Here is a 229,020-nt window from a genome sequence, read left to right as displayed (position 1 = left end):
TGGCCACCGCGCTGCCCGAGGCTGAACTGCCGCCGCTCGCGGCGCCTTGGACCATCGAACCCGCGCTGACGCTGGCGCGCCGCGCGGAACAGGCCCTGTCGGATGTGAAGGACGATGACGAAGCCTGGAGCCGCGTGCAGTCCCAGGTGTCGCAAGACTTCACCGAACTCGGCCGTGCGCTGTCCGCGCTCAGCCACCAGGCCCAGGCCGAAACCAACGACCATGGCTTCGTGGTCCGCATCGTCTACCGCAACCGCCCCGAACGGCCCGACCAGCTCAGTCTGCAGCTGGCTGCCGAAATTGCGCAACGCCGGGAACTGCTGACGGCCGGCGAGCGCGAGGTGCTGGAAAACCATCTGCAAGCCGAAATTGCCGCCGCGGTGCAGAAGCTGTTGCGCGAGGCAGAGCGTCAGGTGGACGCCATCAACACGGAACTGCACAAGCGCCCCACTTCCACCGGCGTGCGCTTTCGCCTCCAGTGGCAAACCCTGCCCGAGGGTGCCGACGGCGCACCCGTGGGCCTGGAAGCCGCGCGCCGCCGCCTGCTCAACACAGGTGCGGATCTGTGGACCGCGGAGGACCGCCGCGTCGTCGGCGAGATGCTGCAGCAGCGCATCGCGGCCGAGCGCAGCCGCGCCGATGCCGAGCAAGGAGGCAGCCTCCAGGAGCAACTGGCCCGTGCGCTGGACTACCGGCGCTGGCACCGCTTCCGCGTGCAGCGCTGGCAGGACGGGCAATGGCGCGCGTTGTCCGGCCCGGCCTCCAGCGGCGAGCGCGCGCTGGGCCTCACGGTGCCCTTGTTCGCCGCCGTCTCCAGCTTCTACAGCCAGGCCGGCAGCGTGCACGCGCCGCGGCTGGTGCTGCTGGACGAGGCCTTCGCCGGCATCGACGACGCCGCGCGTGCCCACTGCTGGGCGCTGGTGCGCGAATTCGACCTGGACTTCGTCATCACCAGCGAACGCGAATGGGCCTGCTCGGCCGAACTGCCCGGCGTGGCCATTGCGCAGTTGCAACGCCGCGAAGGCGTGGACGCCGTGCATGTCTCGCGTTGGGTCTGGGACGGACGCGCCCGGCGGCGCGAGGATGACCCGGACCGACGCTTCCCGCCGGCACCGCCAGTGCCGCCAGCCGATGGCGACGCCTGATCCACGCCTGCAGCGCCTGCTCGGCGGCCTCGCGCTGGCGGCGCTCCGGCAGCGTCTGCGGCGCCATTTCGAGCGCGGCGGCACTGCCGAGGGAGCGCTTCTGCTCGGTCAACTGCAGCCGGCCGAGCGCGAGGCGCTGGCGCTGCTGAGCGGCCGCCCGGCCAAGGCGGCACGTTCGCTGCGATTGGACCTGGCCGAACTGCAGGCCAGACTGCAGGCTGCCGGCATCGCCGGTTCGCTGCGCGAAGCACTGGAACACCTGGACGGACCGATCACCGACCTCGTTGCCGAGCGTGACGCGCAGCAGTCCACCTGGCTGGCCATGCTGTCGCGGACCGGCCGCGATCCGCGCCTGCAAGCCTGGCTGCAAGCCGGCACCGCAGCCGGATTGCTCAAGCGCCTTTCGCGACAGGATGCCGACGCCGCCGACATCCTGCTGAGCCAGGCCGGCAAGGTCCTGGGCCGCATGCCGGCCACCGGCCTGCCACGCTCGCAACTGGCCGCGCAGGTTCTCGGCGATGCCCACGCGCTCGACGCCGGGCGACCCGTCGCGGCGTTGGTGCTGGCGGCGTGGCGCCATGGCGAAGCCATCCGCGACATGCCCGCGGTCGACGCTGGCGATGGAGACTTCGACGACACCCGGGACGAGCCACTCGGCCCCGCCGCCGACGAACGCGCTCGCGACATCTGGGCGCGCGCGGGCGTACTCGTCAATGAGCTGGCCCGGCCGGTGCTGGTGCTGAACCTGCCCGTGCCGGTCGACCTGGACACCGTACCCTGGTTGCGCGGCGAGCCCGCCTACCTTTCGCTGCGCTGGCTGCTGCGCGCTGCCCCTCGATGGGACGTGGCCGACCGCACGGTCTTCGTGTGCGAGAACCCGAACCTGCTGGCCATCGCCGCCGAGCAGCTCGGCACACGCTGCGCACCGTTGATCTGCACCGACGGCATGCCGGCCGCAGCCCAGCGAACGCTGTTGCAGCAGTTGGTGCGGTCCGGCGCGCGACTGCGCTACCACGGCGACTTCGATTGGGCCGGCCTGCGCATTGCCAACCATGTGCTGCGCCATGCCGGTGCCGCACCGTGGCGCATGGGCATGGCCGACTACGAGACCGCCGCTCGGGCAGCAGCCCCTGCTCGCCACACCCTGACTGGCTCCGAAACAGAAGCGGTCTGGGATGTGCAACTGGCCCCGGCCATGCGCCGGCACGGCCTGGCCATTGCCGAGGAAGCAGTGGCCGAGTCCCTCTTCAACGACCTGTCCTTGAGCTGACACCAGAGTCCTGCATGACAACCACCGACGACGAAGCCTTCAACCAGTTCGTCGTCCGGTGGAAAAAGAAGTTGCGCGGGATCGCCTACAAGACAGCGGGCGAGCAGCAATACGAAGATGTGGTGCAGGAGGCCTGGTTGATGGCTCGCACACTGCGTGCCGACGACGGCAGCGCGCTGGACCTGCGGAACGAGATGCACCAGCAGCGGCTGTTGGCCTACCTGTACCAGCACATCGTTCGCTACACCGAAGTCACGGTGCGCCATGCCGTGCGCCTCGAACACGCGCCAGGCGGCAGCGACGACGGCGAGGCCGGCCATCCACTGGCGCGCACACTGGCCAGCGATGCGGGTCGCAACGTGCTGGATGCACTGCTGGAACGTGAAGCGGATCAGTCGCTGGAAATCGCTCTGCAGTCGCATGGATCGCTGGCGGCGGCCTACATCCGGCTGCTGCGCCACTTCGACAACCGAATGGATGCCGCCGCCAATCATCTCCGCATTTCGGTGTCCTACGCCTATCGTCGCTGCGCCCAGGCGCGGTGTCTGGCGGTGCATCTGCAGCACATCGCGGTCCCCGGCACAGACATGCTGCCCGGGCCCTGGCGTCGCTACCGGCTCATCCGGCAACCGGTCCAGCTGACCTTCGACTTCGACGAAGAACTACCGCTGGACTGAAGGCAAGACCAGCGCGCGGCGGCATGCCAGAAACGCTGTCGTACCCCTCACTCCCACTCGATCGTCGCCGGCGGCTTCGAACTCACGTCATAGGTCACCCGGTTGATCCCGCGCACCTCGTTGATGATCCGCCCCGACACCTTCTTGAGCAGTGCATAGGGCAACTCCGCCCAATCGGCCGTCATGAAGTCGCTGGTCTGCACCGCACGCAGCGCAACCACGTAGTCGTACGTCCGGCCATCGCCCATCACGCCCACGCTCTTCACCGGCAGGAAGACGGTGAAGGCCTGGCTGGTGAGGTCGTACCAGGTCTTGCCCGATGCGTCCTTGAAGTTGCGCAGCTCCTCGATGAAGATCGCGTCGGCGCGGCGCAGCAGGTCGGCGTACTCCTTCTTCACTTCGCCCAGGATGCGAACGCCCAGCCCCGGGCCCGGGAACGGATGCCGATAGACCATCTCGGGTGGCAGCCCCAGCGCCACGCCCAGTTCGCGCACTTCATCCTTGAACAGGTCGCGCAACGGTTCCAGCAGCTTGAGCCCCAGCTGTTCCGGCAGACCGCCCACGTTGTGGTGGCTCTTGATCGTCACGGCCTTCTTGCTCTTGGCCCCGCCCGACTCGATCACGTCCGGGTAGATCGTCCCCTGCGCCAGCCACTTCGCGCCCTTGGCGCCCGCACTGGTCAGCTTGGCCGCCTCCTGCTTGAACACGGTGATGAACTCGCCGCCGATGATCTTGCGCTTGGCCTCCGGGTCGCTCACGCCCGCGAGCTTGCCGAGGAACAGGTCGCTCGCATCGACGCGGATCACCTTCGCATGCAGCTTGCCGACGAACATGTCCATCACCATGTCGCCCTCGTTGAGCCGCAACAGGCCGTGGTCGACGAACACGCAAGTCAGCTGGTCGCCGATGGCGCGATGGATCAGCGCCGCAGCCACCGATGAATCGACGCCGCCTGACAGGCCGAGGATGACCTCCTCCTCGCCCACCTGCTCGCGGATCTTCTCGACCGCCTCGGCGATGTGGTCGCGCATCACCCAATCGGGCTTCGCGCCGCAGATGCCGAGCACGAAACGGTCGAGGATCGCCTGCCCCTGCTGCGTATGCGTGACCTCGGGGTGGAACTGCACCGCGTAGAAATGGCGCGTCTCGTCGGCCATGCCGGCGATCGGGCAACTCTCGGTCGAGGCCATCAGCTTGAACCCCGGCGGCAGCTCGGTGACCTTGTCGCCGTGGCTCATCCAGACGTTGAGCATGCCGTGGCCTTCCGGCGTGGTGAAGTCGGCGATGTCCTTCAGCAGTTCGGTGTGGCCGCGCGCGCGCACCGCCGCGGAGCCGAACTCGCGCTTGTGGCCGCCCTCGACCTTGCCGCCCAATTGGTGCGCCATGGTCTGCATGCCATAGCAGATGCCGAGCACCGGCACGCCCAGTTCGAACACCGCCTGCGGCGCCTTGTCGGTCGTGTCTTCGTAGACGCTGGCATGGCTGCCCGACAGGATCACGCCCTTGAGCGAGCCGTCCTTCGCGTACTCGCGAACCCATTCGTCGGTGACGTCACAGGGATGGACTTCGCTCAGCACATGCGCCTCGCGCACGCGCCTGGCAATCAGTTGGGTGACTTGCGAACCGAAGTCGAGGATGAGGATTTTCTGGTGTTGCATGTTGTGTTCAGTCCAGTGCAATGCGCTCGATGCCGCAGGCTTGGGCGGCGCGCAGGAGTGCCTTGTCGGTCGATGCGATCTGGCTGTTGAGCCTCACGCACAGTTCCAGATACGCGGCGTCATAAAAAGTCAGTTGATGAGCGCCGGCCAACCGCACGATCGCGCTCCGTCGGCGTGCATCGGGCGGCGGGTCGAACTCGATCTGGCACGCGCCCAGCAGCTTCAGACCCTGTTCGATCTGCTCCTGGTCCAGCCGGCCCCGGCGCAAGGACATCAACAACAGATTGCCCGTTTCCCAGTGCCAGAGCGATGGTGCATGGAAACGCCCCGGCTGCACGCGAACCTGCTTGTAGAGCTGGTCCGCCGCTTCGGTCCGCTCATCCGGAATGAGCCAGGCGGCCGCGGCGGAGGCGTCGACGATGACGGGTTTCAATAGCGACGCCCCTCGTCCCGCAAATTCTTCCAGTCACCGCGCTGATAGCCCGGGTCAGGCTTGACCGAGGCGCGAAAGGCATTCAGTTCTTCCAGCGCCTGCTGGCCGAGCGCCTCCAGCGCATCTGGCGACTGCTCTTCCGCCGGCTCCCGGATGATGCGGGCAATGCGCCGGCCATGACGCGTCAGCACCACCTCTTCGCCCTGCTCCACGGCGTGGATCAGCGCAGAAAGCTGGTTTTTTGCCTGATGAATGGCGATCGATTGCATGATCTGGCCTTATTTGAAAATTGGGCCATATTCTAATGCGCCTCCCTTGAAGCGGATCGAACCTCCAAGGGAAAAACACCGCCGCACCGGCCTTGCCGGGCCGCTGGTGCTGCGCCCGCCGAAGGGGGGTGGCGAATGCGTCGTAAGCGAATGCGCCTATTCAGCCCGGTAGTTCGGCGCTTCCTTCGTGATCTGCACGTCGTGCACGTGGCTCTCGCGAATGCCGGCCGACGTGATCTCGACGAACTCGGCCTTGTTCTGCATGTCCGCGATCGTGGCGCAACCGCAATAGCCCATGCTCGCGCGCACGCCGCCGGCCATCTGGTAGACGATCGAGACGATCGAGCCCTTGTACGGCACACGACCCTCGATGCCTTCGGGCACCAGCTTGTCGGTGTTCGGGTTGCCGGTGGTCGACTCCTGGAAGTAGCGGTCGGCGCTGCCCTGCTGCATCGCGCCGATGCTGCCCATGCCGCGGTAGCTCTTGTAGCTGCGGCCCTGGTATAGAACGATCTCGCCGGGCGCCTCCTCGGTTCCCGCGAACATGCTGCCCATCATTACCGTGCTCGCGCCGGCCGCAATGGCCTTGGCAATGTCGCCCGAATAGCGCACGCCGCCATCGGAGATCAGCGGCACGCCGGTGCCTTGCAGAGCCGTCGCCACGCTGTCGACCGCCATGATCTGCGGCACGCCCACGCCGGCCACGATGCGCGTCGTGCAGATCGAGCCCGGCCCGATGCCAACCTTCACCGCATCAGCGCCCGCGTCCGCCAGCGCCCGCGCCGCATCGCCGGTCGCGATGTTTCCGCCGATCACGTCGACCTGCGGATAGTTCTTCTTGACCCAGCGCACCCGCTCGATCACGCCGGCGCTGTGCCCGTGCGCCGTATCGACGACGATCACGTCCACGCCGGCCTTCACCAGCGCCTCGACACGTTCCTCGGTGCCCTCGCCGACGCCCACTGCCGCGCCCACACGCAGGCGGCCGGATGGATCACGCGCCGCATTCGGGAAGCTGGTCTGCTTGGTGATGTCCTTGACGGTGATCAGGCCCTTGAGCACCCATTCGCCGTTGATGACCAGCAGGCGCTCCAGCTTGTGCTTGTTGAGCAGCGCCTTGGCCTCGGCCAGCGTGGTGCCGTCGGGCACGGTAATGAGCCTGTCGCGCTGCGTCATGATCTCGCTGACCGGCACGTCATAGCGGCTCTCGAAGCGCAGGTCGCGCCCGGTCACGATGCCGACCACCTTGCCCGCGTCCACCACCGGAAAACCCGAGATGCCGAGCTGGTCCGACAGCGCCATCACCTGGCGCACCGTGTGCGTCGGCGTGATCACGACCGGGTCGCGCAGCACGCCGGATTCATAGCGCTTCACCCTTGAAACCTCGGCGGCCTGCTGTTGGGCCGTCAGGTTCTTGTGGACGATGCCGATGCCGCCCTCCTGCGCAATCGCGATCGCGAGGCGCGCCTCGGTCACGGTGTCCATCGCCGCGGACACCAGCGGAATGTTCAACGTGATGTTGCGGGAGAGTCGGGTGGCGAGAGAGGTGTCCTTGGGCAGGACCTGGGAGAACGCTGGCACCAACAACACGTCGTCGAAGGTGAGCGCTTTGCCGAGAAGGCGCATGGGGTGAGGCTCCAAAAGATGGATTGTAACGATGGGTGCGTAGTTACCCGGACGCGCACACCGGTGTCCCTGCGTTGCATACCTACAATGTTTAAAAGCGGTCGTCATTCGTTAATTTCCGACAACACTTCCGTAACAATCGCTCACACAACCCCTAAACTGCCACCGATGAAACTCGCGCACGTCCTGGTTCTTGGTTTCGCCTGTGTGCTGCCGCTGGCCGCGAGCGCGCAGTGGCAATGGGTCGACAACGCAGGCAAGACGGTTTTCAGCGACCAGCCCCCGTCGCTCGACGTGCCGGAAAAGAACATCCTGCGCCGCCCCGCCAACGCCCGCAGCGCACCCCGGGTGAACACCGACGCCGTGCCGGCCACCGGCGCGGATGCCGCGACTGCTGCGCCCCAGCCTGCGGCCGCCAGCGCCCCGAAGCCCACCGGCGTCGACAAGGAACTCGAGGAAAAGGCGCGCAAGGCCGCAGAGGCCGAGAAGGCCAGGAAGGCCGCGGAGGAAGCGAAAGTTGCCAAGGCCAAGGCCGACAACTGCGCGCAGGCGCGCCAAAGCAAGTCCACCTTCGACAGCGGCATCCGCGTCGCCCGCGTCAACGCCAGCGGCGAACGCGAGATCCTCGACGACGCCCAGCGCGCCGCCGAAGTAAAGCGGGCGCAGGCGGCCATCGACCAGAACTGCAGGTAACGTCAACAGACGACTGAAATGCCTGGACGCCGCGGCGGCGTCCTTGCGGGATGAGACGCGAGGGCAGCGCGCCCCATCATGTCAGTACCCGGGCTTGCCACCCTCGCGCCGTCTGGCGAACAGCCCGGTCGCGCGTGCCCCTTGCCGCCGAAAGCGTTCGCGACGCGCCACCTTAGGGTCTACCGTGAGCGGGCGGCACAACTCGACACGGTCGCCCTCAACCAAGGCCTGCTGCCATTCGACAGCCCGCCCCCAAACGCCGACCGACATCGCGGCCCAATCGAGCGCTGGAAAGCGCGATGGCAGTTCGCTGGCAAGCACCGCATCGCGGGCCGTTGCATGTGCGGGCAGCGTAAACCCCTGCTCGAACACCTCGCGCGGCGCCGGTGAACAAACCAGGGTGACGTGCAACCAGTGCTCCAGGGGGTCGGTCATCCTGGCGGCTTGTCGTAGACCTGTTCGGCGCGCTTGACGAAGGCCTCGACCAGGCTGGACGCGATCTTGTCGAACACCGGCCCGACCAACTTCTCGAGCGCGAAGTTGCTGAAGCTGTAGCTCAGGTTCAGGTCGATGCGGCAGGCGCGTTCGCCCTCCCCGCCCACGGGCTGGAACTTCCAGACGCCATCGAGATTGGAGAACGGCCCGCTGATCAGCTTGAGTTGGACCTCGCGGCCCGGCACCTGCGTGTTGCGGGTGGTGAAGCTCTGGTGGATGCCGCCGAAGGCGAGGCCGACCTCGGCGGTCATGCCGTCCTCGTGCTGCTGGACCACCTTCGAGCGATCGCACCACGGCAGGAACTCAGGATACCGGGCCACGTCCGTCACCAATGCGTACATCTCCTCGGCGCTGTACCAGATCAGGACGGACTTGTGGACTGTTTTCATAGAATGGGCACGAGCGTGCGCGACGGATTGTATTGAAGCCATGCAGACCCCAAATCAAGCACCATGGCCACCAAGAAAAAAGCAGACCCCTCCTCCCGCATCGCCGACAACAAGAAGGCGGCGTACAACTATTTCTTCGAAGAACGCTTCGAGGCCGGCATGGTGCTCGAAGGCTGGGAGGTGAAGTCGCTGCGCGAAGGCAAGGTGCAGCTCACCGATGGCTACGTGATGATCCGCGACGGCGAGATGTTCATCGTCGGCTGCCAGATCAACCCGCTGCGCAGCGCCTCCACCCACACCACGCCCGATTCCATCCGCACCAAGAAGCTGCTGCTGCACAAGGAGCAGATCCGGCGTCTCACCGGCAAGGTCGAGCAGAAGGGCTACACGCTGGTGCCGCTCAACCTGCACTGGAAGGCCGGCAAGGTGAAGTGCGAGATCGCATTGGCCAAGGGCAAGGCCGAACACGACAAGCGCGACACCATCAAGGACCGCGAAGGCAAGCGCGAAGTCGAGCGCGCCATGAAGAGCCGCAACAGGTAGTTCGCCACCTATCTTCAGTGGGTCCGGCATAAACTGCCGTGTCGCAACGAATGCCTTTGTTGTGTCGATTCACTTAACACTGAAGGGGAAACCTCATCATGATCACCAAACTGTTCAGCGCCTCCGTCGTCGCGGTGGCCTTGCTTTCCGGCTGCGGCAGCATGTCAATGACACCCGACGCGCCGACCCGCACCTCCGACGGCGTGCTGATCGGCCCCAATGGCATGACGCTCTACACCTTCAACAAGGATGCTGCCGACAGCGGCAAGTCGACTTGCAACGGCGCATGCGCCACCAACTGGCCTCCGCTGATGGCGCCCGATTCGCCCAAGCAGCCCATGGGCCCCTACACCATCGTCATGCGTGACGACGGCAAGAAGCAATGGGCCTACAAGGGCTGGCCGCTCTACTACTGGGCCAAGGACGCCAAGCCGGGCGACAAGACTGGCGCCGGCATGATGAACGGCGCCTGGGCCGTGGCCAAGCCCTGATTGATGGATGGATGCGCGCCATCCAGCACAGATGGCGCGCGGCGGCGCCGCTTCTTCAGTTGCGCTGCCGCCATCCCAGCCATTCGTTGACCACCAGCGCGCCGATCACGAGCGCACCGCCGGTCAACACGCTCGGCGCGGGCGTTTCGCCGGCGCCGACCCAGGCCAGCCCAATCCCGAACAGCACTTCCAGCAGCGACAGCAATGCCACCTCGGGCGCCTTCAGCACCTTGGCGCAGAGCACCGAGAGCACGCAGGGAATCGCGAGCTGGAACAAGCCCAGGTACGCCAGCAGTTCCAGGTCATGCGCATTGGCCTGAAACGGCCAGGCCAAGGGTAGCGTCACCAACGCCGACAGCGCCGCACCGATCAACACGGCCGGAACCAGGTCGACATCGTGACCGGTGGCATGGGCATGCTGCACCACGGTCCAATTGCAGGCGAGCGCCAACGGCACGCACAACGCAACGAAAGTGCCGGTCATCGGGCCCTGGCCGAACTGCTGGCCGTACATCCACGCAATGCCGACGCCCGCCACCGCGATGGCGCCCCAGGTGCGCGCCGGCAGCTTGTGACCGATGAAGATGCGCGCCCCCAGCGCGGTGAACAAGGGGCCGACCGACATCGTCACCAGCACGTTGGCGGTCGTGGTGATGGTCAAGGCCACCATGAAGGCGGTGAACATCACGCACCAGCAAAGGCCCGACACCCAAAGCGCCCCGCCGCCCTGCCTGATCCTGGTGAAGACAGCCCGACCTTGCCAAGCCGGCAGGATCACCAGCAGCGCCAGCGCCGTGAACAGGCTGCGCCAGAACGTGACCTCGAAGCTGCGCGCCGCCTCGAGATGCCGCGTCACCACGCCAGCCGTCGCCCACATCAGCGTCACGACCACCATCAACCAGGCTGCCTGCGTGTGCGGCAGCTTCAAGGCTTGCCCCCGGCGGGCGGCGGGCCGTCGTTCGATCCGAGCAGGCACAGGCCCGTGCACCGGATACCGCCCAGCGCATCGACGATCCGCTGCAGCGCCTCGCGCTGTGGGCCCGTGGCAAGCTGCGCTGGCGGCGGCAACATGCGGAGGGCAAAGGCGCGCGACACCAGCGGCAGCCCCCGCGCATGCACGCGTGCGAGTTCCGACATGGTGTCGAGCAGCGCGCAGTAAGAAGGTCCGAAGCGCGGATCGGCAAAGCAGGAAGCCACGCCGGCATAGAGCTGCAGCAGCGAGTTCTGGGCGCGCTTCAATCCGCCGAGCCGCAACTGCGAGGTTTGTGCCGCGCCGAGCTTCTGCAGCATGGCTTCGGCCAGCAACACCTGCCGGGCGATGCAGCGCGCCACGAAGGGCTGCAGCACCGCGAGTTCGTCCTGGTAGTCGACCACGTTCTGCACCACGACCTTGGCATCGGCGACACCTTGCTGCACGGCATTGAAGCTCGTGTAGGCCGTGATCGCTGCCCGGGTGCGATCGCACACCTGCGACAAGGCAGCCAGGTCCTCGGGCGTGTAACGCACGTCATCGACGAAGCGCGCCGAGTCACCGAGCAGCCGCAGCACGACGCCGCCCTGCGCGTCGGCCAGACGCGGCATCTCCTCGGGATGCAGCGAACGCAATCCGTCAAAGGCCTGGCCGGCCTGGGCATGCGCGGTCAGGGGCAGGTCGGACCCTGCGCGAGCGAGTGGCGCCAGCGCTGCCAGCGCGAACAGAAACCAGACGATCGCGAACCGTTGCCACCCGTTGAAGGTGGCAACCGGGGCGCCCCTTCCCGACACCCTCGACTCAGGCGGCCGTTTCGCGGGAAGCGCGCTTGCGTTCATGTTCCTTCAGGAAGCGCTTGCGCAGGCGCACGCTCTTGGGCGTGATTTCGACCAGCTCGTCGTCCTCGATGAATTCCACGCCGTATTCGAGCGTGAGTTCGATCGGTGGCGTGATCTTGATCGCGTCTTCCTTGCCGCTCACGCGGAAGTTGGTCAGCTGCTTGGTGCGCGTGGCGTTCACCACCAGGTCGTTGTCGCGGCTGTGGATGCCGACGATCATGCCTTCGTACACCGGATCGTTGGCGCGCACGAACATGCGGCCGCGATCGTCCAGCTTGCCCAGGGCGTAGGTGAAGATTTCACCGTCGTCCATCGAGATCAGCACGCCGTTCTTGCGGCTGCCGATGTCGCCCTTGTGCGCCTCGTAGCTGTCGAAGATGTTGCTGATGAGGCCCGAGCCACGGGTCAGGTTCAGGAATTCGTTGGTGAAGCCGATCAGGCCACGCGCCGGAATGCGGTACTCCAGGCGCACGCGACCGCGGCCGTCCGGTTCCATGTTGACCAGTTCGCCCTTGCGTTCGCCAAGCGCCTGCATCACGCCGCCCTGGTGCTGGTCCTCGATGTCGGCCGTCACCAGTTCGATGGGCTCGTGCTTTTCGCCGTCGACGGTGCGAAACACCACGCGCGGCTTCGACACGGCCATTTCATAGCCTTCGCGACGCATGTTTTCCAGCAGGATGGTCAGGTGCAGTTCGCCGCGACCCATGACCTCGAAGATGCCTTCTTCGTCGGTCTCGTTCACGCGTAGCGCCACGTTGTGCTGCAGTTCCTTCTGCAGGCGGTCCCAGATCTGGCGGCTGGTGACGAACTTGCCTTCGCGGCCGGCCAGCGGGCTGGTGTTGACGCAGAAGTTCATGGTCAGCGTCGGCTCGTCGACCTTGAGCATCGGCAGCGGCGCCGGGTTGGTCGGGTCGGTCACGGTCACGCCGATTCCGATGTCGGTGATGCCGTTGATCAGCACGATCTCGCCCGGACCGGCTTCGGTGGCCTGCACGCGGTCCAGGCCCTGGAAGGTCAGCACCTGGTTGACGCGACCCTTGATCGCCTTACCGTCCGGGCCTTCCATGACGACCACGTCCATCATGGGCTTGATCGTGCCCTGGCTGATGCGGCCCACGCCGATGCGGCCGACGAAGGTCGAGAAGTCGAGTGCCGAGATCTGCAGTTGCAGCGGCGCGTCCGGGTCACCCTTCTGGGCCGGCACGTGCTGCAGGATGGTGTTGAACAGGGCCGACATGTCGGGGCCCCACTGCTCGCCCTGCGGGCCTTCCTCGAGCGACGACCAGCCGTTGATGCCGGAGGCATAGACCACGGGAAAGTCGAGCTGTTCGTCGGTCGCGCCGAGCTTGTCAAACAGGTCGAAGGCGGCATTGACCACCTTGTCGGGGTTCGCGCCGGGCTTGTCGACCTTGTTGACCACCAGGATGGGCTTCAGGCCGAGCGCCAGCGCCTTCTTGGTCACGAAGCGCGTCTGCGGCATCGGGCCTTCCTGCGCATCGATCAGCAGCACCACGCCGTCGACCATCGACAGCGCGCGCTCCACTTCACCGCCGAAGTCCGCGTGGCCGGGAGTGTCGACGATGTTGATGTGCGTACCTTCCCAGGTCACGGCGCAGTTCTTGGCCAGGATGGTGATGCCGCGCTCTTTTTCGATCGCGTTGTTGTCCATCACGGTGTCGACCACTTTCTCGTGCTCGGCAAAGGTGCCGGACTGGCGCAGCAGCTGGTCGACCATCGTGGTCTTGCCGTGGTCGACGTGGGCAATGATGGCAATGTTGCGGATCTGTTTGGTACTCATGGTGTCATCTCGCAAGTAGTTGCGTTCAAAAGGATTTGCTGGATTTCGATGGGGTTCAGCAAGCGCCCCGGGATCAGTTCGTTGGCGGTGATGTGGGCGGTGCCGAGGAAGGCCTGCGGTTCGGAGCCGAACACAGCCACTTCGCCCGCATCCGCCCACTCGCCGCGCCGGCGCAGGCCCGACAGGAAGCGCGCCGCATCTTCCGGGCCGAGCGTGACACGGCCGTGGCCGGCCACCAGGGCTTCGGCCGGCAGCAACTGCGCAAGCCGATCGTCTTCGCTCATGGCTTCGAGCGCCTCGAGCGTGATGCATTGCGATTCGTCGAAGTCGCCCGTGGCCGTGCGACGCAGCGAGCTGAGGTGCGCGCCACAGCCGAGGGCTTCGCCGATGTCTTCGCCGAGCTTCCGGATGTAGGTGCCCTTGCTCACGCGGGCGGTGATGCGGATGTTGCGGATGTCCGCAGGCGCGTCCATGGCGGCCACTTTCAGCGAGTGGATCACCACGTCACGCGCGGCGCGCTCGACCTCGATGCCTTCGCGGGCATATTCGTAGAGCGCCTTGCCGTCTTTCTTGAGCGCACTGTGCATCGGCGGCACCTGCCGCAAGGGGCCGGTGAACTGCGCTTCGACGCGCGCCAGATCTTCGGGCATGACCCTGACGGTACGCTCGGCGATCACTTCACCTTCCGCATCGCCGGTGGATGTCTTCACGCCCAACCGTGCCGTGGCGACATAGGTCTTGTCCGCGTCCAGATGCAGTTGGCTGAACTTGGTCGCCGCGCCAAAGCACAGCGGCAGCACGCCGGTCGCGAGCGGATCGAGCGTGCCCGTGTGCCCCGCCTTCTCGGCGCGCAGCAGCCACTTGGCCTTCTGCAAGGCCTGGTTACTGGAAAGTCCCAACGGCTTGTCGAGCAACAACACTCCATGCACAGGGCGCCGCTGCACCCTTGTGCGTGGCGCGGCAATGTCGCCCCCACGGCTTTCGACTGCGTGTAAATGCCTGCCCCCCAAGGGGGCCTTCGCTCCCTGGGGCGGCCCGGCGGTGCTCAAGCTATTCCTCTTTGGAGCGCGAGGCGACGGCTTGCGCAATGAGCTTGTTCATGTCGGCAGCACGCTCGGTGGTGCGGTCGAACAGGAAGTGCAGCGTGGGCACGGTGTGGATGTGCAGGCGCTTGAACAGGCCGGCACGCAGGAAGCCGGCCGCCTGGTTCAATGCCTCGGTGGTCTCGACCGGATCGCCGGTGAGCACGCTGAAGAACACCTTCGCGTGCGCGTAATCCGGCGTCACCTCGACCGCCTGGAGCGTAACCATGCCCACACGCGGGTCCTTCAACTCGCGCGCGATCAACTCCGTCAGATCGCGCTGGATCTGATCGGCCACCTTGAAGGCGCGGTTGGGGGCGGCTGCTTTGCGTTTTGGCATTCAGTTCAGTTCTGACTTATTCGCGGGACTCGAGCTTCTTCTGCGCCGCACATTTCTGGTAAACGGGGCCGAGGGCTTGCATTTCCTGCATCAGGGTTTGCTCGAATTCCTGCTTCGAATAGTCCCACGGATTGGCCTCGTAGAGAAATCTGCACATGGGCTTCGATACCTTGTGACCGGCTGACAGGCATTTGACATTCAAAAGCTTATCCAGCTCCTCTAGGTTGTCGCGCTCAAACTGTTCGCGACCTCGCTCCATGACAGCGTACTTGCGATTTTGCAATGCACACATCGCGGTGAGGGCAAAGCCCTCGCCGGTCCTGTACTCGACGCCGGGCCACTCCGACCGATCCGTTGCTGTGGCGCTTCCTGCGGCAACCACAGTCAGCGCGACCAACGCCACACTCCGCGCCATGGTCCGGCTCAGCAAGCCTCGCGCCACGCCGGACGAAAGATCACGAATGATCATTTTCATCCCTTGCATGGACGCGAACAAGCACGACGCCTCACTTCAACTCCGGAAGATCCGCTCGACGCTTACAACGTCCGCGCAATCTCCTTGACTTCGAAGAACTCGAGCTGATCGCCCTCTTTGATGTCGTTGTAGTTCTTCAGCTTGATACCGCACTCGAAACCTTCGCGGACTTCGCGAACGTCGTCCTTCATGCGCTTGAGCGAGTCGATTTCGCCGGTGTAGACCACGACGTTGTCGCGCAGCAGGCGGAAATGCGAGCTGCGGGTGACATGGCCAGCCGTGATGTACGAACCCGCCACCGTGCCGATCTTCGACGCGACGAACACCGTCCGGATCTCGGCCGCGCCGATGATCTCTTCGCGGCGCTCGGGCGCCAGCATGCCGGACATCGCCACCTTCACCTCATCCACGGCGTCGTAAATGATGCTGTAGTAGTTCAGCTGCACGCCGTTGCCTTCGGCCAGCTTGCGCGCGCCGGCATCGGCCCGCACGTTGAAGCCGATGACCACGGCCTTCGAAGCGATCGCGAGGTTGATGTCGCTTTCGCTGATGCCGCCGACGCCTGCATAGACGATCTGCACCTTGACTTCTTCGGTCGCCAGCTTGAGCAGCGATTGCGCAAGGGCTTCCTGCGAGCCTTGCACGTCGGCCTTGATGATGATGCGCAGCGTCTGCACTTCGCCCGCCGACAGGTCCGTGAACATGTTCGACAGGTTCGCGGCTTGCTGCTTGGCCAGCTTGGTGTTGCGGAACTTGCCGGCACGGTAAGTGGCGATTTCGCGCGCACGGCGCTCGTCGGCCATCACCATGAACTCGTCGCCCGCTTGCGGCACTTCGGTCAGGCCCTGGATTTCCACCGGGATCGACGGACCCGCCGTCTTGATGGACTTGCCGTCTTCGTCGAGCATGGCGCGCACGCGGCCATAGGTCGAACCTGCCAGCACCACGTCGCCGGTCTTGAGCGTGCCGGACTGCACCAGCACGGTCGCGACCGGGCCGCGGCCCTTGTCGAGTTGAGCTTCGATGACCAGACCCTTGGCGGCGGCGTCGACCGGCGCCTTGAGCTCGAGCACTTCGGCTTGCAGCAGCACCTGTTCGAGCAGGTTGTCGATGCCCTGGCCCGTCTTGGCGGACACCGGCACGAACGGCACGTCGCCGCCGTATTCTTCGGGCACGACCTCTTCAGCCACCAGTTCCTGCTTGACGCGGTCCAGGTTGGCATCGGGCTTGTCGACCTTGTTGATCGCGACCACGATCGGCACACCCGCCGCCTTCGCGTGCTTGATGGCTTCCTTGGTCTGCGGCATGACGCCGTCGTCGGCTGCCACCACGAGGATGACGATGTCGGTTGCTTGCGCGCCACGGGCACGCATGGCGGTGAACGCCTCGTGGCCCGGGGTGTCCAGGAAGGACACCATGCCGCGTTCGGTCTCGACGTGATAGGCGCCAATGTGCTGCGTGATGCCGCCGGCTTCGCCCGCGGCAACCTTGGCGCGGCGGATGTAGTCCAGCAGCGAGGTCTTGCCGTGGTCGACGTGACCCATGACGGTCACGACCGGTGCGCGCGGCAGCAGTTCCGCCGTCTGTGCCGACACGTCGTCGTCAGTGAAGGCTTCCGGATCGTCCAGCGCCGCAACCACGGCGTTGTGACCCAGCTCTTCCACCACGATCATGGCGGTGTCCTGGTCGAGCGACTGGTTGATGGTCGCCATCATGCCGAGCTTCATCAATTGCTTGATGACCTCTTGCGCCTTGACGGCCATCTTGTGGGCCAGCTCGGCCACGGTGATGGTTTCCGGCACATGCACTTCGAGCACGCGCGCCTCGACCGGCGCGGCTTGTTGATGCTCTTCCGGGCCTCCACGGTCATTGCCGCGACGGCCGCGCGGGCCACCGCGCCAGTTGCCGCGTCCAACGCCGCCACTGGCGTCGCCACGGGTCTTGATTTCCTTCTTCTTGGCCGGATCGCCCGCCCAGCTCGACGAGAGCTTGGCCGACTTGACGTCCTTGCTGCCCGGCGCTGCCGCTGCAGCACCCGGCGCGGCAGCAGGCGCACCCGGACGAGCCGCCGGCGTGGCAGGCTTGTGGAGCGTGCCCTTGACGGCCGGCTTCGGCTGTTCCTTCTCGGGCGCCTTGTGCGGCACCAGCACGCGGGCCGGCGCATTCATCATGGCGCGGATGGCTTCGGCCTCGGCCAGCGCCTTGCGGCGGCGTTCGTCGAGGTCCTTGGCGCGGGCGGCCTCCTCGTCGGCACGGGCCTTCGAATCCGCCGCGGCCTTGGCTTTGGCGTCTTCCTTGACTTGCGCTGCGGCAGCATCGGCAACCGCCTTGTCGGCAGCGGCCTTCGCGGCCACGGCCTTGGCGGCCTCTTCGGCGGCGACAGCCTTGGGCGTGGTCTTGACAGGCGGGACGGGCGGTGCCGCTTCCTTCAGCTTCGCTGCGTCGGCAGCAGCGGCGGCTGCGGCTTCCGCCTTGGCAGCCTGCTCGGCCTTTTCAGCCTTCTCCGCGCGCTCGGCCTGCTCGCGTTCGCGGGCCTCGGCCTCTTCGCGGACACGACGCTTCTCGACGAGTTCTTCCTCTTGGCGGCGGATCAGCTCGGCCTGGCGACGCGCTTCCTCTTCGCGGCGGGCCAGTTCGGCGCCGTCGATCTGAGGGGCCGCGGGTGCCTGCGCAACCGGCGCGGCCACTTGGGGCGCCTCGGGCGCGGGCGCATGGGCCTCGTCGCGCTGGATGAAGGTGCGTTTCTTGCGCACTTCCACCTGGATGGTGCGCGCCCGGCCGGTGGCGTCGGCCTGCTTGATCTCGCTGGTCGACTTCTTCGTCAGCGTGATCTTCTTGCGCTCGGGCTCGACCGTGCCGTGGCTGGCCTTGAGATGGCCGAGCAGGCGCTGCTTGTCCTGCTCGGTGAGCGCGTCGGACGCGGCCGCTTTGGGCACGCCTGCGCTCTTGAGCTGGTCAAGAAGAGTTTCGGGGGTCTTTTTGAGTTCGTTCGCGAACTCGGCGACTGTGGTGCTGGACATATGTGCTTTGAGCCTCCATGACCGTCAAGCCTGGCCGGCGAACCAATGTTCGCGGGCTTTCAGGATGAGGGCTTTGGCGTCATCGGCGCTTTGGCCGGTGATCTCGGTGAGTTCGTCGACCGCGAGGTCGGCCAGGTCGTCACGGGTGTGGACACCCGCCTCGGCCAACTTGGGAATGAGTTCGTGGTCGAGTCCTTCGAGGTCGCGCAGGTTCTGCGAAACGGTCTCGACGTTCTCTTCCTTGGCGATCTCCATCGTCAACAACGCATCCTTGGCGCGCGAACGCAGTTCGTTGATGGTGTCTTCGTCGAAGCTCTCGATTTCGAGCAGCTCGGAGATCGGCACATACGCCACTTCCTCGAGGCTGGTGAAGCCTTCGGAAATAAGGATGTCCGCGATTTCCTCGTCGACGTCGAGTTTTTCCATGAACAGCTTGCGGCTGGCGTCGGTCTCGACGGCCTGCTTCTGGGCCGATTCGTTGGCGTCCATGATGTTGATCTTCCAACCCGTGAGGTCGGAAGCCAGGCGCACGTTCTGTCCGCCGCGGCCGATGGCAATGGCGAGGTTTTCCTCGTCGACCACCACGTCCATGGCGTGCTTTTCTTCGTCGACCACGATCGACGACACGTTGGCCGGAGCTAGCGCGCCGATCACGAATTGCGCCGGGTCTTCGCTCCACAGCACGATGTCGACGCGCTCGCCGGCGAGTTCGTTCGTGACCGCATTGACGCGGGTTCCACGCACACCGACGCAGGTGCCGATCGGGTCGACACGCTTGTCATGCGAGAGCACGGCGATCTTGGCGCGCGAACCCGGGTCGCGGGCGCAGCTCTTGATTTCCAACAGGCCCTGCTCGATCTCGGGCACTTCCTGGCGGAACAGCTCGATCATGAACTCGGGCGCCGAACGCGACAGGATGATCGGCGCGCCGCGCAGCGTCAGGTCGACTTCCATGATCATGGCGCGCACGCGGTCGCCATTGCGCAGGTTTTCCTTGGCGATCATCTCGCTGCGGCGCAGGCGTCCTTCGACGCGGCCGGCTTCCACGATGATGTCGCCCTTGTCCAGGCGCTTGACGGTGCCGACGAAGATCTTGTCGCCGCGCGACATGAAATCATTGAGCAGCATCTCGCGCTCCGCGTCGCGGATCTTCTGCAGGATCACCTGCTTGGCGGCCATGGCGCCGATGCGGCCGATCGGCACCGATTCCACCGATTCCTCGATGTACTCGTCGACCTCGATGTCGGGCATCTCTTCCTTGGCTTCGAACAGGAGGATTTCCTGGTCGGGCAGCTGCAGGCCGGCCTCGTCGGGAACGACGTGCCAGCGGCGGAAGGTTTCGTAGACGCCGCTGTCGCGGTCGATGGCCACACGGATGTCCACGTCACCCTGGTGAAGTTTCTTGGTGGCTTGCGCCAAGGCGGATTCCACCGCGCCGAACACCACGTCACGTTCGACGTTCTTCTCGCGCGAGATCGCATCCACCAACATCAACATTTCGCGATTCATGCCACTACGCTCCTCGATCAGTCCGGCGACCCGCCGGTTTTGGTCTTGCGACCCTTGAAATCAACGATTGGCGCAAGCCGCGCATCACGCAACTCATCCAATGCAAAGCCCAGCGCCTGCAACGGTGCGGGCGCGCGCTTCTTGCTCACCTTTTGTCCTGGCTTGGGTGCGGGGTCGTCGCTCCAGACGATCTGCCAGCCACCCGACTCGGCCCGCTCCAGCGTGCCCCGAAACTTCTTGCGGCTGGCCGACACATGGCCACCCGCCGCGGCGCCCATGGGCGCCTTGAGCGTCAGGTCGATCACCTCGCCGACGAAACGCTCAAAATCCTTCTCGTGCCGCAGCGGCCTGTCGATACCGGGCGAGGAAACCTCGAGCCGCTTGTATTCGACCTGGTCGACTTCCAGCGCAAACTGGAGCTGCCGCGTGACCTTCTCGCAGTCCTCGACCGTCACGAACGGTTCGGGCGCGCCGGCCACAGCCTCTGAATTGGGGCCAGTCCAGGGCAAATCAATCGTGACGCGCAGCAATCCCCCGGCGGATCTTTCGATCTCGACCAGGTCGTAGCCGAGTCCGGCAACGGTTTGTTCCACTGTCTGCTGCAATGCCACGTGTTCGAATTCGCCTTTGAGTTTGTGCCTGTGCCTGACACTGCCCCGGGCGCCGCCCTGACCGTGCGGCAGTGTCGAAATCGATCGACCAAAAAAAACGGGCGGTTGGTACCCGCCCGTTTGGTCGTGAGCCTCGAATTATATGCCAGTTATGTTTCAGTTGCGACGAAATAGCTCATGGATCGCGCCTGCCCAGCGACGATTCGGACGAACTGCGGCTTGAACGGCAGCTTTGAAACATTGTGTTTCCATTGATGCGCGCGCCGCACGGGGGACAGCAAGGCGGCAAGCGCTTCCGGAGCGTTTATCCCCTCTTGCGCCACACCATGACGAACAACACGCTCCCGCCCATGAGCGCCGCCGCCGCCGCCAGCAGCGGCACCGCGAAGCTGCCCGTGGCGTGCGCCAACGGCGCGGCGAACAAGGGGCCGACGATCTGGCCGACGCCGTAAGAGGCGGTGGCATACCCGATCAGGCCGGCGGCCGCGTTGCCGCGCAGGCGCCGCGCCTCGCGCACTGCGAACAGCGTGATGGCGGTGAACGGCAGGCCCAGCAGGACGCTGCCCAGCGTGAAGCCCACGACCGTCGGCCAGACCACCGAGAGCAACACTCCGAGCGCCTGCAGCGCGCATCCGGCGGCCAGCAGCAGGCGGTTGTCCCAATGCGAGGGCATGCGCGCACCGATGATCGCGCCGGGCACGATGGCCAGGCCGAACAGGGGCCAGAACAGGTCGGGCCAGGGCGAGCCCGGCAGCGCCTGCCGGGCGATCACCGGCAGGAAAGTCGCGGTGATGATGTAGCCGAAACCGGCGATGCCATAGAGCGCCACCAGCCAGCGCGCATCGCTGCGCGCCGCGGCCAGTGCGTGGGCGGCCGGCGGCGATGCGGCCGGCGCGGCAGCCGCGCCGCCAGCGGCGCCATCGTCGAAGACGCGCCAGATCAGCGCGACCAGCAACAGCGCGACCAGGCCGAAGCCTATCCATGCGGCCGTCGAACCCCAACGTCCCACCACACCGCCCAGCAGCCCTGTTGCGGCAATGCCGATGCCAGGCCCCGCATAGATCACGCCGCCCAGCGCCGGCGCGCCCGTCTCCGCGAGCCGCCGCAGCCCCCAGCCCGAGGCGAACACGAAAACCCAGGCGCTGACGACGCCCGCGGCGCCGCGCAGCACGCCCCAGGCCGCGAAGTCGTTCAACAAGCCCATGCCGAGCAGCAGCGCCGCTGTCGCGATCAATCCACCCCGCACCATCGCGATGGGCCGCAGGTGAATCGCCGCACACGACAGCGCGCCGACGAAGTAGCCGAGGTAGTTCAGCGAAGCGAGCAGGCCGCCGCCCTCGAGGTCCAGCTTTCCCTCCGCCAGCATCACCGGCAGCATCGGCGTGAAGGCGAATCGTCCGATGCCCAGCGCCACCGCCAAGGTCACCATGCAGGCCAGTGCGGCGCGCCAGGCTCCGCGCCTGTTTGCAGCGTCGTCGGTTACGGGCTGGCTCACCAACTGACCTTCGCGCTGCGCGCTTCGGTGCGAGCGCCTTCGAGCGGCCGGGCGGCGCTCATGACTGAATCAACGCCGAAGCGACCAGTTGCCGGGTGTAGGGGTGGCGCGGCGCGTCCAGCACCTGGTCGACGTGGCCGGCTTCGAGGATCGCGCCGTCCTTCATCACGATGACCTCATGCGCCATCGCGCGGATCACTTCGACGTCGTGCGTGATCAGCAGGTAGCTCAGGCCGCGCTCGCGCTGCAGGCGCTGGAGCAGGCTCAGCACCTGCTTCTGGATGGTGACGTCGAGCGCGCTGGTCGGTTCGTCGAGCACCAGCAGTCGCGGGTTCACGATCAGCGCACGTGCGATGGCGATGCGCTGGCGTTGCCCACCGGAGAACTCGTGCGGATAGCGGTCGAGCAGGGACGGGAACTGCGCCTCGGTCAGGCCCACGTCGTTCAAAGCGGCCAAGCTGCGCACGCGGCGCGCGGCGGTGTCAAGCGCAGGCTCATGCACCTTCAGGCCTTCACCGACGATCTGCTCGACGGTCATGCGGGGCGAGAGCGAGGAGAACGGGTCCTGGAACACCACCTGCATGACGCGTCGCAAGGCCCGATCGGCGGCGCCATTGCCGGTCCATGCCTTGCCGGCGATGCCGAGCGTGCCTTCGTGGCGCAACAGACCGAGCGCCGCGAGTGCCAGTGTCGACTTGCCGGAACCCGATTCACCGACGACGCCCAGCGTCTGGCCCTGCGCAATGGCCAGGTCCGCGCCCTGCACGGCGACGAACGCGCCCTTGCTGAACCAACCGCGCAGGCCCGGCATTGGCACCGGGTAGGTCACGCGCAGTCCCTTGGCCTGCAACACTGCGTCGCCGCCCTGCCCCTGCGCCGGCACCACGTCGCGCTCGGGGCGGCTGTCGATGAGCTTTCGCGTGTAGGGATGCTGCGGCGCGTCGAACACGGTGCGCACCGGTCCGTGCTCGACGATGTGGCCGTTCTCCATCACTGCCACGCGGTCAGCGAAATGGCGCACCAGGTTGAGGTCGTGCGTGATCAGCAGCACCGCCATGCCGTGTTTGGCCTGCAGGCCGGCCAGCAACGCGAGGATCTGGGCGCGCACGGTCACGTCGAGGGCGGTGGTCGGCTCGTCGGCCAGCAACAGGCGCGGCTTGCAGGCCAGCGCCATCGCGATCATGGCGCGCTGACGTTGCCCGCCGGAGAGCTGGTGGGGGAAGGACAACGCACGCCGCCCCGGCTCGGGAATGCCGGTTTCCGCGAGCAGCTTGACCGCCGCCGCATGCGCCTCGCGCTTTGACAGCCCCTCGTGCAGTTCGAGCACCTCGGCGACTTGGTCGCCCACCGGATACAGCGCGTTGAGCGCGGTCATCGGCTCCTGGAAGATCATCGCGATCTCCTTGCCGCGGATGCCGCGCAGTTGCTGCTCCGGCAAGGACAGCAGGTCGCGCGCGTCGCCGCCTTGGCCATGAAAGGTCGCAACGCCGCCCAGCTCGGCGTTCTGCACCAGCCGCAGCAGCGACAGCGCCGTCACCGTCTTGCCCGAGCCGGATTCGCCTACGAGCGCCAGTTTCTCTCCCGCGGCCACCTGGAAGTCGATGCCATGCACCACTTCCTTGCCGCCGAAGGCCACGCGCAGGTTCCGGACGTCGAGCAAGGGGGTCATGGGGATACGGATCCAGGTACGGGATCGGACAGCCGAACGCAGAAGAAATACAAACGTTGCGCAGAAGCCGCAAAAGAACAGCCAGAAGAAACTTTCAGGAATTTCCTTTGCGACTTCTGCGAAACCTTTGCGACTTCTGCGTTCGGCAGTCCGATTTCCGGCTGCCCGATTTCCGGCCGTTTCATCGTTCTGCCTTCCGGGGATCCAGAGCGTCGCGCAAGGCGTCGCCCATGAAGGTCAGCAGCATCAGCGTCAGCACCAGCACGCCGAAGGTCGACAGCGAGATCCACCAGGCGTCGATGTTGGCCTTGCCCTGGCTCAACAACTCGCCGAGCGAGGGCGTACCGGGCGGCACGCCGAGGCCGAGGAAGTCGAGCGAGGTCAGCGCCAGGATGGCGGCGCTCATGCGGAATGGCAGGAAGGTCACGACCGGCACCATGCTGTTCGGCAGGATGTGGCGCCACATGATCTGCAGGTTGCCGACACCCAACGCACGGGCGGCGCGGACGTAGTCCATCTGCCGGTTGCGCAGGAATTCGGCGCGCACGTAGTCCGACAGGCCCATCCAGCCGAACAGGCTCAGCAACACCAGCAGCAGCGCGACGCTGGGCGCGAAGATGGCGCTGAAGATGATGAGCAGGTACAGCTCCGGCATAGAACCCCAGATCTCGATGAAGCGCTGGAAAGCCAGGTCGGTCTTGCCGCCGAAGAAGCCCTGGATCGCGCCGGTGGCGACGCCGAGCACCACGCCGATGACGGTCAGCGCCAGGCCGAACAACACGCTGACACGAAAGCCGTAGATCAACTGCGCGAGCAAGTCGCGGCCCCGATCGTCGCTGCCCAGCAGGTTCGCGCGTGACGGCGGCGCCGGATTGGGCGCCTTGGCGTAGTAGTTGAGCGTCTTCGGTCCGTAGGTATTGGGGGCATAGATCGCCCAGTTGTCACCTTGCGTGATGCGTTGGCGCACGAAGGGGTCGAGATAGTCCGCCGGGGTGTCGAAGTCACCGCCAAAGGTCTTCTCCGCGTAGTCGCGAAACACCGGGAAGTAGGTCTTGCCTTCGTAGCGCACGACCAGGGGCTTGTCTGTGGAAAGCACTTCGGCGAACAGGCTGAGCACCACCAGCGCGGTGAAGAGCGCAAGGCTCCAGAAGCCGAGCCGGTTGCGCTTGAAGCGCAGCCAGGCGCGCTCGCCGGGGCTCAACGAAACGGTCACGGGGCTAGTCAAACTTCACCCTCGGATCGACCCACACATAGCAGAGGTCGCTGATCAGCTTGGTCACCAGCCCGATCAGCGTGAAGAGATACAGCGTGCCCATCACGACCGGATAGTCGCGCCGGATGACGCTCTCATAGCTCAGCAGGCCCAGGCCGTCGAGCGAGAACAGCGTCTCGATCAACAGCGACCCGGTGAAGAAAGCAGTGATGAAGGCCGCGGGAAAACCAGTGACGATGGGGATCAGCGCATTGCGGAACACGTGCTTCCACAGCACCTGCCGTTCACCAAGGCCCTTGGCGCGCGCGGTCAGCACGTACTGCTTGCGGATCTCCTCCAGGAAGGCGTTCTTCGTCAGCATGGCAGTGATCGCGAAGCTGCCCAGAACCATGGCCGTGACGGGCAGCGCGATGTGCCAGAGGTAGTCGACGATCCTCGCTCCCCAACTCAAGCTGTCCCAGTTGGGCGAAGTCAGCCCGCGCAAGGGGAACCACTGCAGTTGCCCTCCGAATACCACGAGTAGCGCCACACCCAGCACAAAGCCCGGGATCGCGTAGCCCACCAGCACGATGAGCGTGGTCCAGAAGTCGAAGCGCGAACCGGCGCGCACGGCCTTGGCCACGCCCAGCGGCACCGCGATCAGGTAGCTGATGAAGAAAGTCCACAAGCCCAGGCTGATCGACACCGGCAGCTTCTCGCGAATCAGCTGGCCCACGGCCTTGTGCTGGAAGAAGCTGTTGCCCAGGTCGAAGCGCGCGAACTGGCCGATCATCTGCCAGAAGCGCTCGGGGGCGGGCTTGTCGAAGCCGTACAGCGCCTTGATCTCGGCGATCTGCTTGGGGTCCAGGGCGCGTGTGGTCGGTCCGCCGGCGATGCGGCTTTCCTTGTCGGTGAGTTGCGACATCAGTTGCTCCGCCGGCCCGCCGGGCACGAACTGCACGATCGCGAAATTCAGCAACAGCACGCCCAGCAAGGTCGGGATGATCAGCAGCAGGCGACGAAGGATGTAGGCGGCCATGTGCGTTGCTCAGGGGTTGGCGTCCCACCACATGGTGAGCAGCCAGAAACCGGCCAGCATGCGTTGCGGCAAGGCCTGCTCGGGCCGGCGCAAGTGGCCCTTGTGCGCGATGAAGTACTGCTTACCGTAATACATGGGAATGACGTAGTGCTGGTGCAGCAAGTAGCGGTCCAGCAGCTGGCTCGCGGTCGACAGCGCCTTGCGGTCGGGTGCGTTGACGATCAGCTCGATGATCTCGTCGAGCACCGGGTCGCTGATGCCGCTCAGGTTCTGGCTGCCCTTCTCGGCCGCCGATGCGGAGCCGAAGTCGTCGTAGAGCTCGTTGCCGGGGCTGGACGAGCCGCCCAGGATGTTGATGGCCAGGTCGAAGTCGAAGTCGTCCTGCTTCTTCTTGATGAGCGTCGCGTCGCGCAGGCGGATCTGCAGCGCGATGCCCAGCTTGGCCAGGTTGCGCGACCAGGCGGTCAGCACCGGCTCGGAACTGCGGTCGGCGATGTCGATGTCCATCACGAAGGCCTGGCCGGCCTGGTCGCGCAAGGCGCCGTCGCGGTAGGTCCAGCCGGCCTCGCGCAGCAGTGCCTGCGCCCGCACGAGATTCCTGCGCAGGCCTTCGGCGCTGTCGCCGGTCGCGGCCGGTCGCGGCAAGGGGCCTTTCACCTGTGCCAGGTAGCGCTGCTTGTTCTTCAGTTGCTCGATCAGCGCCTGCTCATCCGCGCTCACCGCGGGCTGGGCCATCAGGTCGTCGCTGTTCTGGAAGTAGCTCTGCGTGCGCGCGCGCCGCCCGTAGAAGAGGTGCTGGTTCAACCAGTCGAAGTCGAAGGACAGCGCCAGCGCCTCGCGCATCCGCACGTCCTGGAAGCGGGGCTGGCGCAGGTTCAGCACGATGCCCTGCATGCCGGTGGCGCGGCGATGCGAGATTTCGTCCTTGATGATCTCGCCCGAATCGAAGCGCTTGCCCTTGTAGCGGCGAACCCAGGCCAGGATCGAGGTTTCTTCCAGCGCGTCGAGCGCGCCCGTCTTGAGCGACTCCTCCTCGCCGAGCCGGTCCTTGAAGTACTGGTAGCTCACCTCGCCGAAGTTGAACATGCCCTTGCGCACCGGAAGGTCTGCGGCCCAGTAGTCGGGCCGGCGCTTGTAGCTGATGGACTTGCCGAAGTCGACCTTGTCGATCACGTAGGGGCCGGTGGCGATGGGTGGCTCGCTCACCACCTCGTCGAAGGGCTTGCCCTTGCCCCAGTTGGGCGAGAACACCGGCAGTTGGCCGATGATCATGTGCAGCTCCGAGTTCTTGCGCTTGAAGTCGAAGCGGATCACGCGATCGCTGACGACGACCGCCTCCTTCACGTCGGCCCAGTAGGAGCGGAAGGTAGGGCTGGCCCGCTTGCTCATCAGCGTGTCGAAGGAGTACTTCACGTCCTTCGCCAGCACCGGTGTCCCATCGGAAAAGCGCGCCTTGGCATTGAGCCGGAAGGTGACGCTCAGGTGGTCGGCTGCGAGTTCGGCGTCCTCGGCCAGCATGCCATAGTTGGAGAATGGCTCGTCCTCGCTGTGCGTCATCAGCGATTCGAACAGCAGGCTGTATTCCGCGAACACGAAGCCGTTGGCGCTATAGCCCATGCCCACCGGAGGCCGGCCCTTGAGGATGAAGGGATTGAGCTTGTCGAAGGTGCCGCTGGCCGACAGCGTGAGAGAGCCGCCCTTGGGCGCTTCGGGGTTGACGTAGTCCCAGTGCTTGAAGGACCGGCCGTACTTGGGCTCATAACCCATGCCCATGCCGTGCACGGCCCAAGCCGGCCCGCCGAAGCAGGCCGCGCAGAGCATCACCATCGAAAGCAGCCAACCTCGCATGCGAGAATTCTGCCCAAGATTTGAAAGAGGCAACGACCATGGGCTTTCTCGCTGGCAAAAAACTTCTGATCACAGGCGTCCTGAGCAATCGCTCCATCGCCTACGGCATTGCCAGGGCATGCCACGCGCAAGGTGCGGAACTGGCCTTCAGCTATGTAGGCGAGCGCTTCAAGGACCGCATCACCGAGTTCGCCGCCGACTTCGACTCCAGGCTGATCTTTGATTGCGACGTGGGCGACGACGCGCAGATCGACAAGCTGTTCGCGGACCTGTCCCAGACGTGGCCCAAGTTCGACGGCTTCGTGCACAGCATCGGCTTTGCGCCGCGCGAAGCCATCGCGGGCGACTTCCTCGAAGGCCTGTCGCGCGAAGGCTTCAGGATCGCGCACGACATCAGCGCGTACAGCTTCCCGGCAATGGCCAAGGCGGCCCTGCCCTACCTCAACGACAAGTCGGCCTTGCTGACCCTCACCTACCTGGGCTCCGTGCGCGCCCTGCCCAACTACAACACCATGGGACTCGCCAAGGCCAGCCTGGAAGCATCGGTGCGCTACCTGGCCGAATCGCTGGGCCCCAAGGGCATGCGCGTCAACGGCATCAGCGCCGGTCCTATCAAGACCCTGGCGGCCAGCGGCATCAAGGATTTCGGCAAGATGCTCAACGGCGTCGCCAGGACGGCGCCCGTGCGTCGCAACGTGACGATCGACGAAGTGGGCAACGTGGCTGCCTTTCTGTTGAGCGACCTCGCCAGCGGCGTGAGCGCCGAGATCACCTACGTCGACGGCGGCTTCAGCCAGGTCGTAGGGGGCCTGACGGAACCTGCCGCCTGAGTTTTTCGGTTTTCACAAGTGCCGCACCGCTCGGGGAAGGGCGCAAGCGGCCAGCGTATCCAAAGGGAAGTATGTTGAAACGGCGAAATTTTCTCGCCCTGGGCGTTCTGTCATTCAGCCTGGGCAACCCAACGTTCGCGGCGCCAAGGCCCGTGATGCTGGCCGAGGTGTACCGGCCCGGGATGCCGCTCGATGACTATTGGGTCAGCGAGAAATTCGACGGGGTGCGCGGCTATTGGGACGGCAAGCAGTTCTGGACCCGCAATGGCGAACCGATCGTGGCGCCCGCGTGGTTCACCGCACCGATGCCGGGCACCCCGATGGATGGCGAACTCTGGGCGGGCCGGGGCAAGTTCAACCTGGCCACGTCCACGGTGCGCAGCCAGACGCCCAACGGCGCGGCATGGCGCGAGATGCGCTTCATGGTGTTCGACCTGCCCATGCAACCGGGCGACTTCAATGCCCGCCTGGCCGCGTTGAGAAAGCTGCTGCCCGTCACGGCGGCGCCTTGGGTGGTGCTGGTGGCCCAGCAACGCGCGACCACGCCGGCCGAACTGCAGGCCCTGCTGGAGAAGACCCTCAAGCTAGGCGGCGAAGGGCTGATGCTGCACAAGGGGACTTCGCTCTATCGCGGTGAGCGCACCAGCGACCTGCTGAAGTTCAAGCCCTTCGACGATGCGGAGGCGCGGGTGGTGGGCGTCGTGCCTGGCAAGGGCAAGCACGCCGGCCGGCTCGGCGCCTTGGTGGTCGAGACGCCGGAAGGCCAACGCTTCAAGCTGGGCGGCGGTTTCACCGATGCCGACCGCGAAGACCCGCCGCCGGTCGGCGCCTGGGTCACGTACCGCTACAACGGCAAGAACCCGAGCGGCCTGCCGCGGTTCGCGCGCTTCCTGCGAGTGCGCCCCGACCTGGTTGGTTGAGGCAAGGCGCTCCAACGCAGTCAAGCGTTCGACCGCGAAAGCGGATCAGGGCTTGAGGCCCTGCTTCAGCTTTTGCTCGATGTCGTCGAGGACCGGCAGCAGATCGGCGACCGAATCGATCACGTAGTGCGCCCCGGCCGCCTTGAGCCGGGCCGTGGCGCCCTGGCGCAGCGTGTCCTGGCGCTGTTCATCGAGCGCCTGCCATTCCGCGAGCGACAGCCCCATCTCGTTGCCGCTGACCGCCAGGCCCACGGCCCAGGTGCCGGCGTTCACGCCCTCCTCGATGCCGTAGCCGGTGTCGTCGACCTTGACCACGCTGGCCGGTGGCCACACGCCGATGTCGGCGAAGGTGCGGTACATGCCCAGCGGCGACGGACGGCCGGCGGCCAGGTCGCCGGCGCACACCAGGTTGTCCGGCACGTAGCCGCCGGCCGCGGCGATGGGCGTGACGGCGGCCATGATCTCGCGGTTGTAGCCGGTGGTGGAGCCGACCTTCAGGCCGCGTGCGCGGATCGCGTTCACCGTGTCCACCGCGCCGGGAATGAAGTCCGCATATTCGGCGGCGGCCACGGCGCTCATCGGCGTGAAGACTTCGTAGAGATGGTCCACGTCGGCGTCGGTGAAGGCCTTGCCGTGCGCCTTTTCCCATTGCGCGGCGATGCGCGGCAGCGTGCCCAGCGCCTTGATGTGGTCCCACTTGGCCATGCCCATCGGGCCGCGCGCCTCGGCGATCGTGAGGTCGATGTCGAACTTCTCGAACAGCCGCACGAAGGCGCCCATCGGCGCGCATGAGCCGAAGTCGATGATGGTGCCGGCCCAGTCGAAGACGACGGCGCTGAGGGTGGTGGGGTGAGTTGGCATGTCTTGCTTTCTGGAGGGAATCGGTTACCAGCCCGCGAACACATCTTCGGCGATGCCGAAGGCGGTACTTGCGCCGGTGCCGCTGGTGACGAGGACCAGGCGGGTAGCGTCGTCGGGTTTGTCGATGAGGCAGTCGGTGGTGGCAGACGAGGGATAGGTCCCGACCCAGCGTTCGGTCACCTTCGCCCGCTGCAGGCGCAGCGTCTTGTGCAGGTGTTCGAGGATCAGGTCGTCGACGCGCAGGTCGGCAAAGGGTTCGGGCGCCGCGCCGTAGTGGTGCGAATCGCCGACCACGAGCGAGCCGTCCGCGCTCTGGACGACGATGAGGTGGATGCCGTTGTCCAGCGACTCGCCCTCCTCCCGGCGGATCTGCTCCAGCAGGATTGCCGCGGACGGCAGCTTGCTGTAGCCGTGGTAGCGCACCAGGCTCAGATCGCTCATCACGGAGCCGGGCAGCCTGAAGCCCGGCTCGGGTTGCACGCGCAGCATGTGCAACTGGCAGAGGCGCAACTGGTGGGGCGTGAGGCGCTCGGCGAACAAGCCATTGAGATCGGTGTTGGTGCAGACAGCGACACGCGTGCCGTGCAGCACGCCGCGCGAGGTGCGCACCCGCGGCGTCGCGACTTCGAGGACGGCTTCGCTGAAGCGGAAGACCACGCCGTGCGTCTTGGCCAGCCAGCGCGCCAGCAGGCCGATGGCGGTGCGCGATTCGACGCGCATCTCATGCGGGCTGTAGAGCACGCCCTGCGCACCGTCGAGCCGCAGCGCTGGCGCACGACGCGCGGCCTCGCCCACGTCGAGCAGTTCGCAGCCTTCGCCCATCTCGGTGGCCATGAATTCCTCAAGCACCTTGAGCGCCTGCGGCCGGAAAGCGCTGAGGTACAGCCCGTGATGCAAGGTGGCGATGCCCGCCAGCGGCGCGACTTCGCCCCACACGGCGCGCGCGCGTCGCGCCCGCCGCCAGGTGTCGCCCGCGCCCTGCCCCGTCACCGTGATGAAGCCGAAGTTGCGGATCGATGCGCCCACGCAGGCCGCGTCGCGCTCGACCACGCACACGCGCAGCCCTCGCTTCGCGGCCGTGTAGGCATGCGCCAGGCCGACGATGCCGGCGCCAACCACGATGAGATCGAACGATGTGTCGATGGATGCCATGTTCAGGGGCTCGTCATCGCGCGGGCACACGCCATGCCTGCGTGCGGCGGTCGATCCATTTGCCGAGCGCCATGTACAGCAGCGTGACCACCGCCGAGGTCGCGGCGATCAGCACCGCCATGGCCGCGGCAGGCCCGGTGTCGCCGGCCTCGTCGAGGTTCAGGATCGCGACCGCAGCCAGCTTGGTGTCGGGCGAATACAGGAACACCACCGCCGAGATCGTCGTCATCGCATTGATGAAGAAATAGCGCGATACATCCAGCAGCGTCGGCAGGCAGATCGGAAGGGTGACGCGCCAGAGGGTCTTGTAGAACGGCACCTTGAGCGAGGCCGACACGGCCTCGAACTCGGCATCGATGGCCTTCAGCGCGGTCACTACGGTCAGGTGCCCGGTGGTGTAGAAGTGGACGATCGTGCACAGCACCATCAGCGCCATCGTGCGGTAAAGGAAGTTCAGCGGGTTGGCGGGCGCATTGAAGAAGAAGATGTAGCCCAGGCCCAGCACCAGCCCCGGCACGGCCATCGGCAGCATCGCCATGAGGCGGATGACCGGCCGCACCCAATCCAGGCCACGCGTCTTCTCCAGCAAGTAGGCGCCGACGAACACCACCGCGGTGCCGATCACGGCCGTGCATGCGGACAGCTTGAGGCTGTTGAGCATCGCATCGCCGAGTTCCGCATCGACCAGCCCCGAGACGTAGTGGACGAAGCTCGGCTTGAGGTTGTAGGGCCACAAGGTCGCGAACGAGGCGAACACGGCCATGAAGAACATCGCCAGCATCGAGGCGACGATCAGCATGCAATAGACGGTCATCGCCGCATCGAAGCGCGGCGCGCGCCGCGGCACCAGCGGCACGGCCCGCGCCGTCAGCATCGCGGTCTGCTTGCGCTGCACCAGGTAGTCGATGCCGAAGGTGAGCGCAGCCGGCGTCAACAGCAGCAGCGCGACCACCGCTCCGCGCTGGAAGTCCTGTTGCCCGATCACCAGCTTGAACACGTCGGTCGCCAGCACGTTGAAGTTGCCGCCGACCACCTTCGGAATACCGAAGTCGGTGATGACCAGCGTGAAGCACACCAGTGCCGCGGAAATCAGCCCGTACTTGGCGCCGGGCAGCGTGATGGTGAAGAACTTCCGCAAGGTGCGCGTGCCCAGCGCATCGGCCGCCTCGTACAGCCGCGCGTCGGCCAGCGACAAGGCCGTCACCAGGATCATCAGCACATGCGGAAAGGTGGCGAAGCATTCGGCCAGCACGATGCCCGATGCGCCGTAGATGCCGCTGAAGCCAAGCCCCAGCCAGAGCTCCTTCGCGATGCCCTGGTTGCCGAACCAGTAGATCAGCGAGATGGCCGACAGCAGCGACGGCGCCAGCAGCGGGAGCAGCGTGATCGCGCGAAACAGCGGCTTGGCCGGCATGCAGCTTCGCGTCAGCGCATAGGCGAAGGCGAAGGCCAGCGGCACCACGATCAGCGTGACCAGAACCGATACCTGCACGCTGTGCCCGAGGCTCTGCAGCAGTGCCGGCGATGCGAGGTACGCGGCAAACGCGTCGAGGCCCGACGCTTGCCCACCCTCGGGCGCATCGAGCGCCTTCGACAGGATCAGCAGCAAGGGCGCGAGCAGCCCGATGCACAGCAGCGCGACCGTGCCCAGCAGCGCCAGGTTGGCGAGGCGGTCGGCCCATTGCGCCTGCTGCTTCGGCGGCGCAGCCTTCCAGACGGCAGCGACCATGCTCAGCTGCCCAAGGCCACGGGGAACACGCGCAGCCGATCGGCGCGCAAGGCGAAGTTCAGTTGCGCCCCCTCGCGCACGCCGAACTCGTCCATCTGATTCAGCGAGAACTGCAATTGCAAAGGCTGGCCCGGAATGGCATCGACCGCCACTTCCGCCAGGCAGTTGCCGCCGAGGAACTCGACATGCCGTACCGTGCCGACGCACCGCATCGGATCGTCTTCGCGCACCCCATCGATCACGCGGTCTTCCGGGCGCAGGTAGAGCGCGACCTCGCGCCCCGGCCGGAAGTCGGCGCCATTGCCGGGCTGGCATTGCAGCCGCATCTCGCCGCAGCGGAACCAGCGGTCGCCCTCTGCCACGGCTGCGAGCCGGTTCACCTTGCCCACGAAGTCGGCGACGAAGGGCGAGGCCGGCTCGCGGTACACCTCCATCGGCGTGCCGACCTGCTCGATCACGCCCTGGTTCATCACCACGATGCGATCGGCCACCGACAGCGCCTCTTCCTGGTCATGCGTCACCATCACCGTCGTCACGCCGAGCTTGCGCTGAAGTTCGCGGATCTCGTTGCGCAGGTGCACGCGCACGATGGCGTCCAGCGCCGACAGCGGCTCGTCGAGCAGCAGCAGTCCCGGCGAGGTGGCCAGCGCGCGCGCCAGCGCGATGCGTTGCTGCTGCCCGCCCGACATCTGCGCCGGGTACTTGGCGCCGCTGCCCGGCAGTCCGACGAGTTGCAGCAGCTCGTCGACGCGCGGCGCGATCTGCGCCCGCGACTGCCTGCGGTTGACCAGGCCATAGGCGACGTTCTGCGCCACCGTGAGGTTCGGGAACAGCGCATAGGACTGAAACATGATCCCGTAGTCGCGGCCCGCGGGCGGCAGCACCGAGATGTCGCGCCCGCCCTGCCGGATGCGTCCGGCCGACTGCATCTCCAGCCCCGCGATGATCCGCAGCAGCGTCGTCTTGCCGCAGCCCGACGGCCCGAGGAAGCAGACGAACTCGCCGCGCCGGATCGACAGGTGGATGTCGTCCAGCGCCACGAAGGCGCCGAAGCTCTTCTTGATGCCCCGCAGTTCGAGGTAGGTGGCGTCGTCGCCCTCGCCCTCGCCTCCGCCTGCGCTTGCTTGCGATCTCACTTCTTCGGTTCGCTCTTGCCGTCGTAGCGTCGGGTCCACTCGGCCAGCGTGCGGTCGCGGCCGGCGGCAGCCTGGTCGAAGTTGAGCTTGATCAGCCGTGCCTCGTAGTCGTCCGGGATGTTCGGCAGCTTGGGCGCCACGCCCGGCTGCGCCGTGATCGCGAAGTTCTTGCCGTAGAGCAGCATCGCGTCCTTCGACGAGGCCCAGTCGGCCAGCTTCTTCGCGGCTTCCAGCTTCTTCGTGCCCTTGTAGATGGCATAGCCTTCCAGGTCCCAGCCCAGGCCTTCCTTGGGGAACACCAGTTCGATCGGCGCGCCCTTGGCCTTGTTGGTGTAGCCGCGGTATTCGAAGGAGATGCCTGCAACGTATTCGCCGGCCGCCGCCATGTTGCAGGGCTTGGAACCGGAGTGCGTGTACTGGCCGATGTTCTCGTGCAGCGCGTCCATGTACTTCCAGCCGCCACCCTTGCCCGCGTCGTCGCCCCACATCTGCAGCCATGCCACCACGTCGAAGTAGCCGGTGCCCGAGGAGGCCGGATTCGGCATCACGACCTGGCCCTTGAACTCGGGCTTGGTCAGGTCCTTCCACGTGGTCGGGATCGGGATGTTCTTCTTCTTGGCCTCGACCGTGTTCACGCACACCACGGCGCCGAACACGTCCATGCCCCACCAGGCCGGCGGCGACTTCTTGTCGCGGTACTGCGGCATGATCGCGTCGAGGTTCAGCGGCGCATAGGGCTGCAACATGCCGTTGCGATCGAACAGCGCGAGGCTCGATGCGGCCACGCCCCAGATCGCATCGGCCTGCGGATTGGCCTTCTCGGCCAGCAGCTTGGCCGTGATCACGCCGGTCGAGTCGCGCACCCACTTGATGTCGATGTCGGGGTTGACCTTGTTGAAGGCCTCCTGGTAGGCCTTCAGCTGGTCGGTCTCCAGCGCGGTGTAGACCACGAGCTGGGTCTTCTGCGCCCACGCGCCTGCCATGCATGCCACGCCGAGCAAGCCGGCCACCATCGATCTTGCGAATTTCATCTGCCCACTCCTGGTTCGAAAAGACAGCAACTTTGCCGACACGAAACGACACGCTCGTGACACATGCACCTAGCAAAATCGGGGCCTGCCGCAGGACTTTGTCTATTGTTGTTCGTAGATCGTAGACAATCTGCGATGGGCAACCTACGATCCCACCATGGCCACGAAGATCTCCAGCAATCCCGCCATCGCACAGCTTCAGTGCACCTCGCTCGCCACCTTGGTGCAGGCCGAGATCGAACGCATGATCCTGGACGGCGACCTGCCCTCCGGCGCCAAGCTCACCGAGTCCACCTTGGCCGAGCAGATCGGCGTCTCGCGCGGGCCGGTACGCGAGGCTTTCCGCATGCTCGAGGAAGCCGGCCTCGTGACCACCATCAAGAACCGCGGCGTGTTCGTGCGCCACGTGCCGATCGAGGAGGCGCTCGAGATCTTCGAGGTGCGCGCCGTGATGGACCTCTACGTGGGCCGCAAGCTCGCGCAGGGCCTGGCTACCGCCCAGGTCAAGAAACTGCGGCAACTGGCCGATGCGATGGACCAGGCCGTGAAAGCCGACAACGCGCATGACTTCCACCACTACAACCTGAAGTTCCACGACCGCCTGCTGGAACTGGCCGGCAATGCCAAGCTCACGGCGACCTACCGCAAGCTCGTCAACGAGCTTTCGCTTTTCCGCCGGCAGAACCTCACCAGCGAATCGATGGCGGTCTATGCGCGCGAGCACCGGCAGATCGTGAAGGCCATCGCCGGTGGCGACCCCGAAGCCGCGGGCCAGGCGATGTACCAGCACGTGATGAACAGCCGCGAGCGCACCCAGCGCAACTACGCGCAGAAGCAGGCCGCGGAGGCCAAGGCGCCCCTTTCCGGGTCCACCGCTGCCGTGGAAGCCTGAGAAGACGTCGACGATGGCCCTGTCCCTGACCGACATCGAGGCACTGTTCGCCCGCCACGGCGCGGCCACCTACAGCGGCGAGCCGGTGACCCAGCTGCAGCACGCACTGCAGACCGCGTGGCTCGCCGAGCAGGCCGGCGCGGATGATGAACTCGTCACCGCAGCCCTGCTGCACGACCTCGGCCACCTGCTCAACGACCAAGGCGAATCGCCCACGCTGCGCGGCATCGACGACGTGCACCAGTACTTCGCCCTGCCCTTCCTGCGCGGCGTGTTCGGCGAGCGCGTGCTGGGCGCGATCCAGTGGCACGTCGATGCCAAGCGCTACCTGTGCGCGACGCGGCCCGACTATTGGCAGGCGCTTTCCGCCGACTCGAAGCGCAGCCTTGAGCTGCAGGGCGGCACCTTCTCCGCCGCGCAGGCCCGCGAGTTCATCGGCCGTGCGCATGCAGCCGATGCCGTGCAGGTGCGCCTGTGGGACGACCTGGCCAAGTCGCCCGATCTCCAGACCCCGCCGCTCGGGCACTACCTGGCGCGCGCCAGAAGCTGCGTGCTGGCCGCCGCGTGACACTGACCGGCCCGATCGTTCTCGCCGTACTCTTCGGCGCGCTGCTGCACGCGGGCTGGAACGCCTTCATCAAGGCCGGCCGAGACAAGGCGCTGGACACGGCCCTCGTCCACAGCCTCGGCATCTTCGTGGCGATCCCGCTCCTGATGAGCAGCGGCCTGCCGGACCGCGCGGCATGGCCGTACATGGCCGCATCGCTCGCCATCCACCTCGGCTACTACATCGCGCTCGCCGGCGCCTACAAGCATGGCGACCTGGGCCTGACCTACCCGCTGATGCGCGGCTGCGCCCCGCTGCTGGTGGCGCTCGGCAGCATGGCCTTCATCGGCGAACGCATTTCCGCCACGGCCTGGATCGGCGTCGCCGTCCTCTGCATCGGCGTCTTCACGCTGGGCCTGTCCCGCTCGGCGGCGGCTCCCGATGGCACCTCGCATCGCGGCAAGGCGATCGGCTTTGCGCTCGCCAACGCCGCGATCATCGCTGTCTACACCATCGTCGACGGCATCGGCGTGCGCGTCTCCGGCAGCGCGGTGGCCTATGTCGCGGGCCTGTTCGTGTTCGACGGCATTCCGTACTTGCTGCTGGTACTCTGGCGCCGCCCAGGCCAACGTCTTGCGGCGTTGCGCTACATGAAGCGCCGCTGGCCGATCGCATTCCTCGGCACCGCGGCCTCGCTCGGCAGCTACGGCGTCGCCCTGTGGGCGATGACCCGCGCGCCGGTCGCCGTCGTCGCCGCGCTGCGCGAGACCTCGGTGCTGTTCGCCGCGCTGATCGGCACCCTCTTCCTGCGCGAGGCCTTTGGCTGGCAGCGGGCCATCGGCACTCTCGTCATTGCGGCCGGGGTGATGACCTTGCGCCTGGGTTGAAGACGCCCCGAAGGTTCAGCCGGCCCGCACGCAGTCGGCGTAATAGCGCTTCTTGCCCGTCTCGTCGACCTTCGCCACCAGCCCGTGGATGTCCGTCTCGAAGCCTGGGCACTCGGTGTTGAATTCGCGCGCGAACTTCAGGTAGTCGACGATCTTCTTGTTGAACACCTCACCCGGGATCAGCAGCGGAATACCGGGCGGGTATGGCGTGATGAGGCTGGTGGTGATACGGCCTTCGAGCTTGTCGATCTCCACGCGCTCGGTCTTGCGGTGCGCGATGTGCGCGTAGGCGTCGCTGGGCTTCATCGCCGGCGTCAGGTCGCTCAGGTACATCTCGGTGGTGAGCCGCGCCACGTCGTAGCGCGCATAGAGCTTGTGGATGTGATTGCAGAGATCGCGCAGGCCGAGGCGCTCATAGCCCGGATGCTGCTGGCAGAACTCCGGGAGGATCCGCCACATCGGCTGGTTGCGCGCGTAGTCGTCCTTGAACTGCTGCAGCGCCGTCAACAGCGTGTTCCAGCGGCCCTTGGTGATGCCGATGGTGAACATGATGAAGAAGCTGTAGAGCCCGGTCTTCTCGACGATCACACCGTGCTCCGCGAGGAACTTGGTGACCACGCTGGCCGGGATGCCGGTCTCGGCGAACTTGCCCTGCAGGTCCAGGCCCGGGGTGACGATGGTCGACTTGATCGGGTCGAGCATGTTGAAGCCGTCGGCCAGCTTGCCGAAGCCGTGCCAGTTGCGCGCCGAGCTTTTGGTCTTCTTCTCGCTGCTGCCCTCGCCCTTCATGACCCAGTCCTCGGCGCGGCCGATGCCCTCGTCGACGAGCTTCTCGGGGCCCCAGACCTTGAACCACCACTCGTCCTTGCCGAACTCATCTTCGACCTTGCGCATGGCGCGGCGGAAATCGAGCGCCTCCAGGATGGATTCCTCCACCAGCGCGGTACCGCCGGGCGGCTCCATCATGGCGGCGGCCACGTCGCAACTCGCGATGATCGCGTACTGCGGGCTGGTGGACGAGTGCATCAAGTAGGCCTCGTTGAACAGGTCGCGGTCCAGCGCGCGGTTCTGCGAGTCCTGCACCAGCACATGGCTGGCCTGGCTGATGCCGGCCAGCAGCTTGTGGGTGGACTGGGTGGCGAACACCAGCGAGTCCTTCGGGCGCACCCGGCGCTTGCCCATCGCGTGGTAGGCGCCGTAGAACGGATGGAAGGCCGCGTGCGGCAACCAGGCCTCGTCGAAGTGCAGCGTGTCGACGTACCCGTCGAGCATGCCCTTGATGGTCTCGGTGTTGTAGATCACGCCGTCGTAGGTCGACTGCGTGAGCGTCATCACGCGCGGCTTGACCTTGTCGGGATCGACGTGCGCGAGCAGCGGGTTCGCCTTGATCTTGGCCTTGATCGCGCTCTGCTCGAACTCGCTCTTGGGGATCGGGCCGATGATGCCGAAGTGGTTGCGCGTCGGCTTCATAAAGACCGGAATCGCGCCGGTCATGATGATCGCGTGCAGGATCGACTTGTGGCAATTGCGGTCGACCACCACCACGTCGTCGGGCGCCACCGTGTGGTGCCACACCATCTTGTTGCTGGTGCTGGTGCCGTTGGTCACGAAGAAGCAGTGGTCGGCGTTGAAGATGCGCGCCGCGTTGCGTTCGCTGGCAGCCACCGGGCCGGTGTGGTCGAGCAACTGGCCGAGTTCTTCCACCGCATTGCACACGTCGGCACGCAGCATGTTCTCGCCGAAGAACTGGTGGAACATCTGGCCGACCGGGCTCTTCAGGAAGGCCACGCCACCCGAATGGCCCGGGCAATGCCATGAATACGAGCCGTCTTCCGCGTAATCGATCAACGCCTTGAAGAACGGCGGCTGCACGCCTTCGAGGTAGCTCTTGGCCTCGCGGATGATGTGGCGCGCCACGAACTCCGGTGTGTCCTCGAACATGTGGATGAAGCCATGCAGCTCGCGCAGGATGTCGTTGGGCAGGTGGCGTGAGGTACGGGTTTCGCCATAGATGTAGATCGGCACCTCGGCATTCTTGCGGCGCACCTGTTCGATGAAGGTGCGCAGGTTGAGTACGGCGGGGTCAAGGTCCGGGCCGGGCGTGAACTCCTCGTCGTCGATCGACAGGATGAAGGCGCTGGCACGGCTTTGCTGCTGGGCGAACTGGCTCAGGTCGCCATAGCTTGTCACGCCCAGAACCTCGAATCCTTCAGTCTCGATGGCTTGCGCGAGCGCGCGGATGCCGAGGCCCGAGGTGTTCTCGGCGCGGAAGTCCTCGTCGATGATGACGATGGGAAAACGGAATTTCATGGGCGTGCCCGGATGGGGAAAAGAGGCGCGAAGTGTAAGGAATTCCAATGTCCACCATCTGACCGTATGTCAGAGAATGCAGCCGGATTCACATGCAGGAGCAAATTCATGGAGCTTTCCACCATCTGGTGGTTGATCGCGGGGGCCGCCATCGTGCTGGAACTGATGTCCGGCACGGTCTACCTGCTGCTGCTGAGCGGGGGCTTTGCGGCGGCCGCCGTCTCGGCGCATCTGGGGGCGGGTTTCACCACGCAGCTGGTCGTGGCTGCCGTGGTCGGCGTGGGCGCGGTGCTGGGCTGGTACGTCATCCGCAAGCGCCGGCCGCCCGACTTGCCCTCGCAGTCCAACCCCAATGTCAACCTCGACGTCGGCGGCAGCGTGCAGGTCGACGCCTGGAACAGCGACGGCACCGCCAGCGTGCGCTATCGCGGCGCCCAATGGACGGCCATCCATCGCCCCGGCGTCATGCCGGCGACCGGCATGCACCGCGTGACGGAGGTGGTCGGCAGCCGCCTGGTCGTCGACAAGATCTGAAATCGAAAAGCCAAAGGAACCGCACCATGGAAGTCGCAGCCGTCATCCTCGTCATCGCCATCATCTTCATCAGCCAGTCGGTCAAGTTCGTGCCTCAGCAGAACGCCTGGGTGCGCGAGCGGCTGGGCAAATACAACGGGACGATGGCGCCAGGGCCGAACTTCCTGATCCCCTTCATCGACAAGGTGGCCTACAAGCACAGCCTGAAGGAGATTCCGCTCGACGTGCCCAGCCAGATCTGCATCACGCGCGACAACACGCAACTGCAGGTGGACGGCATCCTCTACTTCCAGGTGACCGACCCGATGCGTGCGAGCTACGGATCGTCGAACTACATCGTGGCCGTGACGCAGCTTGCGCAAACCTCGTTGCGCAGCGTGATCGGCAAGCTGGAGCTCGACAAGACTTTCGAGGAGCGTGACATCATCAACGCGCAGGTGGTTGCCGCGATCGACGAGGCGGCGCTGAACTGGGGGGTGAAGGTGCTGCGCTACGAGATCAAGGACCTGACGCCGCCGAAGGAGATCTTGCAAGCCATGCAGCGCCAGATCACGGCCGAGCGCGAGAAGCGCGCGCTGATCGCCGCATCGGAAGGCCGCCGCCAGGAGCAGATCAACATCGCCACCGGCGAGCGCGAGGCTTTCATCGCGCGCTCCGAGGGCGAGAAGCAGGCGCAGATCAACAACGCGCAGGGTGAGGCAGCGGCCATCACCGCGGTGGCCGAGGCGACCGCCGGCGCCATCTCGCGCGTGGCGGCCGCCATCCGCGAGCCGGGCGGCGAGCAGGCGGTGCAGCTCAAAGTGGCAGAGCGCGCCGTGGATGCCTACAGCAAGGTCGCTGCGGACTCCAAGACCACGCTGATCGTGCCCAGCAACATGACCGAGACGGCCGCATTGATCGCATCGGCGATGCGAATGGTGCAAGCCGGAAAAACGACCCCTTCTGCGGGTTAGAATCGAAGGCTCGGAGCGGTGGATGAGCGGTTTAAGTCGCACGCCTGGAAAGCGTGTGAGGGTTAATAGCCCTCCGCGGGTTCGAATCCCGCCTGCTCCGCCAAGATGAACAAAGCCCTTGATTTCAAGGGCTTTTTTCTTTTCTGGGCCTCACGGGTTGGAAGTTGTCCGCATGCCAATTGGCCCTGCCTCGACCCATCGAGTTGTGCGGTGGCGGCACGGTTTCGTCGCTGCCAACCCGCACCAAGCCCGCTTCAGTTGACCGCCACACCCTTGTCCCGGATCACCTTCCCCCACTTGTCGAAGTCAGTGCGAATGCGCAAGGACATCTGCGCCGGATCGCCATAGGCAGCCGCCGCCCCCGCCTTCACCAGGCGTTCCTGCACGTCCTTGTCCGCCAGGATCTTCTTCACCTCGCCGCTCACACGGTCCACTACCGGCTTGGGCGTGCCGGCCGGCGCCAGCAGACCACCCCACGAGACGGCGTCGAACCCCTTGAATCCTTGCTCCGCAATCGTCTTCACATCCGGCAGTTGCACGATGCGCTGCGGCGAACCGACGGCGATGGCGCGCAGCTTGCCGGACTGGATGTGCGGCAACGCAGCCACCAGGTCGGCATACATCACCGGCACCTGGCCGCCCAGCAGGTCGGTCACGGCGGGCGTGCCGCCCTTGTAGGCGATGTGCTGCATGTCGAAGCCGCCCAGGTCCTTGAGCATCTCCATCGTGAGGTGGCCGAAGCTGCCCGGGCCGGAGCTGGTGTAGTTGAGCTGGCCTTTCTCGGCCTTCGCCTTGGCGATCAGGTCGGCCAAGGTCTTCACGTCGGGCAGCACGGCGGGATTGACCACCACGACGATCGGCAGGTCGTACACGCTGGCAACGGGTGCGAAGTCCTTGGCCATGTCGTAGCCTGCCGACTTGTACAGGTGGGGCGCCAGCAGCGTGGGCGTGGCGAGCATCATCAGCGTGTAGCCGTCGGGCGCGCTCTTGGCCACGAACTGTGCGGCGATGGTGCCTGACGCGCCGGCGCGGTTCTCCACCACCACTGGCTGCTTGAGCCGCTCGGCGAGCTTCTGGCCGACCACGCGCGAGGCGGTGTCGGTCGGGCCGCCGGGCGGGAAAGGAACGATCAGCTTGATCGGGCGGGCTGGCCAATCCTGCGCGGAGGCAGGCGCAGCCGCAACGACGGCCAGCGAGGCCAGGGCGATCGCCAGGGTGCGGCGGGTGAAGGTATCGAATCTCATCAGGAAGTCTCGTTTCAGGAAATCAGAAGTGAAGCTACAGGACGCCGCCCTGCCGGAGCGCGGCAATGGCTTGCGCGTCCATGCCCAGCAGTTGGCCGAGCACGCGATCCGTGTCCTGCGCGAGCAGCGGCGGGGCGGCGCGCACGGGCATGCGCTGGCCGTCGATGCGGTAAGGCGGCGCCATCACTTGCACCGTGCCGGTCTCGGGGTTGGGAAGCTCGGCCAGCAGGCCCGCCTCGGTGCTGCGCGGGGACTGCAGGGCCTCCAGCAGGCCCAGCACTTCGCCGCAGGGAATGCCGGCCGCCGTCATGCGCGTCAGCAGCAGCTCGCGCGGGCGGCGGGCCAGTTCGGCGCGCAGCGCGGGCAGCAGCTCGTGACGGTTGCTGGAACGGGCCAGGTTCGTGGCGAAGCGCTCGTCGGTCGCCAGGTCCGGCCGCTCCAGCACCTCGCTGCAGAAGCGCTGGTACTGCGCGTTGTTGCCCACGGTGATGACCACCGGGCCGTCTGCCGCGTCGAAAACGCCGTAAGGCACGATGGAAGGATGCGCGTTGCCGTACTTGGGCGGGTCGTTGCCCATCAGCAGCGCCTCCATGCCGTAGTAGGCGGTGATCATCAGGCCGCAGTCGTACAGCGCCATCTCGACATGCCTGCCCTGCCCCGTGCGCTCGCGATCGAACAGGGCCGCCAGGATTGCCTGCGCCGAGTACATGCCGGTGAACATGTCCACCGCCGCCACGCCGAACTTGAGGGGACCCTGCCCTTCCTCGCCGTTGAGCGCCATCAGGCCGGCCTCGCCCTGCACCACGAGGTCGTAGCCGGGGCGCGCGGCCTCGGGGCCGTCGGTGCGGTAGCCGGTGATGGAGCAGTAGACGACGGCCGGGTTGATGGCCTTCACCGACTCGTAGTCCAGCCCCATCTTCGCGATGCCGCCGAACTTGAAGTTCTGGATGACCACGTCGCTCTTCGCGGCCAGTTCGCGCACCAGGCGCTGGCCCTCGGGCTTCTGCAGGTCCACGCCCACCGACTGCTTGTTGCGGTTGGCGCTGTTGAAGTAGGCGGTGTTACGCGAGCCCACACGCAGGCCCCAGTCGCGCGTGTCGTCGCCACGGCCAGGGTGCTCGATCTTGATGACCTCCGCACCCAGGTCGCCCAGCGCCTGGGCGCACATGGGGCCGGCCAGCACGCGCGACAGGTCCAGCACCCGCACGCCTGCGAGCGGCAGGCGGGCTTCCGCGGTCGCGCCTGCGAGCGGCAGGCGGGCTTCCGCGGTCGCGCCCGCGAGCGGCAGGCGGGCTTCGCCGGCCACGCTCATCGCTTGCTCCGCAGCGGCACGAAATCGGGCGTCTGCTTGGCCAGGAAGGCATCGATGCCCGCTGCTGATTCCGCGCTGCCCTGAGCCTCGACCATGAACCCGGCCTCGCGGTCGAGTTGCGCGTCCAGCGTGCTCGACACCGCCTCGCGGCACAGCGTCTTGATGCGCGCCATCGCCTGCTCGGGGCCGCCCGCCAGGCGCGTGGCCAGCGCGATGGCCTCGGCGTCGGCGCCGCCGGGTTCGGTGAGCCGGTTGACCACGCCCAGGGCGTGCAGACGCTCGGCACCGATGCGGTCGCCGGTCAGGCACATCTCGGTCAGCAACTGGCGCGGCAGCACCTGCGCCAGGAAGGCGGTGGCGCCGCCATCGGGCGTCAGGCCCACCTTCACATAGGCCACCGAGAAGCTCGCATCGCGCGCGGCCACGAGCAGGTCGCAGCCCAACGCCATCGACAACCCGGCGCCGGCCGCGCCACCCTCCACCGCCGCGACGACGGGCTTGGGAAAGTCGCGCAGCAGGCGCACCAGGCCGTGCAGGCCTTCGAGCTTTTCGAGACGTTGCTCGATCGTGAGCAGGCGGCGGGTGGCGAGCGTGTTCAGGTCGCCGCCGGAGCAGAAGTAGCCGTCGGCGCCGGTCAGCACCACGGCGCCCACGGTGGCATCGGTGCTGGCAGATGCAAGCGCCTCGGCCAGCGCGGCGTAAAGGCCGGGGCTGATCGCGTTGCGCTTGCCGGGCGTGTGGATGGCCAGCACCAGCACCGGGCCTTCGCGGCGCACGAGGATGGGGGGAACGGTGGTGGTCCCGGTCATTGCAGGGTCTCCTGGCCCAGCGCGATGTAGCGCGCCAGATGATGGTCTTCGTCGCCGAGCTGGTGGTCGATCATCACCAGTCGCTTGGCGTAGTGCGACAGCGGCAGCTCCCAGGTCATGCCGATGCCGCCGTGAAGCTGGATGCATTCCTCCGCGACGCGGGTGCCGATGCGGCCGATGCTGTACTTGGCGGCAGACAGCGCCTTCTCGCGGCCGATGCGCTCGCCACCGTCGATCGCGGCGGCGGCGTTGATGACGGCCGAGCGCGCCTGCTCGATCTCCAGCAGCAGGTCGGCCATGCGGTGCTGCAGTGCCTGGAAGCTGCCGATGGGCACGCCGAACTGCTTGCGGATGCGCAGGTATTCCAGCGTGTCGCGCTTGGCGACTTCCATCGCACCCAGCGATTCCGCGGCCAGCGCCAGCAGGCCCCAGCCGACCGCGTGCTCGAGCACCGGCGCGCCTGCCCCCTCGGTGCCCAGCAGCGCATCGGCACCCACGCGCGCGCCTTGCAGCGTCAACTCGGCGGCGCGCCCGCCGTCGATCTTCGTGTAGTCACGCCAGGCCAGGCCCGGCGCATCTGACGGCACCAGGAACAGCGAGATGCCGTCCGCATCGTCGTCGGCGCCACGCGTGCGCGCCGACACCAGCAACAAGCCGGCCTGCGCGCCCTGTTGCACCACCGCCTTCGCGCCGTCCAGCACCCAGCCATCGCCGGAGCGCTCGGCCTTCGTGGCGACCAACGTGGCCTCGTAATGCGAGCCCGGTTCCTCGTGCGCCAGCGCGGCCAAGGTGCTGCCGTCGATCAGCGAAGCGATGCGCTCCTTCTGCCCTGCGCTGCCGGCCTGCGCGATGGCGCGGCCGACAACTAGCGCGCCGAGGAATGGCTCCACCACCAGACCCTTGCCAAGGCTCTCGAAGACAACGGCCACGTCGAAGCCGGCCCCGCCGAAGCCGCCCACCTCCTCGGGAAACAGCGCGCCCAGGGCCCCAATTTCTGCCAGCTGCGACCAGTGTTCGCGGCTGTAGCCCTCGTCGCTTTTCGCAATGCGGTCTCGCGTGCCGAATGCGTATTGCTCCGCAATGAAGCGGTCCAGCGAATCCGCCAGCATGCGGCGGTCGTCGGTGTGTTCGAAGTTCATGGTGTCGCTTCCCTCACAGGCCCAGGATCATCTTGGAGATGATGTTCTTCTGGATTTCGTTGGAGCCGCCGAAGATCGACAGCTTGCGGTTGTTGAAGTACAGCGAGGCCGCCGGCGCCGCCTCGGCCGGGCCGACCGGCGCTTCGTCATGGCCTTCGTGCAACGCGGCCTCGATGAAGGGCTGCGCATACGGCCCCATCGCCCGGCGCGCCAGAGAGGAGATTTCCTGCCGGATCTCGGTGCCGCGGATCTTGAGCATGGAGCTTTCCGCGCCCGGCACGCCGCCACCGGCGACGGCGGCGATCACGCGCAGGTTGGTCGTCTTCATGTTCTCCAGGTCGATCTCGACCTTGGCAAGGCGGGCCGCGAACTGCGGGTCCTGCGCCAGCGGGCGGCCGTTGCGCCGGACCTTGCCGGCGATGCGCTTGAGCTTTTCCAGCGCCGCGACGGAGAAGCCCACGCCCGCGATGTTGGTGCGTTCGTAGGTCAGCAGGAACTTGGCATAGGTCCAGCCCTTGTCCTGCTCGCCGACCAGGTTCTCGGCGGGCACCCGCACGTCGTTGAAGAACACTTCGTTGACCTCGTGCTCGCCCTCCAGCGTGATGATGGGCCGCACCTCGACGCCGGGCGAATTCATGTCGACCAGCAGGAAGCTGATGCCCGACTGCGCCTTGGCTTCCCTGTTGGTGCGCACCAGGCAGAAGATCATGTTGGCGTAGTGGCCCAGCGTGGTCCAGGTCTTCTGGCCGTTGACGATGTAGTGGTCGCCGTCCCGAACCGCCGTGGTCTTGACGGACGCCAGGTCCGAGCCAGAGCCCGGCTCGGAGTAGCCCTGGCACCACCAGTCCTCGCCATTCAGGATGCGGGGCAGCCAATGCTGCTTCTGCGCCTCGCTGCCGTACTTGATGAGCACCGGCCCCAGCATGTTCAGGCCGAAGGGCACGATGCGCGGCGCGCCGGCCAGCGCGCACTCGTTCTCGAAGATGAACTTCTGCACCGGGCTCCAGCCCGGCCCGCCGTACTGCTCGGGCCAGTGGTTGGCCAGCCAGCCGCGCGCATGCAGGATGGCATGCCACTGCAGCATGTCGTCACGCGTCAGGCGCAGCCCGTTCTTCACCTTGTGCGAAAGCCGCTCGGGCAACTTGTCGCGCAGGAAGTGCAGCACCTCGCCGCGGAACGCTTCTTCTTCGGGAGTGAACTTCAGGTCCATGCCGTGGCCTTTTGCTTCAGAAGATCTCGAACAGGCCCGCCGCGCCCATGCCGCCGGCGATGCACATCGTCACCACGCCCCACTTGGCCTTGCGGCGGCGCCCTTCAAGCAGGATGTGGCCGGCCAGCCGCGCACCGGTCATGCCGAAGGGGTGGCCGATGGAGATGGCGCCCCCGTCCACGTTCAGGCGCCCGGCCGGAATGCCCAGCGTCTGCTGGCAGTAGATGGACTGCGAGGCGAAGGCTTCGTTGAGTTCCCACAGGTCGATGTCCTGCACCGTGAGGCCGAAGCGCTGCAGCAGCTTGGGCACCGCGAACACCGGGCCGATGCCCATCTCATCGGGCTCGCAGCCGGCCACCGCCATGCCGCGGAAGGCGCCGAGTGGCTGCAGGCCGAGGCGCTCGGCTTCCTTCGCTTCCATCATCACGCAGGCGCTGGCGCCATCGGACAGTTGCGAGGCGTTGCCCGCGGTGATGAACTTGTCGGCGCCCTTCACCGGCGCCAGCTTGGCCAGCGACTCGTAGGTGGTGCCGGCGCGGTTGCAGGTGTCGTGGTCGATCGTCACCTGCTTCTTGGCGACTTCGCCGGTCTCCTTGTTCGCCACCGCCATGGTGGTGGTGACGGGGACGATCTCCTCGCTGTAGCGGCCGGCTTCCTGCGCCTCGGCGGTCTTGCGCTGGCTGTCCACGGAGAAGCGGTCCTGCGCCTCGCGGCTGATGCCGTAGCGCTGCGCCACCACGTCGGCGGTGTCGATCATCTCCATGTACAGCTGCGGCTTGTGCTCGACGATCCACGGGTCCAGCCCGGAGTTGCCGTCGTCGCGGGTGCGGATGCCGGAGATGCTTTCCACCCCGCCCGCGATCATGGCCGGCGCCCCGTCCACCACGATGCGCCCGGCGGCGATGGCGATGGCCTGCAGGCCCGAGGCGCAGAAGCGGTTGACGGTGGTGCCGGCGATGCTCAGGGGCAGTTCAGAGCGGATGATGGCCTGCCGCGCGACGTTGCGGCCAGTGATCCCTTCCGGATAGCCGCAGCCGAGGATGGCGTCCTCGATCAGCGCCGGATCGATGCCCGAACGCTCGACAGCGGCACGCACCGCGAAGCTGGCCAGCGTCGGGCCGGCCGTGATGTTGAGTTCGCCGCGGTGCGACTTGGTGAGCGGCGTGCGGGCGGTGGAAACGATGACGGCCTGGCGCATGGGATTTCTCCTGGGAGGTTTCGAGGTGAAAGCCGCCCTCCTCCACTTTAGGAGGATGCGGCAGGGGGATGGGGTTCAGCCTTGCGGCTGGTTGAGGCTGGCGAAGTCCTTGCCCTCGGCCACGAGCTTTTCGAGCAGCGGCGCGGGTTGCCAGAACAGCGGGTCTTCCTTGGCGAAGGCGCGGATGTCTTCGAGGATCTTCGGCAGGCCCACCATGTCGGCGTACTTCATCGGGCCGCCGCGGTAGCGCGGGAAGCCGTAGCCGGAGAGGAAGGTCACGTCCACGTCCAGCGGGCGCAGCGCGATGCCCTCGGCCACCACCTTGGCGCCTTCGTTGACCATCGCGGCCATGTAGCGGCGCATGATTTCTTCGGCCGTGAACTTGCGCGGCACGATGCCCTTCTTCTGCCGCTCGGCGTCGACGATGGCCAGCACTTCGGCGTCTTCCTGGCCGGCGCGCGCACCTTGGGGATACACGTACCAGCCGCGCTGCGTCTTCTGGCCGAACCAGCCGCGCTCGCAGATGCGGTCGGCCACCTCGACGTAGCGCGCCTTCGGGTCGCGCGTGGCGGCCTTGCGCTTGCGCGTGGCCCAGCCGATGTCGCCGCCGGCCAGGTCCGAGACCTGGAAGGGACCCATCGGGTAGCCGAAGCCGCGCACCGCGGCATCGATCTCGTAAGGGCTGGCGCCGTCCTCGAGGATGTGATCGGCGGCCTGCCGGTACACCGCCAGGATGCGGTTGCCGATGAAGCCGTCGCACACGCCCGCGCGCACCGGCACCTTCTTCATGCGCTTGGCCAGCGCAAAGGCGGTGGCAACCACGTCCGCGCTCACCTTGGCGGGCACCACGATCTCCAGCAGCTTCATGATGTTGGCCGGGCTGAAGAAGTGCAGGCCGACCACGTCCTGCGGGCGCGAGGTGCTCGCGGCGATGGCGTCGATGTCCAGGTAGGAGGTGTTGGTGGCCAGCACGGCGCCGGCCTTGCACACGCGGTCCAGTTCCTTGAACACGGCCTTCTTGACCTCGATGTCCTCGAACACCGCCTCGATGACCAGATCGACGTCCTTGAACGCGGCGTAGTCGGTGCTGCCGGTGTAGCGGGCCATGACGGCGGCCTTGGCCTCGGGCGTCATGCGGCCCTTGGCGACCAGGCCATCGTAGACCTTCTCGACGTTGGCGCGGCCGCGATCGATGGACGCCTGGTCGCGCTCCACCATCACCACCGGCAAGCCCGCGTCCATCGCGGCGACGGCGATGCCGGCGCCCATGGTGCCGCCGCCGACGATGCCCACGCTTTCCAGCTTGCGCGGCTGCGCGGCCTTGGCTTCAGGGACCTTGGCCACTTCGCGCTCGGCGAAGAAGGCATGGATGAGTCCGGCGCGCTGCGGGCTCTCGATGCAGGCGAGGAAGGCCTCGCGCTCCGCCTTGACTGCCTCGTCGAAGGACTTGTCGAGCGCAGTCTGGACCGCCTCGACGATCTTCATCGGGGAGAAAAGACCGCGCGACTTCTTCGCGGCGTCGGCCTTGGCGGCGTCGATGGCAGCTTGCGCGGCAGCGCGGTCGGCCAAGCCCTGCGCGTCACGGCTGCGGCGCACGCCGGCGCCCTGTGCCAGCAGTTCATTGGCATAGGTCAGGCCCGCGACTTGCGCGTCCTCGCCTTCCGCGAGGCGGTCCAACAGGCCGAGCGACAGAGATTCCTTGGCCTTCACGTGGCGGCCGCTGAGCATCAGGTCCAGCGCGGCCTGCGCGCCGACCAGGCGCGGCGTGCGTACCGTGCCGCCTGCGCCGGGCATGAGGCCCAGTTGCACCTCGGGCAGGCCCAGCTTTGCGTCCTGCAGGGCAACGCGGTAGTGCGCAGCCAGCGCGATCTCCAGCCCGCCGCCCAGCGCCGCGCCCCGGATCGCGGCGATCACCGGCTTGCCGCACGCCTCGATGCGGTTGCACACCTCGGGCAGCGAGGGCGGCTGCGGCGCCTGGCCGAATTCGCGGATGTCCGCGCCGGCCACGAAGGTGGCGCCCTCGCCCACGATGAGGATCGCCTTCACGGCGGCGTCGGCGTCGGCCGCCTCGACGGCTTCCTTCAGCCCGCGGCGCACGGCCGACGAGATGGCGTTGACGGGCGCGTTGTCGATGGTGATGCACAGCACGCCGCCATGGCGGGCGCTGCGAACGACGGGGGTGGTGATGGAAGCAGTCGTCATGGGTGTGTCTCCGAAAGCAAGCACATGCGCCCCGGGCGGGGCCTGACGCGGATTCTGATATGGCAATCCGATATCTACAATTCCCCCAGTGATTGACACACTGTCAACTTTTAATTGACAGCGGAGCCACCCGCCCATGGACCAGAACGCCCTCGCCCTGTTCGTAGAAATTGTCGAAGCCGGCAACCTCAGCGAGGCGGCGCGGCGCCTGCGCATGAGCCGCGCCAACGTGAGCAACCGGCTCGGCCAGTTCGAGCGCGGCCTGGGCCAGCAACTGCTGCGCCGCACCACCCGCCGCATCGAGCCCACCGAGATCGGCCTGCGCCTGTACGCGCACGGCTGCGCCATCCGCGACGAACTGCAGGCCGCGCGCGAGTCGGTCACTTCCCTCGGCCAGAGCCTGCAGGGCCGCGTACGGCTGTCGGTGCCCAGCGGCTACGGGCAGCTCGTCATGTCCGACTGGCTTGTGGAATTCAAGCGCCTCTACCCCGGCATCGTGCTGGACGTGATGTTCGAGAACCGGGTGGAAGACCTGATGCGCGAGGAGGTCGACATCGCGATCCGCGTGATGTCCGAGCCGCCGCAGAACCTGGTGGCACGCGACATGGGGCCGGTGAACTACGTGGCCTGCGCCAGCAGCGCCTGGGCACGCGAGCATGGCCTGCCGGTGCAGTTGGACGACCTGCGCCACGTGCCGCTGATCACCTCGGCCGTGATGGGGCGGCAGCTGCGTGTGTCGGCCTACCTGGCCCAGGAGCGGCACGAGGTGCTGCTGGAGCCGACCCTCATCTCCGAGAACTTCCTCTTCCTGCGCAAGGCGATCCTCGCCAGCCTGGGCGTGGGCATCGTGCCGGACTATGTGTTCGAGGCGGAACTGGCCGACGGCGAAGTGGTCGCCGCGCTGAGCGAGTGGCGCCTCTCGATCTTCGGCACCCACATGTACATGCTGTACATGCAAGGCCGCCACCGCACCCGCGCAGCCGCCACCTTCATCGAGTTCATGCTGGACAAGGCAAGGCAGCCGCGGGACGGCTCGACGTGAATGCGCAGCAGCCCGGCGCTGCCGGTCTTCACGACTTGTTGGTCGTCACATGGCTGATCGCGCCTTGCCGGTCCAGCAGATCGGCCTTGGCGCAGGCGTCCATCCACTGCTCGGGCGGCATCTGCATCGTGGCCGCGCGCATGCCTGACTTAATGGCCTGAACCGAGTGCGCGGGGAAGGCGGCGATGGCCTTCGCGATAGCCTGCGCACGCGCGACGACCGCGCCGTCTTCCACCACTTCGGTCGCGATGCCCAGCCGAAGCAGGTCGGCCGCGCCGATGCGGTCGCCCATCAGGCATACGCGCGCCGCGACCGCTTCGGAATGGCGCAACGCCAGCCAGGCCGCATTGCGTGGCGCCGCCATGCCGATGCCGATCTCGCCGACCTGCAGGAAAGCCCCCTCGCCGCAGACCATGAGGTCGGCGGCCAATGCGAGCGCGGCGCCGCCGTTGATGGCATAGCGCTCCAGCGCGACGACCAGCACCTTGCGGCTTGCGAGCAGTTGGTTGTGCACCGCCGCCCACAACACAGGGAAGCCGGCCTTCCATTCAGGCGCCGGCTCCGCGCCGAAGGCTTTCACGTCGAGGCCCGAGCAGAAGGCGCCGCCTTCGCCACGCAGCACCACGGCGCGCACGGCATCGTCCAGGGCGAGTTGTCGCAGTGCGTCGTGCATGGCCTGTGCGAGCGTGCCTTCGATGGCGTTCTTGCGCTCGGGCCGGTTGAGGATCAGCTCCGCCCATCCATCGTGGATGTCGAGAACAACGGCTGTCATGTGGAAGGCCTTTGTGCAAATAGAGAAGGAGGAACGGCGGGATCGGCGTCCCGGGCGCCAGGTTCCCGCAGGAGGTGAATACCTTCAGGCCGCGAGCGAGCAGGGCGCCGTACCGACCACACCGCCGGCTTGCAGCCGCGAGATGTCGTCCGCGCTGTAGCCGGCCTGCGCCAGCACCTCGGCCGTGTGTTCGCCCAGTCGCGGCACGACGGGCATCGGGCCATCGGCCAGCGCTTCGCCGAGCAGGAAAGGCAGGCCCGGCAGCTTCAGTTCGCCACCATGCCCATCCCCGACCGCCTGGAACACCCCGCTCGCCTGCACGTCCGCACTGGCCAGCACCTGCGTGTAGTCGCGAACCACGCCGACGACCACCTCATGCCGTTCAAGCAGCGCGCGCGCTTCCTCGCCGGTGTAGCGGCCGAGCTCGCGCCCCAGCACCTCCATCAAGCCCGGGCGGTTGCGCACGCGATCGTTATTGGTTGCGTAGAGGGGATCCATGGCGAGCGCAGGCAGGCCGATGGCCTTGCACAAGCGACGCCAGTGGTCGTCCATATAGGCAGAGATGACGATGTGGCCGTCCTGCACCGCAATCACGTCAGCGGCCGGAGCGACCAGCGGCTGGGCGTTGCCAAAGCGCACGGGTAGCTTGCCGGTGCACTGGTACTCGGCCCAGATCTGCGCCTGCATCGAGATGGCGACCGCGAGCAGCGAAGTCTCGATGGTCTCGCCCTGCCCGGTGCGCGCTTGGCGAAACAGCGCAGCGAGGATCGCGCTGGCTGTGGCATTGGCCGTTGACACATCGGCCACCGGGAAGCCGGCCTTCAAGGGTGAACCGCCGCGTTCGCCGGTGATCGACATCATCCCGCTCTCGGCCTGCGCCGCGATGTCCAATCCGGGCCGCTTGCGCGACGGGCCGAAGGAGCCAAAGCCCGAGATCGACGCATGGACCAGCCCCGGCTTCTCCTTGCGCAGCGCGCCGGCGTCGAGCCCGAGCGACTCCATGACCCCCGCGCGCGTGTTCTGCACGACCACATCCGCCTTCAAGGCCAGGTCGCGCGCAATCGCCAGGCCTTCCGCTTGCCGCATGTCGACCACGATGGAACGCTTGCCGCGGTTGTAGGCCATGAAGAGCCCGCTACGCCCCTTCGTGGCTTCACTGACGCCAAAGCGCCGGCCGTTGTCGCCGTTCGGGCTTTCGATCTTGATGACATCGGCGCCAAGGTCCGCGAGGATCTGCGTCGCGCCCGGCCCGGCGATGAACTGGCCGAACTCGACGACGCGCACTCCGGCGAGCGGCCGCTGGTCTGCTGTTTCTTGCATGGTCAGTTGCTGGCCTTGATGCCGGCGACGCGTCCCACTTCTGTCCAGCGCTTGAGTTCGGACGCGAGCAGCTTGCCGAACTCGTCGGGCGTGCCGCCCGCTGGCGTCAGGCCGAGGCCGCTGACGGCTGCGACCACTTCGGGATCCTTGAGCGCACGGTTGACGGCGGCATTGAGCTTGTCGCGCACGGCCACCGGCAGGTTGGCCGGGCCCATGAGGCCCAGAAAGCTGTTGGCCTCCATGTCGGGCACGCCGGCTTCGCGGGCGGTCTGCAGGTTCGGCAGGCCGGGTGCGCGCTGGCTGCCGGGCGTGACGATGCCGGTGAGCTTGCCCTGCGCGATCATGGTGGCGGTGATGCCGGCCACGTCGAACAGCAGCGGCACGTCGCCGCCGACCGCTGCGCGCGCTGCTTCGGCCGAGCCCTTGTAAGGCACATGCTGCAGGCTCAGCTTGTTGCGCTGCGCAAACATCTCGCCCCAGAACTGCGTCATCGTGCCTTCGCCGGGGCTGGCGTACTGCACCGGCTTGTCCTGCTTGCGGATCCAGTCGATCAGCGACTTGAGATCCTTTGCAGGCACGCTCGGGTTGGCGGCCACCAGGATGGGCATCCAGGTCAGCGCGCCGATGGGCGTGAGGTCCTTGAGCGGGTCGTAAGGCATCTGCATGCCCATCGCCGAGTTGGTGACGACGTGCGCCGCCACCAGCACCAGCGTGTAGCCGTCGGCCGGCTGGTGCACCACGTAGTTGGTGCCGATGGTGCTTGCGGCGCCGGGCTTGTTCTCGACGATGACCGGCTGCCCGAACTGGGTCGAGACCGAGCGGCCCACCACGCGCGCCACTGTATCGGTCGGACCACCCGGCGTGTACGGCACCACGATGCGAATGGGCTTGCCGGGGAAGGCCTCTTGCGCCGCAACCGGTTGCGCGAAGGCCGTGAAGCACGCGAGCAGCATGCCGATTACCTTGATCATCGTTGTCTCCTGATTGTTCGAAAGGCGGTAATAAAAGCCCGCCGGGCCCGACGCTTCTACGGCGTCGCTTTGGCCCTGGCGGAAAAGGGTTTGGGTGGGTCGTGCTCGGCCACGCGCTGCGCGACCTGCGGCGAGACCGGCGCCGAGATGGCCCCGCACAGCATGTCGATGAGGTTCTCGACGGCGCGCTGCAGGTCGAAGCCGCGGTTGTTCTTGCCGCGCCGCGTCTTGAGACGCTCGAAGTCGGCCAGGCTGAAGATCACGAAGGCCACGGCGGCAAGAAAGCGCTGGCGCAACAGCAGCGGCGGCACGGCGGGCAGCAAGGGCTCGAGCATATCCTGGATGCGGCGAAAACCTCGCTCACCATCCTCGCGCGTCGATCCTGCGAGGTCGACTTCCGGATGCATTTGCGCCGCCGCGAGGAAGCGGTTGTACGAGTTCACTTGCGTGGTCGCGAGGCCCGTTGCCAGCGGCCACACGATGGCCTCGACCAGCGCGCGCAAGTCGGTGTATCGCTGCTCGACGAACACGCGGTCGAGGTAGTCGTTGCGCAAGCCGTCGATCTTCACCATGCCCCGCTGCAGGATCGCCTGGATCAGCGCTTCCTTGGAGCCGAAGTGGTAGTGCAGCGCCGAGTTGTTGCGCTGGCCGGATTCGCGGGCGATCTCGCGCATCGACACCGCATCGATGCCTTTCTCGGCAAAGAGCTGCTGCGCCGTGACGAGCAGCACGTCGGCGCTGTCGAGGCTGGGGGCCGGCGCGGCGCCGCTTTTGCGCCTTGCCTTGCCGGCGGAGGGATTCGTCGTCGTGACCATGGAGCCGATTCTGGAATCAGCCAATCTTTAAGTCAAGTGCTTTACACCGAATAAATCATTTGATTTAATCCGATCCGTTCCGAACAAACCCTGAATGAGGCAAGCCCCGATGACCGAAGCCACCGCTCTCGCCGCCGAACCCGCACCGCGGGCCGCCGCGCGCCATGCTGCCCACGGCACGCATGAAGTCTTCAACCAGCCGACGCCCTACGGCGGCTACAACCTGCTGGCCCGCGACCACGCGTTGCGCGAAGGGCTGGCGCGCGAAGGCGCCGCCTGGGCCGCACCGCGACTCGACGCCTTCGCCAGGGACCTGTCCGACCCGGAGGCGATCCGCCACGGCTACATGGCCAACCGCTACGTGCCCGAACTGCACACGCACGACAACTACGGCCATCGCATCAACGAAGTGCAGTTGCATCACTCGTGGCACGAACTGATGCGCCTCGCGCGCCGCCATGAGGTGCATTCACTGCCCTGGCGCAATCCGCAGGCCGGCAGCCATGTCGCGCGAGCCGCGTCGAGCATGCTGATGGCGCAGGTGGAAAGCGGCTCGCTCTGCCCGCTGCACATGACCTATGCCGGCGTGCCGGTGCTGCGCAACAACCCCGCCCTCAGTGCGCAGTGGGAGCCGCTGCTCACTTCCACCAGCTACGATCCGCGCTATCGCCCTTCATCGGAAAAGACTGCAGCCCTGATCGGTATGGCCATGACGGAGAAGCAAGGCGGCTCCGACCTGCGCGCCAACACTACCGTGGCGCGGCCGACGCAGGAGGCCGGCGTCTACGAACTCACCGGCCACAAGTGGTTCTTTTCGGCGCCCATGGTGGATTGCTTCCTCACGGTGGCCCAGATCGAAGGCTCGCCGGGCCAGATCTCATGCTTCCTCGTGCCCTTCTGGCTACCCGACGGCACGCGCAACCGCTTCTCGATCATGCGGCTCAAGGACAAGTTGGGCAACCGCTCCAACCCGTCCAGCGAGATCGAATACAACGGCACGCTGGCCTGGCGTGTCGGCGACGAAGGCAAGGGAATCCGCACCATCATCGAGATGGTCAGCCTCACGCGGCTGGGTTGCGCCTCGATCTCCGCGGGCATCATGCGGCAGACCCTGTTCCGCGCGCTGCATCACACGCAGCAACGCTCGGCCTTCGGCGCCAAGCTGGTGGACAAGCCGTTGATGAGCAACGTGCTGGCCGACCTCGCGCTCGAATCCGAAGCCGCGACGGCCCTGCTGATGCGCCTGGCCGGCAGCATCGACCGCGCCGCCACCGATGACAACGAGGCCCGCTTCTCGCGCGTCGTCACCGCCATCGCCAAGTACTGGCTGGCCAAGCGCGCCAGCGCCAACGCCTTCGAGGCGCTGGAGTGCCACGGCGGCTTCGGCTACATCGAGGATTCGATGATGCCGCGCTTCTACCGCGAGGCGCCGGTGCAGAGCGTGTGGGAAGGCAGCGGCAACGTGATCTGCCTCGACGTGCTGCGCGCCGTCGACCGCGATCCGGACGCGCTGTTGCCCGTGCTGCAGGAGATCGAACTGGCCAGGGGCATGGACGCGCACCTCGACCGCACCACGGCCTGGCTGCGCACCGCCATCGGACGCCGCGACCAGATGGAAGGCATCGCGCGCCGCCTCGTCGAGAAGACGGCGCTGGCGCTGCAGGCCTCGCTGCTGCTGCGCTTCAGCCCGTCATATGTGTCGCAGGCGTTCTGCGCCTCGCGGCTCGGCGGCGACTGGGGCCTTGCCTTCGGCACGCTCGGGACGGAGGTCGAATTCAGGAAGGTGATCGAGCGCTCCTGGGGCGAGCGGGGCTGAAGATGCGCGCCCTACCCGGCGACTTCGGCTTCGTCTGGCTCATCGGCGGCTGGTGATCCCGCATGGCAGCAACTCGATACATTTACGACCGTCGATCGCCCTGTCCTGACAGTTGTCGCCGCGCCATTGCAAGGACTGACGGTCACGCCGGCCGAGTGCTGAACCGGTCCCTTGCATCGCCACGTGTCCCTCTGGCAAGTGGAAAAAAAGAGGCCCGCACGATGCGGGCCTAAGGATCTGTGGTTAGGAGACCCATGGAGAAACCACTAGCCGTGCCCACAATGAGCCCGAAATTGTGAATTTGCAAGTTCCAAATGTAAAAAAAGGGGCCCGAAGGGGCCCCTTTTTCACGTTTTGACGAGCAACTCAACTCAACGCACAACGGCGATTTGCGTGCGCACACCGCCCTTGTAGGTGTAAAGCGTGAGGGCGCCGTTCTTGATGTCGCCCTTCTCGTCGAAAGCGATCGGCCCGGTCAGGCCGTTGTACTGGACCTTGCCGACTTCAGGCAGGTAAACGGCCGGGTCCGAAGACTTGGCGTTGACCATGGCGGTTGCCATCACGTTCACGGCGTCATAGACGTACGGCGCATAGATCTGCACTTCGACGCCGTTCTTTTCCTTGAACTTGGCCTTCCAGGCATCCAGCGGCGCCTTGAAATCGCCGTCCACACCGCCGGCTTCGGCGCAATAGACCATTTCTTCGCCGACGGCATCGCCAGCCAGCTTGGGCAACTCGTTGGTGCACATGCCGTCGCCGCCCATGAACTTGACGGTCATGCCGAGTTGCTTGACTTGCTTGAGCATCGGGCCGGCAACGGCGTCCATGCCGCCGAAGAACAAGACGTCGGGCTTGGCGCCCTTGAGCTTGGTCAGGATGGCGTTGAAGTCGGTCGAGTTGGCAGTGGTGAACTCGTGGCCGACGATGGTCGCGCCCGAGGCCTTGGCCGACTTCTCGAACTCTTCGGCCACGCCCTGGCCGTAGGCCGTGCGGTCGTCGATCACGGCAATGTTCTTGCCCTTGAGCGTTTCGACGGAGTACTTGCCCAGCGTACCGCCGAGTTGCGTGTCGTCAGCCACCACGCGGAACGTGGTCTTGAAGCCTTGACGCGTGTACTTCGGGTTGGTTGCCGACGGCGAGATTTGCGGGATGCCGGCGTCGCTGTACAGCTTGGACGCGGGGATGGTGGTGCCCGAATTCAAGTGACCCACGATGCCGTTGACCTTGCTGTCGATCAGCTTCTGGGCCACTGCCGTGCCTTGCTTCGGATCGCCGGCGTCGTCTTCGGCCAGCAGTTCGAACTTGGCAACCTTGTCGCCGATCTTGATGCCCTTGGCGTTCAGGTCTTCGATGGCCATCTTGGCGCCGAGTTCGTTGTCCTTGCCGAGGTGGGCAATGGGGCCGCTGGTGGGGCCAACGTGACCGATCTTGACGACGATCGATTCACCGGCAGGAGGTGCGGCGGGCGCGGGAGCAGATGCGGTGGGCGCCGGCGTCGCTGCGGGAGCGGCAGCTTCTTCCTTCTTGCCGCAAGCCACTAGCGTAAGAGCAGCCAGGGCGACCGCAGTCCATTTCAATTGCATGGGAACCTCCAGAACATGGATGAAAAAACACAAAAAAACCGGTCGATTGAACCGGGCAAGACACAGAGCAAAATCCGCGCCTTGTCCGCCTCACGGCGCCCTCGCGCCCTCGACCCGGCGCGGAGTGTATCTGAATGGTTAAGTGCGCTGACCTGTAGTAGACCCTGTGTTTTCCGCAAGTTCCCGGGCCAGCGCCTCGACCACCAATTCGCGCAAAACGCCTTCGATTTCATCGCGCAAGCGCGGCAACATCGCGTCCAGTTGCTGCTGCACCGCCGCCGACACGGTGTCGGTCAGGCGCGCTTCCAGGGAGAGGTCGATGCGCTGCAGCACGCGGTGCAACAACCCCTCTTCGAACCGGAAAGCGTCGGCGTCCGACACCATCGCGGTGGGCATGAGAGCGGCCCGCTCCTCCGAGGCGCTGTGGAATGCCAGCGGCGATTCAGGGAGCCGGGCGGGCGGCATCTCGGGCGCGGCCGGTGTCGCATCGGCCGCCACGGCCGAAAGGAGCGACGATGGCTCCACGACGGTCGTGAGCGTCGGCACGAAACGCGGTGGGGTTCGTGTCGGCCCGGCCATCAGGCGGCGCCTCCGGCCAGGTCGTGGCGCTTGAGCGCGTAGCCGCGTTCCGCGTAATGGCGCCAGCGCGCGCGGCTTGCGACCCGATCGGCCTCGTCTCCCGTCACCACTTCGATCAGGCGCTCGAAGCGCTCGAAGCCGGCCGGCACCCCGTCGCCGAGGTTCACCATCACCTGCTGGTGCGGCAAGCCGGTCGCATCCGCGGCGGCAAGGACGACGGCGGAACGGGCGACGATGTGCGCTTCACTGTCGCTGCGGCAATGACCGATGAAGTCGACCGCCGAGAACTGCCACAGCGCCGCATCGACCGCATCGAGCATGGCGTCGTCGGCCACGAGCACGACTTTCGCCCCGCCCGCGACGACCGCCTTGCGCAGCAGCCTGCAGGCATGGCTGACCTTGTCGACGGCATTGAAATGAAAGTCGATCTCGGTCACGCGCGAAGCTTCCTCACCGGGTCTTGCGCTTGCGTGGCACGGCTGGCGCGGCTAGAGCAACCGGCGCCTCAGCTGCGGCCCGGTCGAGCAGGTAGGCCATCAGCAAGCCGACCGGACGGCCCGTCGAACCCTTGGCCGCCCCGCTCTTCCACGCCGTGCCCGCGATGTCCAGGTGCGCCCAGGCGAAGTCACCGGCAAAGCGTTGCAGGAACTTGGCGGCGGTGATCGCCCCGCCGGCCCGCCCGGCGATATTGGCCACGTCGGCAAAATTGCTCTTGAGACCCTCCGCATAGTCCTCGTCGAGCGGCAGGCGCCAGCAGCGATCCAGCGATTGCTCGCCCGCCGCTTCGAGCGCCGCGGCCAGTTTGTCATCCGTGGAGAACAAGCCGCTGCGCACACCGCCGAGCGCGACCACGCAGGCGCCGGTCAGGGTGGCAATGTCGATCACTGCGGCGGGTTCGAAGCGCTTGGCATAGCTCAGCGCGTCGCAGAGGATCAGCCGGCCTTCGGCGTCGGTGTTGAGCACCTCGATGGTCTGGCCGCTCATGCTGGTCACGACGTCGCCGGGCTTCAGCGCCGCACCGTCGTTCATGTTCTCGCACGAGGGGATCAGCCCGACCACGTTGATGGCCGGCTTGCATTCGGCCAACGCACGGAACACGCCCAGCACGCTGGCCGCGCCGCACATGTCGAACTTCATCTCGTCCATCTCGGCCGCGGGCTTGAGCGAGACACCGCCCGTGTCGAAGGTGATGCCCTTGCCCACCAGCACCACCGGCGCATCGGACTTGCCCGCGCCGTGGTACTCCAACACGATGAAGCGAAGCGGCTGCGTCGAACCCTGCGCCACCGCAGCAAAGGAGCCCATGCCCAGCTTGGCAACCTCCTTGGGGCCGAGCACTTCGCACTTGATGCGCGGAAACTCCGTCAGCGCCTTCGCGGCCTCGCCCAGCAAGGCCGGCGTGCAATGGTTGGCCGGGCGGTTGCCCCACTCCTTGGCGAATTCGATGCCTGCCACCGTGGCAGACGACGCCCGGAAGGCCGCTTCCAGCGAGGCCGCGTCGGGCACGCCCAGCACCAGTTGCCGCACGGTGCGTGCATCGGCCTTGGGCTTGGTCGTCGTGTAGACATAGGTGGCATCGGCAGCGGCCTGCATTGCCTGCTGGAGTCCGGCGGCGTCAAGGGGCTGCGCGAACACCACTACAACCCGCTTGGGGTTGGCGGCCTTGACCGCCTGCACGCCAGCGCTGACCGCGCTGCGCACCGACGCGGCCGCGCCGTCGCCGACCGATACCAGCACCACGCGCGGCGCCGTGACGCCCTCGGGCCGGTAGAGTTGCAGCAGCTTGCCGGCCTTGGCGGGAAGGTCTTCCGATTCGCGCGCTTGCGCGAGCAGGCTTGCCAGGGGCCCCGTGGCCTCGTCGCCAGGGGATGCCGCGAGCACGATCAGCGCATCGGCCTTTTCGGTGGCGGCCTGGGCAATGGAGAGTGTCTTGAGTTGAAAGTCCATAATCCTTCTTTTCCTGAACGATGTTATTCCATTCCTCCCTACGCAAGGAGCTGTCGCGCAGCTTCGGGGCCACGCTGGTGGTCCTTGTCACCATCGTGATGACGATGATGCTGATCCGCACCCTGGGCCTGGCGTCCAAGGGCAGCGTCGATCCGGCGGAAGTGTTCCTGGTGATGACCTACACGGTGCTCGGCTACCTGCCGACCATCCTGAGCCTCAGCCTGTTCATCTCCATCGTCGGCACGCTGTCGCGCATGTACGGCGACAGCGAAATGATCATCTGGTTCTCCAGCGGCCGCGGCCTGGCCAACTTCACCTGGCCGATCCTGCGCTTTGCCTGGCCGATCCTGGTGTTGATCGCCATGCTGGCCTTCGTCGCCTGGCCGTGGGCCAACTCGCAGACCCAGGGCATGCGCGACCAGTACGAGCGCCGCAGCGACATCGACCGCATCGCGCCCGGTGAGTTCCAGGAGTCCTCCGGCCGCAACCGGGTGTTCTTCATCGACAAGGACACCGCCGACGACAGCACGGCATCGAACGTGTTCATCTCGTCGATCGAACGCAATCGCCAGTTGATCACTTCCGCGCGAAGCGGCCGGATCGAGACGATCGACAACGCGCGCTTCCTGATGCTGAGCAACGGCCAGCGACTGGAGCGGCCCTTCGACAAGTCAGCAGGCCTGAAGATCAGCGAATTCAAGACCTATGGCGCCCGGGTCGGCTCCAACGCGGCGACCTCGCCCGATGCCCTGCCGCCGCGCGCCCAGACCACGGTGGCCCTGCTGGCCAGCAGCGCGCTGCCCGGCCGCGCGGAACTGTCATGGCGATTGGGCATGTTGCTGGCCGCGTGCAATTTCGTGCTGCTGGCGCTGGCGGTGGCGAGCGTGAACCCGCGGGTCGGACGCAGCGGCAACCTGTTGTTCGCGCTGTTCGCATTCGTCATCTACTACAACATGCTGAACCTTGGCCAGGGATGGGTGGGCACCGGCCGCATCGCACCCGGGCCTTTCCTGCTGGCATTGCATGGAGGCGTCTTCGTGGTCGCCGTCGCATGGCTGGCCAAGCGCCACAACAACTGGAGCTTCAGCCTGCGCCGCCGCTCCTCCATTGCTTCGTCCACTGCGTGAAAACCATACGCCGACTCATCTATGGCGAGGTGCTGAAGTCCGTCGCCTTCGTCGCACTGGGCTTTCTTTGCCTGTTCTTCTTCTTCGATTTCATCGACGAGCTGCAGGCGGTCACCAAGTCGTCGAACACGCTTGGCTACGGCTTGCCCCAGGCCATCCTCTACGTCTCGCTGCTGGTGCCGAGCCATCTCTACGAGTTGCTGCCGATCGCAGTGCTCATCGGCACCATCTTCGTGATGGCGCGCCTGGCGCAAAGCTCCGAATACACCATCCTGCGCACCAGCGGACTCGGGCCATGGCGGGCGCTGCGCACGCTGTTGGTGCTCGGGCTCGGGTTCGTGGTGCTGACATTCGCGGTGGGCGACTACGTGGCGCCTTTCAGCGACCGCACCGCCACGCTGGTCAAGGCCCGCTACCAGGGGCTCTTCACCACCAGCGGGCTCACGGGCGCCTGGCTGCGCGAAAAGGGCGACGACAAGTCCTATGCGGTCAATGTCCTGTCCATGGGGCGCGACGGCTCGCTGACGAGCCCGCGGATCTTCGAGTTCGATGCCAAGGGCTTCCTGACCGCCCAGACCTCCGCCGACTCCGCCCGCATCGAGCCGGACGGCACCTGGCTGCTCACGAGCGTGGAGCGCCAAGCCTACGATGCCAACGGCGCCGACACGAAGGCGCAGATTCGCACCACGGCTGAACCACTGCTGCGCTGGCCCAGCACCATCACGCACGAGATGGTCTCCGTGGCCTTGCTCAAGCCCGATCGCATGGCAACGATCGACCTGTTCGCCTACATCCGGCACTTGAACGCCAACGGCCAGAAGACGCAACGCTATGAAATCGACTTCTGGCGCAAGGTGTTCTATCCGCTGTCCTGCCTGGTGATGGTGGTGCTGGCCTTGCCCTTTGCCTACCTGCACTTTCGCCAGGCCGGCATCACGACCTATGTCTTTGGCGGCGTGCTGATCGGCATCAGTTTCTTCCTGCTGAACAACGTGTTCGGCTACATCGGCAACCTGCGGACCTGGTCGCCCTGGTTCACGGCCGCCGCGCCGGGCATGATCTATTCGGTGATGTCCCTGGGCGCCTTCGGCTGGCTGGTGCTGCGGCGCTGAAGCGATGCAGGCCAGGCGCGGCATCGTGTTGTTCGCGCATGGGTCGCGCGATGCGCGCTGGCGCGAGCCGATCGAGGCCGTCGCCCTTCGCGTCGCCGAGCGCCACCCGGAGGCCCTCGTGCGTTGCGCCTACCTTGAACTGGTCGCGCCCGACCTGACGACCGCCGTGGCCCAGCTGGTGGGCCTGGGAGCAACGAGCGTGCGCGTGGTGCCGCTGTTCCTCGGCATCGGGAAGCATCTGCGCGAAGACCTGCCCAAGCTGATGGCGCAATGTGCCGACACCCACCGGGAAGTCATCTTCACGCTGCAAAAGGCCATTGGCGAGGAGTCGGAGGTGATTGACCTCCTGGCCAGGATTGCGTGTCCGGATGGCTAAGACGCAACACTTTCCATAGACGCAGGCGGCATAATGAAATCCATATAAGGACACCATTCGTTATGAACCTGCACCAATTCAAGTTTGTCCAGGAAGCGGTGCGCCGCAATCTCAACCTGACCGAGGCGGCCAAGGCGCTGCATACCTCGCAGCCAGGCGTCTCCAAGGCGATCATCGAACTCGAGGAAGAACTCGGCGTCGAGATCTTCGCGCGGCACGGCAAGCGCCTGAAGCGCGTGACCGAGCCCGGCCAGCACGTCATCGCCAGCATCGAACTCATCATGCGCGAGGTAGGCAACCTCAAGCGCATCGGCGAGCAGTTCAGCGCGCAGGACAGCGGCACGCTGTCCATCGCGACCACCCACACGCAGGCGCGCTACGTGCTGCCGGTGCCGGTGGCGAAGTTGCGCGAGGCCTACCCCAAGGTCAACGTCAGCCTGCACCAGGGCTCGCCCGACCAGGTGGCGCGCATGGTGATCGACGAGGTGGCCGAGATCGGCATCGCGACCGAGTCGCTGGATGCCTATGCCGAACTCGTGACCCTGCCCTGCTACGAATGGCAGCACGTGCTGGTGCTGCCGAAAGACCATCCGCTGGCGGGCAAGGAGCGCGTATCGCTCGAAGACCTGGCCCACGAACCGATCATCACCTACCACCCATCCTTCACCGGGCGCACCCGCATCGACCACGCCTTTGCGGCAAAGAAGCTTTCGCCGCGCATCGCGCTCGAGGCCATCGATTCGGACGTGATCAAGACCTATGTGCGCCTGGGGCTGGGCGTGGGCATCGTGGCCGAGATGGCGGTGCGCGACGACACCAATGCCGACCTGGTGGTGAAGCCGATGGGGCACATCTTTGGCCAGAACATTGCGCGCGTGGCTTTCAAGCGCAGCGCCTATCTGCGCAACTTCGTCTTCAAGTTCGCGGAACTGCTGAGCGACCGGCTCGACCGCAACCTGATCGCCAAGGCCCTGAGCGGCCACAACGAGGACTTCGGGATGTGAACTGCACAATGTCGAAGAACCACCCAAGCCACGACACCATGAGAACCGTCATCGCCGCCCCACGCACCCCCGATATCACCACCAAGCTGCCGTCCGTCGGCACGACCATCTTCACCGTGATGTCGGCGCTGGCCGCGGAGAAGAATGCGGTGAACCTGGGCCAGGGCTTTCCGGATTTCGGCTGCGACCCGAAGCTGCTGCAGGCCGTGACCGACGCCATGGCCGCCGGCCACAACCAGTATCCGCCGATGCCCGGCGTGCTGCCCTTGCGCAACGCCATCGCCAGCAAGGTCGAGGCGCTCTACGGACACCGCTACAGCGCGGCGGACGAGATCACGATCACGGCCGGGGCGACGCAGGCCATCATCACGGCGATCCTCGCGGTGGTACGGGCGGGCGACGAAGTGATCGTGCTGGAACCCTGCTACGACAGCTACGTGCCCAACATCGAACTGGCCGGCGGCATCGTCGTGCGCGTGCCGCTGACGCCGGGCACCTTCCGGCCCGACTTCGACAAGATCGCGGCCGCCCTGTCGCCCCGAACGCGCGCGATCATCGTCAACACGCCGCACAACCCGAGCGCGACTGTGTGGACCGATGCCGAGATGCGCCGCCTCGAGGCGTTGCTCGCGCCCACCGAGGTGCTGGTGATCGCCGACGAGGTGTACGAGCACATGGTCTATGCGCCGCTGCGGCATGAGAGCGTGGCGCGCTACCCGGGCCTGGCGGCACGCAGCTTCATCGTGAGCAGCTTTGGCAAGACTTATCACGTGACGGGCTGGAAGGTCGGCTATGTGGCCGCGCCGGCGCCGCTCACGGCCGAGTTCCGCAAGGTGCACCAGTTCAACGTCTTCACGGTCAACACGCCGATGCAGCATGCACTGGCGCAGTTCATGGCCGATCCGGCGCCCTACCTGGAACTGCCGGCCTTCTACCAGCGCAAACGCGACTTGTTCGCCGCGGGCCTGGCGAAGACACGGCTGCGCTTGCTGCCGAGCCAGGGCACCTACTTCCAATGCGTCGACATTTCCGGGGTGAGCGACCTGTCCGAGTCGGAGTTCTGCCTCTGGCTGACCGGCGAGATCGGCGTGGCTGCGATACCGCTGTCGGCCTTCTATGGCGATGGCTTCGACCAGCGCGTGGTGCGTTTCTGCTTCGCCAAGAAGGATGAGACGCTGCTTTCGGCGCTGGAGCGACTCGCCCGGCTCTGACACGCTGCGGCGACTTCGCCTGACCTCCGAAGGGCCGTCTGTCCCCGGCGCGGACGGACGGCGCGAGCTGACCATGGACTCCTTCGCAAAGCTCTTAGGAGAAGGTCATGTCGCTCTCGTTGATCCTGCTGATCGTGGTGGTCCTGTTGCTGGTCGGCGCGCTGCCAAGCTGGGGCTACAGCCGCAACTGGGGCTACGGCCCGAGCGGCGGCCTGGGCCTGGTGCTGGTGGTCGTGGTCATCCTGGCGGTGCTCGGCCACATATAGCGCGCGGCGAACGGGCCAGCACCCGGTTGGCCCTCTTTTCCCCGCTGTGTCGGTGCGCTCTCGGGCATCCAGTACGGCTTGGGCACGGTGGGTTGCCTGCGACAAGCGCGCAAGCGGCCTTCATGTATTGAGCTGCGCCCAGGCCTTGTCCAGACGCTTCACGCTCACCGGCTGCGGCGTGCGCAGTTCCTGCGCAAAGAAGCTCACGCGCAACTCTTCCAGCAGCCAGCGGAACTCCAGCATGCGGTCGTCGACCGCGCCCTTGCGCTCCGCCACCAGACGCCAATACCTTTGCTCCTGCGGCCTCAGTTCGACGAGCCGGGCGGTGTCGCGCGCGGGGTCGGCGCGGAGCTTGTCCAGCCGTGCGGTGATCGCCTTCAGGTAGCGTGCGAAATGCTGCAGCTGCGGCCAAGGCGTGTCGGCGACGAAGCGCTTGCCGACCAGGCGTTGCAGTTGCTGCGCGGCGTCCTGCACCGAATCGGGCTGCACCTTGGTGTCCTTGATCTTGCGAGCCGCCGTCGCGTACTCGACGAGGATCGTGCCCGCCAGCCGCGCGACCTCGTTGGCTATCAGGGTCAGCCGGCCGCGACCTTCCTCGATGCGGCGCCTGAAGGCAAATTCATCGGTGGGCAATGGCTCCTGCAGGAAGGCGCGGTCCAGCGCGACATCGATGATCTGTGCGCGCAACTCCTCGACCGTGCCGAGGGGCATGAACTGCACGGCCATCTTCTGCAGGTCGGGGATGTTCTTCTCCAGGTACTTGAGCGCATCCTTGAGTTGCAGGGCGACGAGCCGGCGCAGCCCGGCGCGGTGCCTGGCAGCCGCAACGGCGGGCTCGTCGAACACCTCGATGGTGACGCCGTCCGCATGCCCGTCATTGACCAGGGCCGGAAAACCGACCAGCGACTGTGCGCCGCGCCGCACTTCCATCAACTCCGGCAGTTCGCCGAAGGTCCAGGTGGTGTAGCGCTGGCCGGCTGGCAGCGCGGGCTCCGGCGCCCTTGCGCCTTGCGCCGCCGGGGTCTGGCCACCCGGGGCGGGTGAGGGCTTCGTGTCCGGCGCCTTCTTGACGTTGAGCCCGGCCAGCGCCTGGAACGCACCGCGCGCCTGCGCCCCCAGCTCCGCCTTGAGAGCGCCCAGATTGCGCCCCATGCCGAGCTGGCGCCCATGCTCGTCGACGACGCGCAGGTTCATGAACAGGTGTGGCGGCAGCATGTCGAGCTTGAAGTCGGCGCGCTTCACGTCGAGGCTGGTGATGTCGCGCACCTTCTTCAGCAGCGCATCGGTCAACGAGCCGGCGCCGAAGGCCTCGGGCATCGCCATTTCCTCGGCCAGCCGCGATGCCGATTCAGGCAAGGGCACCAGCCGGGAACGCGGGCGTTGCGGCAGGCTCTTGAGCAGCGCCTGGATCTTGTCCTTGAGCATGCCGGTGACCAGCCATTCGCTGCGCTCCTCGCTGACCTGGTTGAGCACGAACAGCGGCACCGTGACGGTGAGGCCATCGCGTGCATCGCCCGGTTCGTGCAGGTAGGTGGCCGCGCAATCGACGCCGCCGAGCCGGATCGTCGGCGGGAAGGATTGCGTCGTGATGCCGGCCGCCTGGTGACGCATGAGTTCGTCGCGCGTGAGGAACAGCAGGCGCGGTTGCGTGACCGATGCCTGGCGGTACCAGTTCTCGAAGTTGATGCCGCTGGCCACGTCGGGCGGCAGTTGCGCGTCATAGAAGGCGAAGATGAGTTCGTCGTCGACCAAGACGTCCTGCCGGCGAGCCTTGTGCTCCAGGCCCTCGACCTCGCGCACCAGCTTGCGGTTGGCGGCAAGAAAAGGGAACTTGCTGTCCCACTGGCCACCGACCAGCGCTTCCCGTATGAAGATCTCGCGCGCCGCGACTGGATCGACGCGGGTGAAGTCGACGCGACGGCCGCTGTAGATGACCAGCCCATACAGGGTGGCGCGCTCCAGCGCGGTGACCTGCGCGCCCTTCTTCTCCCAATGCGGATCGAGCAGTTGCTTCTTCAGCAGATGCCCTGCGACCTGCTCCAGCCACTGCGGCTCGATGTTGGCGATCCCGCGGCCGAACAGCCGCGTGGTCTCGACCAGCTCGGCGACCACGATCCAGCGGCCCGGCTTCTTCTTCAGGTGCGCGCCCGGATGGCGATAGAACTTGATGCCGCGCGCGCCGAGGTAGGTCTCGTCGTCCTCGACCTTCCAGCCGACGTTGCCGAGCAGGCCGGCCAGCATCGACAGGTGCAGATGCTCGTAGCTGGCCGGCTGCGTGTTGATCTTCCACTTGTGCTCGGTGACGACGGTGAGCAACTGCGAATGGGTGTCGCGCCATTCGCGCACGCGGCGGACGTTGATGAAGTTCTGGCGCAGGAGTTGTTCGTATTGGCGGTTGGTGAGCTTGTGAGTCGGGTGACCCTCACCCCCGCCTGCCGGAGAGGGCCGGGCCGAGGGCTGCCCCCCCCGCGCCGCATGAATCCACGTCCAAAGCTGCAAGTACCCACTGAACTCGCTGCGCTCATCATCGAACTTCGCATGCGCCTGATCCGCCTGTTGCTGCGCCTCCATTGGCCGGTCCCGCACGTCCTGCACGCTCAACGCAGACGCGATCACCAGCACCTCTTCCAGCGCCCCGCGCGAACGCGCCTCCAGGATCATCCGGCCCACGCGCGGATCGAGCGGCAGCCGGGCCAGTTCGCCCCCGATCGCGGTCAGTTCGTTGGAATCGTCGACCGCGCCAAGCTCGTTGAGCAACTGGTAGCCATCCGCGATCGCCCGCGGCGACGGCGATTCAAGAAAAGGAAAGCGCGACACGTCGCCCAGCCGCAGCGACTTCATCCGCAGGATCACGCCGGCCAGCGAGGAGCGCAGGATTTCCGGATCGGTGAAGCGCGGCCGTCCCGCGAAGTCCTTCTCGTCATAGAGGCGGATGCAGATGCCGTTTGCGACCCGCCCGCAACGCCCCGCACGCTGGTTGGCGGCCGCTTGGCTGATCGGCTCGACCAGCAACTGCTCGACCTTGCTGCGGAAGCTGTAGCGCTTGACGCGCGCGGTTCCCGTATCGATCACGTAGCGGATGCCCGGCACGGTCAGCGAGGTCTCGGCCACGTTGGTGGCAAGCACCACGCGGCGACCGCTGTGGCCTTCGAAGATGCGGTCCTGCTCGGCCTGCGAGAGGCGCGCGAACAAGGGCAGCACCTCGGCGCCGCGGTACAGCGGCAGGTGCGCCAGGTGCTTGCGCAGATGCTCGGCCGCCTCGCGGATCTCGCGTTCGCCGGGCAGGAAGATCAGGATGTCGCCGGCGTTGTGCGGGTCGCGCCACAACTCGTCGACGCCATCGGCAATGGCGTTGTTCAGGTCGTACTCGCGGGATTCCTCGAAGGGGCGCCAGCGCTGCTCGACCGGAAAGGTGCGGCCCGAGACGTAGATGATCGGCGCTGGCCCTTTTTTGGAGGCGAAGTGCGTGGCAAACCGGTCCGCATCGATGGTCGCCGAGGTCACGATGACTTTCAGGTCAGGCCGGCGCGGCAGGATCTCGCGCAGGTAGCCCAGCAGGAAGTCGATGTTCAGCGAGCGCTCGTGGGCCTCGTCGATGATCAGCGTGTCGTAGGCTTTCAGCAGCGGGTCGGACTGCGTTTCCGCCAGCAGGATGCCATCGGTCATCAGCTTGACGGAGGCGTCGCGGCTCAGCCGGTCCTGGAAGCGCACCTTGAAGCCGACCACTTCGCCGAGCGGTGTCTTCAACTCCTCGGCGATGCGCTTGGCGACCGAGCTCGCAGCGATGCGCCGCGGCTGCGTGTGGCCGATCAGCCGGCCCTGCACCGCAGGCGCGTTGCCGTTCGCCGGCGCGGCGTTGATCTTGCCGCGGCCCAGTTGCAGGGCGATCTTGGGCAACTGCGTCGTCTTGCCCGACCCTGTCTCGCCACAGACGATCACCACCTGGTTGGCCTGGATGGCCGCGGCGATCTCGTCGCGCCGCGCGGAGACCGGCAGCGATTCGGGGAACTCGATGACGAGAGGTGCGCGCGGGCGAACGGCTTCGGGGGGAATGGTGCTCATGAACCCGTCAATTATCGCACTGCACAGGTTCACGTGCTACACTGGTTTTCGTGTGACTTTGGAAGAGTTCCAATGACTAACCTGACCATCTCAGTCGACGAGAAGCTGATTCGCAAGGCCCGCATCCGTGCCATCCACGAAGGCACTTCGGTCAGCGCGCGCATCCGCGAGTTCCTCGCCGAGTACGCCCAGGGCAACGACCGCCAGCAGACGGCAGGACAAGCCTTCATCGCGGCCGCCCGCCGCAGCAAGGCCAACAGCGAGGGCGCAAGCTGGACGCGCGACGACGCGCACGACCGCCCCTATCCCTCCGCTTGATGAGTACCTTCTTCGACACCAACGTGCTGGTGTATGCCGTCGATGCCGGCGACCCCGCACGCCGTGAAATCGCGCTCGCACGCTTCGAGCGGGCCTTCAAGGAAGACTCCATTGTGCTCAGCACGCAGGTGCTGCAGGAGTTCTACAACGTCACCACGCGCAAGCTGCGCCCGCCCTTGAGCGCCCGCGAAGCCGCCAGCCAGGTGGCCCAGTTGTGCGCATTCGAAGTGGTCAGTGCCACCGCCGACAGCGTGTTGGCTGCCGCCGAACTCGCGCAGAAGCACCGCCTTCAATGGTGGGACGCGCTGATCCTCGAAGCCGCGTTGCGGTCCAACGCCGACGTCCTCGTTTCGCAGGACGGGCAGCACGGCCAGCGTTTCGGCAAGCTTGTCGTCGAGAATCCATTCATTCAGGATTGATTCCCGCCGATCCGACAACCCTCCGCCCTTCATGTCGACCGTCTTCAATTTCACCTTCGTTCCGTGGTTTCGCTCGGTGGCGCCTTATATCCACACGCATCGCGGCAAGACTTTCGTGGTTGGCCTCGCGGGCGAAGCCATTGCCGCCGGCAAGCTGCAGAGCATCGCGCAGGACTTGGCCCTGATCCAGTCGATGGGCGTGAAGGTGGTGCTGGTGCACGGCTTTCGCCCGCAGGTCAACGAACAATTGCGCGCCAAGGGCCATGAGGCGCGCTATTCCCACGGGATGCGCATCACCGATGAGGTGGCGCTGGACTCGGCCCAGGAAGCGGCCGGCCAGTTGCGCTACGAGATCGAGGCCGCGTTCAGCCAGGGCCTGCCCAACACGCCGATGGCCGGGGCCACGGTGCGCGTCATTTCGGGCAACTTCATCACCGCGCGTCCGGTGGGCGTGCTGGACGGCGTGGACTTCAAGCACTCAGGCCTGGTGCGCAAGGTCGACGCCTCGGGCATTCGCCGCACCCTGGACTTCGGCGCGATGGTGCTGATCTCGCCCTTCGGTTTCTCGCCCACCGGCGAAGCCTTCAACCTCACGATGGAAGAGGTCGCGACCAGTGTCGCCATCTCGATCCAGGCCGACAAGCTCATCTTCCTGACCGAGGTGCCCGGCATACCGCTGGACCCCACGCTGCCGGTCAGCGAAGACAACCCGATCGACACCGAACTACCGCTCGACGCCGCCGAAAAACTGCTGGCCAACCTGCCACCGGCCCAACGCCCGACCGACTCCGCCTTCTACCTGCAGCACTGCGTGAAGGCCTGCAAGGCCGGCGTGGAGCGCAACCACATCCTGCCTTTCTCGGTGGATGGCTCGCTGCTGCTGGAGGTATACGTTCACGACGGCATCGGCACCATGGTCATCGACGAAAAGCTGGAGTCGCTGCGCGAAGCCACCGCCGACGACATCGGCGGCATCCTGCAGTTGATCGAGCCCTTCGAGCGCGATGGCACGCTGGTCAAGCGCGACCGCACCGAGATCGAGCGCGACATCGGGCACTACACGGTCATCGAGCATGACGGCGTGATCTTCGGCTGCGCCGCGCTCTACCCCTACCCCGAGGCCCGCACCGCCGAGATGGCCGCGCTGACCGTCTCGCCCAACGTGCAGGCGCAGGGCGACGGCGAGAAGATCCTCAAGCGCGTGGAGCAACGCGCCAAGGCGGCCGGCCTCGAAAGCATCTTCGTGCTCACCACGCGCACGATGCACTGGTTCATCAAGCGCGGCTTCGTGCAGGTCGATCCCGACTGGCTGCCCGAGGCCCGCAAGCGCAAGTACAACTGGGACCGCAAGAGCCAGGTGCTCGTGAAGAAGCTCTGACCCTCGACATGAATCCGTTACTGAACAAACTCCAACCGTATCCCTTCGAGCGCCTGCGCCAGCTGTTCGCCGGCGTGACGCCCGACCCGGCGCTCGCGCCCATCAGCCTCGGCATCGGCGAGCCGAAGCATCCGACGCCGGACTTCATCAAGCACGCGCTGACCGCGGGGCTGGGCGCCTTGGCCGCCTATCCCGCCACCGCGGGCGAGCCGAAGCTGCGCAAGTCCTTCACCGACTGGCTGCAGACCCGCTACGGCCTCGCGCTCGATCCGGCCACGCAGGTGCTGCCGGTGAACGGCTCGCGCGAGGCGCTGTTCGCGCTGGCGCAGACCGTCGTCGATGCCAGCGCGAAGCCGGCCCCCATCGTGGTCTCGCCCAACCCGTTCTATCAAATCTACGAAGGCGCGGCGCTGCTGGCCGGCGCCGAAACGTACTACGTACCGAGCCGCGCCGACCGCAACTTTGCCGTCGACTGGGACAGCGTGCCGGCGGACGTCTGGGCGCGCGCGCAACTCGTGTTCGTGTGCTCGCCGGGCAACCCGACCGGGGCCGTGATGCCGCTCGACGAGTGGAAAAAGCTGTTCGCGCTCTCGGACGCGCACGGCTTCGTCATCGCCTCCGACGAGTGCTACAGCGAGATCTACTTCCGCGAGGAACCGCCCCTCGGCGGCCTCGAAGCCGCGGCCAGGCTGGGTCGCAGCGACTTCAAGAACCTGATCGCCCTGACCTCGCTGTCCAAGCGCAGCAACGTGCCCGGCCTGCGCAGCGGCTTCGTGGCCGGCGACGCCTCGATCATCAAGAGCTTCCTGCTCTATCGCACCTACCACGGCAGCGCGATGAGCGGCGCCGTCGCCGCCGCCAGCATCGCAGCCTGGGGCGACGAGCATCACGTCGTTGAGAACCGCGCCCAGTACCGTGCCAAGTTCGCCGCCGTCACGCCGCTGCTCGAACCCGTGCTCGACGTGAAGCTGCCCGATGCGAGCTTCTACCTCTGGGCCGGCGTGCCCGCCCGGTGGGAGGGCGACGATGCCGCCTTCGCCCGCGACTTGTACGCTCAATACAATGTCACGGTGTTGCCCGGCAGCTATCTGGCCCGCGACTTCGGCGGCGTCAATCCGGGCCGGGGCCGCATCCGCATGGCGCTTGTGGCAGGCACCGACGAGTGCGTGGCTGCCGCCAACCGCATCGTCCAGTTCATCCAGTCGGGCCAATGACACGGCCCTTTTCTTGCATTCGACTTCCGAGACTTCATCCATGACCCAGCAACTCCAGCAAACCATCGACGCCGCGTGGGAAGACCGCGCCAACATGTCCGCAACCGACGCGCCGGCCGAGGTGCGCAAGGCGGTCGATCATGTGATCTCCGAGCTCAACAACGGCCACCTGCGCGTGGCCACGCGCGAGGGCGTCGGCCAGTGGACGGTGCACCAATGGATCAAGAAGGCCGTGCTGCTGTCGTTCCGCCTGAAGGACAACGAACAGATGCAGGCCGGCTCGCTGGGCTTCTACGACAAGGTGCCGACCAAGTTCTCGCACCTGTCGGCCGGTGAACTCAAGGAAGCCGGCGTGCGCATCGTGCCGCCCGCCGTGGCCCGCCGTGGCAGCTTCGTCGCCAAGGGCGCGATCCTGATGCCGTCGTACGTGAACATCGGCGCATACGTCGGTGAAAACACCATGGTCGACACCTGGGCCACCGTGGGTTCCTGCGCGCAGATCGGCGCCAACGTGCACCTCTCGGGCGGCGTCGGCATCGGCGGCGTGCTCGAGCCGCTGCAGGCCGGCCCGACCATCATCGAGGACAACTGTTTCATCGGCGCCCGCTCGGAAGTGGTGGAAGGCGTGGTCGTGGAAGAGAACTCGGTGCTGTCGATGGGCGTCTACATCGGCCAAAGCACACCCATCTACGACCGCGCAACCGGTGAAATCACCTACGGTCGCGTGCCGGCAGGCTCTGTTGTCATCAGCGGGTCTCTCCCAAAGGACAACGGCCGCTACAGCCTCTATGCTGCAATCATCGTGAAGCGCGTGGACGCACAAACCCGTGCCAAGACCTCGCTGAACGACCTGCTGCGCGACTGATTTTTCTTCTTCCGTTTCTTTGCTGGAAAGAGTGCCGATGAATACGATGGAACGCATCCTGCGATTGATGGCCGAACGAAAGGCCTCCGACATCTACCTCTCGGCCAATTCGCCGGCGCTGATCCGGATCAATGGAAACTGCGTTCCCATCAACGGCCAGGTGCTTCCAGCGGCGGCGCCGCTTTCGCTGCTGTCCGAGGTGGTGCATGAAAGCCGCGTGGCCGAGCTGGAACGCACCGGCGAGCTCAACATGGCGATCGCGCTCGAGGGCCTCGGCAACTTCCGCATCAGCGCCATGCGCCAGCGCGGCAGCTACGCGGTGGTGGTGCGCCACATCGCATCGATCATCCCGACCTTCGCCGACCTGAACCTGCCCGACATCCTCAAGACGCTGATCATGGAGAAGCGCGGGCTGATCCTCATGGTCGGCGCCACGGGTGCGGGCAAGTCGACCACGTTGGCGTCGATGCTGGATTACCGCAACGAACATGCAAGCGGCCACATCCTCACGGTGGAGGAACCGATCGAATTCACCTTCACCAACAAGAAGTCGATGGTCAACCAACGCGACGTGGGCAGCGACACGCAATCGCTCCAGGTCGCGCTGAAGAATGCGCTGCGCCAGGCGCCCGACGTGATCCAGATCGGCGAGATCCGCGACCGCGAGACCATGACGGCCGCCATCGCGTACGCGCAATCGGGCCACCTGTGCGTGGCCACGCTGCATGCCAACAACAGCTACCGTGCGCTGAACCGCATCCTGAGCTTCTACCCGGTGGAAGTGCGCGGCACGCTGCTGTCCGACCTGGGCTCGTCGCTGCGCGCCATCGTGGCGCAACGCCTGATGCGCACGCCGGCCGGTGTGCGCGTGCCCGCCGTGGAGGTGATGCTGAATTCGGCCCTGGTGGCCGAGCTCATCGAGAAGGGCGACTTCTCCAGCGTCAAGGAAGCGATGGAACAGTCGATGGCCGAGGGTTCGCAGACCTTCGAGGAAGATATCGCCCGCCTGATTCTCGAAGAGCGCGTCACGCGCGAGGAAGGCATGCTCCAGGCCGACTCGCCGACCAACCTCATGTGGCGCCTGCAAAACCGCAACAACCCGGCCACCAACACCGACGACCGGGCCCTGCTGGACCAGCTCGACGAACCCACCTTCACCGACATCACGCTCGACGTGAAGTTTTGAGTCGGAGGCGGTCCGGCACAGGCAGGTCGGGCAAAATCCGCCACCTCCCTGACGCACCGCCCCACCGATGTCCCGCACGCTGCACCTTGCCGAACAACTGATCTCGCGCCCCTCTGTCACCCCGGACGACGGAGGGTGCCAGCAGATCCTCGGTGAGCGGCTGGCGAAGCTGGGCTTCACGCTGGAGACCATCGAAAGCGGCCCCGCCGACTTCCGCGTGACCAACCTGTGGGCCAGGCGCACCGCCACTACGCCCGGCGCGAAGACCATCGCCTTCGCCGGCCACACGGACGTGGTGCCCACCGGCCCGCTCGAACAGTGGACCAGCCACCCCTTCACCCCGGCGCACCGCGGCGGCCTGCTCTACGGCCGCGGCGCCTGTGACATGAAGACCTCGTTGGCGGCCTTCGTAGTGGCCATCGAGGAGTTCCTGGCCGCCACGCCCGATCCGCATCTCTCGCTGGCCCTGCTGCTCACGAGCGACGAGGAAGGCCCGGGCGTCGACGGCACCGTCATCGTCTGCAACACGCTGGCCGCGCGCGGCGAGGTCGTCGACTACTGCATCGTCGGCGAGCCCACCTCGGTCGAGCGCTGCGGCGACATGATCAAGAACGGCCGGCGCGGCACCATGAGCGGCAAGCTCACCGTCCACGGCGTGCAGGGCCACATCGCCTACCCGCACCTGGCCAAGAACCCGGTGCATGCCTTCGCGCCGGCCTTGGCGGAACTGGTCGCCATCAACGCCACCGGCGGCTGGGACGCCGGCAATGCGCACTTCCAGCCGACCAGCTGGCAGATCAGCAACTTCCACTCGGGCACCGGCGCGAGCAACGTCATTCCGGGTGCTGCGGTGATCGACTTCAACTTCCGCTTCTCGACCGAGTCGACGCCCGAATCGCTGCAGAAGAAAGTGCATGCGGTGCTCGATGCCCACGGGCTCGACTACAAGCTCGACTGGACCGTCGGCGGCCTGCCCTTCCTCACGCAGCCTGCGGAACTGGTGCAGGCGGTGCAGGACGCGATCCGTGACGAGACCGGCATCGTCACCGAACTCTCGACCAGCGGCGGCACCAGCGATGCGCGCTTCATCGCCAAGATCTGCAGGCAGGTGATCGAGTTGGGGCCGGTCAACGCCAGCATCCACAAGATCGACGAGCACATTGCCGTCGACGCGATCGAACCGTTGAAGAACATCTACCGGCGCACGCTGGAGAAGCTCGAACAGGCAGCGCGCGCATGACAACGGTCATCCAATTGATCGAAGCCGGCGCGAAGCAACTCACCGACGCCGGCGTCGCCTTCGGCCACGGCACCACCAACGCATTCGACGAGGCCGCCTGGCTGGTGCTGTGGCAACTGCGCCTGCCCATCGACGATCTCGATTCGGTGGCCGACAAGCCCGTGGCGCCGGCCGACGCCGAACGCGCGGCAGAGCTGGTCAAGACGCGCATCGGTACGCGCAAGCCAGCCGCCTACCTCACCAGGGAGGCCTGGCTGCAGGGCGTGCCCTTCTTCGTCGACGAGCGCGCCATCGTGCCGCGCAGCTTCATCGCCGAGCTGGTGGCAGACGGCACCATCGACTACTGGCTTGACGAGAAGACCCGGCACGTCCTCGACCTCTGCACCGGCAACGGCAGCCTCGCCGTGCTGGCAGCCATGACCTACCCGGAAGTGCACGTGACCGGGGCTGACATATCGACGGAAGCGCTCGAAGTCGCGGCCATCAACGTGACAAGGCACCAGCTCGACACACGCATCACGCTGGTGCAGTCCGATGGCCTGGGCGCCTTGCCCGGCCCGTACGACCTGATCCTCTGCAACCCGCCCTACGTCAATGCCGGCAGCATGGCTGCGCTGCCCGCGGAGTACGAGGCGGAGCCCGAACTGGCGCTGGCCGGCGGCACGGACGGCATGGACTTCATCCGCACGCTGCTCGCCGCCGCGCCCGCGGTGATGAGCGAGGGGGCTGTGTTGGTGCTCGAGATCGGCAACGAGCGCGAGCACTTCGAAGCTGCTTTTCCCACGCTGGAGACCTTGTGGCTGGAGACCTCGGCCGGCGACGACCAGGTCCTGCTGCTCACCCGCGAAGCGCTGGCCGCCTGAACACCCTGAGCGTCCAGTGACCTCCGCCTCCGTCGCCACCGCTGCGTCGCCGCTCCTGTCCGTGCGCGACCTCGCGGTCGAGTTCGACACCCCGCAGGGCGTGTTCAGGGCGGTGGACGGCCTGAGCTTCGACGTGGCGCCGGGCCGCACGCTGGCCATCGTCGGCGAATCGGGGTCGGGCAAGTCCGTGACCTCGATGGCGATCATGCGACTCACCGACTACACGCAGGGCCGCATCGCCCGGGGCCAGGTGCTGTTCCGGCCGCGCAAGGGAGAAATGATCGACCTGTCGAAGGCTTCGGCGCCCACCTTGCTGGACATCCGCGGCAACGAGATCGCGATGATCTTCCAGGAGCCGATGACCTCGCTGAACCCGGTGTTCACGGTCGGAAACCAGATCGCCGAGGCGCTCGTCCTGCACCAGTCGATGAGCGCCGGCGAGGCGCGCCGGCAGGCGCTGGCATTGCTGAAGAAGGTACGGCTGGCCGACGCCGAACGGCTGCTGGACGCCTACCCGCACCAGCTCTCCGGCGGCATGCGCCAGCGCGTGATGATCGCGATGGCGCTGTCGTGCAAGCCCGCGCTGCTGATCGCCGATGAGCCCACCACCGCGCTCGACGTCACGATCCAGGCGCAGATCCTCAACACCATCCGCGGGCTGCAGCGCGACTTCGGCACCGCGGTCATCTTCATCACGCATGACATGGGCGTGGTGGCCGAGATGGCCGACGACGTGGTGGTGATGTGGCGCGGCCGCAAGGTGGAGCAAGGCACGGTCGAGCAAGTCTTCAACGCGCCGGCCCATCCCTACACGCAGACCCTGCTCGCCGCGGTGCCCCGGCTCGGCAGCCTCACCGGACAGCCGCTGCCGCTGCGCACGCCGCTCGAAATCCTCGATGGCGACACGCGCCGCACCATCGGACAGACCACGGTGCAGGACACCGCCCGCTACGCGTCGCCGCTGCTGCAGGTCGACAGCCTCACCACGCGCTTCGACGTGAAGAAGAACCTGCTGGGCCGCGTCACGCATCGGGTGCATGCCGTCGAAAGCGTGAGCCTCGACATCTACCCCGGCGAGACGCTGGCGCTGGTCGGCGAGTCGGGCAGCGGCAAGTCGACCATCGGCAAGACGCTGCAGCAGATGGTCGAGCCCACGAGCGGCACGATCCGCTTCGATGGCCGGGACGTCGCCAGCCTCGACGCGGCCGGACGACGCAAGCTGCGGCAGGACATCCAGTACATCTTCCAGGACCCGTACGCCTCGCTTGATCCACGCAAGCGCGTGGGCTTCAGCATTGCCGAGCCGATCCGCACCCACCACCTGCAGGCCGACGACAAGGCTATCGACAGGCGCGTGGCCGAGTTGCTCGAAAGCGTGGGCCTCAAGCCCGAGCACGCAAGGCGCTTTCCGCACGAGTTCTCGGGCGGGCAGCGCCAGCGCGTGTGCATCGCACGGGCCTTGTCCTGCAACCCCAGGTTGATCATTGCGGATGAATCCGTTTCGGCGCTGGACGTGTCGATCCAGGCGCAGATCATCGACCTGTTGATGTCGCTGCAGGCCGAGCGTGGGCTGTCGTACCTGTTCATCACGCACGACATGGCGGTGGTCGAGAAGATCGCGCATCGCGTGGCCGTGATGTACCTCGGGCAGATCGTCGAGATGGGCACACGGCAAGCCGTGTTCGAGACGCCGCACCATCCGTACACGCGCAAGCTGCTGTCGGCGGTGCCGGTGGCCGAGCCCGGCCGCCACAAGAACACCGCGCTCATCGAAGGCGAGATTCCGAGCCCGATGCGCAAGGTCGGCGACGAGCCCGCCATTCTTCGCCTCATCCAGGTCGCGGCGGGCCACCAGGCCGCCGAGACCGCATTGCCTGTTACCTGAGCCTTCCTTCTTTCCCCCTTGGAGATACCTCGTGCGCACTTTCAGGAAATCCCTTCTCGCCGCCAGCCTCGCGCTTGCCGCGCTCTGCAGCCCGCTGGCCGTGACCAACGCGCAGGCCGCCGGCACGCTGACCGTGGCCTTGCACCAGGATCCGGGCAACTGGGACCCGATCGCGACCTTCCTGGTCGCATGGGGCGCGGTCGGCGGCCAGGTGTTCGACGGGCTCATCATGCGCACGCCCGACATGAAGCTGGTCCCCGGCCTGGCCACCAAGTGGGAGTTCATGGACAAGAACACGAAGATCCGCTTCACGCTGCGGCCCAACGTCAAGTTCCACAACGGCGAGCCCTTCGATGCAGAGGCCGTCAAGTTCACCTTCGACCGCCTGCTCGGCGAGGACGGCAAGAAGGGTCCGCAGCAATCGAACTACACCTCGATCGACAAGGTCGTGGTGGTCAACCCGATGACGGTCGACATGTACCTCAAGTCGCCTGACCCGGTGCTGCTGACCAAGCTGGCCGGCTATGGGGCGATGATCGTCCCGCCGAAGTACGTCAAGGAAAAGGGCAACGAGTTCTTCGGCAACAACCCGGTCGGCACCGGCCCGTTCAAGTTCACCGAATACAAGCCGAAGGTCAGCCTTTCCTTCGCGCGCAATGCCGACTACTGGGGCGGCGCGCCGAAGGTCGATTCGCTGGTCTACCGCTTCATCGCCGAGCCGGCCACGCAGGCCGCCGAGTTGCAGGCCGGCCGCGTCGACGTCGCCAACCAGGTGCCGCTCGCGATGCTGGAGACGCTCAGGAAGGACCCGAAGCTGGCGGTCGTGAGCATGGACGGCCCGGTGGCGCTGGCCCTGCGCTACAACACCCAGCGCGGCATCATGAAGGACCGCGAGGTGCGCCGCGCGCTGATCATGGCGGTGGACCGCGACGCCATCATCAAGACCATCCTGCTCGGCCAGGCCAAGCCGATCGCGAGCTTCCAGGGCGAACTGTCCTTCGGCTACGACGCGGGCCTCAAGCCCCTGCCCTTCAACCCGACGCAAGCCAAGGCGATGCTGGCCAAGGCCGGCGTAAAGCCCGGTGCACAGGTGCAACTCGACTTCCGCGGCCCGGACAGCAACTTCCGCGAGGTTTCGCAGGCGGTCGCGGCCTACCTGCAGGCGGTGGGCGTGCAGGCGGCGCTCAAGCCCTATGAAACCAACGTGCTGCTCAACGACATCATTCCCAACGGCAAGACCGGTGAGATGTGGCAGAACCAGTGGGGCGGCTGGACCTTCGACTACGACAACACGGCCTACGCGATGTACTACACAAAGCAGCGCTGGAACCCGTACGACGACGACGTCAAGCTCAACGCGCTGCTGCACACCCAGCGCAACACCTGGGACCAGGCCGCGCGCAAGCAGACGCTGCAGGAGATCGGCCGCTACGTGGCCGACCAGGCGCTGGAGATGCCGCTCTACAGCCTGAACACCGTCTACGGCATCAACAAGCGCGCGAAGAACCTCGCGCTGCCGGCGGACGGCCGCTTCCGCTTCGTCGAGGCGACGGTGGAATGACCGAATTCGGGAGCGGACAGCCGAATGCAGGAGCGATAGCCGCGACATGACCGGCTTCCTCGTCAAGCGCATCCTCCAGGCCATCTTCGTGGTGCTGGTGGTGACGCTGTTCGTCTCGTATGCGGTGCGGCTGTCGGGCGACCCGGCGATCATGCTGGCCCAGGGCGCGGGCAGCGTGACGGAAGAAGACCTGAAGAACATCCGCATCGGGCTCGGCCTCGACCGGCCCTTTCCGGTGCAGTACGCGGCCTTTCTCAAGGGCTTGCTGGTGGGCGACTTCGGGCGCAGCTTCCTCGGCGGCACGCCGGTGTCGCGCCTCATCGGCGACGCCTTGCCGGCCACGCTGGCGCTGGCGGGGGCGTCGCTGCTGCTGTCCTTGCTGGTCTCGATCCCGCTCGGCATCCAGGCCGCGGTGCACAAGGGCAAGGGCATCGACCAGGCCATACGCATCGGCTCGCTGGTGGGGCTGTCGTTCCCCAACTTCTGGCTCGCGATCATGCTGGTGCTGCTGCTGTCGATCACCTTCCCGCTGCTGCCGCCTTCGGGCTGGGACGGGCCAGCGAGCCTGGTCATGCCGACGCTGACGATGGCGATCATCTTCTCGGCCACCAACGTGCGGCTGGTGCGCACCTCGATGCTGGAAACACTGTCGGCGCAATACATCATGGTCGCGCGGGCCAAGGGGCTGAAGGACCGCGTGGTGCTCTACAAGCATGCGCTGCGCAACTGCGCGATTCCGCTCATCACCTACGTCGGCCTGCAGTTCGGCAAGATGATCGGCGGCCTGGTGGTGGTGGAGAAGGTCTTCAACTGGCCCGGCATGGGCACGCTGGCCTTCGATGCGATCGCGGCGCGCGACTATCCGGTGCTGCAGGGCACGGTCACGGTGCTCGCCTTGATGGTGGTGGGCGCCAACCTGCTGGTGGACCTGGCCTACGGGTTGATCGATCCGCGCATTCGCAATGGCTGAAGCAGGCATGACCCAAGCCTCCTCCGCCGCGGCTGGCGACGTGCCGGCGCGTGTGCGCTGGCGGCACCTGCGCTCGCTCGAGTTCGTCGCCGGCGTGCTGCTGACAGGCACGATGATCCTGCTCGCCGTGCTGTCGCCGTTGCTGTATCCGGACCTCGGCGCGCGCATGGACCTGGCCGCTCGCCTGGTGCCGCCGCTCACGCAGTGGATGCATCCGCTGGGCACCGACCCGCTCGGGCGCGACGTGCTGGAGCGCGTGCTGCTGGGCGGGCGCATCTCGCTGTTCGTGGGCTTCGTGTCGGTGCTCGGCTCGGTGACGGTCGGCGTCATCGTCGGCCTCGTGGCGGGCTACTACCGCGGCGTATGGGACATGTTCCTGATGCGCTGCGTGGACGTGCAGCTCGCCCTGCCCTTCATCCTGATCGCGCTGACCTTCATCTCGATCCTGGGCGGCGGCATCGACAACATCATCCTGTTCATGATCCTGTCGCAGTGGGTGCAGTACGCGCGCGTGGTACGCGGGCTGGTGCTGTCGCTGCGCGAGCGCGAGTTCGTGCAGGCGGCGCGCGCCTTCGGGGTGCGCGACCTGCCGATGGTGCGGCACCACATCGTGCCGAACGTGCTGGGGCCGGTGGTGATCCTGGTCACGGTCAACGTGGCCGAGAACATCCTGCTCGAAAGCAGCCTGACCTTCCTCGGCCTGGGCGTCGACCCGCAAATCCCGACCTGGGGCGGCATGCTGGCCGACGGCCGCAACTACCTGCAGACCGCATGGTGGGTGAGCGTGATTCCGGGCCTGGCCATCATGCTGACCGTGCTCGGGCTGAACCTGCTGGGCGATTGGCTGCGCGACCGGCTCGATCCACTCGGCAAGGCTTGAGGACGCGTCCGGCGCCCTGGACAATCCTGCACGCGCCGTGCGCGCTTCGGAGACCCTCCCATGAAAGTTCTGCTCGACATCGAGTTGCCCCGCACCCTGGACGAGTGGCAGAAGCTGCTGACAAAAGAACCGCGGCCCGGCATGACTGTCGAGGGTTGGTTGTTCGAGGGCCCGCAAGTCCGGCGCGCGGCGGAACAACGCCTTCGCGCGGCCGGCGTGGAGGCGCACCTCCACAGCGCCTACAAGCCGCTGGTGCATCACTTCCTGGAGCGCCTGGCGCATGAAGACCTCGCGCGCGTGACCGTTCACTATCCGGTGCATCCGAACGCGCCGCCACGCCGCTTTGCCCTCGAGGCCTATCCGCTGGTCGACATGCTGGGCGCTGCCGAACTGCAACTCGTGCCCAAGCCCGAGTCCGATGCCTTGCCGGTCTACGAGGTCGAGCTGGCATGGCGGGACGGTCGCCGCCGCACCGACACCGTGCTGGCACCCAACCGCGTTCACGTCGACCACCTCGGCGAAACCTTGCTGTCGCCCACCGCCTGGCTACGCGAACGGCGCGGCGGGACGGTCGTCGCCGACGGCCCGCGCGAGTCCGAGCACGAAGCCGTTTTCCGCCACGCCATGGACTGCCTGCGCAAGCACCACTGGCCCGAAGCCGAGCCCTATTTCGAACGACTCGACATCCGCGTCGACCTGCCCGGCATCGCATCGGCGCCAGCCCGGGAAACCGGCTGGATCGACACCCTCGAGGCGCTGCACGAAGACCTGTACTTCTCGCTGCTCGAAGTGTTTCAGCGGCGCAGCGGCAGGCCGGCCGGCGATCGTCGGCTGCAGCCGGGCCAGATCGTGCCGGACATCCGGGCCAGCGACGGCGCCGTGCGGCTGCGCATCAGCGTGGGGCCGTGGACGCCGCCAGGCGACGAGACGCCCACAGGCGACAACACGCCGCTGGCCAGGGTGAGCGCGCCGCTGGCGCCGGACCGTGCGATGTCAGAACTCGCACACATCGAAGGCCGGCGTTTCGAAGCCCGCAGCGTGCAGGGCCGCTCCGTGGCCGGCGTCTATCACCCCGGCGCCGGGCCCGCGCTCGTCATCAGCGGCGCGCAACATGCCAACGAAACCTCCGGCGTGGTCGGCGCGCTGCGTGCGGCGCACGAACTCGCCCGCCGCCCCGACGCGCACTTCGCCCTGATACCGCTCGAGAACCCCGACGGCTACGCACTGCACCGCGAACTGTGCGCCCATGCGCCGCGCCACATGCACCACGCCGCGCGCTACACCGCCCTCGGCGACGACCTCGAATACCGCGATGAAGCGCCCTACTTCGAGCGCGAAGCGCGGCACCAGGCATTTGCCTTGTCGGGCGCGCAACTGCACGTCAACCTGCACGGCTATCCGGCCCACGAATGGACGCGCCCGTTCTGCGGCTACATCCCGCGCGGCTTCGAGATGTGGACCGTTCCCAAGGGTTTTTTCCTCATCGTGCGCCACCACGCCGGCTGGGCCCCGCAGGCCCGCGCGCTGACCGAGCACGTGTGCCGCCAACTGGCCGAGCGCCGCGACCTCATGGCCTTCAACGCCGCGCAGCGTGCCAGCTACAATGCCCACGCCGGCGAGCTTCCGTTCGAAGTCATCCACGGCACGGCCTGCATGATCAGCGAGGTCAATCGTCCGGGCCCCGCCCTGACCTTGATCACCGAGTTTCCAGACGAAACGATCTACGGCGAACCCTTCATCCTTGCCCACGACACCCAGACCGCGACCGTGCTCGCAGCGGTCGATGCCCTGGGCGCCCTGACATTGCCATGATCACCCTTAAGAACGTCGTCCTGCGCCGCAGCGCCAAAGTGCTGCTCGACGGCGCGACCGTCACCCTCAACCCGTCGGAGAAGGTGGGCCTTGTCGGGCGCAACGGCGCCGGCAAGTCGACCCTGTTCGCGCTGTTCAACGGCACGCTGCATGAAGACGGCGGCGACTTCTCGATCCCGAAGCAATGGCGCATGGCGCAGGTCGCCCAGGACATGCCCGAGACCGAGGAATCGGCCACCGACTTCGTCGTCGGTGGCGACACCCGGCTGGTGGAGCTTCGCGAAGCGCTCACGGCCGCCGAGCGTGCACACGAAGCCGACCCCGACGACCATGACGCCGGCATGGCCCTGGCCCACGCCTACACCGACCTGGCCGACGCCGGCGAGCACGACGCCGTGCCGCGCGCGCAGGCGCTGATCCTCGGCCTCGGCTTCAAGAGCCACGAGCTCGACGGGCCGGTCAACAGCTTCTCCGGCGGCTGGCGCATGCGCCTGCAACTCGCCCGCGCGCTGATGTGCCCGAGCGACCTGCTGCTGCTCGACGAACCGACAAACCATTTGGACCTCGACGCGTTGGTCTGGCTCGAAGCCTGGTTGCAGAAGTACCAAGGCACGATGATCGTCATCAGCCACGACCGCGAGTTCCTCGACGCGGTCACCGACGTCACGCTGCACATCGAACATGCCAAGCTCACGCGCTACGGCGGCAACTACAGCAAGTTCGAAGAAATGCGCGCGCTGCAGATGGAACAGCAGCAGGTCGCCTTCTCCAAGCAGCAGGACAAGATCGCCCACCTGCAGAAGTTCATCGATCGCTTCAAGGCCAAGGCCAGCAAGGCCAAGCAGGCGCAGAGCCGCGTCAAGGCGCTGGACCGCATGGTGAAGGTCGCGCCGCTGCTGGCCGAGGCCGACTTCACCTTCGAGTTCAAGGAACCCGGCAACATCCCGAATCCGATGCTGTCGATCACCCACGCCAACTTCGGCTACAGGAATGTCGACGGGGGCGAGGACGCGGAGCCCAAGACCATCCTGAAGGGTGTGAGCCGCTCGGTGCTCGCAGGCCAGCGCATCGGCATCCTGGGCGCCAACGGCCAGGGCAAGTCGACGCTGGTGAAAACGATTGCGCGCGAGATGGGCGCCCTCGCCGGCGAGATCACCGAAGGCAAGGGCCTGAACATCGGCTATTTCGCGCAGCAGGAACTCGACGTGCTCCGCCCGCAAGACACGCCGCTCGAGCACATGGTGCGCATGGCCCGCGAGCTCGGCTCGTCCGTCAAGGAAGCCACCGGCGAACAGGCGCTGCGCGGCTTCCTCGGCAGCTTCAATTTCAGCGGAGACATGGTCAAGCAACCCGTGGGCACCATGAGCGGCGGCGAGAAGGCGCGCCTGGTGCTGGCGATGATGGTCTGGCAGCGCCCCAACCTGCTGCTGCTCGACGAACCCACCAACCACCTGGACCTGGCCACCCGTGAGGCATTGGCCGTGGCGCTGAACGAATTCGAAGGCACGCTGATGCTGGTGAGCCACGACCGCGCGCTGCTGCGCTCGGTGTGCGACGAGTTCTGGCTGGTCGGCCGCGGGGGCGTGACCGATTTCGATGGCGACCTGGACGACTACCAGCGCTACCTGCTCGACGAGGCCAAGCGCCTGCGCGAGGAGGCCAAGGACGCCATACGTTCCGCAGCGGCCGCGCCCCCCGCCCCGGCGCCTGCGCCCGCCGCCGCACGTCCCGCGGCCAGCGGCAAGGACCAGCGCCAGCAGGACGCGCAATCGCGCCAGCAACTCAGCGAGCAGCAAAAGCCGCTCAAGCGCGAGATCGCGCAGATCGACGCCCGCCTCGCCGCCGCCAGCGCCGACAAGGCCACGCTCGAAGCGCGCCTCGCCGAGCCCTTGCCGCCCGCGGAGATTGCCGATGCCGGCAAGCGCCTGAAGGCGCTCAACGACGAGATCGCCACCCTCGAGGAGCGCTGGCTGACGCTGTCCGACCAACTGGAGTCGGTGGCAGGCTGATACGCTGCGGGCATCATGCCCAGCGCCATCGAACTTGCCCAGGGCGATCCGAAGCTGATCGCCGCCATCCGTCGCAGCCGGAGCGTGTTGCGGCGCAAGGCCCTGCTCGGCGCCGCCGCCAGCGCCGTACCACTTCCGGGCCTGGACTGGGCGACCGATGCGGCGTTGCTGTCCCGCGTGGTGCCCCAGATCAGCGCCGAATTCGGGCTTTCGCTGACCCAACTCGAGAAACTCGGTCCCCAGCGCCGCGAGGGCGTGCAGAAGGCCGCCGCCGCGGTCGGGGCGCTGCTGGTTGGCAAACTGATCACGCGAGAGTTGTTACTGGCCCTTGCCAAGCGTGTCGGCGTGCGGATGACCGCCAGGCAGGCCACCAAGTACGTGCCCCTGGCGGGCCAGGCCGTGTCGGCCCTGCTGGGCTACGCTGTCCTGAGCACCCTGGGCGAACAACACATCAAGGACTGCGTTCGGGTCGCCATCGCGGCGCGCCATCTGCTCCCGCCCCCATCCGATACTGAAACATAGTTGACAAATTACCACAACTAAATTCGAACGTTACTGGCGAGCCCTCAATTTCGCGCGCAGGCTCGGTATAGTCCCCACCAGAAGGTACATATATCGCTCGAACAACGGGTTGAGTACCTTTTTCTTAAATAGGGATGGCGAATTAAAGATACGTAGTTGAACGTGCGCATGCGACACAAGGATGAGGGATGAGCGAGACGGACATTTCGGGCGCAATTGAACGTGTGATGGGACGCGTGGACTACTATCTTCATTGCGAGCTCGATGAGGAGTACGAGCATGATCGCCCCGAAGCGGCACGCCGGCAGCTCGAAGCCGCGCTGCGCGCCGAACTGCTGCGAGCAAGCGCAGTGGGCCTGGTCACCACGTTGACGCAGGCGCCGACGCTGCCCAATATCCATCGGTTCTTCGGCGCCAGCCGGCATCCGGCCTGAGGCTCTGCGCTGCGGCGGTGCCGCGCAAAAGACGCGCGCGCCCAATCAATACAACTGGAATTCCCGGCCCTCGAACTGGCTAGGGGTTTACGTTTGCCCGGGCCCATTGCGGCCCGATTTTTGCGTGCCCGCCAATTCGCTACGCCGTCGGCTGCGGAATCTCGATGTGAAATGCCGGATCGCCATTGGCCGGCGAGAAGAACCTGGAAATCAGGCTGGCGGTCCTGGCTTTTTGCAGAGCCGCCAGGAATTGCTGGCTATTCGCAATGGACGACGGCGCAATATCGATGACATTCAATGCCGTCGGGTCGGCGCAATGGCGGCTCACATTGCCGGGGCCGAGCAAATTGATCTTGTCCGCCATGGCAGCCACGATGAGTTGCCGGCCATGACCATTGGGCTTCAGCCGCTGGTATTCGCCGATGACTTCGTCGCCGGCCGGCCCGTACAGGGCCAGTTGCCTTGCCACGCTGGTCGACTCGAGGTTGGCGTACATCGCACTCGCCTGGCGCGCCGGCGAACGCACCGTGCTGGTGATGACGCATGAGTTGAGGCCCGCATCGGCCAGCACATCGCGCAAAACCTGCCTCGAATGCTCACTGACCACGGATGCGTCGGCGCTGGGAACGAAATTGATGGAGGGCATCGCAGCGCTTCGGGTCAGGCAAATGCCTTTTGGCAGAGGGCGGTAGAGGTGTCGCCCGTCAGGTCGCCGGTGACCGGCAGGCCCATTGCGACCTGGAAACCCTTGAGTGCGTCCCGGGTCCTGTTGCCCAGCATGCCGTCTATTTTTCCGGTGGAATAGCCGAGCAGGAACAAGGCCGCCTGCGCGGCGCGCATCTCGATATTCGGCGTGGACCCGGACGAGAAACGCCCGTATTGGATGTTCAGTTTCACGTCATATTGGTTTTGCGCAAATGACGGTCCGTCCTGGCGGGTCATCGGCACGGCCTTGGCAACAAAATCCATTTGTCCTCCTGATCGTCACGGTGACGGTTGGCGATAGGGGGACTATTGCCCCGCGCGCCGATGCACACATCCCCTTGCGGGAGGACGCGCGGCTGCCCTCCCCCCGCTTCGGGTGGCGACGCAACCGGACGGCGGACGGAATCATGGGCGCTTACGCAAAAAGGACTTCATGATTCCGGACCACCCTGCCCTGCAAGACGCGCGGCCGTTCCGACTGCTGTCGAACGGCCGACTGCTCGATGCGCCCACCTCTTTCCCGGTCATCGACCCCGCCACGGAGGCGGTGATCGCCCACGCGCCCGACTGCACTCTCGCCCTGCTCGACGCCACGGTCGAGGCCGCGCAGGCCGCCTTCCCGGCCTGGCGCGACACGCCCGTGGACGAGCGCCGGCAAAGGCTCGAAGCGCTGGCCCAATGCCTCCAGGACAATGCCGAGGCCCTCGCGCTGCTGCTCACTGCGGAGCAGGGCCGGCCGCTGGCACTGGCACGGATCGAGGTGCTGGGCTGCGCGCACTGGATCCGCAGCGTCGCGAAGATGGACCTGCCCACCACCCTGCGCACCGACAAGGCCGGCATCGCGTGGACCACGCGCCGCGTGCCGCTCGGCGTGGTCGCCGCCATCGCGCCGTGGAACTTCCCGCTCACGCTTGCCGTGTGGAAGCTGGCGCCGGCACTGCTCTGCGGCAACACGGTCATCCTCAAGCCCTCGCCCTTCACGCCGCTCACGGCGCTGCGCCTGGGCGAATGGATGGCGCCGCTGTTCCCCGCGGGGGTGGTCAACGTCCTTTCCGGCGGCGACGAACTGGGGCCCCGGCTCACTTCGCACCCCGGCATTGCCAAGGTCGCCTTCACCGGTTCGACGGCGACCGGCCGGCGCGTGATGGCAGCGGCGGCATCAACGCTCAAGCACCTGACGCTCGAACTCGGCGGCAACGATGCGGCCATCGTGATGCCTGATGTGGACGTGAAGAAGGTCGCGCGCCGCCTGTTCATGGGCGCCTTCCTGAACTCGGGCCAGGTCTGCATCGCGGCCAAGCGCATCTATGTGCACGAGGCGATCTACGACGCGTTCGCGACGGCATTCGTGGCCGCGGCGGAAGCGGCGCGCGTCGGCAACGGGCTCGACGAGGCCGTGATGCTGGGGCCGGTGCAGAACAGGCTGCAGTACGAACGCGTGCGGGAACTCATCGCCGCGACGCGCGACGCGGGCCAGCGCTTTCTCACGGGCGGTTCGATGACCGATGGCCCGGGCTATTTCATCGCGCCCACGGTGGTCGACAACCCGCCGGACGACGCGCGGGTGGTGGTCGAGGAACCCTTCGGCCCCATCGTTCCGCTGCTGCGCTTCTCGGGCATCGATGAAGTCGTGCGCCGCGCGAACGCGACCGAGTTCGGCCTCGGCGCCTCGGTGTGGTCGACCGACATCGCCGCGGCCCGATCCATCGGCGAGCGGCTGGAGGTCGGCACCGTGTGGATCAACAGCGTGCACCTGCTGGATCCGCACGCGCCCTTTGCGGGGCGCAAGCAATCGGGCCTGGGCATCGAGAACGGCCCTGAAGGACTGCTCGAGTTCACAGCCATCCAGACGATGGTGATTTCAAACTAGGGAGCGCTGAGCCTCCCCAAACTCAACCCAAATATGCAAATGCGATCCAGGGCCGTGGTGTTCCGCGGCGAGAACCAGACTGTCCATGTCGAAGACATCCTCGTCGACCCGCCGGGCCCCGGCGAAGTCACGATCAAGATGGCCGCCTGCGGGGTCTGCCACAGCGATCTTTCCGTGACCAACGGCACCCTCCCGCTGCCTGCGCCGGTGATCCTCGGCCATGAAGGCGCCGGCGTCGTCACCCAGGTCGGCGCGGGCGTGACCGAACTGAAAGTCGGCGACCCCGTCATCAGCAGCTTCGTCCACACCTGCGGCAAATGCCGCTACTGCGTCACCGGTCGGGCCAATCTCTGCGAGGGCGGCAGATCGGCGCCCGGCACGCTGTTCGGCGGCCACCGGCGCACGACCGATGGCAATGGCCAACCACTCAACGTGATGGGCGGCTGCGGCGTGATGGCCGAGTACGCCACGCTGCACGAGAACAGCGTCGTGAAGATCGCGCCCGGCGTGCCGCTGGACCGGTGCGCCCTCATCGGCTGCGGCGTGATGACCGGCTGGGGCGCGGCCTGCAACACGGCCAAGGTCGAGCCTGGGTCGATCTGCGTGGTGTTCGGCGCCGGCGGCGTCGGGCTCAGCACCATGCAGGGCTGCCAGAACGCGGGCGCCACGATGATCGTCGCGGTGGACATGCTGGCCCACAAGCTCGACATGGCGAAGACCTTCGGCGCCACGCATGTCATCGACGCATCGAAGTCCGGGAACCTTTTGAAGGAACTGCGCAAGCTCACCGGCGGCGGCGCCGACTACGCCTTCGAATGCGTGGGCCACGGCTCGATCGTGGCGCAGGCCTATGCCTGCCTGCGCAACGGCGGCACGGCCGTGGTGGTGGGCCTTTCGTCGCCGGACAACGTGACGACCTTGCGCACGGCCAGCTTCGCGTTCGAGGAGAAGACGCTCAAGGGCAGCTTCTACGGCTCGACCCGGCCGCGCCATGACTTCCCGCGCCTGGTGTCGCTCTACCAGGCCGGCAAGCTCAAGCTCGACGAACTGATCACGAAGCGATACCGCATCGAGGAAGCGCCACAAGCCTTCGAGGACCTGGCGCAAGGGCGCAACGCGCGCGGTGTGATCGTGTTCTGAAGGCGCGAGCCCCTTTCTGCTGCGGTCCTCAGGTTGGCGGCCTCCACGCCGAACAGAGCAAGCGCGTCGGGCCTGCCCGGACAACTCGGCCTGCACGGCAGCCTCCGCAAGCCAGCGCGTGCCTGACGCCGGCTTGCGCTTGTCGAAGCGTGAGAACCGCCATTTCTTCACGCCGGCACCCAACGGACCACCACGGAGGATGGGTAATACTATGAGGCTACAGCGAGGCCGTCACCTCGCCCAGTCCTGCACGCAAAGTACAGGATGAGTGAAAAAACCAACTAACAGATTCAGGAGGAGACCCCCATGCCAGCCCTTTCCATCATCGATGCGGCCATGTTCGTGCTCGAGACGCCCGAGCGTCCGTTCAACATCGGCCCGCTGATCATGCTCGACCCGCCCGCACGCGGCCGCGCAACCTTCGCCGACCGGCTCGTCACCCAGATGCTCAAGCGTCCACCGGGCGTGCCCTTCAGCTACAAGCTGCGCATGCAACCGCTCGGGTTGCCCACGCTGGAGGTCGATCCGAATGCGGACGTCGCCGCACATGTGCACCGCATCACCCTCGCTGCGCCGGGCAGTTTCCAGCAGCTTTCCAAGCTTGTCTGCGAACTGCATGAAAAGCGCCTGGACCGCAGCAAGTTGCTCTGGGAGCTGTACGTGATCGACGGCCTCGAAGGTGGCAAGGTGGCCCTCTACGGCAAGACCCATCACGGCATCATCGACGGCCGCGGCTTCGTGCAGGCGATCTCGGGCTGGCTCGCCACTTCCGCGACCGACACCACCGTGCGCGCGATGTGGGAAGGCGTCTCACGGCCGGCGCAAGAGGGCCCGGTGCGCAAATCCGTCGCTGGGCGGCTGGGCAGCGTCCTGGGCCTGGTCAAGGGAACTGCCGCGTCGGCAGTCGGCCTCTACGCCATGCTTGCCAGGCAGAGCCTGAAGACGCTCGGCGTCGGCGGCTTCAAGAGCCTTTCGTTGCCCTACACCCGCGTGCCGCGCGCGCTCGGTGGCAAGGCTTCCTCGAAGCGCAGCTTCGCCTACTGCACCTTGCCCGTGCGCGAGATGAAGGCATTCGGCAAGGCCCATGGGTGCACGCTGAACGACCTGCTGCTCACCACCGTCGACATGGCCCTGGCTCGCTACCTGGAAGAGCAGGGCAAGCGGCCCAAGGGCGCGCTGATCACGGCGATGCCGGTCGCGCTGGCGGCTGCCAGCGGCGGCAACCAGATCGCCGTGCTGCAGTTTCCGCTCGGTTCGCCAGGCTTGAGCCCGGAAAAGCGATTGGCCGCTGTGCGTGCCGAAACCGCCACCGTCAAGAGCGTCATCGAGAAGTCGACGAATGAGGTGGTGATGCTCTACACCACGCTCGTGCACGGCGTGCCGGCCATGGTGGAGAAAGCCGGCCTGAAGACCGGGCTGCCGATCAGCAACCTGATGATTTCCAACCCGTTCGGCTTTGCCGAACCGCGCTACCTGATGGGCGCCGCGGTCGAGATGGTGCTGCCGGTCTCGGTGGTACCCGCCGGCCAGTTGCTCAACGTCACATCCGTCTCGCTGGCCGATCGCTTCCAGATCGGATTCCTGGCCATGCCAGAGGCGGTGCCTGAAATCGAGAAGGTTGCGCGCTACACGACAGAGGCCTTCGATGAACTGAAGCGCTCGATGAGCAAGGACACGGTGGCGTCCGTCGTGGCCGAGGCGCCAGCTGTCGCCCAGACCCCGCCCCCGGCAAGGCGCGCAGCGCGCCCGCGGCCGGCGAAGGCGATGACCGCCGCACCACGCGGGCGTGCACCGGCCAAGCGGTCGAAGCGCACCGCGTTGGTCGAAGTGGGCGAAGCCACCGCAGCGGCAGCTGCGGCAGCCGTCGCGGCCGTTGCATCTGCCGCGGTCGCCCAGACCGTCGAAGTTGTCGAAGCCCTCCAGGCTGCGCAGAGCCAAGGCGGCCAGGCCCCGCATCGCGAAGCCGAATCGGTCGCAGCCTGAGCGAGGGCGCGCGGCTCGCATTTGACGAGTCGCCGTCCTCCGTCTCCAGGACACCGCGGCTGCCCTTGCAGCAGTCGCGGTTTTTTTGCGTCCGGAGTCCCGCCCGCGGCTGGGTTCAGGTCCCGAAGGTGTAGCGCACCCCCACCCAGCCGGCGCGCGGCGCGCCCGGCGACATCAGGCTGCTTTGGCTCACAGGGAAGTCGCCATTGGCGTTCTGCGGCAGGCCGCGTGCGATGTAGGCACCGGTGTTCGTGAAGCCGTTGGCGCCGAGTTGGCCGCCGGTCGTGTACTTCGTGTTGAATAGGTTGGTCACCTGCACGAAGAACTTCAACCCCGGCCGCGGCTTGTAGTCCACGCCAAGGTTGAACACCGCGTAGCCCGCGCTGCGCCCCGGCCCGGTGTAGTACACGCCGTCGGGCGTGTGCAGGCCGTTCTCGTTGCCGCGCAGGTTGGAACCGCTCGACGCGACCATGTCCATGCCGATGCGCCACTGCGCGGTCGGCTCGTAGTCGGCGTACAGCTTGAGCACTTGCCGCGGCAGCAACGGGATGCGGTCGCCCGGCCGGATCTGGATGGTGCCATCGGTGCCCGGGAAGCCGGCCAGCGCCTGGTCGTTGGTGCTGTTGCCCGACCCACCCACCGTCTCGGCGCTGCGATAGGTGGCGTCGAGCAGCATGAAGTTGCCGCCCAGCGTGAGGCCGCCCGTGGGCTTGGCGCTCAAGCCCATCTCGATGCCCTGCCTGCGCGTCTTGCCGAAATTCTTGAAGTAGCCGAAGCCGGCCGAATTGTCGGACACGAAGAGCAGGTCATCCTTGTTGTCGGAGCGGAACACGCCGAAGTTCCAGGCCATCTTCTGCGACACGATGCCGCGCAGGCCGGCCTCGAAGGTCGTCGTCACCACCTGCTTGAGCGGCGGGTCGCCGGCGAATGAGTTGGGCAGCTTGCACGGGCTGGCCGGATCGGCGCAACCCAGTTCGATCGCCGTCGGCGCGCGGCTGCCCTGGTTCACGCCGGCGTACACCGTGACGGCCTCGCTCGGCGCGAAGGTCAGCCCGATCGCGGGGTTGAACCGGCTGAAGGTGTAGCTGCCATCCAGCGAGCCGGGGCCGCCGCCGGGCGTGATGCCGTCGGTGTTGTCGACCTTGGTGTAGTTGTAGCGACCCGACAACGTGAGGTGCGTCTGCTTGTTGAATTCGATGGTGTCGGTGGCATACAGGCTGCTGGTGTTCGAGCGGCTCGACAAGGCGACACGCGCATCGAAGGCGTTCTCCGAATCCTGCGAGCCATCCGCGAAGGCGCCGGGGCCGAACACCGGCGTGACCGTGCGGTCGGGGTTGAGATAGCCGAACTGGGTGCTCTGCCCGAAGGTGGTGCGGTTGCCGTCATAGGCCGCGCCCACCACGAACAAGTGCCCGATGTCGCCGGTCTTGGCGTCGGCGGACAGTTGCGCCGCCAGGCCGTAGTTGTCCTGCTTCGACTCGGTGCGGTTGATGAGGCCGTTGCACTTCTCGTTCGGCTCGGTGTTCAGCAGGGCGTTGGCGATGCAGCGCCACTTGGGGAACGGCGTGTTGGCGGCGGTGGCGCCGCTGCTCGGGTAGCCGGTGAAGCCGGCCGCGGCCAATGCCGCGCGTTCGGCCGCGCTTGGCTGGTAGACCGACTCCTCGAACGAATCGTCGTTGAGGTCGCCGTTGAATGTGTTGGTCTTGATGTTGCGGTAGTAGATGTTGCCCGAGGCGGTCCAGGTGTCGTTCAGGGCCTGGGTGATCGCCAGGTTGACGGAGGCGGCCTTGTTCCTGGTGTTGTCGGGAATGGTGCGCACGCTGGACCAGTCGCGCTGCAGCGCGCCGATTTCCTGCGTGCCGTTGCCGGTGAGGTCGTTGTCGGCGAACGAGGCCGACAAGTAGACGCTGCCGTCGCGCGTGGTGCGGCCGACCTTGGCAAAGAGCTGCCGCACGTCGGAAGGCGAGTCGACGCGCCAGCCGTTCTCGTGCAGGCCGTTGCCGGTGACGAACCAGTTCCAGCCGCTTTCCTTGTCGCTGCCGCCGGTCTCGAACTCGAGCGCGGCGCGGCCCCAGGAGCCGCCCGACAACTGCACCGAGGTGCCGGGGTTGTGCAGGCCGTCCTTGGTCTGGATGGCAATTGCGCCGCCCAGCGTGTTGAGGCCGAACAGCGGGTTGCTGCCGGGCATCAGCGCCATCGTCGAGATGGCCGAGCGCGGGATCAGGTCCCAGCTCACCACGTCGCCGAAGGGCTGGTTCAGCCGCACGCCGTCCATGTACACCGACAGGCCCTGCGGCGTGCCGAGCAGCGGGGATGCGGTGAAGCCGCGGTAGTTGATGTCGGGCTGGAACGGGTTGCCCTGGGTCTCGTTCACGGTGACGCCGCCGATCGCGCGCGAGAGGTAGTTCGACAGGTCCGGCGCATGAATGCGCTCCATGTCGGCACCGGTGCTCGTCTGCACATTGGACGGGATGTTGTCGCGCGGCACGTCGATGCCGGGCAGCGGTGTCGGCGTGACGACCGTGATGGTGGGCAGCATTGGTGGCGGGGCTGCCGCATCCTGCGCGGCGGCTTGCATCGAGTGGCACAACAGCAGGCTGGCCGCGGCCAGCGGCGCCAATGAAAAGACGGGAAATCGAACGCGGCGATGCTTCATCTGTGGAGTCTCCTCGGGCTACGAAATTCTTCTGAACCGGACGCGCGTGCGCGCCCATCGCCCAAGGTATGCGGTGTCTTTCTGCGGCGACAGGGAAAACTTCCCGACGTGTTGACTTGCCGGCGCTTGCGTTGCGCCGGAGCCGAAACCGCACGACACTGGCGCCCCGCCGGCACCGCCGCCTGCCCCCCAACGCTGAGGATCGCACCATGCTCGCGCGTCTCAAGGCGACGTTTCGCTATTTCAACGAAGCGGTGCCCTTCCGGCTCGGACCTGCGCTGATCGCCACGGTCGTGTTGTTCGCGCTGCTGTTGATGCCCACGCCCCAAGGCCTCACGCCGAAGGCCTGGGACCTGGTGGCCATCTTCCTGACGACGATCGTCGCGATCATCCTCAAGGTCATGCCGATCGGCGTCATGGCCATGATGGCGATCGTGATCGTCTCGCTGTCGCAGGTCACGGCGGACTCGTCGAAGGGCGCGATCGCCGACGCGCTGAGCAGCTTCGCCAATCCGCTGATCTGGCTCATCGTGGTGGCGATCCTGATTTCACGCGGCCTGAAGAAGACCGGCCTGGGCAGCCGCATCGGCCTGCTGTTCGTCGAGTTGCTGGGCAAGCGCACCATCGGCATCGGCTACGGCCTGACGGTGTGCGAACTGGTGCTGGCGCCCTTCACGCCCAGCAACACGGCGCGCGGCGGCGGCATCGTGCATCCGATCATGAAGTCGATCGCCAACGCCTTCGACTCCGATCCGGCCAAGGGCACCGAGGGCAAGGTCGGCACCTACCTGGCGCTGGTCAACTACCACGCCAATCCGCTCACCTCGGCGATGTTCGTCACGGCCACTGCGCCCAATCCGCTGGTGCTGGACTACATCGCCAAAGCCAGCGGCGGTAGCCTTCATCTGACCTGGACGACGTGGGCGCTGTGCATGCTGCTGCCGGGCCTGGCCTGCCTGCTGGTGATGCCGTTGGTGATCTATGTGCTCTCGCCGCCGCAGCTGAAGGCGACGCCCAACGCGGTGGAATTCGCACGCACCGAACTCGCGCGCATGGGGCCGCTGTCGCCGAAGGAAAAGGTGATGCTCGGCACCTTCGCCCTGCTGCTCCTGCTGTGGGCCAACGTGCCGGCGATGCTGCTCGGCCCGGCCTTCACGCTGGACCCGACGGTGGTCGCGTTCCTCGGCCTCTTCGTGCTCATCATCACCGGCACCATCGACTGGGACGACGTGCTGTCGGAGAAGAGCGCCTGGGACACGCTGGTGTGGTTCGGCGCGCTGGTGATGATGGCCGAGCAACTCAACAAGCTGGGCGTGATCACCTGGTTTTCGGAGGCGATGAAGGACGCCATCGTGGCCAGCGGCATGGGCTGGCTCGCCATCGCGGCGACGCTGGTGCTGGCCTTCGTCTTCTCGCACTACCTGTTCGCCAGCACCACGGCGCACATCAGCGCGATGCTGCTCGCGTTCCTGGCGGTCGGGGCGCAACTGATCCCGGCCGAATACGCGGCGCCTTTCATGCTGATGATGGCCGCGGGGTCGTCGATCATGATGACGCTGACGCACTATGCGACGGGCACCTCACCCATCATCTTCGGCAGCGGCTTCGTCACGCTGGGCGTCTGGTGGCGCGTGGGCTTCGTGATGTGCGTGGTCGAGTTGCTGATCTTCGCGGTGCTGGGCGGGGTGTGGTGGAAGGTGCTGGGGTATTGGTGAGGCACCGGCCCTCGGCTACGGCTGCTCCATCTCGGTCCCGAACATCGCAGCCATGTGCGCCTCGGCCCGTTCCAGCATGAAGTAGCGAAAGGCCTCGGCGGCTGGCGACAGCATCTTGGCCACGGCATTCACGAGGTGCCAGCGCCGCATCAAGGGCAAGCCCTCCACGGACGGCGCCGCGATCAGGCCGTTGCGCCATTCCAGACCGATGGTGTGCAGCGACACCAGGCTGACACCGAGCCCCGCCATCACCACCTGCTTGATGGCCTCGTCGCTCGGCAACTCCATGATGAACATCGGCTGCAGCCGATGCGCCGCCAGGAATTCCTCCAGCGCCGCGCGCGTGCCCGAGCCCTGCTCGCGCACGATGAAGCCTTCACGCACCAATGCGGCAGCCGGGATGGCCTCGGCCTTGGCGAACGGGTGGTGGGGCGATGTCACCAGCACATGCGGGTGCATCGCAAACGGTTCGGCCCGGTTGGGCCATTCCCGCGGCGCGCGACCCATGACCGAGAGATCGACTTCATTGGCTTCCATCAGCGCGGCCAGTTGCTCGCGATTGCCCAGGCGCAGGCGTACGTCGACGGCGGGATGCTCTGCATGGAACTGCGCGAGCAACTGCGGCAGGAAGTACTTGGCCGAACTCACCATGCCGATGGTCAGCTTGCCCGACTCGACGCCCTTGAAGCGGGCCATCGCATCCTCCGCTTCCTTGAAGGTGGCGAGCAGTCGGCGCGCGTAGACGAGGAAGTATTCGCCCGTGGTCGACAGCGACAGGCGCCGCCCGGTGCGGTCGAACAGCGGCATGCCGACCTGCAATTCCACCTCCTTGATCTGCATCGACACCGCGGGCGGCGTGAGGTGCAGCGCCTCTGCCGCGCGCTGCACGCTGCCCTGGTGGGCAACCTCCACGAAGACGCGCAACTGGCGAAAGGTGATGTGCATGGTTAAGTATTTCCTTAACGACCCGCAAACAAATCGTGAATTTACCTTAGCTCGTCCGGTTCATACAGTGGCCCTTCCTACCCACTTTCCCGGCTTGGAGGCCCACTTGAACAAACCCTACGAAGAAGGCCTGATCACCGACGCAACCGTGGTCACCAATGAGAGGAAGCGCTACAGCGCGGGCGTCCTGAAGTACCGCCAGATGGGCTACTGGGACCCGCACTACGAGCCGAAGGACACCGACGTGCTCTGCCTGTTCCGCATCACGCCGCAGGACGGCGTGGACCCGGTGGAGGCCGCCGCGGCGGTGGCCGGCGAATCCAGCACCGCCACCTGGACCGTGGTGTGGACGGACAGGCTGACCGCCTGCGACAGCTACCGCGCCAAGGCCTACAGGGTCGACCCGGTGCCGGGGCAGCCGGGCCAGTACTTCGCCTGGGTGGCCTACGACATCATCCTGTTCGAGGAAGGCTCGATCGCCAACATGACGGCCAGCCTGATCGGCAACGTGTTCTCCTTCAAGCCGCTGAAGGCGGCGCGGCTGGAGGACATCCGCATCCCGGTGGCCTACGTGAAGACCTTCAAGGGACCGCCGACCGGACTCATCGTGGAGCGCGAGCGGCTCGACAAGTTCGGCCGTCCCTTGCTGGGCGCCACCACCAAGCCGAAGCTGGGCCTCTCCGGCCGCAACTACGGCCGCGTGGTGTACGAGGGGCTGAAGGGCGGGCTGGACTTCATGAAGGACGACGAGAACATCAACTCGCAACCCTTCATGCACTGGCGCGACCGCTTCCTCTACGTGATGGACGCGGTGAACAAGGCGAGCGCCGCCACCGGCGAGGTCAAGGGCAGCTACCTGAACGTGACCGGCGCAACGATGGAAGACATCTACGAACGCGCCGAGTTCGCCAAGGACCTGGGTTCGGTCATCGTCATGATCGACCTGGTGATCGGCTGGTCGGCCATCCAGAGCATGTGCAACTGGGCGCGCCGCAACGACATGATCCTGCACCTGCACCGCGCCGGTCACGGCACCTACACGCGGCAGAAGAACCACGGCGTGAGCTTCCGCGTCATCGCCAAGTGGCTGCGGCTGGCCGGCGTGGATCACATGCACACCGGCACGGCGGTCGGCAAGCTGGAAGGCGATCCGATGACGGTGCAGGGCTACTACAACGTGTGCCGCGACAGCTACACGAAGAAGGACCTGCCGCGCGGCCTGTTCTACGACCAGGACTGGGCCGACCTGAAGAAGGTGATGCCGGTGGCCTCCGGCGGCATCCATGCCGGGCAGATGCACCAGCTGATCGACCTGTTCGGCGACGACGTGGTGCTGCAGTTCGGCGGCGGCACCATCGGGCACCCGGGCGGCATCCAGGCCGGCGCGGTGGCCAACCGGGTGGCGCTCGAATGCATGGTCAAGGCGCGCAACGAAGGCCGCGACATCCGGAACGAAGGGCCGGAGATCCTGCAGGCCGCCGCGCGCTTCTGCACGCCGCTGAAGCAGGCGCTCGACACCTGGGGCGACATCTCCTTCAACTACACGCCCACCGATACCAGCGATTTCGCCACCACGCCATCCGTCGCCTGAGGAGACCCACACCATGATGACCAACCCCACCGGCCGCATCACGCAAGGCCAGTTCAGCTTCCTGCCCGACCTCAGCGACGACGAGATCACCGCGCAGATCCAGTACGGCCTCGACAAGGGCTACGCCTGGAGCGTCGAGTACACCGACGACCCGCACCCCCGCAACACCTACTGGGAGATGCACGGCGCGCCGATGTTCGACCTGCACGACGCGGCGGGCGTGATGATGGAACTGCAGGCCTGCCGCAAGGCCTTCCCCAGCCACTACATCCGCATGATGGCCTTCGACTCGACGCGCGGCGTGGAGACCATCACGATGAGCTTCATCGTGAACCGGCCCGCGGAGGAGCCCGGATTCGGCCTGGTGCGGCAGGAGTCCAACGGCCGGACCATGCGCTACACGGTGCGCAGCTACGCCACCGAGCGGCCGGAGTCGCAGCGCTACGGCAACTGAACGACAGCAGGACACTCGCATGACCGCACCGCTCTACGCCATACCCGGCGCCAAGGCCACCGCCATGCCCGAGGCGGCCGAGGCGGCGGTTGAGCCCACGGCGCCGATACGGCCGCGCTCGGTCGCCGACGTGCTGGCAGAGAGCAAGGTGGAGTCGGTGCTGGACGAATTGGAGCGCGACCTGATCGGCCTGGTGCCGGTCAAGTCCCGCATCCGCGACATCGCCGCGCTGCTGGTGATCGACAAGCTGCGCGCACAGCACGGCCTGGCCGCGCAGGCGCCATCGCTGCACATGTGCTTCACCGGCAATCCCGGCACCGGCAAGACCACGGTGGCAATGCGGATGGCGAAGATCCTCCACAGCCTGGGCTACGTTCGCAAGGGCCACGTCGTCAGTGTGACGCGCGACGACCTGGTCGGCCAGTACATCGGCCATACCGCACCCAAGACCAAGGAAGTGCTGAAGAAGGCGATGGGCGGCGTGCTGTTCATCGACGAGGCGTACTACCTCTACCGCCCGGACAACGAGCGCGACTACGGGCAGGAGGCCATCGAGATCCTGCTGCAGGTGATGGAGAACCAGCGCGACGACCTGGTGGTGATCCTCGCGGGCTACAAGGACCGGATGAATACCTTCTTCCAGTCCAACCCCGGCATGAGCTCGCGCATCGCGCACCACCTCGATTTTCCGGACTACGACGGCGCCGAGCTGCTGCAGATCGCCGGGCTGCAACTCGAATCCGCGCACTACCGCTTCGGCGCCGGCGCGCGTGAAGCCTTCGACGCCTACCTGCAGCGGCGCATCGCGCAGCCTCACTTCGCCAATGCGCGCAGCGTGCGCAATGCGCTCGACCGTGCACGCCTGCGCCAGGCCAGCCGCCTGTACGCCGACCGCGACAGCCCGCTGACGGCCGAGGCGCTCAGCACCCTTGCCGCGAGCGACATCCTGGCCAGCCGCGTGTTTACCAACGAGCCCCCGGGGCCGGGCTGTGCCCGGCCCGCCCCCCAAGGAACCTCCCCATGACCTCCCCTCGCCTGCGCGCACTGATCTTCGACGTCGACGGCACGCTGGCGAATACCGAGCACGCCCATCGCGCCGCATTCAACGAGGCCTTTGCCGAAGCAGGCCTCGACTGGCATTGGGACGTACCGCTCTACACGCGGCTGCTGGAAGTCTCCGGCGGCAAGGAGCGCATCACCCATTACTGGCGGGAGACGCGCGGCGACATCAGGGCCATCGACGCCGGCGCGCTGGCCGACACCGTGCAACACATCCATGACCACAAGACGGCCGGCTACGAGCGCAGGGTCCAAGAGGGCAGCGTCCAATTGCGTCCGGGCGTGCTCAAGCTGATCGAGTCGGCGTTCAACGAAGGGTTGCACCTGGCCATCGCGACCACGACCTCGCCCGTCAACATCGTCGCGCTGCTGCGCTCGGCCATCGGGCCGGCCTGGTCCTCTTACTTCCAGGTGATCGAGGACGCGTCGACCGCGCCGCACAAGAAGCCGCATCCACAGGTCTACCTCCAGACCTTGCAGCGCCTGCGCCTGCCGCCCGCCGAATGCCTGGCCTTCGAGGATTCCGCCAACGGACTCAAGGCTGCGCGTGCGGCACGGCTGGCGACAGTCGTCACGCCCAACGCCTTCACGGCCCACCACGACTTCGCCGGCGCGCTGCGCATCCTGCCCAGCCTTCAAGGCACGACGATCGCGGACCTCCGCAGCTGGCACGCGGCGGCGCAAACCCAATAGCAACCTTGAAAGACCGCCATGCCCCTCTCCCAACGCGCCACGCTCACGCGCTACCTCATCGAGCAACGCCGCCGATTTCCGGACGCGAGCGGCGACTTCAATGCGCTGATCCTCGACGTTGCATTGGCATGCAAGGCCATCGCTCGCGCGGTCGCTTTCGGCGAATTGGGCTATGCGACGAGCCAGCTCAGCGGCGAGCTCGAAACGCGCAAGCCGCTCAACGTCATCAGCAACCAGGTCTTCACCCACATGAACGACTGGGGCGGCCACTGCGCCGGCATGGCGTCGGAGGATGCGAGCGAGCCGCACCAGATCCCCGCGCAGCACCCGCGCGGGCGCTACCTGCTGGTGTTCGATCCGCTCGACGGCGGCTCGAGCAACATCGAGGTGAACGTGTCGGTGGGCAGCGTCTTCAGCGTGTTGCGCGCGCCGCCGGAGGTGATCGAGAGCGGGCGCGACGTCATGGCAGCCGACTTCCTGCAGCCGGGCGCGGCCCAAGTCGCGGCGGGCTATGCGCTGTACGGGCCGACCACGATGCTGGTGCTGTCCGTGGGCAACGGCGTGGCGGGGTTCACGCTGGACCCCAACCTCGGCGAGTTCATGCTGACCCATCCGGACATCCAGGTCCCGCCAGAGACCGAGGAGTTCGCGATCAACGCCTCCAACAGCCGCTTCTGGGAAGCGCCGGTCAAGCGCTACGTCGACGAATGCCAAGCCGGCAAGACCGGTGCGCGCGGCAAGGACTTCACGATGCGATGGATCGCCTCGATGGTGGCCGAGGCGCACCGCATCCTCATGCGCGGCGGTGTCTTCCTGTACCCGCGCGACACCCGCGACCCGATGAAGGTCGGCCCGCTGCGCCTGCTGCATGAAGCCAACCCCATCGGCTTCATCATGGAACAGGCCGGCGGACGTGCGAGCACCGGGCGCCAGCCCTTGCTGGGCGTGGTGCCGACATCGATGCAGCAGCGCATCGGCCTGGTGTTCGGCTCGCGCAGCGAGGTCGAGCGCATCGAGCGCTACCACCGCGAACCGGCCGGGGCGGAACTGGAAAGCCCCCTGTTCGGCAAGCGCAGCCTGTTCCGCGCCTGACGTCCGACCACGCAAGGAACCCATGTCCGAACGCCACCCCATCATCGCCATCACCGGCTCCTCAGGCGCCGGCACCACCTCCGTCACGCGGACCTTCCAGCATGTCTTCCGGCGCGAGAACGTGAACGCCGCCATCATCGAAGGCGACAGCTTCCACCGCTACGACCGCAAGGAAATGAAGCAGCGCCAGGCCGAGGCCGAGCGCGCCGGCAACATGAACTTCAGCCACTTCGGCGCGGAGAACAACCTGTTCCCCGAACTGGAGGCGCTGTTCCGCGACTATGCGGCCACAGGCGTCGGCCGGCATCGCAAGTACCTGCACGATGCCGACGAGGCCGCACCCTACGAACAGGAACCCGGCACCTTCACGCCCTGGGAAGAGCTGCCCGAGGGCACCGACCTGCTCTTCTACGAGGGCCTGCATGGGGCAGTGGTCACGCCCGAGGTCAACGTCGCGCAGCATCCGGACCTGCTGATCGGCGTGGTGCCGGTGATCAACCTGGAATGGATCCAGAAGCTCTTCCGCGACAAGACGCAGCGCGGCTACAGCACCGAGGCGGTGACCGACACGATCCTGCGGCGCATGCCCGACTACCTGCACTACATCTGCCCGCAGTTCAACCACACGCACGTGAACTTCCAGCGCGTGCCGATCGTCGACACCTCCAACCCCTTCACGACCCGCACCATCCCGACGGCCGATGAAAGCATGGTGGTGATCCGCTTCGCCCAGCCCAAGGGCATCGACTTCCAGTACCTGCTCAGCATGATCCATGACTCCTGGATGTCGCGCGCCAACACCATCGTCGTGCCCGGCGGAAAGATGGAGTTGGCGATGCAGTTGATCTTCACGCCCTTCATCTGGCGGATGATGGAACGGCGCCAGCGGGCGTTGAGTGCTATCTGATGCAATCAACGATCGCCTTCCCATACGACCTGGTGATGTTCGACCTGGACGGCACACTGGTCGAGACCGCGCCGGAGATCTGCGATGCGGTGAACGACACCTTGCGCTACCTCGGACTGCCCGCCGTGGGCCAGGCGCAGGCGGAGCGCTGGATCGGGCACGGCACGCATGAACTGCTGATCGAAGCGCTGGCCTTCGCCACTGGCACGGATGCGACGGCGGTGCGGGGCAACGAGAGCCTGGCCTCCACGGCGGCCATCTTCGACAGGCACTACCAGCGACGCTGCGGCACGCGCAGTCGCCTGTATGCGGGGGTGCGCGAAGCGCTGGCCCACTTGCGCTCCAGCGGCGTGAAGCTCGCCGTCATCACCAACAAGGAAGCCCGCTACACCGAGACCGTGCTTCACGTGCACAGCCTGCAGGACAGCTTCGACCGCGTGATCAGCGGCGACAGCCTGCCGACCAAGAAGCCCAACCCGGCTTGCGTGCACGCCTGCCTGCACGAGTTCGGCGTGCCGGGGACGCGCGCGCTATTCGTCGGCGATTCGTCGATCGACGCGGCCACCGCGCGTAACGCTGGCGTCGAGGTGTGGCTGCTGCCTCACGGCTACAACATGGGGGCGCCGATCGAGCAGTGCCGGCCTGATCGGGTCATCGCGGATTTCTCGGCATTGGCCCGCGCGGCTTGAGCGCACGAGACCCGGATCGATCGATGCTCCGGCTCGCTTGCAACAACATCCCCGGCGATGACGTGATGCCGAGCGCCATCGTCACGGGACACCCGGCAGTCTCCCTCAGTTCATCCGCTGGACTGCGGCAATCCACTTGGCAAAGGCCTCCATCTGCCCAGTGACGACCCTGCGCGTACTTTCGTCCGTGCAAAGACCCGCTGCATCGAACTTCGCAGCCGCATCGCCGACGAACACCTCGGGCTTCACCAAGGTCATCGCGTTGACATACAGCAGCACCTTGCGCAAGTCGTACTGGACCCCGGCGCCGCCGCGTGGACCAGGCGTCGCGCTGAGAAGGGCCACCGGCATCTGCGAGAACGGCTGGTCCTCGCCGCGGCTGATCCAGTCGATCGCGTTCTTCAGCATGCCGGGGATCGAGAAGTTGTATTCGGGCGTCGCGATGACCACCCCATCGGCGCGCCGGATGCGCTCTCGCAGCGCGGCAACCTGCGGCGGCATTCCCTGCGCGGCAAGAAGGTCGGCGTCGAATGGCGGAACGTCGCGCCACTCGACGACTTCCATCGCCATGCCCTGCGGCATCGACGACGCGGCCAGCTTCAACACCATCCTGTTGAGAGAGGCGGCGCGCAGGCTGCCGCAGAGGCCGACGATGTCCAGCGTGCTCATGGTTTCCATTCGACGGGGGAGTCTGGGACGGCTTGGTGCAGCAGTTGCGCGGGCAACGCGCCGCGCAGCGCGTTGCAGACGACGACGGCCTCTGCCCGTCGCAGGTCTGCAATGGTCATGCTGCGTTCGACGGCGCCCCACAGCGCGCCATCTTCAAGCAGGCAGGCGCGCATCACGCCGGGCAGTGCGCCGTCGCTGACCGGCGGTGTGCACCACCGCCCTTCGATCTTCAGGAACACCGAGGTGCGACCGCCTTCGACGAGGCGGCCGTCTTCTGAAAAGAACAGGCTGTCGAATGCGCCGCAAGCTTCTGCCGCGCGCACGCCTTCGTCATACATCCTGCGCAGCGTGGTCTTGTGTGCGGCCAATGGATTGAAGCGGGGCAGGCGCTCGTCGGTCACCCGCAGCATGACGGTCTCGCTGGCCAGCGCCGCGAGCGGTGCATGCTGGAGTTGCAGCCGACCATCGTGGCGCAGCGCGAGACGCAGCCGCCAACGCGTACCCGGTGTCAACGCCAGCGTGCGCTCCGCCAACGCTGCCTTCGCTTCAGCCGGATCGAAACCGAAACCCAGCACACGCGCGCTGTGCGCCATGCGTGCCAGATGCCGATCGAGGTGGTGAACAACGGGCCGCGCACCCGCCTCCTCCGAGGCCGCCAGCATCGTCTCGAACAACTCGAAGCCCGGGTCCAGACCCGTCAGGAAGCGCGCCTTCAAATGACATTCCTCGAACTCGTCCTCGGCCCGGCTGTCCGCCACGATGCCCGCGCCGATGCCCAGGCGCACCGGTCGCAGGCCTCGCGATTCACGCCCCAGCGTGAGCGTGCGAATGGCGACCGACAGGCAGAACCCACCCACCTTCGCACCGCCCTGCGGCGCATCCATCCAGCCGATGGCGCCGCAATAGAGCCCGCGCGGCGTCGTCTCCAGGCCGGCGATCAATTGCATCGTGTGGTGCTTGGGCGCGCCCGTGATCGAGCCGCACGGAAAGGCGGCGCGCAGCACATCCGGAAACCCGATCTGCGGCCTCAGGCGGGCCCGCACCGTGGATGTCATCTGGAACAGCGTGCTGTGGTCCTCGATGGCGAACAGGTCCCTGACCTCCACGCTGCCGACCTGCGCGATGCGGCCCAGGTCGTTGCGCAGCAGGTCCACGATCATCACGTTCTCGGCCCGGTTCTTGACGTCGATGGCCAGGTGGCGCGCCGCCTCGCTGTCGCCTTCAGGGCCCTGCGCGCGGGACACGCGAGAGGCCGTGCCCTTCATCGGCCGGGCCGTGAGCAAGCCCTCTTCGTGGCGCAGGAAGAGTTCCGGCGAACAGGAGAGCACATGCGTCACCGCATCGCTTCGTTCGCTCGCCGGCAACGCGATCAGCGCGCCATAGGAAACGGGCTGGCGCCGGCGCAGGCTGCGATACAGCGCCACCGGCGAACCATAGGCTTCGCCATGCAGCCTGAAGGTGTAGTTGACCTGGTAGGTCTCGCCAGCGGCGATGGCCTCCTGAATCCGCGCGATGGCCTCCATGAACGCCGGCCGATCGACACTGGGCGACAGGTTCATCACGCCAGTCGCCGAAGTGCCTCCGCACTCGAGGCCTTCGAGCCACTCGTTTGCCTCGTCGGCCGAGAGTCGCGCGAGATCGCGAAACACCAGCACGCGCAGCGCGGACGCATCGTCACGCGCCAGCCGCTCATGCCCCGCCCGCAGCAGCCTGGCGCCCCATTCGTAGTCCATCAGCAGCACCGCATGCAAGCCGCTGCGCAGGTCCGCATCCACCTGAGCCCACATCCCATCGAGCGCGGCTGGATCGGTGCAGCAGTGCTCGCGCACCAGGCCCTGGTAGAGCCGGCTCGTCGGCCGTTCGCGCGTCGCGTCGCGATCGTCGAGCAGCGCGAAGCATGGACGGGAGATTTGCAATGTCATCGCCGTTATTTTGCGGCGATCAGTTCACCCTTGCCGTCGGCCGAGAGGTCACCGAGGTGCCGCTCGATGCGTCTCGAAGCCAGCGTCGCGAACGGCCCGCCCTGTCGAGCGAGATCGCGCGCCAGCAGTTGCCAGATGACATCAACCGCCGCGATGGCTGGAACGAACGTAGCTGCAGGCTCAAACCCCGCGGGCGCCGAGGCCAGCACCACGCTGCCGCGCCGCATCCCGTACCCGACATGCGCGCCAACACTCCCGCCGACGGCGATCGTCCCGGCCGCCATGCGCGAAGCGAGGAAGTCGCCGGCGTGGCCATGCACGATCGCGCTGCCGCGCCGCATGCGGTCGCCGAAGCGCGCCCCCGCATTGCCCTTGACGATGAAGGCACCACCGCGCATGCCGTCCAGGCTGCCCGGCAGAGTGCCGGCCGCGAAATCTCCCACGTCGCCCAGCACGGTCAAGCGGCCACCTGCCATTTCGCATGCGGCAAGAAGGCCCGCGCGGCCTTCGACCAGCATTTCGCCCGCGCTCATGCAGCCACCGGTGTAGTGGCCGACCGGGCCCGTCACCCGGATGCTGCCGCCCGCCATCTTCCAGCCCACGCGATCGAAGCGCGACAGGTCGCCGTCGAAGACCAGGGCCTCGTCGCCGTCATTTGGCGTGATGCCGAAGAACTCCGCCAGCGGGACGAAGGCGTTGCCATGGCCCACGGTGATTCGCTCGAGATCGCCGGCTGACATCCCGCTCAGCGCCGCAGGCGTCACGCCGCGCAGGTCCACCCGCAGCGCAGGCTGGGACTTGAGCGCGAATCGCCAGCCGCTCATGGCTGCGCCCCCGCATCGAGCAGCTTGTGCAGATGAAAGTGGAACGGCCCCAGCTTGCCGCCGTAGTTGCCCGCTGAAATGCGCAACAGACCCTTGCCTGCGCCGAGCGCAATGCCGGCCTCCATGCCCACGCGCATCGCTGCGCCGACATCGGCTTCGGTCAGGCCGTCGATCACGATCTCCATCACGCAGCGGGTGTGCGGCGTCAATTCACTGCCGCTGACCAGGCCGTAGAGGCTCGGGCAGAACGCGTCGTTGGTCGATGCACTCAGCGCGGCGTACTTGCTGCCCACCTTCGACCCCGATCGCACCACGCCGCCCGGGAAGGGCATGATCACATTGGGCAGCGCCTTCATCGCCAGCACCGCAGCCTCCGCGACGGCCAGCGCACTGTCGGTGTCGGTGCACAGCAGCAGCAGGTTGCCGCCACCCACGCCCTTGACCACCGCGGTCGTCTCCTGGGCCACGAACTCACCATCCATCACGGGCACGCGCCAATAGCGCACGCCGTCGATCACCTTCGACATCTGCCAGCCATCGCCGAAGAAGCGCAGGTTCTTGCCGAGCGCAATCGCCTCGCCCTCGGCGATGCCCGCGTAGACCGCGGTCGTCGGGCATGTGAGCACGCATTGGCCGACGCGGCGCTCGACCTGCTTGGCCAGTTCCTTGCCGGACATCGCGAACAGCAGCACGCTGAGGCCGGGCCGTCCGTCGGGTGTCTCGGAGGGGGCCAGTTCGCGCTCGATGCCCGCCTCGCATCCGCAGCCGATGACCGACGTGGCCAGGCCCGTCGCCGACGCGGCCGCATGGCGCGCCCAGGTGAGGTTGTGCGCGGAGATGAGGATGCGCGTGGCCTTCATCGGGAACGCCTCGGCGAAGGTGTCGTCGACCTGCACGCCGTTGCGCACCCTCGTCGGAACGGCGGTCATCGTTGCCCCCACGCTCGGCACTTCGTGTCCTCGCTGCCCCCCCAGGGGGCGCGAGCTTGCTTGGGGCGGCCCGGCGCTGCGCTCATGACACACCCTTGAAACAAGCAGCCGGCAACAACCGCCCGCCATTGCAGCAACGGCACAGCTCGTCGCGGCCCATCGCGATGTGATCGAAGTTCACCGAACCGTGCGCGGCGAGATGCCTGCGCAAGGTCTTCTCGATGGATAGGTCGAAGTCGGGCTCGACGAAGTGCGTGCCGCCGACCCGCACGGCGGTGATCCTTCCGCCGCGCGCCACCATCGCGCCATCCTTGAAGACGTACTCCGGCGTCGCGAACATCGCCTCGCGATCGGCCTGCTCGCGGTACACGGCGATGTCCGCCGCTGCGCCCACGCCCAGGTGGCCCCGGTCGAGCAGTCCCAGCAAGCGCGCGGGCGCGGCGCGCGTCATGATGGCGATCTCGTTCAACGTCAGCTCCCGCGCGATCGATTTCAACGCGCACTGGGCCGCCACCTCCGGATGCAGCTTCGCCAGTTGCTCCTCGCGAAAGCTGCGGTCCATCAGCAGGCGGATAAGGTGCGGATAGCTGGTGAACGGCCCGCCGTTCGGATGGTCGGTGGTCAGCACCACACGCCACGGGTCGGTCACCAGCAGAAAGATCTCCAGCCCGATGACCCATTGCAATGCGTTCACGTAGCTTTGCTCGCGGTACCTGAACGGCACGACACCGCAGCCGGCCTCGCACTCGATGTCGCTGCCCGCCCACTTGCGCGGATTGGCAAAGCCGGACTGCGCATGCTGGCGCATCGTGTCGCCCGAGGCCGTGACGGTCTGGCCGAACATGATCTGCCCCACGTCGATGCTGACGTTCGGATTCGCATTGACCGCCTCGGCCAGCTGCAACGCCGCCGACGAGAACTTCTTCGGCCCTTCCGTGCCATAGGCGTGGAACTGCACATGCGTCAGGTGCGCCGGCAGGCCTTCGAGGGCGCGGATGGTTTCCAGCGTCGACTCGATGTTGCCGGCCACACCCAGGTTGCTGCCGTGGATGTGCAGCGGATGCGGCACGCCGAGTTCTCGCAGCGCGCGCGTCAAGGTCTGCACCACCTGGCGCGGCGTCACCTGCCAATGGACATGCGGCTCGTCCACATCGAGCTTGCGCTGGTTGAACTTGAATGCCGAGATGCCCGCCGGATTGACCACCTTCACACCCATCGCCTTGGTGGCATGGATCGTCCAGGCCATGTAGTCGCGAATGGTCTCGAAGTTGCGGCCGCCCTCCCCGCCCTCGGCCAGCAACTGGAGGAACAGCTCGTCGTTCCCCAGCATCACGTAGGCGCCGTGGTCGAGGATCGGCGTGTCGCCCATCTCCATGTGGGCCTGGCGTGCGTTGCTCGCGATCATCGCGGGCTCGAAAGCCGCCGTGTAGCCCATCTCCACATAGCGATAGCCGGTAGCCAGCGTGCCGGGCGTGCAGCCGCCGCAGGAGGCCAGTTCCAGCGGGTTGGCCGGCAACGCGAACGGATCGCCATCGGCACGCTGGAACTCCGGCATCAGCAGGCGCGCCAGGTTGGTCTTGCCGCCGCCGATGTGGGTGTGCATGTCGATGCCGCCGGCCATCACGACACAGCCACTCGCATCGATGTCGAGGTCGACCGCATCGCGTGCATCGAGCACCTCGATCCGGCCATCCTGAACGCACAGGTCGCGCACCGCATCGACCTGCTGCGTGGGGTCGATGACCCGCGCGCCGCGCAATCGCAAGCTGCTCACGTGGCGCTCCTCGCACGCTCGGACCGCACGGCCTGCGTCAGTTCGACCAGCACGTGATCCAGCGTCGGCAGCGTGTCGCGATAGAGCGCCGCGAGCGGCAGCACCGCCCCGCCGTCGGTGCGAATGAGGTGGCCGGGCGATCCGATGCCGGGCGTCGACACCGGAATGAAGACGCCGCCCGGGCGTGCGGCTGCAGGCGCCAGCCCGGGGTGTCCCAGGACGATCAGCGGCAGCGCGGTCGGCGGCGGCACACAGCCGGCATCGAAGCTCGACACCCACAGCAGGCTGTCCACCGCGCCTTCGTCCAGCAGGCGCTGCGTGTCGAAGCACAGGGGCTCATGCTCCAGGCCGCCCGGCCCGGCGCGCGAACGCAAGGGCAGGCCCGACAGCCAGGTGAACACCTCGTTGACGGTCCGCGCGCCATTGCCTCCACCGAGCCACATCGCGGCCGCCCGCGTGCCGGCGTTCAGCTTGGCGACGATGCGACCGACCGTTTCGATGACCAGGTCTCCCTGTGTCGGCAGTCGATCGGTCTGCCCGACGATCACCGCGTAGCGGGCCGCGAGCAGGCGCTTGGCCAAGGCTTCAAGCGCAGGCGGCGCCTCGCGCGCCGCCCGCCCGGCGACACGCGCCGCCAGCAGCGCCAGCGTTCCGAACAAGTCGCCCAGCAGCGGCACCGATTCCGTCGTGACCCCCGGGCGCGCGCCCCATGCCGCGAGCGCGTCGACCTCACCGGCATCGCCGCCCAGCAGCACCACATGCCGCTGCGGCACCACCGCCTCGCCCACGCCGCACCGATCGAAGAACCCCGCCGCATCGCCAGCCGGAAGACCGCCCACGCAGACGATCAGGTCGGCGCGGTTGCGCACCTCGGCCAGCGTGGTCGAGAAGCCGCCACGATCCTGCAGCGCGCGCACACCCAGCATCAACGCGTCGCCGTTGGCTGCATCGCAGATCGCGCCCGTCGCGCAAGCCAGCCGATACAGCGCACGCGCTCCTGCCACATCGGTGCCCAGCCCGCCGAAGAGCGGCTGTCCGCTGCCCGCCAGGATCCGGCATGCCTCTGCGACGGCATCGGCCACTTCGCAGTCCTTGCCGCCGACCTGCGGCCTGGCCGTCGAAGGGCTGGCCGGGAATCGCGCGAGCCCCTCGCGCGCACTCGGGCAATCACCCTCGACCAGCTCGAGCGAAGCGCCAACCCGCGCGCCGAGGTCGTCGCACAGCAGCACGCACATGGGACAGGTCCATCGTGTCGACTCCCCTGGGGTGGCGGGAACGGCTTCGTTCATTTCCATCCCGGCAGCAAGCGACGTGCCACGGCAAGCGCAGCGTCGGCGGCGTGCACTGGCCGAACCTTCGCAAGGCGACGTGGCTTTGCCATCGCGAGTGGATCCCCCAGAACCGAGACACTGTGTCGCGCTCATGTTGCAGTTCTAGCGGCGCGCGTGTCACTGGCGGTCAGGGCCCACTGTCGTTTGCGCTGGCACGAATCGTGATGCAGCCATCGCCATGAGGCGAAGCCATCCCCGGTATCGTCAGCCGCGCACGCGGGGCAGCGCCCCGTCATGCAACGCGCTGGCCACCAGCCAGGCCCCGGCGCCGGCATCGCGCGCTTGCGCCAGGTCGCTTTCGTCGCGAATCCCGCCAGCGCCCACGATGAAGGTCGATGGCGACTTTCGTTGCACTTCGACCAGCGTCTGCAGGTCAGGCCCGGCCCCGGCGCCCACGCGCTCCAGCGTCATCACGATCACGCGACGCGGCCACAACACTGGCTCATCCCAGCAACCCGCCGCGTCCAGCCGCTGGCCGTCGCGCCGGTCCAGCGACAGCACGCCGTCCTCGCCGGATCGCGCACCGCCGAAGCACTGCGCAAGCGCCGCGCGCGATGCCAGCGATTCGCTGCCGAACACCGGAACCATGCGGCTTCCCGCGCTGCCGAGTTGCAGCCGCAGCGCATCGGCCGCATGCGCATCGGCGAAGCCGGCGTCCAGCCACAGCTCCAGCGAGGGCAAGGCTTGCAGCAAGTCGCGCAGCACCGTCCACTGCGCGGGCCGCCCCAGCAAGGCATCGAGGTCGGCCACGTACAACTGCCGGGTAGCGCAATGCTCGCAGAGGATGCTCGCCACGGTGACCGGGTCGCTGCTGCCGCACAGCCGTGACACCACGGGTTGATAGGCTTGGCGGTTGCCGCGCACGGCGCGTACCACCTGGCCCTGCATGAGGTCGATGACCGGAATGAGGTTCATGTCGAACGAACGAACGATTGGAGGAGCATCAGGGTCATGAAGCGGATCTTCGTCTACGAACACCTGAGCGCCGGTGGAGAGATGGCCGGCGACACCGCGCAAGCGCGGCACGCCGCCGACGAACTGCTGGCCATGGGCCAGCAGATGCGCGATGCCATCGTGCTCGACCTGCTGGGCCTGGAAAATTATGACGTGACGGTCGCCACATGCAAGCGCGCTTCGACGGTGCCCCCGGCGGCGCATGCGGTCTTCGCGCGTGACGGCGAGACACCCCTAGATTTCGTCGCCCGCCACAGCCTTGCGCATGACCTGGCATGGGTGGTCGCGCCGGAAACGGACGGCTTGCTGTCGAAGTTCTGCGAGTGCGTCGGCCGCGAGCGCTGGCTGGGATGCGACGGCCCCGCGATCGCGCTGACAACCCGCAAGCGCAGCACACTGCTGCGGCTGGCCGATGCCGGCATCGCCACCCCGCTGGCGTTCGAGGGCGCGGCCGATATCACCCGCTGGGTGGTCAAGCCGGACGACGGCGCCGGTGCCGTCGCCACCAGCCTGCACCACACCCGAGCCGCGGCGGTGAACGCGTCCCGCCATGCACCCGCCAGCGCAGCGATGGAGATCGAGCCCTGGGTCGAGGGCGAGGCGCTCAGCCTGTCGCTTCTCTGCAGCCGCGGCGGCACGGAACTGCTGAGCGTCAACCGCCAGCACCTGACCATCGATGCCCAGGGTGTGGTCTCGTTCCTCGGGGTCGATGTCAACGTCATGGCTGCGACCGACGACCGCATCGCCACCCTCCGCGCGCTGGCCGAACGCATCGGCCGCACCGTATCCGGACTGCGCGGCTTCGTCGGCGTCGATGTGGTGTGGCACGCGCAGCGCGGTCCGGTAGTGATCGAGATCAACCCGCGGGTGACCTGCGCCTATGCCGGCTTGTCGCATTCGCTGGGCCGCAACCTGGCGCGCGAGGTCATCGCCGCGCATGGCCACGGCACCGCGCCGGCCGACGCCCAAAGGGTGGTCCATGCCTGAGCGCACCGTCATCGGCTGGGACATCGGCGGGGCTCACGTCAAGGCCTGCATGCTGCAGGGCGGCGAAGTGCGCGACGTGGCGCAGTGGGCCTGCCCGCTGTGGCTGGGCATGGACCGGCTCGATGCCGTCCTGCATGCCGCGCGCCAACGCTGGCACGGAATGGCGGCGGCGCGGCATGCGGTCACGATGACTGGCGAGATGGTCGACCTGTTCGCGAATCGTGAAGACGGCGTGTGCAGGATCGCGGGCGAACTGGCGCGCTCGCTCGAATCCCCCGCTGCTTCAGCCCGCGGCCCCGGCTCCTTGCACTTCTTCGCGGGCGACGCCGGATGGGGCCGCGTCGCCGACGTGCCTGCCCTGTGGGACGCCATCGCGTCGGCCAACTGGCTCGCCACCGCACGCCATGCCGCGTTGCGCTACCACACCGGCTTGCTCGTGGACATCGGCAGCACGACCACCGACCTGATCGCCTTCCGCCACGGTCGCGTGCTCGCGCCCGACCGCACCGATGCCCAGCGCCTGGCCAGCGGTGAACTGGTCTACCACGGCGTGGTGCGCACGCCGCTGTGCGCGCTGGCCCATCGCATCGACTGGCGCGGCACGCCGCACAACGTGATGAACGAGTTCTTCGCGACCACCGCCGACGTCTACCGCCTCACCGGCGAACTCGACCCGGCGCACGACCAGCACCCCAGCGCCGACAGCGCGCCCAAGGACCTGGACGCAACCCGCCAACGATTGGCCCGCATGATCGGCCTCGACAGGCGCGATGCAACCGATGACGAATGGCTGGCCTTCGCGCGCAGGTGGCGAGCCGCGCAGATCGCCCTGCTGGCCGACGAGATGCGCCGCGTGATCGTGACGCACGGCCTGGACGACGACGCGGTCATCGTCAGCGCCGGCTGCGGCGCATTCCTGGTCGGCGATCTCGTCGCGCAGGCCACGGCCGACGCACCGCTGCCACGCGCCACCCACCGCCAACTCGCCTATGGCCGAGACGTCGCCCGCGTCGCAGCGCCCGCCGGCACGGAGCGCCAGGTGATGCAGGACTGGGCCCAGGTCTGCGCCCCCAGCGTGGCCGTGGCCGCGCTCTTCGACATGGACCCCTGAGCATGTGGATCGTCAAGCTCGGCGGCAGCCTCACCACCAACCCCCTCCTCCCTGCATGGCTCAGCCTGCTGGCCGATTGCGGTGGCGGGCGCGTCATCGTGGTCTGCGGCGGAGGCGCCTTCGGCGATGCAGTCCGGCAGGCCCAGGCGCACTGGCGCTTCAGCGATCTCAATGCGCACAACATGGCCATCCTGGCGATGGCGCAAACCGCCTACCTGATGCATGGCCTCAATCCCGCGCTGCAACTCGTGCGGACCAAGACCGACATCCGCCGCGTGCTGCACAAGGGACAGACGGCCCTGTGGCTACCCTTCGAACTGCAACGCGAACGCGGCACCGCCCAGACCAACTGGAACGTCACCTCCGACAGCATCGCGCTGGAACTCGCGCAACGGCTGAACGCGGAACGCCTGGTGGTGGTGAAGTCCTGCGCCATCGACCCACGCCTGAGCCTGGCGCAATTGACGGAGGCCGGCATCGTCGACCGCAGCTTCGGCGGGCTGTCGGAGAGCGCGGTGTTTCCGATCGACATCGTTCGCCACGATGAGCTGGAGCGCATTCGGGGGCTGCTGCTGGGGGGCGTGCGGTTCGTCGAGAACTGAAAGGGTCCTGGCGTCGATCAATGGCGGCGCGCCCGGTAGTACGCCGTCGTCCGCCCGGTCCACTTCTTGAATGCCTTGCGGAAGTTGGAGACATCGGAAAAGCCGCTGCGTTCGGCCACCTGCTCCACCGACATCGTCGTGCGCTCCAGATACTCGATCGCCAGGCGCCGCCGCACGTCATCAATGACGTCCTGGTATCGGCAGCCTGCTTCCATCAGGCGCCGCTGCAGCGTGCGGGTCGATTGGTTCAGCCGGCTCGCCATGTCCTCCAGCCCGGGAATGCCGCCCACGCTGTTCAGGCATGCCTCCTTGATCTGCTTGATCAACTCGTGCTCTCCGCGAATGTCTTCGAGCATTCGCGCGCAAAAGCCAGTGGAGACCTCGGCCATGATCGGATTGGCGGCGGGCAGCGGCAGGTCGAGCATGGACGCGTCGAAATGCCATTGCATGACGGGCGCATCGAACTCGACGGGGTAGCCAAGGAATTCGGAGTACCGGTGCGCATGCGCCGGCGCCGGATACGGCAGCAACAGGCGGTGCGCATCGAAGGTCCGACCCAGGGTGTGGGAGATCAGGCTCTGCATCGAGCCGAACCAGAACTCGCTGGCGATGGGCAGCAGGTCATCAAGGTCGATGGTGTCGTGCCCCTCGAATATGGCCACATCCCCCTCGACCCGGAAACTCTTCTCGATCACCGGCCCCGCGAGGCGAACGTGCCGAATGCCAAAGTCGATCGCCTTGCCGAAGGTTGCGCTGCTGAGGATTGCATAGCCGAACACTCCCAAGTCTGAAATGCGCTGGCGCTGGCCAGCCATCAGCCCGATGGCCGGGTCCGGCGTGAACCGCTGGACATTGCTGAACAACTTGATCTTCTGGCGCACCGAGATGCGCGCCTGGCTGTCGCCCAGCAGGTTGGGCGAGATGCCGGTCCCTGCGAGCAATGTCCGTGCAGGCACCCCCAGTTCCGCCATCGTTTCCACCAGCGCCCGCAAGCCCAGCATGCTGTGCAACGGCGTTTCCATCTCGCTGCCATAGCGCGCCACCGTCGGCACCGCCGACAGCTTTTGGCGAATAGTCTCTTTCTGCAGCACTCCATCCCTCCGCGACAAGTTGGCGGATTTTCACCCAAAACTGTCGGTGTTGAACCTAGGCGTCTACCCCACGAGCTTCGAGAATTCGTGCTCAAAGTGGCGTCCGCCCGGGCGTCCTCACCATCCCGGAGACATTCATGCAAAGCAGCCCATTGGCCACACCAGTGGCCGCGAACGAACGCGTCGCGCGCCTGTTCGCCATGCAGCAAGCCGCCTTCCTGGCGGAGCCCTCGCCGAGCCTCGGAGAACGGTTGACGCGCCTGAAGGCGATCAAGAAGCAGCTCACGCGCTACCAGGACGTGCTGGCAGAAGCCATGAGCCGCGACTTCGGACACCGCGCGCACGCCGAGTCAAAGATGCTGGACCTCCTGGGCTCGATGATGGAAGTGAACCATGCCATCTCGCACCTCAAGCGCTGGATGAAACCCAGCCGCCGCTCGACGGAATTGCTCTTCCTGAGCAACAGCGTCAAGGTGATGTACCAACCCAAGGGTGTCGTCGGCGTGATCACGCCATGGAACTTCCCGATCTACCTGTCGATCGGCCCGGCAATCGCCGCGATCGCCGCCGGCAACCGGGTCATGATCAAGATGCCCGAGGCCACGCCGGCCACCAATGCAGTGCTCAAGAAGTTGTTGGCCGAAGTGTTCACCGAGGACGTGGTGGCAATGGTCGGTGAAGAGTTGCTCGACCCCAACGTCTTCACGTCGCAACCCTTCAACCACATCGTCTTCACCGGATCGCCCGGGGTCGGCAAGATCGTGATGCGCACCGCCGCTGCCAACCTGACGCCGGTCACACTGGAGTTGGGCGGCAAATCGCCCGCGCTCGTGAGTCGCAACTACCCTGTCGCCGATGCCGCCAAGCGCATCACGCATGGCAAGGCGACCAATGCCGGACAGATTTGCGTCTCGCCCGACTACGCGCTCGTGCCGCGCGAGCGCGTGGACGAATTCATCGGCGGCGTGCGCAAGACCTTCCAGGGATTCTTCAAGGGCAAGACCGCAGGCAACGCGGACTTCACCGAGATCGTCGACGACCGCCAGTTCCAGCGCATCCAGCGGCTGCTTGACGATGCGCGCGCGAAGGGCGCGCACATCGAATCCTGCGGACCGGCGCCGGTCGGCAAGAGTCGCGCACTGCCGCTGCAGATCGTCACCAACCTCAGCCCCGACATGCTGGTGATGACCGAAGAACTGTTTGGTCCGCTGCTGCCGGTCGTGCCCTACGACACGATGGACGATGCGATCCGCTACATCAACGAGCGCGAGCGGCCGTTGGCGCTGTACTGCTTCAGCCACGACAGTGCGGAGCGCGACAAGCTCCTCACGCGAACGCACTCGGGCGGTGTCTCGGTTAACGACTGGGGTTGGCACGTGGTCAACCATGACGCCCCCTTCGGTGGCATCGGCAATTCAGGCATGGGCAACTACCACGGCGAAGAAGGCTTCCGCGAGTTGTCGCATGCGAAGACGGTGTTCAAGCGCCATCGGTTCTTCCCCGTCGACTTGTTCTATCCGCCGTACGGGACCTTCGTACAGCGCCTGACGATGAAGTTCTTCCTGGGCAACCCCGACACTGGCCTGGGCGCGTCGAGCCACGGCAGCGCCGCCACTGGAGGTGCATCGCATCTCCAAAAGCAACATTGAGACCTTGATGAGCCGGAATCCAACGGCACCGGGCATTTAGCAGCTTCCATGTCGCATATGACGCAGAAAACAGAACGCGCCACAGCATGGGCAAAGGGCTGCATCGCTTCCAGGCTGTCGCGCCCGAACCGATCGGTGCGCGCCCTGTTTCGAATCGAAATCTCGCGTGCAAAAGTTCAACGCCTGCGGGCAGTCGAAGCCCTTATGATGCCGACGTTCTGCGGCGGCGACAGGAACGCTTCGACCGTGATGTCTGTCGGGAAACGAGTGGACAGCACCCAGGCGCGCACGTTGAGAGTACGGCCGGTGACCGCCGCGAATAACTATTCATACAGGGAGGACACTCAATGAGACACCGGGATACCACATCGGTTGGCGCAAGCTTCGCACCGCGCGCCACGAGGAGGCCATCATGAGCATCGAAGAGTTCGACTATGTCGTCGTGGGAGGCGGCTCTGGCGGATGCGCTGTCGCATCGCGCCTGACGGAAGACCCCAACGTCTCGGTTTGCGTGCTCGAAGCTGGCACGGCCGACAACAGTGTCTTCATCCATGCGCCGGCCGGGCTGATCGCCATGATGCCGACCAAGTACAAGAACTGGGCTTTCAAGACCGTCCCCCAGAAGGGACTCAACGGTCGCCAGGGCTACCAGCCGCGAGGCAAGGTATTGGGCGGCTCCAGTTCGACCAATGCGATGCTGTACGTGCGCGGCAACCGCTGGGACTACGACAACTGGGCTGCGCTCGGCAACGCCGGCTGGTCTTACGACGAGGTGCTGCCGTACTTCAAGCGTTCCGAGAACAACGAGACCCACCGCAACAGTGCCTATCACGGCACCGGTGGTCCCCTGAACGTGGCGGAGCTGCGTGCTCCCAGCGCGATCAACAAGGCATTCCTGGCGGCCTGCGCGATGAACGGCGTGCCCCACAACCCCGACTACAACGGGGAGGACCAGTTCGGGTCCTTCATGTACCAGGTCACGCAGGTCAACGGCGAGCGCTGCAGCGCGGCCAAGGCCTACATCACGCCGCACCTGTCGCGGCCCAATCTCGCGATCCGCTGCAACGCGACGACTTCGCGCATCGTCTTCGAAGGCAAGCGCGCACGCGGCGTCGCCTACACAGTCGACGGCGCCGAGAAGGAAGTGCGCGCGCGCCGCGAGGTCATCCTCGCCTCAGGTGCATTCGGCTCGCCGCAACTGCTCATGCTGTCGGGCATCGGCCCTGGCGCCGACCTGCAGCGCCTGGGCATCCCGGTGCTGCACGACCTCCCTGGCGTCGGGCAGAACCTGCAAGACCACATCGACCATATCCAGAGCTACAAGACCAGCAGCAGCAAGGACACCTTCGGACTGTCGCTCGGCGGCTCGGTCCGCCTGACCGGCGCGATGGCCGACTGGCGGTTCAACCGGCAAGGCGTCATCACCTCCAACTACGCCGAGGCCGGCGCGTTCCTGAAGTCCTCGCCCGAGCTCGATCGGCCCGACCTGCAAATGGTTTTCGTCGTGGCGGTGGTGGACGACCACGGCCGCAAGATGCACATGGGCCACGGGTATTCCTGCCACATCGAGCTGCTGAACCCGCGCAGCCGCGGCACAGTAAAGCTGGCGAGCCGCGACGTGCACGCGGCACCGCTCATCAATCCGAACTTCCTCGATGACGAGCATGACCTCGACGTGATGGTCAAGGGCGTGCAGAAGCAGATGGCCATTCTCGAAGCCAGCCCGTTCAACCCGTACCGCGGCAAGATGAACTATGCGGTCGACCGCAACGACGTCAAGGGCATCGCACAAGACATCCGCAGTCGCGCCGACACCCAGTATCACCCGGCCTGCACCTGCAAGATGGGCCCTGACAGCGACCCGATGGCGGTCGTCGATGCGCGCCTTCGCGTGCGCGGCGTCGAAGGCCTGCGCGTGGTCGACGCGTCGATCATGCCGGTCGTCTGCGCCGGCAACACCAACGCCCCGACCATGATGATCGGCGAGAAGGGCGCGGACATGATTCGCGCCGATGCACGCGCCTGACATTTGTTTTTTATCAACCGCTGACTACCAACTATTTCAATCAAGGAGACGATAGTCATGAAGAACTTCAAGCCCACACTGGTCGCCGCACTCGTTGCAGTGGCCTTCGCGGGACAGGCATTCGCGCAAGCGCAAAAGCCCGCCACGCAAGCCACGATCCGCGCCAACCAGGCCATTGCCCAAAGCATGACCATGGACGACAAGACCGACAACGAAGAAGCCAATCGCGGCTTCATCGCGAACCTGCCCGACCCGCTCGTCAAGGACGGCAAGGGCCAGACCGTCTGGGACGTCAACCGCTTCGCCTTCATGAAGGGCGATGCACCCGCCACCGTCAACCCGAGCCTGTGGCGCCAGGAAAAGCTCAACAACGCGAGCGGCCTGTTCAAGGTCACCGACGGCATCTACCAGATCCGTGGCCTTGACCTCGCCAACATGACGCTGGTCGAGGGCAACACCGGCTGGATCATCATCGACCCGATCTTCACCGCCGAAATGTCCAAGGCGACCTTGCAGTTCGCCATGGAAAAGCTGGGCAGCAAGAAGCCGGTCGTGGCCGTGATCTACACCCACAGCCATGCGGACCACTTCGGCGGCGTGCGCGGCGTGGTCAGCGAGGACGACATCAGGGCCGGCAAGGTCAAGGTCATCGCACCCGATGGCTTCATGGACAACTCCATTGCCGAGAACGTGCTGGCCGGGAACGCGATGACGCGCCGCGCCACCTACCAATTCGGCGTCGGCCTCGACGCCAACGAACGCCAGGCCGTGGGCGGCGGCCTGGGCAAGGCGCTGAGCTACGGCACGACGGGCCTGATCCCGCCGACCGACACCATCACCAAGACCGGCCAGGAAATGACCGTGGACGGCGTTCGCATCGTCTTCCAGATGGCGCAGAACTCCGAGGCACCGTCGGAAATGATGTTCTATTTCCCCGACAAGAAGGCTCTGTGCGCGTCTGAAGTGATCACCAAGACGATGCACAACCTCTACACCATCCGCGGCGCCAAGATCCGCGACTCGCTGGCGTGGAGCAAGTACATCAACTCGGCGCTCGACCTGTATCCTGACGCGGAAGTCGTCTTCGCCAGCCACCACTGGCCGACCTTCGGCAAGGACAACATCCGCAAGTTCATCATCGACCAGCGCGACACCTATCGCTTCATGCACGACTACGCCATCAACCTCGCGAACAAGGGCGAGACATTGGATGAGGTCGGCGATGCCAAGTTCTTCCCCAAGGGCCTGGCGGCGGATTCGAGCACGCATGGCTACTACGGCACCCTCAGCCACAACCTGCGCGGCGTGGTCCAGTCCTACCTCGGCTTCTACGATGGCAACCCCTCGACGCTGAACCGCCTGCCCCCGGTCGACCTGTCCAAGCGCTATGTCGCCGCCATGGGTGGCGAGAAGGCTGCCTTGAAGGTCGCGCAGAAGGCCTTCAACGACGGGGACTATCGCTGGGCCGCCGAAGTCACGAACCGCGTCATCTTCGCCAATCCGAACAATGCCGCGGCCAAGGCACTCGGCGCCGACACGCTCGAGCAACTGGGCTACCAGTCCGAAGGCGGTACCTGGCGCAATGCCTACCTTGTGGGTGCGCGCGAACTGCGCGAAGGCGTCATCAAGCCGCCGACGAACACCCAAAGCCCTGACGTCGTTCGTGGCATGGACAACGAGCTGCTGTTCGACTTCGTCGCACTGCGCCTGAACCATGAGAAGACAGACGGCATGAAGGCCAACATCCAGATGGAGTTCACCGACCTGAAGGAAAACTGGGCGCTCGAACTGTCGAACTCAGTGCTGAACAACACCAAGGGTCGCGTGCTGAAGAATCCGGACGTCAAGCTCACGCTGACCCGCCCTGCATTCCTCGCCATGCTGCTGCAGGGCAAGAAGCTGCCTGAACTGGTGGAAGCCAAGATGGTCACCGTCGAAGGCAACCCGCAAGTGCTGGCCAACGTGTTCGCGAACGTCGAGACCTTCGACAAGTTCTTCAACATCGTGACGCCCTGATTCACGCGCTTCAAGACTCAAGACTATTCGGAGACAACAAAAATGGCACAACGACACTGGCTCGCTTCCTACGGCAAGGTTCCCCACGACATCAACCCCGACGCCTACAGCTCGGTCGTCCAGATGCTCGAGCAGGCGATGAAGCAGTACGCCGACAAAACGGCCTTCGTTTCCTTCGGCCAGCGACTGAGCTTTGCCGATGTGGACCGCTTGTCGGCTCAGTTCGCGAGCTACCTGCAGCGGGAACTTGGCGTGAAGAAGGGTGACCGCATCGCGGTCATGATGCCCAACCTGGCCGCCTTCCCCATCGTGTTCTTCGGCATCGTGCGCGCCGGCGCCGTGCAGGTGAACGTGAACCCGCTCTACACGCCGCGCGAACTGGGTCACCAGCTCAACGATGCGGGCGTCAAGACCGTCGTCATCTTCAACGGCTCGACGGCCACGCTGGCCGAGATCGTCAAGGACACGCCGGTCACGACCATCATCACCGCCGGCCCTGGCGACGGCCTGCCGAACAGCGCGCTGCCGGCGCCTGCCATCGATGCGCGCCTCACCGGTACTGTCGCGCTGGGCACCATCCTGAGCGAAGGCAAGCCGACCGACTACGTCGCACCCACACTCACCGGCGACGACCTGCTGTTCCTGCAGTACACCGGCGGCACCACGGGCCTGTCGAAGGGCGCATGCCTCTCGCACCGCAACCTGGTCGCCAACACCGAGCAGTACAAGGCCTTCATGCAGGAGACGCTGCGCCCCGGTGAAGACGTCATCGTCACGGCGCTGCCGCTGTATCACATCTTCGCGCTGATGGTGAACCTGATCACCTACTTCTCGCTCGGTGCGGAGAACTGGCTGGTGGCCAACCCGCGCGACATCGACGGCCTGATCCAGACCTTCAAGGATTCGAAGATTTCGGTCTTCGCGGGCGTGAACACGCTGTATGCGGGCCTGGCTGCACATCCCAAGCTCAAAGAAGTCGACTGGTCGCACCTGCGCCTGTCGGTGGGCGGCGGCTCCGCCGTGATCCCGGCCACTTCCAAGCGCTGGCAGGAAGTCACGGGCAAGCTGATTCTGGAGGGCTACGGCCTGTCGGAGACCAGCCCGGTGCTGTCGCTGAACGTGCCTTTCATCAAGGAGTTCTCCGGCACCACGGGCCTGCCCTTCCCCTCGACGCACATCAAGCTGATCAACGCCGACGGCAACGAAGCGGCGCTGGGCGAATCCGGCGAGATCTGCGCCAAGGGTCCACAGGTCATGAGCGGGTACTGGGAAAAGCCTGAAGTCAACGCCGCGGCCTTCACGGAGGACGGCTACTTCCGCACCGGCGACGTCGGCGTGTTCGACGAGCGCGGCAACCTGAAGATCGTGGACCGCATCAAGGACATGATCATCGTGTCGGGCTTCAACGTGTACCCGAACGAGATCGAGGCCGTTGCCACTTCATGCCCCGGCGTGGCCGAGTGCGCATGCATCGGCGCGCCTGACGCGAAGACGGGCGAAGCGATCCAGCTCTTCGTGGTGGCGAGCCCCGGCGCGACCCTCACGGAAGCAGATGTGATCGCGCATTGCCGCACCGCGCTGACCGGCTACAAGGTGCCGAAGGTGGTTCGCATCATCGAGGCACTCCCCAAGTCGACGGTCGGCAAGATCCTCCGGCGCGAGTTGCGCGGCGTAGCCTGAAGGCCGCGCCGGCAACAACCCACAAAGCGCATAAGAGACAAGCCATGCCCGCCCTGTCCATCATCGACCTTGCGATGTTCGTGCTCGAAACGCCCGAACGTCCCTTCAACATCGGTCCGTTGATCCTGCTCGATCCGCCAGCGCGCGGACGCGCAACCTTTGCCGATCGCCTGGTGGCCGGGATGCTCAAGCGACCGCCTGGCGTCCCGTTCAACTACAAGCTTCGCGTGCCGATGCTTGGCATGCCGTCGCTTGAGATCGACGCGGATCCCGACATCGCGTCGCACGTGCACCGCATCACGCTTGCGGCGCCCGGCGATTTTGGGCAGCTGTCCGCGAAGGTCTGCGAGTTGCACGAGACGCGCCTTGACCGCTCGCGGCTGCTGTGGGACCTGTACGTGATCGATGGCCTCGAAGGGGGCAAGGTCGCGCTGTACGGCAAGACCCACCACGGCATCATCGATGGCCGCGGCTTTGTGCAGGCGATCTCGAACTGGCTGGCGCTGTCGGACACGGATCGGTCGGTGCGTGCGATGTGGGAGGCCCTACCGACGCGAGCCAGGGAAGACGGTGTTCGAGCCTCCGTCGGCCAGCGCTTGACCAAGCTGCTGGGCGGGGTGAAAGGCACGGCATCGTCGGCCGTCGGGGTGTACGGCATGCTCGGACAGCAATGGCTGAAGGCGCTCGGACTGGGCGCGAAGGGAATGTCCTTGCCTTTCACGGGCATTCCCCGAGCGCTCCGTGGTCGGGCTTCGTCCAAACGCTCGTTCGCGTTTACGACGCTGCCCATTCGCGACATGAAGGCATTCGGCAAGGCCCACGGCGCAACACTGAATGACCTCTTGCTCGTGTGCCTGGATATTGCCCTCGCGCGCTACCTGCGCGATCAGGGTCAAAAGCCTGGCAAGGCACTGGTGACGGCGATGCCCATTGCCCTCGCCAATGCGGATGGGGGCAATCAGATTGCGGTCCTGCAGTTCCCGCTGGGCGCGCCTGAGCTGAGCGCCCGGGAGCGGCTCGACGCGATCCATGCGGAGACCGAAACCATCAAGAGCGTCATCAACAAGTCGACGAACGACACGGTGATGCTCTACACGACGCTCGTGCACGGCCTGCCGGCGCTGGTCGAAAAAGCAGGCCTGAAACGTGGCTTGTCGGTCAGCAACCTGATGGTGTCGAACCCCTTTGGCTTCCCGGAGAAGCGCTACCTCATGGGAGCACCGGTCGAGATGGTGCTGCCGATTTCGGTGGTGCCTGCAGGGCAGTTGCTGAACGTCACCGCCGTGTCCCTGGGCGAACGCCTGCAGATCGGCTTTCTCGCGATGCCGGAGGCTGTTCCGGACATTGAAAAGCTGGCGCGCTACACCTCGGAAGCGTTCGACGATCTGGTCAGAGACATTGCGAAGCCCGCAGTCAAAGAACAGGCACAAGAAGCGCCAGCCGCAGAAGCAGCGCCCAAGCGCCCGAGGGCGCCGCGCAAGGCGCCCGAAGGCCGTGTCGTGGCGGCGAAGAAGGCGGCACGTCCGCGGGCGCGTCGACCCGCCAAGCAGCCGGCCACGAGCTGACGGACCGACCACCCTCGCACGGCTGCGGGGGTGGCCGCGACTGACTGAGCCTATCTCTGCACTCCATCGCGCAAATAGACTGGAAGGTCCATCACAGGCAGCTTCAATCCAACCTGATACAGCAGGTCCGCAACATACCCGCGGTGATAAGTCTTGTGGTTGACCATTGATCTATCGCCAACTGAGACTCGCAAAGGCTGCTAAGCACTGGCACCGAATCGCTCGTCCGCGATGTGAATCCATGTGGAACGCCTTCGAGATGAGCTTTCCAGATCTGATCAACGATGTTGGCGTGATTCACGCGTTCCAATGATGCTGCGAAATCCCGTTGGAAGCGTTCGAGTTGGTACGTCGCTCGGCAGCGTGTCGAGGAAAGCGAACAGCCTCTGATTTTCCCCAAGCGTTATACCGCGCCAGGATCTGGATCTTCTGAGCAATCGCCATGACTTGCCTGCTAACGTTTGACTTGAGCGGAACGCAGTAGGCAGGTCAGCTTGAAGAAAGGGTTACAGCGCACTGCCGCCGCGCACACCCATGCGAGAGGCTGCCGTTTGCTTGCCGGCCATTGCGGGGTAAACCGAACCCACCTTTCCCAAGCCGAACGGAGGCATGTTGACATAGATGTTCTCGTAGGTCCCAGGCGACGCGACATAGGTTTCATGCCAGATGCCTACGGAGCCGTTGGTTCCGACGGCCTTGTTGAACGCGCGCCACGCGGGCAGGTGCACAGCTTCCTTGTTTCGTGCATAGGCCAGCAACTGGTCAAGGGTGCGCCAGTATTGAACCATGATCGTGGTGCGACCAAACCAGGATTCGGCGTGGAGAAATCCCAATTCGGGTTTCTCGTAGAGTTCCTTGATCATGCGCGGCATCGCCGTCGCGACCGGCAACCACTTGTGAACCATGACGAGGCTGTTTATGCGCATGCCGATCATGAACACAACGAACGGTTCGTCGAGGGATGCGGCAAGTCGTTCATTGCGCGTGATCATGGAATGAACTCCCTCGTGCGTTCTTTAGAGGCAAACCTAAAAAATCTCGGCTGCACCGCCACGCGCCGCATCGAGCCTCACGAATCCACAACAGCTTCCGCGGCACGCCCGCGCATCAACACGCCCAGCGCCCGCAACCGTTGCGGGTCGAGTGCGGTGCTCCGGTCCCCCACGCAGACTGCCGTCCTGAAACCAGCGAAGTCGGGCGCCAGTTCTTGCAGCAAGGGCGCGTGCGTGGCGCGCAACGCACCTGCCAGCCCGACCATCACTCCCTCCCCGCGCACCGCGTCGACGAACTCCCGCAGCACCTGCATCGGCAGCACATCGAACAAGCTCCCGGCCCGCTTGTCGAAGGTGTCGGCCATCACGCCGGGGAAGCGCAGCGCGCAGGCGTGGGCCACGTGCGCCATGTCCAACCCGCGGTCTGCAATGAACACCGGAACGATGGGCCAGCCGCTCGCCGCCAGCGCATCCAGCACCGCCGGCGCATGCGAGTCGCGCTCGATGCCGACCTTCACGTAGTCAACGCCGCAGCCACCCACGGCATCGACGCACGCCGCGATGCGTTGCGCCTCGTGCATCGGCACATCACCGATGGTGGCGCTCACGAGCAAGCCGCTGCGATGGCGTCGCAGCGCGACGACGATCTCGCGGATGGTGGTCACCGGCAGGCCGCCCAGCGCACCCGCGCCGGGCTCCTTCAGGTCGATGAAGTCGGCGCCGCCGTCCGCGGCCAGCAAGGCTTCCTCGACGCTTCGAACACTGACGAGCATTTTCATGACGACGGTCTCCCGGTGATTTCGGCGGCAGCAGCGGCGGTGGTGGCAGCAGCTTTCTCGCGGTGCAGACGCACCGCCTCGACGAGCCAGCCCCAAGCCTCGTGCTCCGCCAGCCCCGCGGTCTTGTCGATGGCAATCTGCAGGTAGGCCATCTCGCTGTCGATCTTCTGCGGCGGCAGCATGTGCAGCCGGCTGATGAGCACCGCGCCTTCGAGCACGGCGGCCTGCGCACGGTTGAAGCCGATGAAGCTGGCATGCACGGCCTCGTGGACGCGTGCCATGTTCAGCACAGGGCGTTGTGCATCGTCGCGCATATCGTCCAGTTGCAGTTCCACATGGCTCAGGGCGCAGTCGAGGCGCACCCCTGCGATCCGCTCGGCCGGCTGGGTCGGCCAATCGCGGCGGCCTGTCACGCAGCCAGCGAAGACGCGCGTATCGGTCACGATGTTGAGCACCGCGCAGCGCGTCACGATGATGTTGTCGAAGGTGGTCGAGGGTCGGAACGGCATCAGCACGACATGCTCGCCGCGGTAGCGCACACCCATCGGCGCAACGTGCTTGCGGCCGTCAGGCGCGAGCGTCGTCACCACGGTTTCGAAGATCACGTCGTTCATTTCTTGCAATCTCCATGCGACCTGTCGGAGGAAGGCTCCGAGCCTTCCGTTGCGGTCTGTGGATTCATGGGCGCCTCGGTGGTCTTGCGTCGCGTCGCCAGGGTCGTGCCCGGCGCACACCAGGCTTTCGCATCCTCGGGGGCGCGTTCGACGGCGCAGCCCCAGTCCAGCGGCTGGTCCTGCACATAGCGCTTGCCGAGCTTGTGCGCGATCTCGGCATGCGCCAGCTCCACCCCCATGTAGAAGGCATGGGCCGCATCGTCCTCGAGCCCGAGCCGCGGCCACAACTCGAAGGCGCCCTGCCCCGTCCGCAGGCCGTTGCGGTTGTAGACATGCAGGCCGCGGGCGGACACCTGCACGCGGAAATTGGGGTCGCGCACCTGCGCGGCAGTCGCTTCGATCTCTTCGGGCGTGTCCAGGAACGGGCGCTTGGCATGCACGGTCATCAGCGCATCGCTCATGCCCTTGGGCAGGGTCTGGTGGCGGCGCGCGGCATGCATGATGCGCCGCGCCCAATCGGCTTCCTTCACGGCGCGCCGGGCATGGTTGCTGACCTGCGTGGTGAGCACGGCGGCCACGTCGAGTTCTGCGCAGATGCCGAACAGCAATGCGTTGATGCCGCTCGTGTCCGCCTCTGTCAGCTCGGTCAGGTTGCCCACGCCCATCATGATCGGCGCCTCGGGAAAACACTCGCGCAGCCGGTGGTAGCGCACGATGGAGGTCGCAAAGCCGAAGGGGATCGGCTCCAGGATCGGGTCGGCCAGGAACTCACGGCCCTGCCGCTGCATGCGTTCGATGGCTTCATGCAACGAAGCTTCATCGGCCGGTGTGCGAGGGATCAGCACGGGCACGGAGGCCACCTCGTCGGCCACCCAGAGCGTGTCCAGGTTCAGGCTCAGCAGGTAGTCGGCGCCGGCACGACCGCCGCGCAGCAACTCGTCCGCATCGACCGAATCGACGCTCACCCGAAAGCCCTCCGCCTTCAAGGCCTGGATGCTTTCTGCGAGGTGGCCGAAGCGCGTCTCCGGCAGGCAACCCAGGTCGATGACATCGGCGCCATCGGCGCGCAGGCTGGCCGCGCGCGCAAGGATGTCGGCCACGCCAAGTCGCGGCGCATCGACGATCTCGGCAAAGATCGCGACCTCGAATTCGTCCAGCGCGATCGGATGGGCGACGCGGTTGAAGAACAGCGGCAGGTCCTTCAGTTCCTCGGGGCCGCGCTGCACCGGGACGCCGAAGTGCTGCGACAGCGCGTCCATGTCGCCGCGGCAGCGACCCGGCACGACGATGCGATCGATGCCAGCAATAGGCAGCGGCACCCGGCGGCGGACCATGTCGGCAGTCATGAGCCCCGCAACCTGCAAGCCCAGGTCGCGTGCTTCCCAGGTGAAGGGCGCAAGCGCAATCTGCGCCAGCACCCGCTCCAGGCTCGGCCGCGCGAGGTGCCCGGTCAGGAAGAGGATGTGTTCCATGCGAGCGCGAGTTCCTGCAGCCGGGCGTCGAGCGCCGCCTCCAGTTCTGCGGGCGAGGCGACGACCTGGCAGAAGTCGATCTGCCGCAATCTGTCCACGTTGTCCAGTTCGATGCGCCTCGGTCGCAGCGTGACCCATTTGTGCGGCGACTTGGTGACGACCACCGGCTCGGTATCGCATGCGAACACGATGCCCGGGATGCCGAGCTTGCCGGCCTGCGCGAACATGTTGCTCGGCAGCGTGTCGCTGATGCCGAAGGCGCACTTGGCGACCGTATTGCTGGTGGCCGGCGCGACGACGACCGTGTGATAGACGTCGTCGTACAGCATGCCGACCGGCACGCCGCTGGCGGTCTTGTCGCGGAAGACGCGGAAGCGCGGCTTCAGTTCGTCGACGTGCAGCTTGTAGATCTCCAGCACTTCCTCGCCGGCTGCGGAGAGGAACAGGTCGACATTGGGCAGGCGCGCGGCCAGGGCCATCGACTCGTCGAGGAAATGCCCGGAGCCGGTGATGCACCAGGCGAAGCGCGAACGCGGCTTCGAATGCTCGCCCAGCGAACCATCGCCGGGCGCGGGCCCGGCAACGTCGCTGATCTCTGTGGTTTCGCGGTGGTTGCTCTGGATGGGAGACCTCGGTGTCGAATGGCGCCGAAGTCCCGGGCCGGAGCGAGCTGTGACGGAGGACTAGTTCGCCGCGAAAGGATGGCTCACGGTGCCCTTCTTGGCAACCACTTCCGCTGCCGTCGGCGAGCCGGCGACCGCGCGCTTGATCGATTCCTTGGTGGCTTCGTAGTTGAACTGCTGGATCTTCTTGTCGTCGTCGGCCTGCCAGTGGATGAACACGCCGACGCAGACGAACAGGTTGTCGGCCTCGTCCGCGGGGATGGTGCCGTCTTCGACGCAGTCGGCCACGGCCATGGCCACCGCGCGCTGCGCCGGGCCGAACATCTGGACGGCCTGCTTGGCGCCCTTGATCGTGACCTTGTTGAACATCACGGTGGCAGGCTTGGCCAGCAGGTTGGGTGCGACTACTGCCAGCAGCGTGGTGAAGCCGTCTTTCTGGTTGGTCAGCGCGTTTGCGAACGCGGTTTCCGCGGGGCTGCCGCGCGGTCCGATGATCAGGTCGATGTGGGCCACTTCGTTGCCCTCGCCGACGAGCGATTCACCCACCATCATGCGATCGATTTTTGCCATGGCTGTTTGTCTCCAGGATGCGTTTTGGCCAGAAATACACCGGCCCCATTGGCCCGTGCGAGACATCGGATATCACTTTCCGTGCCACCCGCGCCGCGAGGGCGTCACCGCGGTCGCGCGCTTCCGCGGCGCGGCGTCGCGGGCCTCGCTTCAGGGTCGTACCAGCCCGGCCAGGAGGAGCGCCGCCACCGTCAGGTCGGCCGTGGTGCCGGGGTTGATGCGGCGGGCCTTGAGCGCATCGTCCCAAGCCGCGAAATCGGGATCGGCATCCAGGCTGGCTGCGCCGCCCGCGCTGGCCTGCCAGCCCTGCGCCGCAGCCATGACACTGTGTGCCACGGCCTCGCCATGAATCCGAACAATGTGTGAATCCGGAATGCCGCCGAGCAGCGCGAGGTAGAGGCGCTGCACCGCAGCGGTCGTGCGGGCGCCGGCCGCATCCCCCTGCGCCATCGGCAAGAGCGAGAACGCTCCGCCAAGCGAGTCCGTTGCCAGGTCAAGGAGCGCGCCATAGCCGTCCCGGTACAGGCGCGCGATGGTGTCCCGGTCGGCCGCCAGCGCCATCGCCTCGCGCAGGCCGATGCTCGGCGGCTGCCGCACATCCTGCTCTGGCGCCGAACCCAGGCCGCCGGGATGGGCGCGCGCAATGGCGCGATAGGCGGCTTGCGCATCGCACAGGTCGAGCGCCTGCAGCACCTCCTCGACGGCGGCCTGCAGGCGGGCGGCGGACCCGATGGCATCGGGCGCCAGTTCGACCGCGCGGGCGATTGGCGCGCACAGCAGCAGGATGCCCAGGTTGGTGTTGCAGCCGGCCACTGCCCAGGTGGCCTCGACCGCGCCCTCGATCCGCTCGCCCACCGTGGCACCGGGCTTGAACAGCGGCCTGGCCGCGGCCTGCGCGCTGGCAATGAAGAGTTCGGCCGTCATGCGGTGGCCCGGCGATGCGAAGCTCACATTGCCCGGCTTGCGCACGGCCACGTCGAGTTCGCAGGCCCTCAGGAAGCAGTCCCTGGCATTCTGCGTTTCGCGCGCGAGGGCAGCGATGCCATTCATGCCCGACGCGGCACTTGCGAGCGAACGACACCGTCTGCGGGCGCGAGCCTGCGCCCCAGCAGGTCGTCGACCAGCGCGGCGGCGATGTTGAAGCCGGTCACGCGCTGCAAACCCTGCCAGGCGGCGACGCCATTGACTTCGATCACCTGGATGCCGCCCCTGGCCTTCGCACCCGTGCGCGGCGGTGACGGCATCAGGTCGACACCGGCGTAGTCCATACCCAGGGCCTGTGCGGCGCCTTGGGCCAGCTGCGCGAGTTCGGTCGTCAAGACCGCCGGCTCGCAGCGTGCGCCTTGCGCGACGTTGTGGATCCAGTGCGCGCTGACCCGCCGCATCGCGGTGACGGCGCGCCCGCCGATCACCAGTACCCGCCAGTCGAAGCCCGGGCTCGTCTGTGCCGGCAGGAAGCGCTGCAGGTAGGCCAGCCCGCCATAGGCCGCGCCGATATCGGGCAAGGCATGGTGAACCCCCGCCACTTCGCCCACCAGCCGCAGCCCCTTGCCCTGCGAACCGAACAGCGGCTTGAGCACCAGTGCATGGCCGGCCGCGCCCTCGCGGATCGCGATGCGCTGCGCCTGCGCCAGCGATTCGGTGGCCCAGGTCGGCGGCGTGGGGATGCGCGCGGCATGCAGCAGCAGGCTGGTCATCGACTTGTCGACGCTGCGTTCGATGGCCCGCGCGTCGTTGTAGACGGGCACGCCGAGTTCACGCAGCGCATGCAGCACGCCGAGGCGCTTGGTGACCTGCTCGAAGCTGCCACCCGCGATGCCGCGCACCATCACCGCTTCGGGCAGTTCCCGCCCGAAGCCGGGGATGACCAGCCCATGCCAGGCGGCCGTCGTGTCGATCCTGCAGTCCGCCAGGTCGATGCACCGTCCGACGCAGCCTCGCGCACGCAGCGCCGCCTGCAGCTGGCGGGTGTGCCAGCCGATCTCGTCGGTCATGATGGCGACCGCCAGGCCCATCAGGCTTCCTTGCCCCACAAGCCGAGCAACAGTTGCATGTCCAGCCCGCCTGCATGCCAGGTGTTGCCGCTGTCGAGGTTGCTGACCCAGACCTCGGCCGGCGCGAACAGCGCGCCGTCGATCTTGTAGAAGTCGTAGTCGGCGGCCTTGAAGATGTCGGCGAAGGAACGGCCGTGATCGGCGGAGTTGCGCGAGGGCAGGTTCCGGGCGAGCGCGCGCGCCGCCCCGTCGTCGCCGCGAACGGTGAGGTGCACGCGCCCGCCATACAGGATCGCGTCGTTGGTCCGGCCCATGGCTTCCACGCCGTCGGGGCTGGGCGCGGGCAACGGCGCGGCGCCCGAGCCGCCCACGATGTCGCCGGCCGCGAAGCCCAGCTGGTGCGCCTTGTGCAGCGCCGTCTCCAGCACCCGCGCCACCACCTGCGTGGTGCCGGCCAGGCTGCTGGTCGGCGTGAGGATCAGCGTCAACGCATCCGCACTCAGGCGGCAGTCGCGCAGCAGCTTGTCGATGATCACGCGGGGCGGCGCACGGTCGACTTCCATGACCAGCACGCCCGTGTCCGCGCTGTCCCGGTAGCCGATCTCATAGAACAGCGTCTCCTTGGCCGCAAGCGCGCGCGCCGGGCCGGAACCGAGCGCGAAGAACTTCTTGCCGCCCGTCTCCTCCTTGCTCGCCGCCAGGCTCCAGCCCGCGTACTGGCTGCCCATGCAGGCCAGCACCGGCTGCGCGCTTCGCACCTCGATCCAGGTCGGCCAGCCTTCCAGCCCGCCCGTGGCCAGGTGCGCCTGGCCGAGGCCGCCCATGCAGATCTCTCCGATCAACAGGCCCGCCGCCACGCTGCCGCGCACCGCGATGCCCGCGTCGACGATGCAGACGCCGGATTCGTCGCGACGCACCTGAACGTCGAGCAACTCGGCCTGCGCGCGCAGGCGCTCCACGAGCGGACGGGCGAGCGCGTTGACGCTGGGCTTCGACGCGGGCGGCGCCGGGTGGTCGGTCATTGGGAAGTCTCCAGGGAGAGGTGCACGGCCTCGCGGCGGCGCCGCAGCATGGCGTACACCTCGTCGGCATTGGAACCGCTGGCGCTGACGCTGCACACCGGTTCACCGGCCTGGAACTGCATGGGGGCGTTGGGCAGGTCATGGCAGTCGGCATGGCCGGCCAGGCGCTTCGCCGCGGACTCGTCCAGCGAGACCGGATGCCTGGCATAGATGATCTCGGTGCCTTGCACGGGGATGTTCCCGACGTGCGACGGCCATTGCGGCAGCTCGCCCTGGACGCACGCGCGGACATGCGCCGACATCATGCCCGGGGCTGCCGACAGGCGGCGCAAGCGCCGGTAGAGCCCCATGCTCAGGGACGGTCGCGGGTTGACTTCGAGCACGTGGACGACATCGCCATCGAGCATGAAGTCCAGGCTGCCCAGGCCGCGCAGCGAGAAGGCCGCGGCCAGGGCGCGCACGGCGCCAGTGATCCCGGCGCCCACGTCGGCAGGCAGCGGCACGGGGCCGACCGCGCCGCAGAACACGAAGGGGCAGCCGGCCATGGGCCGCACGATCAGGTGATTGAAGCCGAGCACATCGGCGTCGCTTCCGTTGGCGATGAAGGTCGCCGACATGGGCCGGCCCTGGACCTCGCGCTGGAAGTAGTGATGGTCCGTCAGCTCGCCGCAAGTGCCCGCTGCCGCAAGTCGACGGATGTGCCAGCCGCCGCACGCCAGCGCGTCCTTGACCAGCCAGCCGGTCGCGTCCTCCGGCGCATCCACGCGAATCGCGGGGTGTGCAATTCCCTGTGCATCCAGGAATCCGAAGAAGGATTGCGGATCCCGCACGCGCCGCACGGCTTCGGCCTGCGTCCCGATCAGCGGCAGCAGCGCCGCGCCACGCTCCAGCAGGTCAGGCCGGCCCTCGAAGCCGGGGCCTGCGATCCAGGCCGTTGCGCGCTCCTGCCGGGCGAGCGCGGCCAGCGCCGACAGCAGCAGCGCGTCGTCGATGCGCATGCTCGACGCATCGCCGATGCGGATCCACTCCTCGCTCGCGCGCCGCGTGTCGGCATCGCCGAACAGGTCGAGCGCCACCACGTCGATGTCGTCGTCACGCGCCGACTCCGCCAGCATGCGCGCGGAGATGGCAGCCACAGCCAGCGCAGTCATCGCGGCCTCCGCCTCATGGCGCCTTTTCGGCGATGAAGGCACGCGCCGTCGCAAAGGCCTCGGCGAAGCTCAGCACCACGGGCGATTCGGCGTCATGCATCTGCACCAGCAGGCGCTGCTGCGTCTGGTACTTGACGTTGCCGATGGCCAGGGCGCCGATGCCCACCGCCGCGGTGCCGTCCAGCGGCTTGCCGTTGTCCATCGCGTCGACGCCGGCAATGCCTTGCGGCGGCACCGCATTGACGTCGGCTGCCACCTTGAGTCGACTGGCGGAAGCGAGTGTCTCGGCCGAGACGACCTGCACGCCTGCCGCCGCGCAGGCGAGCAGCACATCGGCCTGCGCGATCGCGTCATGCAAGGCCGATCCATCGCTGCCGGACACGCCCTTGAGTTCGACGCCGAAGCGCTCGCCCGTCTTGCGCGCGGCCTCCTGCGCCGCGCTCGCGCTGCCCCGGCTTGAAAGAACGACCTGCGCTCCCGCCTGCGCCGCGATCACCCCTGCAATTCGACCGACCGGCCCGGTGCCGCCGAAGACCACGACCTGCCGGCCCGTCAACTCCGCCTTGTGATGCGTGCGCAGTGCAGCCTCCACGCAGGCCACCATCGCTGCCGCCGTCGTGTACGCCCCGCTCGGGTCGGCCATCAGCGACACCTGGAAGGGCTTGAACATCGAGGCCTTGGCCCGCTTGAGCAGGTCGGCGGCTTCGAGCGCATCGCGCCCGCCGATGAAGATGCCGGTGCGCAGCAGGCCCTTGGGGCTGCGCGAGAAGATCGTGTCCTGCGTCAGGCTGGCCACGCTGTCGGCATCGCAATCGGTGTACGGCACGATCACCTGGTAGCCGGCGTCGGCGGCCATGTTGATGTCGAACGGGCTCATGCGGCGGCCCGGCGTGAACATGTGGAGGATGTAGGGACGTTCCATCTGAAGAAGCTCCATATGCCTGCTGCGGCGTGGCAGTTCAGCGCACCGACGCGCCCGGTCGGCGGTCCACCAGCGTGGCGCCGGTGTTGCGGCCCGAGACGATGCGCAGCGACAGCGATGGGGCAACCACCCCGGCGACATACAGCGCGCCGGCCAGCGCCTCGGCACGCGACATGGACGGCAGGATGGCAAAGCCGGTCGGCCCCCATGAGCTCTGGCCCAGCGCGCTGAGCGGTTCGTGCATGCCGATCCAGTCCATCACCCGCCCCACCGCCGCGCTGGTGAAGGCGTGGCCGCCCTGCCCCGGCGCGAAGTGCGCGCCCAGCAGGCGCTGGATGTGCGTGACGCCGGCGGCGAAGGGCGCAAACTCCGCGCCGGCCGCTCCCGGCAATACGCGCATCAGCACCTGGTGGCAGATCTCGGCGGCCTGTGCCTGCGGCATCGGCGGCAGGGTGCGGATGGCCTGCTGTTCGGCCGCGCCCGACAGGCCCCGCTGCGCGCCATCCTGAACGACCAGCACCCGCCATTCTGCAGGCAACGCGATGCGCGACAGCATCACCGGCGGCTCGCCATGCGCGTCAGGTCCGCCATCGACGAGCAGGCCGCCCAGGTCGAAGCCGGCGACACCGATGCCGGAGCGCTGGCCGCGCCCCAGCCATTGCGCCAGCCGGGCCGTGGACAAGTCCAGCCCATGCCAGTGCGCGAAGGCGCGCGCGATGGCCAGCGCCAGTTGCGTGCCGGAGCCAAAGCCGGCATGTGCGGGCAGCACCTGCACCAGCCGCAGGTGCAGCGGCTCATGGTGGCCGCTGTGGCGTTGCAGCAGCCGCAGCTCGGCTTCCGCGCGCTCCACATCCGCAAGCGCCGCCGGCCCGTTCGCGCTCACCTGCGTGGAGGACGAAGCGCCCAGCTCGACCTCGGTCTCGAAGCCGTTGATCACCAGCCCCAGGCTGCCGAAGCGCCGGCCCAGCGAACCGGATGGATCGAGAAAGCCGAGGTGCAGGCGCCCGGGCGCACGGACCGTGACCGTCGCCGATTCGTCGGCAAGCATGGTTTCCTCGGCACTGGATGGAGACATGTGCATCGTGGCTCCAAAGCAAGGTCTGTTCCGCCGCCAAACCGCGAGGGGATCGGGTTGCGCGCCTTGCGCCGACCACCCGCTGTATCGAGGCGGGGACACTGTGTCACGGAGTTGCGCCTGCGACGGGCTGCTGGCCACGCCGTCTGCCATGGGACTCCCGCTTCGCGGGCAACCCCTTATCGCGCAAGACCATCGGATCGGGAGAATCCGGAATCGCCCCCAGCTACCCGGAGCCCGAGAACATGTACCCAGGCAAGTATGCGCAGCAGCACGCCGAGCGCCCCGCTTTCATCATGGCCACCAGCGGCGAGTCGTTGACCTATGCGCAACTGGAAGCACGCAGCAACCGTCTCGCGCACCTGCTGCGCGCGCAGGGCCTGAAGCGGCTCGACCACTTCGCGGTGTTCATGGAAAACAACCGCTACTTCATCGAGTGCTGCGTGGCTGGCGAACGCACGGGCCTCTACTACACCTGCATCAACGCCTACCTCACCGCGCAGGAGATGGCCTACATCGTCAACAACAGCGAGTCCCGGGTGCTCATCACCTCAGCCGAGAAGCTGGCCGTGGCGCGCCAGGCGCTGGCGGAATGCCCGAAGGTCACGCTGTGCCTGGTGGCAGGCGGCGGCCCGGGCCTCGCGGGCCAGACCGCCGGCGCGGCGCGGCTCGTCGACCTCGGCGAGGCCTTGGCGGACCTGCCCGACACGCCCGTCGCCGACGAATGGCTCGGCACCTCGATGCTGTACTCGTCCGGCACCACCGGCCGTCCCAAGGGCGTGCTGCGTCCGCTGCCGGAAGAACCGCCGAGCCATCAAATGCCGCTGTTGCTCTTCCTCAGCAAGCTGTGGCAATGCGAGGAAGGAATGATCTACCTCTCGCCGGCGCCGCTGTACCACTCGGCGCCGCTGGCCAATGTGTCGCAGACCATCCGGCACGGCGGCACCGCGATCATCATGGAGCACTTCGACCCGCAGCAATACCTTGCGCTGATACCGAAGCATCGGGTCACCCACACCCAGCTCGTGCCGACGATGTTCTCGCGGCTGCTCAAGCTGCCGCCGGAGGAACGGGCCAAGGCCGACATGTCGACGGTGAAGATCGTCGTGCACGCCGCGGCGCCCTGCCCGGTCCAGGTGAAGGAGGAGATCATCGCGTGGTGGGGTCCGATCGTTCACGAGTACTACGGCGCCACCGAGGGCCTGGGCTTCACCGCCTGCGACACGCCACAGTGGCTGGCGCACCGCGGCTCCGTGGGCAAGGTGCTGCTCGGAGACATCCACATCTTCGACGAGCAGATGCAGCCGGTGCCCAGGGGCCAGCCGGGCGAGATCTGGTTCAGGACGGCCACGCCCTTCGTCTACTTCAACGACCCCGAGCGCACCGCCCTCACCCGCTCGCCCGACGGAACGATGAGCACCGTGGGCGACATGGGCTATGTCGACGACGACGGGTATCTCTACCTCACCGATCGATCCACCTTCATGATCATCTCGGGCGGCGTCAACATCTATCCGCAGGAATGCGAGAACCTGCTGGTCACCCATCCGAAGGTAGCCGACGCAGCGGTGTTCGGCGTGCCGAACGCGGACCTTGGCGAAGAAGTCAAGGCCGTGGTGCAGCCGGTGCCGGGCCTCGCGCATACGCCCGAACTGGCGGCCGAACTGATCGACTTCTGCCAGTCGAACCTGACGCACATGAAGTGCCCGAAGTCGGTGGACTTCACCGACCAGCTGCCGCGCCTGCCCACGGGCAAGCTGTACAAGCGCAAGCTGCGCGATGCGTTCTGGGAAGGGCACGCCAGCCGGGTGGTTTGACCCTCGAGGCTGGCGCCCGCAACGGCGCCGCGTGGCGAATGCCTGCAGGAGGCGATGGCGCTTGTCCTACGACAGGGTTGGGCACGCTTGCGTACATTGCCGTTGCCGCGCGCTCCGGACGTCGCGGCACTTGATCCATTCAGAGCAGGGAGGGCTCGATATGAAACAACATCTGTTTGCGCTTGCGATCGCAGCGTCGCTTCTTGCCTTGACCGGCGTGCAGGCGATGACCAAGGGTGAATACACCGTCGCGGGCAACGTCATCGAGGCCAACTTCCAGGCCGCGAAGACCAGATGCGGCGGCGTCGACGACAGCGGCAGGGACGTTTGCCTGAAGCAGGCCCAAGGCACTCGGGCGGTGGCGCGGGCGGAACTCGAGCAGCTCTACAAGCCGAGTCCGGACAATGCGCGCAAGGTCGCTGCGGAGCGGGCCAAGGCGGCCTACGAGCTGAGCAGGAACGCGTGCGGCGCGCTCTCTGCCGACGCCAGGGACGCCTGTGCGCAACAGGCGCAAGCCGATCCAAGGCCAAAGCCGGCTTCAGGGACATGAAGTGGCCGACGGCGCGCGAACATCCGGGCGCCACAAGTGCCAGGACCGACGCCTTCCGGCGCCGGTCGCTGGACGTCACTCAACCAACTCAGGCTTCGTCGCGCGCACGCGCGGCATTGCGCAAGTCGCGGATCTGGTCGTGGTTGCGCTGGGCGCCGTCCGCCTGACGCTGCACAACGCTTCGCACGTCTGCCGGCAGGCTCTGCTTCAGCGCCTTGCGATAGCGGGCAATGGCGGTGTCTTCTCCGCGCTCGCATGACTCAAGGATCGACAGTTCGCTGTTGGCGCCGAGCGCGCCCTTCACATGCACCCAGCCGCGATGCATCGCGCCCGCCGCCGTACCGCCGTCCGAGGGCTTGCCGCCATAGGTGGTGATGAGCTGGACCAGTTCCGATTCCGCCTGGCGGCAGCCTTCGGCCCGGCTCAGGAACAGTTGCTTCATCGACGCCGACTCCACCTCCTCGGCGCATGTCAGGAAGCCGTAGCCGCCATCGCGCGTGTTCTCGAGCAGGTCGTTCAGCACGTCCACCACGTCGTCGTTGGACAGCGGCTCCTCATAGGCCGGGCCATCGCCGGCAGTGACTTCGTCGGCATTGAAGTAGGTCTGGTCGGCGCGGTCCCAGGCAGCGCGCGTAGCCTGGCGGGCGCGCGGCCAGTCGAGCTGGGACGCGCCACGGTCGGCCTCCCAACGGCTGGCCAGTGTCGGCTCGACGGTGTCGAAGTCCCTGCCCAGCGTGTCGCGCCCGGTGTAACCCAGTTGGTAGGCCGGGCCGTAGTCGTCATAGCCGTAGCCCGCTTCATAGTAGGGCTGCGTGTCGTAGTTCTTGCGCCAGTAGGCGTCTTCGGCGGTCGGGTTGATGCGCTCGCCGACGGCCTTGCCGCCCAGGCCGCCGACAACGGCGCCCGCCACCAGCCCCACCGCGGCGCCCACGGGTCCGGCCATCGCGCCGGCAGCAGCCCCTGCGAGTGCGCCGCCTGTCGCACCTACGCCGGTGCCCACGGGATGCGCACCGGGAGCGCCCGTGATCGGGTCGCGGTTTTGGTCACGGGTTTCGGGAAAGTCTTGATCCTTGGCCATGTTGTTTCCTTCGTTGGTTGGTTGGTCGAAAGCGCCGCCCGGAGGGCTGTGCGTCAAGACCGAAGATGACGACGCGCATGGCCGCAAACCGTCAGCGACGGGGGCTACCGCTTGTAGGGAATACGGAAAGGAATCACGACCCGATGTCTTTTGACATGAGGTAGCGCGTGCCTTGCACCGTAGGCTGCCACCTACCGCGCCTGCCGCCGCGCCGCCGCTGCAGCCCGTCGCTGGGCGCCGTATGTTCATTGGCACGATGATCAAGATCCGAAAAGGCCAAGCGCCGGGCCAGCTTCAACGCGCCGCATTCCACGATCGCTTCATGCAATCCTTCGCGGACCCGAGCTTCGCCCCCGAAGGCGAAGCGCTCGCAAGGCTGGAGACCATCGCGTGGAACAACTACAAGGACAGCCGCAAGGCGCCCGTCACGCGCAAGGCGGGCAAGGGCTTCGCGGATCCCGAATACCAGGTCTCCGTGGAATGGCTCGAAGCCCGATCGCGCCTGCGCAAGGCCCAGGTCGGGTGGGGCAAATCGACGACACGTTCACGCGTGTTGCTGGTCAACGGCTCGTCGCGCAACGACGGCACCTGTCCCGGCGAGAACTCCAAGACGCATCGCATGGTGCAGCTTGCGAAGACCCAACTGGACAATGCGCAGATCGAAACCGACGTGCTGGACCTGAGCCTGCTCACCTCCGAATACGGGCGCAGGATCCACCCGTGCAAGGGCTGCGTGTCGACCGCCATGCCGCTGTGCCACTGGCCCTGCAGCTGCTATCCCAACCACTCGCTCGGCCAGGTCGGCGACTGGATGAACGAGATCTACGAGCGCTGGGTTTCCGCGCACGGCGTGATCCTCTTCACGCCGACGCACTGGTACCAGGCCACCAGCCCGCTCAAGCTCATGATCGACCGGCTGGTCTGCGCGGACGGTGGCAACCCCGACCCCAGCAGCACGCACGGCAAGACAGTCAGCGAAGCCAAGACTCTCGAGATGAAGGGCTGGGACTATCCCAAGCACGTGGCCGGACGCGTCTACGGCCTGGTGGTCCACGGCGATGTCGCGGGTGTCGAGGACCTGCGCCGCAACCTCAGCGACTGGCTGGACTGGATGGGCCTCATCGACGCCGGACCGCAAGCGCGGCTGGACCGCTACATCGGCTACTACAAGCCCTATGCAACGAGCCACGATGCATTCGACGCCGACCACGCTGTGCAGGAGGAGGTGCGCAACGTCGCGCGAGCGGTGGCGCATGCGGTGAAGGAGCTACGCGCCGGCCGCCTGCAGCCGCCCGACAAGGCGGTGAAACGTCCGCGACCCAAGTGAGTGGCCCGGCGCGACGCGCGCTGGACGCGCTGCATGAGCTCCCGAAGTTCCCCACAATGCGCAACCATGCAAACGCTCACGCTGCGCCAGTTCGCCCTGCTCGTTCCACTTACGCTCGCATGGGGCCTCAACTGGCCGGTGATGAAGCTGGGCGTGGCCGACTACCCGCCGCTGGCTTTTCGCGCGCTCTCGCTGTGGCTCGGCTTGCCGGTGCTCGGACTGGCGCTGGTCGCCATGAAGACGCCGTTCCGCGTGCCACGCCGGCAGTGGCCGGAACTGCTCTGGCTGGGCGCCACCAACATGTTCGTGTGGCACGCCTGCATCATCCTGGCGGTGAAGGCGCTGTCCAGCGGGCGCGCGGCGATCCTGGGCTACACGATGCCGGTGTTCTCGGCCGTGATCGGCGCGGTGCTTTTCTCGGCGGTGCTGACACGGCGCGGCTGGCTCGGCGTGGGCGCGTGCGCGCTGGGCGTGGCGCTCCTGCTGTGGCATGAGTTCACGCATCTTTCCGGGCGCCCGGGCTTCGTTGCGCTGGCGCTGGTGGCGGCGGCCACCTGGGCGCTGGGCACGCAACTGTTGCGCCGCACCCGCATCCCGTTGCCGACGCTGACGCTGTCGTTCTGGATGACCGCGCTCACCGCCGTCGTGATGACGGTGCTGTCGCTGTTGTTCGAAGGTTCGCAATGGCGCTCGCCGGGCCAAGCCGCCTGGGCCGCGATCGCCTACAACGCCGTGCTGATCTTCGGTTTTGCGCATGCCGCCTGGTTCTCCCTGGCGCGGGGCCTGCCGCCGGTGGCGTCCACGCTGAGCGTGATGCTGATCCCGGTGCTGGGCGTGTTCAGCGGCGCGCTGTGGCTGGGCGAAACCGTGTACTGGCAGGACTGGACCGCGGTCGCGCTGATGATGGTGGCCATTGCATCGGTGCTGTGGCCGGTGCGGGCCAGTGATCCGCCGCACGAAGCGCCGGCGCCCTTGCGGCCCTGAGCACCGTTGGCGTATCGGCGGCCGGCGACGCATGGGCATGCTCGACAAGCTCGGCACCTGGGCAAGGCGGATCAAGCGCGACGGCCTGACGCTGTGGTTTGCCGGCAGGCACCCCCGCACGCCCTGGCATGCCAAGGCGCTGGGCCTGTTCGTGGTCGCCTATGCGCTGAGCCCGATCGACCTCATACCGGACTTCATCCCCGTGCTGGGCTACGTCGATGACGTGTTGCTGCTGCCCGGCCTGATCTGGCTGGCCATCCGGCTCCTGCCCGCGGACGTGCTTGCCGAATGCCGTGTGCAGGCCGACGACTGGATGATGACGAAGGGCGCGAAGCCGCGCAGCCGGCTGGGCGCGGTCCTCGTTGTCTGCGTGTGGCTGGCCTTGACCGCCGGGGCGTGGTTCTGGGTCAGGGCGCGCCTGTAACTGGCCGGCGCGTCACGCGGACGCGACGGCTTCAGTCATATTTGATGTACTTGAACCTTGGATCGTCAGGCGTGCCTTCGAGCACGGCGCCTTCCGCCGCGCCCGGTTGCCACATCACCACCTCCTCGATCTTCTTGGCCAGCTCGAAGTCCTTCTCGGTGATGCCCTTGGCCGCATGGTTCATGAGCTTGACCGTCACGAAGGCATAGGAGACGGTCAGGTCCGGATGGTGCCAGGCGGCTTCGGCCAGGTGACCCACGGTGTTGACCACCATGAGCGTGCCCTTCCAGCCGCTGGTCTTGAACTTGCGTCGGATCCAGCCGTCTTCCAGATACCATTTCGGCAGTTCCTCGGCGAGCCTTGCGGTGACCTCCTCCGGCGTGAACACCTCGGAGGCGGTTTGCTTGCGCCATTGGGTCATCTCGTTCTCCTTCTCTGTGCGAAGTGGTGACCGTCGATCCTATGGCGAGACAGGGTCGCCGGGCGAGCAACCTTGCGGATAGCCGCGACAGCAAGAGGAGTAGACGAATGAACCGTGCCCAGCGTTTCGTGATCTCGACCATGACCGCGCTGCTGTCCGCCTTCAGCGCCATGGGCGCCGCGTCAGCCGAGCTTTCCCTTGATCGGCTCACCGCGTTGCTGAAGAGTGCCACGCCCGACAAGCCGGCCGACCTGGCCGGCAAGGACCTGTCGGACCTCGACCTGAGCAAGCTCGATTTCCGCAATGCCCACCTGCGCGGCGTCAGCTTCTTCGGCAGCAAGCTGGTGCTGTCCGACTTCCGCGGCACGAACATGGAAGGGGCCAACCTCAACGGCGCATGGTTGATGGGCACCGACTTCACCGGCGCCAACCTGACCAGGGCCAGCCTGTTGTCGGTCGTGATCCTGGGGGGCGAGGTCAAGAAGATGCCGATCTTCAAGGGCGCCAACATGACCGGCGCAAAGATGATCGCGGACCTGCCGGGGGCCGATCTGTCGGGCGCCAATTTCAGCAACGCGATGGTCGGCGTCAACATCAAGAACCAGGGGATGGGCCAGATGCGTACCGACATGTCGGGCGCCAACCTGGCGGGGTCCACGCTCGCGGGCGCGGACTTCAACCGCTCGCTGATGAACTTCAGCAACCTGCGGGACAGCAATCTGCGCGGTGTCAGTTTCTATCTCGTCCGGCTGGCGGGTGCAGACCTCACGGGCGCGGACGTGACCGGCGCCGACTTCACCGAAGCCGACCTGGACGGGACGATCTTTCGCGACGTGAAGGGATTCGACCAGGCCAAGGGCCTCGACCGCGCGGTGAATCGCGACAAGATCGTTCGCTGAAGCCGCAGGTGCTTCCCTCATGCGACTTTGCAATCAATCGCAGAACAAGGCGGAGCGCCGCAGACAGTGCTGTAGCACGGCAAGGCGATCCAACGCAGTCATGCGTTTGATCGCGAAGTCGCATCAATCCTGGTTTACCGCGGCCCGCCCCGCAGGCCGGGCCTCGGGGCTGATCGACCCATCGACCCGTTCGGCAAAGTAGCGATAGATACCTTCGATGTTCGCGTCGACGATTGGGTTGCCGCGGTAGGCAGGCATGCCCCGCGGCGCATCGCCATCGAGCACCGCGCGGACGAAGGACGCATGGCCCTGCGTGCGCGCGTAGTCGACGATGGATGGTGCGGCCAAGCCCTCGTAGCTCTTGCCGTGGCAACGTGCGCAATCGAGGGTGCGCAAGGCCTGCCACGCGCTCGCGACGGCTGGATCGTCGATCCCGATGCGAAGCTGCTGCTGCGAAGGGCCGGTGATGTCTGGCGTGCCGAGTTCGCCGGACAGCGCAAGGAAGAGCGGCGCCGCATAACGGGCGATCCGGCCGACCTGCAAGGTCCCCGCCGCGCGCGCTGAGCACCACATCGCTGACTCCCGGTGCAATGCCATCTTTGGCGCGCGGATCGCGACAGCTATCGGCTGCCGTTGGCGATTTGCCCGACGAACTTCCAACCCTGGTCGAAGGTGTACATGAAGGTGTAGCCGGTCGGACCGTCGATGAACACCGTCAACGGCCGCGCTACCGCGGGTTGGTCGTCGGCCGACAGCGCGACGGACTTGAATGCGGTCTTCATGGGCTGGGCCTTGCCGCCGCCTTGCGCGGCCTGGACACCGCCGTCCCAGCCACGGTTGAGGCGCCAACCCGCGTCTGTGGAGAAGGCGAGAGTCGCGGGGTCGCCGGTCGGGCCGCGCAGCAACAGGGTCACCGCCGCGCCTTGGCCAGGGGCCTGCGTCGGCATGGAGATGGATTGGCCCAGCGCCACGGAGGCGCCACCGGCCAGTGCGAGGGCGGCCACTGCGGCAGCGGGCACGCGCCAGAAAGAACGGCTGGAAACAGTGAAAAGCTTCGTCATCATGGACTCCTGCGATCGAACGGGTTGCAAGGTCCGATGCGTGTCGATGGCCTGCCAGGGGCACGATCGACTGCTTCGAACAGTTCAAATCGTAGGCATCGAACGTTTTTTTCCCTGTGCCGCGGCGCACACCTAAAAAGTACGGGTCGGTTTTCCTCCCCCACATGAGGGAGGAGGCAGGAGCAGATCAATGTCTGTTCGTGGGCACCCGCGGAACCGGCTTTGCCGGGCCGCTGGGTGCGTCCCCTTTGAGGGGGAGCGCCGCAGGCGCATTCGGGGGTGGGCTCAATTTCAGGCGTGCTCGGCGGGGATCAAGCCGTGCCGCAGCGCCAGGTGCGCCATCGCCGCGGTGGTGTGGACACCGAGCTTCTCCTTCAGCAGGCTCTGCAGGTTGGACACCGTCTTCGGGCTCAGGTGCAAGGTGTTCGCGCAAGTGGCCACCGACTCGCCGCGCGACAGCAGCCGGAACAGTTCGAATTCGCGCTGCGTCAGCGAATCGAAGGCCTGCGACTCGCCCGCGCCTTTGCGCAAGCGTTCGGCAAGCGCCGGGCTCAGGTAGCGGCGCCCGTCGCGCACGCTGTGGACCGCTTCGATCAGGCACTCGGGCGGGCTGCTCTTCGAGACGAAACCGAGCGCGCCGAGTTCGAGGGCGCGTTGGACGAGCAGATTGGTGTCGTGCATGCTGAAGACCAGCGTGCGCGCGCGTGGATCGCGTTCGCGCAGGCGGCGGATCAACTCGAGCCCGCTGCTTCCGGGCATCGCCAGGTCGGTGACGGTGATCTCCGGCTCATGGATGGCGTATTGCGCACAGGCTTCATCGACGCTGGCCGCCTGCGCCACGACTTTCATGTCGCCGTCCTGTTCGAGCAGGTGGGTGTACCCGGCCCGCACCACCGGATGGTCGTCCACCAGCAAGAGCCGGATCACGCCGCCTCCGCGCGAAGTTCCGGAAGAAGCGGCAATTCCATGTGGATGCGCGTGCCTTCGCCCGGCGTGCTGTGGGCTTCCAGCCTGCCGCCCAGCGCCGCCGCACGCTCGCTCGCGCCGAGCAGGCCGAAGCCGCACTCCGGCGCCGCGACGCTGAAACCGCGGCCGTCGTCTTCCACGCACAGGCGCAGGTGCTCCGACGTCGCCGCCAGTTCGATGTGCACGCGTGTGGCATTCGCATGCCGCACGACGTTGGCCAAGGCTTCCTGCGTCACGCGATAGATGGTGGTGTCGACGGCCTCGCTGTGCTGACACAGATTGCCCCGGGAACGGAACAGGCAGGGCACGCCGCTGCGCGTCGTCCAGGCTTCGCACAGCGACTCCATCGCGGCGACCAGGCCAAGCTGGTCGAGTTCGGCCGGTCGCAAGCGCCGCACCAGTCGCCGCACGCCCTCCTGGAGCGATTGGGCAGAGGCGGCGGCGCGCCGCGCGGCTTCCCCGATGTGCTCGAAGGAATTCGAGCGTTGGATGTAGGTGGCCTCGATGCGGATGGCGGTGCAATGCTGGGCGAATTCGTCATGCAGTTCACGCGCCAGCGCCAGCCGCTCGCTGTCCTGCAGGGCGATCAGCTTCTGCGTGAGTTCGCGGTTCTTTGCCAGCAGGCGCGATGCCTCGAGGCGCCTGCGTCGCGCATACCAGGCCAGGCCCAGCGACAACGCCATCAGCGTGAACGGGATTTCGTCAACCTGCCATGCCTCGCCACGCGCAAGCCATTCGGTCATGCGCTCGCGCAGTTCCAGCGCGCTCGACAACACGAAGGTCAGCAGGGTGGCAAGCAGCACGGCTGCGAATTCGTATCGCTCCGGGGCCCAGGCACGTACTCGCGGCAATCGCCAGTCAGTTCTCATCCGCCATGTCTCCAATTGAAGCGCCGTGCTGCACTCTGTTCCGCAATGTAACGTCGCCAGGCACGCGTCGCCCCCGGGGCTGACCCGAGTGCGGCCAGCGCTGTGCAGCCCGCCGCTGGCATCCCGCATCCGCGCGGCAGGCGTCCATTCGTAGCATCATTCGCGCCTCCCTCCTCTGCGGCGATCGTTCGCCAACGCAACTGCAATGTCCATGCCCAACCCGACCGATGCGCCCTACGGAAGCTGGTCGTCCCCCATCACGTCCGCGCTGGTGGCCAGCGAGACCATCACCCTCGCCGATGTGCTGCTGGACGGCGGCGAGGTCTGCTGGGTCGAGGCCCGACCGCAGGAGGCAGGGCGGCATGTGCTGGTCCGCCGCGCGCAGGATGGGTCGAATGTGGATGTGACGCCGCTGGCTCATTCCGTGCGCACGCGGGTGCATGAATACGGCGGCGCAGCGGCGCTGGTGGTGGACGGAACCGCCTGCTTCAGCGACTTCGCGGACCAGCGGCTGTACCGCCTCGACAAGGGCGGCAGGCCCGTGCCGCTGACGCCGGGTGCCGAGCTGGGCGCGCCCCGCGCCGCGCTCCGGTACGCCTGTGGCCTTGTCGACACGCAGCGCCGCCTCTGGATCGGCGTGCGCGAGGATCACCGCGAGGCCGCCGGCGAAGCGATCAACACCATCGTGGCGCTGGATCTCGATTCGGAAAGCGCCGGCGCGGTGCTGGTGCAGGGGCATGACTTCTTCGCCGCGCCACGCTTGAGTCCCGACGGCCGCCGCCTCGCCTGGCTTGCGTGGGACCACCCACGCATGCCGTGGGAGGGCACCGAACTCTGGGTCGCGGAATTCGACGGCGCCACGCTGCGCAACCCGACCTTGATCGCCGGCGGCCCGGGCGAGTCGGTGTTCCAGCCGGAGTGGTCGCCTGATGGCGTGCTGTACTTCGTCTCGGATCGTCCGGGGTGGTGGAACCTGCACCGGGCCGAGGCCGGCGGGCATGTCGTCAACGTGTGCCCGATGGCGGCGGAGTTCGGCCGGCCGCAATGGGCGCTGGGCATGTCGACCTATGCACTCCTGTCGGCGAGCGAGGCGGTCTGCAGCTACATCGAAGGTGGCGTCGGCAAGCTCGCGCTGCTGGACCTCCTCAGCGGCGCTCTGACCCGCTTCGACCTGCCCTATGCCGACTATTCCGCGCTTCGCGCGCACGGCGGGAAAGTGGTCTTCAAGGCCGGTGCGCCGACGCTTGCGACCGCGATCGTCGAACTGGATCCCCGCACCGGCACCGCCACCGTGCTCCGCCAGTCCGGCACGCTGGCCGACGACCCCGCCATCCGCCGGCACTTGTCCGCCCCTCGGTCGATCGAGTTCCCGACGCCGCGCGGACCCACGGCCTTCGCCCAGTTCTATCCACCCACCAACGCGGACCATCGCGCGCCGGACGGGGAACGCCCGCCGCTGCTGGTCCGCTGCCATGGCGGCCCGACCTCCTCCGCATCCGCCCTGCTCGACCTGCGCACGCAGTTCTGGACCAGCCGCGGCGTCGCGGTGGTGGACGTCGACTACGGCGGCAGCGCTGGCTACGGCCGCGCCTACCGCGAGCGCCTGCACGGCATGTGGGGCATCGTCGATGTCGAGGACTGCGCTGCCGCGGCACGTCATCTCGTCGACCAGGCCTGGGTCGACGGCGAGCGGATCATGATCACCGGGACCAGCGCCGGCGGCTTCACCGCATTGGCCTGCCTGACCAGTGCCGATGCGACGGTGCGGGAAACCTTCAAGGCTGGCGGCAGCCACTACGGCGTCAGCGACCTGGCGGCGCTGGCGCGGGACACGCACAAGTTCGAGTCGCGCTACCTCGACTGGCTGGTCGCGCCGTACGCGGAGGGAAGCACGGTCTACGCCGAGCGCTCCCCGGTCCGCAATGCCGACAGGCTCGCTGCGCCGGTCGCGTTCTTCCAGGGCGCGGAGGACAAGATCGTTCCACCGGGCCAGACCGAGTCGATGGTCAGGGCGCTGCGCCAGAAAGGCATCACCACGCAGTACCTGCTGTTCGCAGGCGAGCAGCACGGTTTCAGGCAGGGCATGAACATCGCGTGGGCGCTGGACGCCGAGTTCTACTTCTACGAGACCCTGGTTTTCAGGCCAGCCCGCGAAGCCCGCCGCCGAAACAGCAACGGCACCGCATAGCGCAGCAGCAGCAGCCCGAACGCCACCGCCCCCAGCATGCCGGCCAGGCTGGAACGGGCCGGCTCCGGCCGGGCCAGCGCAGGCGAGGTCAGGGCTTGCGCCAGTCGCTCGGGCGATTGCAGCCGAACGAATTCGAGCCCCTGCTCCCCCGCCAGCAAGCGCAGGTAGGTCTCGCGCAACGCCGACAGGTGTTCAGTGCCCGGCGTGGCGCCGAGCGTGGGCGCGCTGGTTCCCACCGTGTCGTCGACCATCGTCTCCGAACGCACGCTGGCATTGCGGCCCTGGCTGCGCAGGTCGGTCTGCGCCACCTCGTCGGCGCGCCAGAAGCCGAGCGGCCGGCCCTCGGGGTCGGTCTTGGGAATCGGCGACGGGCGCAGGTCGCCCACGCCGACGACCAGGCCCGTCACGTCGCCCGGCTTGTCGTCGAAGGCCGGGCGGTAGTGCGGGTTCAGCGGAGGCGCCTCCTGGCCGTCGGTGATGAACACGAGCGATGGCTTGTCTGGCAGCAGCTTGGCAATGCCGATGGCGCTGTGCAGCCCCTTGGCGATCTCGCTGTTGCCCGACCAGGCCATGCGCGTGTCGATGCGCGCCAGCGTGGAGCGCAGTTCCTTCAGGTTGGCACAGACCTCGATGGGCGACAGCAGCAGCAAGGCACGGTATTCGGTGAACACCGCCCAGCCGACCTTGGAGCCGCACGGCAGTTGCAGCAGCGACTGGCGCAGCGCCTGCTTGGCGAAGTCCAGCCGCGACGCCGGCTCGCCGTCGATCCGCTCGTCGAGCACGTTCATGCTCTGGGTCACGTCGATGACGACGACATGATCGACCAGCGGACGCTGCGTCATCACCGCCGGATCGAACAGGCTGGCGGCCAACACCGCCGCCGCCAGCGCCAGCAGCCCGCGATCGGCCTGATGCCACCACGCAGGGTGGGCCGTCATGGCAGGCCCGGGGAGAAGCCGCGCATCGTCGTGGCCGCGCGTTCGGCGTTGCGCTGGGTGTCGGGTGGCGCGAGGTCGAGTTCGTCGGGGTCGGGCAGCAGGCGCTGGGCGCGTTCGAGGTTGTAGCGCGCATCCCAGCGACCGGGTTCCACGCGCAGCACGTCGCGGTATATCTCCTTGGCCAGTTCGATGAGCGGAATGGCCTTGCCGGGCTCGGCGCCGCCTTGCATCGCGATCGCCTGCCGCACCAGCAGGTTGGCGCTGTTGTAGCGGGCGGCCTGGCCCAGTGGCGTGTCGTCTTCCAGGCTGCGGTAGAGATGCAGCGCGGCTTCCTGCTCGCCCGACTCGTCCTGCGCATGGGCCTGCGCGAAGCGCACCTGCGGCGGCGCATCCTTGGTGTCGGCGGGCAGCGCGCCCGAGGCAATGACGTCGTTCCAGCGGTGCTGGCGCCAGACGAGCGCGCCGTCGACCATCGCCGCCGCCGCCAGCACGGCCAGCAGGCCCCACACCATGCGCGTGCGCCGCCGCAGCTTCACGACCATCGCCGCAACTCCGAGAGGTTGGCCGCCAGCAACAGCAGCACGCAGCCCAGGGCCAGGCCCAGGACCGGCATGCGCAGTTCGCGCTGCGGCACGGTGTCGAGGTAGGTGATCGGCAGGTTCTCGAGCCGGTTCACCGCCTCGATGGCAGCCTTCAGCGCCGCCGGATCGTGCGCCTCGTACGCGCGGTACGGCGTGCCCAGTTGCTCGAAGAAGCGGTGCAGCGCGTACTCCGGCACGGCGTCGATGTTCGACGGCGTCTCGCCCCTCTCCAGCACCAGGCCCGGGCTGTTGCTCGAACGCAGGTAGATCCAGTAGACCGCTACGCGCAGCTTGCGCGCCATGTAGGTGATGCGCTCCTTGGCGTCGGGGTCGAGCCGGTCGCCGCCGTCGGAGACCAGCATCACGATGCGCGAGCCGGTGTAGGGCTCGTCCTCGAAGTACGACAGCGCCGACTGCATCGCCAGGCCGATGTTCGTCTCCGACAGGCCGCGCCCGATGTCGCCTGCCGAGATGGCGGCCTGGATGGCCTCGTCCTTGGACGTGAAGTCCAGCACGCGGATCGGCAAGGTGCTGAAGACGATCATGCCGAAGCGGTCGTCCGGCCGCTTGGCCGCGAACTCCGCCAGCAACTGGCGCGCGACCTTGCCCTTGGGCACGAGGTTGTTCCTCTGCCGCATGTAGTAGTCGATCGCCTCCGGGCCGGTGCCCTTCACCGCGCCCGCCGGCACCCCGCCGAAGCCCTGGTCCATGCTGCGGCTGCGGTCGAGCACCAGCACGATTTCCGCGCCCTTGCCGACGCGCTCCACCTCGTACTCCGGCAGATGCGGCCCCGCCATGCCGAGCAGCGATGCGGCCAACGCCAGCGCGCCGATGCCGCGCAGCGCCCAGCCGAGCAGGTCGGAGGCGCGGTCATGCGGCATTTGCGCGGCCCAGGTGTTGGCGAGCGCGCCGCCGGTGCGCGCCAGCAAGGGCAGCGCGGCCAGCGGCAGCAGCCACTGCAGCCAGGGATGGTCGAAGCTCACCATGGACGCTCCGTCCGGCGCACGGCACCGGCATCCGTCCGCGGGCCGGCGCTGCGCCTCATGCGGAACCTCGCTCGGCATCGCGGCAGCGGCGGCAGAAGTCGATGAGCCAGGCGCGGTCCGCCGCCGCGTCTCCTCCCGCGCCGAAAAACTCGACACGCGACCGCTCGAAGAAGGCGGCCAGGTCCGCGCGCAGCGGCGCGAAGCGCGGACGCGCCAGCACGAAGCGGTCGACACCCTGCTCGAAAACCACCTCGCCCATCGATTGGTTCAAGGCTGCGTGAAGGCGCTGGTAGCCCTCGCGCCACTGGGCATCCGGGCTCGCGGGCGTGAGCCCCCGCAGCGTGCGCCACGCCATCGTGAACGGCCGGTGCGCGCGGCCCCACCACGGCAGGCCGATGTACACGTGGGCCAGCCAGGCCAGCAGCGCCAACGCGGCGCAGCCATAGGCAATGAGGCGATAGCGCCCGGGGCGGGTGTCGAGCAGCAGCGGCGCGGCGTCGGGCTGCAACTCCCCCAGGCCGCGCCGTGACGCCACATCGACCGGCACCAGCGGCGACACGGTCACCGGCCAGGACTCGATGCGAAGCTCCTGCGCGCGCGGCTCGCCCTTGAAGCGCAAGGTGAAGCTCGGCATCTCCAGCGTCCGCGGCTCCGGCGGCGACAGGAACACCTGGTAGGCCAGCCTGAACTCCAGGCGCCGCCCGCCGGAGAGCCCGCTGCCGTGCCGTTCGATGCTGCGCAGTTCCAGCGCATTGCCGCGCGCGCCCGGACGCGGCACGCTGGTCTCGTCCAGCGTCAGGCCGTCCGGCTGGTCGACCGTGACCGTGCGCGAAACCATGTCGCCGACCTGGTAGCCGAAGGCGCGGGGGTCGGAGGTGCTCGCTTCGAGCTGCGGCGCGGCAAGCACCGTCGAGCAGACCATCGATGCGGCCCACGCCAGTGCCCAGCCCTTGCGCCGCCCGTTCAGGAACTCCGACCGCGACACGCCGCTGGACACCGCCAACTGAACCGGCATATCCGTGCCGCTGCGAGCGCCCCCTGCAACGAGGGTGCGCGCGCGAAGCGAGCGGAGCCTGGAGGTGAGCGTCATTGCATGAAGTGCCGCGTCACCGCATCGGCATCGAAGGCGCCCTCGATGAACAGCGGCTTGAGCCGGTCGGCCCGGAACAGATGCAGCAGCGCCTCGCGCCGCTGCTCCTGCGCCGCGCGCCATCTGTCGCGCAATGCAGGCCGCCACCACACCAGCCGGCGCCGCCCGCTCTCCGGATCCATCACATTCGCAAGGCCGCGCTGCGCCGTCAGGCTGAATTCGATCGGGTCCCACAGCACGACGGGTACCACCTCGTGATGCGCCATCGAGGCGATCAGCGCCTCGACTTCCGGCAGCGGCAAGTGGAAATCGGACACCAGGAACACCAGCGCCCGCTGCCGCCCCAGGTAGCGCGATGCCGACAGCAGTCCGCGCGCCGACTCGCCCTCCAGCGCCAGCCCACGCAGCGCCTGCGCCAGCGTCGCGCCCACGCCGCGCATGCGCGTCGGCGGCAGCAGCACGTCGTCACGCACCGCCGCGTCGCAACCCACGAAGCCGAAGCTGTCCCCCGTGCGCCAGGCCGACCACGCCAGGCTGTCGACGAAATCCGCCAGCACGTCGAGCTTGCGGCGCGTGCCGGCGAACCCCATCGACGCCGACAGGTCCGCCACCACCACCACCGGGATCGACTTGCGCTGGCTGTAGACCCGCACCACCCAGTTGCCGAAGGGGTCGCGCAGGCTCGCATGCAGGTCGAGTCGGCGCGGGTCGGGCGCGTCGAGCAGCGAGGCATGGCCCCGGAACTCGAAGCCGCTCTCGCCCCGCGTGCTGCGGTGATGGCCTGGGAAATGACCCATGGCCGGCGTGGCGAAGCGGTAGTGCACCTCGCGCGCGTTGGGCGCCTGCTGCGTCACCGCATCCGCCTTTCAGGGCGCGGCCACGCTGGCCATGATGCCGCTCATGAGCCGGCCCGAGATCTCCTGCCGGCGCATCTCGTACACCGGCTGGTAGCACAGGCGATGGGCGATGGTCTCGACGAAGACGGCCTGCACATCCTCCGGCGCCACATAGTCGCGCCCGTCCAGCCAAGCCGCCACGCGCGCGGCGCGCATCAGGAGGCTCATGCCGCGCGGACTGGCGCCGGCCAGCATCAGTTGCGCGGTGTCCACGTCGGACAGGCGAACGCCGTAGTCGGCCGGCACCGAGGTCGCGCGCCAGAGGTTCAGCGCATAGGCCTGCAGTGCGTCCGACGCCTGCACGCCGCGCTGGATCAGCTCCGAGACCTGGTTGAGTTCCTCATACGCGACCAGCGCGCTGGCCAGTGCGCCGACCAGCCGGTCGGTGTCGTGGAAGCGCGGGTCGAACATCAGTTGACGGCGCTCGGCATCGTCGGCGGGTGCGTCGATGGTCACTTCCATCATGAAGCGGTCGCGCGCCGCCGCAGATATCTCGAAGGTCTCCTCGCGCTCGACGCGGTTGCGGTCGGCGAACACCAGCAGGTGTGGAAAACGGAACTCGCGGTTGAATGCCGACACGCTGCGCTCGGCCATCACCCGCAGCAGCAGCGAATGCACCTGCGGCCGTGCGCGGTTGATCTCGTTGAAGAAAAAGATCGCGAGGTTCTCGCCGTGCCGGATCAGCGGGCCGGGCTCGACCGCCGGCTTGCCCTCGGCGCTGATGTAGGTGTAGTAGATGAGGTCGTTGGGCATCAGGTCGATGGTGCCCTCGGTGCGCCCGAAGTCGCCGCCCAGCACCTGCGCGAAGGCGCGCAGCAGCGTGGTCTTGCCGACGCCGACATCGCCTTGCAGCAGCACATGGCCGCGCGCGAACACGGCGGTGTTGATGAGGCGAATCGCCCTCGCCTGCCCGATCACCGCCTTCGCCACTTCGGACTCGAGCGCCAGCGCCCGCTGCCGCCAATCGCTCATCACCGCATCGTTTCGATCCATTCGTCCTTCTCCCGTTGTGACGAAGCCTGGCACCTGGGCGCGCTCAGTTGACCGCGCCGCGCACACCGCCGAGGCGCTCGGCCGCCGCGCGCTCCTTGGCGAACTCCGCACGGCAAGCCCTCGCATAGTCCGCCGGCCCGAGATAGGCGAGTTCCTGGTCGTACTTGGCCAGGTCCTCGATGAAGCGCGGATCGAACATCGCCTTCTTGAAGGCGTCGTGCAGCACGGCCACGACGCTGGGCGGCACCCCGCGCGGGCCGGCCAGCCCGTACGGCGACATGGCCACGATGTCGAAGCCCAGCTCCTGCAGCGTGGGCACCTCCGGCCAGCGTTTGGAGCGCCGGGCCGAGAACGTCGCCAGCAGCCGCATGCGGCCCGCATCCACTTCGGGGCCGAAGCCGCTGGAATTGACGCCCACCAGCACCTGGCCAGACTCGACGGCCAGCGTCAGCTCGGAGGTGCCTTTGTACGGGACATGGATGTAGCGCAGCCCGCGCTCGGTGAACAGCGTTTCCAGCACGAGGTGCGGCGTGGTGCCGACGCCGTTGGTGGCGATGCTCAGCTCGCCCGGCCGGTCGCGTGCGAAGGCGAACAGGTCGTCGAGCGACCGGAACCGGCTATCGCTGGCGACCAGCACGCCGAAGGTGACGCCGGAGATCTGGATGATGGGCGTGATGTCGCGCACCGGATCCCACTGCACCTTGTGCGTGAAGGGCGCGCGGAACACGGGCTGCGGTATCTGCGCGATGGTGTATCCGTTGGGTTCGGACTGGGTCAGCAAGCCCATGGCCATCGTGCCGCCGGCGCCAGGGCGGTTGCTGACCACGACCGGCTGGCCAAGGGCGGGCCCCGCGAGTTCAGCCAGCAGGCGCAGCGAAAGATCGGTGGCGGCGCCCGCGGCCCAGGGCACCCACAGCATCACCGGGCGGATGGGGAAAGGCTCGGACCGCGCTGCCCCGGCGGCGTTCACGAACGGCAGGGCCGTCAGCGCACCCGCCGCCGCACTCACCAGCAGCCGTCGGCGCCCGGCGTTCACGGCGGGCCTCCACGCTTGGTCAGCCCGCCGAAGCCGCGCTGCGGGTCGTATCCCCAGCAGGCCACGAAGAAGAAGACGAACAGGCAGCCCAGCACCACCCACGGGGCGGCACCGGGGTCCTTGCCGTAGAGCGCGAAGCGGATCCATTCGACGGCATGCGTGAACGGGTTGAAGCGCGCCAGCTGGTAGACCCATTCGGCGCCCGACTCCTGCAGCTTCCACAGCGGGTAGAGCGCAGTCGACATGAAGTACATCGGGAAGATCACGAAGTTCATCGTGCCGGCAAAGTTCTCGAGCTGCTTGATGTAGACCGACAGCAACAGGCCGAGCGCGCCCAGCATCAGCGCGCCGCACACGAGCGCCAGCAGCGCATGCAGGCCGGCCAGCGAGAAAAGCGGAAGGTCGGTGCCGACCAGCATCGCGACGACGATGAAAGCCAGCGCCTGCAACACCGACAGCAAGGCCGTCGCGCACAGCTTGCAGAACAGCAGCCAGGCGCGCGGCAGGGGCGCGGTGAGCAGCAGCCGCATCAGGCCCATCTCACGGTCGTAGACCATTGCAAGCGAGGACTGCATGCCGTTGAACAGCAGCACCATGCCGACCAGGCCTGGCGCGATGTAGACGTCATACGGGATGTAGGTGTCGTAGGGCTCGACGATGGCCACGCCGAAGACGTTGCGAAAGCCCGCTGCGAAGACCGCCAGCCACAGCAGCGGGCGGACCAGCGCGGACACAAGGCGGCCGGTCTGCTGCGAGAACTTGATGAGTTCGCGCATGACGATGGCGCGCATGGCCTGCAGCGCGTGCGCAATGCCGCGGCGCGGCGCCGTGTCGTCTGCGGCTTCCACCGTCGTGCTGGCGGGGGTCATCGCGTCACCTTGCATTTCTTCTCCGGCGCATCCGCGCCCAGCGTGTCCAGCACGTTGCTGGGGTGCAGCAGGCCGTCGATCGGCGCCTGCGAGATCACGCCCTGGCCGTCGGTCAGCAGGACGGTCTGGCGCAGTTGCCCGTCCCAGGGGCGAAAGCTCAGGCTGGTGCCCTTGGAGCCGTCGATCGGCGTCTTGGCGAGCGCCTGCGCCCAGTTGGCCACCGGCCCCTTGGGCGCCGCGATGGCCGCCGCCACCAGCGCCTTCCCGGCCATCCACGCCGCCCAGTCGCTGGCAGTCATCGGCCGGCCGACAGCCTTGGCGAAGCGGCGCGACACCTGCGGCGCGCCGTAGCGCTCGAATTGCGCGTGCCAGGCCACTGCCACCAGCCCCGCGTCACCCACCACCGGCCGCGGCAGCACGATGCGGTACGGCAGGGTGCGCGCGAATTCGCCGTCGCTGTCGACCACCCAGACCGCGTCGTAGGTGCTGCCGGCCGTCAGCAGCAGCGGGTTGGCCAGGTCGCGCTCGCGCGGGTCGGCGGACAGCTTGAAGGGCTTGGTCGCCACCACCTGCAGGCCGTAGCGCTTGATCGACGCCTGGACCGTGGCGGCGCGCAACTGGTCCTGCGCACTCTGCCCCACCAGCAGCAACAGCTTGTTCCATTTGCGTGACACAAGGGTTTGCGCCAAGGCATCGGCGCGCATGCGTTCGCTCGGCAGGATGTGGAACAGGCGCGCCCGGCAATCCTGCTCGCGCAGGCTGTCGGCCGGGTCGCCGATGTTGATGACCGGCACCTTCACCGCGTCCGCGACGGCCAGCGTCCAGTCGGTCGGCAGGTCGGTGAGCAGGACTGCCGCGCCGGCCTTCTCCGCGGCCTGGGCGGCCGTTCGGGCGGCCGCCAGCGAGTCGGCCGGCTGGCTCGTCAGCGCCACGCCGGCATCGACCGCCTGGAGTTCGAATTCGCTTTCCTCCAGCGCGACCTGCAAGCCGTCGTTCGCGGGGCCGTCGGTATGGCCCAGGAAATGACGCTCGACAAGCGAGCGCTCCAGCCGGGGGTCATCGGCCGGAACGATCAAGGTGGCCTTCAGCGGCGTGACCGCGCCGGCCGCACCCGCCACGCTCGCGCCCAGCGCCGCCACCAGCAGCGCCAAACCCACGCGGCAGGCTCGCCCCTTCATTCCACCACCACCAGGCCGTAGGGAACGCGCCCGACCGGGATGCTCTTGAGCGGCTTGGCACCGGCCACGTCGACCACCGTCACGTCGTCGCTCAGGCCGTTCACCACATAGAGCCGCGCCTCGGCCTTGTCGAGCGTGAGGTTCCATGCCCGCTTGCCGACCAGCACGAGATTCGTGACCTTGCGCTGCGCCACGTCGACGAAGGCCACGTGGTTGGCCCGGCCCAGCGCCACGAAGGCGCGCTTGCCGTCTTGCGAGATCTGGATGCCGACCGGCGTGATGTCCTCGGCGCGCGCGCCCTTGACCTCGAAGTTGACAGTGGCGATCACAGACTGGCTGGCCGTGTCGATGACGCTGACGCTGGCATCGAGTTCGTTGGTCACCCACAGTTCCTTGCCGTCGGGCGTGAAGGCCAGGCGGCGCGGCCGCTTGCCGACCTTGACGTTCTTCACCACCTTGGCGGTGGCGACGTCGATGACGTGGACCAGGCTCGCCACCTCGGACGTGACGTACAGCGTCTTGCCGTCCGCGCTGACCTTGACGCCCTCGGGCTCCTTGCCGACCTTGACCGACTTGACCACCTTGCCGGTGGCCGCATCGACGAAGCTGGTGGCGCCCTCGTCCTCGTTGGAGACGTAGATGGTCTTGCCGTCCGGCGAGATGTCGAAGGCTTCGGGCTCATCGCCGAGCGGTATGCGGCGCACCGACTTGCCGGTGGCGGGGTCGATCACGTCGGCGGCGTTGGAGTCGGTGCAGGCGACCATGATCATGTGCTCCGGCGTCATCTGGATGTGGCGGCCGCGCTTGCAGGTGGGGATGGTGCCTTTCACCGTGAGCGTGGCCAGGTCGATCATGGTGAGCGCCTGGTCCTTCTCGCTCGACACATAGGCCGTGCCCTGGGCCATCGCGGCCCCGCCCATGCACAGCCCCAGCGCCACCGCGCCCGCACCGGCCATGCGCTTGCCCCACACACCAACGTCATTCATGTACTCGTCTCCTTTTGTCTGGTCTCGTTCGTGCGCGAGATGAAGCCTGCTTCCAGCGTCGGCCCGCCCAGCGCCTGCGTCACCTCGGCCGGCGTGCCGTCGCACAACAGCTCGCCCTTGTGCAGCACCAGCACGCGGTCGGCGCCCTCGGCCTCACCCACCAGATGGGTGGCCCACAGCACGCCCACGCCGCGCTCCTTCACGTCGGCACGCAGCGCACGCATCAGGTCCTGGCGCGACTTGGGGTCCAGCCCCACCGTGGCTTCGTCCATCAGCAGCACGGAGGGTCGATGCAGCAAGGCACGCACAAGTTCCACCTTGCGCCGGTTGCCGCCGGAGAGTTCGCGCACCTTGCGGTCGAGGTTGGGCTCGATGCCGAGGCGGGCGCAGTCGGCCTCGATCCGCTGCACCGCCAGGCGCCGCGGCAAGCCGTGCAGGTCCGCCTGGAACAGCAGGTTGCGCCGGATGCTGAGGTCCAGGTCGAGCGAGATCTGCTGGAACACCACGCCGATGTGACGCAGCGCCGCTGTCGCCGAGCGGCCCAGCGAATGGCCCGCCACCTCGACCTCGCCCTCGTCCGCCGCGAACAGCCCCGTGAGCACCTGGAACAGCGTCGACTTGCCGGCGCCGTTCGGGCCCAGCAGCGCGACGAATTGCCCCGACGCCAGGCTCAATGAAAGTCCCTTCAATGCCACGCGTGCGCCGTACCGTTTGGTCAGGCCGGTGGTCCGGAGCATGGTCTTCGAAAGTGTCTCTGGCATTGATCGGTTGTCGTGGTCGGTCAAGGCAATCCGCATTGGACTGCTGCATTCTTGTTGGCGAGTGAGGGCCGGCCACAGGGCGGATGCGGAGCCTCCATCAAGCAATACCCGCGCCCATGGTTTTTCTGCCGCCGTCGCATGCGTCGTCTGCCTCCGGATGACACCGTTGCCGGTGAAACACTCTGTGTCGAAAGTGGTTGCCACATTTCTGATGCAGCACCCACCGACCGATGCTGCGGCCATTGGCCGGATCGCACTTCATGGTGAACCCTGAGAGCGCTGCGATCCAGGCGCGGGCCCGCGCTGCGCGCCAGCGTCGCGCGACTCGCACGCCAGTCGCCCGGCGTGACCTGCGATCCCCCGCAAACAGGTCCCTTGGCTAGGGTTTCCCCTCGCAATGTGCTTCAGCACGGCGCATGCGCGGGCGGCAACTCATCGTTGCAAGACGCCACGAATGCGGCGTCCTGAAGCAGGCGCGCAACTTGCATTTACTTCGCTGGCCGGCTTCGTCGAGTTGCTCGGCAGGCGCCTGTTTGCGGTTGGTGCGGGCAGGCTCTGATGTTCCAAAACAAGGAGACTTCGATGCGATTTTCCGGGCACTTACTAGGGCGCACCTGGCGCCTGCTGGCGGCGGCGCTACTTGCGGTGCCGGCATTGGCGCATGCCAATGCCGATGTCGAGAAAAATATCGCCAACTCGAAGAATTGGGCGATGCAGGCTGGCGACATGTACAACCAGCGCTACAGCAAGCTCAAGCAGATCAACACGGGCAACGTCGGCAAGATGCAGGTCGCGTGGATGTTCTCCACCGGCGTGCTGCGCGGCCATGAAGGCTCGCCGCTGGTGATCGACGGGACGATGTACCTGCACTCGCCCTTCCCCAACAAGGTCTTCGCGATCGACCTCGACACGCAGAAGATCATCTGGAAGTACGAGCCCAAGCAGGATCCGGCTGTGATCCCGCAGATGTGCTGCGACACCGTGTACCGCGGCCTGGCGTATGCAGAGGGCAAGGTCCTGCTGCAACAGGCCGACAGCAACCTGGTCGCGCTCGACGCCAAGACCGGCAAGGTGATCTGGACCGTCAAGAACGGCGACCCGAAGCTCGGCGCGGTCAACACCAATGCGCCGCACGTCTTCAAGGACAAGGTCATCACCGGCATCAGCGGCGGCGAATGGGGCGTGCGCGGCTTCATCGCAGCCTACAACCTGAGCGACGGCAAGCTGGCCTGGAAGGGCTACAGCGTCGGACCCGATGCAGAAATGCTGATGGACCCGCAGAAGACCATGACCTGGACCGACGGCAAGATGGCGCCGGTGGGCCCCGACTCCTCGCTGAAGACCTGGAAGGGCGACCAGTGGAAGATCGGCGGCGGCACCACCTGGGGCTGGTACAGCTACGACAAGGCGCTCAACCTGATGTACTACGGCTCGGGCAATCCGTCGACGTGGAATCCGTCGCAGCGGCCCGGTGACAACAAGTGGTCGATGACCATCTGGGCGCGTGACGTGGACACCGGCATGGCCAAGTGGGTCTACCAGATGACGCCCTTCGACGAATGGGACTTTGACGGCGTGAACGAAATGATCCTGGCCGACATCGACGTCAAGGGCAAGCCCACCAAGGCGCTCGTGCACTTCGACCGCAACGGCTTCGCCTACACGATGGACCGCGTGACGGGTGCGCTGCTGGTTGCCGAAAAGTATGACCCGAACGTCAATTGGGCCACCAACGTCGACATGAAGACCGGCCGCCCGCAAGTGGTTGCGAAGTACTCGACGGCGCAGAACGGACCGGACGTCAACAGCAAGGGCATCTGCCCGGCAGCCTTGGGAAGCAAGGACCAGCAGCCTGCGTCCTACGACCCTGAAACCAAGCTCTTCTACGTGCCGACCAACCACGTCTGCATGGACTACGAGCCGTTCAAGGTCGAGTACACGGCCGGCCAGCCATATGTGGGCGCGACGCTCTCGATGTTCCCGGCGCCGAACAGCCATGGCGGCATGGGCAACTTCATCTCCTGGAACGCCGGCACCGGCAAGATCGTGCAGAGCCACCCCGAGAAGTTCTCGGTGTGGAGCGGCTCGCTCAACACCGCGGGTGGCCTGTCGTGCTACGGCACGCTGGAGGGCTACCTGAAGTGCGTGGACAAGAAGAACATCAACAAGGAACTCTTCAAGTTCAAGACGCCGTCCGGGATCATCGGCAACGTGTTCAGCTATGAGCACAAGGGCAAGCAGTACATCGGCGTGTTCTCGGGCATTGGCGGCTGGGCCGGCATCGGCATGGCAGCGGGCCTCGAGAAGGACCAGGACGGCCTGGGCGCAGTGGGCGGCTACCGCGAGCTCAACCAGTACACGGAGCTGGGCGGCTCCTTGACAGTCTTCGCGCTGCCGAACTGAGCGCGTTGAACGCAGGGTAAGTACCGGGGAACCACGAGCCCCCGACCCTGTTCTCATACCGAAGAGGGGCAGCTGGCACCTACTGGCTGCCCCTCTTTTCAATTGATCGAAAACAGGGCTGAATAGAAATCATGAGACTGAAAATCGCGTTGATCGGCGCTTGCGCGCTGTTGTGCATGGGTGGTGCCGTTGCGGCTCACGCGGAAGACAAACCGTACAAGGTGGTGGACGGCTACAAGGTCGACAGCGAGACCATGAAGGGCTTCCGGGCCTGGCGTGCCGCGGCCTGCGACCGGTGCCATGGGGCCAACCAGGAAGGCCTCGTCGGGCCATCGCTGGTCAACAGCCTCAAGACCCTGACCAAGGACGAGTTCGTCAAGACCGTGACCAACGGTCGGCTGGACAAGGGCATGCAGAGCTTCGGCAACAGCCCGGTCGTCATGGACAACATCAATCAGCTCTACGCATATCTCAAAGGCCGATCCGATGGCGCCATCACCCGCGCCAAGGTCGAAGAAATGCCCAAATGAACGGCATCCGCGCGCTGGCCCTCGCCGCCCTGCCCCTGACCTTGCTGGCAACCGGCGCGGTGGCGCAGGACAAGCCCGCACCGCGCACTGCGCTGCGCGTCTGCCAGGACCCGAACAACCTGCCCTTCTCCAACGTCAAGGGCGAGGGCATCGAGAACAAGATTGCCGAACTGTTCGGCAAGTCGATGGGGCTGCCGGTCGTCTACTACTCCTTCCCGCAGCGCCTGGCCTTCATCCGCAACACCTTGCGCTTCAAGTTGCCGGACCAGGACTACCCCTGCGACATCGTGATTGGCGTGCCAGCGGGCTATGACCAGGTGTCCGTCACCAAGCCCTACTACCGCTCGACCTATGCGCTGGTGTTCGCCAAGGGCAAGGGCATGGACCAGGTCGCGTCGACCGAGGACTTCCTCAAGCTCGACCCGGCCACATTGTCCAAGCTGCGCATCGGCATCTACGACCGGTCGCCCGCATCGGCATGGCTCAGCAAGCACCGGCTCACGGATCAGGGCGTGCCCTACCAGACCATGAACGCCGACCCCGACCAATACCCCGGCGAGATCATCGAGAAGGACCTTGCCGCGGGCAAGATCGATGTCGCCATCGTCTGGGGCCCCATCGGCGGCTATTACGCCTCGCGCATCAAGACGCCTGCGCTGGTGGTGGTGCCGATGAAGTCCGAGCCCGGCGTCCAGTTCGACTACCAGATCGCGATGGGCGTGCGCTACGGCGAGCGCGAATGGAAGCAGCAGGTCGAGGGCCTGATCGAATCGAACCGGCCGCAGATCATGGCCATCCTGAAGGAGTACGGCGTTCCGGTCGTCGACGCGTCGTACGAGGCACCGAAGTAGCCGCGGTGCTGCCGATGAAAGCATTTCCTGCCCTGGCGCTGGTCGGGTTCCTGGCGGCAGCATCCCCCGCCTTGGCCGCGACGGACTTTTCAGCCGCCGAGCAGGCGGTCTTCATGGACAACCACCTGGGCAGCCTGCAACCGCCGCTCACGCTGCACTACGTCTTCCACAAGACCGGAACGCTGGAGGAAGCCTTCGACGACAAGGTCGACTTGAAGCTGACGGCGCAGCCCGACGGCAGCTGCTGCGCAGCGGACGCGCAGTTCTTCAGCGGCAAGCGCGCCGTTGCCGAACCCGCCGTCGAAGGCGCCAAGGGCAACCCGGCCATCCTGTACTTCCTCGAACGCGACATCAAGGAGATGCAGCGCCTGACGAAGGGCCAGCCCAACTACTTCCGCAAGCGCATCCGCATGGCGGTCTACCAGGGCGCGACGGTGCGCGACCTCACCTTGCCGTACAAGGGCAAGCCGGTGGCTGTGAAGGAGTTCAGCATCACGCCCTACCTCGATGACCCGAACCGCTCGCGCTTCGAGAAGCTGGCCAACAAGTCCTACGTCTTCCTGATGTCCAGCGCAGTCCCCGGGGGGCTCTACGGCATCCGCACCCGGATCAACGCCGAATCGGCCAGCGATGCGCCGCTCATCGTCGAGGAAATGCTGCTCGACGGCGCCGGACCCCCGCCCAAACCCTGAATGCCTGCGTCGAACACCATGCCCAAGCTGAACCCCTTCCTGCCCTCCGCGCTGGCCCTCGGCGCGCTCCTGCTGGGCGTCGGCGCCGCGAATGCCGCCGCCCCCGTCAATGACTTCCCGACCGTGGACCGGGTGCTGTATGTGCAGGAGTGCATGCGGGCGCATCCGGGGTCGAACTTCGAGATGACCAACAAGTGCTCCTGCGCGCTCGATGCGCTGGCCGGTTCCGTGAAGTACAAGGACTACGTGACGATGAGCACCATCGTCAAGGCCATGTCCATCGGCGGCGAGCGTGGCGGCGCCATACGCGACGTGCCGTCGTACGAGCCCGAGGTCAAGCGCTACAAGGCCCTGCAGACGAAGGCTGAACAAGGATGCTTCCTCGGCGCTGCGGACGCGAAGTAGCCGGGTGATGTGATGGCAGGGAGCGGGTTGCCGATGCCGACATTCATGCGGCGTTGGATGCGGGGGCTGCGGGCCGCGATCCTGCTGTGCGCTGCCGTCGCTGTTGCGCAAGCTGCCGGGGCCGTGACGCCCCTGGCGGTCGTCGAGGTGAAGCCCGGCTTGTTCGTCCACACCGGCGCGCTGGAAGACTGGGCGCCCGCCAACGGCGGCGACGTGGCCAACCTCGGCTTCGTGGTTGGCAGCCGCTGCGTTGCGGTGATCGACACCGGAGGCACGCCCGCCGTCGGCCACGCGCTGAAAGCCGCGATCGACCGCGTGACGCCGTTGCCGGTCTGCTACGTCATCAACACGCATGCCCATCCCGACCACGTGCTGGGCAACGTGGCCTTCGCCGAGTCCAGCACGCCCGCCCCGCGCTTCGTGGCCAGCGCGCGCTTCACGCAGGCGCTGACCGCGCGCGAACCGTACTGGCTGAATTCGCTGAAACGCGACTTCGACATCACCCTGCCGCGCACCGCCATCGTGTACCCCGGCATCAGCGTCGACAAGACGATGCAGCTGGACCTCGGCGACCGCGTGCTCACGTTGCAAGCCTGGCCCACGGCGCACACCGACAACGACCTCACCGTGTACGACCAGCGCACCCGCACGCTGTTCGCGTCCGACCTGCTGTTCGTGCGGCACCTGCCGGCGCTCGATGGCAGCCTGCGTGGCTGGGTCTCCGTGATGGAGGACCTGAAGCGCGTGCCCGTCGACACCGTCGTGCCCGGGCACGGCCCGGTCGGCAATGAGTGGCCCGGTGCGATGGATGCGCAGGCTGCCTATCTCGGCGCCCTGCTGCGCGACACCCGCGCGGCCCTGCGCAAGCACCTGACGATCCAGCAGGCCGTCGACAGCATCGGCATCGCGCCCGGCACGCCCTGGCTGTTGACGGATCGCTTCCACAAGCGCAACGTCACGGCAGCGTACGCGGAACTGGAATGGGAAGACCCCGATACCGCCGAAGCGCCCAAGGCATCGAAGCCATGAACCAGCCGAAGAACCCCAGGTTTCCAGGACGCCCGTTGACGCGGCGCGCCGTGACCAGCAGCGCGTTGCTGGCCCTCGCACTGCCCATGCGGCAAGCGAGCGCGCAGATCAAGAGCGCCGACAACCCCGAGGCCAACCCGGTCTGGAAGAAGGTGCGCGCCAGCCTTTTCCAGTCGCGCCCGATCGCCGCCGCGAGCGAGGACGTGATCTCGCTGGTGGTGCCGGTGCGCGCCGAGGACGCGGCCATCGTGCCGATCGCGATCCGCTCGCGCATGCCGCAGACGCCGGAACGCTACATCGACAAGGTCTACCTGATCATCGACAACAACCCCTCGCCGATCTCCGCCATCTTCCATTTCACGCCACTGAGCGGACGCGCCGACATCGAGACCCGCGTGCGTGTCGACGAGTACACCCACATCCGGGCCATCGCCGAGACCAACGACGGCAAGCTGCAGATGGCGACGGCTTTCGTCAAGGCCTCCGGCGGCTGCTCCGCGCCGCCGGGCAAGGACGCGGAGGCCGCGCTGAAGACCCTTGGCCGCATGAAGCTGAGCCTCCAGGGGCCGGCCGACGGCGACAAGCCGCAACTCGCGCAACTGATGATCAGCCACCCCAACAACTCCGGCCTGGCGCTCGACCAGGTCACGCGCCTCTACACGCCCGCGCATTTCGTGCGACAGGTCAACATCACTTACGCGGGGCAGTCGGTGATGTCGGCCGACGTGGATTTCTCGATCAGCGAGAACCCGAACTTCCGCTTCTACTTCGTGCCCCGCGGGGACGGGGAATTGAAGGCGGAGGTGGTGGATTCGCGCGATCTGCAATTCGAAAGCACGCTGAAGTACCGGCGGCCCGAATGAGGCCGGAACACGCTCGCAAGGCCTTCGCCTGCGGCTTTCATCGATGATTCGGATGGGCTGGGCGCGGGTTGCATCGTGGGGCGTCGGGGTATTCGCCATCGCATGCGCAGCGCTCGCCACTGGTTGCTCGACACCTGGAACGGTCCAGCAGGCATCGACTCCACCCATGCCGTCCGCGCCGTCCGCGCAGGCGTACGTCGCCCCGAAGGCCGTCGAAGTCGGCCCCGGCGTCTTCATGATGCAGGGCGAAGCAGGCGCGGTCGATACGCGCAACCTCGGCCGCGTCGGCAATGCCGGGTTCATCGTTGGCGACACGGGCGTCCTGGCCATCGACACCGGCACCTCCTGGCGCAACGGCGAGGCGCTGCTCGCCACGATCCGGAGCGTGACCGACAAGCCGGTGCGGCTCGCGCTCATCACCCATGCGCAGAAGGACTTCCTCTTCGGCGCCGCCGCATTCCGCGAGCGCGGCATCCCGGTGCTCATGCATCGCAAGGCCGCCGACCTGATGGCGTCACGTTGCGAGCGCTGCCTGCGGGTGCTCAAGGAGACCCTGGGCGAAGAGGAAATGAAGGGCACCGTGATGTTCACGCCGGATCGGCAATTCGACGACACGCAAACACTCGACGCCATCGGCCGGCCCGTGCAAGTCTTCTACTTCGGGCACTCCAGCGGACCCGGCGACGTCGCGGTCCTCGACCCGCGCACCGGCGTGCTGTTCGCGGGCGGCCTGCTCGACCAGGCGCGCATTCCCGACGTGATGGACGGCGACATCGACGGCTGGCTCGTAGCGCTCGATGCGCTGCGCAAGCTGCCCATCCGGGTCATCGTGCCCGGCCATGGGCCGCGAACCACGGCAGCAGCCATCGACGCGCAGGTGCGCTACCTCACCCAACTGCGCACGCGCGTCTCGCAACTGTTGCAAGCCGGCACCGCGCTGAGCGAGGTGCCGAAGGCAGCGGCGCTGCCGGAGTTCGCGGACTGGGACCAGTACGAGACGCTGAATGCCAAGAATGCCTCGACGCTCTTCGTTCGCATGCAGCGGGAGCAATTGAACTGAATTGCGAATAGCGAGCGCCGCCCAGTCGTACGACTTTGCAATCAAGCGCAGAACAAGGCGGAGCGCCGCAGACAGTGCTGTAGCACGGCAAGGCGATCCAACGCAGTTATGCGTTTGATTGCGAAGTCGTATCAGGGGTCCAGCGACGCGTCGCGCGCCTGCATCGGCGTCGTGCGGCGGGCGCGTTGTACCAGCAGCCCCACCAGCACGATCGCGGCAGCAGAGCTCGTCATGCTGCCCGAGCTGGAGAGTTGTTGCACCAGGCTGTCGACGGTCTCGATGCTGACCTGCTGGGCATGGTGGACCAGCGCCATCATGTCGGCCGCACTGACGTTTCGCAGATCGTCGACGCGCACCTTCAGCTCATGCCCCGCGCTGCGAAACCGGATCTTGGCGAAAACGCCGTGCGCGATCGCGACGAGCGAGAGCACGCCAAGCGGCCGCAGCAGGGTCTCGACCAGATGGCAGCGCTCTTCCGCAGGCGCCGCTTCATAAACCTGCGCGACCAACGCCGGAATCTCCGTTTCCGATGCGGTTCCCGCGGAGGCCGGCGTACTGCCGATGGGATTCGGCCCAATGAACGTCATTTCTCTACCTCCTTTGCGTCAGGCTGCATCCCGCAGCGCGGACGGTATGAATCCGGCGGCACGTGCACGCCGCCGCAGACATGCATGGTCGTCCCTCTGCCTGAGCTGTTGCTGAGCGATACGTAAAGTCGCGGTGAATTTACGCAACGAGTCGCTGTTGCATTGGAGTCCTTCATCCGGCCGGATGTAAGAAGAACGTTCGCATGCGAAGCCGCAAGTGCGAACATGGCTGCGACCGCGGCGCATCGCAGCGTTGTCGCTGGCGAGCGCGTGTGCGGGGGTGCGCCCGCAGGTTGGCAGTAGATTCGGAACTCCCTGCAGCCCGTCGCGCACCGCCTCCCTCATGAACCTGTTCGTCTCCCTGAAGTACCTCGTCGCGCTCGACGACCATCGCCACTTCGGCCGCGCGGCACTGGCGTGCCGCGTCACCCAGCCGGCCTTGTCGAATGCGATCCGCGCGCTCGAAGAGAGCTTTGGCACCACCATCGTCAAGCGCGGCCGCAACTTCGCGGGCTTCACCGTCGAGGGCGCACGGATCCTCGAGAGCGGCCGGACGATGCTGCGCGAATACGAGATGCTGCAGCAGGACCTGCACAGCCGGGCCGACGCGCCGACCGGCAACCTCCTGATCGGCGCGGTGCCGACGGCCATGCCCATTGCCGGGCGCTTTGTCGCGATGCTGCAGGACCGCCATCCGGGCATCACGCCCGGCTTGCGCTCGATGAGTTCGGTCGAGCTCGAAACCGGCCTGGAGAGCATGGCACTCGACCTGGGGCTCGGCTACACGGAGCGCATCGACAGCGGACGCTTGCCGGTTCGCATCGTGCCGCAATACACCGAGCACTACTTCCTGCTGCGCAAGTCATCGCATGCCGGCAACCACAACGACAGTGGCGGGCTGCGGATCGGCCCGGCCGTGACCTGGCGCGAGGCCGCCGCGTTGCCCTTGTGCCTGTTGAGTTCCGAGATGCACAACCGCACGATCGTCGACCGCGCCTTTGCCGAGGCGGGCGTTGCGCCCAAGCCCGCGATCGAAACCAACTCGGTGCTGACGCTCGCACTGAGCGTGCGGGCCGGACGCGTGTCGAGCATCATGCCCGGCGCACTCGTGGACGAGGTGAAGGGCCATGGCGACCTGGAGGCGCAGCCGTTGACCAGTCCGACCGTCGAGGTGCCGATCGCATTCATGGTGCACGACACCAATCGACCTTCGCGCACCTTGCAGGCCGCGCTGTCGTTCGCAAGCGACCCGGCCTGGCTGAGCGAGGTGGCGCGGCACGCGGGCGCCCTGGGTCGTGCCTGAGGCACCCATGCAAACCCTCATTTCCCAAACGCATCGATTGATTCCCCGAATAAATTAGACCGCCGCGTTCGCTTGTTCGACACTCCGCGCCAAACGCACGAGTGAGTGAACAACGATGAAGCATGCATGCCGGTCGGTCCCGACAACGCCGCGGGGGCACGATGAGTGACGCGACACGCGTCGTACGCGAAGTGCTTGCGCAACGTGCAGGCGAGTCCGGCGCCTTGTTGCCGATCCTGCATGCGGTGCAGGACACGCTGGGCCATGTGCCGGCCAGCGCGGTCCCCGAGATCGCGGAAGCCCTGAACCTCTCGCGCGCCGAGGTCCACGGCGTCGTCACCTACTACCAGCACTTCCGCGACAAGCCGGCCGCACGCCATGTGGTCCAGATCTGCCGCGCCGAAGCCTGCCAGGCCATGGGCGCCGATGCCCTGGTCGCACATGCACAGCAGCGCCTCGGGTGCGCGATGCACGGCAACTCGCAAGACGGCGCGTTCACGCTGGAGCCGGTGTTCTGCCTCGGCCTCTGCGCATCGTCACCCGCGTTGATGCTCGACGACGAGCCGCATGCACGCATGACGCCAAAGTCCTTCGATGCACTGCTGGCCGATGCGAGGAGCGCAGGATGACCATCACCGTCTACATTCCGCGCGACTCCGCTGCGTTGGCGGTCGGCGCCGATCGCGTCGCACGCCGCATCGCCGAGGAAGCTGCGGCACGCGGCCTCGACATCCGCATCGTGCGCAACGGTTCGCGCGGCCTGTTCTGGCTGGAAGTCCTGGTGGAAGTTTCGACCGCCCTGGGCCGCGTCGCCTACGGCCCGGTGAGCGTCGCCGACGTCGGCGGCCTGTTCGATGCCGGCTTCACCGAAGGCGGCGCGCACGCGCTGTGTCATGGGTTGACGGACGACATTCCCTATCTGAAAAAACAGGAGCGCCTCACCTTCGCGCGCATGGGCGTCATCGATCCGCTGTCGCTCCCGGACTACCAGGCGCACGAAGGCTTTGCGGGACTGCGTGCGGCACTGGCCATGAGCCCGGCCGATGTCGTCCAGCAGGTGCTCGATTCGGGCCTGCGCGGCAGGGGCGGCGCCGCCTTCCCGGCCGGCATCAAGTGGAAGACGGTTCATGCGACCGAGGCCGCGCAGAAGTACGTTGTCTGCAATGCCGACGAAGGGGACTCGGGCACCTTCTCCGACCGCATGACGATGGAAGGCGACCCGTTCATGCTCATCGAAGGCATGACCATCGCCGGCATCGCGACGGGCGCGACCAAGGGCTATGTCTACGTGCGCTCCGAATACCCGCATGCCATCGCAACACTGAACGAGGCGATTCGCCTGGCCGAGGCCGCAGGCTTCCTCGGCGACGACATCCTCGGCTCCGGCCGGCGCTTTGCGCTCGAAGTCCGCAAGGGCGCGGGCTCCTATGTCTGCGGCGAGGAAACCGCGCTGCTCGAAAGCATCGAAGGCAAGCGCGGCATCGTGCGCGCCAAGCCGCCGCTTCCCGCCATCACCGGACTGTTCGGCCAACCGACGCTCATCAACAACGTCATCACGCTGGCCAGCGTGCCCCTGATCCTGGCGCGTGGCGCGGCGTTCTACCGCGACTTCGGCGTCGGCCGTTCGCGCGGCACGCTGCCGATGCAGTTGGCCGGCAACATCAAGCGTGGCGGACTGGTCGAGAAGGCCTTTGGCGTCACGATGCGCGAACTGCTCTACGACTACGGCGGCGGCTCGGCCGCGGGTCGACCGATCAAGGCGGTGCAGGTCGGTGGACCGCTTGGCGCCTACCTGCCCGAGTCACAGTGGGACGTGCCGCTCGACTACGAGGCCTATGCCGCCATCGGCGGCACGGTCGGGCACGGTGGCATCGTGGTCCACGACGACACGGCCGACCTGTCGAAGCTGGCGCGCTACGCGATGGAATTCTGCGCCATTGAGTCCTGCGGCAAGTGCACGCCGTGCCGCATCGGCTCCACGCGCGGGGTCGAGGTCATCGACAAGATCCGCGCCGACCAGAACCGGGCGCAGCAGGTGATCCTGTTGCGCGACTTGTGCAACACGATGGTCCATGGTTCGCTGTGCGCGATGGGCGGCATGACGCCGTTCCCGGTGCTCTCGGCGCTGGATCATTTCCCGCAGGACTTCGGTCTTGTGGTTCCCGATCGCGAAGCGGCTTGAGAGGCAAGACATGTTGGACCATCTGAAAGAAACCGACTGGGGCACGCCCAAGCGCGAGTCCGGGCGCGAAGTCACGCTGGAGATCGACGGCACCGAGATCACGGTCCCCGCCGGCACCTCGCTCATGCGCGCCGCCGTCGACGCGGGCATCAAGGTGCCCAAGCTCTGCGCCACCGACAGCCTCGAGCCTTTCGGCTCGTGCCGCCTGTGCCTGGTCGAGATCGAGGGTCGCAAGGGCTTCCCGGCCTCCTGCACCACGCCGGCCGAGCCCGGCATGAAGGTCCGCACCCAGACACCCAAGCTGCAGGAACTGCGCAAGGGCGTGATGGAGCTCTACATCTCCGACCATCCGCTCGACTGCCTGACCTGCTCGGCCAACGGCAACTGCGAGTTGCAGGACATGGCCGGCGTCACCGGTCTGCGCAACGTGCGCTACGGCTTCGACGGCGCCAACCACATCCACAGCCAGAAGGACGAGTCGAACCCGTACTTCACCTACGACCCGTCGAAGTGCATCGTCTGCAACCGCTGCGTGCGCGCCTGCGAGGAAACGCAAGGCACCTTCGCGCTGACGATCAGCGGCCGCGGCTTCGAGTCCCGCGTGTCGCCCGGGCAGGACGAGCCCTTCATGGAATCCGAGTGCGTGAGTTGCGGCGCCTGCGTCGAGGCCTGTCCCACCGCCACGCTGCAGGAAAAGTCCGTGATCTGGCTCGGCCAGCCGGAGCACAGCGTCATCACCACCTGCGCCTACTGCGGCGTCGGCTGCGGCTTCAAGGCCGAGATGAAGGGCAACGAGGTCGTGCGCATGGTGCCGTGGAAGGACGGCAAGGCCAACGAGGGCCACTCCTGCGTCAAGGGCCGCTTCGCCTGGGGCTATGCAACGCATCAGGACCGCATGCTCAAGCCGATGATCCGCGCGAAGATCACCGACCCTTGGCAGGAAGTGAGCTGGGAAGTGGCGCTGAACCACGCAGCCAGCGAGTTCAAGCGGCTGCAGGGCAAGTACGGCAAGGACTCCATCGGCGGCATCACCTCCTCGCGCTGCACCAACGAGGAAACCTATCTCGTGCAGAAGCTGGTGCGTGCCGCCTTCGGCAACAACAACGTCGACACCTGCGCACGCGTGTGCCACTCGCCGACCGGCTACGGGCTCGGCCAGACGCTGGGCACCTCGGCCGGCACGCAGACCTTCAAGTCGGTCGAGAAGGCCGACGTGATCATGGTGATCGGCGCGAACCCGACCGATGGGCATCCGGTGTTCGCGTCGCGCATGAAGAAGCGGCTGCGCCAGGGCGCGAAGCTGATCGTGGTCGATCCGCGCCGCATCGACATGGTGAAGTCGCCGCATATCCGCGCCGAGCATCACCTGCAACTGAAGCCGGGCACCAACGTGGCAGTGATCACGGCGATGGCGCACGTGATCGTCACGGAGGGACTGGTCGCCGAGGACTACGTGTCCGGGCGCTGCGACCCCAAGTCCTTCGGTGAATGGCGCGAGTTCGTCGCCCGCTCCGAGAACTCGCCCGAGGCGATGCAGGCCGCCACCGGCGTGCCGGCCGCCGAACTGCGCGCCGCCGCCCGCCTCTATGCCAACGCGGGCAACGGCGCCATCTACTACGGCCTGGGCGTGACCGAGCACAGCCAGGGCTCGACCATGGTGATGGGCATCGCCAACCTCGCCATGGCCACCGGCAACGTCGGCCGCGAAGGCGTCGGCATCAACCCGTTGCGCGGCCAGAACAACGTGCAGGGCTCCTGCGACATGGGCTCGTTCCCGCACGAGTTGCCGGGCTACCGCCACGTGTCGGACAGCATCACGCGGGCATCGTTTGAGGCCGCCTGGGGCGTGGAGATCAACCCCGAGCCGGGCCTGCGCATCCCCAACATGTTCGACGCGGCGCTGACCGGCAGCTTCAAGGGCCTCTACTGCGAAGGCGAGGACATCGTGCAGTCCGACCCGAACACGCAGCATGTGGCCGAGGCCATGATGGCGATGGAATGCGTGGTGGTGCAGGACCTGTTCCTCAACGAGACGGCGAAGTACGCGCACGTGTTCCTGCCCGGCTCCTCCTTCCTCGAGAAGGACGGCACCTTCACCAACGCCGAGCGCCGAATCTCGCGCGTGCGCAAGGTGATGCCACCGAAGGCCGGCTATGCCGACTGGGAGGTGACGGTGAAGCTGGCGCAGGCGCTCGGCTATCCGATGGACTACACCAGTCCCGAGCAGATCATGGACGAGATCGCCGCGCTCACGCCGACCTTCAGCGGCGTCAGCTATCGGCGCCTCGACGAACTCGGCAGCATCCAGTGGCCCTGCAATGCCGCTGCACCCGATGGCACGCCGACCATGCACATCGACAAGTTCGTGCGCGGCAAGGGCCGGTTCATCATCACGCAGTACGTCGCCACCGACGAGAAGGTCACGCGCAAGTTCCCGTTGCTGCTGACCACCGGCCGCATCCTGTCGCAGTACAACGTGGGCGCACAGACGCGGCGCACGCCCAACAACCAGTGGCACAGCGAGGACCGGCTGGAGATCCACCCGCACGATGCCGAGGAGCGCGGCATCAAGGACGACGACTGGGTCGGCATCCAGAGTCGTGCCGGCGAAACCGTGCTGCGCGCCGTCGTCTCCGAGCGCATGCAGCCCGGCGTGGTCTACACCACCTTCCACTTCCCGGAATCGGGCGCCAACGTGATCACCACCGACAACTCGGACTGGGCCACCAACTGCCCCGAGTACAAGGTGACCGCGGTGCAGGTCATGCCGGTCATGCAGCCTTCGGCATGGCAGCGCGAGTACAGCCGCTTCAACGAGGTGCAGCAAGCCTTGCTGCAGGCGCGCACCGAATCCGGCGAAACCATTCCGGCCAAATGACCATGCTCGCCACCGACGAACCCCTCATCACCGCGCAGCCCGGCAACGACGAGCCGGCTTTTTGCGAAGGCGCGCGCTCCCTGCCCGTGCGCGGCTTTCGTGCGGGGCAGCACTTCGCCGTCCAGGACTGGGTCGCGGACGAAGTGCCCGTGGCCCTGGAATACAACGGCGTCTCGCATGCCGTGATGCTGGCCACGCCGCTGGACCTGGAGGACTTCGCGTTGGGCTTCTCGCTCAGCGAAGGCATCCTCGATGCGCCGCATGAACTGTTCGCCGTCGAAGAGGAACGCTCGGAGATGGGCATCACGCTGCATCTGCAAGTGGCGAGTGGCCCCTTCGCGCGCCTCAAGGAGCGCAGGCGCACGCTCACCGGCCGCACCGGCTGCGGACTCTGCGGCACCGAGAGCCTGGAGCACGTGGCCCGCAACCTGCCCGTGTTGTCGACCCATGCCACGTGGCGCCGCGAGGCCATCGGCCGCGCCATGTCGCAGTTCTGCGAGTTGCAGACGCTGCAGCAGGCGACGGGTGCGGTACATGCGGCCGCATGGTGTTCGGCACAGGGCGAGGTCATGTGGCTGCGCGAGGATGTGGGGCGGCACAACGCCCTCGACAAGCTGATCGGCGCGCTGGCATCGAACGGCATCGACGCGTCCACCGGCTTCATCGCCGTCACGAGCCGCGCCAGCTTCGAGATGGTGCAGAAGACGGCGATGGCCGGCGTCTCGCTGCTCGCGGCCGTCTCGGCGCCGACCTCTTTCGCGGTGGCCACGGCGCGGAAGGCGCGCATGACGCTGGTCGGCTTCGCACGCAAGCAGGACCTGGTCGTCTATTGCCATGGCGAGCGCTTGTCACTCGATGAAGCGGCAGCAGCAGGAGCCGACCATGCACGTTGACGCCCTGGTGCGCATGGCCAACCAGATCGGCCTGTTCTTCGAGGCCATGCCCGATCGCGCCGAGGCGCTGGAAGGCGTGGCGCTGCATCTCAAGAAGTTCTGGGAGCCTCGCATGCGGCGCTCCCTGCTGGCGCATGTCGACGATGACGGCGGCGCCGGGTTGAACGGCATGGTGTCGGAAGCGATCCGGCAGCATCGGCAGACGCTGCAGCCCTGAACTAATCGCTCCCCGCACTTTCGTGCCGGCCCACGATCCTGGCGAACCAGGCATCGAGCATCGGCTTCTCGTAGCGCAGGCGGTCGGAGCCCGGATAGGTGTTGGTCACCATCAGGTAGTTCATGTCGACCAGGCGGTCCTCACCGGTTGCGAGCACCTGGTCGCCGCGCTTCAAGGTGTAGGCCAGCTTGATCCGGGGCCAGGTGATGTCGCGCAGGATGCGGACGTCGTGCCCCGTGCGCGCATGCCACGGCTCGAACCAGCCCGCGAGGTCGATGTCGCGAACGTCGATCGTGAGCGTCTCGTCGCGCGGCAGACCGCGTTCCGCCAGTCGCCCAAGGTGTCGCGCGATGTCGTGCTGCACTTCCGCACGGTCCGTCTCGTTCGCAAAGGCGCGGGTATACGCGGCGTCCGTGTAATGTTCCGGCTCGGTGAAATTGACCACCACGTCGGCATGGGCCGCGGTCGCCGCAATGGCCAGCAAGCCGGCCGGGAAGAGGCTCAACAATGGATGCATGGCATGCCCCTCGATAAGGCGAGGCCGGTTGGAGATGCCATGGACATCGGCAGTTCCCGGGCCCTTGGTCGCCACCCTAGCGCCTTACCGTGTGATCCGGATGATCCGGCAGCGTCCGACGCGCACATGCGGCGCATGCCCGACACGATCGTTGCGTCCACGCCCCTATGGTGCGTCCGATGTACTAAGGTGTCGGCCATGAAAACACTCCTCTCAGCTCTCGCGATCTCGATGATGCCCTTCGCAGCCTTGGCCGCAGGCGCACAGCCCACGGAAGCCGAAATCGCGGCGGCCTTCAAGCAGGCGGACCCTGACAACGACGGCACGGTCAGTCGGGCCGAGGCCCGGAAGTTCGGCATCAGCCGCGCAGCCTTCGAACAGGCCAATCCGGACAAGGACGGTACGCTGGACATCAAGGAATTCATGGCGGCCATCACCTGGCAGTTCAACAAGGCGAACCCTGACAACGACGGCACCCTCGATCCCAAGGAAGCGGCGAAGGCCGGTATCAAGAACAAGAAGACTTTCGACCAGGCCAACCCGGACAACGACGGCACGCTGGACCTTGCGGAATACCTTCGCGCATTGACCCTCAAGGCCAAATAGCGCTATCGCCCTCAGGCGCTCACGCTTGCCTCAGCGCACCGGCGCGGACTCGCTCAGCCGCCTCGAATTCGCCGGCTCGCGGAACACCAGCGGATGCTCCACCGCCTGGGCCGGCGTCAATCTGCCCGCCTTCTCAACGGCCTCTTCCACGAGATGATGGTGTGGGCTCTTGAAGCATGCCGGGTCCGCGACCGCCGGATCGTTGGCCAGCAGGTAGGCCTGGCAGCGGCAGCCGCCCAGGTCCTGCTCCTTGAACTCGCAGGATGAACAGGGCTCCTTCATCCAGCCCGTACCCCGGTAGCGATTGAAGCCCTCGGACTCGAACCATATGTGGCGCAGGTCATGGTCGCGCACGTTCGGGAAGCTCAGGCCCGGCAGCATCTTCGCGGTATGGCAAGGCAAAGCCGTGCCGTCGGGCGCCACCGTGAGGAACATGTTGCCCCAGCCGTTGACGCACTTCTTCGCCTTGCCCTCGTGGTAGTCCGGCGCGACGAAGAAGATGCGCATGCGCTCGCCCATCCTGGCGCGCCAGGCGTCGGTGGTCTGCTCCGCGCGCTTCAACTGCTCGTGCGTCGGCAGCAACTGGTCGCGGTTGAGGAAGGCCCAGGAGTAGTACTGCGTGTTGGCCAGTTCCAGGTACTCGGCGCCGATGTCGGCCGCCATGCCGATGATGCGATCGATGTGGTCGATGTTCATGCGGTGGATCACCACGTTCAGCACCATCGGCCAGCCCTGGTCCTTGATGAGCTTGGCGACGCGGCTCTTGAGGTCGAAGGTCTTGGTGTGCGACAGGAAGTCGTTCATCTCCTTTGTCGAGTCCTGGAAGGACAACTGCACATGGTCGAGCCCCGCGGCCTTCAGCGCCGCGGCGCGCGCCGCGGTCAGCCCGACGCCGGAGGTCAGCAGGTTGGTGTAATAACCGAGCCGATGCGCCTCTGCCACGATCTCTTCCAGGTCGTCTCGCACGAGCGGTTCGCCGCCGGAGAGGCCCAGTTGCACGGCGCCGAGTTCGCGTCCCTGCCGCAACACGCGCATCCAGTCTTCGGTGGTGAGTTCTTCCTCCTGCCGCGCGAAGTCGACCGGGTTGAAGCAGAACACGCAATGCAGCGGGCAGCGATAGGTCAGTTCGGCCAGCAGCCACAGCGGCGGCCCGGGCGTCGCGTTCAGTCCCATGCCAGCCACCGTTGCTTGCCGGCCATTTCGATGAAGGCCAGCACGTCCTTGTCCAGCCCCTGCATCGAGAAGGCCGTCTCCAGTTCGCTCACGATGTCGGCGATGGTCCGCTCACCGTCGCAGCGCTTCATGATCTCGCCACCGCTCTGGTTGAGCTTGACCATGCCCTCTGGATACAGCAGCACATGCGCGTTCTGCGCCGGCTCCCATTGCAGGCGGAAACCGGCGCCGACCCGCGGCGAGCTGTCGCCTGTCGGAGCGTTCATGCGGTGACTCCGTACTTCAGCGCCATCGCATCGTTCATGGCCCACAGGATGTCGAGCTTCAACTGCAGCACCTCCAGTGCCCGCTCTTGCATGGGCCGCGTCGTGAAGTGCGCGAGCGTGATCGCGAGGCCTTGCTCCACGTCGCGCCTCGCCTGGCTCACGCGGTTGCGGAAGTACGCCATGCCCTCCGGTTCGATCCAGGGATAGTGCTCGGGCCAGGTGGACAGTCGCTGCTTGTGGATCTCGGGCGCGAACAGTTCGGTCAGCGAGGAGCAGACGGCCTCCTGCCACGGCGCACGCCGTGCGAAGGTCACGTACGCATCGACCGCGAAGCGCATCGCGGGCGCGACGTGGCGCAGGTCCAGCACTTCCTCGCGGCTCAGGCCCACGGCGGTGGCGAGGCGCAGCCAGGCTTCCACGCCGCCTTCGTCGCGGATGCCGTTCAACTCGAAGCCGTCATGGTCGAGGATGCGCTGCACCCAGCCCCTGCGCACCTCGGGGTCGGGGCAGTTGGACAACACGGCTGCATCCTTGATCGGGATCGAGATCTGGTAGTAGAAGCGGTTGGCCACCCAGCCGCGCACCTGCTCCGGCGTGGCGCGGCCGGAGTTGAGCATCACGTTGAAGGGGTGGTGGATGTGATAGGCCCGGCCGCGCTCGCGCAACTTCGCTTCGAACTGCTCGCGCGTCCATGCCTGCGATGCAGGGATGCCGGAAACGTCAGGGGGGGTCTGGGTCATGTCGGTATGTCTCGCATTCGGCGAATCTTGCGCTTTTGCTGGATCAGATGCGGATCAGCATGTCGTCCTCGCAAACCTCGACGCCGGCACGCTTGAGCGTGGCGCGCTCGTCCGAGTCTTCATCGAGGATTGGATTGGTGTTGTTGATATGGATCAGCATTCTTCGCGTACGTTCCGGCAGTTTCGCCAGCCACTCCAGCATGCCGCCCGGCCCCGACTGCGGCAGGTGGCCGATGTCGCGAGCCGTCTTCTGGCTCAGGCCCATGCGCGGCATCTCGTCGTCGGTCCAGAAGGTGCCGTCGACCATCACGGCGTCGGCGCTGTTCATGGCATCGAACACCGCTGTCGTGATCTGCCCCAGGCCCGGCGCATAGAACACCTGCTTGCCGCTGTGCGCATCGGAGATCAGCATGCCGATGTTGTCGCCTTCGACCGGGTTGTCGCGGTGCGGCGAATACGGCGCGGCCTTGCTCGACAGCGGCAAGGCACGAAAGCTCAGGTTTGCAACGCCTGGCACGCTGAACGTGTTGCCGTCCAGCGCGATGCGATGCCGGTCCACGCCGCAGTAGTGCCCCAGCACGGCCAGCACCGGGTTGCCGCTGCGCAAGTCTTCTTCGACCGGATCGGTGCACCACAGCGGCAGCGGGGACGTTCGTTCGCGCAGCATGAACAGGCCGGTGGCGTGGTCGATCTGGCCATCCATCAGGACCACGCCGGCAATCGCCGTATCGCGCAGGGTGCGCGCGGGTTGCAGCGCCCGCTTGCTGCGGATCTGTTCCAGGATGTCAGGGGAGGCGTTGAACAGCACGCCGTCGTCGCCGTCGTCGGGCTGCACGAAGATCGACGACTGCGTGCGCGCCTTGGCCTTCAGGGTACCGGCGCGCAGGCCGGCGCAGTTGCGGCAATTGCAGTTCCACTGCGGGAATCCGCCGCCGGCAGCCGAACCCAGGACGGTGATGCGCATGGCCGGAATTCAGTACGAAAAAGGAAAGAAGGGAGCCCGGAAGACAACAAGCCCCGCGGGCCAGGCCAGCGGGGCTTGAACTTGCGCAGCCCGGCTCAACGGGCAGCGACGTACATCGTGATTTCGAAGCCGAAGCGGAAGTCTTGAGCGGTCGGGGTTTCCCATTGCATAAGCAGTCTCCTTTGCGCAGTTGCACGGCCACCGACTGGCGGTCGCGGGGATGTTTCGAGTCCCATGGCGTATGGTCCACCCGCCCGCGCCATCGGTACAGCCCGTCGATCATGATTCCCGCCTCATGATTTTCATGAATCGAGCCGGGTCACACGGCAGCCCGGGCAAGCCGCTACCATCGCGCGGGTGTCTGCTTCCTCTGCTTCCATCACAACCCCGAGCGCCGCGCCGGGCCGCCCCAAGCAAGCTCACGCCCCCTCGGGGGGCAGCGAGGACACGAAGTGCCGAGCGTGGGGGCGACATCCATGAGCCTTCGCCTGAAGATCAACCTGATCGTCGTTGCACTGACCTTCGTCTTCGCGTCCGCCATCCTCGCGCTGGAGTTGCGCAGCATGCGCGAATCCGTGCATGAGGAGACCGCAGCCGCCAACCGCGTCGCCTCGCTGCTGCAAGGCCAGGCGTTGCGCTACGCGGCACAGGGCACGCCCGCGATGCTCGCGTTCCTCCAGAGCATCGGGCGGATCCGCTCCAACGACCTCACGCTGTTCGATGCGCAGGGGCGCGAGCTCTATCGCTCCCCTCCTCCCACCTACAAGGCCGGGCGCGACGCGCCGGATTGGTTCAGCGCGCTCGTCGGGCCGACGACAGCGGAGCAGTCGATCCTGTTTCCCGACGGCAAGCTTGTGGTGCAGGCGAACCCCTCGCGTGCCGAAGTCGATGCGTGGGACTACATGTCGAGCCTCGCAATCGGTGCGCTGGTGTTCCTGGTGGTGGTCAACGGGCTGGTGTTCTGGCTGGTCGGTCGGGCCGTGCGCCCGCTGGGCCAGATCGTGCATGCGCTGAACCAGGTGCAGGGCGGCCGCTTCGACACGATGCTGCCGCCGCTCGCAAGCACCGAGGCGGCAGCCATCGGCGCGGCCTTCAACCACATGGTGCGCGACCTGCAGGGCCACATCGAGACCGAACGTCGCGCCATCCGCGCCGAGTCCCAGTTGTCCGACAGCCGCGAGCTTTCGCGCTGGATCGACAAGCACATCGAAGCCGAGCGCCGCATGATCGCGCGCGAACTGCACGACGAACTCGGCCAGTCGGTCACGGCGATGCGCAGCATGGCGCTGTCGATCGCCTCGCGCGTGCGCTCGCTCGACCCGCAGTCCGAGCAGGCGGCCCGCCTCATCGCCGACGAGTCCTCGCGCCTGTACGACGCGATGCACGGCATCATTCCGCGCCTGACGCCGCTGGTGCTGGACAACTTCGGCCTGGCCGAAGCGCTCAACGACCTCGTCGAGCGCACGCAGCGCACCCAGCCCGACGTGCAGATCGCCCTCGACGTCGACCTGGCCGATGCGGTGCTGGGCGCAGACGCCTCGCTGGCCCTCTACCGCGCGGCCCAGGAAGGCATCACCAATGCGATGCGCCATGGCCAGGCCGCCCGGCTTCGACTGACACTGCAAAGCAGCAACGGCGAAGTGCGGCTGGAACTCGTCGACGACGGCGCCGGCTTCGCCCCCGAGGACTTGCAGCGCAGCGGACACCACGGCCTGCGCTGGCTGGCCGAACGGGTGCAGGCACTCGGCGGCGCCTTCGAGATCGACAACGTACAACCCCACGGTGCGCGCCTGCAGGTGCGCGTGCCGGCAGTGGGCACCAAGGAGACGACAACGTGATCCGTGTGATGCTGGCCGACGACCACGCCCTGGTGCGCATGGGCTTCCGCATGCTGCTGTCCGACGCCCAAGTCGAGGTGGTGGCCGAAGTGGACACCGGCGAGCAGGCCTGCGCCGAGTACGCCCGGGTCAAGCCCGACGTGGTGGTGATGGACCTCTCGATGCCCGGCATCGGCGGCCTGGAGGCCGTGCGACGCCTGCTCGCGCAAGATCCGAAGGCGCGCGTGCTGGCCCTGTCCGCCTACGAGGACACCGTGCACCCACGCCGCGTGCTGCGCGCCGGCGCGCTGGGCTACCTGACCAAGCGCAGCGCACCCGACGCGCTGATCGCCGCCGTGACCGCCGTCGCGCGCGGTCAGCGCTACGTCGATGCCGGCACGGCACAGGCCATGGCGCTCGCGCAGCTCGAAGGCGACGCCAGTCCGGCGGACACGCTGAGCGAGCGCGAGTTCTCGGTGTTCATCCAGCTGGCGCGCGGCCAGAGCGTGGCGCAGATCGCCGAGACGCTGAGCCTGTCGCCGAGCACGGTGGGCACGCACCTCTATCACGTGAAGCAGAAGCTGGGGGCGAGCAACCAGTCAGAGCTGACGCTGGTGGCGCTGCGGTGGGGGTTGATCCAGGCTTGAGGTGCGTTCCCGCACGGCGACCCATCACACCGGAAATGGGATGCCTGCGATGGCCTTGACGGTCAAGGAGAACACGGGCTCGCCCTCCTCTGAAGCTTTGGATTGCGAAAAACCAACCACGAAATAGGGGCTGGAACTCGACAGCCTGGTGTTCGCGGCTACAAATGCGAAGCACATCAGAAACTCGCTTTCGTACCGGCGCGCTTCGACGCCGAAATCAATGGTGAGCAGTCGCCACGCGCCTTCGCCCCTGAGGAACGGTGCGATGAGCTGTACTGCTCGTCCACCCAGGTAAGCCCTGCTCTGGACCACCGCAATGGCCTTCGCGACGCCGAGGGGGTTGGGACGATCGCCTTCTTCCGGAACCATGATTTCCGTCTGGTCGGCAAGGGTCGCCTTCCACTCGTCGTGGGGCGCCATCGCCGAAAGCCGGCTGACGCGAACAAACTCGCCAAGTTGCGTCGGAAATCGTCTGGCTTGCGCCGCCCCTTCGGTCGCGACGGTACGTGTGTGGAGTGTCATGGTGCTCTCGAAGGATTGAAAGCACTCAATCTATCGGGCGTCGCCGGCCTCCGAACTCCGGTTCTTGCTCTGGAATCTCGTCGATTCAGCCACCGCCCCCACTCGCCGGAAGATGGCTCGCGGTTGTCTCAATGAAAGCCGCCGCGCCCCAGTCCAATATCGGCCAACCCGCCCGCAGCGCATGCGCGCGCAATCGATCATCGGGGCTGACCGCCACGGGATGGGAGACAGCCGCGAGCAGCGGCAGGTCGCTCATTGCATCGGAGTAGAACCAGCTCTGCGCGAAATCGGCCAGGCGGTTGCCCAACCCTGGCGGCCGCCGCGCCAGCCACTCCGTCACCCGGCTCACCTTGTGATGCCGGAAGCACGGCTCGCCGTCGATCTCGCCGGTGAACGCAGCATCGGGCAAGCCGTCCACGGTGGCGGGCCGCGTCGCCACCAGTTCATCGATGCCAAACAGCCGCGCAATCGGCCAGGCAATCAACTCCGTGGTCGCCGTGACGATGGCGCACAAGTCGCCGTTCGCCCGGTGCCGCTCGACCACGGCCAGGCTCGATGCCGGAATGCGTGGCGCCATGTCCACCTCGAACTCGCGTTGCCATTGCGCCAGCGTCGCCCGCGGCACCGGCAGCAAGGGCTGCATGTTGGACCGATGCATCGCATGGATGTCGAGCGTACCGGCCACGTAGAGCCGGCAGAAAGCCAGGTGGCGTTCCTCCGCATCGGCCGGCAGGCGGCCATGCCGCATCAGGAAGCGGATCCACGCGGTGCCGCTGTCGAACGGAATCAGCGTGTGGTCGAGGTCGAACAGCGCCAGGTTGCCCGACGGCTTGCCGGCGGCCGCGTCGGCCTCGTCTTCACGCCCGCTCACGCACCCAGCTCTGGATGCGAGACCTCGATCTGCAGCTTGTGGATCTTGCGGTAGAGGGTGTTGCGGCTGATGTCCAGCGCCTTGGCCACGTTGCTCACGTTCCAGCGGTGCTGCTCCAGCATCTGCAGCAGCAGTTGCCGCTCGTTGGCCTGGATGGGGTTGAGCCTGGCCGATGCATGCGCGTCATCGTGCTGGACGTTGTGCGCTGCGGTGGCCTGCGCATCGGCAGCCGGCATCGGCGCCACCATTCCCGCGCGCTCGCCGCCCAACTGGGGCAAATGCTCTGCGTCATGCGGCGCATGCAGGTTGACGGCCAGCGCGGGCAGGTGCGCGCGCGTGATCGGCTCGCCATCGGCCAGCGCCGCCGCCGTGCGCAGCACATGCCCGAGTTGGCGCACGTTGCCCGGCCAGTTGTGCGCCATCAGCATGCGCTCCGCCTCGGCACTCAGCACGGCGTCGCTGCCGCCTTCGGTGGCCAGCATGCCGCGGATCAGCGAGAGCTTGTCGCTGCGCTCGCGCAGCGCCGGCAGCTGCACCTCGATGCCGGCGAGCCGGTAGTAGAGGTCTTCGCGGAAGCGGCCATCGCGCACCAGTGTCGGCAGGTGGCGATGGCTGGCGCTGATGAGCTGGAAGTCGACCGCATGGCTTTCCTCCGTGCCCAGCGGCGTGACGCGGCGCTCGTCCAGCACCCGCAACAGGCGCGACTGCAACTCCAGCGGCATGTCGGCGATCTCGTCGAGGAACAGCGTGCCGCCGTCGGCCTGCTGGATCTTGCCGCGGCGCCCTGACTTTTGCGCGCCGGTGAACGCGCCGGCGCAGTAGCCGAAGAGTTCGGATTCGATCAGCGCCTCCGGCAGGCTCGCGCAGTTGATGGCGACGAAGGCGCCAGAAGCCTGCGGGCTTCCCTCGTGCAGCGAGCGCGCAAAGACCTCCTTGCCGGAGCCCGTCTCACCGCACAGCAGCACCGGCGTGCCGCGGGCGATCACGCGCCGGGCAACCTCCAGTTGCGCGGCCAGGCGCGGGTCGTCGAAGACGAAGGCCGCCGCCGGGGCGCGCCGGGCCAGCGGGCGGACGGCCCGGGACCGCGACAGCGCCAGCGATCCGCCGCCTGACGACGGCGTGCTGCTCGCCGACGACGGCAAGCACAGCGCGTCCGCGGCCGAGGCCGGGCGCCGCGCCACCGCGAAGAAGCGTGACGCCGCGTTGGTCCTGTAGGTCACGACCGGATGGAAGGAAGAGGAAGCGCTGCGCTGCAGCATGTCCGGCAACGAGGTCTGGAACAGGTCCTCGATGCGCCGCGAGCGGATCTCGTCCATCGACTGCAGGCCCAGCTGGAACAAGGCGCTGCGATTGGCGGCCAGCACGCGCCCGTCGTCGTCCACCGCCAGCTTGCCCTCGTGCAGCGTGTAGACGAATTCGGGGCGGCTGTGGAAATGCAGCGGGTGGGCGTTGCGGAACTGGTGATCGATCAGGCGGTTCTCGATCATCCGCGCCGTCATCGTCAACAGCACCAGCAGGTGCTGCTGCATCAGGCTGGAACGGCTCGTGACATCGAGCGCCGCGACGATGTTGCCAGCCGGGTCGCACACCGGCACCGCCGAACAGGTCAGCTGCGTGAACTGGGTGTAGAAGTGGTCCTCGCGCTGCACGCAGATCGGACTGGCCGCCGCCAGGCAGGTGCCCATGCCGTTGGTGCCGGCTTCGGTCTCGCTCCAGATGCCGCCGGCGCGCAAGCCCAGCGGGCCGACTTCGGCCGCGAACTCCGGCGAGGACACCATGTGCAGGATCACGCCATCGGTGTCGGTCAACAGCACGGCCATCTCGGTATCGGCCAGTTGCTGGTAGAGCGTGGTCATTTCGTAGCGCGCGCACTCCAGCACCGCGGTGTGGCGGGCGCGCCGCTCCTCGAGCAGCACGCGACCCATCACGGCCGGCTCGCGCGGCTTGTCGGGCCGCAGGTTGTACTGGTTCAGGCAGCGTATCCAGGAGAGCGTGACCACGTCATCGCTGCGCTCCGGGAATCCACCGCGGACCACTTCCAGAACTCGATTGGCGTGGGCATCCGCCGGATGTCCCGCATTGCGCACCGTCAGCACCATCGACGTCTCCAGCCCGGCGTCGATTTGCGCCGGTCCGACGATTCTGTAACGCAGTGGCGGCAGAACGCAACGGGGTGTGCACGGGGGCGCGCAATTTCCCATCGAGCGCCCCACGCGATGCGTGGCCTGGATTTTGCGGATCCACGATCCATTGCATAGGGAAATCTTCCCGACCACCATCGCTTCACAGAGGAAGGCGCCCCCTTGGAAACGAGCATTTCTTCATTCACCCCGCCCTCCGGCGCCCCCGCGCAACTGCCCGACCTGGCCGCCATGGATGTGATCTTCATCGAGGGATTCATCGGCGACACGGTGATCGGCATCCACGAGACGGAGTTGCACCGCCCCCAGCCCCTGGTCATCGACGTGCACATGGGCCTGCCCCGCGCACGCGCCTGCGAGACCGACCGCATCGCCGACACGATCGACTATGGCGAGGTCTGCCAGCGCCTGCGCGGCCTGATGGCCGACCACCAATTGCAACTGCTGGAAGCCTTCGCCGAAGCCATCGCGGAGATCGCGATCGGCGAATTCGGCGCGTGCTGGGTCCGGGTCAAGGTGGTCAAGCCGCGCAAGTTCAGCGATGTGAGCGCCGTCGGCGTGCAGATCGAGCGACGTGCGCCGCCGCCCGAGGCGCCGCTGTCGCGCGCCGGGGCCGTGCTGCGGCTGATCGGCTCCGGCATGGTGCCGGACGGCAAGCGCTGACGGACCGTTCGCCGACCGCGGGATGGCTGATGTGCGCCATGCGTCCCCCGCGCAACCCGGGCGCTGCGCCGCGGGCATGACACTGTGTCACCCTGCCCGGGGCTGAACCGGACATTGTGTGAGCCGCTGCGGCCTTGCAAGCGCCCCGCCCTGCCCTGCGAAGGCCCGCACCTACAGGTCTTGCCAAAGTCGGCTGTCAACCCGCGCCCGTCGGCGGCGTGACGGTCACCTGCGGCGCGAATTGCGCCAGAAGTCCGGCCCCGACCGACGAAGGAACACCACATGACCCACCCCGATGAGTTCACGATCTCCCGGCGCGGCCTGCTGAAGGCAGGCGCTGCCACCGCGTCGGTACCGGCAATGGCCGCAGCCATGCCCGCCGCCGCGGCGCCGGCCCGCAATGCAGGCGACCCCGCCCCCATGGCCGTGACGCTGATCGTCAACGGCAAGCCGCAGCGCCTGGTGATCGATACCCGCACCACCCTGCTCGACGCCCTGCGCGAGCACCTGCACCTCACCGGCACCAAGAAAGGCTGCGACCACGGCCAGTGCGGCGCCTGCACGGTGATGGTCGACGGCCGCCGCATCAATTCCTGCCTGACGCTGGCCGTGATGCACGAAGGCGCCAGGGTCACGACCATCGAAGGCCTCGGCCAGCCCGGCAACCTGCACCCGCTGCAGGCGGCCTTCGTCAAGCACGACGGCTACCAGTGCGGCTACTGCACGCCGGGCCAGATCTGCTCGGCCGTGGGCATGCTCGATGAAATGGCGCAGGGCATTCCGAGCCACGCCACCGTCGACCTGACGGGCACGCCGCAGATGTCGACCGCGGAGTTCCGCGAGCGCATGAGCGGCAACATCTGTCGCTGCGGCGCCTACAGCAACATCACCGACGCGATCGCGGATGTTGCGGGGCTGAAGACATGATGGCCTTCAGCTACGAACGCGCCGCCTCGCCCGCGCAGGCGGTGGAGGCCGCGGCCCGCACACCGGGTGCGCGCTTCATCGCTGGCGGCACCAACCTGCTCGACCTCATGAAGCTGGAGATCGAGACGCCCCGGCACCTGGTCGACGTCAACGGCCTGGGCTTCGACAAGATCGAGGCGACGCAGGACGGTGGCCTGCGCATCGGCGCGCTGGTGCGCAACACCGACCTGGCCGCGGATGCGCGCGTGCGGCGCGACTACGGCGTGCTCTCGCGCGCGCTGCTGGCAGGCGCCTCGGCGCAGCTGCGCAACAAGGCGACCACCGCCGGCAACCTGCTGCAACGCACGCGGTGCCCCTACTTCTACGACACCAACCAGGCCTGCAACAAGCGCAAGCCCGGCAGCGGCTGCGCGGCCATGGGCGGCATCAGCCGGCAGCTGGCGGTGGTGGGCGCGAGCGACGCCTGCATCGCCACGCATCCGAGCGACATGGCGGTGGCGATGCGTGCGCTGGACGCGAGCGTCGAAACCATGCGCCCCGGCGGCCTGCGCCGCACCATCCCGATCGCGGATTTCCACAAGCTGCCCGGCGCCACGCCTCACATCGAGACCGCCCTGCTCCCCGGCGAGTTGATCACCTCGGTCAGGCTGCCGGCGCCGGTGGGCGGCAAGCACATCTACCAGAAGGTGCGCGACCGGGCTTCCTATGCCTTCGCGCTGGTGTCGGTCGCGGCCATCGTCCAGCGCGACGGCACGGGACGTGTCGCTCTCGGCGGTGTCGCACCGAGGCCCTGGCGCGACGACACCGCGGACGCGCAAATGCCACGCGGCGCCAGCGCCGTTGCCGCAGCCCTGCTCGCCGGCGCCCGGCCCACCGAACAGAACCAGTTCAAGCTGACGCTGGTCGAGCGCACGCTCGACGCGGTGCTCACGGACGCCAGGAGCTGAGGCATGAAATTCGACACCCCCGCCACCACCAACCCGATCGACCAGCTCAAGGTCGTCGGCCGTGCGACGGACCGCATCGACGGCCCTCTCAAGACCACCGGCACCGCGCCCTATGCCTACGAACGGCACGACGTGGCGCCCCGTGCGGCCTACGGCTACATCGTCGGCTCCGCGGTCGCCAAGGGCCGCATCAATGCCATCGACCAGGGCCGCGCCAAGGCCGCGCCCGGCGTGATCGCCATCGTCACCTACGAGAACGCCGGCAAGCTGGGCAAGGGCAGCCTGAACGCCGCGAAGCTGCTGGGCGGCCCCAACGTCGAGCACTACCACCAGGCCATCGCGCTGGTGGTGGCCGAGAGCTTCGAGCAGGCGCGCGCCGCCGCGGCCCTGGTCAAGGTCGACTACGCCGCGGCCGATGGCGCCTTCAACCTGGCCCAGGCCAGGCGTTCCACGGAGCGCAAGACCACCGACAGCAACAAGACCGTCGGCGACTTCTCGACCGCCTTCGCCAGCGCCGAGGTGAAGCTGGATGAGACCTACACCACCCCGGACCAGTCGCACTCGATGATGGAGCCCTTCGCGACGACCGCCGAGTGGGACGGCGACAAGCTGACCATCTGGACCTCCAACCAGATGATCGCGTGGAACACCCGCGACCTGGCCGCGACGCTGGACATGCCGAAGGAGAAGGTCCATGTGATGTCGCCCTACATCGGCGGCGGCTTCGGCGCCAAGCTGTTCCTGCGCGCCGACGCGGTGCTGGCCGCCCTCGGCGCGCGCATGGCGAAGCGCCCGGTCAAGGTCGCGATGCAGCGGCCGATGATGGCCAACAACGCCACGCATCGCCCGGCCACCATCCAGCGCATCCGCCTGGGCGCGACGAAGCAGGGCAAGCTCACGGCGATCGCGCACGAGAGCTGGTCGGGCAACCTCGCCGGCGGCAAGCCCGAGAACGCGGTGCAATGCACGCAGCTGCTCTACGCTGGCGAGAACCGCCTCACCGGCACGCGGCTGGCGATGCTCGACCTGCCCGAAGGCAACGCCATGCGCGCGCCCGGCGAGGCGCCGGGGCTGATGGCGCTGGAGATCGCCATCGACGAACTGGCCGAGAAGCTCGGCGTCGACCCGATCGAGCTGCGCGTGCTGAACGACACGCAGGTCGACCCGGCCAAGCCCGAGCGCAAGTTCTCGCAGCGCCGCCTGATCGACTGCATGCACATCGGTGCGGAGAAATTCGGCTGGTCGCAGCGCAGCGCCCGGCCCGCCAACCGGCGCGAAGGCCGCTGGTGGATCGGCACCGGCATGGCGGCGGCTTTCCGCAACAACCAGGTGATCAAGTCTGGCGCGCGCGTGCGCCTGGACGGCGACGGCCGCATCACCGTGGAAACCGACATGACCGACATCGGCACCGGGAGCTACACCATCATCGCGCAGACCGCCGCCGAGATGATGGGCGTGCCGCTGGAGCGCGTCTCGGTGCGGCTTGGCGATTCGAGCTTTCCGGTGTCTTCGGGCTCGGGCGGGCAGTTCGGCGGCAACAGTTCCACCGCGGGCGTGTATGCGGCTTGCGTGAAGTTGCGCGAGGCGATCGCGCAGCGCGCCGGCCTCGATGCCGCGAGCGCCAGCTTTTCCGATGGACTGGTGCAGGCTGGCGGGCGCAGCGTGCCGCTCACGCAGGTGGCGGGCAACGGCCCCATCGAGGCCGAGGACAGCATCGAGTTCGGCGATCTGGGCAAGCAGTACCAGCAGTCCACGTTCGGCGCGCACTTCGTCGAGGTGGCAGTGGACGCGTACACCGCAGAAGTCCGCGTGCGCCGCATGCTGGCCGTGTGCGCCTCGGGCCGCATCCTCAACCCGAAGACGGCGCGCAGCCAAGTCATCGGCGCGATGACGATGGGCGTGGGTGCGGCGTTGATGGAGGAGCTTGTGGTCGACACGCGGCTCGGCTACTTCGTCAACCACGACCTGGCCGGCTACGAGGTGCCGGTGCATGCCGACATCCCGCACCAGGAAGTGATCTTCCTGGACGAGACAGACGCGATCTCCTCGCCGATGAAGGCCAAAGGCGTCGGTGAACTGGGCATCTGCGGGGTTGGTGCGGCGGTGGCGAATGCGGTCTACAACGCCACCGGCGTGCGGGTGCGCGACTACCCGGTGACGCTGGACAAGCTGTTGGCGAAGATGCCTGCGCTGGGGATCTGAGGCAGCTGCCGAGACGCGCGGGGCAAACCCTTACGCACACATCGACGGCGAAAAGTCGTGCAAAATGGTCTGCAAATGGGTTGCGGGTTCGCGACCGGCGTCAGGCTTCTGGGGTATCCCGGGGGCCTTTCTGCTTTGTGGGCTATGGAAAAATCTTCAGCCCGTTGCCGGCCATCGTGTGGCCGCGCATTCCAGTGAAGAACTTCGGCTTCAGCACTTCAAACGCCTGGTTGGTCTGCAGCGGCCGGATCACGGACAAGCCAATCGGGCGCGCCGTCAGGTCGGCCAGTTGCAGCCCCTCGGAGTTGGTCTTCTTGTCCGCGATCACGATGCTGAATGGGTAAGGAGTGCGATTGCGGTTGTCGCCATCACACACGCGCCGGAAGGCCAGTTCGAGGTCGGTGTCTTCCTTGGCCCCGCGCGCTTCGCACACGACATGCGTGATGGCATTGTGCGGGGCGCCCCTCGACGACAAGAAGTCGTGCAAGCGCTCCAACCCCATCTGCAGCCCCAGGTGATAGGGGTGGATCGGCTCGGTATATCTCGCCTTGTGCTTGTTCTTGTCGATCACCACTGCAATCAGAGTGAAGTCGCAGGCATCGATCATGGCGCTCAACTTCCCCATGAACGTCATGCGCTCGGCCGGGCCGAAAGCCGCGAACGGACCGCGCTGGCGCACGATGTCGGCCTCGTGAAAAACCACCATGTCGTGGCCGAAAGTCTCGAACTTCAGACGGCGAACGGCCGGCGTCAACGTGTCGGCGTAGCAAGCCTTCGCGAAAACGCAGAACGACAGGACGAACACGGGATAGTCGGGGTTGATCGAGGTGAGGCTGTGGTCGCCGCTCTCATCTACGAAGACGATGTAATCACCGAACATCCTCCAATTGTCGGGGCCATAGCGGTTGCAGGCTTCGCACAACCAATGCGTCCTCCGTGTTGGCGATAAGGTGGATGTCGAACTCGGCGGGGACGGCCTACTTGTTCAGGTCGTAGGGAAACTTGACGCCAAGCATCCGGAAACCTGCGAGAACCGTGTTCCGAGCGGCAAGCCGCAACTCCCCTTTCAACTCGGTCGCACCACGATAGAGCGGGTAGACGGCTCGAATGAGACGTTCGCGCCCGTCATCGCGGTGACGCACGAGGTCGCGCAGTTGCCGCTCCATCGTGGCGCCGAACGCGGAGTGAGAAAAGTGTCCGTTGAAAGCCTTCCGGGCAGCCGCGCCGCGCTCCTGCCATTCGTCCGCATGCGAGCGCACGATCACATCGAGTTCGCGGTACCGGGACTCTTTCACGAAGAGGCAGAAGCTCCAGTCCACGCCGTCCACCGGTATCCAGCGGTCGGCCAGCACGATCGGTGCGCAGCCCAGTTCCATCGATTCGAACAAGCGGATGCTGGAAGCGCTTGCGCCGCGCGGGCAGAGGACGAACTTGGACGCCTGCATGGTCTCGATGTAGCGCCGCTGCTGCGCGCTGTGCTCGGGTGACGCGTCCCGCGACCAGTGCTTGTAGTGATCTGTGGATTCAACCAATGCATCCGCGATGGTCAGCGACCTGTAGTACCTGAACAGCCGCTTGCGCAGCATGGAGGTGCTGCCGCCCATGAAGCTGTAGAGGTAGCGTTTTTCCACCTGCGCGTCCTTCAGGGGCGAGATCCAGGCGTTGCGCGATCCGAGCGGCGCCTCGACCAGGGAAGAGAACGGACCGGCGGTCAATGCGCGCCCGCGCGACAGCAGGGAGCGATGGTTGGACGCATACAACGAGGGCATGTAGTAGCTCAGGATGTCGCCGTCGGAGATCGCCACGCACTTTTCCTTGTGCGACTGGAACACGGGGGCACTGGCGAAGATTCGCGAATCGTTCTCCGGCATCAGGATGACTTCTGCTGCCGCCGGATCGCTGGTGAGGACGAAGTTGTCGAACTGCCCGAGGACAGCCTTCAACTTGTCGCCGAACGTCGCATCCGGGCCTGGGGTTGAAACATGGACTTTCAGCATGCGTTACCTATGGGTTGAGCCTGCAAGGATGTCGGGGCGCCGGTCAGAATCTGCCCTGGCCGTCGCCGGTTCGGTCATGAACCCAGCGCACGGCCTGCTGCTCCCCATGCCGCCAAGCCTCGTCTGCCGATGCGTACGGGTCGGCATCCACCGGCAACGCGACCTGCTCGACGCCCCGCAGGCCGGCGCGATAGAGGACATGAGGCAGGAACAGGTCCGCCCCGGTACGCTGCACGCTGATGCGGAACTCGCAGTCGTGGTAGCGGAAATCTCGATCGCCGGTATCGCCCATGCCCGTGTCACTCATGCGGATTCCTGTCAAAAGCGCCGACGTTCCCCCGCTCGATAGAGCAGCAGGGCAGGAGCGAAGGACGACTTCATGAAGGACAGGCGCCCGACTCGCACGACTGCGCACGCCATTCACGCATCGGCGCAGCGAAGAAGCGCCTCGGCCCGGGCCAGCGCGCCTTCCAGCTGCGCCGTGGTGTAGGGCTTGCGCAGCCAGATCGACCGCAGCGATCGATCGCGGGGCGGATCGCTCCCCGTGGCGAAGATCACCGGCAGCGATTCGAGCCGACCCAGCTTTTCAGCGAGGTCCAGGCCCGAGAGGGCCGGCAGGTTGACATCGAGCAGCAGCACGTCGAACGCTCCCTCGGAGAAGCGGGCCAGCGCGCCTTCGGCGCTGCCGACCCCTGCCGACCAATGTCCCAGCAGGCCCAGCAGTTCCTGCGTCAGCGCAAGGGCGTCCACGTCGTCTTCCACGACCAGTATTCGCAATCTGCGGGCGGCCTTCCTGCGCGGCGAAGGAGCGTCCGGCACGGGAAGCAGCACGTGGCGGCCTTCGTCCGGCCGATGGGAGATGGAGCTTTTCATAGGATCGATTCGCCCGTCATGGGGGTTGGCCAGCTCCGCTCGAACAGGGGAGCGCGTAATCCTGACCCAGGCGCGGCCGTCGGCACGTAGGAACATTTCTCGAATCGCCCGAAGCCCCGTCAGAATCGCCTTTTCGTCGCGCCTTGTAGAGCGCCCTCGTGGGACTTTGGACACGGACACTCGCCAGATGCGTTGCATCATCGCCGTCGCGGACGCCGGCAGCCTCACCCGGGCGGCAGAGCAGTTGGGACAGGCGCGGCGCGTCGTTGACGGACGCCGGGCATGCCATCGTCTAAGACCTGCGTGCCAGCCTGGCCCATGGCGACGCCGCCGCCGACCATGCTCGCGCGATGGCGCAGGGGCGCGGAGGCAGGCTGGTCATCGGCTTCGTGACGCATGCGGTCTACAAGGTGCTCCCGCATGCGCTCGATCGCCTGCGGCGCGAGTACCCCATGTGGCGGTGGTCCTGCGCGAGATGAGCAATGCCGAACAGGTGGCGGCGCTGGCCTGCGTCGCCGCCGGCATGGGATGGTCCCTGCTTCCCGCTGCACTCCTGCGGTCAACGTCGCTTCAGTGCATCGATGGCTGCTTGCGCCAGATCCTTCCACTGCTCACGCGGCCAATGGTCCAGGTAGCGCTGGAACTGGCGCGTCGTGGACATGATCTGGAAGGGATCTTCCGACAGTTCCCGAATACGCGTGCAGTGCTCGACGATAGCCTCCATCGCCGACTCGGCGGCAACAGGCTCGTGTTCGTAGACGACGCGCAAGAGTTCGATTTCCGCCAGCGTCCCATGCGCCCAGACACGATCGGCCGTCGTCCCGTTGGCGAGCTTCCACTGGGCCAACTGCCAGGCGACCCCCCACCATCGGCGATAGGTCTTGACGGTGGATTCCAGTTCGGCGGCGTCGGTTGCCAGGTCGGGCGTCGCACAAACAGAAAGAAACTGCGTCATCAGCCAATGATTCTCCGGCTCGACCTTCAAGGCGGCAGCGTAGTAGTCACGAGACAGGCGGTAGGCGTCGGTGCTTCCGCCCACATCGCCAGACTGTTTCAAGAAGATGGCAATCCGCTTCTCGCTCGCCGCCCGCATGCCCATGCGCTCCGCGCGCTCCTTTGGATTGCGCTGCGCCGCTGGCTCGTTGAACCAGATCTTGAGGTCGTTGCGGATGTCGGTGCAAAGCTTGCGAAGTTCCGCCTTGACCTCGTCGCTCTGGTTCTGTGCGACCAGGTCATCCATCCGCGCGAACATGACCTCCATCTTTGCCTTGGTCTGGCGGCTGCGGAAGGCGTCGACCTTCGACTCGAGGTCGTCGGATATCGTCGCGTAGGCCACGATGCTGACCCAATCGTGCGTGCCAGGCAGGTCGATGCGCAATCTCTGCCTGAGTTCGTAGAGCACGGCGCGTGGGTCATCTCCGGAAAGCAATCCCCTGTAGATGCACTCCGCGGCGATGCTCGAGGCGCGCATCCACAGCGGAAACTGCGAGGCGATCACCCACGGTATGTCGCTTGCATGCAACTCGTGCGCAATGCTGCCTCCGGGCGTCAAGACCGACCCCGTATTGCCTGAATCGCAGGTCGCCAGTGTCACGACCGTCGGAGGCTTCTTGGCCAGGCCGCTGGATTTCAGTCCCTTCAAGGCCATCGCCAGGCTCTGACCGTCAACCACCGAGTAGCCGACGCCGCCTTCGTCTGCGCTCAACGCAAGGCCGAAGCGGCGCCCCTCCGATCGTGGCATCGGCACGCCATGCGCCAGGATGTGGACGTGGGTGAAATCGTCTTTTCGACAGTATTCGCTGATCTCGCTGGCTGTGGCATTTGGCAGGACCGTCAGCATCTCGCGCACGTCGCGGAGGCTCTCCTTGTGCGACTCGCGGACCTTGATCCACGGATCGATGGCTCGGCGCAACGCCTCGAGATGCTCTTGCGCCGGTACCGCCGCAAGCTCGCGAGGCGACGCGAACGCGAAGAGGATCTTCGGCTTGCGATTCCACTCGAACTGCAGAGGACGCCCGCGCCGTACTTCGCGCGTCATCGTCGTGGGTGTGCTGAGCAGCAGATGCGCGCCCGACCCCGAGGTATCGGCTGGCGCCATCGTCGCTTCGAAGGGAACCAGGCCCAACTCGAAAGCGGAGATGACCAGCCGGATGTTGACGAGGCGGGAAGCGTTGTTCCGGGCATTCCCAAGCTCCGACACCAGGGCTGGGATCTCTGCCAGCACGCGCGCGACCGTTTCACCCAGTTCCTGGAGTTCCCCGGTGCTCTGCGATGCCGAGACCGCGGAGCCGTCGACCTCGTAGCGCAGCCGATCCAGTCGCCTGAGCAGCTTGTCATGCTCCAGCGGGATGCGGACGCTGACCGGGGCGTCCGCGCCGCACAGCGCCAGGTAGGGCGTGAGAGGAGAAAGCAGCTGGTTGTGCGCCGGCCCGGTCCGCAGGAACTCGAGCTTGATGTCGTAGATGTCGCTCATGTCAGTGCCTGCTGAAGCTTGCGACGACACGAGGCGCCCCTGAGCCATCGCCTTCGACGTGGGCCAGCGAACCCACCACTTCGCCGTCCGCCCGGCAGATGGACACGGCACTGGTCTGGTCCAGCACGAAGGGCTTGTCGCCGGCGAAGCGCTTCTCGTCGATCGCCTTCATCGACCCATCGACCAGGACGTCGTAGACCGGCGCGAAGGACGCCTCGTCGCGCAACATGTCGGGCGTCAGCCGCAACAGCCGGATCCAGGTGCCGCTGTTGAAGTAGTAGCGGCCCGCGCCCATGTCGATGGCACGCTCCAGGTGCGTGTGGCCGCAGACGACGAAGTCGATCGCGGAGCCGACCGACTCGCTCACCTTCGTGTAGGTCTCGTCGCGGTCCGTGAGCTCGAAGCTCTTGTCCTTTGCCAGCCAGTCTGCCAGCGCGCGTCGCAGCGCCTCGACCTTGGTCACGCCCGTCAGCCAGCCCGTCAGGCGGTCCCAGGCCAGCTGCGGAACGCCCAGGGTGCCATCCGGCCCCACCGCTCTCTGGACCGAGGCGTCGTAATTCTTCTCGGCCAGCATCAGCATGTCGTCGGCCGGCCGCGCGACGCCCTGCTTGAGGTTGGGGCCCAGCATCTGCTCCAGCGTCGGCCCGGCGCTGGCCGCCGGCGCCGGTGATTGGGCCTGGTCCGCGGAGAGCCGTGCGTCGACCTGCGCGCTGCCCCGGCTGCGTTCTCCGGCCACGCCGAACAGGCCGTCGAGCTTGTTGGCCCGCGTCGGATCCAGCACGAGCAACGCGCCCACCGCCGCCGACGTCTCCGGCTTGAGCAGGTCGATCCATGCGTACCTGCGCTTCACGGCGTTCATCACGTCCTTGACCATCCGCGTGCCGGCATTGGGCTGCCATGCATCCTGGGGGAGCGGCTGGCCGGCATTCATGTGGCGCGACACCCTGGCGAGGTCTTCGTATCGGTTGTAGTTCCAGGGGTCGACTTCATTGCCATGGATGCAATGGACACGGGAGCCGCCGACGGTACAGGTGAAGCCTGCGCCAGCGGTCGAGAACTCGATGCGCGAGCGCGCGATCGGGTCGCCACCCGCCAGCCGCGCCTTGACCAGGCGCTGGACCGGCGGAAAGGCGATCTCGATGTCGTGGTTTCCGATGACGATCACCAGGGTGCGTCCAGGCAACTTCACAAAGCCCGCGAGCGCATCCCAGATCGGTTCGAAGGCCTCGTCCTTCATGATGCGGCTGACGACATCGACGGCGTTGTCGATGGCAACGTAGCCGGCGCCTTCCTCGGCAAGCGTGTCGAACACGTCGCCGTTGAGCACCAGTGCCAACTGTCCTTCGGGCCTTTGCTGGCCCAGCCGTGCAACATGGTTGGCGAGCCGCCGGGTCTCCCGGAGGATCTGGAATCCGGGTCGCCCACCCATGTGCAGGTCGGAGATGACATGCACTTCGTCGAAAGCAGGCAAATCATTCATCGAGGCGCCCTTCTTCTTGTTTCGGTGTGCCAAGCAGCGCAGAGAAGCTTGGCACAGCCTTCGCGAGGCGACAAGGTTCGAAGAGCGGCGGCTCCCTATTTGGATGGACGAGCGGAAATCGCCTGGGCCAAGGTCGTCCAGGATCGCATTCCGGATCAGCGAGGCGAAGATCTCCGGCGATGTCCCTCGGCTTCATCAGCTTCGCGCTGATCGCCGATGCGCTTCAAGGGCCCGCATCGCCCCCCCGCCGACCGCTCGAGATGCGAGCGCAAGCCTGTTCGTGTTTCTTTGTGCCGTCGAATCAATACGCGACGAACGGGCCCATTCCAGCCGGCGTCGAGGCGCCTTCCAGCGCGGTGAACACGTTGCGCCCGTAGAAGAACGGCAGGCCCCAGTCGAATCCGTCGGGTCCCGGAAGATCGCCGGCGATGTTGCTGAATGCGGTCGCGAACGGATTGCCGTTGAATTGCTTCTCGGCATTGGCAACGCTGAAGCTCACGGCGCCGTTGGTGCCGTTGGTGCCCTGGACGACGGCGGTCAGCACCTGCGTCGAGGCCGGACAGTAGAAGCCGAATTCATCCGGGTCGCTGCACATCGGAAGCAGCGTCGAATTGAAGAAGTAGTAGTTCGAACCGCTGTCGATGAAGCTGCTGTTGGCATAGGTGTGCCCGTTGAACGTCGTCGTGAAGTTCCCTGACCCGTCGACGCCATACGCATGTGCGCCGCCCAGCGCGTTGTTGCTGCGCGTGCCGATGCCGAACACCAACGAGCCGCTCACGTTGATGGCCCCGATCGCCGGGATGGCCGGCAACGCGATGAGCACGCCGTTGTTGTCGGACGCAAACCTTGCCACCGGATTGCCGACCTGCCGGGCAAGCGGCATGGCCGTCGGACTGCAGGCGCCGGCGCCAGCGGGACACGCGTAGTAGGCGCCCGGCAAGGCGGCCGAGACACACGCGCTCCCGCAGTCTTCGCGGAACGATTCAACGCCGAGCATGCCGTTGGCGCCGAGGCTGGTCACTGTGTTGTTCGGTGCACCCGCATTCGAGCAAGTCGCGGGAGCTGCGCCGACAGCCGGGTCGCCGATGACCTGCACCGGCACCGACGACGCCGTCTCGTCGGCCATGCTGACATCGGCCAGCTTGACCGAACCCCAGGTGTAGTCGCCGATGAACTGCGCGCATTCCGCGTAGGCGTTGTTCGAGGCGTCGGACAGCGCTCCCAGTGCCGGGAGATTCGTGAGCACCGAGGCCACGAGTCGCAGCCCGCTCGATCCGGTGTCGAGCATGATGTGGTCGATCACCTGGCAGGCCGACGTGCTTCCGGGCGCGCAGACCTTGACGCTGACGAACGGGATGTTGACCGAGCCCGTGACGCCGGCCGGGCCGCCGTCGACGACGATCGCCGTGACATTGGGCGCCTGCGGCGTCGCCGGTGCCGCCGGAGCGCTGCTCGCGCTGGTGCCGGCGGTCGCGGCGGTCGTCGCAGCCGCGGCCAGGACTTGGCTGCTGCCCGCGCCGCCGCTCCCTCCTCCGCCGCACGCGGCTACCACCAGGGCACAGAGTCCCGTCGCCAGCATCGGGACCATGCGGCGCACCACGCTTCGGTCAGCGTATGTCTTCAATGTCGAAGCCCTCCGGCAGTTGGCCCGGCAGGTACGCCATGCCGGAGAAGGCGCGCATGTGACCGCCCGAATGAATGACCAGCTCGGGCTTGCGTACCGACAAGCTGCCACTGGCATGCGGCACCCTGCGGGCGGACTCGACAAAGTCGTCGAAATGATCGCCCAGCACTTGCTTCAGGTCGGGCATGAAAGGGCCTTGCCAAGCCACCGCGAATACCTGTCCGCTGGCCGCGGACACGAACTCGCGCACCGCAGTGGCTGATGGCAAGGTGATCTCGTGCACGCTGTAGCCGGAGCCGTCCTTTTTCTCGCGCCGGGCATGCATGTGGGTCTGGTCGGCCCCGACAGAGGACTCGGTACCGCCCAGCGTTGCGCCCGCCTCCAGCGGAGACAGCATCGCCAGCAAGGACACCAACATGAAGCGACGAAAGATCGGCGCGACGCGCCCATCGGAGGAACCGCAGTCGCGGTGCGGCGAGAAGATGTCCACGCCCCATGATGGCCGCGCAAACTGTCTGTCGCCTGACCATTCGCTGACGGGTTGCTTCAGGCCGAGTCATGCAATGCGCGTGTGGGCGGTGGCTCAGAGGCCAGAGCAGGACGGGTCAAAGTGCAGGACTACGCCATGCATTGCGATCGTATTCCCGTTGAACCGCTTCCTTACCCCCAACAGGGCCACTGCAATGCTCCTACAGGAGGGGGACAAGCGCTCCTCTGTGGGCACGCCCTGGAGGCGCAGCCGGCGCACAATCGACTGCGCTGCGAGTGATCGACATCGAGTACATCTGGTACCAGGACACGGACCAACGGGCCAACTAAGACCCGTTGCTCGGCCGGTTCGTCCATATTCCTGGCCTTCTGCCAGAGCTGATCGAGAAGGAGAGCATCATGATTTCCGACCCCGCCGATGCAGCCTTGGGCCTGCTGGTGATGTACGCGGCCGACATGTACAAGGGCGCACCCGCACAACTGGCCCCGCCTGTCGATTCCCGGCTGGCGGCGAACTGGATCGTCATTGGTTATTTCACAGGGATCGATGCCATCTTCAGAAAGGGATTGCCGACCATGGCCAAGGGGCAGGAAGTCTGCTACGGCGTGCTCGTCGCGAGCAAGGCGAATCCGCGGCAATTCGCGGCCGTGGTGCGCGGGACGGAAGGCATCGCGGAATGGATCGAGGATGCCGAATTCCATCCCATGCCGTACCCGAACGGCCCCGGTACCGTGGAGGCCGGCTTCTGGGGCATCTACCAGTCCATGATGTTCAAGGTCGATGCGGACGACCCCGGCAAGAAGGCCTGCGACGGCATCGCTGCGGCCGTGCCGGCCGGCGCCGAACTGATGGTCGTTGGACACAGCCTCGGAAGCGCCTTGGCCACGTACCTCACGTTCGACCTGGCACGTGTCTCGCGCGCCGGGCGGTGGGTATCGGCGCGCCTGTTCGCGTCACCGCATCCGGGCGACACGGCGTTCGCAAATGCATTCGACAGCACTGTCGGCTCCGACCGCTACATGCTCTACAACTATTTTCTCGACGCTGTCCCACGCGTCCCGTTCGGACCGGACTATGACCATCTTCCCCATGTGACCGACCTGCGCCCGAGCGAAGCACAGGCGCGCATTCGCTTCGAGCTGGCCTGCAACCACCACATCGTCTGCTATTGCGCGATGCTCGACTACCAGCAGACAAACAGCGTGCCTTTGCTCGGCATCGACCAGACTTGCAGCAGTTGCATCAAGGGGCCGGCCTCGAGCACGCTGCCGACCGCGTCGACCGCGTCGATGATTCCGCATCCATGAATCGTTTTGCTGGCAGATCCGGACAGATTCGCGCGGCGATGCTTGTCGTCGTGCTGCTGACTTCGACACTGCCCGGATCGCCGGCACGCTCCGCGACAGAGTCCAGGCTTCCTGACAGGCCCTTGCGCGTTGCCACCAAGCCGATCGCGCCCTTCGTGCTGCCGGCGACGGATCCGCCGGTCGGATTCAGCATCGATCTCTGGGCCGAAGTCGCACGGCGCATGAACCTTCAATACCAATGGCTTGTCGTCTCGACGGTGCCGGAGCTGCTCCAGGCTGTGCGCAAAGGCGACGCCGATGTGGCGATCGCCGCCATCTCGATCACGCCGGAGCGGGAAGAGTTGCTCGATTTTTCGTTTCCGTACTTCGATTCGGGCCTCCAGATCATGGTGGCCAGCGCCGGTCGCCAAGGCGCAATCATGAGCTCGCTGCGTTCGTTCCCGTGGCTCGCGATGGGCGAACTGTTTGCCTTTGCGGGCGTGGTGATCTTCGTGCTGGCCAACGTGCTCATGCTGATCGAGCGACGCCATGCCAATCCGAGCTTTCGCAAGCCCTACTGGAAGGCCATCGGCGAAGGCATCTGGGGAATCATGCTGATCTTTTCCACTGGCGAGCACGGCGACCGGGAGACCTCACGCGTGTGGAAGCGGATCGCCGTGGCTGCCATGTGGTTCCTGGGTGTCTTGCTGGTTGCGCAGATGACGGCCACCGTCACCGCCACGCAAACTGTCCAGCGACTGGAGTCGAATATCCGGGATATCAACGATCTGGCGGGCAAGAAGATCGCGAGTGTTGCGGAGACAGTGGCCGGCGACGAACTGAAACAGCGCGGCCTGCCCTTCGTGGCCGCAAGCGATCTGGCCGACGCGGCACGCATGCTGTCGCGTGGCGACGTGGTGGCCGTTGTCTACGACTCGCCGACGCTCCATTACTGGGTCGCGACACAAGCAAGCGGCGACATGCAGGTGGTAGGGCCGATCTTCCGGCCCCAGAAGTACGGCATCGCCGTCGCCGAAGGGAGCGCGTTGCGCAAGCCCATCAACGAGGCGCTGCTGAAGATCTACGACGACGGCACCTACGAACGCCTGCGTGCCAAGTGGTTTTCGAAGGAGAGATGACTGCGCGTCCTCAAGGGCTACCGGCGCATCTTCTCCCGCTTCGAGAAACTCGCTGTGATGTTCCCTGGTTTCATCAGCTTCGCACTGATCGCCGATGGGCTTCGTTCGTGTCAACTAGTCCAGCCGGATGTTGTTGTCCTTGGCAACCCGCGCCCACTTGGCCAGTTCCGCCCGGCGGAAGCTCTCCAGCTCCGAGGGCGTCGAGCCGATCGCTTCCGCACCCGGCGCGACGAGGCGCGCATTCACCTCCGGCGCCTGGACGACCGCTGCGAGAGCCCGGCAATGTCGGCCAGGCTCACGAAGCCGAGATCGGGCAGGCCGTAGAAGGTGTTGGTCACGCCTGCGCCGCTGAGGTAGACGGCCTCGAAGCCGGCATGCTCGATCACACGGGCAGCCAGGGCGTTGGCCGCGTCCGGAACCATCAGGCCTCGGCGTGCGTCGACGAGCTGGCGCAAGCGCGTGCCGGGAGGCGTCGCGGGGGACATCATTCGTCCCGCATGCCGGTCGCCTTGACCACTGCGCCAAGGCGAGCGCGCTCTTCATCGACGAACTTGACGAAGCTGGCGCGCGTACCGCCGATGGGCTCGATGCCGACCTTCTTGAGCCGCTCGATCACTTCGGGCGATTTCATCGTCTTGTCGACCGCCGCGCTCATCTTGTCCAGGATCGCCGGCGGCGTTCCGGCCGGCGCATGGATGCCGGCCCAATGCGCGATGCGTATGTCGCCGAAGCCCTGCTCGGTGGCGGTGGAGAGTTGCGGATAGGCGGCGATGCGGGTGGTCCAGGTGTCGGCCAGGGCCTTGAGCTTGCCGCTCGTGATGTAGGGCAAGGCGACGATGCTGGCCTCGGAGGTCGCATCGACCTGCTTGCCGATCACCGCGGTGATCGACTCGGAGCCGCTCTTGTAGGGGACGAAGTCGAGCTTGGCCGAGTATTTGGTCTGCAGGATGCCGCCCACGAAGTGCGGCGTGCTGCCGGTGCCCGCGGTGGCCCAGTGGAAGCCCTGCCCTTCCTTCGACGCAGCGATGAATTCCTTCAGGTCCTTGTAGGGCGCATCCGCCGCGACAAGCACCACGGAGGGCGCGAGGCCGATCATGACGACCGGCGTCAGGTCGCTGTCCTTGTAGGGCAGGCTCTTCTTGATCATGCTGTTGGACACGACGCCTGCTGCGCTCACCAGGAAGGTGTAGCCGTCAGGCGCAGACTTGGCCACGATGTCCGCCCCGAGGCTGGTGCCGCCGCCGGGCTTGTTCTCGATGATGACGGGCTGCCCCAGCGCCTTGGACGCACCCTCCGCGGCGATCCGCGCCATCAGGTCGTTCGCGCCGCCGGCCGAGAATGGCACGATCAGCCGTACCGGCTTGGTCGGCCAGGCGGGCGGCGTTTGCGCGAATGCGCTGTGGCTGTTTGCGGCAATGGCCAGCGCGCAGCAGAAACCGATGCGAAAGGTGGGGGTCATGGGGCGAGGTCTCCGTAGGGTCGTTGCTTTGGGGAAGAGCAAGTGTCGGTCCGCGCATCCATCTTCGGAACCGCTATTCTGTTGAGTTTCCATAAGTGCTCGTTATGACGACTTGGGGGGCAAGGCTGCGGACGGGTGCACGGCGCGGATGTTGGTGGGGACGACGAAGCGCCAATGGCTGACAGAAAGTCATCGTCGGAGGCGCAAGGATGCGCAAGGACATCCCCCCTGAACCGATGGAAAGCCGATGGCTACCAAGCGCACCACCAAGACCGCCAAGGCCGCCTCCAAGGCCGCCTCAAAGACCACCGCCAAGGCCGCCCCCAAGGCAAGCCGCAACCCCGACGCCGGCAAGGCCCCAACTTCGACCCGCTCGTTGTGGAAAGGGGCCATCAGCTTCGGCCTGGTGCATGTGCCCATCGCGCTGTACTCGGCCACCGACGAAAGCGACCTCGACTTCAGGATGCTCGACAAGCGATCGATGGACCCGGTGGGCTACAAGCGCATCAACAAGAAGAGCGGCAAGGAGGTGGCGATGGCGGACATCGTCAAGGGGATCGAATGGGAGGATGGGCGCTTCGTGCTGCTCTCGCGCGAAGAGATCGAGCGCGCCTATCCCAAGACGACGCAGACCATCGAGATCGAGGCCTTCGTTCCCATCGACGACATCCCCTTCGTCTACCTCGAGAAGCCCTACTACACGGCGCCGGTCAATCGCGGGCAGAAGGTCTACGCGCTGCTTCGCGAGGCCCTGGCGGCCACGCGCAAGGTGGGCGTCGCGAAGGTCGTCATTGCCAACAAGCAGCATCTGGCGCTGCTGATGCCGTGCGGCCCGGCGCTCGTGCTCAACCTGCTGCGCTGGGGCGGCGAGATCCGGTCATGGGAGGCACTGCAGTTGCCGCCGCAGGGCGTCGAGGCTGCCGGCATCAAGCAAGGCGAGATGACGATGGCCACGCAACTCATCGATGAAATGAGCGCGAGCTGGAGCGCCGACCAGTTCCGCGATTCGTTTCATGCCGAGATCATGAAACTGGTCGAGACCAAGGCCTCGGCGGGCCACGTGGAACAGGTGGAGAAGATCGAGGCGTCTCCCGCCGGTACGCCGGGCAGCGGGAACGTGGTCGACCTGACCGAGTTGCTGCAGCGCAGCCTGGGCAAGAAGGCCGCTGCGCAGCCCGCAGCCAAAGCCAAGGCGCCGGCCGCGAAGGCGCCTGCCGCAAAGAAGTCGCGCAAGCCGGCCCAACGGAAGGCGGCTTAGGCAGCCCGCATCCAGGGAGGCGGGCTGTTGCCTTCACCCCCCGAGCGCCAGGCTGCGAGCCGCGCCGCGCCCACGCACCGGCCGCACGAAATCCGGATGAAACGAACGCTTGCTGCCATCGGCAAATTCGATGTCGACCGCCAGCGCGTCCGCAGCCACGACCTGCCCCACGCCGTAGCGCTTGACGCGCACCGAGGCCTGCGGCAGGAAGATCGCATTGGCGCACGGCGCCGCCTCCGTCGCAGCGTCATCTGCCCGGGCAGGCGCACGCGCCTGCGCCTCGATCAGCGCGATGCGCCTGCAGTTGTCGCAGGCGCCGCAGCGCTCGCGGGGCGCTTCGCCTTCCAGGTGCGCCAGCATCAACTGCCAGCGGCAAGACCCGGCCTGGGCATAGAAGACTATGCCCTCCAGCGCCGCCTGGTCGTTTTCGCGCCTGGCGCGGTAGCTCGCGAGCATCTCGTGCATCACCTCCGTGCCCACGGCCGGGCGCAGCAGCTTGAGGCTGCCGTCCGCCGACTGCTTGACGACACGGCGCTGCCGCAGTAACGCCAGCGCCACCTGGACCTTGCCGCGCGGCGCATTCACTTCGGCCTGCAGGCTGGGCAGCGTCCAGCCGGAGGCATCGGGAGCTTGTTCGCGCAACGCGGCATAGATGCCGTCGAGTTCCTTCGCGTCCGGATAGCGACCGGCCATGAAGAACTGCTGCACGGCCTTGTCGCGTCGCAGGTAGAGAAGGATGCAGTCGGCCGGTTCGCCGTCGCGCCCTGCCCGGCCCGATTCCTGGTAATAGCTGTCGAGCCCGCCGGGCATCTGGTAATGCACGACGAATCGGATGTCGGGCTTGTCGATGCCCATGCCGAAGGCGTTGGTCGCGACCATCACCCGCACGCTGCCTGCCATGAAGGCGTCCTGGGCCTGGCGCCGCTCGCCGGCACTGCGGCCACCGTGGTAGAGCGCCACCGACTCCCCGGCCTCTCGTAGCGCATCGTGCACTTCCTCGGCCGCCTTGATCGTGGCCGCATAGACGATGCCGCTGCCGGCAAGGCTCTTCGCCAGCGCCAGCACGCGCTCGCGCTTGTGCGCTTCGCTCGTGAGCTGTTCGACGGCATAGCGCAGGTTGGGCCGGAAGGTGCCGGTGTCGAGCCAGCCCGCCCGCGGGATGCCCAGGCGCGCCATCACATCGCGCGCCACCGCCTCACCTGCGGTGGCCGTGAGCGCGAGCACGGGCGGCTTGCCCAGCGCCTGCCAGGCCGAATCGATCTCGAGGAAGGCGGGGCGGAAGTCGTGTCCCCATTGCGAGATGCAATGCGCCTCGTCCACCACCAGCAAGGCATTCGACCCGGCTTGCAGCAGCGCCATGAAGTCCTTGTCAGCGAGGCGTTCGGGGGTGGTCAGCACGACGCGGGCGCTGCCGTCCGCGATCGCCGCCTCCGCCGCGTCGACCTCGGCGGCCGTGCACTGGCTGTTGAGTTCTACCGCCGGCACGCCGCGCGCCTTGAGCTTCCCGCACTGGTCCTTCATCAGCGCGATGAGGGGCGACACGACGATGGTGCGGCCGTCGAGCAACATCGCCGGCAGTTGGTAGCAGAGGGACTTGCCCGCGCCGGTGGGCATCACGGCCAGGGTGGAGCGCCCTTCGAGCGTCCGGGCGATCACTTCCTGCTGCCCCGGGCGCAGGCGTCGCAGGCCGAAGACCTTGCGCAGCACGCGCTGCACCGCGGGCAGCTCGCGCGGATCCCGAGCGGGAAGCCTCGACTTGCCGGCAGCCACCGCCTGGAAGCGCGTCACTCCCCGGGCCGCGTCCACTTCGTCGTCACGTTCCTTGCCCATGAAGTCTCCTTGACCATCTGCCGGGCCGCACGGTATGGCGGCAGGTCAAGATAGATCGCGCGGCGGGTCGCCGCGTGGGAGCGCCGTGGGCGCTTGCGTCGGACAGGGCCGCGTGGCCTCCGGCCGCAAGCGCTGGAACTTCTTGCGCAGCACCGCATTGATCTCGGCGCCGAAGATCAAGGTAGTGGCGCTGATGTAGAGGAACACCAGCGTCGCGACCACGCCGGCGAAGCTCCCGTAGAGCAGCGCCAGCTTGCCGGCGGTGCGCAGCGTGTACGACAGCGTGGCGGCGGCCACCACCCACAGCGCCGCGCCGGCCACCGCGCCGGGCACCACCGTCAGCAGCCGCTGCCGGATGTCGGGCAACCAGCCGTACAGCAGCGCATACAGGGCCGTCAGCGCCAGGAAGGCGGAGCCGTAGCGCACGCTGTTGCGCAGCCACACGGTCTCCTGCCCCGCACCCACGTTGGACTCGAGCAGCCGCCACACGTAAGGCGCGATGATCACCGAGCTGAACGAGGCCAGGATGCCGGCGCCCACGATGACCGTGAACAACGTGACCTTGATGCGCGCCCGCCAGAAAGGCAGGCCGCGCTTGATGCCGTAGGCCCGGTTGAGGGCCGATCGCACCGCCTGCATGCCCGACGATGCGGTCCACAAGGTGGCCAGCACGCCGATGGTCAGCAGCGCCTGGTTGCGCTGGCCCAGCACCTGGTGGACGACCGGCTGCAGCGCGTCGCGCACCACCTGCGGCGCGTAGCCCAGGACCCGGTCGGCCAGCGCGGCCGCGTCGCCCGGCTGCCCCACGAAGCCGGCGGCGGCCGACAGCAGGAGCAGCAGCGGAAACATCGCCAGCACCGAGGAGAAGGCGAGGCTGCCGGCCTGGTTGGCGCTCTGGTGCAGGATGTAGTTGCGGATGGCCAGCAGGATCACATTGAGGCCCGGCGTGTTGAATGCCGCATGCCGCGCAGACCGCCACGCATCGCCGAGGCCGCTCATGGAAAGGCAAGCCGGGTCATCCCGCCCGCGGCGGCGAACTGGCGACGACGTTCATCGGACGCGACGGGGAAGGCGGCAAGGCGGGTGCCGGAAGAAGCATTCATGAGCCATCGACGATGCCGCGTCCGAAGGTGCGGGCCTGTGATCCGGCAGCCATTCCACCTGTGCGCCTTCACCCCGCTTCCTCGCGCTTCACTCCGCGCGATGCAGTGCGAGGGGCCGCGCCCGGATCAACCCATGGCGGACCGGCGCGCATCCGCCATCGCGCGGTCCAGGAAGGCCTCGAGTTCCTGGATCGAATACGGCTTCTGCAGCAGGGAGAAGCCGTGGTCGCCATCGACCGCCAGCACATGGCTGTAGCCGCTGGTCAGGACCACCGGCAGGTCGGGCCATCGATGGCGGATCTGCCGGCCCAGGTCGACGCCGTCCATCTCCGGCATCACGACGTCGGAGAACACCAGGTCGAACTTCTCGCGGCCTGCTTCCAGGATCTTCAGGGTCTCCTTCGCGCTTGCGGCGCGCGTGACCGAATGCCCCACCGCGCACAGGAGTCCTGAGGAGAACTGTCCGACCTCGTCGTTGTCTTCGACGAGAAGGATGGACAGTTCGAGCGCTTTGCGCGGTGCGGTGGCGGCGCCGTCCTGCGCGGCAGTGCCGACGCCGCCCGTCGCGCGGGGCAGGTAGAGCGTGAAGCAGGTGCCCTCCCCCACGCGGCTTTGCACGTCGATCTCGCCGCCGGACTGCTTGGCAAAGCCGTAGACCTGGCTCAGTCCCAGCCCGGTGCCCTTGGTCGCGGGCTTGGTCGTGAAGAAGGGCTCGAAGATGCGCCCGAGCGTGAGCGGCTCGATGCCGGAGCCGCTGTCCGAAATTGCAATCGCCACGAAAGCGCCCTTCAGGGCCGCATGGCGCCGGACCGGCGGGACTTCCTCCACGTTGGCGACCGAGATCTTCAGGGTGCCGCCCGTGGGCATGGCGTCTTTTGCGTTGATGACGATGTTCAGCAAGGCCGTGTCGAACTGGTTGGGGTCGGCCTGGGCGATATCCATCGGCGCGTCCAGCGCAAGTTCCACCTTCACCACGGCCCCGAGCATGGTCTCGATGACCTGCGCCATCGATCGCACGCGCTGCGCGATGCCGAAAGCCTCCGGCCGCAGCGGCTGCTGGCGAGCGAAGGCCAGCAACTGCTTGGTCAGCAGCGCCGCGCGATCCGCCGTCTCCGCGATCGCGCTGATGTAGCGCTCGCGGCGCTCCTCGTCGCCGCCGCTCCTTCGAAGCAGTTCCACCGAGGACCGGATGATCGTCAGGAAGTTGTTGAAGTCATGCGCGACGCCGCCGGTGAGACGGCCGACGGCTTCGAGCTTCTGCGCATGCCCGAGGGCCTCGCGGGCGCGGTCCATCTCGTCCTGCGCCCTCTTGCGCTCCGTGATGTCGCGCGTGATCTTGGCAAAGCCGATGTGCCGGCCGGCCTCGTCGAAGATGGCGTCGATCACCACGTTGGCCCAGAAGCGCGATCCATCCTTGCGCACGCGCCAGGCCTCGGCCTCGTAGCGGTTTTCGGCCAGCGCCGTTTGCAGGGCCAGCGCGGGGACGCCCTTGCGCTGGTCCTCGGCCGTGTAGAAGCGCGAGAAATGCTGGCCCAGGATCTCGTGCGCGGTGTAGCCCTTGATCAACTGCGCGCCGGCGTTCCAGTTGGTCACCCGGCCGGCGGGGTCGAGCATGTAGATGGCGTAGTCGCGCACGCCTTCGACCAGCAGGCGGAAGCGTTGCTCGCTGGCATAGAGCGCCTGTTCGGAGAACTTGACCTGGGACAGGTCGCGCGTGATCTTCGCGTAGCCGATCAACTCGCCGCCCGGGCTCAGCACGGGCTCGATGTGCACGTTGGTCCAGAACCGGGTGCCGTCCTTGCGCACCCGCCAGCCCTCCGCCTCGAACTTGCCCTGCTCGCGGGCGAACTTCAGCGCGCGCGCCGGAAGACCGGTGGCAACGTCCTCGGGCGTATAGAAGCGGGAGAAATGCTGGCCGACGATCTCATCCGCGGCATAGCCCTTGAGCCGCTCCGCGCCGGTGTTCCAGCTGCTGACGTATCCCTGCGCATCCAGCAGGTAGATCGCATAGTCCTTGATCGCGTTGACCAGCAGCTGGAACCGGTGATCGCCTGGAAGCGACACGGCAGTTTCATCGCGGTCAGGCTTCGATGCGGGGTCCATCATGACTCTCTGTTGCCGATGCACTGAGAGTCTTGTCGATCGGGTCCCGGTGCATTCGTGGGGGAAGGCTGCATTGTCACTTGACTCCGGGAAGGCGTCGCCAGCGGCATCGCGGATCGGGCCGTTCTCCTACAGCCACCTGCGGCGTGCGCGGGCCTTGCCGGCCCGGTTCGTGCCCCTCGCGGCCGCCGCACCGCGTGCGCCTCTTCCTTCAGCGGATGCCTTCGCGCTGGGCGACCGAACGCCGGTCGCGCGACCAGACCTGCAGCAGGAAGTCGTGCTCCGCATGCACCACCAGGCGAGGCAGGCCGATCTCTCCGAGGATGGCGTGCACGCGTGCGGTGGACAGCGCACGCTCCTTGAAATCGGGACGCCAGTCACAGGCGACCAGGGTGGCGTTGGGCGCAAGCGTCGCCGAGCACAAGGCAGCGATCTGCTGCATGGCTTCGGCCTCGAGGAAGTAGCCGATTTCACTGAGCACGACCAGCTCGAACGGTGCTTCCGCCACCGGCCAGTCGACCGGCAGATGGTGCCGTTCCACGCGCACGTTGGCCAAGGCGGTCGTGCGCCGTCGCGCAGCCTCCACCGCGGGGACCGAGAAGTCGCTGGCCAGCACCGCGTCGCAGCGCCGGGCCAGGTCGAGGGTGAGTTCGGCCGCGCCACATCCCGGCTCGTAGGCGCTGGCAAAGCGTTCGCTCGGCAAGGAAGCCATCAGGATGGCGCGCTTGCGCTGCTCATACCAGCGATTGCGCAGGCCGTACGGGTCGTCGGTCCCGGCGTAGAGCGCGTCGAAGTAGGCCTGGCGCTTGCCGGTCATTCCGCCCTCCACGTCCGTCATGTGAACAGCACCTCGAAGGGACGCGCGGCCCGCGCCACCGTGCTCGCGCGCAGCACCGGGCCGGCGCCCGTGGAAGGGTCGCCGCGCAGCTGGCTTTCGAAGGCCTGTGTGGCAAGGCGCTTGCGCATCGACGCATCGACATCGAGCCCGAGCATGCGTGCGCGTGCCCACGGAATGCGAGGATCGCCGGGCCGCGCCCAATGCCATGCCCACACCGGCACTTCGACCATGCGCGCTCCGATGCGTGCAGCGGCGTCGGCGCAGGCTGCGCCGGTGGCCTCGTGGTCCGGATGACCGTCGAGGCGCCAGGTCGTGAAGAGGGTGTCGCCGGGCCGCAGCAAGGGAAGCAGTGCATCCGCGAGCCGCGAACCCAGCGCCTGCAAGCCGCCATCGGGCAGGCCCAGCCTTACGGGAGCCTGCGGCACGCCGAGGCGCTGCAGCGCACGAAGGCTCTCCTGCGGGCGGATACGCGCGAGGTCCAGCGCCGACCATCGCGTCGAACCCCGGTGGCTCGCCGTGCCATCCGTGACCGCGATGATGCAGATCTCCCGCCGCAACGCGGCGAGCCGGACCAGCAGTCCGCCCACGGCGAGCACTTCGTCATCCGGATGCGGAGCGACAACGACCGCGCGTGCGCCTTCCGGCACCAGCGTCCCGGCTGTCGCGGCAGGCATGCCGGCCGAACGGAGCCACGGCAACCAGTCATGCTCCGGCGTGCCTTCGCTCGCGTCGATGCGTCGCGCCTCGTCCATCAGAGCAGCCATGCGCCGGGCGGCGCCTCCGTCACGCCCTGGCCCAGCGCGGCGAGGTCGCGCTCCGCGTGGCTCTGGCGCAGGTAGACGGGCAAGTCGGCCATGGCACGGGCGAAGCGTTCATTGCGGCACAGCGGGCCGGCGCCCAGCGCACGGCCCGCGTGCCGCATGACCTGGTCGGCCGCGGCCTCCACGACCAATCGCGCGCGAAGGGCCAGGGCCTGGGCGTTGGCGCCCGGCTGCGCATCGATGATCGTGGCCGCCTCGCGCAGCACTGCCGCGGCGCTGCCCATCGCGACATCGATCGCGCCCAGGTGCGCCAGGCGGTGCGCATCCTTCGCAGCGCGACTAAGTTCGCGCGCCGTGTTCGCGATGCCCAGCGCGCCGCCGTACCAGCACGCCGCAATGCCGGCGCCGCCGTGCCAGAAGCCCGGGCGCCGCGTGTAGTCGCCGGGCGCGCCGAGTTGCACGCCACGCGCATCGGCGAATCGAACGTCCACGCTGTGGCTTGCCGCCATGCCGACCGCCTGCCAGCCCTGGTCCGTCACATTCACGCCCTCCTGCGCCATGGCAACGGCCGCGAGACAAGGCTCACCCGCTTCGTTCCAGCCGCTGACGACCGCATGGGTGACGCTGGCCGCGCCGGAGCACCAGGCCTTGGTGCCGTCGATGCGGATCTCCTGGCCATTGCCTTCGGGCCGGAAGGCCAGTCGTGCGTCGGGTGGTTCGGCGCACCAGGTGCCCCAGCGCGAGCCGGCCGGCGCCGGCGGGCCGCCCAACTCGGCCAGGATGGCGAGCGCATCGGTGTGCCCTTCGAACAGCTTGATCAACGACAGGTCGAGCGCGGCCACGGCGGCGAGTGCACGCCAGCGCGCCAGCGTCTGGCCAGCGCCGGGCAGCGGCAGATCGTCGAGGCCGTCGGCCACCAGGTGGGCGAGTGCCAGCGATCGGCCATGCGCCTCGTGCAGGGCCGCGAGCCCTCCGCTTGTGCTCGCCGTATTGCCGGCCGAAGCAGGGTCCCTGTCTGGAAGCGGAGCTGAGGCAATGCGCATCGCTCCAAGCGTAGAGCCCGCGCCCGCGCGCATCGTCGGCGCATGCGTTCGCATGCTGTAGGAGAAGGAAGCGCCTCGGCTGCCGGCTACAGAACAGGTTTCTCCATTCCGCGAAGGAGTGGTGCGGCTACCCCACCACCTTCACCAGATGCGGACGGCTGCGCTGGAACTCGGCCGCATCCGCGTGCGTCTCGAACACGCGCGCAGACGCCTGGCGGGACTGCAAGGTCGAGCCCAGCTTGGCGCGCAGGAAGGCGCTGGTCGAGTAGCGGCGCGCGGTGGCGTAGTACTTCGCGCGCAATGCCGCCACGATCTCCTCGTAGGGCTCGATCAGGCGCTCGTCGAGCTTGAAGCCGTCGTAGTTGACGATCAGGTTCACCTTGCGGCCGATCTGGCTGCACATGGCCTCGAACACGCGGCGCACGCTCTCGACATCCTGCATGTCGCGGATGGCCATGCCTTCGAAGTTGACGAAGAGCGTGTTGCGCCCGGCGTCGTAGCTCAGCCGGTCGGAGAGCTGGAGATCCTGCAGCACGGCGGCCAGGCCCATCGACTTCGGCCGGTAGATGCGGGCGTCCATGGTGGCCACGACGCCGATCAAAGGACGGAAGGCCATGTGCGCCAGGATGTCGCGCTCGACGTCGATGCCCGGCGCCACTTCGATCAGCTGCAGCCCCTCCGGTTGAAGCCGGAACACGCATCGCTCGGTCACGTAGTGGACCGACTGGCCCTTGGCTGCCGCCTGCGCGCCGCTGAAGGTGATCTGCTCCACCGCATCCACGAACTTGCGCGTCCTGCCTTCGACGTCGATGTGCACCTTGCCGTCATGCACCGACACTTCCAGGCCACCGGCGGTGAAGGTGCCGGCAAAGACGAGCCGTCGCGCGTTCTGGCTGATGTTGATGAAGCCGCCCGCCCCGGCCAGGCGCGGCCCGAAGCGGCTGACATTGACATTGCCGACGCGGTCGATCTCGGCCATGCCCAGGCATGCGAGGTCCAGCCCGCCACCATCGTAGAAATCGAACTGCTGGTTCTGGTGCAGCAAGGCCTGCACGTTGACCGCCGCGCCGAAGTCCAGCCCGCCTTGTGGCATGCCGCCGATCACGCCCGGTTCCGCCGTCAGCGTCAGGTCTTCCAGCACGCGCTCTTCGGCCGCCACGGCGGCGACCACCTCCGGCACCCCGATGCCCAGGTTGATTACGCCACCCAGCGGCAGCTCGAAGGCGCAGCGGCGCGCGATGATCTTGCGCTCGTCCAGCGGCGGGGGCACGAACTTGTCGGTCGGCACGCGGATCTCGCCCGAGAAGGCCGCGCTGTAGTCGGTGCCGTAGGTCTGCACGTGAGAGCCCTGCGGCGCCAGCACGACGCAGTCGACCAGCACGCCCGGCACCACGACGCTGCGCGCGTCCAGCGAACCCGTGGCCGCGATGCGTTCCACCTGCACGATGACCAGGCCATTGGCGTTGCGTGCTGCCATCGCGGCCGCCTGCGCGTCCAGCACCAGGGCCTCGCGCTCCATCGTGACGTTGCCGGAGGCGTCCGCGGTGGTGCCGCGGATCAGCGCCACGTTGACCGGGAAGGTCTTGTAGAACAGCCATTCCTCGCCGTCGATGAGCATCACGCGAACCAGCTCCTCGGTGGTCAGCGCATTGATCTTGCCGCCGCCATGGCGCGGGTCGACGAAGGTGCCCAGCCCGACCTTGCTCAGCGTGCCGGCCCGATGCGCGGCCACGTCGCGGTACAGGTGCGAGATGGTGCCCAGCGGCAGGTTGTAGGCCTCGATGAGGTTGTCGGTCGCGAGCGCGGCGAGCTTGGGCACGAGCGACCAATGCCCGCCGATGGCCCGCTTGACGAGCCCGCGGTGCGCCAGCCGGTTGAGCCCGCGCTCCTTCGCGTCGCCCGGCGCCGCTGCGAATACCAGCGACAGGTCGCGCGGCGCCTGCGTTTCAAGAAAGCGCCGCTCCAGCGCCTCGATCAATACCTCCGGCGTGCCGATGCCGATGAAGCCCGAGCAACTGACCGAATCGCCATCGCGGATCAACGCGACGGCGGCATCGGCCGAGACGATCTTGTCGAGTTTCATCATGCGCTCGCCAGGGTGGATCGGTCGGAGCGGCCGGCGCCGGCTTCGCATGCGCCGGCCGGAAAGAGAAAGTCCTTGATGACGGCGATCTGCGCCGCGTCCATCAGCGCCGGCGCATGCCCGCACTCGGGCACTTCCACGACCGTGACCTGGCCGGCCATGGCGGCGGGGCCGCGGTTGAGCATGTCCCGCGTCGTCGACTGGCTCAGCAGATCGGAATCCTCGCCGCGCAGGAGCAGCACCGGGCAATCGATCTTGTCCCAAAGCTGCCAGAGCACGACGTCCAGGTAGATCGGAATGGCAAAGCGCATGCCGATGGCCGGATCGAAATGAAAGCGGAATCCGCCCGCCAGGTCCGGCGCCGCGCTGTGCCGGGCCAGGTGGCGCCACTGTTCGTCGGTGAGCTTTCCGAAGGGCGCATGGATGTCGCGCAGGTGCGCCTCGAGTTCATCGACGGATTCGAATCGCCAGCGCTTGCCGAGATACACGCCAATCCGGCGCAGCGCCCGCGCCGACACGCGCGCGCCGAAATCGTTGAGCACCAGCCGGCGGATCGGGGTCGATGATTCCGACGCCAGCATCATGCCGATATGGCCGCCGAGCGAGGTGCCGATCCAGTCCACCTGTTCGACATCGAGCCGCGCGATGAGGGTGGACAGCGCGCTGGTGTAGGCGCGATCGGTGTAGTGCGCCGGATTGGCCAGCCACTCGCTGCGGCCGCGCCCGGGCAGGTCGGGCGCAACCACGCGCACGCCCTCGGCGGCCAGCGCTTGCGCCAGCACGTCGAAATCGCGGCCGGTGCGCGAGACACCGTGCATGCAGATGACGGTGCGGGTCGCCTTGGCAGGCCCCCATTCCGCATAAGAGAGTTTCCGGAATCCGCCGCGGCCGAGCACCGAAAGCTGCCTGATCCGGGGTTCGGTCGTGTTGTCCTGTCGTCGCGCCATGGGCTACTGCTCCTGCCTGAACGTGCGGCTCATTGGAACTCCACCACCTGGCGGATCGCCTTGCCTTCATGCAGCAGGTCGAAGCCGTGATTGATCTCGTCGAGGGTCAGCCGCCCGGTCAGCAGCTTGTCCACCGGCAGGCGCCCCTGCTTGTAGAGCTCGATGTAGCGCGGGATGTCGCGCGAGGGCACGCAGGTGCCGATGTAGCTGCCCTTCAGCGTACGCTCCTCGGCCACGAGGTTGACGGCCGGCAGCGGGAACAGCGCGGCGGCCGGCGGCAGTCCGGCCGTGACGGTCATGCCGCCGCGGCGCGTGACCTTGTAGGCGAGTTCCAGCGCGCGCACCGAGCCCGCGAACTCGAAGGCGTATTCGACGCCGCCCGAACTCAGCGAGCGGACCTGCTCCAGCGCATCGGCCTGCCCGGCGTTGACCGTGTGCGTCGCGCCCAATGCGCGCGCTTGCTCGAGCTTGTCGTCGGCCAGGTCGATGGCGATGATCTGCCGCGCACCGGCTGCCACCGCGCCGATCAACGCGGCCAGGCCCACGCCGCCCAATCCGATGACAGCGACCGATGCCCCGACCTGCACCCGGGCCGTGTTGACCACCGCGCCCACGCCGGTGAGCACGGCGCAGCCGAACAGGGCCGCCTCGTGCAAGGGCACGCTGGGATCGATCTTGACGACGGAGCGCCGCGACACCGTCGCATGGTCCGCGAACACCGAGCAACCCAGTTGGTGGTTCAACGCTTCGGTCCCGCGGCTCAGGCGCCTGGCGCCGGAGAGCAAGGTGCCCGCGCCGTTCGCCGCGGCGCCCGGCTCGCACAGCGCGGGCCGGCCTTCGGCGCACGGCGCGCAGTGGCCGCAGCTCGGCACGAACACGACCACCACATGGTCGCCGACCTGCAGGTCGGTCACGCCTTCGCCGAGCTCCACCACGATGCCGGCGGCCTCGTGCCCCAGCGCCATCGGCATGGGACGGGGCCGGTCGCCGTTGATCACCGACAGGTCCGAATGGCACAGGCCCGCGGCGACGACCTTGATCATCACTTCGTCCGGCCCGGGCGAGGCCAGGTCGAGCGTAGTGATCGTGAGCGGCTTGCTGGTGGCATAGGGCGGCGGCACGCCCATCTTCTCGAGTACGGCGGCGCGGATTTTCATGAGGGTTGGCTCCAGTGATCCATCAGAGAGGCGACTTCATTTCCTTGAGCTTTGCGGTGAGCTTCATGTTCTCCGCATAGTCCACGGGGCAATCGATGATGACGACGGTGTCGTCGGCAATGGCTTGCTTCAAGGTCGGCAGCAGGTCTTCCGCACGCTCGACGCGATAGCCCTTGGCGCCGAAGCTTTCCGCGTACTTGACGAAGTCCGGGTTCTTGAACGCGATGTGGCTGGGCCGGCCGAAGTGGCGCAGTTGGTGCCAGGTGATGAGGCCGTATTCGGAGTCGTTCCAGATCAGGATGACGAACGCCGTCTTCATGCGCAGCGCCGTCTCGATCTCCTGCGAATTCATCATGAAGCCGGCGTCGCCCGTCACCGCGACGACCTTGCGATCCGGGTACGCCAGCTTGGCCGCGAGCGCGCCCGGCACGGCAATGCCCATGGCCGCGAAGCCGTTGGAGATGATGCAGGTGTTGGGGCGCTCGGCCTTGTACATCCGGGACATCCACATCTTGTGGGCGCCGACATCGGAGATGGCGATGTCCTCCGGGCCCAGCGCCTCGCGCAGGTCCCAGACGATCTTCTGCGGCCTGATCGGAAAGGCCGTGTCTTGCGAATACTCCGCGCGATCGGCCACGACGGCCTTGCGGATCGCCTCGAAGGGCGACACGGCCAACGGTTTCGCATTGACCGCGATGGTGCGCAAGGAGCTGGTCAGGTCGCCCAGCACGCCGACCGAGACGATGTAGTGCTCGTCCACTTCCGCGGGCAAGGCATCGATGTGGATGATGATCTTGTTGCCGTCGGGGTTCCACATGTCGGGGTGGTACTCGACCATGTCGTAGCCGACGCAGATCACCACGTCGGCCTTCTCGAAGGCGAACCACTGCAGGTCGCGCGCCTTCATGCCGATGGTGCCGAGCGACAACTCGTTGGTGAAGGGCACGACACCCTTGGCCATGAAGGTGTTGGCCACGGGAATGCGCAGCATCCCGGAGAAGCTCACCAGCGCATCCGCCGCGCCCTGGCGGATCACGCCATTGCCGGCCAGGATCACGGGCGCCTTGGCCGCGTTGATGAGGCGGACCGCCTCGTCGATCTTGCGGCTGGGCGCCTCCGAGGTGTAGGCCGTCTGCACCTTGATCGGCTTCTTGTCCGTGATCATCTCGGCCACGTTCTCGGGGAAGTCGATGAAGGTGGCGCCGGGCTTCTCCGTCTGCGCCACCTTGAAGGCCTTGCGCACGATCTCCGGGACGATGCCGGGTTCGAGGATCTGCGTCGAATACTTGGTGATCGGCTGGAACATGCTCACCAGGTCCAGGATCTGGTGGCTCTCCTTGTGCAGCCGCGTGGTGGCGCCCTGCCCCGCAATGGCCACGATCGGCGCGCGGTCCATGTTGGCGTCGGCAACACCGGTGATGAGGTTGGTCGCGCCCGGCCCGAGCGTCGACATGCAGACGCCGGCACGTCCGGTCAGGCGGCCGTAGACGTCGGCCATGAAGGCGGCGCCCTGCTCATGATGCGTGGTGACGAACTGGATCGGGCTGTCGAGCAACGCATCCATCACGTCGATGTTCTCTTCGCCCGGAATGCCGAAGATGAACTCGACCTTCTCGTTCTCGAGGCACTTGACGAACAACTCAGCAGCTTTCATGTGGATTCCTGGGGGGTGACGGGGTGGAACGCCGTGGCGTCGGAAGGAGGGCAAGCCTCCGGAGGTCGAGCGCTGCGGGGAACCGGAAGCAGGCTCGGCAAGTGATCGCGGACACGCGATGCGGCCGGGTGGACGACGCTTGCCTGGAACGGGCCGCGAAGTGGCTGAGTGAACCACGCGGAGGCTCAGGTCCACAAGCAGACAGGGCCGCATCGCCACGAAAGCCATGATGCCGCTGGCCTTTCATGCCTTTGGCGCGCCGGTATCGACGCAAGATGCGTACCCGCCGAGCCCCTATGTCAAAAGACACGGCGTCGACTGAATTCCGGGGTGTCTTCTGCCAGGTGGATGGGCGTGCTTCCTACCGGGCCGGCTTGCCGCCAATGTCCCGATGGACGGAGTTCCACCCCACCAGGACACGTCCATGCTCACTGCACAAATCGCCGCCGGAGTGCCACCTCGCACCACCGCCCGACTCGATGCGATGCCACCCCAGGCCACGCCCAGTTCCTGAGCGCAAGCATGATCGGCGTCGTCATTCCGGCTCACAACGAAGAGCATCACCTGGGCGTCGCCCTGCAAGCCATCGAACAGGCGCGTCGCGATCCTTGCCTGGAGGGCGAGGCAGTCCAGGTCATCGTCGTCCTCGACAGTTGCACCGACGGCACCGCTGCCATCGCCGCCCAGCATGGCGCCGCAACGTGCGCGGTGCGGGCGCGCAACGTGGGAACAGCGCGCGCGCTCGGCGCCACCGCCATGCTGGCCGCAGGCGCGCGCTGGCTGGCGTTCACCGATGCGGACACCGCCGTCTCGCCGAACTGGCTCTCGGCGCAACTGGCGCTCCGTGCCGATGCCGTCTGCGGCTCCATCGGCGTGGCCGACTGGTCGCCCCACGGCGAGCATGCGGCGCTGATCGAAGCCCACTTCATGGAGACCTACAGCGACCGCGAAGGCCACCGCCACATCCATGGCGCGAACCTTGGCGTGTCCGCAGAAGCCTACCTGCGCGCGGGCGGCTTCCGGGCGCTGGCCTGCAGCGAGGACGTCGACTTGGTGCAGGCCCTGGAGCGCAGTGGCGCCCGCATCGCCTGGAGCGCGGCGCCGCGCGTGGTGACGAGCGCGCGCCGGGATGCCCGCGCCAAGGGCGGCTTTGGCGATGCCTTGCTGAAGGCAGTGGCCGCGCGTCTTGCACTGCCTGCAGTGAATCCTTCCTGCTAGGGCCCGTAGACCACGTCGACGGGCCGGGCCGCACGCAAGGGGCCGACCGCTGGTCGGCCCAGGCATGCGAAACATTCGGCGAGGCGCACCCGATCTGGAAGAATGCCTGTGTCCCCACAGCGCCATTCCAACGGCCCGCCGAGACATGTCCGCCACCGCGCCATCGCTGGTCGAAACACTCACCGAGGTCAACGTCGTCGACCTGCTCGATTCGATCGGCCTGTTGCACCTGCGCGGCTCTCCCTTGCGCCGCGTGCTCCGGCCGCTGGCCCGCCGCTTCGCCCTGACGGCGCACGAGTTCGACAACCGGGTCGGCGCGCACGGGCTGGCGCAAGGCAGCGCATGGCTGGTGGACCGGATGACGGCCGGCCTGCTGACCTCGGGCGTGGAGCACGTGCCAGCGCACGGCCCGGTGGTCATCCTCTCCAATCATCCCGGCATGACCGACACGGTCGCGCTCTTCACCAGCCTCGCGTCACGCCCCGACCTGCTCGTGATCGCCTCGGATCGTCCCTTCCTGCGCGCCTTGCCCAACGTCGCGCGGCAGTTGATCCTGCTGCCCGATGAAGGCGGCGAGCGCATGGCGGTGGTCCGGGCCGCCTCCCGGCATCTGCAGGCGGGCGGCGCCCTTCTGACCTTCCCGGCCGGGGACATCGAGCCCGACCCCGCCACCTTCGGCGCACAGCGGGCGGCGCAGTCCCTGCGCCAATGGACCAGTGGTTACGCCCTGTTCGCTCGCCTGGTGCCGGAGACGCGCTTCGTGCCGGCGCTGGTGAGCCATGTGGTGTCTCCCGATGCCCAGCGGCATCCGCTCACGCTGCTGCGCCGCACCGCGCGCGACAAGGAAAAGCTCGCTGTTGCGCTGCAGGTGGCGCTGCCCCGCTACCGCAACCTGGTCGCCAGGGTCACCTTCGGCGCATCCACGGTCGCGGGTCCGGGCGGGGCGCAGGCGCTCACTGCATCCGTCGCCATGCAGATGCGCCATTTGATCCTTGCCGACGGGCCGGAGCCCCGCGCGGCCGGGTCGCCGAGGCCCGTCCACCCATCGCGGCAAGACCCCCACTCGCCCGCCGTCTGAACGATGGAACACATGCCCGCCCATCGCACCCGCGCGTCGACCGAGTCCCAAGCCTGCTGGACCACCGCGCCGGGCCATGCCGAGATTCGCCCGGCCACCGTGGGCGAGTGCGCGCCCGGCGAGGTCGTCGTGCGCGCACTCCACAGCGGCATCAGTCGCGGCACCGAACTGCTGGTGTACCGCGGCCAAGTGCCGCCCAGCGAGTTCGAACGCATGCGCGCGGCGTTCCAGGAAGGCGATTTCCCCGGGCCGGTGAAGTACGGCTATGCCAGCGTCGGCATCGTCGAACAGGGCCCGCCGGCCTTGCAAGACCGCCACGTGTTCTGCCTCCATCCCCACCAGACGCGCTATCGCGTTCCTGCCGATGCCGTGCACCTGCTGCCCGAGGGCGTGCCTGCCGCGCGCGCAGTGCTGGCCGCCAACATGGAGACCGCTGTGAACGCGCTGTGGGATGCGGCCCCGCGCGTGGGCGATCGCATGGCCGTGGTCGGCGGCGGCGTGGTCGGCCTGCTGGTGGCATGGCTGGCCGCCCGCATGCCGGGGTGCGAGGTCGAAGTGATCGACACGCATGCCGCGCGCGCTGCGGTGGTCGAGCGCCTGGGCGCAAGCTTTGCGAGCCCTGCCACCGCCCGGCCCGATGCCGACATCGCCATCCACGCCAGCGGCCATCCGGAGGGCCTCGCGCTCGCGCTGGACCTCGCCGCCTTCGAAGCCACCGTGCTCGAGATGAGCTGGTATGGCTCGCAACCTGTCTCGTTGCGGCTCGGCGAAGCCTTCCATGCGCGCCGCCTCGTGCTCAAGAGCTCGCAGGTCGGCCAGGTCGCCGCGGCGCAACGTGCGCGCTGGACGCGTCGCCGCCGGCTCATGCTGGCGCTGCAACTGCTGCGCGAGCCGGTGCTCGATGCACTCATCACCGACAGCGCACCTTTCGACGAACTGCCGCAGGTGCTGGCGCGGCTGGCGCGCGGCGCGCCGGACACGCTGTGCCAGCGCATCGACTATTCCTGAACGCCGAGACTTCAACGGAGCCCTCACCCATGTACAGCGTCAACGTCCGCGACCATTTCATGATTGCCCACAGCTTCCGCGGCGAGGTGTTCGGCCCCGCACAGCGGCTGCATGGCGCCACCTACGTGGTCGATCTCGAACTGCGCCGGCCTGAACTCGACGCCGACGGCGTGGTCGTGGACATCGGGCTGGCCACCTTGGTCCTGCGCAGCGTGCTCGGTGAGTTGAACTTCCGCAACCTCGACGACGAAGCCGCCTTCGCCGGACGCAACACCACCACCGAATTCATGGCGCGCGTGATCTTCGACCGCATCGCCTCGCGCATCACGGCCGGCGAACTCGGCCCGCACGCCAGCGGCCTGGCCTCGATGCGGGTGTGCCTGCATGAATCGCACGTGGCCTGGGCCGCCTATGAGCGCACGCTTTGACGGCATGCGTTGCAGCTTCCTCGTTCCCGGCGACCTGAACGCGCACACCGGCGGCTACACCTATGACCGCCACATCATCGAGGCGCTGCGCGCATCGGGATGGCAGGTCGAGGTCCATGCGCTCGGCGACGGCTTTCCATCGCCCGCCGCCGAGGCGCTGGCCCGCACGGCGCGCGTGGTCGAGGCCTTGCCCGATGGCGCACTGGCCGTGGTCGACGGCCTGGCCTTCGGCGTGCTCGATGAACTGGCGCACCGGCATGCCCAGCGGCTGCGATGGGTGGCGCTGGTGCACCACCCGCTCTCGCTGGAGACCGGGCTCGATCCCGCCCGGCAACGTGCGCTGTACGAAAGCGAGAGACGTGCGCTGGCCGCCGTGCGCGGCGTGATCGTCACCAGCCCCTTCACCGCGCGCGGGCTGGACGCCTTCGGCGTTCCGCCTTCCCGCGTGGCCGTCGTCGTGCCGGGCACCGAGGCGGCACCGCCGGCGACGGGGTCGGGCGGGGAAGGCTTGTCGCTGCTGTGCGTGGCCACGCTCACGCCGCGCAAGGGCCACGCATTGCTCGTCGAGGCGCTGGCCAGCCTGCAGGACCGCGCGTGGACGCTCCACTGCGTCGGCAGCAAGACGATGGACGCCGCGTGCGCGTCCGCGCTGTGCGACGCCATCGACAAGCGCGGCTTGCGCGAACGTATCGTGCTGCATGGCGACAAGGCGGAGGGCGAACTGCCGGCCTTCTACGCGGCGGCCGATGCCTTCGTGCTGCCCTCCTTCCACGAGGGCTACGGCATGGCGCTGGCCGAGGCGCTGGCGCGGGGCCTGCCCGTCATCAGCACGCGGGCGGGCGCGATCCCCGACACGGTGCCAACGGAAGCTGGAGAACTGGTGCCAGCGGGCGACGTGGTCGCGCTGCGCACCGCGTTGCTTCGACTGATGGAAGACCCGGCATGGCGCGCGCAGTTGCGCGCCGGGGCCATGGCCGCACGCCGGGCCTTGCCGACCTGGCGCCAGAGTGGCGCCCGCTTCGCCACGGCCCTGGTCGATGCGATGCAGAGGCCGCACGCGACATGACCGGCTTCAGCGCCGACTGGCTGGCATTGCGCGAGCCCTTCGACCTGGCGGCCCGCGCTGGTTCGGGCCATGCGCTCGCATTGCGCGCGCTGGCAGCCCGCTTGCGCGGCAAGTCCGCCCTTCGCGTGATCGACCTGGCCTGCGGCACAGGAGCCAACGTGCGCGCACTGGCGCCGCAGCTCGGTGGCGCGCAACAGTGGCTGCTGGTCGACCATGACCCCGCACTGCTGGCCGCGATGCCGCAACACTTCGCAGCCTGGGCGCAGGCGCAAGGCTTTGCATGGCGCACGATGGCCGAGGGGTGGCGGATCGAGGGCCCGGACTGGCAGGCCGACATCATGCCGCGCCGGGTCGATCTCGCGACCGGGCTCGCCACCCTGCCTTTCCATGCGGCCCGGCTCGTGACCACCTCGGCATTGCTGGACCTCGTGTCGGCCGATTGGCTCGATGCGTTGCTGGGCCATGTCACGGCCGCCAGGCCGGCGCTGCTGTTTGCACTGACTGTCGATGGCCTTGTCGCATGGAATGAAGTCGACGCGGACGATGCAGCGGTTCAAGCGCTGTTCCGCGCGCATCAACTCGGCGACAAGGGCTTCGGTCCCGCACTCGGTGTCGATGCCGTGCCTCACGTCGCCGCGCGACTCGGCCGGTCCGGCTACAGGGTGACGCAGGCACGCAGCGACTGGGTCATCGAGCCACCGCACCACGCGATGCTGCAAGCCATGGTCCAGGGCATGGCCGCAGCGGCGCTGGAACAGGATGCGTCAGCCCGGGCGCTCGTGCATGCCTGGAGTGCGCGCCGCCTGGCCGCGATCGGACGCACGTCCTTGCGCGTCGGTCATGTGGACGTGCTGGCCGTACCGGCCGACGATGTCGCGGCCCGCAAGTCCAGGTCCCACAACACGTCCCCGCCCATCCGGTAGACCCGGCTGGCCGGCCGCGCGCAGTCGCCCATCGACAGGTCCTGCGGCAGCGACAGCCCCGGCCGGCCATCGCCGATGACCACGGCGGCGACGCTCAGGTGCAGCCGGTCCATGCAGCCCTGCCGCATGAAGTGCGACACGGTGACGCCGCCGCCCTCCACGAACAGCACGCGCAGGCCGCGCCCGGCCAGGGCCGCTTGCAGAGCCCGAACGTCGACGATGCCGTCCGGGCCGGTGAGCCGCGGCACGCCCAGCACCTGGTCTGCGCCCACGCGACTTGCCGCCTCCGCCTCGCGTTCCGCATCGCAGACCAGCAAGGTGGGCGCGGCCCGGTCGGAGAACACCCGCAATGACGCCGGCAAGCGAAGCGCCGGGTCGATCACCACGCGCACGGGGTTGTCGCCCTCCACGCGCCGCGTCGTGAGCTGCGGGTTGTCCAGGCCCGCCGTCGCCGCGCCGACGACCACCGCGTCGCTGAGCGCACGCAGGCGATGCAGGTGCAGCAGCACCTCGGCGCCGTTGATGTAGTTCGCATCGCCGCTGCGCGTCGCGATGCAGCCGTTGAGGCTCTGGCCCAGTTGCCCGATCACCCAGGGCGTGCTGCCGGATGTGCGATCGAGCAGCGGCTTGACCAGCGTGAACAGTTCGACCGCCTGCGCGCTCCACTCGTCGCCGAGCGCGAAGCCTTGCGACGCCTCCCAGGTGAGCGCCGGGCCGTCCTGCGGCGGCTCGCCGAGGCGGCGTTGCCGGACGATGTGAAGGCACCGGCGCCACAGCGCATCGACGTCCAGCGGGGGAAGGGTCTCCGGCTTCATGAACGGGCGGGGGTCATAGGCATGGGACGGCTCCTGTGTGAGCGGCGCTGCCTGCCGCTTGCGGCGTATTCTGACCGCAAGCACTCGAGCGGGTCGAGGCTCCTGCGCCCACATGCTCCAAATGCCTACAAGGCGGCCGCAGGGGGCACGCGAAAAATCCGCCGTTCAATGCTTACATCCCACGAATTCAAGTTCTTCCGCGCCGGCGGCGTGGACCAGGTCCTGATCCGCGACGGCGCCGACATCGCACACATCGGCGAACTCGACCAGAAGCTCTGGGTCGCACTCGCCTGCCCCACGCGCGGCGTGGAGTTCGACGCCCGCACGCTCGACTTCATCGACACCGACCAGGACGGACGCATCCGACCGCCGGAACTCATCGCCGCCTGCGAATGGGCATGCGCGCACCTGCGCAACCCCGACGAGCTCATGGCAGGCGGCGACAGCATCGCCCTGGACGCATTCCGTGAAACCGATGGCGACGACCTGCCGCTGGGCGAAGAAGCCCTTCGCGTGCTGCGCCACCTGCAGAAGGAGGACGCGGGCGTCGTCACGCTCGACGACGTCATGCAGCGCAGCGACACGCTCGCCGCCATGCGTTTCAACGGCGACGGCATCATCGGCCCCGACATCACGGCCGAGGAGCCCGTGCGCCGGACGCTGCAATGGATCGCCGAGACCCAGGGTAGCGTCAAGGACTGCAACGGCGTCGATGGCGTCGACCGGACACACGCCGAAGCCTTCTTCGCCGAAGTCGAGGCGATGCGTCTCTGGCAGGCCGGCGACGACGGCGCGGCTTGCCACGACGGACGCATGCTGCAGGCGGCCGAGGCCGTGGAAGCCGTGCGCGAGAAGATCGACGATTTCTTCGCGCGATGCCGCGTGGCCGCCTATGACATCCAGGCGGTGGCTGCGCTCAACGCTTCGCCCGAGACCTATGAGGCCATCGGTGCGGAGGAACTGACGCTCGACAACCCGCGCATCGCCGCGCTGCCGCTCGCGACCATCGCACCGGGTCGCACGCTGCCCTTGCGAAGCGGCGCCAACCCGGCATGGGCACGGGCGCTCGCCACGCTGCAGCAGGATGCCGTTGCGCCCTTGATCGGGGAAGCCAACCAGATCGACGAGCACCAATGGAACGAACTGCTGCACCGAGTCGCTTCCTGCCGGGCCTGGCTGGCGGCGAAGCCGCGATCGCCGCTGTCGGAACTGGACAGCGCGACCATCACCGCGCTGACCGCGATGCAGGCCCCGGTGATGGCGCTCATCGAGCAGGACGAGGAAGCCGGCCCGCACAACGCACGCCTGCGCGATCTCGAAAAACTGCTGCGCTTCAAGCGCGACCTGCTGCGGCTGCTGGAGAACTTCGTCTCCTTCAAGGCCTTCTATCGCCGCGAGGGCGCGATCTTCCAGGCCGGCACGCTCTACCTCGACAGCCGCAGTTGCGACCTCGCGGTGCGCGTGGACGACGTGAAGCAGCATGCGGTGCTGGCGGGCCTGGCCAAGACCTGCCTGGCCTACTGCGAATGCCGGCGCGGGGAGGAGAAGATGAGCATCGTCGCGGCCTTCACCGCCGGCGACGTCGACTTCCTCTTCGCCGGGCGCAACGGCGTCTTCTATGACCGGCAAGGCCGCGACTGGGACGCGACCATCACGCGGCTGATCGAGAACCCGACCAGCGTGGTGCAGGCCTTCTTCTCCCCCTACAAGAAGTTCGTGCGCATGATCGAGGAACAGGTCGCGCGGCGCGCCGCCGCCAGCGACGCCAATGCGCAGGGAACGCTCAGCTCATTGGCCAGCGGACTGGCGACCGCGGACAAGACCGCGTCGGCCGGCGTGGCAGCGGTGCGCACGCGCGGCCGCATCGACGTCGGGACGGTCGCGGCCATCGGCGTCGCGATGGGCAGCATCAGCGCCGTGCTCGTGGCCTTGTTCAGCAAGTTCATCGACCTGGGGCAATGGATTCCGATGGCGATCGCGGGTGTGATCCTCGCCATCTCCGGCCCCAGCATGCTGATCGCCTGGCTCAAGCTGCGCCAGCGCAGCCTGGGGCCGCTGCTGGATGCCAGCGGCTGGGCCATCAACGGCCGCATGAAGGTCAACGTGCGGCTCGGCGCCTCGCTGTCGAAGACCGCACACATCCCGCGCCAGGCGCTGCGACTGCTGCACGATCCCTACGCCGGGCGCGTCGGCCTGGGAGCGCCGCTCTCCGCGCTGGCGCTGGCATCGCTCGTGGCCATGGTGGTGTGGAAGCTGGACCTCCTGCATTTGCCCTGAGGTCCCTCCCGCCATGCCTGTACGGCAGGCCTTGTCGGGGCCGCGGCGGCGCCCGCCAGGTGTCAGTGCAGGGTCAGCCGGGTCGTACTAGGCTGCGCATCCGGAGTCGAAGCATCATCGTGCATTCGCTCGCATGGAGGTCGCCGTGGCCAACAGCATCCAACGTCGAAGATTTCTCCTGGGCTCTGCCGCGCTCGCCTCCGCGGGCCTGGGTGCCCGCATGGCATCGGCGCAGCAGCCGCCCCCTCCCATTGCCGTCCCGCAGATCGACCGCCTGACCATCAAGGTGCTCGTCGACAGCAGCTACGACACACCGCGCACCACCCCTTCCCCGTGGGTGAAGGTCAAGCGTGCCGGGCTGGCCGCGGCGGGTGACTTCCGCAAGACCTTGCACAACGAGTGGGGCCTGGCCCTCGCCCTGCAATCGCAGGCCGGCGGCCAGACGCGCGACCTGATGCTCGACTTCGCCTACACGGTCGACGCGCTGACCAACAACATCGCCATCATGGGCGTCGACCCCTCCAGGGCACAGGCATTCATCCTCAGCCACGGCCACTACGACCACTTCGGCGGCCTGATCCCGTTCATCCAGCAGAATCGCGCGAAGTTGCCGACCCCCTTGACGCTCTACGCAGGCGGCGAGGACAACTTCTGCCGCCGCGTGAACGCAGGTGGCGCGCCGGGGCAGTTTGCCGAGTTCGGCGTGCTCGATCGCCGCGAACTCGAGGCGCTGAAGGTTCGTGTCGTCCTGTGCCCGACACCCACCGTGATTGCGGACCAGGCCTTCACCACCGGCGTGATCGAACGCAATTCGTTCGAACGTGTGCTGCCGAACACCTTTGTCGACTACGCCATGAAGGATGGACTCGGCTGCGACATTCCCGCGGCCGCGGCCAAGGCCGAGGGCAAGCCCGTGCCCGACCAGCACCTCAACGAGCACG

General features: G+C 66.9%; 209 protein-coding genes, 1 tRNA gene and 3 pseudogenes (2 of these 213 only partly in view). 97 read left to right on the top strand and 116 right to left on the bottom strand.

Annotated features, from left to right (window positions below):
* The 3 genes in view from HB681_RS11355 to HB681_RS11345 are tightly spaced (at most 14 nt apart) and all read left to right on the top strand, a layout consistent with a single transcriptional unit that may run on beyond the window.
* Window positions 1-1,145: the end of a TIGR02680 family protein gene (locus tag HB681_RS11355; protein ID WP_213954909.1), read on the top strand. The gene continues 3,001 nt to the left of window position 1, outside the view; 1,145 of the gene's 4,146 nt are visible here — the last part of the coding sequence; its start codon lies off the left edge, out of view; the stop codon is at window positions 1,143-1,145.
* Window positions 1,132-2,415: a TIGR02679 family protein gene (locus HB681_RS11350; protein WP_213954908.1), complete on the top strand. Its 1,284-nt coding sequence runs from the start codon at window positions 1,132-1,134 to the stop codon at window positions 2,413-2,415. The genes HB681_RS11355 and HB681_RS11350 overlap by 14 nt, the downstream gene beginning before the upstream one ends.
* A gap of 14 nt (window positions 2,416-2,429) precedes the next feature.
* Window positions 2,430-3,092: a hypothetical protein gene (locus HB681_RS11345; RefSeq protein WP_213954907.1), complete on the top strand. Its 663-nt coding sequence runs from the start codon at window positions 2,430-2,432 to the stop codon at window positions 3,090-3,092.
* Between the two features lie 47 nt (window positions 3,093-3,139).
* Here the strand turns inward: HB681_RS11345 and guaA are convergent, their stop codons facing one another.
* The 4 genes from guaA to guaB form a co-directional block, all read right to left on the bottom strand.
* A complete protein-coding gene (guaA, locus tag HB681_RS11340) occupies window positions 3,140-4,750 on the bottom strand; it encodes a glutamine-hydrolyzing GMP synthase (protein WP_213954906.1) in 1,611 nt (536 codons plus the stop codon).
* 7 nt (window positions 4,751-4,757) lie between these two features.
* Window positions 4,758-5,183, bottom strand: a complete 426-nt coding sequence (locus tag HB681_RS11335) for a type II toxin-antitoxin system VapC family toxin (protein WP_213954905.1) — start codon at window positions 5,181-5,183, stop codon at window positions 4,758-4,760.
* Window positions 5,180-5,452 carry a type II toxin-antitoxin system prevent-host-death family antitoxin gene (locus HB681_RS11330; protein ID WP_213954904.1) on the bottom strand — a complete coding sequence of 91 codons (273 nt, stop codon included), beginning with the start codon at window positions 5,450-5,452 and terminating at the stop codon, window positions 5,180-5,182. Before HB681_RS11330 ends, HB681_RS11335 begins: the two co-directional genes overlap by 4 nt.
* Before the next feature lie 156 nt (window positions 5,453-5,608).
* On the bottom strand, window positions 5,609-7,078 hold the full coding sequence (gene guaB / locus HB681_RS11325) for an IMP dehydrogenase (protein WP_213954903.1): 1,470 nt from the start codon (window positions 7,076-7,078) through the stop codon (window positions 5,609-5,611).
* A gap of 168 nt (window positions 7,079-7,246) precedes the next feature.
* On the opposite strand from guaB, the gene HB681_RS11320 reads away from it, so the two are divergent.
* The gene (locus HB681_RS11320; protein WP_213954902.1) at window positions 7,247-7,771 is read left to right on the top strand and encodes a DUF4124 domain-containing protein; all 525 of its coding nucleotides are present in this window, start codon (window positions 7,247-7,249) and stop codon (window positions 7,769-7,771) included.
* A gap of 81 nt (window positions 7,772-7,852) precedes the next feature.
* Here the strand turns inward: HB681_RS11320 and HB681_RS11315 are convergent, their stop codons facing one another.
* Window positions 7,853-8,206 (bottom strand): RnfH family protein, encoded by a 354-nt coding sequence (locus HB681_RS11315; RefSeq protein ID WP_213954901.1) that lies wholly within the window; start codon window positions 8,204-8,206, stop codon window positions 7,853-7,855.
* Window positions 8,203-8,655 (bottom strand): type II toxin-antitoxin system RatA family toxin, encoded by a 453-nt coding sequence (locus tag HB681_RS11310; protein ID WP_213954900.1) that lies wholly within the window; start codon window positions 8,653-8,655, stop codon window positions 8,203-8,205. Before HB681_RS11310 ends, HB681_RS11315 begins: the two co-directional genes overlap by 4 nt.
* Before the next feature lie 63 nt (window positions 8,656-8,718).
* Here HB681_RS11310 and smpB point away from each other — a divergent pair, with 63 nt between their 5' ends.
* Both smpB and HB681_RS11300 read left to right on the top strand, forming a co-directional pair.
* Window positions 8,719-9,198 (top strand): SsrA-binding protein SmpB, encoded by a 480-nt coding sequence (gene smpB / locus HB681_RS11305; protein ID WP_213954899.1) that lies wholly within the window; start codon window positions 8,719-8,721, stop codon window positions 9,196-9,198.
* A 98-nt stretch (window positions 9,199-9,296) separates the two neighbouring features.
* On the top strand, window positions 9,297-9,689 hold the full coding sequence (locus tag HB681_RS11300; protein WP_213954898.1) for an ATP-binding protein: 393 nt from the start codon (window positions 9,297-9,299) through the stop codon (window positions 9,687-9,689).
* Window positions 9,690-9,744: 55 nt separating this feature from the next.
* Here the strand turns inward: HB681_RS11300 and HB681_RS11295 are convergent, their stop codons facing one another.
* The 14 genes from HB681_RS11295 to HB681_RS11230 all read right to left on the bottom strand — a co-directional run bounded on the left by HB681_RS11295 (window position 9,745) and on the right by HB681_RS11230 (window position 27,576).
* The gene (locus tag HB681_RS11295; RefSeq protein ID WP_256353991.1) at window positions 9,745-10,617 is read right to left on the bottom strand and encodes a DMT family transporter; all 873 of its coding nucleotides are present in this window, start codon (window positions 10,615-10,617) and stop codon (window positions 9,745-9,747) included.
* Window positions 10,614-11,453, bottom strand: coding sequence for a hypothetical protein (locus tag HB681_RS11290; RefSeq protein WP_213954897.1), 840 nt, complete (start codon window positions 11,451-11,453; stop codon window positions 10,614-10,616). The genes HB681_RS11295 and HB681_RS11290 overlap by 4 nt, the downstream gene beginning before the upstream one ends.
* Before the next feature lie 7 nt (window positions 11,454-11,460).
* Entirely contained in the window at window positions 11,461-13,296 is a 1,836-nt protein-coding gene (typA, locus tag HB681_RS11285; RefSeq protein WP_213954896.1) for a translational GTPase TypA, read from the bottom strand.
* Window positions 13,293-14,261 carry a tRNA pseudouridine(55) synthase TruB gene (truB, locus tag HB681_RS11280; protein WP_213954960.1) on the bottom strand — a complete coding sequence of 323 codons (969 nt, stop codon included), beginning with the start codon at window positions 14,259-14,261 and terminating at the stop codon, window positions 13,293-13,295. Before truB ends, typA begins: the two co-directional genes overlap by 4 nt.
* An 85-nt stretch (window positions 14,262-14,346) precedes the next feature.
* Entirely contained in the window at window positions 14,347-14,718 is a 372-nt protein-coding gene (gene rbfA, locus HB681_RS11275; RefSeq protein WP_213954895.1) for a 30S ribosome-binding factor RbfA, read from the bottom strand.
* Window positions 14,719-14,734: 16 nt separating this feature from the next.
* Entirely contained in the window at window positions 14,735-15,187 is a 453-nt protein-coding gene (locus tag HB681_RS11270) for a hypothetical protein (protein WP_213954894.1), read from the bottom strand.
* A 68-nt stretch (window positions 15,188-15,255) separates the two neighbouring features.
* The gene (infB, locus tag HB681_RS11265; protein WP_213954893.1) at window positions 15,256-18,213 is read right to left on the bottom strand and encodes a translation initiation factor IF-2; all 2,958 of its coding nucleotides are present in this window, start codon (window positions 18,211-18,213) and stop codon (window positions 15,256-15,258) included.
* Window positions 18,214-18,237: 24 nt separating this feature from the next.
* Window positions 18,238-19,722: a transcription termination factor NusA gene (nusA, locus tag HB681_RS11260; RefSeq protein ID WP_213954892.1), complete on the bottom strand. Its 1,485-nt coding sequence runs from the start codon at window positions 19,720-19,722 to the stop codon at window positions 18,238-18,240.
* Window positions 19,723-19,739: 17 nt separating this feature from the next.
* Window positions 19,740-20,333, bottom strand: a complete 594-nt coding sequence (gene rimP / locus HB681_RS11255) for a ribosome maturation factor RimP (RefSeq protein ID WP_213954891.1) — start codon at window positions 20,331-20,333, stop codon at window positions 19,740-19,742.
* Window positions 20,334-20,637: 304 nt separating this feature from the next.
* A complete protein-coding gene (locus HB681_RS11250; protein WP_213954959.1) occupies window positions 20,638-21,762 on the bottom strand; it encodes a YbfB/YjiJ family MFS transporter in 1,125 nt (374 codons plus the stop codon).
* A gap of 124 nt (window positions 21,763-21,886) precedes the next feature.
* Entirely contained in the window at window positions 21,887-23,497 is a 1,611-nt protein-coding gene (locus HB681_RS11245) for a dipeptide ABC transporter ATP-binding protein (protein ID WP_213954890.1), read from the bottom strand.
* A 181-nt stretch (window positions 23,498-23,678) separates the two neighbouring features.
* Window positions 23,679-24,710: an ABC transporter permease gene (locus tag HB681_RS11240; RefSeq protein WP_213954889.1), complete on the bottom strand. Its 1,032-nt coding sequence runs from the start codon at window positions 24,708-24,710 to the stop codon at window positions 23,679-23,681.
* Between the two features lie 4 nt (window positions 24,711-24,714).
* Window positions 24,715-25,728, bottom strand: coding sequence for an ABC transporter permease subunit (locus tag HB681_RS11235; protein WP_213954888.1), 1,014 nt, complete (start codon window positions 25,726-25,728; stop codon window positions 24,715-24,717).
* Between the two features lie 9 nt (window positions 25,729-25,737).
* A complete protein-coding gene (locus HB681_RS11230; protein WP_213954887.1) occupies window positions 25,738-27,576 on the bottom strand; it encodes an extracellular solute-binding protein in 1,839 nt (612 codons plus the stop codon).
* A 38-nt stretch (window positions 27,577-27,614) separates the two neighbouring features.
* Between HB681_RS11230 and fabI the strand changes: the two genes are divergently transcribed.
* Window positions 27,615-28,406, top strand: a complete 792-nt coding sequence (gene fabI / locus HB681_RS11225) for an enoyl-ACP reductase FabI (RefSeq protein ID WP_213954886.1) — start codon at window positions 27,615-27,617, stop codon at window positions 28,404-28,406.
* A gap of 71 nt (window positions 28,407-28,477) precedes the next feature.
* Complete coding sequence (locus tag HB681_RS11220) at window positions 28,478-29,326, top strand: DNA ligase (protein WP_213954885.1); 849 nt, start codon at window positions 28,478-28,480, stop codon at window positions 29,324-29,326.
* A 45-nt stretch (window positions 29,327-29,371) separates the two neighbouring features.
* Here the strand turns inward: HB681_RS11220 and phnX are convergent, their stop codons facing one another.
* From phnX to HB681_RS11195, 5 genes are read right to left on the bottom strand one after another with little or no spacing between them, the layout of a single operon-like run.
* Complete coding sequence (gene phnX, locus HB681_RS11215) at window positions 29,372-30,187, bottom strand: phosphonoacetaldehyde hydrolase (RefSeq protein WP_213954884.1); 816 nt, start codon at window positions 30,185-30,187, stop codon at window positions 29,372-29,374.
* A 24-nt stretch (window positions 30,188-30,211) separates the two neighbouring features.
* Complete coding sequence (locus HB681_RS11210; protein WP_213954883.1) at window positions 30,212-31,339, bottom strand: TIGR03364 family FAD-dependent oxidoreductase; 1,128 nt, start codon at window positions 31,337-31,339, stop codon at window positions 30,212-30,214.
* Between the two features lie 13 nt (window positions 31,340-31,352).
* The gene (locus HB681_RS11205; protein WP_213954882.1) at window positions 31,353-33,068 is read right to left on the bottom strand and encodes a putative 2-aminoethylphosphonate ABC transporter permease subunit; all 1,716 of its coding nucleotides are present in this window, start codon (window positions 33,066-33,068) and stop codon (window positions 31,353-31,355) included.
* 2 nt (window positions 33,069-33,070) lie between these two features.
* Window positions 33,071-34,204, bottom strand: a complete 1,134-nt coding sequence (locus HB681_RS11200) for a putative 2-aminoethylphosphonate ABC transporter ATP-binding protein (protein ID WP_213954881.1) — start codon at window positions 34,202-34,204, stop codon at window positions 33,071-33,073.
* On the bottom strand, window positions 34,201-35,235 hold the full coding sequence (locus tag HB681_RS11195) for a putative 2-aminoethylphosphonate ABC transporter substrate-binding protein (protein WP_213954880.1): 1,035 nt from the start codon (window positions 35,233-35,235) through the stop codon (window positions 34,201-34,203). The genes HB681_RS11200 and HB681_RS11195 overlap by 4 nt, the downstream gene beginning before the upstream one ends.
* Before the next feature lie 157 nt (window positions 35,236-35,392).
* Between HB681_RS11195 and HB681_RS11190 the strand changes: the two genes are divergently transcribed.
* Genes HB681_RS11190 through HB681_RS11180 form a run of 3 tightly spaced genes read left to right on the top strand, consistent with a single transcriptional unit; the run spans window position 35,393 to window position 37,561 of the window.
* Window positions 35,393-36,127 (top strand): phosphonate utilization associated transcriptional regulator, encoded by a 735-nt coding sequence (locus HB681_RS11190; protein ID WP_213954879.1) that lies wholly within the window; start codon window positions 35,393-35,395, stop codon window positions 36,125-36,127.
* Between the two features lie 13 nt (window positions 36,128-36,140).
* Window positions 36,141-36,695 carry a phosphonate degradation HD-domain oxygenase gene (locus HB681_RS11185; RefSeq protein WP_213954878.1) on the top strand — a complete coding sequence of 185 codons (555 nt, stop codon included), beginning with the start codon at window positions 36,141-36,143 and terminating at the stop codon, window positions 36,693-36,695.
* The gene (locus HB681_RS11180) at window positions 36,692-37,561 is read left to right on the top strand and encodes an EamA family transporter (protein WP_213954877.1); all 870 of its coding nucleotides are present in this window, start codon (window positions 36,692-36,694) and stop codon (window positions 37,559-37,561) included. Before HB681_RS11185 ends, HB681_RS11180 begins: the two co-directional genes overlap by 4 nt.
* A 15-nt stretch (window positions 37,562-37,576) precedes the next feature.
* Here the strand turns inward: HB681_RS11180 and HB681_RS11175 are convergent, their stop codons facing one another.
* Window positions 37,577-39,871, bottom strand: coding sequence for an arginine/lysine/ornithine decarboxylase (locus HB681_RS11175; RefSeq protein ID WP_213954876.1), 2,295 nt, complete (start codon window positions 39,869-39,871; stop codon window positions 37,577-37,579).
* Window positions 39,872-39,979: 108 nt separating this feature from the next.
* Here HB681_RS11175 and HB681_RS11170 point away from each other — a divergent pair, with 108 nt between their 5' ends.
* The 3 genes from HB681_RS11170 to HB681_RS11160 all read left to right on the top strand — a co-directional run bounded on the left by HB681_RS11170 (window position 39,980) and on the right by HB681_RS11160 (window position 41,461).
* Window positions 39,980-40,405, top strand: coding sequence for an NfeD family protein (locus tag HB681_RS11170; RefSeq protein WP_213954875.1), 426 nt, complete (start codon window positions 39,980-39,982; stop codon window positions 40,403-40,405).
* A gap of 26 nt (window positions 40,406-40,431) precedes the next feature.
* The gene (locus HB681_RS11165) at window positions 40,432-41,358 is read left to right on the top strand and encodes a stomatin-like protein (protein WP_213954874.1); all 927 of its coding nucleotides are present in this window, start codon (window positions 40,432-40,434) and stop codon (window positions 41,356-41,358) included.
* A gap of 12 nt (window positions 41,359-41,370) precedes the next feature.
* A tRNA-Ser gene (locus tag HB681_RS11160) sits at window positions 41,371-41,461 on the top strand.
* A gap of 151 nt (window positions 41,462-41,612) precedes the next feature.
* Here the strand turns inward: HB681_RS11160 and HB681_RS11155 are convergent.
* The 7 genes from HB681_RS11155 to HB681_RS11125 form a co-directional block, all read right to left on the bottom strand.
* The gene (locus HB681_RS11155) at window positions 41,613-42,602 is read right to left on the bottom strand and encodes a tripartite tricarboxylate transporter substrate binding protein (RefSeq protein WP_213954873.1); all 990 of its coding nucleotides are present in this window, start codon (window positions 42,600-42,602) and stop codon (window positions 41,613-41,615) included.
* Between the two features lie 34 nt (window positions 42,603-42,636).
* On the bottom strand, window positions 42,637-43,914 hold the full coding sequence (locus HB681_RS11150; RefSeq protein WP_213954872.1) for a CaiB/BaiF CoA-transferase family protein: 1,278 nt from the start codon (window positions 43,912-43,914) through the stop codon (window positions 42,637-42,639).
* A complete protein-coding gene (locus tag HB681_RS11145) occupies window positions 43,911-44,723 on the bottom strand; it encodes an enoyl-CoA hydratase (protein WP_213954871.1) in 813 nt (270 codons plus the stop codon). Before HB681_RS11145 ends, HB681_RS11150 begins: the two co-directional genes overlap by 4 nt.
* On the bottom strand, window positions 44,720-45,862 hold the full coding sequence (locus HB681_RS11140) for an acyl-CoA dehydrogenase (protein WP_213954870.1): 1,143 nt from the start codon (window positions 45,860-45,862) through the stop codon (window positions 44,720-44,722). The genes HB681_RS11145 and HB681_RS11140 overlap by 4 nt, the downstream gene beginning before the upstream one ends.
* Before the next feature lie 13 nt (window positions 45,863-45,875).
* Window positions 45,876-47,072, bottom strand: a complete 1,197-nt coding sequence (locus tag HB681_RS11135; protein ID WP_213954869.1) for an acyl-CoA dehydrogenase family protein — start codon at window positions 47,070-47,072, stop codon at window positions 45,876-45,878.
* Between the two features lie 16 nt (window positions 47,073-47,088).
* The gene (locus HB681_RS11130) at window positions 47,089-48,270 is read right to left on the bottom strand and encodes an acetyl-CoA C-acyltransferase (protein WP_213954868.1); all 1,182 of its coding nucleotides are present in this window, start codon (window positions 48,268-48,270) and stop codon (window positions 47,089-47,091) included.
* Between the two features lie 75 nt (window positions 48,271-48,345).
* A complete protein-coding gene (locus HB681_RS11125) occupies window positions 48,346-50,472 on the bottom strand; it encodes a 3-hydroxyacyl-CoA dehydrogenase NAD-binding domain-containing protein (protein WP_213954867.1) in 2,127 nt (708 codons plus the stop codon).
* 136 nt (window positions 50,473-50,608) lie between these two features.
* Between HB681_RS11125 and HB681_RS11120 the strand changes: the two genes are divergently transcribed.
* Window positions 50,609-51,514, top strand: coding sequence for a LysR family transcriptional regulator (locus HB681_RS11120; protein WP_213954866.1), 906 nt, complete (start codon window positions 50,609-50,611; stop codon window positions 51,512-51,514).
* A gap of 28 nt (window positions 51,515-51,542) precedes the next feature.
* Here the strand turns inward: HB681_RS11120 and HB681_RS11115 are convergent, their stop codons facing one another.
* The 4 genes from HB681_RS11115 to HB681_RS11100 all read right to left on the bottom strand — a co-directional run bounded on the left by HB681_RS11115 (window position 51,543) and on the right by HB681_RS11100 (window position 55,392).
* The gene (locus HB681_RS11115; RefSeq protein ID WP_213954865.1) at window positions 51,543-52,286 is read right to left on the bottom strand and encodes an enoyl-CoA hydratase/isomerase family protein; all 744 of its coding nucleotides are present in this window, start codon (window positions 52,284-52,286) and stop codon (window positions 51,543-51,545) included.
* 84 nt (window positions 52,287-52,370) lie between these two features.
* Window positions 52,371-53,606 carry a CoA transferase gene (locus HB681_RS11110; protein WP_213954864.1) on the bottom strand — a complete coding sequence of 412 codons (1,236 nt, stop codon included), beginning with the start codon at window positions 53,604-53,606 and terminating at the stop codon, window positions 52,371-52,373.
* 2 nt (window positions 53,607-53,608) lie between these two features.
* Complete coding sequence (locus HB681_RS11105) at window positions 53,609-54,577, bottom strand: tripartite tricarboxylate transporter substrate-binding protein (protein WP_213954863.1); 969 nt, start codon at window positions 54,575-54,577, stop codon at window positions 53,609-53,611.
* Between the two features lie 56 nt (window positions 54,578-54,633).
* Window positions 54,634-55,392: a TetR/AcrR family transcriptional regulator gene (locus HB681_RS11100; RefSeq protein ID WP_213954862.1), complete on the bottom strand. Its 759-nt coding sequence runs from the start codon at window positions 55,390-55,392 to the stop codon at window positions 54,634-54,636.
* A gap of 109 nt (window positions 55,393-55,501) precedes the next feature.
* Between HB681_RS11100 and HB681_RS11095 the strand changes: the two genes are divergently transcribed.
* The gene (locus HB681_RS11095; RefSeq protein WP_213954861.1) at window positions 55,502-57,208 is read left to right on the top strand and encodes an acyl-CoA dehydrogenase family protein; all 1,707 of its coding nucleotides are present in this window, start codon (window positions 55,502-55,504) and stop codon (window positions 57,206-57,208) included.
* A gap of 371 nt (window positions 57,209-57,579) precedes the next feature.
* On the opposite strand, the gene HB681_RS11090 is transcribed toward HB681_RS11095, so the two are convergent.
* The 4 genes from HB681_RS11090 to HB681_RS11075 form a co-directional block, all read right to left on the bottom strand.
* Complete coding sequence (locus tag HB681_RS11090) at window positions 57,580-58,791, bottom strand: branched-chain amino acid ABC transporter substrate-binding protein (protein ID WP_213954860.1); 1,212 nt, start codon at window positions 58,789-58,791, stop codon at window positions 57,580-57,582.
* Between the two features lie 138 nt (window positions 58,792-58,929).
* Window positions 58,930-59,337, bottom strand: a complete 408-nt coding sequence (locus tag HB681_RS11085) for a hypothetical protein (protein WP_345944658.1) — start codon at window positions 59,335-59,337, stop codon at window positions 58,930-58,932.
* 32 nt (window positions 59,338-59,369) lie between these two features.
* Window positions 59,370-59,807, bottom strand: coding sequence for a DNA polymerase III subunit chi (locus HB681_RS11080; RefSeq protein WP_213954858.1), 438 nt, complete (start codon window positions 59,805-59,807; stop codon window positions 59,370-59,372).
* Window positions 59,808-59,820: 13 nt separating this feature from the next.
* Window positions 59,821-61,317, bottom strand: a complete 1,497-nt coding sequence (locus HB681_RS11075) for a leucyl aminopeptidase (protein WP_213954857.1) — start codon at window positions 61,315-61,317, stop codon at window positions 59,821-59,823.
* A gap of 20 nt (window positions 61,318-61,337) precedes the next feature.
* Here HB681_RS11075 and lptF point away from each other — a divergent pair, with 20 nt between their 5' ends.
* The 6 genes from lptF to HB681_RS11045 all read left to right on the top strand — a co-directional run bounded on the left by lptF (window position 61,338) and on the right by HB681_RS11045 (window position 66,413).
* Window positions 61,338-62,444: an LPS export ABC transporter permease LptF gene (gene lptF / locus HB681_RS11070; protein ID WP_213954856.1), complete on the top strand. Its 1,107-nt coding sequence runs from the start codon at window positions 61,338-61,340 to the stop codon at window positions 62,442-62,444.
* The gene (gene lptG / locus HB681_RS11065) at window positions 62,441-63,556 is read left to right on the top strand and encodes an LPS export ABC transporter permease LptG (protein ID WP_213954855.1); all 1,116 of its coding nucleotides are present in this window, start codon (window positions 62,441-62,443) and stop codon (window positions 63,554-63,556) included. The genes lptF and lptG overlap by 4 nt, the downstream gene beginning before the upstream one ends.
* Before the next feature lie 4 nt (window positions 63,557-63,560).
* Window positions 63,561-63,932 (top strand): CbiX/SirB N-terminal domain-containing protein, encoded by a 372-nt coding sequence (locus HB681_RS11060; RefSeq protein WP_213954854.1) that lies wholly within the window; start codon window positions 63,561-63,563, stop codon window positions 63,930-63,932.
* A 62-nt stretch (window positions 63,933-63,994) separates the two neighbouring features.
* On the top strand, window positions 63,995-64,936 hold the full coding sequence (locus tag HB681_RS11055) for a CysB family HTH-type transcriptional regulator (RefSeq protein ID WP_213954853.1): 942 nt from the start codon (window positions 63,995-63,997) through the stop codon (window positions 64,934-64,936).
* Between the two features lie 38 nt (window positions 64,937-64,974).
* The gene (locus tag HB681_RS11050) at window positions 64,975-66,147 is read left to right on the top strand and encodes a pyridoxal phosphate-dependent aminotransferase (protein WP_213954852.1); all 1,173 of its coding nucleotides are present in this window, start codon (window positions 64,975-64,977) and stop codon (window positions 66,145-66,147) included.
* 107 nt (window positions 66,148-66,254) lie between these two features.
* Window positions 66,255-66,413 (top strand): DUF3309 family protein, encoded by a 159-nt coding sequence (locus HB681_RS11045; protein WP_213954851.1) that lies wholly within the window; start codon window positions 66,255-66,257, stop codon window positions 66,411-66,413.
* Between the two features lie 120 nt (window positions 66,414-66,533).
* Here HB681_RS11045 and hrpA read toward each other — a convergent pair whose 3' ends face one another.
* Window positions 66,534-70,475 carry an ATP-dependent RNA helicase HrpA gene (hrpA, locus tag HB681_RS11040; RefSeq protein WP_213954850.1) on the bottom strand — a complete coding sequence of 1,314 codons (3,942 nt, stop codon included), beginning with the start codon at window positions 70,473-70,475 and terminating at the stop codon, window positions 66,534-66,536.
* 72 nt (window positions 70,476-70,547) lie between these two features.
* Here hrpA and HB681_RS11035 point away from each other — a divergent pair, with 72 nt between their 5' ends.
* The 16 genes from HB681_RS11035 to HB681_RS10960 all read left to right on the top strand — a co-directional run bounded on the left by HB681_RS11035 (window position 70,548) and on the right by HB681_RS10960 (window position 88,031).
* Window positions 70,548-70,793 (top strand): DUF6364 family protein, encoded by a 246-nt coding sequence (locus HB681_RS11035; protein ID WP_213954849.1) that lies wholly within the window; start codon window positions 70,548-70,550, stop codon window positions 70,791-70,793.
* Entirely contained in the window at window positions 70,793-71,212 is a 420-nt protein-coding gene (locus HB681_RS11030) for a PIN domain-containing protein (RefSeq protein WP_213954848.1), read from the top strand. Before HB681_RS11035 ends, HB681_RS11030 begins: the two co-directional genes overlap by 1 nt.
* A 31-nt stretch (window positions 71,213-71,243) precedes the next feature.
* Window positions 71,244-72,590: an amino-acid N-acetyltransferase gene (gene argA, locus HB681_RS11025; RefSeq protein ID WP_213954847.1), complete on the top strand. Its 1,347-nt coding sequence runs from the start codon at window positions 71,244-71,246 to the stop codon at window positions 72,588-72,590.
* An 8-nt stretch (window positions 72,591-72,598) separates the two neighbouring features.
* On the top strand, window positions 72,599-73,804 hold the full coding sequence (dapC, locus tag HB681_RS11020; protein WP_213954846.1) for a succinyldiaminopimelate transaminase: 1,206 nt from the start codon (window positions 72,599-72,601) through the stop codon (window positions 73,802-73,804).
* 40 nt (window positions 73,805-73,844) lie between these two features.
* Window positions 73,845-74,669 carry a 2,3,4,5-tetrahydropyridine-2,6-dicarboxylate N-succinyltransferase gene (gene dapD, locus HB681_RS11015; RefSeq protein WP_213954845.1) on the top strand — a complete coding sequence of 275 codons (825 nt, stop codon included), beginning with the start codon at window positions 73,845-73,847 and terminating at the stop codon, window positions 74,667-74,669.
* A gap of 37 nt (window positions 74,670-74,706) precedes the next feature.
* Window positions 74,707-75,855, top strand: coding sequence for a PilT/PilU family type 4a pilus ATPase (locus tag HB681_RS11010; protein ID WP_213954844.1), 1,149 nt, complete (start codon window positions 74,707-74,709; stop codon window positions 75,853-75,855).
* Between the two features lie 67 nt (window positions 75,856-75,922).
* Window positions 75,923-77,095 carry a succinyl-diaminopimelate desuccinylase gene (dapE, locus tag HB681_RS11005; RefSeq protein WP_213954843.1) on the top strand — a complete coding sequence of 391 codons (1,173 nt, stop codon included), beginning with the start codon at window positions 75,923-75,925 and terminating at the stop codon, window positions 77,093-77,095.
* Complete coding sequence (prmB, locus tag HB681_RS11000) at window positions 77,092-77,958, top strand: 50S ribosomal protein L3 N(5)-glutamine methyltransferase (RefSeq protein ID WP_213954842.1); 867 nt, start codon at window positions 77,092-77,094, stop codon at window positions 77,956-77,958. Before dapE ends, prmB begins: the two co-directional genes overlap by 4 nt.
* A gap of 16 nt (window positions 77,959-77,974) precedes the next feature.
* A complete protein-coding gene (locus tag HB681_RS10995) occupies window positions 77,975-79,843 on the top strand; it encodes an ABC transporter ATP-binding protein (RefSeq protein WP_213954841.1) in 1,869 nt (622 codons plus the stop codon).
* Between the two features lie 31 nt (window positions 79,844-79,874).
* Complete coding sequence (locus HB681_RS10990) at window positions 79,875-81,404, top strand: ABC transporter substrate-binding protein (protein ID WP_213954840.1); 1,530 nt, start codon at window positions 79,875-79,877, stop codon at window positions 81,402-81,404.
* Window positions 81,405-81,450: 46 nt separating this feature from the next.
* Complete coding sequence (locus HB681_RS10985; RefSeq protein WP_213954839.1) at window positions 81,451-82,374, top strand: ABC transporter permease; 924 nt, start codon at window positions 81,451-81,453, stop codon at window positions 82,372-82,374.
* A 7-nt stretch (window positions 82,375-82,381) separates the two neighbouring features.
* Window positions 82,382-83,254 carry an ABC transporter permease gene (locus HB681_RS10980; protein WP_213954838.1) on the top strand — a complete coding sequence of 291 codons (873 nt, stop codon included), beginning with the start codon at window positions 82,382-82,384 and terminating at the stop codon, window positions 83,252-83,254.
* 60 nt (window positions 83,255-83,314) lie between these two features.
* Window positions 83,315-85,066, top strand: coding sequence for a M14 family zinc carboxypeptidase (locus HB681_RS10975; RefSeq protein ID WP_213954837.1), 1,752 nt, complete (start codon window positions 83,315-83,317; stop codon window positions 85,064-85,066).
* Entirely contained in the window at window positions 85,063-87,075 is a 2,013-nt protein-coding gene (locus HB681_RS10970) for an ATP-binding cassette domain-containing protein (protein ID WP_213954836.1), read from the top strand. The genes HB681_RS10975 and HB681_RS10970 overlap by 4 nt, the downstream gene beginning before the upstream one ends.
* 15 nt (window positions 87,076-87,090) lie before the next feature.
* Window positions 87,091-87,597, top strand: a complete 507-nt coding sequence (locus tag HB681_RS10965; RefSeq protein WP_213954835.1) for a hypothetical protein — start codon at window positions 87,091-87,093, stop codon at window positions 87,595-87,597.
* A gap of 188 nt (window positions 87,598-87,785) precedes the next feature.
* A complete protein-coding gene (locus tag HB681_RS10960) occupies window positions 87,786-88,031 on the top strand; it encodes a hypothetical protein (protein WP_213954834.1) in 246 nt (81 codons plus the stop codon).
* Between the two features lie 139 nt (window positions 88,032-88,170).
* On the opposite strand, the gene HB681_RS10955 is transcribed toward HB681_RS10960, so the two are convergent.
* Complete coding sequence (locus HB681_RS10955; protein ID WP_213954833.1) at window positions 88,171-88,677, bottom strand: hypothetical protein; 507 nt, start codon at window positions 88,675-88,677, stop codon at window positions 88,171-88,173.
* 14 nt (window positions 88,678-88,691) lie between these two features.
* Window positions 88,692-89,000: a peptidoglycan-binding domain-containing protein gene (locus HB681_RS10950; RefSeq protein WP_213954832.1), complete on the bottom strand. Its 309-nt coding sequence runs from the start codon at window positions 88,998-89,000 to the stop codon at window positions 88,692-88,694.
* 169 nt (window positions 89,001-89,169) lie between these two features.
* Here HB681_RS10950 and HB681_RS10945 point away from each other — a divergent pair, with 169 nt between their 5' ends.
* From HB681_RS10945 to HB681_RS10935, 3 genes are all read left to right on the top strand, one after another.
* Window positions 89,170-90,606: an aldehyde dehydrogenase family protein gene (locus HB681_RS10945; RefSeq protein ID WP_213954831.1), complete on the top strand. Its 1,437-nt coding sequence runs from the start codon at window positions 89,170-89,172 to the stop codon at window positions 90,604-90,606.
* A 39-nt stretch (window positions 90,607-90,645) separates the two neighbouring features.
* Entirely contained in the window at window positions 90,646-91,746 is a 1,101-nt protein-coding gene (locus HB681_RS10940) for a Zn-dependent alcohol dehydrogenase (protein WP_256353993.1), read from the top strand.
* 306 nt (window positions 91,747-92,052) lie between these two features.
* Window positions 92,053-93,729: a wax ester/triacylglycerol synthase domain-containing protein gene (locus tag HB681_RS10935; protein ID WP_213954829.1), complete on the top strand. Its 1,677-nt coding sequence runs from the start codon at window positions 92,053-92,055 to the stop codon at window positions 93,727-93,729.
* 115 nt (window positions 93,730-93,844) lie between these two features.
* Here HB681_RS10935 and HB681_RS10930 read toward each other — a convergent pair whose 3' ends face one another.
* Window positions 93,845-96,385, bottom strand: a complete 2,541-nt coding sequence (locus HB681_RS10930) for a TonB-dependent receptor (RefSeq protein WP_213954828.1) — start codon at window positions 96,383-96,385, stop codon at window positions 93,845-93,847.
* Between the two features lie 209 nt (window positions 96,386-96,594).
* Between HB681_RS10930 and HB681_RS10925 the strand changes: the two genes are divergently transcribed.
* Complete coding sequence (locus HB681_RS10925) at window positions 96,595-98,100, top strand: DASS family sodium-coupled anion symporter (protein ID WP_213954827.1); 1,506 nt, start codon at window positions 96,595-96,597, stop codon at window positions 98,098-98,100.
* Window positions 98,101-98,115: 15 nt separating this feature from the next.
* Here HB681_RS10925 and HB681_RS10920 read toward each other — a convergent pair whose 3' ends face one another.
* Window positions 98,116-99,045, bottom strand: coding sequence for a LysR substrate-binding domain-containing protein (locus HB681_RS10920; RefSeq protein ID WP_213954826.1), 930 nt, complete (start codon window positions 99,043-99,045; stop codon window positions 98,116-98,118).
* A gap of 106 nt (window positions 99,046-99,151) precedes the next feature.
* Between HB681_RS10920 and HB681_RS10915 the strand changes: the two genes are divergently transcribed.
* From HB681_RS10915 to HB681_RS10885, 7 genes are read left to right on the top strand one after another with little or no spacing between them, the layout of a single operon-like run.
* A complete protein-coding gene (locus HB681_RS10915) occupies window positions 99,152-100,636 on the top strand; it encodes a ribulose-bisphosphate carboxylase large subunit (protein ID WP_213954825.1) in 1,485 nt (494 codons plus the stop codon).
* Between the two features lie 13 nt (window positions 100,637-100,649).
* Complete coding sequence (locus tag HB681_RS10910; RefSeq protein WP_213954824.1) at window positions 100,650-101,090, top strand: ribulose bisphosphate carboxylase small subunit; 441 nt, start codon at window positions 100,650-100,652, stop codon at window positions 101,088-101,090.
* A gap of 19 nt (window positions 101,091-101,109) precedes the next feature.
* Window positions 101,110-102,114 carry a CbbX protein gene (cbbX, locus tag HB681_RS10905; RefSeq protein ID WP_213954823.1) on the top strand — a complete coding sequence of 335 codons (1,005 nt, stop codon included), beginning with the start codon at window positions 101,110-101,112 and terminating at the stop codon, window positions 102,112-102,114.
* Entirely contained in the window at window positions 102,111-102,842 is a 732-nt protein-coding gene (locus tag HB681_RS10900) for an HAD-IA family hydrolase (RefSeq protein WP_213954822.1), read from the top strand. Before cbbX ends, HB681_RS10900 begins: the two co-directional genes overlap by 4 nt.
* An 18-nt stretch (window positions 102,843-102,860) precedes the next feature.
* Window positions 102,861-103,934, top strand: a complete 1,074-nt coding sequence (locus HB681_RS10895) for a class 1 fructose-bisphosphatase (protein ID WP_213954821.1) — start codon at window positions 102,861-102,863, stop codon at window positions 103,932-103,934.
* A gap of 22 nt (window positions 103,935-103,956) precedes the next feature.
* The gene (locus tag HB681_RS10890) at window positions 103,957-104,841 is read left to right on the top strand and encodes a phosphoribulokinase (RefSeq protein ID WP_213954820.1); all 885 of its coding nucleotides are present in this window, start codon (window positions 103,957-103,959) and stop codon (window positions 104,839-104,841) included.
* Complete coding sequence (locus tag HB681_RS10885; RefSeq protein ID WP_213954819.1) at window positions 104,841-105,530, top strand: HAD-IA family hydrolase; 690 nt, start codon at window positions 104,841-104,843, stop codon at window positions 105,528-105,530. The genes HB681_RS10890 and HB681_RS10885 overlap by 1 nt, the downstream gene beginning before the upstream one ends.
* Window positions 105,531-105,635: 105 nt before the next feature.
* Here HB681_RS10885 and HB681_RS10880 read toward each other — a convergent pair whose 3' ends face one another.
* The 7 genes from HB681_RS10880 to HB681_RS10850 form a co-directional block, all read right to left on the bottom strand.
* On the bottom strand, window positions 105,636-106,199 hold the full coding sequence (locus HB681_RS10880) for an NADPH-dependent FMN reductase (protein ID WP_256353994.1): 564 nt from the start codon (window positions 106,197-106,199) through the stop codon (window positions 105,636-105,638).
* Window positions 106,196-108,121: a chorismate-binding protein gene (locus HB681_RS10875; protein WP_213954818.1), complete on the bottom strand. Its 1,926-nt coding sequence runs from the start codon at window positions 108,119-108,121 to the stop codon at window positions 106,196-106,198. The genes HB681_RS10880 and HB681_RS10875 overlap by 4 nt, the downstream gene beginning before the upstream one ends.
* Window positions 108,122-108,126: 5 nt before the next feature.
* On the bottom strand, window positions 108,127-108,945 hold the full coding sequence (locus tag HB681_RS10870; RefSeq protein WP_213954817.1) for a formylmethanofuran dehydrogenase subunit C: 819 nt from the start codon (window positions 108,943-108,945) through the stop codon (window positions 108,127-108,129).
* Entirely contained in the window at window positions 108,942-109,874 is a 933-nt protein-coding gene (gene fhcD, locus HB681_RS10865) for a formylmethanofuran--tetrahydromethanopterin N-formyltransferase (protein WP_213954816.1), read from the bottom strand. Before fhcD ends, HB681_RS10870 begins: the two co-directional genes overlap by 4 nt.
* Before the next feature lie 82 nt (window positions 109,875-109,956).
* Entirely contained in the window at window positions 109,957-111,648 is a 1,692-nt protein-coding gene (locus tag HB681_RS10860) for a formylmethanofuran dehydrogenase subunit A (RefSeq protein ID WP_213954815.1), read from the bottom strand.
* Window positions 111,645-112,883 carry a formylmethanofuran dehydrogenase gene (locus HB681_RS10855; RefSeq protein WP_256353995.1) on the bottom strand — a complete coding sequence of 413 codons (1,239 nt, stop codon included), beginning with the start codon at window positions 112,881-112,883 and terminating at the stop codon, window positions 111,645-111,647. Before HB681_RS10855 ends, HB681_RS10860 begins: the two co-directional genes overlap by 4 nt.
* Window positions 112,884-113,183: 300 nt before the next feature.
* Window positions 113,184-113,894: a HisA/HisF-related TIM barrel protein gene (locus tag HB681_RS10850; RefSeq protein ID WP_213954813.1), complete on the bottom strand. Its 711-nt coding sequence runs from the start codon at window positions 113,892-113,894 to the stop codon at window positions 113,184-113,186.
* A gap of 36 nt (window positions 113,895-113,930) precedes the next feature.
* On the opposite strand from HB681_RS10850, the gene HB681_RS10845 reads away from it, so the two are divergent.
* Genes HB681_RS10845 through HB681_RS10835 form a run of 3 tightly spaced genes read left to right on the top strand, consistent with a single transcriptional unit; the run spans window position 113,931 to window position 116,633 of the window.
* Window positions 113,931-114,920 (top strand): ATP-grasp domain-containing protein, encoded by a 990-nt coding sequence (locus HB681_RS10845; RefSeq protein WP_213954812.1) that lies wholly within the window; start codon window positions 113,931-113,933, stop codon window positions 114,918-114,920.
* Entirely contained in the window at window positions 114,913-116,031 is a 1,119-nt protein-coding gene (locus HB681_RS10840) for a hydantoinase/oxoprolinase family protein (RefSeq protein WP_213954811.1), read from the top strand. Before HB681_RS10845 ends, HB681_RS10840 begins: the two co-directional genes overlap by 8 nt.
* Window positions 116,032-116,033: 2 nt before the next feature.
* On the top strand, window positions 116,034-116,633 hold the full coding sequence (locus HB681_RS10835; RefSeq protein WP_213954810.1) for an aspartate kinase: 600 nt from the start codon (window positions 116,034-116,036) through the stop codon (window positions 116,631-116,633).
* Between the two features lie 17 nt (window positions 116,634-116,650).
* On the opposite strand, the gene HB681_RS10830 is transcribed toward HB681_RS10835, so the two are convergent.
* Window positions 116,651-117,604 (bottom strand): AraC family transcriptional regulator, encoded by a 954-nt coding sequence (locus HB681_RS10830; protein WP_256734915.1) that lies wholly within the window; start codon window positions 117,602-117,604, stop codon window positions 116,651-116,653.
* Window positions 117,605-117,861: 257 nt separating this feature from the next.
* Here HB681_RS10830 and HB681_RS10825 point away from each other — a divergent pair, with 257 nt between their 5' ends.
* The 5 genes from HB681_RS10825 (at window position 117,862) to HB681_RS10805 (ending at window position 126,660) form a co-directional block, all read left to right on the top strand.
* The gene (locus HB681_RS10825; protein ID WP_213954808.1) at window positions 117,862-119,373 is read left to right on the top strand and encodes a coniferyl aldehyde dehydrogenase; all 1,512 of its coding nucleotides are present in this window, start codon (window positions 117,862-117,864) and stop codon (window positions 119,371-119,373) included.
* Window positions 119,374-119,785: 412 nt separating this feature from the next.
* Window positions 119,786-121,399 carry a GMC family oxidoreductase N-terminal domain-containing protein gene (locus HB681_RS10820; RefSeq protein ID WP_213954807.1) on the top strand — a complete coding sequence of 538 codons (1,614 nt, stop codon included), beginning with the start codon at window positions 119,786-119,788 and terminating at the stop codon, window positions 121,397-121,399.
* Window positions 121,400-121,456: 57 nt separating this feature from the next.
* Complete coding sequence (locus HB681_RS10815; protein WP_213954806.1) at window positions 121,457-123,415, top strand: alkyl sulfatase dimerization domain-containing protein; 1,959 nt, start codon at window positions 121,457-121,459, stop codon at window positions 123,413-123,415.
* Window positions 123,416-123,457: 42 nt separating this feature from the next.
* Complete coding sequence (locus HB681_RS10810; RefSeq protein ID WP_213954805.1) at window positions 123,458-125,095, top strand: AMP-binding protein; 1,638 nt, start codon at window positions 123,458-123,460, stop codon at window positions 125,093-125,095.
* A 44-nt stretch (window positions 125,096-125,139) separates the two neighbouring features.
* Window positions 125,140-126,660: a wax ester/triacylglycerol synthase domain-containing protein gene (locus HB681_RS10805; protein ID WP_213954804.1), complete on the top strand. Its 1,521-nt coding sequence runs from the start codon at window positions 125,140-125,142 to the stop codon at window positions 126,658-126,660.
* Between the two features lie 50 nt (window positions 126,661-126,710).
* Here the strand turns inward: HB681_RS10805 and HB681_RS38050 are convergent, their stop codons facing one another.
* The 13 genes from HB681_RS38050 to HB681_RS10740 form a co-directional block, all read right to left on the bottom strand.
* Window positions 126,711-126,827, bottom strand: coding sequence for a DinB family protein (locus tag HB681_RS38050; RefSeq protein WP_256734909.1), 117 nt, complete (start codon window positions 126,825-126,827; stop codon window positions 126,711-126,713).
* Window positions 126,828-127,166: 339 nt separating this feature from the next.
* The gene (locus HB681_RS10795; protein WP_213954803.1) at window positions 127,167-127,652 is read right to left on the bottom strand and encodes a DUF4188 domain-containing protein; all 486 of its coding nucleotides are present in this window, start codon (window positions 127,650-127,652) and stop codon (window positions 127,167-127,169) included.
* 77 nt (window positions 127,653-127,729) lie between these two features.
* On the bottom strand, window positions 127,730-128,431 hold the full coding sequence (locus tag HB681_RS10790) for a (5-formylfuran-3-yl)methyl phosphate synthase (protein WP_213954802.1): 702 nt from the start codon (window positions 128,429-128,431) through the stop codon (window positions 127,730-127,732).
* Window positions 128,428-129,045 (bottom strand): DUF447 domain-containing protein, encoded by a 618-nt coding sequence (locus tag HB681_RS10785; protein WP_213954801.1) that lies wholly within the window; start codon window positions 129,043-129,045, stop codon window positions 128,428-128,430. Before HB681_RS10785 ends, HB681_RS10790 begins: the two co-directional genes overlap by 4 nt.
* A complete protein-coding gene (locus HB681_RS10780) occupies window positions 129,042-130,517 on the bottom strand; it encodes a DUF6513 domain-containing protein (protein ID WP_213954800.1) in 1,476 nt (491 codons plus the stop codon). Before HB681_RS10780 ends, HB681_RS10785 begins: the two co-directional genes overlap by 4 nt.
* A complete protein-coding gene (locus HB681_RS10775) occupies window positions 130,496-131,071 on the bottom strand; it encodes a flavoprotein (protein ID WP_218628184.1) in 576 nt (191 codons plus the stop codon). Before HB681_RS10775 ends, HB681_RS10780 begins: the two co-directional genes overlap by 22 nt.
* A gap of 129 nt (window positions 131,072-131,200) precedes the next feature.
* Entirely contained in the window at window positions 131,201-131,710 is a 510-nt protein-coding gene (gene fae / locus HB681_RS10770) for a formaldehyde-activating enzyme (protein WP_213954799.1), read from the bottom strand.
* A gap of 150 nt (window positions 131,711-131,860) precedes the next feature.
* Window positions 131,861-132,760 (bottom strand): triphosphoribosyl-dephospho-CoA synthase, encoded by a 900-nt coding sequence (locus tag HB681_RS10765; protein WP_213954798.1) that lies wholly within the window; start codon window positions 132,758-132,760, stop codon window positions 131,861-131,863.
* The gene (locus HB681_RS10760; RefSeq protein ID WP_213954797.1) at window positions 132,757-133,725 is read right to left on the bottom strand and encodes a RimK family alpha-L-glutamate ligase; all 969 of its coding nucleotides are present in this window, start codon (window positions 133,723-133,725) and stop codon (window positions 132,757-132,759) included. Before HB681_RS10760 ends, HB681_RS10765 begins: the two co-directional genes overlap by 4 nt.
* Window positions 133,725-134,726, bottom strand: coding sequence for a methenyltetrahydromethanopterin cyclohydrolase (mch, locus tag HB681_RS10755; protein WP_213954796.1), 1,002 nt, complete (start codon window positions 134,724-134,726; stop codon window positions 133,725-133,727). Before mch ends, HB681_RS10760 begins: the two co-directional genes overlap by 1 nt.
* Window positions 134,723-135,877, bottom strand: coding sequence for an ATP-grasp domain-containing protein (locus HB681_RS10750; protein WP_213954795.1), 1,155 nt, complete (start codon window positions 135,875-135,877; stop codon window positions 134,723-134,725). Before HB681_RS10750 ends, mch begins: the two co-directional genes overlap by 4 nt.
* 13 nt (window positions 135,878-135,890) lie before the next feature.
* Window positions 135,891-136,799: an NAD(P)-dependent methylenetetrahydromethanopterin dehydrogenase gene (locus tag HB681_RS10745; protein WP_213954794.1), complete on the bottom strand. Its 909-nt coding sequence runs from the start codon at window positions 136,797-136,799 to the stop codon at window positions 135,891-135,893.
* A gap of 37 nt (window positions 136,800-136,836) precedes the next feature.
* A complete protein-coding gene (locus HB681_RS10740; protein WP_256734908.1) occupies window positions 136,837-137,874 on the bottom strand; it encodes a beta-ribofuranosylaminobenzene 5'-phosphate synthase family protein in 1,038 nt (345 codons plus the stop codon).
* A 245-nt stretch (window positions 137,875-138,119) separates the two neighbouring features.
* Between HB681_RS10740 and HB681_RS10735 the strand changes: the two genes are divergently transcribed.
* Together HB681_RS10735 and HB681_RS10730 are read left to right on the top strand one after the other, a co-directional pair.
* A complete protein-coding gene (locus HB681_RS10735) occupies window positions 138,120-139,691 on the top strand; it encodes an AMP-binding protein (protein WP_213954793.1) in 1,572 nt (523 codons plus the stop codon).
* Between the two features lie 160 nt (window positions 139,692-139,851).
* Entirely contained in the window at window positions 139,852-140,241 is a 390-nt protein-coding gene (locus HB681_RS10730) for a hypothetical protein (protein ID WP_213954792.1), read from the top strand.
* A gap of 88 nt (window positions 140,242-140,329) precedes the next feature.
* Here the strand turns inward: HB681_RS10730 and HB681_RS10725 are convergent, their stop codons facing one another.
* Window positions 140,330-141,319 carry a PA2169 family four-helix-bundle protein gene (locus tag HB681_RS10725; RefSeq protein WP_213954791.1) on the bottom strand — a complete coding sequence of 330 codons (990 nt, stop codon included), beginning with the start codon at window positions 141,317-141,319 and terminating at the stop codon, window positions 140,330-140,332.
* Window positions 141,320-141,575: 256 nt separating this feature from the next.
* Here HB681_RS10725 and HB681_RS10720 point away from each other — a divergent pair, with 256 nt between their 5' ends.
* From HB681_RS10720 to HB681_RS10710, 3 genes are all read left to right on the top strand, one after another.
* Window positions 141,576-142,646 (top strand): flavodoxin family protein, encoded by a 1,071-nt coding sequence (locus HB681_RS10720; protein ID WP_213954790.1) that lies wholly within the window; start codon window positions 141,576-141,578, stop codon window positions 142,644-142,646.
* Window positions 142,647-142,712: 66 nt separating this feature from the next.
* Window positions 142,713-143,630, top strand: a complete 918-nt coding sequence (locus HB681_RS10715) for a DMT family transporter (protein ID WP_213954789.1) — start codon at window positions 142,713-142,715, stop codon at window positions 143,628-143,630.
* A gap of 31 nt (window positions 143,631-143,661) precedes the next feature.
* Window positions 143,662-144,054, top strand: coding sequence for a YkvA family protein (locus tag HB681_RS10710; RefSeq protein WP_213954788.1), 393 nt, complete (start codon window positions 143,662-143,664; stop codon window positions 144,052-144,054).
* Between the two features lie 31 nt (window positions 144,055-144,085).
* Here HB681_RS10710 and HB681_RS10705 read toward each other — a convergent pair whose 3' ends face one another.
* A complete protein-coding gene (locus HB681_RS10705; RefSeq protein WP_213954787.1) occupies window positions 144,086-144,475 on the bottom strand; it encodes a 4a-hydroxytetrahydrobiopterin dehydratase in 390 nt (129 codons plus the stop codon).
* A gap of 107 nt (window positions 144,476-144,582) precedes the next feature.
* Here HB681_RS10705 and HB681_RS10700 point away from each other — a divergent pair, with 107 nt between their 5' ends.
* Window positions 144,583-145,374 (top strand): pentapeptide repeat-containing protein, encoded by a 792-nt coding sequence (locus HB681_RS10700; RefSeq protein WP_213954786.1) that lies wholly within the window; start codon window positions 144,583-144,585, stop codon window positions 145,372-145,374.
* A gap of 123 nt (window positions 145,375-145,497) precedes the next feature.
* Here the strand turns inward: HB681_RS10700 and HB681_RS10695 are convergent, their stop codons facing one another.
* The 4 genes from HB681_RS10695 to HB681_RS10680 all read right to left on the bottom strand — a co-directional run bounded on the left by HB681_RS10695 (window position 145,498) and on the right by HB681_RS10680 (window position 148,204).
* Window positions 145,498-145,917, bottom strand: a complete 420-nt coding sequence (locus tag HB681_RS10695; protein WP_256734907.1) for a cytochrome c — start codon at window positions 145,915-145,917, stop codon at window positions 145,498-145,500.
* A 77-nt stretch (window positions 145,918-145,994) separates the two neighbouring features.
* Complete coding sequence (locus HB681_RS10690; protein WP_213954784.1) at window positions 145,995-146,435, bottom strand: hypothetical protein; 441 nt, start codon at window positions 146,433-146,435, stop codon at window positions 145,995-145,997.
* A 291-nt stretch (window positions 146,436-146,726) separates the two neighbouring features.
* The gene (locus tag HB681_RS10685; protein ID WP_213954783.1) at window positions 146,727-147,362 is read right to left on the bottom strand and encodes a response regulator transcription factor; all 636 of its coding nucleotides are present in this window, start codon (window positions 147,360-147,362) and stop codon (window positions 146,727-146,729) included.
* On the bottom strand, window positions 147,359-148,204 hold the full coding sequence (locus HB681_RS10680; protein WP_213954782.1) for an ATP-binding protein: 846 nt from the start codon (window positions 148,202-148,204) through the stop codon (window positions 147,359-147,361). Before HB681_RS10680 ends, HB681_RS10685 begins: the two co-directional genes overlap by 4 nt.
* 277 nt (window positions 148,205-148,481) lie before the next feature.
* On the opposite strand from HB681_RS10680, the gene HB681_RS10675 reads away from it, so the two are divergent.
* Complete coding sequence (locus HB681_RS10675) at window positions 148,482-150,458, top strand: prolyl oligopeptidase family serine peptidase (protein WP_213954781.1); 1,977 nt, start codon at window positions 148,482-148,484, stop codon at window positions 150,456-150,458.
* Here the strand turns inward: HB681_RS10675 and HB681_RS10670 are convergent.
* The 11 genes from HB681_RS10670 to HB681_RS10620 form a co-directional block, all read right to left on the bottom strand.
* Entirely contained in the window at window positions 150,392-151,396 is a 1,005-nt protein-coding gene (locus HB681_RS10670) for a vWA domain-containing protein (protein WP_213954780.1), read from the bottom strand. The genes HB681_RS10675 and HB681_RS10670 overlap by 67 nt on opposite strands.
* Window positions 151,393-151,938: an MxaK protein gene (locus HB681_RS10665; protein ID WP_213954779.1), complete on the bottom strand. Its 546-nt coding sequence runs from the start codon at window positions 151,936-151,938 to the stop codon at window positions 151,393-151,395. The genes HB681_RS10670 and HB681_RS10665 overlap by 4 nt, the downstream gene beginning before the upstream one ends.
* Complete coding sequence (locus tag HB681_RS10660; RefSeq protein WP_213954778.1) at window positions 151,929-152,963, bottom strand: vWA domain-containing protein; 1,035 nt, start codon at window positions 152,961-152,963, stop codon at window positions 151,929-151,931. The genes HB681_RS10665 and HB681_RS10660 overlap by 10 nt, the downstream gene beginning before the upstream one ends.
* Before the next feature lie 55 nt (window positions 152,964-153,018).
* On the bottom strand, window positions 153,019-153,978 hold the full coding sequence (locus HB681_RS10655) for a hypothetical protein (protein ID WP_213954777.1): 960 nt from the start codon (window positions 153,976-153,978) through the stop codon (window positions 153,019-153,021).
* A 71-nt stretch (window positions 153,979-154,049) separates the two neighbouring features.
* A complete protein-coding gene (locus HB681_RS10650) occupies window positions 154,050-154,907 on the bottom strand; it encodes a DUF58 domain-containing protein (protein WP_213954776.1) in 858 nt (285 codons plus the stop codon).
* A gap of 12 nt (window positions 154,908-154,919) precedes the next feature.
* A complete protein-coding gene (locus tag HB681_RS10645) occupies window positions 154,920-155,942 on the bottom strand; it encodes a MoxR family ATPase (protein WP_213954775.1) in 1,023 nt (340 codons plus the stop codon).
* 43 nt (window positions 155,943-155,985) lie between these two features.
* Window positions 155,986-156,978, bottom strand: a complete 993-nt coding sequence (locus tag HB681_RS10640; RefSeq protein WP_213954774.1) for a tripartite tricarboxylate transporter substrate-binding protein — start codon at window positions 156,976-156,978, stop codon at window positions 155,986-155,988.
* On the bottom strand, window positions 156,975-157,769 hold the full coding sequence (locus tag HB681_RS10635) for an ABC transporter permease (RefSeq protein ID WP_256354049.1): 795 nt from the start codon (window positions 157,767-157,769) through the stop codon (window positions 156,975-156,977). The genes HB681_RS10640 and HB681_RS10635 overlap by 4 nt, the downstream gene beginning before the upstream one ends.
* 74 nt (window positions 157,770-157,843) lie before the next feature.
* Complete coding sequence (locus tag HB681_RS10630) at window positions 157,844-159,025, bottom strand: ABC transporter substrate-binding protein (RefSeq protein WP_213954772.1); 1,182 nt, start codon at window positions 159,023-159,025, stop codon at window positions 157,844-157,846.
* Window positions 159,022-159,981 (bottom strand): PQQ-dependent catabolism-associated beta-propeller protein, encoded by a 960-nt coding sequence (locus HB681_RS10625; RefSeq protein WP_213954955.1) that lies wholly within the window; start codon window positions 159,979-159,981, stop codon window positions 159,022-159,024. The genes HB681_RS10630 and HB681_RS10625 overlap by 4 nt, the downstream gene beginning before the upstream one ends.
* Before the next feature lie 26 nt (window positions 159,982-160,007).
* The gene (locus tag HB681_RS10620) at window positions 160,008-160,748 is read right to left on the bottom strand and encodes an ABC transporter ATP-binding protein (protein WP_213954954.1); all 741 of its coding nucleotides are present in this window, start codon (window positions 160,746-160,748) and stop codon (window positions 160,008-160,010) included.
* A gap of 606 nt (window positions 160,749-161,354) precedes the next feature.
* On the opposite strand from HB681_RS10620, the gene HB681_RS10615 reads away from it, so the two are divergent.
* The 8 genes from HB681_RS10615 (at window position 161,355) to HB681_RS10580 (ending at window position 168,605) form a co-directional block, all read left to right on the top strand.
* Window positions 161,355-163,175 (top strand): methanol/ethanol family PQQ-dependent dehydrogenase, encoded by a 1,821-nt coding sequence (locus HB681_RS10615; RefSeq protein ID WP_213954771.1) that lies wholly within the window; start codon window positions 161,355-161,357, stop codon window positions 163,173-163,175.
* A gap of 176 nt (window positions 163,176-163,351) precedes the next feature.
* On the top strand, window positions 163,352-163,705 hold the full coding sequence (locus HB681_RS10610) for a cytochrome c (RefSeq protein WP_256354050.1): 354 nt from the start codon (window positions 163,352-163,354) through the stop codon (window positions 163,703-163,705).
* Entirely contained in the window at window positions 163,702-164,556 is an 855-nt protein-coding gene (locus HB681_RS10605; protein WP_213954769.1) for a substrate-binding domain-containing protein, read from the top strand. The genes HB681_RS10610 and HB681_RS10605 overlap by 4 nt, the downstream gene beginning before the upstream one ends.
* Before the next feature lie 14 nt (window positions 164,557-164,570).
* Window positions 164,571-165,248: a hypothetical protein gene (locus HB681_RS10600; protein ID WP_213954768.1), complete on the top strand. Its 678-nt coding sequence runs from the start codon at window positions 164,571-164,573 to the stop codon at window positions 165,246-165,248.
* Complete coding sequence (locus HB681_RS10595) at window positions 165,249-165,653, top strand: hypothetical protein (protein ID WP_256734906.1); 405 nt, start codon at window positions 165,249-165,251, stop codon at window positions 165,651-165,653.
* Between the two features lie 33 nt (window positions 165,654-165,686).
* On the top strand, window positions 165,687-166,682 hold the full coding sequence (locus HB681_RS10590; protein ID WP_256734905.1) for a quinoprotein relay system zinc metallohydrolase 2: 996 nt from the start codon (window positions 165,687-165,689) through the stop codon (window positions 166,680-166,682).
* A complete protein-coding gene (locus tag HB681_RS10585; protein ID WP_256734904.1) occupies window positions 166,679-167,545 on the top strand; it encodes a quinoprotein dehydrogenase-associated SoxYZ-like carrier in 867 nt (288 codons plus the stop codon). The genes HB681_RS10590 and HB681_RS10585 overlap by 4 nt, the downstream gene beginning before the upstream one ends.
* 166 nt (window positions 167,546-167,711) lie before the next feature.
* Complete coding sequence (locus tag HB681_RS10580; RefSeq protein ID WP_213954767.1) at window positions 167,712-168,605, top strand: MBL fold metallo-hydrolase; 894 nt, start codon at window positions 167,712-167,714, stop codon at window positions 168,603-168,605.
* 131 nt (window positions 168,606-168,736) lie between these two features.
* Here the strand turns inward: HB681_RS10580 and HB681_RS10575 are convergent, their stop codons facing one another.
* Window positions 168,737-169,192, bottom strand: a complete 456-nt coding sequence (locus HB681_RS10575; protein ID WP_213954766.1) for a hypothetical protein — start codon at window positions 169,190-169,192, stop codon at window positions 168,737-168,739.
* Window positions 169,193-169,535: 343 nt separating this feature from the next.
* On the opposite strand from HB681_RS10575, the gene HB681_RS10570 reads away from it, so the two are divergent.
* The 6 genes from HB681_RS10570 (at window position 169,536) to HB681_RS10545 (ending at window position 176,665) form a co-directional block, all read left to right on the top strand.
* Window positions 169,536-170,495 carry a LysR substrate-binding domain-containing protein gene (locus HB681_RS10570; protein WP_213954765.1) on the top strand — a complete coding sequence of 320 codons (960 nt, stop codon included), beginning with the start codon at window positions 169,536-169,538 and terminating at the stop codon, window positions 170,493-170,495.
* A gap of 161 nt (window positions 170,496-170,656) precedes the next feature.
* Window positions 170,657-171,124: a formate dehydrogenase subunit gamma gene (locus HB681_RS10565; protein ID WP_213954764.1), complete on the top strand. Its 468-nt coding sequence runs from the start codon at window positions 170,657-170,659 to the stop codon at window positions 171,122-171,124.
* A complete protein-coding gene (locus HB681_RS10560) occupies window positions 171,121-172,677 on the top strand; it encodes a formate dehydrogenase beta subunit (protein WP_213954763.1) in 1,557 nt (518 codons plus the stop codon). Before HB681_RS10565 ends, HB681_RS10560 begins: the two co-directional genes overlap by 4 nt.
* Window positions 172,678-172,687: 10 nt before the next feature.
* Window positions 172,688-175,555: a formate dehydrogenase subunit alpha gene (gene fdhF, locus HB681_RS10555; RefSeq protein ID WP_213954762.1), complete on the top strand. Its 2,868-nt coding sequence runs from the start codon at window positions 172,688-172,690 to the stop codon at window positions 175,553-175,555.
* A 2-nt stretch (window positions 175,556-175,557) separates the two neighbouring features.
* Window positions 175,558-176,448, top strand: a complete 891-nt coding sequence (gene fdhD / locus HB681_RS10550; RefSeq protein WP_213954761.1) for a formate dehydrogenase accessory sulfurtransferase FdhD — start codon at window positions 175,558-175,560, stop codon at window positions 176,446-176,448.
* Complete coding sequence (locus HB681_RS10545) at window positions 176,438-176,665, top strand: formate dehydrogenase subunit delta (RefSeq protein WP_213954760.1); 228 nt, start codon at window positions 176,438-176,440, stop codon at window positions 176,663-176,665. The genes fdhD and HB681_RS10545 overlap by 11 nt, the downstream gene beginning before the upstream one ends.
* A 1-nt stretch (window position 176,666) precedes the next feature.
* On the opposite strand, the gene HB681_RS10540 is transcribed toward HB681_RS10545, so the two are convergent.
* Window positions 176,667-177,182 carry a DUF3016 domain-containing protein gene (locus HB681_RS10540; RefSeq protein ID WP_213954759.1) on the bottom strand — a complete coding sequence of 172 codons (516 nt, stop codon included), beginning with the start codon at window positions 177,180-177,182 and terminating at the stop codon, window positions 176,667-176,669.
* Window positions 177,183-177,380: 198 nt separating this feature from the next.
* On the opposite strand from HB681_RS10540, the gene HB681_RS10535 reads away from it, so the two are divergent.
* The gene (locus tag HB681_RS10535; protein WP_213954758.1) at window positions 177,381-177,788 is read left to right on the top strand and encodes an EF-hand domain-containing protein; all 408 of its coding nucleotides are present in this window, start codon (window positions 177,381-177,383) and stop codon (window positions 177,786-177,788) included.
* Between the two features lie 30 nt (window positions 177,789-177,818).
* Here HB681_RS10535 and pqqE read toward each other — a convergent pair whose 3' ends face one another.
* The 5 genes from pqqE to pqqA form a co-directional block, all read right to left on the bottom strand.
* On the bottom strand, window positions 177,819-178,961 hold the full coding sequence (gene pqqE, locus HB681_RS10530; protein WP_213954757.1) for a pyrroloquinoline quinone biosynthesis protein PqqE: 1,143 nt from the start codon (window positions 178,959-178,961) through the stop codon (window positions 177,819-177,821).
* Entirely contained in the window at window positions 178,952-179,227 is a 276-nt protein-coding gene (gene pqqD / locus HB681_RS10525) for a pyrroloquinoline quinone biosynthesis peptide chaperone PqqD (protein ID WP_213954756.1), read from the bottom strand. The genes pqqE and pqqD overlap by 10 nt, the downstream gene beginning before the upstream one ends.
* The gene (pqqC, locus tag HB681_RS10520) at window positions 179,224-179,967 is read right to left on the bottom strand and encodes a pyrroloquinoline-quinone synthase PqqC (RefSeq protein ID WP_213954755.1); all 744 of its coding nucleotides are present in this window, start codon (window positions 179,965-179,967) and stop codon (window positions 179,224-179,226) included. Before pqqC ends, pqqD begins: the two co-directional genes overlap by 4 nt.
* Before the next feature lie 43 nt (window positions 179,968-180,010).
* On the bottom strand, window positions 180,011-180,931 hold the full coding sequence (gene pqqB, locus HB681_RS10515; protein WP_213954754.1) for a pyrroloquinoline quinone biosynthesis protein PqqB: 921 nt from the start codon (window positions 180,929-180,931) through the stop codon (window positions 180,011-180,013).
* A 95-nt stretch (window positions 180,932-181,026) separates the two neighbouring features.
* Window positions 181,027-181,101, bottom strand: coding sequence for a pyrroloquinoline quinone precursor peptide PqqA (pqqA, locus tag HB681_RS10510; RefSeq protein ID WP_213954950.1), 75 nt, complete (start codon window positions 181,099-181,101; stop codon window positions 181,027-181,029).
* A 306-nt stretch (window positions 181,102-181,407) separates the two neighbouring features.
* On the opposite strand from pqqA, the gene HB681_RS10505 reads away from it, so the two are divergent.
* Both HB681_RS10505 and HB681_RS10500 read left to right on the top strand, forming a co-directional pair.
* Complete coding sequence (locus tag HB681_RS10505; RefSeq protein WP_213954753.1) at window positions 181,408-182,769, top strand: HAMP domain-containing protein; 1,362 nt, start codon at window positions 181,408-181,410, stop codon at window positions 182,767-182,769.
* Window positions 182,766-183,395 (top strand): response regulator, encoded by a 630-nt coding sequence (locus tag HB681_RS10500; protein ID WP_345944657.1) that lies wholly within the window; start codon window positions 182,766-182,768, stop codon window positions 183,393-183,395. The genes HB681_RS10505 and HB681_RS10500 overlap by 4 nt, the downstream gene beginning before the upstream one ends.
* A 24-nt stretch (window positions 183,396-183,419) precedes the next feature.
* Here the strand turns inward: HB681_RS10500 and HB681_RS10495 are convergent, their stop codons facing one another.
* The 3 genes from HB681_RS10495 to HB681_RS10485 form a co-directional block, all read right to left on the bottom strand.
* Window positions 183,420-183,917 carry a hypothetical protein gene (locus HB681_RS10495; RefSeq protein ID WP_213954752.1) on the bottom strand — a complete coding sequence of 166 codons (498 nt, stop codon included), beginning with the start codon at window positions 183,915-183,917 and terminating at the stop codon, window positions 183,420-183,422.
* Window positions 183,918-184,002: 85 nt separating this feature from the next.
* Window positions 184,003-184,788, bottom strand: coding sequence for an HAD-IB family hydrolase (locus HB681_RS10490; protein ID WP_213954751.1), 786 nt, complete (start codon window positions 184,786-184,788; stop codon window positions 184,003-184,005).
* Window positions 184,785-186,887 (bottom strand): sigma-54-dependent Fis family transcriptional regulator, encoded by a 2,103-nt coding sequence (locus tag HB681_RS10485; RefSeq protein WP_213954750.1) that lies wholly within the window; start codon window positions 186,885-186,887, stop codon window positions 184,785-184,787. Before HB681_RS10485 ends, HB681_RS10490 begins: the two co-directional genes overlap by 4 nt.
* 204 nt (window positions 186,888-187,091) lie before the next feature.
* On the opposite strand from HB681_RS10485, the gene HB681_RS10480 reads away from it, so the two are divergent.
* The 4 genes from HB681_RS10480 (at window position 187,092) to paoC (ending at window position 191,668) form a co-directional block, all read left to right on the top strand.
* Window positions 187,092-187,592 (top strand): dihydroneopterin aldolase, encoded by a 501-nt coding sequence (locus tag HB681_RS10480; protein ID WP_256354002.1) that lies wholly within the window; start codon window positions 187,092-187,094, stop codon window positions 187,590-187,592.
* Between the two features lie 282 nt (window positions 187,593-187,874).
* Complete coding sequence (gene paoA, locus HB681_RS10475; RefSeq protein WP_213954749.1) at window positions 187,875-188,519, top strand: aldehyde dehydrogenase iron-sulfur subunit PaoA; 645 nt, start codon at window positions 187,875-187,877, stop codon at window positions 188,517-188,519.
* Complete coding sequence (locus HB681_RS10470) at window positions 188,516-189,466, top strand: xanthine dehydrogenase family protein subunit M (RefSeq protein ID WP_213954748.1); 951 nt, start codon at window positions 188,516-188,518, stop codon at window positions 189,464-189,466. Before paoA ends, HB681_RS10470 begins: the two co-directional genes overlap by 4 nt.
* Before the next feature lie 3 nt (window positions 189,467-189,469).
* A complete protein-coding gene (gene paoC, locus HB681_RS10465; RefSeq protein ID WP_213954747.1) occupies window positions 189,470-191,668 on the top strand; it encodes an aldehyde oxidoreductase molybdenum-binding subunit PaoC in 2,199 nt (732 codons plus the stop codon).
* 142 nt (window positions 191,669-191,810) lie between these two features.
* Here paoC and HB681_RS10460 read toward each other — a convergent pair whose 3' ends face one another.
* From HB681_RS10460 to HB681_RS10425, 8 genes are all read right to left on the bottom strand, one after another.
* Complete coding sequence (locus tag HB681_RS10460) at window positions 191,811-192,590, bottom strand: DUF3800 domain-containing protein (RefSeq protein WP_256734903.1); 780 nt, start codon at window positions 192,588-192,590, stop codon at window positions 191,811-191,813.
* 55 nt (window positions 192,591-192,645) lie between these two features.
* Complete coding sequence (locus HB681_RS10455) at window positions 192,646-193,665, bottom strand: exostosin family protein (RefSeq protein WP_213954746.1); 1,020 nt, start codon at window positions 193,663-193,665, stop codon at window positions 192,646-192,648.
* 43 nt (window positions 193,666-193,708) lie between these two features.
* A complete protein-coding gene (locus HB681_RS10450) occupies window positions 193,709-193,972 on the bottom strand; it encodes a hypothetical protein (protein WP_213954745.1) in 264 nt (87 codons plus the stop codon).
* 113 nt (window positions 193,973-194,085) lie between these two features.
* On the bottom strand, window positions 194,086-194,538 hold the full coding sequence (locus HB681_RS10445) for a response regulator (protein ID WP_213954744.1): 453 nt from the start codon (window positions 194,536-194,538) through the stop codon (window positions 194,086-194,088).
* A gap of 559 nt (window positions 194,539-195,097) precedes the next feature.
* Window positions 195,098-197,011, bottom strand: coding sequence for a CHAT domain-containing protein (locus HB681_RS10440; RefSeq protein ID WP_213954743.1), 1,914 nt, complete (start codon window positions 197,009-197,011; stop codon window positions 195,098-195,100).
* Between the two features lies 1 nt (window position 197,012).
* Window positions 197,013-198,491 (bottom strand): metallophosphoesterase, encoded by a 1,479-nt coding sequence (locus HB681_RS10435; RefSeq protein ID WP_213954742.1) that lies wholly within the window; start codon window positions 198,489-198,491, stop codon window positions 197,013-197,015.
* 301 nt (window positions 198,492-198,792) lie between these two features.
* A complete protein-coding gene (locus HB681_RS10430) occupies window positions 198,793-200,115 on the bottom strand; it encodes a DUF3443 domain-containing protein (protein ID WP_256734902.1) in 1,323 nt (440 codons plus the stop codon).
* The gene (locus HB681_RS10425; RefSeq protein ID WP_345944656.1) at window positions 200,099-200,605 is read right to left on the bottom strand and encodes a DUF2844 domain-containing protein; all 507 of its coding nucleotides are present in this window, start codon (window positions 200,603-200,605) and stop codon (window positions 200,099-200,101) included. Before HB681_RS10425 ends, HB681_RS10430 begins: the two co-directional genes overlap by 17 nt.
* Window positions 200,606-201,003: 398 nt before the next feature.
* On the opposite strand from HB681_RS10425, the gene HB681_RS10420 reads away from it, so the two are divergent.
* The 3 genes and pseudogenes from HB681_RS10420 to HB681_RS38045 all read left to right on the top strand — a co-directional run.
* A complete protein-coding gene (locus HB681_RS10420; protein ID WP_213954741.1) occupies window positions 201,004-201,912 on the top strand; it encodes a lipase family protein in 909 nt (302 codons plus the stop codon).
* Window positions 201,909-203,006 (top strand): annotated as a pseudogene (locus tag HB681_RS10415) (transporter substrate-binding domain-containing protein); the annotation flags it as partial. The gene HB681_RS10420 and the pseudogene HB681_RS10415, both read left to right, overlap by 4 nt.
* 15 nt (window positions 203,007-203,021) lie before the next feature.
* Window positions 203,022-203,135 (top strand): annotated as a pseudogene (locus tag HB681_RS38045) (IS5/IS1182 family transposase); the annotation flags it as partial.
* A gap of 9 nt (window positions 203,136-203,144) precedes the next feature.
* On the opposite strand, the gene HB681_RS38040 reads toward HB681_RS38045, so the two are convergent.
* From HB681_RS38040 to HB681_RS10405, 3 genes and pseudogenes are all read right to left on the bottom strand, one after another.
* Entirely contained in the window at window positions 203,145-203,276 is a 132-nt protein-coding gene (locus HB681_RS38040) for a hypothetical protein (RefSeq protein WP_256734917.1), read from the bottom strand.
* 32 nt (window positions 203,277-203,308) lie between these two features.
* Window positions 203,309-203,515 (bottom strand): annotated as a pseudogene (locus HB681_RS10410) (carboxyvinyl-carboxyphosphonate phosphorylmutase); the annotation flags it as partial.
* A complete protein-coding gene (locus tag HB681_RS10405; RefSeq protein ID WP_213954738.1) occupies window positions 203,515-204,489 on the bottom strand; it encodes a tripartite tricarboxylate transporter substrate binding protein in 975 nt (324 codons plus the stop codon). The gene HB681_RS10405 and the pseudogene HB681_RS10410, both read right to left, overlap by 1 nt.
* Before the next feature lie 247 nt (window positions 204,490-204,736).
* Between HB681_RS10405 and HB681_RS10400 the strand changes: the two genes are divergently transcribed.
* Window positions 204,737-205,747 carry a Ku protein gene (locus tag HB681_RS10400; RefSeq protein WP_213954737.1) on the top strand — a complete coding sequence of 337 codons (1,011 nt, stop codon included), beginning with the start codon at window positions 204,737-204,739 and terminating at the stop codon, window positions 205,745-205,747.
* Window positions 205,748-205,780: 33 nt separating this feature from the next.
* Here the strand turns inward: HB681_RS10400 and HB681_RS10395 are convergent, their stop codons facing one another.
* The 10 genes from HB681_RS10395 to HB681_RS10350 form a co-directional block, all read right to left on the bottom strand.
* Entirely contained in the window at window positions 205,781-207,577 is a 1,797-nt protein-coding gene (locus tag HB681_RS10395) for a RecQ family ATP-dependent DNA helicase (RefSeq protein ID WP_213954736.1), read from the bottom strand.
* A gap of 45 nt (window positions 207,578-207,622) precedes the next feature.
* Entirely contained in the window at window positions 207,623-208,576 is a 954-nt protein-coding gene (locus HB681_RS10390; RefSeq protein ID WP_213954735.1) for a YihY/virulence factor BrkB family protein, read from the bottom strand.
* A 230-nt stretch (window positions 208,577-208,806) separates the two neighbouring features.
* Window positions 208,807-210,783, bottom strand: coding sequence for a PAS domain-containing sensor histidine kinase (locus HB681_RS10385; protein WP_213954734.1), 1,977 nt, complete (start codon window positions 210,781-210,783; stop codon window positions 208,807-208,809).
* Between the two features lie 211 nt (window positions 210,784-210,994).
* On the bottom strand, window positions 210,995-211,621 hold the full coding sequence (locus HB681_RS10380; RefSeq protein WP_256734901.1) for a class I SAM-dependent methyltransferase: 627 nt from the start codon (window positions 211,619-211,621) through the stop codon (window positions 210,995-210,997).
* Window positions 211,618-212,385 carry a PIG-L family deacetylase gene (locus HB681_RS10375; RefSeq protein WP_256734900.1) on the bottom strand — a complete coding sequence of 256 codons (768 nt, stop codon included), beginning with the start codon at window positions 212,383-212,385 and terminating at the stop codon, window positions 211,618-211,620. The genes HB681_RS10380 and HB681_RS10375 overlap by 4 nt, the downstream gene beginning before the upstream one ends.
* Window positions 212,373-213,425, bottom strand: coding sequence for an acyl-CoA dehydrogenase (locus HB681_RS10370; protein ID WP_256734899.1), 1,053 nt, complete (start codon window positions 213,423-213,425; stop codon window positions 212,373-212,375). Before HB681_RS10370 ends, HB681_RS10375 begins: the two co-directional genes overlap by 13 nt.
* 127 nt (window positions 213,426-213,552) lie before the next feature.
* Window positions 213,553-215,511 (bottom strand): CoA-transferase, encoded by a 1,959-nt coding sequence (locus HB681_RS10365; protein WP_275946405.1) that lies wholly within the window; start codon window positions 215,509-215,511, stop codon window positions 213,553-213,555.
* Window positions 215,508-216,455 (bottom strand): alpha/beta hydrolase, encoded by a 948-nt coding sequence (locus HB681_RS10360; protein WP_213954733.1) that lies wholly within the window; start codon window positions 216,453-216,455, stop codon window positions 215,508-215,510. The genes HB681_RS10365 and HB681_RS10360 overlap by 4 nt, the downstream gene beginning before the upstream one ends.
* Window positions 216,456-216,484: 29 nt before the next feature.
* Window positions 216,485-217,612, bottom strand: coding sequence for a zinc-dependent alcohol dehydrogenase family protein (locus tag HB681_RS10355; RefSeq protein WP_213954732.1), 1,128 nt, complete (start codon window positions 217,610-217,612; stop codon window positions 216,485-216,487).
* A 22-nt stretch (window positions 217,613-217,634) separates the two neighbouring features.
* On the bottom strand, window positions 217,635-219,266 hold the full coding sequence (locus HB681_RS10350) for an acetolactate synthase large subunit (protein WP_213954731.1): 1,632 nt from the start codon (window positions 219,264-219,266) through the stop codon (window positions 217,635-217,637).
* Window positions 219,267-219,788: 522 nt separating this feature from the next.
* On the opposite strand from HB681_RS10350, the gene HB681_RS10345 reads away from it, so the two are divergent.
* From HB681_RS10345 to HB681_RS10320, 6 genes are all read left to right on the top strand, one after another.
* Window positions 219,789-220,484, top strand: coding sequence for a glycosyltransferase (locus tag HB681_RS10345; protein WP_213954730.1), 696 nt, complete (start codon window positions 219,789-219,791; stop codon window positions 220,482-220,484).
* Between the two features lie 145 nt (window positions 220,485-220,629).
* Entirely contained in the window at window positions 220,630-221,562 is a 933-nt protein-coding gene (locus HB681_RS10340; protein ID WP_213954729.1) for a 1-acyl-sn-glycerol-3-phosphate acyltransferase, read from the top strand.
* 12 nt (window positions 221,563-221,574) lie between these two features.
* Complete coding sequence (locus HB681_RS10335; RefSeq protein ID WP_256734898.1) at window positions 221,575-222,570, top strand: zinc-binding alcohol dehydrogenase; 996 nt, start codon at window positions 221,575-221,577, stop codon at window positions 222,568-222,570.
* Between the two features lie 29 nt (window positions 222,571-222,599).
* Window positions 222,600-222,998, top strand: coding sequence for a 6-carboxytetrahydropterin synthase (locus HB681_RS10330; protein WP_213954727.1), 399 nt, complete (start codon window positions 222,600-222,602; stop codon window positions 222,996-222,998).
* A complete protein-coding gene (locus HB681_RS10325; RefSeq protein WP_213954726.1) occupies window positions 222,982-224,064 on the top strand; it encodes a glycosyltransferase family 4 protein in 1,083 nt (360 codons plus the stop codon). The genes HB681_RS10330 and HB681_RS10325 overlap by 17 nt, the downstream gene beginning before the upstream one ends.
* The gene (locus HB681_RS10320; protein WP_213954725.1) at window positions 224,061-224,987 is read left to right on the top strand and encodes a class I SAM-dependent methyltransferase; all 927 of its coding nucleotides are present in this window, start codon (window positions 224,061-224,063) and stop codon (window positions 224,985-224,987) included. Before HB681_RS10325 ends, HB681_RS10320 begins: the two co-directional genes overlap by 4 nt.
* Here the strand turns inward: HB681_RS10320 and HB681_RS10315 are convergent.
* Window positions 224,903-225,802 carry a RibD family protein gene (locus HB681_RS10315; protein WP_213954724.1) on the bottom strand — a complete coding sequence of 300 codons (900 nt, stop codon included), beginning with the start codon at window positions 225,800-225,802 and terminating at the stop codon, window positions 224,903-224,905. The genes HB681_RS10320 and HB681_RS10315 overlap by 85 nt on opposite strands.
* Window positions 225,803-225,970: 168 nt before the next feature.
* Here HB681_RS10315 and HB681_RS10310 point away from each other — a divergent pair, with 168 nt between their 5' ends.
* Both HB681_RS10310 and HB681_RS10305 read left to right on the top strand, forming a co-directional pair.
* Entirely contained in the window at window positions 225,971-228,079 is a 2,109-nt protein-coding gene (locus HB681_RS10310) for a hypothetical protein (RefSeq protein WP_213954723.1), read from the top strand.
* A gap of 145 nt (window positions 228,080-228,224) precedes the next feature.
* Window positions 228,225-229,020: the 5' portion of an MBL fold metallo-hydrolase gene (locus HB681_RS10305; RefSeq protein ID WP_213954722.1), read on the top strand. 317 nt of this gene lie beyond the right edge of the window; the window shows 796 of its 1,113 coding nt (coding positions 1-796); the start codon lies at window positions 228,225-228,227; the stop codon falls past the right edge of the window.

The sequence above is a fragment of the Variovorax sp. dw_954 genome (genome assembly GCF_018449755.1).
In the GTDB taxonomy this organism is placed as follows: domain Bacteria; phylum Pseudomonadota; class Gammaproteobacteria; order Burkholderiales; family Burkholderiaceae_C; genus Variovorax.
This window is presented reverse-complemented; position numbering and strand designations above follow the sequence as displayed.

Coding starts and splice junctions, on each gene's coding strand:
- HB681_RS11350 (WP_213954908.1), top strand. CDS start 1,132: ATGGCGACGCCTGATCCACGCCTGCAGCGCCTGCTCGGCGGCCTCGCG.
- HB681_RS11345 (WP_213954907.1), top strand. CDS start 2,430: ATGACAACCACCGACGACGAAGCCTTCAACCAGTTCGTCGTCCGGTGG.
- guaA (WP_213954906.1), bottom strand. CDS start 4,750: ATGCAACACCAGAAAATCCTCATCCTCGACTTCGGTTCGCAAGTCACC.
- HB681_RS11330 (WP_213954904.1), bottom strand. CDS start 5,452: ATGCAATCGATCGCCATTCATCAGGCAAAAAACCAGCTTTCTGCGCTG.
- guaB (WP_213954903.1), bottom strand. CDS start 7,078: ATGCGCCTTCTCGGCAAAGCGCTCACCTTCGACGACGTGTTGTTGGTG.
- HB681_RS11320 (WP_213954902.1), top strand. CDS start 7,247: ATGAAACTCGCGCACGTCCTGGTTCTTGGTTTCGCCTGTGTGCTGCCG.
- HB681_RS11315 (WP_213954901.1), bottom strand. CDS start 8,206: ATGACCGACCCCCTGGAGCACTGGTTGCACGTCACCCTGGTTTGTTCA.
- HB681_RS11310 (WP_213954900.1), bottom strand. CDS start 8,655: ATGAAAACAGTCCACAAGTCCGTCCTGATCTGGTACAGCGCCGAGGAG.
- smpB (WP_213954899.1), top strand. CDS start 8,719: ATGGCCACCAAGAAAAAAGCAGACCCCTCCTCCCGCATCGCCGACAAC.
- HB681_RS11300 (WP_213954898.1), top strand. CDS start 9,297: ATGATCACCAAACTGTTCAGCGCCTCCGTCGTCGCGGTGGCCTTGCTT.
- typA (WP_213954896.1), bottom strand. CDS start 13,296: ATGAGTACCAAACAGATCCGCAACATTGCCATCATTGCCCACGTCGAC.
- rbfA (WP_213954895.1), bottom strand. CDS start 14,718: ATGCCAAAACGCAAAGCAGCCGCCCCCAACCGCGCCTTCAAGGTGGCC.
- HB681_RS11270 (WP_213954894.1), bottom strand. CDS start 15,187: ATGATCATTCGTGATCTTTCGTCCGGCGTGGCGCGAGGCTTGCTGAGC.
- infB (WP_213954893.1), bottom strand. CDS start 18,213: ATGTCCAGCACCACAGTCGCCGAGTTCGCGAACGAACTCAAAAAGACC.
- nusA (WP_213954892.1), bottom strand. CDS start 19,722: ATGAATCGCGAAATGTTGATGTTGGTGGATGCGATCTCGCGCGAGAAG.
- HB681_RS11250 (WP_213954959.1), bottom strand. CDS start 21,762: ATGGTGACCTTGGCGGTGGCGCTGGGCATCGGACGATTCGCCTTCACG.
- HB681_RS11245 (WP_213954890.1), bottom strand. CDS start 23,497: ATGACCCCCTTGCTCGACGTCCGGAACCTGCGCGTGGCCTTCGGCGGC.
- HB681_RS11235 (WP_213954888.1), bottom strand. CDS start 25,728: ATGGCCGCCTACATCCTTCGTCGCCTGCTGCTGATCATCCCGACCTTG.
- HB681_RS11230 (WP_213954887.1), bottom strand. CDS start 27,576: ATGCGAGGTTGGCTGCTTTCGATGGTGATGCTCTGCGCGGCCTGCTTC.
- fabI (WP_213954886.1), top strand. CDS start 27,615: ATGGGCTTTCTCGCTGGCAAAAAACTTCTGATCACAGGCGTCCTGAGC.
- HB681_RS11220 (WP_213954885.1), top strand. CDS start 28,478: ATGTTGAAACGGCGAAATTTTCTCGCCCTGGGCGTTCTGTCATTCAGC.
- phnX (WP_213954884.1), bottom strand. CDS start 30,187: ATGCCAACTCACCCCACCACCCTCAGCGCCGTCGTCTTCGACTGGGCC.
- HB681_RS11210 (WP_213954883.1), bottom strand. CDS start 31,339: ATGGCATCCATCGACACATCGTTCGATCTCATCGTGGTTGGCGCCGGC.
- HB681_RS11205 (WP_213954882.1), bottom strand. CDS start 33,068: ATGGTCGCTGCCGTCTGGAAGGCTGCGCCGCCGAAGCAGCAGGCGCAA.
- HB681_RS11195 (WP_213954880.1), bottom strand. CDS start 35,235: ATGAAATTCGCAAGATCGATGGTGGCCGGCTTGCTCGGCGTGGCATGC.
- HB681_RS11190 (WP_213954879.1), top strand. CDS start 35,393: ATGGCCACGAAGATCTCCAGCAATCCCGCCATCGCACAGCTTCAGTGC.
- HB681_RS11185 (WP_213954878.1), top strand. CDS start 36,141: ATGGCCCTGTCCCTGACCGACATCGAGGCACTGTTCGCCCGCCACGGC.
- HB681_RS11175 (WP_213954876.1), bottom strand. CDS start 39,871: ATGAAATTCCGTTTTCCCATCGTCATCATCGACGAGGACTTCCGCGCC.
- HB681_RS11170 (WP_213954875.1), top strand. CDS start 39,980: ATGGAGCTTTCCACCATCTGGTGGTTGATCGCGGGGGCCGCCATCGTG.
- HB681_RS11165 (WP_213954874.1), top strand. CDS start 40,432: ATGGAAGTCGCAGCCGTCATCCTCGTCATCGCCATCATCTTCATCAGC.
- HB681_RS11155 (WP_213954873.1), bottom strand. CDS start 42,602: ATGAGATTCGATACCTTCACCCGCCGCACCCTGGCGATCGCCCTGGCC.
- HB681_RS11150 (WP_213954872.1), bottom strand. CDS start 43,914: ATGAGCGTGGCCGGCGAAGCCCGCCTGCCGCTCGCGGGCGCGACCGCG.
- HB681_RS11145 (WP_213954871.1), bottom strand. CDS start 44,723: ATGACCGGGACCACCACCGTTCCCCCCATCCTCGTGCGCCGCGAAGGC.
- HB681_RS11140 (WP_213954870.1), bottom strand. CDS start 45,862: ATGAACTTCGAACACACCGACGACCGCCGCATGCTGGCGGATTCGCTG.
- HB681_RS11135 (WP_213954869.1), bottom strand. CDS start 47,072: ATGGACCTGAAGTTCACTCCCGAAGAAGAAGCGTTCCGCGGCGAGGTG.
- HB681_RS11130 (WP_213954868.1), bottom strand. CDS start 48,270: ATGCGCCAGGCCGTCATCGTTTCCACCGCCCGCACGCCGCTCACCAAG.
- HB681_RS11125 (WP_213954867.1), bottom strand. CDS start 50,472: ATGACGACTGCTTCCATCACCACCCCCGTCGTTCGCAGCGCCCGCCAT.
- HB681_RS11120 (WP_213954866.1), top strand. CDS start 50,609: ATGGACCAGAACGCCCTCGCCCTGTTCGTAGAAATTGTCGAAGCCGGC.
- HB681_RS11115 (WP_213954865.1), bottom strand. CDS start 52,286: ATGACAGCCGTTGTTCTCGACATCCACGATGGATGGGCGGAGCTGATC.
- HB681_RS11110 (WP_213954864.1), bottom strand. CDS start 53,606: ATGCAAGAAACAGCAGACCAGCGGCCGCTCGCCGGAGTGCGCGTCGTC.
- HB681_RS11105 (WP_213954863.1), bottom strand. CDS start 54,577: ATGATCAAGGTAATCGGCATGCTGCTCGCGTGCTTCACGGCCTTCGCG.
- HB681_RS11100 (WP_213954862.1), bottom strand. CDS start 55,392: ATGGTCACGACGACGAATCCCTCCGCCGGCAAGGCAAGGCGCAAAAGC.
- HB681_RS11095 (WP_213954861.1), top strand. CDS start 55,502: ATGACCGAAGCCACCGCTCTCGCCGCCGAACCCGCACCGCGGGCCGCC.
- HB681_RS11090 (WP_213954860.1), bottom strand. CDS start 58,791: ATGCAATTGAAATGGACTGCGGTCGCCCTGGCTGCTCTTACGCTAGTG.
- HB681_RS11075 (WP_213954857.1), bottom strand. CDS start 61,317: ATGGACTTTCAACTCAAGACACTCTCCATTGCCCAGGCCGCCACCGAA.
- lptF (WP_213954856.1), top strand. CDS start 61,338: ATGTTATTCCATTCCTCCCTACGCAAGGAGCTGTCGCGCAGCTTCGGG.
- HB681_RS11060 (WP_213954854.1), top strand. CDS start 63,561: ATGCAGGCCAGGCGCGGCATCGTGTTGTTCGCGCATGGGTCGCGCGAT.
- HB681_RS11055 (WP_213954853.1), top strand. CDS start 63,995: ATGAACCTGCACCAATTCAAGTTTGTCCAGGAAGCGGTGCGCCGCAAT.
- HB681_RS11050 (WP_213954852.1), top strand. CDS start 64,975: ATGAGAACCGTCATCGCCGCCCCACGCACCCCCGATATCACCACCAAG.
- HB681_RS11045 (WP_213954851.1), top strand. CDS start 66,255: ATGTCGCTCTCGTTGATCCTGCTGATCGTGGTGGTCCTGTTGCTGGTC.
- hrpA (WP_213954850.1), bottom strand. CDS start 70,475: ATGAGCACCATTCCCCCCGAAGCCGTTCGCCCGCGCGCACCTCTCGTC.
- HB681_RS11035 (WP_213954849.1), top strand. CDS start 70,548: ATGACTAACCTGACCATCTCAGTCGACGAGAAGCTGATTCGCAAGGCC.
- HB681_RS11030 (WP_213954848.1), top strand. CDS start 70,793: ATGAGTACCTTCTTCGACACCAACGTGCTGGTGTATGCCGTCGATGCC.
- argA (WP_213954847.1), top strand. CDS start 71,244: ATGTCGACCGTCTTCAATTTCACCTTCGTTCCGTGGTTTCGCTCGGTG.
- dapC (WP_213954846.1), top strand. CDS start 72,599: ATGAATCCGTTACTGAACAAACTCCAACCGTATCCCTTCGAGCGCCTG.
- dapD (WP_213954845.1), top strand. CDS start 73,845: ATGACCCAGCAACTCCAGCAAACCATCGACGCCGCGTGGGAAGACCGC.
- HB681_RS11010 (WP_213954844.1), top strand. CDS start 74,707: ATGAATACGATGGAACGCATCCTGCGATTGATGGCCGAACGAAAGGCC.
- dapE (WP_213954843.1), top strand. CDS start 75,923: ATGTCCCGCACGCTGCACCTTGCCGAACAACTGATCTCGCGCCCCTCT.
- prmB (WP_213954842.1), top strand. CDS start 77,092: ATGACAACGGTCATCCAATTGATCGAAGCCGGCGCGAAGCAACTCACC.
- HB681_RS10985 (WP_213954839.1), top strand. CDS start 81,451: ATGACCGGCTTCCTCGTCAAGCGCATCCTCCAGGCCATCTTCGTGGTG.
- HB681_RS10980 (WP_213954838.1), top strand. CDS start 82,382: ATGACCCAAGCCTCCTCCGCCGCGGCTGGCGACGTGCCGGCGCGTGTG.
- HB681_RS10975 (WP_213954837.1), top strand. CDS start 83,315: ATGAAAGTTCTGCTCGACATCGAGTTGCCCCGCACCCTGGACGAGTGG.
- HB681_RS10970 (WP_213954836.1), top strand. CDS start 85,063: ATGATCACCCTTAAGAACGTCGTCCTGCGCCGCAGCGCCAAAGTGCTG.
- HB681_RS10965 (WP_213954835.1), top strand. CDS start 87,091: ATGCCCAGCGCCATCGAACTTGCCCAGGGCGATCCGAAGCTGATCGCC.
- HB681_RS10960 (WP_213954834.1), top strand. CDS start 87,786: ATGAGCGAGACGGACATTTCGGGCGCAATTGAACGTGTGATGGGACGC.
- HB681_RS10955 (WP_213954833.1), bottom strand. CDS start 88,677: ATGCCCTCCATCAATTTCGTTCCCAGCGCCGACGCATCCGTGGTCAGT.
- HB681_RS10950 (WP_213954832.1), bottom strand. CDS start 89,000: ATGGATTTTGTTGCCAAGGCCGTGCCGATGACCCGCCAGGACGGACCG.
- HB681_RS10945 (WP_213954831.1), top strand. CDS start 89,170: ATGATTCCGGACCACCCTGCCCTGCAAGACGCGCGGCCGTTCCGACTG.
- HB681_RS10940 (WP_256353993.1), top strand. CDS start 90,646: ATGCGATCCAGGGCCGTGGTGTTCCGCGGCGAGAACCAGACTGTCCAT.
- HB681_RS10935 (WP_213954829.1), top strand. CDS start 92,053: ATGCCAGCCCTTTCCATCATCGATGCGGCCATGTTCGTGCTCGAGACG.
- HB681_RS10930 (WP_213954828.1), bottom strand. CDS start 96,385: ATGAAGCATCGCCGCGTTCGATTTCCCGTCTTTTCATTGGCGCCGCTG.
- HB681_RS10925 (WP_213954827.1), top strand. CDS start 96,595: ATGCTCGCGCGTCTCAAGGCGACGTTTCGCTATTTCAACGAAGCGGTG.
- HB681_RS10920 (WP_213954826.1), bottom strand. CDS start 99,045: ATGCACATCACCTTTCGCCAGTTGCGCGTCTTCGTGGAGGTTGCCCAC.
- HB681_RS10910 (WP_213954824.1), top strand. CDS start 100,650: ATGATGACCAACCCCACCGGCCGCATCACGCAAGGCCAGTTCAGCTTC.
- cbbX (WP_213954823.1), top strand. CDS start 101,110: ATGACCGCACCGCTCTACGCCATACCCGGCGCCAAGGCCACCGCCATG.
- HB681_RS10900 (WP_213954822.1), top strand. CDS start 102,111: ATGACCTCCCCTCGCCTGCGCGCACTGATCTTCGACGTCGACGGCACG.
- HB681_RS10895 (WP_213954821.1), top strand. CDS start 102,861: ATGCCCCTCTCCCAACGCGCCACGCTCACGCGCTACCTCATCGAGCAA.
- HB681_RS10890 (WP_213954820.1), top strand. CDS start 103,957: ATGTCCGAACGCCACCCCATCATCGCCATCACCGGCTCCTCAGGCGCC.
- HB681_RS10885 (WP_213954819.1), top strand. CDS start 104,841: ATGCAATCAACGATCGCCTTCCCATACGACCTGGTGATGTTCGACCTG.
- HB681_RS10880 (WP_256353994.1), bottom strand. CDS start 106,199: ATGAGCACGCTGGACATCGTCGGCCTCTGCGGCAGCCTGCGCGCCGCC.
- HB681_RS10875 (WP_213954818.1), bottom strand. CDS start 108,121: ATGACATTGCAAATCTCCCGTCCATGCTTCGCGCTGCTCGACGATCGC.
- HB681_RS10870 (WP_213954817.1), bottom strand. CDS start 108,945: ATGAGCGGCTGGCGATTCGCGCTCAAGTCCCAGCCTGCGCTGCGGGTG.
- fhcD (WP_213954816.1), bottom strand. CDS start 109,874: ATGACCGCCGTTCCGACGAGGGTGCGCAACGGCGTGCAGGTCGACGAC.
- HB681_RS10855 (WP_256353995.1), bottom strand. CDS start 112,883: ATGTGCGTGCTGCTGTGCGACGACCTCGGCGCGCGGGTTGGCGCTTCG.
- HB681_RS10850 (WP_213954813.1), bottom strand. CDS start 113,894: ATGAACCTCATTCCGGTCATCGACCTCATGCAGGGCCAGGTGGTACGC.
- HB681_RS10845 (WP_213954812.1), top strand. CDS start 113,931: ATGAAGCGGATCTTCGTCTACGAACACCTGAGCGCCGGTGGAGAGATG.
- HB681_RS10840 (WP_213954811.1), top strand. CDS start 114,913: ATGCCTGAGCGCACCGTCATCGGCTGGGACATCGGCGGGGCTCACGTC.
- HB681_RS10835 (WP_213954810.1), top strand. CDS start 116,034: ATGTGGATCGTCAAGCTCGGCGGCAGCCTCACCACCAACCCCCTCCTC.
- HB681_RS10830 (WP_256734915.1), bottom strand. CDS start 117,604: ATGGCGGAACTGGGGGTGCCTGCACGGACATTGCTCGCAGGGACCGGC.
- HB681_RS10825 (WP_213954808.1), top strand. CDS start 117,862: ATGCAAAGCAGCCCATTGGCCACACCAGTGGCCGCGAACGAACGCGTC.
- HB681_RS10820 (WP_213954807.1), top strand. CDS start 119,786: ATGAGCATCGAAGAGTTCGACTATGTCGTCGTGGGAGGCGGCTCTGGC.
- HB681_RS10815 (WP_213954806.1), top strand. CDS start 121,457: ATGAAGAACTTCAAGCCCACACTGGTCGCCGCACTCGTTGCAGTGGCC.
- HB681_RS10810 (WP_213954805.1), top strand. CDS start 123,458: ATGGCACAACGACACTGGCTCGCTTCCTACGGCAAGGTTCCCCACGAC.
- HB681_RS10805 (WP_213954804.1), top strand. CDS start 125,140: ATGCCCGCCCTGTCCATCATCGACCTTGCGATGTTCGTGCTCGAAACG.
- HB681_RS38050 (WP_256734909.1), bottom strand. CDS start 126,827: ATGGTCAACCACAAGACTTATCACCGCGGGTATGTTGCGGACCTGCTG.
- HB681_RS10795 (WP_213954803.1), bottom strand. CDS start 127,652: ATGATCACGCGCAATGAACGACTTGCCGCATCCCTCGACGAACCGTTC.
- HB681_RS10790 (WP_213954802.1), bottom strand. CDS start 128,431: ATGAAAATGCTCGTCAGTGTTCGAAGCGTCGAGGAAGCCTTGCTGGCC.
- HB681_RS10785 (WP_213954801.1), bottom strand. CDS start 129,045: ATGAACGACGTGATCTTCGAAACCGTGGTGACGACGCTCGCGCCTGAC.
- HB681_RS10780 (WP_213954800.1), bottom strand. CDS start 130,517: ATGGAACACATCCTCTTCCTGACCGGGCACCTCGCGCGGCCGAGCCTG.
- fae (WP_213954799.1), bottom strand. CDS start 131,710: ATGGCAAAAATCGATCGCATGATGGTGGGTGAATCGCTCGTCGGCGAG.
- HB681_RS10765 (WP_213954798.1), bottom strand. CDS start 132,760: ATGAATGGCATCGCTGCCCTCGCGCGCGAAACGCAGAATGCCAGGGAC.
- HB681_RS10760 (WP_213954797.1), bottom strand. CDS start 133,725: ATGGGCCTGGCGGTCGCCATCATGACCGACGAGATCGGCTGGCACACC.
- mch (WP_213954796.1), bottom strand. CDS start 134,726: ATGACCGACCACCCGGCGCCGCCCGCGTCGAAGCCCAGCGTCAACGCG.
- HB681_RS10750 (WP_213954795.1), bottom strand. CDS start 135,877: ATGACTGCGCTGGCTGTGGCTGCCATCTCCGCGCGCATGCTGGCGGAG.
- HB681_RS10745 (WP_213954794.1), bottom strand. CDS start 136,799: ATGGAACGTCCCTACATCCTCCACATGTTCACGCCGGGCCGCCGCATG.
- HB681_RS10740 (WP_256734908.1), bottom strand. CDS start 137,874: ATGTCTCCATCCAGTGCCGAGGAAACCATGCTTGCCGACGAATCGGCG.
- HB681_RS10735 (WP_213954793.1), top strand. CDS start 138,120: ATGTACCCAGGCAAGTATGCGCAGCAGCACGCCGAGCGCCCCGCTTTC.
- HB681_RS10730 (WP_213954792.1), top strand. CDS start 139,852: ATGAAACAACATCTGTTTGCGCTTGCGATCGCAGCGTCGCTTCTTGCC.
- HB681_RS10725 (WP_213954791.1), bottom strand. CDS start 141,319: ATGGCCAAGGATCAAGACTTTCCCGAAACCCGTGACCAAAACCGCGAC.
- HB681_RS10720 (WP_213954790.1), top strand. CDS start 141,576: ATGATCAAGATCCGAAAAGGCCAAGCGCCGGGCCAGCTTCAACGCGCC.
- HB681_RS10715 (WP_213954789.1), top strand. CDS start 142,713: ATGCAAACGCTCACGCTGCGCCAGTTCGCCCTGCTCGTTCCACTTACG.
- HB681_RS10710 (WP_213954788.1), top strand. CDS start 143,662: ATGGGCATGCTCGACAAGCTCGGCACCTGGGCAAGGCGGATCAAGCGC.
- HB681_RS10705 (WP_213954787.1), bottom strand. CDS start 144,475: ATGACCCAATGGCGCAAGCAAACCGCCTCCGAGGTGTTCACGCCGGAG.
- HB681_RS10700 (WP_213954786.1), top strand. CDS start 144,583: ATGAACCGTGCCCAGCGTTTCGTGATCTCGACCATGACCGCGCTGCTG.
- HB681_RS10690 (WP_213954784.1), bottom strand. CDS start 146,435: ATGACGAAGCTTTTCACTGTTTCCAGCCGTTCTTTCTGGCGCGTGCCC.
- HB681_RS10675 (WP_213954781.1), top strand. CDS start 148,482: ATGCCCAACCCGACCGATGCGCCCTACGGAAGCTGGTCGTCCCCCATC.
- HB681_RS10670 (WP_213954780.1), bottom strand. CDS start 151,396: ATGACGGCCCACCCTGCGTGGTGGCATCAGGCCGATCGCGGGCTGCTG.
- HB681_RS10665 (WP_213954779.1), bottom strand. CDS start 151,938: ATGGTCGTGAAGCTGCGGCGGCGCACGCGCATGGTGTGGGGCCTGCTG.
- HB681_RS10660 (WP_213954778.1), bottom strand. CDS start 152,963: ATGGTGAGCTTCGACCATCCCTGGCTGCAGTGGCTGCTGCCGCTGGCC.
- HB681_RS10655 (WP_213954777.1), bottom strand. CDS start 153,978: ATGCCGGTTCAGTTGGCGGTGTCCAGCGGCGTGTCGCGGTCGGAGTTC.
- HB681_RS10645 (WP_213954775.1), bottom strand. CDS start 155,942: ATGGATCGAAACGATGCGGTGATGAGCGATTGGCGGCAGCGGGCGCTG.
- HB681_RS10635 (WP_256354049.1), bottom strand. CDS start 157,769: ATGCGCGCCATCGTCATGCGCGAACTCATCAAGTTCTCGCAGCAGACC.
- HB681_RS10630 (WP_213954772.1), bottom strand. CDS start 159,025: ATGAAGGGGCGAGCCTGCCGCGTGGGTTTGGCGCTGCTGGTGGCGGCG.
- HB681_RS10625 (WP_213954955.1), bottom strand. CDS start 159,981: ATGGCCGGTGCGGGCGCGGTGGCGCTGGGGCTGTGCATGGGCGGGGCC.
- HB681_RS10620 (WP_213954954.1), bottom strand. CDS start 160,748: ATGCTCCGGACCACCGGCCTGACCAAACGGTACGGCGCACGCGTGGCA.
- HB681_RS10615 (WP_213954771.1), top strand. CDS start 161,355: ATGCGATTTTCCGGGCACTTACTAGGGCGCACCTGGCGCCTGCTGGCG.
- HB681_RS10610 (WP_256354050.1), top strand. CDS start 163,352: ATGGGTGGTGCCGTTGCGGCTCACGCGGAAGACAAACCGTACAAGGTG.
- HB681_RS10605 (WP_213954769.1), top strand. CDS start 163,702: ATGAACGGCATCCGCGCGCTGGCCCTCGCCGCCCTGCCCCTGACCTTG.
- HB681_RS10600 (WP_213954768.1), top strand. CDS start 164,571: ATGAAAGCATTTCCTGCCCTGGCGCTGGTCGGGTTCCTGGCGGCAGCA.
- HB681_RS10595 (WP_256734906.1), top strand. CDS start 165,249: ATGCCTGCGTCGAACACCATGCCCAAGCTGAACCCCTTCCTGCCCTCC.
- HB681_RS10590 (WP_256734905.1), top strand. CDS start 165,687: ATGCCGACATTCATGCGGCGTTGGATGCGGGGGCTGCGGGCCGCGATC.
- HB681_RS10585 (WP_256734904.1), top strand. CDS start 166,679: ATGAACCAGCCGAAGAACCCCAGGTTTCCAGGACGCCCGTTGACGCGG.
- HB681_RS10580 (WP_213954767.1), top strand. CDS start 167,712: ATGCCGTCCGCGCCGTCCGCGCAGGCGTACGTCGCCCCGAAGGCCGTC.
- HB681_RS10575 (WP_213954766.1), bottom strand. CDS start 169,192: ATGACGTTCATTGGGCCGAATCCCATCGGCAGTACGCCGGCCTCCGCG.
- HB681_RS10570 (WP_213954765.1), top strand. CDS start 169,536: ATGAACCTGTTCGTCTCCCTGAAGTACCTCGTCGCGCTCGACGACCAT.
- HB681_RS10565 (WP_213954764.1), top strand. CDS start 170,657: ATGAGTGACGCGACACGCGTCGTACGCGAAGTGCTTGCGCAACGTGCA.
- HB681_RS10560 (WP_213954763.1), top strand. CDS start 171,121: ATGACCATCACCGTCTACATTCCGCGCGACTCCGCTGCGTTGGCGGTC.
- fdhF (WP_213954762.1), top strand. CDS start 172,688: ATGTTGGACCATCTGAAAGAAACCGACTGGGGCACGCCCAAGCGCGAG.
- fdhD (WP_213954761.1), top strand. CDS start 175,558: ATGCTCGCCACCGACGAACCCCTCATCACCGCGCAGCCCGGCAACGAC.
- HB681_RS10545 (WP_213954760.1), top strand. CDS start 176,438: ATGCACGTTGACGCCCTGGTGCGCATGGCCAACCAGATCGGCCTGTTC.
- HB681_RS10540 (WP_213954759.1), bottom strand. CDS start 177,182: ATGCATCCATTGTTGAGCCTCTTCCCGGCCGGCTTGCTGGCCATTGCG.
- HB681_RS10535 (WP_213954758.1), top strand. CDS start 177,381: ATGAAAACACTCCTCTCAGCTCTCGCGATCTCGATGATGCCCTTCGCA.
- pqqE (WP_213954757.1), bottom strand. CDS start 178,961: ATGGGACTGAACGCGACGCCCGGGCCGCCGCTGTGGCTGCTGGCCGAA.
- pqqD (WP_213954756.1), bottom strand. CDS start 179,227: ATGAACGCTCCGACAGGCGACAGCTCGCCGCGGGTCGGCGCCGGTTTC.
- pqqC (WP_213954755.1), bottom strand. CDS start 179,967: ATGACCCAGACCCCCCCTGACGTTTCCGGCATCCCTGCATCGCAGGCA.
- pqqB (WP_213954754.1), bottom strand. CDS start 180,931: ATGCGCATCACCGTCCTGGGTTCGGCTGCCGGCGGCGGATTCCCGCAG.
- HB681_RS10505 (WP_213954753.1), top strand. CDS start 181,408: ATGAGCCTTCGCCTGAAGATCAACCTGATCGTCGTTGCACTGACCTTC.
- HB681_RS10495 (WP_213954752.1), bottom strand. CDS start 183,917: ATGACACTCCACACACGTACCGTCGCGACCGAAGGGGCGGCGCAAGCC.
- HB681_RS10485 (WP_213954750.1), bottom strand. CDS start 186,887: ATGGTGCTGACGGTGCGCAATGCGGGACATCCGGCGGATGCCCACGCC.
- paoA (WP_213954749.1), top strand. CDS start 187,875: ATGACCCACCCCGATGAGTTCACGATCTCCCGGCGCGGCCTGCTGAAG.
- HB681_RS10470 (WP_213954748.1), top strand. CDS start 188,516: ATGATGGCCTTCAGCTACGAACGCGCCGCCTCGCCCGCGCAGGCGGTG.
- paoC (WP_213954747.1), top strand. CDS start 189,470: ATGAAATTCGACACCCCCGCCACCACCAACCCGATCGACCAGCTCAAG.
- HB681_RS10455 (WP_213954746.1), bottom strand. CDS start 193,665: ATGCTGAAAGTCCATGTTTCAACCCCAGGCCCGGATGCGACGTTCGGC.
- HB681_RS10450 (WP_213954745.1), bottom strand. CDS start 193,972: ATGAGTGACACGGGCATGGGCGATACCGGCGATCGAGATTTCCGCTAC.
- HB681_RS10445 (WP_213954744.1), bottom strand. CDS start 194,538: ATGAAAAGCTCCATCTCCCATCGGCCGGACGAAGGCCGCCACGTGCTG.
- HB681_RS10440 (WP_213954743.1), bottom strand. CDS start 197,011: ATGAGCGACATCTACGACATCAAGCTCGAGTTCCTGCGGACCGGGCCG.
- HB681_RS10435 (WP_213954742.1), bottom strand. CDS start 198,491: ATGAATGATTTGCCTGCTTTCGACGAAGTGCATGTCATCTCCGACCTG.
- HB681_RS10420 (WP_213954741.1), top strand. CDS start 201,004: ATGATTTCCGACCCCGCCGATGCAGCCTTGGGCCTGCTGGTGATGTAC.
- HB681_RS10405 (WP_213954738.1), bottom strand. CDS start 204,489: ATGACCCCCACCTTTCGCATCGGTTTCTGCTGCGCGCTGGCCATTGCC.
- HB681_RS10400 (WP_213954737.1), top strand. CDS start 204,737: ATGGCTACCAAGCGCACCACCAAGACCGCCAAGGCCGCCTCCAAGGCC.
- HB681_RS10395 (WP_213954736.1), bottom strand. CDS start 207,577: ATGGGCAAGGAACGTGACGACGAAGTGGACGCGGCCCGGGGAGTGACG.
- HB681_RS10390 (WP_213954735.1), bottom strand. CDS start 208,576: ATGAGCGGCCTCGGCGATGCGTGGCGGTCTGCGCGGCATGCGGCATTC.
- HB681_RS10385 (WP_213954734.1), bottom strand. CDS start 210,783: ATGGACCCCGCATCGAAGCCTGACCGCGATGAAACTGCCGTGTCGCTT.
- HB681_RS10380 (WP_256734901.1), bottom strand. CDS start 211,621: ATGACGGACGTGGAGGGCGGAATGACCGGCAAGCGCCAGGCCTACTTC.
- HB681_RS10375 (WP_256734900.1), bottom strand. CDS start 212,385: ATGGCTGCTCTGATGGACGAGGCGCGACGCATCGACGCGAGCGAAGGC.
- HB681_RS10370 (WP_256734899.1), bottom strand. CDS start 213,425: ATGCGCATTGCCTCAGCTCCGCTTCCAGACAGGGACCCTGCTTCGGCC.
- HB681_RS10365 (WP_275946405.1), bottom strand. CDS start 215,511: ATGATGAAACTCGACAAGATCGTCTCGGCCGATGCCGCCGTCGCGTTG.
- HB681_RS10360 (WP_213954733.1), bottom strand. CDS start 216,455: ATGGCGCGACGACAGGACAACACGACCGAACCCCGGATCAGGCAGCTT.
- HB681_RS10355 (WP_213954732.1), bottom strand. CDS start 217,612: ATGAAAATCCGCGCCGCCGTACTCGAGAAGATGGGCGTGCCGCCGCCC.
- HB681_RS10350 (WP_213954731.1), bottom strand. CDS start 219,266: ATGAAAGCTGCTGAGTTGTTCGTCAAGTGCCTCGAGAACGAGAAGGTC.
- HB681_RS10345 (WP_213954730.1), top strand. CDS start 219,789: ATGATCGGCGTCGTCATTCCGGCTCACAACGAAGAGCATCACCTGGGC.
- HB681_RS10340 (WP_213954729.1), top strand. CDS start 220,630: ATGTCCGCCACCGCGCCATCGCTGGTCGAAACACTCACCGAGGTCAAC.
- HB681_RS10335 (WP_256734898.1), top strand. CDS start 221,575: ATGCCCGCCCATCGCACCCGCGCGTCGACCGAGTCCCAAGCCTGCTGG.
- HB681_RS10330 (WP_213954727.1), top strand. CDS start 222,600: ATGTACAGCGTCAACGTCCGCGACCATTTCATGATTGCCCACAGCTTC.
- HB681_RS10325 (WP_213954726.1), top strand. CDS start 222,982: ATGAGCGCACGCTTTGACGGCATGCGTTGCAGCTTCCTCGTTCCCGGC.
- HB681_RS10320 (WP_213954725.1), top strand. CDS start 224,061: ATGACCGGCTTCAGCGCCGACTGGCTGGCATTGCGCGAGCCCTTCGAC.
- HB681_RS10315 (WP_213954724.1), bottom strand. CDS start 225,802: ATGAAGCCGGAGACCCTTCCCCCGCTGGACGTCGATGCGCTGTGGCGC.
- HB681_RS10310 (WP_213954723.1), top strand. CDS start 225,971: ATGCTTACATCCCACGAATTCAAGTTCTTCCGCGCCGGCGGCGTGGAC.